Annotated in this window: 127 protein-coding genes, 1 tRNA gene, 1 rRNA gene and 1 riboswitch; of the genes, 40 read left to right on the top strand and 89 right to left on the bottom strand. The window is 71.7% G+C overall.

Annotated elements, in window-relative coordinates:
- Nucleotides 1-154: 154 nt before the first annotated feature.
- From ACIRO3_RS29495 to ACIRO3_RS29465, 7 genes are all read right to left on the bottom strand, one after another.
- A complete protein-coding gene (locus ACIRO3_RS29495) occupies nucleotides 155-919 on the bottom strand; it encodes a DUF3159 domain-containing protein (protein ID WP_404141779.1) in 765 nt (254 codons plus the stop codon).
- A 3-nt stretch (nucleotides 920-922) separates the two neighbouring features.
- Nucleotides 923-1,342 (bottom strand): OB-fold nucleic acid binding domain-containing protein, encoded by a 420-nt coding sequence (locus ACIRO3_RS29490; protein ID WP_078998499.1) that lies wholly within the window; start codon nucleotides 1,340-1,342, stop codon nucleotides 923-925.
- Between the two features lie 24 nt (nucleotides 1,343-1,366).
- Complete coding sequence (locus tag ACIRO3_RS29485) at nucleotides 1,367-2,053, bottom strand: response regulator (RefSeq protein ID WP_361773295.1); 687 nt, start codon at nucleotides 2,051-2,053, stop codon at nucleotides 1,367-1,369.
- Complete coding sequence (locus ACIRO3_RS29480) at nucleotides 2,050-4,692, bottom strand: ATP-binding protein (protein WP_404141776.1); 2,643 nt, start codon at nucleotides 4,690-4,692, stop codon at nucleotides 2,050-2,052. Before ACIRO3_RS29480 ends, ACIRO3_RS29485 begins: the two co-directional genes overlap by 4 nt.
- 184 nt (nucleotides 4,693-4,876) lie before the next feature.
- Nucleotides 4,877-5,659 carry a DUF3710 domain-containing protein gene (locus tag ACIRO3_RS29475; RefSeq protein ID WP_361773301.1) on the bottom strand — a complete coding sequence of 261 codons (783 nt, stop codon included), beginning with the start codon at nucleotides 5,657-5,659 and terminating at the stop codon, nucleotides 4,877-4,879.
- A 1-nt stretch (nucleotide 5,660) separates the two neighbouring features.
- Nucleotides 5,661-6,206 carry a dUTP diphosphatase gene (gene dut, locus ACIRO3_RS29470; RefSeq protein WP_361773304.1) on the bottom strand — a complete coding sequence of 182 codons (546 nt, stop codon included), beginning with the start codon at nucleotides 6,204-6,206 and terminating at the stop codon, nucleotides 5,661-5,663.
- A complete protein-coding gene (locus tag ACIRO3_RS29465; protein ID WP_361773307.1) occupies nucleotides 6,206-6,790 on the bottom strand; it encodes a PaaI family thioesterase in 585 nt (194 codons plus the stop codon). The genes dut and ACIRO3_RS29465 overlap by 1 nt, the downstream gene beginning before the upstream one ends.
- Nucleotides 6,791-6,848: 58 nt before the next feature.
- On the opposite strand from ACIRO3_RS29465, the gene ACIRO3_RS29460 reads away from it, so the two are divergent.
- Nucleotides 6,849-7,328, top strand: a complete 480-nt coding sequence (locus ACIRO3_RS29460) for a DUF3093 domain-containing protein (protein WP_361773310.1) — start codon at nucleotides 6,849-6,851, stop codon at nucleotides 7,326-7,328.
- A 37-nt stretch (nucleotides 7,329-7,365) separates the two neighbouring features.
- On the opposite strand, the gene ACIRO3_RS29455 is transcribed toward ACIRO3_RS29460, so the two are convergent.
- The 4 genes from ACIRO3_RS29455 to ACIRO3_RS29440 all read right to left on the bottom strand — a co-directional run bounded on the left by ACIRO3_RS29455 (nucleotide 7,366) and on the right by ACIRO3_RS29440 (nucleotide 10,882).
- Entirely contained in the window at nucleotides 7,366-8,283 is a 918-nt protein-coding gene (locus ACIRO3_RS29455; RefSeq protein ID WP_404141773.1) for a hypothetical protein, read from the bottom strand.
- 12 nt (nucleotides 8,284-8,295) lie between these two features.
- The gene (locus tag ACIRO3_RS29450) at nucleotides 8,296-8,592 is read right to left on the bottom strand and encodes a DUF4193 domain-containing protein (protein WP_053676268.1); all 297 of its coding nucleotides are present in this window, start codon (nucleotides 8,590-8,592) and stop codon (nucleotides 8,296-8,298) included.
- A 383-nt stretch (nucleotides 8,593-8,975) separates the two neighbouring features.
- Nucleotides 8,976-10,223 carry a HAMP domain-containing sensor histidine kinase gene (locus tag ACIRO3_RS29445; RefSeq protein WP_361773316.1) on the bottom strand — a complete coding sequence of 416 codons (1,248 nt, stop codon included), beginning with the start codon at nucleotides 10,221-10,223 and terminating at the stop codon, nucleotides 8,976-8,978.
- Between the two features lie 5 nt (nucleotides 10,224-10,228).
- Nucleotides 10,229-10,882, bottom strand: a complete 654-nt coding sequence (locus ACIRO3_RS29440) for a response regulator transcription factor (RefSeq protein ID WP_030008767.1) — start codon at nucleotides 10,880-10,882, stop codon at nucleotides 10,229-10,231.
- A gap of 250 nt (nucleotides 10,883-11,132) precedes the next feature.
- Here ACIRO3_RS29440 and ACIRO3_RS29435 point away from each other — a divergent pair, with 250 nt between their 5' ends.
- Complete coding sequence (locus tag ACIRO3_RS29435; RefSeq protein WP_361773319.1) at nucleotides 11,133-11,318, top strand: hypothetical protein; 186 nt, start codon at nucleotides 11,133-11,135, stop codon at nucleotides 11,316-11,318.
- 113 nt (nucleotides 11,319-11,431) lie between these two features.
- Here the strand turns inward: ACIRO3_RS29435 and ACIRO3_RS29430 are convergent, their stop codons facing one another.
- The gene (locus tag ACIRO3_RS29430) at nucleotides 11,432-12,235 is read right to left on the bottom strand and encodes an inositol monophosphatase family protein (protein WP_361773322.1); all 804 of its coding nucleotides are present in this window, start codon (nucleotides 12,233-12,235) and stop codon (nucleotides 11,432-11,434) included.
- A gap of 20 nt (nucleotides 12,236-12,255) precedes the next feature.
- Nucleotides 12,256-13,416: a ferrochelatase gene (locus ACIRO3_RS29425; protein ID WP_404141770.1), complete on the bottom strand. Its 1,161-nt coding sequence runs from the start codon at nucleotides 13,414-13,416 to the stop codon at nucleotides 12,256-12,258.
- 171 nt (nucleotides 13,417-13,587) lie between these two features.
- Here ACIRO3_RS29425 and ACIRO3_RS29420 point away from each other — a divergent pair, with 171 nt between their 5' ends.
- Nucleotides 13,588-14,859: an MFS transporter gene (locus ACIRO3_RS29420; RefSeq protein ID WP_361773328.1), complete on the top strand. Its 1,272-nt coding sequence runs from the start codon at nucleotides 13,588-13,590 to the stop codon at nucleotides 14,857-14,859.
- The gene (locus tag ACIRO3_RS29415) at nucleotides 14,792-16,138 is read left to right on the top strand and encodes a D-arabinono-1,4-lactone oxidase (RefSeq protein ID WP_404141767.1); all 1,347 of its coding nucleotides are present in this window, start codon (nucleotides 14,792-14,794) and stop codon (nucleotides 16,136-16,138) included. The genes ACIRO3_RS29420 and ACIRO3_RS29415 overlap by 68 nt, the downstream gene beginning before the upstream one ends.
- A gap of 7 nt (nucleotides 16,139-16,145) precedes the next feature.
- Here the strand turns inward: ACIRO3_RS29415 and ACIRO3_RS29410 are convergent, their stop codons facing one another.
- On the bottom strand, nucleotides 16,146-17,006 hold the full coding sequence (locus tag ACIRO3_RS29410) for a hypothetical protein (RefSeq protein ID WP_404141765.1): 861 nt from the start codon (nucleotides 17,004-17,006) through the stop codon (nucleotides 16,146-16,148).
- A 538-nt stretch (nucleotides 17,007-17,544) separates the two neighbouring features.
- Here ACIRO3_RS29410 and sepH point away from each other — a divergent pair.
- Nucleotides 17,545-18,552, top strand: a complete 1,008-nt coding sequence (sepH, locus tag ACIRO3_RS29405) for a septation protein SepH (RefSeq protein WP_404141764.1) — start codon at nucleotides 17,545-17,547, stop codon at nucleotides 18,550-18,552.
- 50 nt (nucleotides 18,553-18,602) lie between these two features.
- Here sepH and ACIRO3_RS29400 read toward each other — a convergent pair whose 3' ends face one another.
- Nucleotides 18,603-19,454, bottom strand: coding sequence for a sulfurtransferase (locus tag ACIRO3_RS29400; RefSeq protein ID WP_404141763.1), 852 nt, complete (start codon nucleotides 19,452-19,454; stop codon nucleotides 18,603-18,605).
- Nucleotides 19,455-19,643: 189 nt separating this feature from the next.
- Here ACIRO3_RS29400 and ACIRO3_RS29395 point away from each other — a divergent pair, with 189 nt between their 5' ends.
- Complete coding sequence (locus tag ACIRO3_RS29395) at nucleotides 19,644-20,429, top strand: VOC family protein (protein ID WP_361773343.1); 786 nt, start codon at nucleotides 19,644-19,646, stop codon at nucleotides 20,427-20,429.
- Nucleotides 20,430-20,477: 48 nt separating this feature from the next.
- Here the strand turns inward: ACIRO3_RS29395 and ACIRO3_RS29390 are convergent, their stop codons facing one another.
- The 4 genes from ACIRO3_RS29390 to ACIRO3_RS29375 all read right to left on the bottom strand — a co-directional run bounded on the left by ACIRO3_RS29390 (nucleotide 20,478) and on the right by ACIRO3_RS29375 (nucleotide 26,099).
- The gene (locus ACIRO3_RS29390) at nucleotides 20,478-21,128 is read right to left on the bottom strand and encodes a thymidine kinase (RefSeq protein ID WP_365998577.1); all 651 of its coding nucleotides are present in this window, start codon (nucleotides 21,126-21,128) and stop codon (nucleotides 20,478-20,480) included.
- Nucleotides 21,129-21,336: 208 nt separating this feature from the next.
- The gene (locus tag ACIRO3_RS29385) at nucleotides 21,337-22,539 is read right to left on the bottom strand and encodes a nucleotide pyrophosphatase/phosphodiesterase family protein (RefSeq protein ID WP_361773352.1); all 1,203 of its coding nucleotides are present in this window, start codon (nucleotides 22,537-22,539) and stop codon (nucleotides 21,337-21,339) included.
- Complete coding sequence (locus ACIRO3_RS29380; RefSeq protein WP_053676318.1) at nucleotides 22,539-23,135, bottom strand: DUF5998 family protein; 597 nt, start codon at nucleotides 23,133-23,135, stop codon at nucleotides 22,539-22,541. Before ACIRO3_RS29380 ends, ACIRO3_RS29385 begins: the two co-directional genes overlap by 1 nt.
- Nucleotides 23,136-23,186: 51 nt before the next feature.
- Nucleotides 23,187-26,099, bottom strand: coding sequence for a GNAT family N-acetyltransferase (locus ACIRO3_RS29375; RefSeq protein WP_404141761.1), 2,913 nt, complete (start codon nucleotides 26,097-26,099; stop codon nucleotides 23,187-23,189).
- A 184-nt stretch (nucleotides 26,100-26,283) separates the two neighbouring features.
- Between ACIRO3_RS29375 and ACIRO3_RS29370 the strand changes: the two genes are divergently transcribed.
- A complete protein-coding gene (locus tag ACIRO3_RS29370; protein WP_361773359.1) occupies nucleotides 26,284-26,565 on the top strand; it encodes an HPr family phosphocarrier protein in 282 nt (93 codons plus the stop codon).
- A gap of 339 nt (nucleotides 26,566-26,904) precedes the next feature.
- Here ACIRO3_RS29370 and ACIRO3_RS29365 read toward each other — a convergent pair whose 3' ends face one another.
- The 4 genes from ACIRO3_RS29365 to ACIRO3_RS29350 all read right to left on the bottom strand — a co-directional run bounded on the left by ACIRO3_RS29365 (nucleotide 26,905) and on the right by ACIRO3_RS29350 (nucleotide 31,622).
- A complete protein-coding gene (locus ACIRO3_RS29365; protein ID WP_404141758.1) occupies nucleotides 26,905-27,570 on the bottom strand; it encodes a GntR family transcriptional regulator in 666 nt (221 codons plus the stop codon).
- Between the two features lie 155 nt (nucleotides 27,571-27,725).
- A complete protein-coding gene (locus ACIRO3_RS29360) occupies nucleotides 27,726-28,526 on the bottom strand; it encodes a M23 family metallopeptidase (RefSeq protein ID WP_361773365.1) in 801 nt (266 codons plus the stop codon).
- 12 nt (nucleotides 28,527-28,538) lie between these two features.
- Nucleotides 28,539-28,698, bottom strand: a riboswitch (cyclic di-AMP (ydaO/yuaA leader).
- A gap of 183 nt (nucleotides 28,699-28,881) precedes the next feature.
- Nucleotides 28,882-30,249 carry a pitrilysin family protein gene (locus ACIRO3_RS29355; protein WP_361773614.1) on the bottom strand — a complete coding sequence of 456 codons (1,368 nt, stop codon included), beginning with the start codon at nucleotides 30,247-30,249 and terminating at the stop codon, nucleotides 28,882-28,884.
- A 20-nt stretch (nucleotides 30,250-30,269) separates the two neighbouring features.
- Nucleotides 30,270-31,622, bottom strand: coding sequence for a pitrilysin family protein (locus ACIRO3_RS29350; RefSeq protein ID WP_366148428.1), 1,353 nt, complete (start codon nucleotides 31,620-31,622; stop codon nucleotides 30,270-30,272).
- Nucleotides 31,623-31,870: 248 nt separating this feature from the next.
- On the opposite strand from ACIRO3_RS29350, the gene ACIRO3_RS29345 reads away from it, so the two are divergent.
- Nucleotides 31,871-34,327 carry a DNA topoisomerase (ATP-hydrolyzing) subunit A gene (locus ACIRO3_RS29345; RefSeq protein ID WP_404141756.1) on the top strand — a complete coding sequence of 819 codons (2,457 nt, stop codon included), beginning with the start codon at nucleotides 31,871-31,873 and terminating at the stop codon, nucleotides 34,325-34,327.
- 134 nt (nucleotides 34,328-34,461) lie between these two features.
- Entirely contained in the window at nucleotides 34,462-36,681 is a 2,220-nt protein-coding gene (locus ACIRO3_RS29340; protein ID WP_404141754.1) for a restriction endonuclease, read from the top strand.
- Here ACIRO3_RS29340 and ACIRO3_RS29335 read toward each other — a convergent pair.
- Together ACIRO3_RS29335 and ACIRO3_RS29330 are read right to left on the bottom strand one after the other, a co-directional pair.
- Nucleotides 36,678-37,880: a CobW family GTP-binding protein gene (locus tag ACIRO3_RS29335; protein WP_404141752.1), complete on the bottom strand. Its 1,203-nt coding sequence runs from the start codon at nucleotides 37,878-37,880 to the stop codon at nucleotides 36,678-36,680. The genes ACIRO3_RS29340 and ACIRO3_RS29335 overlap by 4 nt on opposite strands.
- A 35-nt stretch (nucleotides 37,881-37,915) precedes the next feature.
- Complete coding sequence (locus tag ACIRO3_RS29330; RefSeq protein ID WP_404141750.1) at nucleotides 37,916-39,067, bottom strand: citrate synthase; 1,152 nt, start codon at nucleotides 39,065-39,067, stop codon at nucleotides 37,916-37,918.
- A gap of 70 nt (nucleotides 39,068-39,137) precedes the next feature.
- Between ACIRO3_RS29330 and ACIRO3_RS29325 the strand changes: the two genes are divergently transcribed.
- A complete protein-coding gene (locus tag ACIRO3_RS29325; RefSeq protein ID WP_404141748.1) occupies nucleotides 39,138-40,397 on the top strand; it encodes a citrate/2-methylcitrate synthase in 1,260 nt (419 codons plus the stop codon).
- A 51-nt stretch (nucleotides 40,398-40,448) separates the two neighbouring features.
- Here ACIRO3_RS29325 and ACIRO3_RS29320 read toward each other — a convergent pair whose 3' ends face one another.
- The 6 genes from ACIRO3_RS29320 to ACIRO3_RS29295 all read right to left on the bottom strand — a co-directional run bounded on the left by ACIRO3_RS29320 (nucleotide 40,449) and on the right by ACIRO3_RS29295 (nucleotide 49,372).
- Nucleotides 40,449-42,875: a discoidin domain-containing protein gene (locus ACIRO3_RS29320; RefSeq protein ID WP_404141746.1), complete on the bottom strand. Its 2,427-nt coding sequence runs from the start codon at nucleotides 42,873-42,875 to the stop codon at nucleotides 40,449-40,451.
- A gap of 158 nt (nucleotides 42,876-43,033) precedes the next feature.
- The gene (locus tag ACIRO3_RS29315) at nucleotides 43,034-44,641 is read right to left on the bottom strand and encodes a glycoside hydrolase family 13 protein (RefSeq protein ID WP_404141744.1); all 1,608 of its coding nucleotides are present in this window, start codon (nucleotides 44,639-44,641) and stop codon (nucleotides 43,034-43,036) included.
- A gap of 59 nt (nucleotides 44,642-44,700) precedes the next feature.
- Nucleotides 44,701-45,576: a carbohydrate ABC transporter permease gene (locus tag ACIRO3_RS29310; protein ID WP_361773388.1), complete on the bottom strand. Its 876-nt coding sequence runs from the start codon at nucleotides 45,574-45,576 to the stop codon at nucleotides 44,701-44,703.
- Between the two features lie 12 nt (nucleotides 45,577-45,588).
- A complete protein-coding gene (locus ACIRO3_RS29305; protein WP_404141743.1) occupies nucleotides 45,589-46,563 on the bottom strand; it encodes a carbohydrate ABC transporter permease in 975 nt (324 codons plus the stop codon).
- Nucleotides 46,564-46,750: 187 nt separating this feature from the next.
- On the bottom strand, nucleotides 46,751-48,151 hold the full coding sequence (locus ACIRO3_RS29300) for an ABC transporter substrate-binding protein (protein WP_404141741.1): 1,401 nt from the start codon (nucleotides 48,149-48,151) through the stop codon (nucleotides 46,751-46,753).
- Between the two features lie 210 nt (nucleotides 48,152-48,361).
- Nucleotides 48,362-49,372, bottom strand: a complete 1,011-nt coding sequence (locus tag ACIRO3_RS29295) for a LacI family DNA-binding transcriptional regulator (RefSeq protein ID WP_329441861.1) — start codon at nucleotides 49,370-49,372, stop codon at nucleotides 48,362-48,364.
- Nucleotides 49,373-49,570: 198 nt separating this feature from the next.
- Here ACIRO3_RS29295 and ACIRO3_RS29290 point away from each other — a divergent pair, with 198 nt between their 5' ends.
- Nucleotides 49,571-50,437, top strand: coding sequence for an alpha/beta fold hydrolase (locus ACIRO3_RS29290; RefSeq protein ID WP_404141739.1), 867 nt, complete (start codon nucleotides 49,571-49,573; stop codon nucleotides 50,435-50,437).
- Nucleotides 50,438-50,530: 93 nt separating this feature from the next.
- Here ACIRO3_RS29290 and ACIRO3_RS29285 read toward each other — a convergent pair whose 3' ends face one another.
- Nucleotides 50,531-54,820: a discoidin domain-containing protein gene (locus ACIRO3_RS29285; RefSeq protein WP_404141738.1), complete on the bottom strand. Its 4,290-nt coding sequence runs from the start codon at nucleotides 54,818-54,820 to the stop codon at nucleotides 50,531-50,533.
- A 229-nt stretch (nucleotides 54,821-55,049) separates the two neighbouring features.
- On the opposite strand from ACIRO3_RS29285, the gene ACIRO3_RS29280 reads away from it, so the two are divergent.
- Together ACIRO3_RS29280 and ACIRO3_RS29275 are read left to right on the top strand one after the other, a co-directional pair.
- Complete coding sequence (locus ACIRO3_RS29280; RefSeq protein WP_404141736.1) at nucleotides 55,050-56,651, top strand: ATP-binding protein; 1,602 nt, start codon at nucleotides 55,050-55,052, stop codon at nucleotides 56,649-56,651.
- Nucleotides 56,648-57,355 carry a response regulator gene (locus ACIRO3_RS29275; RefSeq protein ID WP_404141734.1) on the top strand — a complete coding sequence of 236 codons (708 nt, stop codon included), beginning with the start codon at nucleotides 56,648-56,650 and terminating at the stop codon, nucleotides 57,353-57,355. The genes ACIRO3_RS29280 and ACIRO3_RS29275 overlap by 4 nt, the downstream gene beginning before the upstream one ends.
- Nucleotides 57,356-57,386: 31 nt before the next feature.
- Here ACIRO3_RS29275 and ACIRO3_RS29270 read toward each other — a convergent pair whose 3' ends face one another.
- From ACIRO3_RS29270 to ACIRO3_RS29260, 3 genes are all read right to left on the bottom strand, one after another.
- Nucleotides 57,387-58,979, bottom strand: a complete 1,593-nt coding sequence (locus ACIRO3_RS29270) for a cation acetate symporter (protein WP_366148440.1) — start codon at nucleotides 58,977-58,979, stop codon at nucleotides 57,387-57,389.
- Nucleotides 58,976-59,467, bottom strand: a complete 492-nt coding sequence (locus ACIRO3_RS29265) for a DUF485 domain-containing protein (RefSeq protein ID WP_404141732.1) — start codon at nucleotides 59,465-59,467, stop codon at nucleotides 58,976-58,978. Before ACIRO3_RS29265 ends, ACIRO3_RS29270 begins: the two co-directional genes overlap by 4 nt.
- Before the next feature lie 159 nt (nucleotides 59,468-59,626).
- Nucleotides 59,627-61,747, bottom strand: a complete 2,121-nt coding sequence (locus ACIRO3_RS29260) for a DNA topoisomerase IV subunit B (RefSeq protein ID WP_361773416.1) — start codon at nucleotides 61,745-61,747, stop codon at nucleotides 59,627-59,629.
- 445 nt (nucleotides 61,748-62,192) lie between these two features.
- Between ACIRO3_RS29260 and ACIRO3_RS29255 the strand changes: the two genes are divergently transcribed.
- Nucleotides 62,193-62,429, top strand: a complete 237-nt coding sequence (locus tag ACIRO3_RS29255) for a hypothetical protein (protein ID WP_030239625.1) — start codon at nucleotides 62,193-62,195, stop codon at nucleotides 62,427-62,429.
- 201 nt (nucleotides 62,430-62,630) lie between these two features.
- Here ACIRO3_RS29255 and ACIRO3_RS29250 read toward each other — a convergent pair whose 3' ends face one another.
- From ACIRO3_RS29250 to ACIRO3_RS29220, 7 genes are all read right to left on the bottom strand, one after another.
- Nucleotides 62,631-63,497 (bottom strand): S1 family peptidase, encoded by an 867-nt coding sequence (locus ACIRO3_RS29250; protein ID WP_404141730.1) that lies wholly within the window; start codon nucleotides 63,495-63,497, stop codon nucleotides 62,631-62,633.
- Nucleotides 63,498-63,604: 107 nt separating this feature from the next.
- Nucleotides 63,605-65,179: an RNA polymerase sigma factor gene (locus tag ACIRO3_RS29245; protein ID WP_404141729.1), complete on the bottom strand. Its 1,575-nt coding sequence runs from the start codon at nucleotides 65,177-65,179 to the stop codon at nucleotides 63,605-63,607.
- Nucleotides 65,180-65,544: 365 nt separating this feature from the next.
- The gene (locus ACIRO3_RS29240; RefSeq protein WP_404141727.1) at nucleotides 65,545-66,486 is read right to left on the bottom strand and encodes a FadR/GntR family transcriptional regulator; all 942 of its coding nucleotides are present in this window, start codon (nucleotides 66,484-66,486) and stop codon (nucleotides 65,545-65,547) included.
- 150 nt (nucleotides 66,487-66,636) lie between these two features.
- Nucleotides 66,637-68,580 carry an ATP-binding cassette domain-containing protein gene (locus ACIRO3_RS29235; RefSeq protein WP_404141725.1) on the bottom strand — a complete coding sequence of 648 codons (1,944 nt, stop codon included), beginning with the start codon at nucleotides 68,578-68,580 and terminating at the stop codon, nucleotides 66,637-66,639.
- Nucleotides 68,581-68,780: 200 nt separating this feature from the next.
- Nucleotides 68,781-69,527: an NUDIX domain-containing protein gene (locus tag ACIRO3_RS29230; RefSeq protein ID WP_404141724.1), complete on the bottom strand. Its 747-nt coding sequence runs from the start codon at nucleotides 69,525-69,527 to the stop codon at nucleotides 68,781-68,783.
- 69 nt (nucleotides 69,528-69,596) lie between these two features.
- Nucleotides 69,597-71,564 (bottom strand): glycogen debranching N-terminal domain-containing protein, encoded by a 1,968-nt coding sequence (locus ACIRO3_RS29225; RefSeq protein WP_404141722.1) that lies wholly within the window; start codon nucleotides 71,562-71,564, stop codon nucleotides 69,597-69,599.
- 188 nt (nucleotides 71,565-71,752) lie between these two features.
- A complete protein-coding gene (locus ACIRO3_RS29220) occupies nucleotides 71,753-73,018 on the bottom strand; it encodes a DUF4192 domain-containing protein (RefSeq protein ID WP_404141720.1) in 1,266 nt (421 codons plus the stop codon).
- Between the two features lie 143 nt (nucleotides 73,019-73,161).
- Here ACIRO3_RS29220 and ACIRO3_RS29215 point away from each other — a divergent pair, with 143 nt between their 5' ends.
- Nucleotides 73,162-75,321 carry a RecQ family ATP-dependent DNA helicase gene (locus tag ACIRO3_RS29215; RefSeq protein WP_404141719.1) on the top strand — a complete coding sequence of 720 codons (2,160 nt, stop codon included), beginning with the start codon at nucleotides 73,162-73,164 and terminating at the stop codon, nucleotides 75,319-75,321.
- 214 nt (nucleotides 75,322-75,535) lie between these two features.
- Nucleotides 75,536-76,165 (top strand): hypothetical protein, encoded by a 630-nt coding sequence (locus ACIRO3_RS29210; RefSeq protein WP_361773443.1) that lies wholly within the window; start codon nucleotides 75,536-75,538, stop codon nucleotides 76,163-76,165.
- A gap of 349 nt (nucleotides 76,166-76,514) precedes the next feature.
- On the opposite strand, the gene ACIRO3_RS29205 is transcribed toward ACIRO3_RS29210, so the two are convergent.
- The 3 genes from ACIRO3_RS29205 to ACIRO3_RS29195 form a co-directional block, all read right to left on the bottom strand.
- Nucleotides 76,515-77,162 carry a hypothetical protein gene (locus tag ACIRO3_RS29205; protein WP_404141717.1) on the bottom strand — a complete coding sequence of 216 codons (648 nt, stop codon included), beginning with the start codon at nucleotides 77,160-77,162 and terminating at the stop codon, nucleotides 76,515-76,517.
- A 42-nt stretch (nucleotides 77,163-77,204) separates the two neighbouring features.
- Nucleotides 77,205-77,915, bottom strand: a complete 711-nt coding sequence (locus ACIRO3_RS29200) for a ribonuclease HII (protein ID WP_404141715.1) — start codon at nucleotides 77,913-77,915, stop codon at nucleotides 77,205-77,207.
- 82 nt (nucleotides 77,916-77,997) lie between these two features.
- Nucleotides 77,998-78,600, bottom strand: coding sequence for a TetR/AcrR family transcriptional regulator (locus ACIRO3_RS29195; protein ID WP_404141713.1), 603 nt, complete (start codon nucleotides 78,598-78,600; stop codon nucleotides 77,998-78,000).
- 142 nt (nucleotides 78,601-78,742) lie between these two features.
- Here ACIRO3_RS29195 and ACIRO3_RS29190 point away from each other — a divergent pair, with 142 nt between their 5' ends.
- Nucleotides 78,743-80,296: an MFS transporter gene (locus tag ACIRO3_RS29190; protein ID WP_404141712.1), complete on the top strand. Its 1,554-nt coding sequence runs from the start codon at nucleotides 78,743-78,745 to the stop codon at nucleotides 80,294-80,296.
- A gap of 107 nt (nucleotides 80,297-80,403) precedes the next feature.
- Here ACIRO3_RS29190 and ACIRO3_RS29185 read toward each other — a convergent pair whose 3' ends face one another.
- From ACIRO3_RS29185 to nrdR, 7 genes are all read right to left on the bottom strand, one after another.
- The gene (locus ACIRO3_RS29185) at nucleotides 80,404-82,173 is read right to left on the bottom strand and encodes a DUF4153 domain-containing protein (RefSeq protein WP_404141711.1); all 1,770 of its coding nucleotides are present in this window, start codon (nucleotides 82,171-82,173) and stop codon (nucleotides 80,404-80,406) included.
- Between the two features lie 257 nt (nucleotides 82,174-82,430).
- Complete coding sequence (locus ACIRO3_RS29180; protein WP_404141708.1) at nucleotides 82,431-83,345, bottom strand: ADP-ribosylglycohydrolase family protein; 915 nt, start codon at nucleotides 83,343-83,345, stop codon at nucleotides 82,431-82,433.
- Between the two features lie 11 nt (nucleotides 83,346-83,356).
- Nucleotides 83,357-84,016 (bottom strand): histidine phosphatase family protein, encoded by a 660-nt coding sequence (locus tag ACIRO3_RS29175; protein ID WP_361773462.1) that lies wholly within the window; start codon nucleotides 84,014-84,016, stop codon nucleotides 83,357-83,359.
- Nucleotides 84,017-84,088: 72 nt separating this feature from the next.
- On the bottom strand, nucleotides 84,089-84,694 hold the full coding sequence (locus tag ACIRO3_RS29170; protein WP_361773465.1) for a YdbC family protein: 606 nt from the start codon (nucleotides 84,692-84,694) through the stop codon (nucleotides 84,089-84,091).
- A gap of 32 nt (nucleotides 84,695-84,726) precedes the next feature.
- On the bottom strand, nucleotides 84,727-85,563 hold the full coding sequence (locus ACIRO3_RS29165; RefSeq protein ID WP_404141705.1) for an arylamine N-acetyltransferase: 837 nt from the start codon (nucleotides 85,561-85,563) through the stop codon (nucleotides 84,727-84,729).
- 213 nt (nucleotides 85,564-85,776) lie between these two features.
- Entirely contained in the window at nucleotides 85,777-88,665 is a 2,889-nt protein-coding gene (locus ACIRO3_RS29160) for a vitamin B12-dependent ribonucleotide reductase (RefSeq protein WP_404141703.1), read from the bottom strand.
- Between the two features lie 155 nt (nucleotides 88,666-88,820).
- Nucleotides 88,821-89,336 (bottom strand): transcriptional regulator NrdR, encoded by a 516-nt coding sequence (nrdR, locus tag ACIRO3_RS29155; RefSeq protein ID WP_404141701.1) that lies wholly within the window; start codon nucleotides 89,334-89,336, stop codon nucleotides 88,821-88,823.
- Nucleotides 89,337-89,808: 472 nt separating this feature from the next.
- Between nrdR and lexA the strand changes: the two genes are divergently transcribed.
- Nucleotides 89,809-90,600, top strand: a complete 792-nt coding sequence (gene lexA / locus ACIRO3_RS29150; protein WP_267827719.1) for a transcriptional repressor LexA — start codon at nucleotides 89,809-89,811, stop codon at nucleotides 90,598-90,600.
- A 99-nt stretch (nucleotides 90,601-90,699) separates the two neighbouring features.
- Here the strand turns inward: lexA and ACIRO3_RS29145 are convergent, their stop codons facing one another.
- The 5 genes from ACIRO3_RS29145 to ACIRO3_RS29125 form a co-directional block, all read right to left on the bottom strand.
- Entirely contained in the window at nucleotides 90,700-92,670 is a 1,971-nt protein-coding gene (locus ACIRO3_RS29145; RefSeq protein WP_404141699.1) for an ATP-dependent DNA helicase, read from the bottom strand.
- A gap of 52 nt (nucleotides 92,671-92,722) precedes the next feature.
- Nucleotides 92,723-94,579: an IucA/IucC family protein gene (locus ACIRO3_RS29140; protein WP_404141697.1), complete on the bottom strand. Its 1,857-nt coding sequence runs from the start codon at nucleotides 94,577-94,579 to the stop codon at nucleotides 92,723-92,725.
- A gap of 135 nt (nucleotides 94,580-94,714) precedes the next feature.
- A complete protein-coding gene (locus ACIRO3_RS29135) occupies nucleotides 94,715-95,398 on the bottom strand; it encodes a GNAT family N-acetyltransferase (protein WP_404141695.1) in 684 nt (227 codons plus the stop codon).
- Nucleotides 95,399-95,429: 31 nt separating this feature from the next.
- Nucleotides 95,430-97,442, bottom strand: coding sequence for an IucA/IucC family protein (locus ACIRO3_RS29130; protein WP_404141693.1), 2,013 nt, complete (start codon nucleotides 97,440-97,442; stop codon nucleotides 95,430-95,432).
- Between the two features lie 1,916 nt (nucleotides 97,443-99,358).
- Nucleotides 99,359-100,678, bottom strand: a complete 1,320-nt coding sequence (locus ACIRO3_RS29125) for a diaminobutyrate--2-oxoglutarate transaminase family protein (protein WP_404141783.1) — start codon at nucleotides 100,676-100,678, stop codon at nucleotides 99,359-99,361.
- 446 nt (nucleotides 100,679-101,124) lie between these two features.
- Between ACIRO3_RS29125 and ACIRO3_RS29120 the strand changes: the two genes are divergently transcribed.
- Nucleotides 101,125-102,303, top strand: a complete 1,179-nt coding sequence (locus ACIRO3_RS29120) for a hypothetical protein (RefSeq protein WP_361773487.1) — start codon at nucleotides 101,125-101,127, stop codon at nucleotides 102,301-102,303.
- Here the strand turns inward: ACIRO3_RS29120 and ACIRO3_RS29115 are convergent.
- From ACIRO3_RS29115 to miaA, 7 genes are all read right to left on the bottom strand, one after another.
- Nucleotides 102,273-102,407, bottom strand: coding sequence for a hypothetical protein (locus ACIRO3_RS29115; protein ID WP_404141691.1), 135 nt, complete (start codon nucleotides 102,405-102,407; stop codon nucleotides 102,273-102,275). The two genes, ACIRO3_RS29120 and ACIRO3_RS29115, sit on opposite strands and share 31 nt — an antisense overlap.
- Before the next feature lie 178 nt (nucleotides 102,408-102,585).
- Nucleotides 102,586-104,091 (bottom strand): GTPase HflX, encoded by a 1,506-nt coding sequence (hflX, locus tag ACIRO3_RS29110; RefSeq protein ID WP_361773490.1) that lies wholly within the window; start codon nucleotides 104,089-104,091, stop codon nucleotides 102,586-102,588.
- 180 nt (nucleotides 104,092-104,271) lie between these two features.
- Nucleotides 104,272-105,720 (bottom strand): M1 family metallopeptidase, encoded by a 1,449-nt coding sequence (locus ACIRO3_RS29105; RefSeq protein ID WP_404141689.1) that lies wholly within the window; start codon nucleotides 105,718-105,720, stop codon nucleotides 104,272-104,274.
- 167 nt (nucleotides 105,721-105,887) lie between these two features.
- Nucleotides 105,888-107,966 carry a RelA/SpoT family protein gene (locus ACIRO3_RS29100; protein ID WP_404141687.1) on the bottom strand — a complete coding sequence of 693 codons (2,079 nt, stop codon included), beginning with the start codon at nucleotides 107,964-107,966 and terminating at the stop codon, nucleotides 105,888-105,890.
- Nucleotides 107,967-108,106: 140 nt separating this feature from the next.
- Nucleotides 108,107-108,982, bottom strand: coding sequence for a diaminopimelate epimerase (gene dapF, locus ACIRO3_RS29095; protein WP_404141686.1), 876 nt, complete (start codon nucleotides 108,980-108,982; stop codon nucleotides 108,107-108,109).
- Between the two features lie 61 nt (nucleotides 108,983-109,043).
- A complete protein-coding gene (locus ACIRO3_RS29090) occupies nucleotides 109,044-109,571 on the bottom strand; it encodes a hypothetical protein (RefSeq protein WP_361773623.1) in 528 nt (175 codons plus the stop codon).
- Between the two features lie 111 nt (nucleotides 109,572-109,682).
- Nucleotides 109,683-110,621 carry a tRNA (adenosine(37)-N6)-dimethylallyltransferase MiaA gene (gene miaA, locus ACIRO3_RS29085; RefSeq protein WP_361773502.1) on the bottom strand — a complete coding sequence of 313 codons (939 nt, stop codon included), beginning with the start codon at nucleotides 110,619-110,621 and terminating at the stop codon, nucleotides 109,683-109,685.
- A 206-nt stretch (nucleotides 110,622-110,827) separates the two neighbouring features.
- Between miaA and ACIRO3_RS29080 the strand changes: the two genes are divergently transcribed.
- Together ACIRO3_RS29080 and ACIRO3_RS29075 are read left to right on the top strand one after the other, a co-directional pair.
- On the top strand, nucleotides 110,828-110,992 hold the full coding sequence (locus ACIRO3_RS29080; RefSeq protein ID WP_404141684.1) for a gliding motility protein: 165 nt from the start codon (nucleotides 110,828-110,830) through the stop codon (nucleotides 110,990-110,992).
- A gap of 23 nt (nucleotides 110,993-111,015) precedes the next feature.
- Nucleotides 111,016-111,261: an antitoxin gene (locus ACIRO3_RS29075; protein WP_267800240.1), complete on the top strand. Its 246-nt coding sequence runs from the start codon at nucleotides 111,016-111,018 to the stop codon at nucleotides 111,259-111,261.
- A gap of 178 nt (nucleotides 111,262-111,439) precedes the next feature.
- Here ACIRO3_RS29075 and ACIRO3_RS29070 read toward each other — a convergent pair whose 3' ends face one another.
- Both ACIRO3_RS29070 and miaB read right to left on the bottom strand, forming a co-directional pair.
- Nucleotides 111,440-112,144: a class III extradiol dioxygenase subunit B-like domain-containing protein gene (locus ACIRO3_RS29070; RefSeq protein ID WP_404141683.1), complete on the bottom strand. Its 705-nt coding sequence runs from the start codon at nucleotides 112,142-112,144 to the stop codon at nucleotides 111,440-111,442.
- Nucleotides 112,145-112,312: 168 nt separating this feature from the next.
- Nucleotides 112,313-113,839 (bottom strand): tRNA (N6-isopentenyl adenosine(37)-C2)-methylthiotransferase MiaB, encoded by a 1,527-nt coding sequence (miaB, locus tag ACIRO3_RS29065; protein ID WP_361773511.1) that lies wholly within the window; start codon nucleotides 113,837-113,839, stop codon nucleotides 112,313-112,315.
- A 232-nt stretch (nucleotides 113,840-114,071) separates the two neighbouring features.
- On the opposite strand from miaB, the gene ACIRO3_RS29060 reads away from it, so the two are divergent.
- A complete protein-coding gene (locus ACIRO3_RS29060; RefSeq protein ID WP_366148459.1) occupies nucleotides 114,072-115,076 on the top strand; it encodes a TAXI family TRAP transporter solute-binding subunit in 1,005 nt (334 codons plus the stop codon).
- Nucleotides 115,077-115,145: 69 nt separating this feature from the next.
- Here the strand turns inward: ACIRO3_RS29060 and ACIRO3_RS29055 are convergent, their stop codons facing one another.
- Both ACIRO3_RS29055 and ACIRO3_RS29050 read right to left on the bottom strand, forming a co-directional pair.
- Nucleotides 115,146-116,144 carry an ROK family protein gene (locus tag ACIRO3_RS29055; protein WP_404141680.1) on the bottom strand — a complete coding sequence of 333 codons (999 nt, stop codon included), beginning with the start codon at nucleotides 116,142-116,144 and terminating at the stop codon, nucleotides 115,146-115,148.
- Between the two features lie 27 nt (nucleotides 116,145-116,171).
- Nucleotides 116,172-117,398, bottom strand: coding sequence for a substrate-binding domain-containing protein (locus ACIRO3_RS29050; protein ID WP_404141679.1), 1,227 nt, complete (start codon nucleotides 117,396-117,398; stop codon nucleotides 116,172-116,174).
- A 437-nt stretch (nucleotides 117,399-117,835) separates the two neighbouring features.
- Here ACIRO3_RS29050 and ACIRO3_RS29045 point away from each other — a divergent pair, with 437 nt between their 5' ends.
- Together ACIRO3_RS29045 and ACIRO3_RS29040 are read left to right on the top strand one after the other, a co-directional pair.
- Nucleotides 117,836-119,119, top strand: coding sequence for a glycosyl hydrolase (locus ACIRO3_RS29045; protein ID WP_404141678.1), 1,284 nt, complete (start codon nucleotides 117,836-117,838; stop codon nucleotides 119,117-119,119).
- Nucleotides 119,120-119,149: 30 nt separating this feature from the next.
- On the top strand, nucleotides 119,150-121,297 hold the full coding sequence (locus ACIRO3_RS29040; protein ID WP_404141676.1) for an endo-beta-N-acetylglucosaminidase: 2,148 nt from the start codon (nucleotides 119,150-119,152) through the stop codon (nucleotides 121,295-121,297).
- Here ACIRO3_RS29040 and ACIRO3_RS29035 read toward each other — a convergent pair.
- Together ACIRO3_RS29035 and ACIRO3_RS29030 are read right to left on the bottom strand one after the other, a co-directional pair.
- Complete coding sequence (locus tag ACIRO3_RS29035) at nucleotides 121,294-122,706, bottom strand: ATP-binding protein (RefSeq protein WP_404141674.1); 1,413 nt, start codon at nucleotides 122,704-122,706, stop codon at nucleotides 121,294-121,296. The two genes, ACIRO3_RS29040 and ACIRO3_RS29035, sit on opposite strands and share 4 nt — an antisense overlap.
- A 12-nt stretch (nucleotides 122,707-122,718) precedes the next feature.
- Complete coding sequence (locus ACIRO3_RS29030) at nucleotides 122,719-123,423, bottom strand: response regulator transcription factor (protein WP_404141672.1); 705 nt, start codon at nucleotides 123,421-123,423, stop codon at nucleotides 122,719-122,721.
- 317 nt (nucleotides 123,424-123,740) lie between these two features.
- On the opposite strand from ACIRO3_RS29030, the gene ACIRO3_RS29025 reads away from it, so the two are divergent.
- From ACIRO3_RS29025 to ACIRO3_RS28990, 8 genes are all read left to right on the top strand, one after another.
- Nucleotides 123,741-124,526: an amino acid ABC transporter ATP-binding protein gene (locus tag ACIRO3_RS29025; protein WP_053682266.1), complete on the top strand. Its 786-nt coding sequence runs from the start codon at nucleotides 123,741-123,743 to the stop codon at nucleotides 124,524-124,526.
- A gap of 109 nt (nucleotides 124,527-124,635) precedes the next feature.
- Nucleotides 124,636-125,490, top strand: coding sequence for a glutamate ABC transporter substrate-binding protein (locus ACIRO3_RS29020; protein ID WP_366000968.1), 855 nt, complete (start codon nucleotides 124,636-124,638; stop codon nucleotides 125,488-125,490).
- A gap of 83 nt (nucleotides 125,491-125,573) precedes the next feature.
- Nucleotides 125,574-126,248 carry an amino acid ABC transporter permease gene (locus tag ACIRO3_RS29015; protein ID WP_361773533.1) on the top strand — a complete coding sequence of 225 codons (675 nt, stop codon included), beginning with the start codon at nucleotides 125,574-125,576 and terminating at the stop codon, nucleotides 126,246-126,248.
- Nucleotides 126,245-127,132, top strand: a complete 888-nt coding sequence (locus ACIRO3_RS29010) for an amino acid ABC transporter permease (RefSeq protein WP_361773536.1) — start codon at nucleotides 126,245-126,247, stop codon at nucleotides 127,130-127,132. The genes ACIRO3_RS29015 and ACIRO3_RS29010 overlap by 4 nt, the downstream gene beginning before the upstream one ends.
- Nucleotides 127,133-127,301: 169 nt before the next feature.
- Nucleotides 127,302-128,888, top strand: coding sequence for an FAD-dependent monooxygenase (locus ACIRO3_RS29005; protein ID WP_404141669.1), 1,587 nt, complete (start codon nucleotides 127,302-127,304; stop codon nucleotides 128,886-128,888).
- Nucleotides 128,889-128,921: 33 nt separating this feature from the next.
- A complete protein-coding gene (locus ACIRO3_RS29000; protein WP_311318651.1) occupies nucleotides 128,922-129,008 on the top strand; it encodes a putative leader peptide in 87 nt (28 codons plus the stop codon).
- A 76-nt stretch (nucleotides 129,009-129,084) separates the two neighbouring features.
- Complete coding sequence (locus tag ACIRO3_RS28995) at nucleotides 129,085-129,603, top strand: cysteine dioxygenase (protein ID WP_366000971.1); 519 nt, start codon at nucleotides 129,085-129,087, stop codon at nucleotides 129,601-129,603.
- On the top strand, nucleotides 129,600-129,992 hold the full coding sequence (locus ACIRO3_RS28990; protein ID WP_361773545.1) for a rhodanese-like domain-containing protein: 393 nt from the start codon (nucleotides 129,600-129,602) through the stop codon (nucleotides 129,990-129,992). The genes ACIRO3_RS28995 and ACIRO3_RS28990 overlap by 4 nt, the downstream gene beginning before the upstream one ends.
- 71 nt (nucleotides 129,993-130,063) lie before the next feature.
- Here the strand turns inward: ACIRO3_RS28990 and recX are convergent, their stop codons facing one another.
- Nucleotides 130,064-130,651 carry a recombination regulator RecX gene (gene recX / locus ACIRO3_RS28985; protein ID WP_404141666.1) on the bottom strand — a complete coding sequence of 196 codons (588 nt, stop codon included), beginning with the start codon at nucleotides 130,649-130,651 and terminating at the stop codon, nucleotides 130,064-130,066.
- Nucleotides 130,652-130,654: 3 nt separating this feature from the next.
- Nucleotides 130,655-131,770, bottom strand: coding sequence for a recombinase RecA (recA, locus tag ACIRO3_RS28980; RefSeq protein WP_361773548.1), 1,116 nt, complete (start codon nucleotides 131,768-131,770; stop codon nucleotides 130,655-130,657).
- A gap of 415 nt (nucleotides 131,771-132,185) precedes the next feature.
- Between recA and ACIRO3_RS28975 the strand changes: the two genes are divergently transcribed.
- A complete protein-coding gene (locus tag ACIRO3_RS28975) occupies nucleotides 132,186-132,695 on the top strand; it encodes a DUF2199 domain-containing protein (protein WP_361773551.1) in 510 nt (169 codons plus the stop codon).
- A 190-nt stretch (nucleotides 132,696-132,885) separates the two neighbouring features.
- On the opposite strand, the gene ACIRO3_RS28970 is transcribed toward ACIRO3_RS28975, so the two are convergent.
- Together ACIRO3_RS28970 and ACIRO3_RS28965 are read right to left on the bottom strand one after the other, a co-directional pair.
- Complete coding sequence (locus tag ACIRO3_RS28970; protein ID WP_366000973.1) at nucleotides 132,886-133,725, bottom strand: serine protease; 840 nt, start codon at nucleotides 133,723-133,725, stop codon at nucleotides 132,886-132,888.
- 289 nt (nucleotides 133,726-134,014) lie between these two features.
- On the bottom strand, nucleotides 134,015-134,467 hold the full coding sequence (locus tag ACIRO3_RS28965) for a DUF3052 domain-containing protein (protein ID WP_404141664.1): 453 nt from the start codon (nucleotides 134,465-134,467) through the stop codon (nucleotides 134,015-134,017).
- Between the two features lie 186 nt (nucleotides 134,468-134,653).
- On the opposite strand from ACIRO3_RS28965, the gene ACIRO3_RS28960 reads away from it, so the two are divergent.
- Nucleotides 134,654-135,418, top strand: coding sequence for a Clp protease N-terminal domain-containing protein (locus ACIRO3_RS28960; RefSeq protein WP_366000974.1), 765 nt, complete (start codon nucleotides 134,654-134,656; stop codon nucleotides 135,416-135,418).
- Here the strand turns inward: ACIRO3_RS28960 and ACIRO3_RS28955 are convergent.
- Nucleotides 135,369-136,460 (bottom strand): AI-2E family transporter, encoded by a 1,092-nt coding sequence (locus ACIRO3_RS28955; protein ID WP_361773635.1) that lies wholly within the window; start codon nucleotides 136,458-136,460, stop codon nucleotides 135,369-135,371. The genes ACIRO3_RS28960 and ACIRO3_RS28955 overlap by 50 nt on opposite strands.
- Before the next feature lie 177 nt (nucleotides 136,461-136,637).
- Entirely contained in the window at nucleotides 136,638-136,832 is a 195-nt protein-coding gene (locus tag ACIRO3_RS28950) for a DUF3046 domain-containing protein (protein WP_053682254.1), read from the bottom strand.
- Nucleotides 136,833-136,912: 80 nt separating this feature from the next.
- Here ACIRO3_RS28950 and ACIRO3_RS28945 point away from each other — a divergent pair, with 80 nt between their 5' ends.
- The gene (locus ACIRO3_RS28945) at nucleotides 136,913-137,920 is read left to right on the top strand and encodes a hypothetical protein (protein WP_404141662.1); all 1,008 of its coding nucleotides are present in this window, start codon (nucleotides 136,913-136,915) and stop codon (nucleotides 137,918-137,920) included.
- Here ACIRO3_RS28945 and ACIRO3_RS28940 read toward each other — a convergent pair.
- From ACIRO3_RS28940 to ACIRO3_RS28930, 3 genes are read right to left on the bottom strand one after another with little or no spacing between them, the layout of a single operon-like run.
- A complete protein-coding gene (locus ACIRO3_RS28940; protein ID WP_404141660.1) occupies nucleotides 137,889-138,197 on the bottom strand; it encodes an AzlD domain-containing protein in 309 nt (102 codons plus the stop codon). The genes ACIRO3_RS28945 and ACIRO3_RS28940 overlap by 32 nt on opposite strands.
- A complete protein-coding gene (locus ACIRO3_RS28935; RefSeq protein ID WP_404141658.1) occupies nucleotides 138,194-138,895 on the bottom strand; it encodes an AzlC family ABC transporter permease in 702 nt (233 codons plus the stop codon). The genes ACIRO3_RS28940 and ACIRO3_RS28935 overlap by 4 nt, the downstream gene beginning before the upstream one ends.
- Nucleotides 138,896-138,919: 24 nt before the next feature.
- Nucleotides 138,920-139,786, bottom strand: coding sequence for an AraC family transcriptional regulator (locus ACIRO3_RS28930; protein ID WP_404141656.1), 867 nt, complete (start codon nucleotides 139,784-139,786; stop codon nucleotides 138,920-138,922).
- An 80-nt stretch (nucleotides 139,787-139,866) separates the two neighbouring features.
- On the opposite strand from ACIRO3_RS28930, the gene ACIRO3_RS28925 reads away from it, so the two are divergent.
- The 4 genes from ACIRO3_RS28925 to ACIRO3_RS28910 all read left to right on the top strand — a co-directional run bounded on the left by ACIRO3_RS28925 (nucleotide 139,867) and on the right by ACIRO3_RS28910 (nucleotide 147,028).
- The gene (locus tag ACIRO3_RS28925; protein ID WP_404141655.1) at nucleotides 139,867-144,459 is read left to right on the top strand and encodes an ATP-dependent helicase; all 4,593 of its coding nucleotides are present in this window, start codon (nucleotides 139,867-139,869) and stop codon (nucleotides 144,457-144,459) included.
- 173 nt (nucleotides 144,460-144,632) lie between these two features.
- Complete coding sequence (locus ACIRO3_RS28920; protein WP_404141653.1) at nucleotides 144,633-145,310, top strand: hypothetical protein; 678 nt, start codon at nucleotides 144,633-144,635, stop codon at nucleotides 145,308-145,310.
- Between the two features lie 92 nt (nucleotides 145,311-145,402).
- Entirely contained in the window at nucleotides 145,403-146,227 is an 825-nt protein-coding gene (locus tag ACIRO3_RS28915) for an Fpg/Nei family DNA glycosylase (protein WP_404141651.1), read from the top strand.
- Nucleotides 146,228-146,263: 36 nt separating this feature from the next.
- Entirely contained in the window at nucleotides 146,264-147,028 is a 765-nt protein-coding gene (locus ACIRO3_RS28910; RefSeq protein ID WP_361773584.1) for an SDR family NAD(P)-dependent oxidoreductase, read from the top strand.
- Nucleotides 147,029-147,446: 418 nt separating this feature from the next.
- Here ACIRO3_RS28910 and ACIRO3_RS28905 read toward each other — a convergent pair whose 3' ends face one another.
- The 8 genes from ACIRO3_RS28905 to ACIRO3_RS28870 all read right to left on the bottom strand — a co-directional run bounded on the left by ACIRO3_RS28905 (nucleotide 147,447) and on the right by ACIRO3_RS28870 (nucleotide 161,432).
- Nucleotides 147,447-147,824: a helix-turn-helix transcriptional regulator gene (locus ACIRO3_RS28905; protein WP_361773590.1), complete on the bottom strand. Its 378-nt coding sequence runs from the start codon at nucleotides 147,822-147,824 to the stop codon at nucleotides 147,447-147,449.
- A gap of 109 nt (nucleotides 147,825-147,933) precedes the next feature.
- Complete coding sequence (locus tag ACIRO3_RS28900) at nucleotides 147,934-148,476, bottom strand: CinA family protein (protein WP_404141780.1); 543 nt, start codon at nucleotides 148,474-148,476, stop codon at nucleotides 147,934-147,936.
- A gap of 23 nt (nucleotides 148,477-148,499) precedes the next feature.
- Nucleotides 148,500-149,168 (bottom strand): CDP-diacylglycerol--glycerol-3-phosphate 3-phosphatidyltransferase, encoded by a 669-nt coding sequence (gene pgsA / locus ACIRO3_RS28895; protein ID WP_361773593.1) that lies wholly within the window; start codon nucleotides 149,166-149,168, stop codon nucleotides 148,500-148,502.
- Nucleotides 149,165-150,655 (bottom strand): 30S ribosomal protein S12 methylthiotransferase RimO, encoded by a 1,491-nt coding sequence (gene rimO, locus ACIRO3_RS28890; RefSeq protein WP_361773596.1) that lies wholly within the window; start codon nucleotides 150,653-150,655, stop codon nucleotides 149,165-149,167. Before rimO ends, pgsA begins: the two co-directional genes overlap by 4 nt.
- Nucleotides 150,656-150,770: 115 nt before the next feature.
- On the bottom strand, nucleotides 150,771-151,658 hold the full coding sequence (locus ACIRO3_RS28885) for a RodZ domain-containing protein (protein WP_404141648.1): 888 nt from the start codon (nucleotides 151,656-151,658) through the stop codon (nucleotides 150,771-150,773).
- Nucleotides 151,659-151,896: 238 nt separating this feature from the next.
- A complete protein-coding gene (locus ACIRO3_RS28880; RefSeq protein WP_404141646.1) occupies nucleotides 151,897-154,773 on the bottom strand; it encodes a DNA translocase FtsK in 2,877 nt (958 codons plus the stop codon).
- A gap of 172 nt (nucleotides 154,774-154,945) precedes the next feature.
- Entirely contained in the window at nucleotides 154,946-155,626 is a 681-nt protein-coding gene (locus tag ACIRO3_RS28875; protein WP_053682241.1) for a two-component system response regulator, read from the bottom strand.
- A gap of 274 nt (nucleotides 155,627-155,900) precedes the next feature.
- The gene (locus ACIRO3_RS28870; RefSeq protein WP_404141644.1) at nucleotides 155,901-161,432 is read right to left on the bottom strand and encodes a HAMP domain-containing protein; all 5,532 of its coding nucleotides are present in this window, start codon (nucleotides 161,430-161,432) and stop codon (nucleotides 155,901-155,903) included.
- Nucleotides 161,433-161,680: 248 nt separating this feature from the next.
- Between ACIRO3_RS28870 and ACIRO3_RS28865 the strand changes: the two genes are divergently transcribed.
- A complete protein-coding gene (locus tag ACIRO3_RS28865; RefSeq protein WP_361773611.1) occupies nucleotides 161,681-164,203 on the top strand; it encodes a SpoIIE family protein phosphatase in 2,523 nt (840 codons plus the stop codon).
- Nucleotides 164,204-164,336: 133 nt separating this feature from the next.
- Here ACIRO3_RS28865 and ACIRO3_RS28860 read toward each other — a convergent pair.
- Together ACIRO3_RS28860 and rrf are read right to left on the bottom strand one after the other, a co-directional pair.
- Nucleotides 164,337-164,409 (bottom strand) — tRNA-Thr (locus ACIRO3_RS28860).
- A 5-nt stretch (nucleotides 164,410-164,414) separates the two neighbouring features.
- Nucleotides 164,415-164,507, bottom strand: a 5S ribosomal RNA gene (gene rrf, locus ACIRO3_RS28855); the annotation flags it as partial.

The following is a 164,507-nucleotide window of genomic DNA, read 5'->3' as shown; positions in this document are numbered from 1 at the left end:
CCCGCCGCCCCGCGCGGCCGCCCCCCCCCCCCCCCCCCCCCCCCGAACAATCACACCCCCCCCCCGCCCCCCGGGGGGGGGGGTGGGGGGGGGGGGGGGGGGCGGCGGGCCCCCCCCGCCCCTCCCACGTTTCATCGTCCGCGCGTGCCGGCGGCTACGGCGCCCGGTGGCGTCCTTCAGCCGAGCCCTTGGCCGCCTTGGCGACCGCCTTGGCCTCCTTCTCGGCGGCCTCCTCGGCCTCCCACTCCGCGATCACGTCGATCGGCGGCGGCGCCTTCGCGAGGAACACCCACGTGAAGTACACGGCGAGCACCATCGGCGGGAGCTTGAGCGCGATGAGCACCCACCCCAGCTGCGTCGCGTCGCCCCACCAGTACAGCGGGAAGAGGATCGCGTACTTGGCGAGGAAGATGAGCCCCCACGCCAGGCTGGCCTTGGTGTACGCCTTCTTGCGGCCCGGGTTGCGGGTCCGCCAGGACAGGTTCTCCTTGAAGACCGGTCCGAGGATCACGCCGAGCAGCGGGAAACCGACCAGCGCCGAGAGCGTGAACGCGAATCCCAGGCCGACGCCGTAGATCATGCCGGGCAGGTAGAAGCCCTTCGCGCTGCCCGTGAAGAGGGCGAAGGCGACGCCCACGCCCACGCCGAAGACCCCGCTGAAGGCGTGCTTCACGGTGTCCTTGCGCAGCAGCCGCACGATCACGAGCAGGACCGCGACGGCGCCCGCCGCGATGGCGGAGCTCTTCACGTCCTTGTTGATCGTGTAGATCATCACGAAGAGCAGGCCGGGGAGCATCGTCTCCACGGTGCCCCGGATGCCGCCGAAGGCGTCGAAGAGCGCTGCCTGCGTCACCGCCTTCTGGTCCGCCGCGGGCTCCGGCGGTTCCGCCGGCGTGGTCGGTTTGTCGAATGACGTCACCGGTTACTGCTCCTGTCCGAGCGGTCGGAGTTCGTACTTCGGGTTGAAGAGGACCCGACGCCCATGGCTCATCGAGATCCGGCCGGAGGCGATCATGCGCCGTCCGGGCTCGATTCCCACGATCGAGCGACGTCCGAGCCACACCACGTCCAGCGGGGCCGAGCCGTCGAACAGTTCCGCCTCCAGGGCGGGAACCCCCGCGCGCGGCCGCAGGGTCACGGTACGCAACGTTCCGGTCACCTTGACTATCTGGCGGTCGTCACAGTCGCAGATACGCGTGCATCCCGCGGCTTCTGCGTCCTCCTGCAGCTCCGCCGAATGCAGCTCCTCCTGCGAGGTGGAAAGCCGCTCTATCATCCGGCGGAACCGGCCCGCCGGCCTGGCCGGTTTCGCGGGCTTCTCGGGACGCGGTTCAGCACTCATACAGGAAGCGTACCGGCGCGCCCGCTACCTCTCGAAGCGGTATCCCATGCCCGGTTCGGTGATGAAGTGGCGGGGGTGCGAGGGGTCCGTCTCCAGCTTGCGCCGCAGTTGCGCCATGTAGACCCGCAGGTAGTTGGTCTCCGTGCCGTACGAGGGCCCCCAGACCTCCTGGAGCAGCTGCTTCTGGCTGACGAGCTTGCCGGCGTTGCGGACGAGCACCTCCAGCAGGTGCCACTCCGTGGGGGTGAGGCGTACGTCGCGCCCCGCGCGCACCGCCTTCTTGGCGGCCAGGTCCACGGTGAAGCCCTCGGTCTCCACCACGACCTCGTCCTCGCCGGCGCCCGCGCCCGGTTCGGCCCGACGGACGGCCGCCCGCAGCCGGGCCAGCAGCTCGTCCATGCCGAAGGGTTTGGTGACGTAGTCGTCGGCGCCGGCGTCCAGCGCCTCGACCTTCTCGTCGGAGCTGTGCCGGGCGGACAGGACCAGGATCGGCACGCGGGTCCATCCGCGCAGCCCCCTGATCACCTCGACGCCGTCCATGTCGGGCAGGCCGAGGTCGAGGACCACCACGTCGGGGTGGCGGGCGGCGGCGAGTTCCAGGGCGCTCGCCCCGTCGGCGGCGGCGTCGACCTCGTACCTGCGCGCCTTCAGGTTGATCACGAGGGCTCGGACGATCTGCGGTTCGTCGTCCACCACGAGCACCCGGGTCATTGAGGGCCTGCCTTCTGTCGTACGGAGGGATCGACCGGTCGATCGAAAGAGGAAGAGGGAGAGTGAGAGGAAGGGGTGTCGCCGGTCGGGCCGGTCCGGCCCGCGCCGTCCACCGTGACGGGCGAGGGCGCTCGTTCCCCCGTCACCGCGCGCAGGGTGAGCACCATGGTCAGCCCGCCGCCGGGCGTGTCCTCGACGTCGAGGGTGCCGTCCATGGCCTCCGCGAACCCGCGCGCCACGGCCAGGCCGAGGCCCACCCCGGCGCCGCGCGGGGAGTCGCCGTGGCGCTGGAAGGGGGCGAAGATCCGCTCCTTGGCCTCGTCGGGCACCCCGGGTCCGCGGTCGACGACCCGTACCTCGACCCGGTCGCCGAGGAAGCTGGCCGCGACCAGCACCCGCTCCCCCGCCGGGCTGTACTTGACGGCGTTCTCCACCACGTTGGCGACGGACCGCTCCAGCAGCCCGGGGTCCACGGCCACCATGGGCAGGGTCTCCGGGACGTCCAGCACCACGCTGTCCTCCGGTACGCCGCCCAGCGCCATCGGGACCACCTCGTCGAGGTCGATCTCGCGGATCAGGGGGGTCACCGTGCCGGTCTGGAGCCGGGACATGTCGAGCAGGTTGCCCACGAGGTGGTCGAGCCGGTCGGCGCCGTCCTCGATGCCTTCGAGGAGTTCGGCCCGGTCCTCCTCGGACCATTCGACGTCGTGGGAGCGCAGCGAGCTGACCGACGCCTTGATGGAGGCCAGGGGCGTGCGCAGGTCGTGGCTGACGGCGGCCAGCAGCGCGGTCCGGATCCGGTTGCCCTCGGCCATCCGGCGGGCGTCCTCGGCCTGTCCCACCAGTCGCTGCCGGTCCAGGACCACGGCGGCCTGGGCGGCGAAGGCGCCCAGTACCCGGCGGTCCTCCGCGGGCAGCACCCGCCCCGACAGGGCCAGGGCCATGTGTTCCCCGATCGGCATGTCCACGTCCGCGTCCTCGGGCCGGGTGGCGGGACGCGGGCCCACGCTGCCCGCCGGGGCCCAGGGCTCGACGTCGCTCTCCCGCTCCAGCAGGGCCACCGACTCCATGGCGAAGGTCTCGCGCACCCGCTCCAGCAGGGCGTCCAGGGTGGTTTCGCCGCGCAGGACGCTGCCCGCGAGGAAGGAGAGTATCTCGGACTCGGCGCGCAGACGGGCGGCCTGCTGGGTCCGCCGGGCCGCCACGTCCACGACGGAGGCGACGGCGACGGCCACCCCGAAGAAGACGGCGATGGCGACGATGTTCTTGGGGTCGGAGACCGTGAAGCGGTGCACCGGCGGTGCGAAGAAGTAGTTCAGCAGGAGAGAGCCGAAGGCCGCCGACGCCAGTGCGGGCACGAGTCCGCCGAGCAGCGCGGCGGCCACGGTCAGCGCCAGGAACAGCAGCATCTCGTTGGCGAGGCCGGGGTCGCCGTCGATGTTCGCCAGGACGAGGGCGAGCAGGGCCGGACAGAGCACGCCGACGATCCAACCGGCCACCACGCGGGGCCGGCCGAGTCGGGCGGCGGAGCGGACCACGGGCAGCCCGCGCCCCTTGGCGACCTCCTCGTGCGTGACGATGTGGACGTCGAGGTCGGGCCCGGAGTCCCGGGCGACGGTGACGCCCACGCCCGGTCCGAAGACGTACTGCCATGTCTTGCGGCGGCTGGAGCCGAGGACGATCTGGGTGGCGTTGACCCCGCGGGCGAAGGCGAGCAGGGCGTCGGGGATGTTGTCGCCGATGACGTGGTGGAACGTTCCGCCGAGGTCTTCCACCAGGGTGCGCTGGACCGCGAGTTCCTTCGGCGAGGCCGCGGTCAGCCCGTCGCTGCGGGCGATGTAGACGGCCATGATCTCGCTGCCCGAGCCCTTGGCCGCCATCCGCGAGGCGCGCCGGATCAGGGTGCGGCCCTCCGGACCGCCGGTGAGGCCGACGACGATCCGTTCGCGGGCCTGCCAGGTGGAGCGGATGTCGTGCTCGCCCCGGTACTGCTGGAGGTACTCGTCGGCCCGGTCGGCCACCCACAGCAGCGCGAGCTCGCGCAGGGCGGTGAGGTTGCCGGGGCGGAAGTGGTGGGACAGGGCCGCGTCGACCTTGTCGGACTTGTATATGTTGCCGTGCGCCATCCGGCGGCGCAGGGCCTGCGGGGACATGTCGACCAGCTCGACCTGGTCGGCCCGCCGGACCACCTCGTCCGGTACGGTCTCCCGCTGCCGCACGCCGGTGATCGACTCGACCACGTCGCCGAGGGACTCCAGGTGCTGGATGTTCACGGTGGACACGACGTCGATGCCCGCCCGGAGCAGCTCCTCCACGTCCTGCCAGCGCTTGGCGTTGCGCGAGCCCGGCACGTTGGTGTGCGCGAGCTCGTCCACCAGTGCCACGGCGGGGCCGCGGGCCAGCAGCGCGTCCACGTCCATCTCCGTGAACCCGGCGTCCCGGTAGGTCAACTCCCGGCGCGGCACCTGTTCGAGTCCGTGCAGCATCACCTCGGTGCGCGGCCGTCCGTGGTGCTCGACGAAGCCGACGACGCAGTCGCCGCCGCGCTCCACCCGACGGTGGCCCTCGGAGAGCATGGCGTACGTCTTGCCCACACCGGGTGCCGCGCCGAGGTATATCCGTAGCTTGCCGCGTCCCATGCGCCCATTCTCGGGGACGTCCCCGCAGTTCACGCGCCGATGTACGGCGATGGGCGCATCCCTGACGCTTCCCTGACGCGGTGGCCGGAAACGGCGGTGGGCCGTACCCCCGCGAGGGTACGGCCCACCGATCGGAGGTCCACACATCGGAGGTCCACCGACCGGAACCGGTCGTCGAGCGAGGTCAGCGGACCTCGGTGATCTCCGGACCGCGTTCCAGCTGGCCCATGCCGCCGCCGAAGCGGGAGCCCTCGGGCTCCTCGGTCGTCTGCACGCCGTCCGGCACCATCTGGGCGTCGTTCGGCAGCTTCAGGACGATGGGATCGCGGGGAGCCATCGGGCCGTCGCCGCGCAGGACGACGGTGTCCCGGAAGATCTGCTCCAGGACGCCGGCCGACTCCGGGCGCACCGCGCCCTGGCCGGAGATGACACCGCGCAGGAACCAACGGGGGCCGTCGACGCCGACGAAGCGCACGAGCTGGGCGCCGGTCTGGCCGTCGGGCAGCGGTACGGGGACCTGGGCGCGGAGCTCCCAACCCAGCGGGCCTTGGACCTCGTCGATGATGCCGCCCTGTTGGGTGATGCCCGTGGCGATCTCGTCGCGGACCTCGCCCCAGATGCCTTCCTTCTTGGGCGCCGCGAAGGCCTGCAGCTGCACGGCGCTGTCGCCGAGGACCACGGTCGCGGCCACGATCGCGTCACCGGCGACCTCGACGCGCAGTTCCATGCCCTCGACACCGGGTACGAGGATGCCGCCGAGGTCGACCCGGCCGTCCTCCGGATTGCCGATCACCTCGGAGACGTCCCAGGGGCCGTCCGGCCTCGGGGCCGGCGGCAGGTTCGTCCGGCGCGGCTTGGCGTCGTCGAGCGCCTCGGCGTCGTCCGGCTCATCGGCGCGTGCGCCGTCGACCTGCTCGGCCGCGCCGCCGTCCCTGACGGAGTCGTTCTTCTTGCGACGTCCGAACACGTCACTGTCCTTCCCGGTCGGTTACGACCGAAGCGTAGCCATTCCCACCCTGCTGACCAGCCTCGGATCCGGCCACGGCCGCATGACCGCCGGTGGAGCCGAAACCCCCCTCGGCCCGGGCCGAGCCGGGAAGTTCCGCCACCTCGTGGAAGCGCACCTTCTCGACCCGCTGGACAACCAGCTGGGCAATGCGGTCGAAACGCTCGAACCTGACGCTCTCGCGCGGGTCGAGATTGACCACGATCACCTTGATTTCCCCACGGTACCCGGCATCCACCGTCCCCGGGGCATTCACCAGCGCGAGGCCGCAACGGGCGGCCAGGCCCGAGCGCGGGTGCACGAAGGCGGCGTACCCGTCGGGCAGCGCGATGGAGACGCCGGTGGGCAGCACGATCCGCTCGCCGGGAGCGAGCTCGGCGGCCTCGGTGGTCACCAGGTCGCAGCCCGCGTCACCGGGGTGACCGTAGGCAGGCAGGGGCACCTCGGGGTCGACGCGGCGGATGAGCACGTCGACTTCCCGACGGGAGTCGTGGTTGTTCTGAGACATCAGGGGTTCACCTCGAAGGCGCGTGCGCGCCTGACCTGGTCCGGGTCGGCCATCGCCGCCCGGATCTCCTCGGGCCGTCCGTTGTCGATGAAGTGGTCGACCTTCACCTCGATGAAGAGGGCGTCCGCGCGTACGGCGACCGGTCCCTCGGGACCGCCTATTCGGCCGACCGCGGAGCAGTAGATCTTCCGCCCGGCCACGGCGGTCACCTCCGCCTCCAGGTACAGCACGGTGTCCACGGGGACGGGCCGTACGTAGTCGGTCTCCAGCCGGCCGGTCACCGCGATGACGCGCAGCAGCCAGTTCAGGGAGCCGAGCGTCTCGTCGAGCGCGGTGGCGAGGACGCCGCCGTGGGCGAGACCGGGGGCGCCCTGGTGGGCCTGCTTGACGGTGAACTCGGCGGTGACGCGCACGCCCTCGCCCGCCCGCGCCTCCAGGTGGAGCCCGTGGGGCTGTCCCCCGCCGCAGCCGAAACAGTGCTCGTAGTGCGCGCCGAGGAGTTCGCCGGGGCCCGGGGCGTCGGGATGCCGGACCGGCGCCGTGGCGTCGGCCGGCGGCGTCAACGCTGTGTTTCGTCCACTCACAGCCGCTGACCTTACCCGCGCGGCTAACCGCCGGTCGCCTCGTGGCAGGCTTGGACCCATGCAGCCCTCCCCCGCGCACCACGACGAACGCCTGACCGCTCCCCGCGCCTGGTGGGGCATCGCCGTGCTCCTCGGCGTCGCGTGCGCGCTGATGCTGTTGCCGCTGGGCACGCTGCCGATGCTGCTCGGTCTGGTGGGGGGCACCGTGCTGGCGGGGATGGTGGTGAGTTCGTACGGCTCCGCGCGCGTGCGCGTGGTCAACGGTGCGCTGGCGGCGGGCGACGCGCGGATCCCGGTGACGGCCCTGGGCGAGCCCGAGATCCTGGAGGCCGAGGAGGCCCGTGCCTGGCGCACGTACAAGGCCGACACCCGCGCCTTCATGCTGATGCGCAGCTACGTGCCGACGGCCGTCCGCGTCGAGATCACCGATCCGGCCGACCCGACTCCCTACGTGTACGTCTCCACGCGCGAGCCGCAGGCCCTGGTGGCGGCCGTCCGCGCGGCGAAGAACAGCCCGGCCGCGCCGGCCGCCGGCTGAGTCCGGGAGGTCGGGGACGACGCCCCGGGGGCGGTCGTCAGCCCCACCGTTGCGCGTCGGGACCCTCGATGGCCTCGTCGTTGGCCCCGGGAAGGGGCTGCGCGGGCTGCTCAAGGGGCGGCAACTGCGGGAGTGCGTCCCAGGCCACGGCGCGGGTCCGCAGGTCCGCACGCACCTTCTCGGCGAGTTTGCGGGTGTCCCGGCGGTTCATGACCGCGCCGACCGCGGCGCCCACCATGAACGGCATGAGGTTGGGCAGGTTGCGGAACATCCGCTTCATGATCTGTTGGCGCAGTTCGCGCTTCATCTGACCGCCGAGCGCCGCGTTCAGCGTGGTCGGCTTGGTCAGGTCGACCCCGCGTTCCTCCGTCCACGACGTGAGGTACGCGAAGCTGCGTTCTCGGAGGTTGCCGGGCGCCCGGAGCCCGTACACCTCGTGGAGTTCGGCGATGAGCTTCAGCTCGATCATCGCCACACCGGTGATCTCCGCGGCCAGTTCGGCCGGCATCGCGGGCGGCACCGGCAGCATCGCCGCCGCGCCGATGCCCGCGCCGACGGTGGACGTGGCGTTGGCGGCGCCGGTGATCAGTTTGTCGGCGAGCCGATCGGGGTCGAGGCCCGGGAACTGCGCGCGCAGGGTCGCGAGGTCCCGAACCGGAACGCGCGGTGCGTTCTCGATGATTCGGTCGGTGATGTACAGGGCGGCGGCCTTCGCACCTTCGCCGCCCTTGCGCACACCGTTCTTGACGGCTTGCACCCGACGAGCCCCGAACCACTGTCGGGACCCCTCGTCGGCCGCTGTGGCCGACGGCACCGCCGCGGCGGTGTCGGAGGGCACGGCGGGTACGCCGGGGGCTCCATGGCCCGTTGCCGGGTCCGTGGCTCCCACCTGCGTCTCCGCCGGATCACCAGATTTCCGGAAGCGTCGCTTCCGAAATGGCGTCGAGCCTGTCACGGCCGACGCCTCTCAGTCGCAGTCGCGACAGATCGGCTGACCGTTCTTCTCACGTGCCAGCTGGCTGCGGTGGTGCACCAGGAAGCAGCTCATGCAGGTGAACTCGTCGGCCTGCTTGGGCAGGACCCGTACGGCCAGCTCCTCATTGGAGAGGTCCGCACCGGGAAGCTCCATGCCTTCGGCGGCGTCGAAGTCGTCCACATCGACGTTCGACGACGACTTCTCGTTGCGCCGGGCCTTCAGCTCTTCGATGCTGTCGTTGTCAACGTCGTCGTCCGTCTTGCGTGGGGTGTCGTAGTCCGTTGCCATTGTTCGCTCTCCCCCTCTGGGATTTAGCGGTGTCTCAGCGCACGTAACGCGCGAGAGGCCGGACTTGTGCCCGACCTGAGGCGGAGATTTTGCCTCACATCAAGGTCTGTTACTCAATCGACACCCAGCCGCACGCCCGAAGGCGCATTTGGCTGGGATGACGACCGGGACCGTACACGGTCCGGGGGCCGTCTTGCACAAACGCCACCCCGTGTATTTCCCGCCATCATGGGGGCCGGAAACCCGGACTTCCCGGGCTTTCCGGCCTCCTCGGGGTCACCGAACGCACATGACCCGACACTCGACAATGTGATCGATCACACAGGCTCCCTCGCGTTCACCCCTGCCCCGTTCAGCCAACAGCGAACATGCGGGACCCCAGGTCACAGGGGCAGCGTGACACGCATCACGAGGCCACCGCCCTCGCGGGGCGTCGCCTGGATGCGGCCGCCGTGTGCGCGGGCCACGGAGCGCGCGATCGAGAGACCGAGCCCCACACCCTTGTCGCTGCCCGTTCGCTCGGTACGCAGCCGCCTGAAGGGCTCGAAGAGGTTCTCCACCTCGTACGCGGGAACAACGGGACCCGTGTTCGATACGAGCAGCACCGCGTGACCGTGCTGGACCTCGGTGGTGACCTCGACCCAGCCGCCCTCCGCGACGTTGTACCGGACGCCGTTCTGCACCAGGTTGAGGGCGATCCGCTCCAGCAGCACGCCGTTGCCCTGGACGACCGCCGGGGCGCGCTCGCCGCGGATCTCCACACCCTTGGCGCCGGCCTCGCCGCGCGCCTGCTCGATGGCCCGCGAGGCGACCTCGGCCAGGTCCACGGGCTTGCGTTCGATTATCTGGTTGTCGCTCCGGGCCAGCAGGAGCAGGCCCTCGACCAGCTGTTCGCTGCGCTCGTTGGTGGCGAGCAGCGTCTTCCCGAGCTGTTGGAGCTCGACCGGGGCCCCGGGATCGGAGAGGTGCACCTCCAGGAGCGTCCTGTTGATCGCGAGCGGTGTCCGCAGCTCGTGCGAGGCGTTGGCCACGAACCGCTGCTGGGCCGTGAAGGCCCGCTCCAGCCGGTCGAGCATCTCGTCGAAGGTGTCGGCCAGCTCCTTGAGCTCGTCGTCCGGGCCGTCCAGCTCGATCCGCCGGGTCAGGTCCGAGCCGACCACCCGGCGGGCGGTACGGGTGATCTTCCCCAGCGGCGAAAGCACCCGGCCGGCCATCGCGTAGCCGAAGGCGAAGGCGATGATGCTGAGTCCCAGCAGGGCCATCAGCGACCGGCTGAGCAGGTCGTCCAGGGCGTGCCTGCGCTGTTCCAGGACGCACGCGTTGATGGCGGCGTTGAACTGGTCGAGCGGCTGGCCCTTGCCGGCCACCCCGGGGCAGGTGTTGCTGATGACCGTGACGTCCGTCCCGTCCACGATCTTGAAGGGCGTGCCGTTGCCCTCGCGCAGCGCCTGCGCCGCCAGCAGGTAGATGATCGACAGCAGCAGGATGCCCGCGATCAGGAACATCCCGCCGTACAGCAGGGTGAGCCGTATCCGGATCGTCGGCCGCAGCCACGGGAAGGGAGCCTCGGCCTGTCCGGGGTCCCAGGTGGGTTTCGGTGGCGCCGCGGGCGGCGCCGGTGTCGCCGGCATCCCCGTCAGATCCGGTATCCGGAGCCCGGCACGGTGACGATCACGGGCGGCTCGCCGAGCTTGCGCCGCAGGGTCATGACGGTCACCCGGACCACGTTGGTGAAGGGGTCGGTGTTCTCGTCCCAGGCCTTCTCCAGCAGCTGCTCGGCGGAGACCACCGTGCCCTCGCTGCGCATGAGGACCTCCAGCACCGCGAACTCCTTCGGCGCCAGCTGCACCTCCTTGCCCTCGCGGAAGACCTCGCGGCGGTTCGGGTCCAGCTTGATGCCGGCCCGCTCCAGCACGGGCGGCAGGGCCACGGTCGTGCGCCGCCCCAGGGCCCGCACGCGGGCGGTGAGCTCGGTGAAGGCGAAGGGCTTGGGCAGGTAGTCGTCCGCGCCGAGTTCCAGTCCCTCGACCCGGTCGCTCACGTCGCCGGAGGCGGTGAGCATCAGCACGCGGGTGGGCATGCCGAGCTCGACGATCTTGCGGCAGACGTCGTCGCCGTGCACGAGCGGGAGGTCCCGGTCGAGCACGACCACGTCGTAGTCGTTCACTCCGACGCGCTCAAGGGCCGCGGCGCCGTCGTACACGACGTCCACGGCCATGGCCTCCCGGCGCAGGCCGGTGGCCACCGCATCGGCGAGCAGCTGCTCGTCCTCGACGACGAGTACGCGCACGTCGTTTCCTTCCTTCGAGCCCACGAGGGCACACCTGTATTGCGTCGACCATCCTGCCCGTTTCGGCGGTAAACCGGCTGTAAGGCGCCGCTCGGCCGCCTTCCCCCGGGTGGAAGTGAGGATTCCCCGGCCTCGCGAGGTTTCTGGGCCCGGGGCGCCGGGGAGGACGACTGCACACCCCGACCACTCCTGACGGCGGACTGCCACGTGCTCACCCGTCGACGACCCATGAAGAGGGGGCGCACCCACCATGGACGCATTCACCGCAGGCCTTCTGCAGCGCATCGAGGCCACGCAGTCCGACCTCAGCAAGGCCCGTGAGACGGGCGACGACCACCTCGCGGATGTGGAACAGGCGGAGTTGGAGGACCTCCAGCGCCTGGCCGCCGAACACGGGGTACCCGTGGAGCACGCCGTGTCCGTCACGGCCGCCTGAGCCCACCCCGCCCCGGACCCTCCGACCCCGGACCCGACCCCGGCCGCCCCTTCGGCGCCCGGGGTCTTTCCGTGGGCCCGCCCGCCCGAGGCCGACCGGGCCGCCGAGGACCCTCAGTCGCGCCAGGCCTGCGCCTCGTCCAGCAGCGGTTGCAGCGAGGCGAACACGGCCGGCGTGGCCGCGAGCGCCAGCTCGCCCGAGGCCGGCCGGCCCGGCCGGCCACCGGTCAGCGCCCCCGCCTCGCGCGCGATCAGTTCGCCCGCCGCCAGGTCCCAGGGGTTCAGCCCCCGCTCCCAGTACCCGTCCAGCCGCCCGGCGGCCACGTCGCACAGGTCCACGGCCGCCGAGCCGCCCCGCCGGATGTCCCGTACGAGCGGGATGATCCGCCGCGCGACCTCGGCCTGGTGCGCCCGCCGCGTCTGCACGTACGCGAACCCGGTCGCGACCAGCGCCTGGTCCAGCGGCGCCGCCGGCCGGCATGCCAGGCGGGTGTCGCCCAGCCACGCCCCGCCCCCGAGCACCGCGTGGTACGTCTCCCCGCGCATCGGGGCCGCGACGACCCCGACCACGGTCTCGCCCCGGTACTCGGCGGCCACGGACACGGACCAGCTCGGGAGTCCGTACAGGTAGTTCACGGTGCCGTCGAGCGGGTCCACGACCCAGCGCACGCCGCTGGTCCCCGGGGTGTCCGCGCCCTCCTCGCCGAGCAGCCCGTCCTCGGGGCGCCGCCGCCCGAGGATCTCGGTGATCAGCTTCTCCGCCGCGATGTCCATCTCGGTCACCACGTCGATCGGGCTGGACTTGGTCGCGGCCACCGCGAGGTCCGCCGGTCGCCCGTCGCGCAGCAGTTCACCCGCCCGGCGGGCCGCCTCCAGACCCACGTCGAGCAGTTCGGCCTTCAGTTCCGCGGAAATCATGGTCGTGCCACTCCCAGGGGTCAGGCGTACGGACTGTCCTCCCCCGCGGCGGCCGGCCGCGGGGCGCGCGCCGGGCAGCAGCCCACCGCGCACAGATCATGACTCGGGCCCAGCAGACCCAGCGCGCACCGCTCGACCGGCTCGCCGCGCTCGGTGGCGGCCCGCTCCAGCACCAGGTCCCGTACCGCCGCCGCGAACCGCGGGTCGGCGCCGACCGTCGCCGAGCGGGCGATCGGCAGGCCCAGCTCGGCGGCCTTGGCCGTGGCCTCCGTGTCGAGGTCGTAGAGGACCTCCATGTGGTCCGAGACGAACCCGATCGGCACCATCACCACCGCCGGCGTGTCCCCCGCGTGGAGGGCCTCCAGGTGGTCGCAGATGTCCGGCTCCAGCCACGGGATGTGCGGGGCGCCGCTGCGCGACTGGTAGACGAGGTCCCAGGGCAGTTCGGTGCCGGTCTCGGCGCGGACCGCGTCAGCGATCAACGCGGCCACGTCGAGGTGCTGGCGGACGTACGCACCACCCTCGCCGTGTTCGTCCACCGGGCCGGAGGTGTCCGCGGAGGCGGTCGGGATCGAGTGCGTGGTGAACACCAGGCGCGCTCCCGCCCGCACGTCGCCCGGCAGCTCGGCCAGGGAGGCGAGCACTCCGTCGATCATCGGCCGCACGAAGCCCGGGTGGTTGAAGTAGTGCCGCAGCTTGTCCACCCGGGGCAGCTCGCCCACCCCTTCCTCGGCCAACCGCGCCAAGGCGTCGGCGAGGTTCTCCCGGTACTGCCGGCAGCCGGAGTACGAGGCGTACGCGCTGGTCGCGAGCACCGCGATCCGGCGGCGCCCGTCGGCGGCCATCTCCCGCAGCACGTCGGTCAGGTACGGGGCCCAGTTCCGGTTGCCCCAGTAGACGGGCAGGTCCAGTCCGTGCTCCGCGAAGTCCTTGCGCAGCGCGTCCAGCAACTCGCGGTTCTGCCCGTTGATGGGGCTGACCCCGCCGAACCCGAAGTAGTGCTGTCCGACCTCTCTGAGCCGCTCGCGCGGGATGCCGCGCCCCCGCGTCACGTTCTCCAGGAACGGAACGACGTCGTCGGGGCCCTCGGGGCCGCCGAAGGAGAGCAACAGGAGGGCGTCGTAGGGGGCGGCGTGGCCCTCGGCCGCTCGGGGGGCGCTGGCGCGGAGCTGGTCAGACATGCTCGAATCCTGCCATTCGCCGGCCCGGGCCGGGGAAACGCCCCCGGCGCGTTCGCCACCGGCGATCGAAGGTAAGGTCACCTGACTTTCTGTCTGGATTTTTCCCCATGCGGTCGCCTTGTCGGCGGCCGTAATCTGTGGGGGCCACAGACGTCCCTTACGGAGCGCAACGTGCCCAGTCCCTACCGCGCGATCTTCGCGACCCCCGGCACCAAGGGGTTCACGGCCGCCGGCCTCATCGGTCGGATGCCCCTGTCCATGGTCGGCATCGGCGTGCTGACGATGATCACCGAGCTCGGCGGCAGCTACGGCCTCGCGGGCGGGATCACGGCGACCATCGCGCTGTCGGCCGCCGCCGTGGGCCCCCAGGTGTCCCGACTGGTGGACCAGTACGGACAGCGGCGGGTGCTGCGCCCGGCGACGCTCGTCGCGGCGGCGTCCGTGACCGGCCTGCTGCTCTCGGCGGCGAACGAATGGCCCACGTGGACCCTCTTCGTCTTCGCGGTCGTCGCGGGCTGCGTGCCCAGCGTCGGTTCGATGGTGCGCGCGCGGTGGACGGCCCTCTTCCGGGACACCCCGCAGCTGCACACCGCCTACTCGTTCGAGTCGATCGTCGACGAGCTGTGCTTCATCATCGGCCCGCCGCTCGCCGCGACCCTGTCCGCGAGCTGGTTCCCGGAGGCCGGGCCGGTGGTCGCGCTCGTCTGCCTGCTGACGGGCGTGTGGTGGCTGACCGCGCTCACCGCCACCGAGCCGAAGCCCCATCCGCGTCACCCGCACACGGACCGGTCCTCGGCGCTGCGCTCCCCCGGCCTCCAGGTCCTGGTCGCCACCTTCGCCGCCACCGGCGCGATCTTCGGGTCCGTGGACGTGGCCACGCTGGCCTTCGCCGAGGAGCAGGGCAACAAGTCCCTCGGCGGGGTGTTCCTGGCGATCTGGGCCTTCGGATCCTGCCTCGCGGGCATCGTCTTCGGCCTGCTGCACTTCAAGGGCAGGGCCGAACCTCGGTGGATGCTGGGCATCAGTGCGATGGCCGTGAGTATGATCCCCCTCCTACTGGCCGGGAACCTTCCGTTTCTGGCCGTGGCGCTCTTCGTCTCGGGCCTCGCCATCGCTCCCACGATGATCACGACGATGGCCCTGATCGAGGCGCACGTACCTCACGCGAAGCTGACCGAGGGCATGACCTGGATCAGCACCGGCCTCGCGGTCGGTGTCGCGCTCGGGTCCTCCGTGGCCGGCTGGGTCGTCGACGCGGCCGGCGCGCGGACCGGGTACGTCGTCTCGCTCTCGGCGGGGGTGACCGCGGCCGCGGTGGCGTTCGCGGGATTCCGTCGGCTGACGAGGCCGGCGCAAGGGGAGGAGCCAGGCACCGATGGGGACGGCGACAGCAGGGCAGAGCGGGTACGCCGGGACGGCGAGGACGCCGGCCACGTGGCGTAACTGGGCGGGGAACGTCAGTGCCACGCCCGCCCGCGTGGTGACCCCGACCTCGGTCGGGGAGCTTCAGGAGGCGGTCCGTCGGGCCGCCGAGGACGGATTGAAGGTGAAGGCGGTCGGCACCGGCCACTCCTTCACCGCGGCCGCCGCCACGGACGGCGTGCTGATACGCCCGCAGTCCCTGGCCGGCATCCGGTCGCTGGACAGGACGGCCGGCACCGTCACGGTGGCGGCGGGGACGGTCCTCAAGGACCTCAACCAGGCCTTGGCCAAGGAGGGCCTGTCGCTCACGAACATGGGCGACATCATGGAGCAGACGGTCTCCGGCGCCACCAGCACCGGCACCCACGGCACCGGGCGCGACTCGGCCTCCCTCTCCGCGCAGATCCGCGGGTTGGAGCTGGTCACGGCCGACGGCCGGCTGCTGACGTGCTCCGAGAAGGAGAACCCGGAGGTCTTCGCGGCGGCCCGCCTCGGCGTCGGCGCGCTCGGCGTCCTCACCTCGATCACCCTCGCCGTGGAGCCGATCTTCTTCCTGACCGCCCGCGAGGAGCCGATGCCCTTCGACCGGGTGACGGCCGAGTTCGACGAGCACTTCGCGGAGAACGAGCACTTCGAGTTCTACTGGTTCCCGCACACCGGGAACTGCAACACCAAGCGGAACAACCGCAGCCAGGGCCCCGCCGCCCCGCCCGGCGCGGTGAGCGCGTGGGTGGAGGACGAGCTGCTGTCCAACGGCGTCTTCCAGGCCGTCAACTCGCTGGGTCGCGCGATCCCGGCGGCCGTCCCGGGCATCGCCCGCATCGCCAGCCGGGCCCTGTCGGCGCGCACCTACACGGACATCCCGTACAAGGTGTTCACCAGCCCGCGCCGGGTGCGGTTCGTGGAGATGGAGTACGCGCTCGCGCGGGAGCACGTCGTCGGGGCGCTGCGCGAGCTGAAGGCGATGGTCGACGGATCCGACCTGCGCGTCAGCTTCCCGGTGGAGGTGCGGACGGCTCCGGCCGACGACATCACCCTGTCCACGGCGTCGGGCCGGGAGACGGCCTACGTGGCGGTCCACATGTACAGGGGCACCCCGTACCAGGCCTACTTCACGGCGGCGGAGCGCATCTTCACCGCGCACGGCGGACGACCGCACTGGGGCAAGGTGCACACGCGGGACGCGGAGTACCTCGCGGGGGTGTACCCGCGCTTCGGCGAGTTCACCGCCCTGCGGGACCGGCTGGACCCGGACCGGGTGTTCGGCAACGACTACCTGCGGCGCGTGCTGGGGAGCTGACCCCGGTTCAGGAGGGGTTCGGCGCGGGCCCGGTACCGGTGCCGGTCCCCCCGGAACCGGAGCCCGAACCGGACCCCGAACCACCGCTCGGCGTGCCCGGGGTGGGGGTCGGGGTGGGAGTGGGCGTCGGCTTCGGGTCGGGCCCGGGCGGCGTCGGCTCCGGGGTCGACTCCCCGGAACGGGAGGGCGTCGGGTCGGGTCGGGGGCTCTCGCCGCCACGGGAGGCCGAGGGTTCCGGGGAGCCCTTCCCGGTTCCGGGGCTCTCGCCGCCCTTGCCGTCCCGCTCGTCCTTGGCGCCGCCGTCGGTGTCGTCGGCGCCCCCACCGGGATCCTGTCGCGGCGTGCTCGGCTTGTGGTCGGCGGCCTTGCGGGTGCCCCCGGACAGGATGGTGCCGCCGCCCTGGCTGACCGAGGTGCCGGCGATCGCCTCGTAGGTGCCCAGCCCGCCGAGGGCGAGGGCGAAGGCGGCTCCGGAGGCGACGGCCGTGCGCTTCCAACCCCGCACCCGGGTGCCGTGCACGGTCGCCTCGCCGAACTCGTCGGCGGGCAGGGCCGCACCCGGCAACAGCGAGCCGTCCGCCGCCTGGTCCTTGTGCACCTCCGGCACCTGACGGGCCTTGGGGCGGGCGCTCTCGCGCAGCTGGTCGCCGGTACGACGGAACAGGTGCTGGACGACGGGCCCTCCCGCGGTGGCGACCACGCTCACCACGCCGGCTCCGAGGATCGTGCCGTAGACCCCCATCTGCGAGGCGAGCAGCGCCGCCGCGACGGTGGCGGTGGAGGTACCCGCGATCTGCGCCACGCTCAGATCGAGCTTCTTCTTCCCGGGTTCCGCGTCCACCGTGTCCCGCGTCGTCTTCTGACCCATCGCCATCCCCTGCGTGCCCTGCCTCTCGCGCTTCTCCTCTTCCAGCAGTTACTGACACCTGAGCGAAACAGAAAGTTCCGTTTCGGGGGATTCTGTGAAGCAGGACACCCGAAAACCGACCGGGGCGCAGGTCCGGCCGGATACCGACCGCATTCAGGGCAGCTCAACTCCCGCCGCCCGAGACAAGTTCGGCGGCGCGGCGGTCCACCTGCGTGGCCCGAATGGAGTACTGTGGCGAGCCCTGGGGCCGTCCTTCCTTTCGGATGTCCGGACCCGGGAGAGGGGGCCGGACGATGAAGAAACGGCACTCGAGACCGGCGATGCCGCGGTGTTGCACGGGTTCCTGCTGCACACAGTAATCACTTGGTCACTGTGCGTACCCAACAGGTAACCGTGCCATAACGGCGATCAAGGGCGCATGCCCGACACGCCGGTTTAACTCGGCAAGGTTGTGGCAGGCTGCACCCGGGCAGGCCACACTCGACTAGCGGAAGCAGCGACGCACGTGACGTCGGCAGGCACCACCCGGGAGGTCCCCATGCCCGAACTGCGTGTCGTGGCCGTCTCCAATGACGGCACACGACTGGTGCTCAAGGCTGCGGACAGCACGGAGTACACGCTTCCGATCGATGAGCGTCTCCGGGCTGCCGTGCGCAACGACCGTGCGCGCCTGAACCAGATCGAGATCGAGGTGGAGAGCCACCTCCGCCCTCGCGACATCCAGGCCCGCATACGAGCCGGCGCCTCCGCGGAGGAGGTCGCTCAACTCGCGGGCATCCCCGTCGACCGGGTACGCCGGTTCGAGGGCCCCGTGCTCGCGGAGCGCGCGTTCATGGCGGAGCGCGCCCGCAAGACTCCCGTGCGCCGCCCCGGCGAGAACACCGGTCCGCAGCTCGGCGAGGCCGTGCAGGAACGGCTGACGCTGCGCGGGGCCGACAAGGAGTCCGTGCAGTGGGACTCCTGGCGCCGTGACGACGGCACCTGGGAGGTCCTGCTGGTCTACCGGGTCGCGAGCGAGCCGCACTCGGCGAGCTGGACGTACGACCCGCCCCGCCGACTGGTCGTGGCCGTGGACGACGAGGCCCGCTCCCTGATCGGCGAATCGGACGACCTGCCCGCGACGCCCGAGCCCAGCTTCCCGTTCGTGCCGAGGATCGCGCGCCTGCCGCGCGACCGGCCGCTCGACCGTGCCCTCGACCGCCAGATGGAGCGACCCGCCCCACCGCCGGAACCGGAGGAGGAGCGGGACACCCTGACCAGTCTGCTGGAAGCGGTGCCGAGCTTCCGCGGCGACATGGTGGTTCCCGAACGCGTCGACCTGCCGGCCGAGGAGCCGGAGGTCGAGGAGGCGCCGGCCGCCTCGGCGGGAGCCGGCACCGCGTACGCCGACGTCCTGATGCCGCGTACGGTGGCGGGCCACCGCGATCGGCTGACCGGCATCACCGACCGGCAGGCCGAGGCGGACGGCGTCCGTCCGGGCCGGCGCGCCGCGGTGCCGAGTTGGGACGAGATCGTCTTCGGCACCCGGCGCAAGAAGCAGGAGTAGCCGTCGGGAGCGCGGCGTACGCGGCGCTCCCGATGCCGTACCTCCCCCGCTCAGGTCCCGTCGGGCGTCGGGCCCGTGGCCACCGGGCGGGCCGGGTCCGAGGACCAGTCCGACCAGCTGCCCGCGTACAGCGCGGACGGGATGCCGGCGACGTCCAGGGCCAGCACCTCGTGTGCGCCGGAGACCCCCGACCCGCAGTAGACCCCTACCGGGGCGTCTCCCGCTGCCCCGAGCGCCTCGAACCGCGCGCGCAGCGACGCCGCGGGCAGGAACCGTCCGTCCGCGTCCACGTTCTCCGAGGTCGGAGCGGACAGCGCGCCCGGTACGTGACCACCCACCCGGTCGATCGGCTCGACCTCGCCCCGGTACCGCTCCCCCGCCCTGGCGTCCAACAGGACACCCGAACGGGCCAGCGCGGCCGCCCCGTCCCCGTCGAGGACCTCCAGCGCGCCAGGGTTTGGCTTGAAATCACCCTCCGTGGGGGTGGCTGCGTCGGCCGTCACCGTACCTCCGGCCGCCGTCCAGGCCGACAGGCCCCCGTCCAGGACTCGAACGCCCGTGTGCCCCGCCCAGCGCAACAACCACCATGCCCGGGCGGCGGCCCAGCCCTGCCCGCCGTCGTACACGACCACCGGCACGCCGGCGCGCACCCCGGCCCGACGCATCACGGCGCCGAACTCCTCCGGGTCCGGCAGCGGATGGCGTCCGCCAAGTCCCGTCGTGCTCACGGGGCCTGCCAGTTCGCGGTCCAGGTCCACGTACACCGCGCCCGGCAGGTGTCCCGCCTCGTACGCGGGCCGCTGGTCGGGGCCGCCCAGTTGCCAACGGATGTCCAGGAGCACCGGTGGCGTGGTTCCGGCCAGTTCGCTCATCAGTTCGGAAGCCGAGAGAATCGCAGTCATGGGGCACATCCTCCTCCCCACCCCGGCACCCCGTGTAACAAGCCGGACATCAACGCGCCGCGACGGGCCGCACTGATTCGGTCATCTCTACTCCGCTCCCGGGAAACGCGGCCCGGTCGGGGCGCGCCGAACCCCTCGGAGTGGAAGCATCACTTCGAGGACAGGCCCACGACGGAGGAGACGGCTGACATGACCGAGGCAGCGAAGGCAACCAGGCGTGAGCCCGGTACACCGTGCTGGGTGAGCCTGATGGTGCACGGCCTCGGCCCCACCGAGGAGTTCTACGCCGACCTCTTCGGCTGGGAGTACCAACCGGGCCCGGAGCAGTTGGGGCCCTACGTCAGAGCGGTCCTCGACGGCCAAGAGGTGGCCGGCATCGGCGAGATGCCCCCGGACCGGCACCTGCCGGTCGCCTGGACCACGTACCTCGCCACGGACGACGCCGATGCCACGGCCGAGTCGATCCGCGCCTGCGGGGGGACGGTCGCGGTGGGCCCGCTGGACGCCGGCATCGCTGGCCGGGTGGCGATCTGCTCCGACCCGCTCGGCGCCATCTTCGGCATCTGGCAGGCCGGCAGCCACCTCGGCACGGCGCTGCACGGATCCCCCGGCACCCCGGTCTGGAACGAGTTGATCACGCAGGACACCACGGCGGTCGGCAAGTTCTACGAGCACGTATTCGGCCACGAAGCCCTCCAACACCCGGACGCGACGGATGACTTCGACTACCTGACGCTGCGCCTGGACGGCTTGCCGGTCGCCTCCGTGCACGGGGTGGGCCGCTCACTGCCGCACGACCGGGGCCCGCACTGGATGACGTACTTCGAGGTCGAGGACACCGACGCGGCCGCGGCCCGGGTGGCCGACCTCGGCGGCCGTGTCGTCCAACCGCCCCGCGAGGGGTTCAACGGCCGACTGGCCACGGTCGCGGACCCGGAGGGGGCCGTCTTCACCCTGATCCGCTCCCGCCACTGATGCCCCGCCGACCCCCCGGCGGCGCGGGCGCCCCGGGCCGCGCGCGGGTCAGGCGTGGTTGACCGGGAGGACGTCCGGGGAGAGGGCGCCGGCGTGGGCGGCGGCCGAGGTCATGCGCTTGCGGTGGTGGCGGCGGCAGAGGACCTCGTAGCCGATCTCTCCGGCCGGGCGGTTCACGTCGCCGACGACGACCTGGGCACCCTCGACGACCATCTCGCCGTCTATCGTCCGGGCGTTGTGGGTGGCGCGGGCCCCGCACCAGCACAGGGCCTCGACCTGGAGCTGCTCGATCCGGTCGGCGAGCTCGATGAGGCGCTGCGAGCCGGGGAAGAGTTTGGTGCGGAAGTCCGTGGTGATGCCGAAGGCGAAGACGTCCATGTCCAGGTCGTCCACGATGCGCGCGAGTTGGTCGATCTGGTCGGGCGCGAGGAACTGGGCCTCGTCCACGATCACGTAGTCCGCCTTGCCGCCCTTGGACAGCTGGTTCACGAGGTACGCGTACAGGTCCATGCCCTCGGTCGCCTCGACGGCCTCCGTGACCAGGCCCAGGCGGGAGGACAGCTTGCCCTCGCCCGCGCGGTCGTCACGGGTGAAGATCACGCCCTGGAGACCGCGCGCCGATCGGTTGTGTCCGATCTGGAGCGCCAAAGTACTCTTCCCGCAATCCATGGTGCCGGAGAAAAATACCAATTCGGACATCAGAGGAGGGTGACCTTTCGGGGCGGGCAGACCGTGGGGCAGCGGTGGTCGGCGGCCCCTGCGTGGGATGGCGGATTCCCCGGCGAGTCGGTGCTCTCTCCGCAGTCCGTCGTTCCGGAGGAGAACACCAGCTCGGGCATGGGAAGTACGGGACCTTTCGGGTCTGCGGCAGGGTAGCGGGGTGGGCGGTGGCGGTGGGGCGCGTGGGTCAGGTGCGGATTTCCAGGAGCGGGACCAGTTGCTCGGCCGCGGTCATGGAGCCGTGCATGCCGACGAGCGCCGACTCGTTGGGCTCGTTGCGGGACGCGGTGATCGCGACATCGGCGTGGGCGGCGGCGACGACGTCGCCGATCCGGCCGAGCACTCGGTCGTCGCACTCCCCCGGGGCGCCGAACCAGCCCAGTTCCAGGGCCTCTTCGCGGCTCGCGATCCAGAAGCGGTCCCCGAGCACCTCGCGCCACACGGTGAGCACGTCGGCTTCCGCGCCCGGCACCGCGTAGACGTGTCGGGCTCGTCCCTCGCCGCCCAGCAGGGCCACGCCCGCGCCCAGTTCCCAGTCCTCGTCGAAGTCGATCCGCGAGTCCTCGTCGAAGGGGACGTCCACCATGCCGTGGTCGGCGGTCACGTACAGGGCGGTGCGCGGCGGCAGTTGCTCCGCCAGGCGCTGCACCAGCCGGTCCACGTGCATGAGTTGGCCGCGCCAGACGTCGGAGTCGACGCCGTGCCGGTGACCGGCCCCGTCGAGTTCGCTGTAGTACGTGTAGACGAGCGAGCGTTCGCCGGCGGCCAGTTGGATGGCCGCGAGGTCCATCCGCTCCTCGCCGGTCATCCGGCCGTGGAAGGTGCCGCCGCTCAGCGCGATCTTGGTGAGCGGGGTGGACTGGAAGCCCGGCGCGGACACCTGCGCGGTGTGCACGCCTGCGGCGTCGGCGAGCTGGAAGACGGTGGGGTACGGCTGCCAGGTCTTGGGCTGGGTCCACGGCTGCCAGCGGAGCTGGTTCATCAGTTCGCCGGAGGCCGGGTTGCGCACGGCGTAGCCGGGCAGGCCGTGCCGGGCGGGCGGCAGACCCGTGCCGACGGAGGCCAGCGAGGTCGCGGTGGTCGCCGGAAAGCCCGAGGTGATCGGGAGACCGGTGCCGCCGCGCGAACCGGCGAGCAGGGAGGCCAGGTACGGGGCCTCCTGCGGGTGGGCCTTGATCTGCTCCCACCCCATGCCGTCGACCAGGAACACGCAGTTCCGGTCGGCCGGGGTCAGCTCGGCGATGCCGGCGGCGAGGCCGGGAACGCCCTGGCCGGCCGCGAGGGTCGGCAGCAGGTCGGCGAGCGAGCCGGTGCCGTAGTGCGGGACGGGGGCGCCGGCGAGGTCCAGCAGCTCGGGCTCGTCCCAGTTCGCGGGTGCGGAGGAGAACATCAGCGGCCGGCGGCGGGCGAGGCCGCGGTGGCCTCGGACAGTGCCTGGGCGAAGACCAGGGTCTGGCGGACCGTCTCCGGGCCGTCACCGGCCTCGCTGACCCGCAGGCTGAGGTCGTCCGCGGTGGAGTTGCCGGTGTAGCCGTGGTCGGAGTCGCAGTTCGGGTCGCCGCAGGCGGCGGGCTCCAGGTCGATGCGCGAGACCGCGCCCCAGCCGATGGTCAGCACGACCTCGCGCGGCAGGGTGCCGGCGGTGTACGACTCGGGGTTGGCCACGACGCGGCTGAGCACCACCGAGGAGATGCTGCCCAGCTTGACCGACTCGGTGGACGTCGTCGCGTACGGGGAGGGCGACCCGGCGTCGGCGGCCTGCTCGTCGGTGTGGCTCACGATGAAGCGGTTGCCGGTGAGGACCAGGACCGTGACGTGCCGGCGCACCTCATTGGAGTCGAACGTCGTCTCCTGGTGCACCAGGTACGACGAGATCGGCTCGCCACCCACCGCGGCCTCCACGGCCTCGGCCACGAGGGTCGGGTAGTAGCCGCTGCGCTCGATCGCCGCGCGCAGCCCCTGGGTCGTCGTACCGGATTTCGCCATGAGGTCCATCTTAAGGCCCGTCCGGGGCAGCCGGACCGCGCCGGACCGGTCCTAGTAGCTGGGGAGGGTCCGCGGTCCGAGGTCGGTGCGGGCGGGCGGTCGGGCCACGCGGACGGTGGCGCTCAGCACGGAGAGTCCCTCCGTGGCGACGACGACCGGTTCCAAGGACACTCCGATCACCTCGGGGTGGTCGTGGACCAGCCGGGACAGGCGCAGGAGCAGCTCCTCCAGCGCCGGGGTGTCGACGGGGTCGCTGCCGCGCCAGCCGAAGAGGAGGGGTGCGGCGCGGATGGACCGGATCAGGGCGGCCGCGTCCCGGTCGGTGGCCGGGACGAGGCGGTGGGCGGTGTCGCCGAGCAGCTCGGAGGGGACGCCGGCGAGGCCGAAGGAGAGGACGGCGCCGGCGGCGGGGTCGATGACGCAGCGCACGACGGTGTCGACGCCGCGGGGCACCATCGCCTGGACGACGGGGAGCAGCTCGGCGGGCTTGCCGAGGGCCTCGGTGAGTTCGTGGTAGGCGCGGCGCAGCTCCGCCTCGGTGGTCAGGCCCAGGCGTACGCCTCCCAGGTCCGCGCGGTGGCGCAGGTGCGGGGCGGTGGTCTTCAGCGCCACCGGGTAGCCGAGCGTGCGGGCGGCCCGCACGGCGGCGTCGGCGTCGGGCGCGGGCAGGGTGGGCAGCACCCGGATCCCGTAGCGGGCGAGGAGGGCTCGGGCGTCGGCCTCGTCGAGGGTGATCGCGGAGTCCGCGGCGCCGGCGAGCAGGGCGGCGAGCTGCGCGGCGGCCCCGGCCTCGTCGATGTCCTCGTACTCGGGCACCTGCCCGGCGTCGGCGAGGGAGCGCCGCCACTGTGCGTACCGCACGGCTTCGGCGACGGCGCGCACGGCCCGCTCGGCTGCGGGATAGGCCGGGATCCGCCCCTCGCCGGCGGTGCTGGGGCGGGCGGCGGGGTCGGCCGCCGAAGCGGCGTCGGCCGGTCGCGGGGCACTCGCGGACGCGGCCGGGGCGGCGGGGGCGGCGGGGGCTCCGGCGGCCGGTGTGGGCCGGCCGGGCACGGCCGGAGTGGTGGGGACTCCGGCGGCCGGTGTGGTCGGGCCGGGCGCGGGCGGGGTGGTCGGTGGGCGGGGCGCGACGGTGCCGGCGGCCGTCGAGAGGGCCTCGGCCAGCGCGCCCAGCTCGACGTGCACCACCGCCACCGGCTTGCCGGGGTGCCGGGCGACGGCGTCGCGCAGCGCGCCCGCGAGGTCGTCGGCCGGCGCGTTCTCCCCCACCCAGGGGATCGCCGTCACGACGACCGCGTCGCAGTCCGGCGAGGCCAGCGCGTCGGCGAGGGCCGTACGGAAGTCCTCGGGCGTGGCGGCGGTGGTCAGGTCCAGCGGCGGCAGCGGTCGCAGCCCCCGCGTCAGGCAGGCGTCGTAGGTGAGCACGCCCAGCGATTCGGAGTTCCCGAGGATCGCCACGCGCGGGCCGGCGGGCAGCGGCTGCCCGGCCAGCAGCAGCCCCACGTCGACCAGTTCCGTGACCGTGTCGACCCGGATGACGCCCGCCTGCCGGAGCAGTTCCGAGACGGTGGATTCGGGCAGCCGGGTCCCGGGGACCACGTGTCCGGCCGGGGTGTGCCGGCCGCCCCGGGCCACGACCACGGGCTTGACGGCGGCCGTGCGGCGGGCGAGGCGGGTGAACTTGCGGGGGTTGCCCAGGGTCTCCAGGTACATCAGGGCCACGTCGGTGGACTCGTCGTCGTACCAGTACTGGAGGATGTCGTTGCCGGACACGTCGGCCCTGTTGCCGGCCGAGACGAACGAGGACAGCCCCTCGCCGCGCCGCAGCAGTCCCGACAGCAGGGCGATGCCGATCGCGCCGGACTGGGTGAACAGGCCGATGCGGCCGCGGGCGGATGCCGGGGTGGGGGCCAGTGAGGCGTTCAGCTCCACGTCCGGCGCCGTGTTGATGACCCCGAACGCGTTCGGGCCGATCAGTCGCATCCCGTACGACCGGATTTGCCGGACCAGTTCGCGCTGCCGTTGCAGCCCGGCCGGGCCGCTCTCGCCGTATCCGGCGGACAGCACCACCAGCCCCTGCACGCCGTGCTCCCCGCACGCGCGGACCGCGTCCGGGACCCGGTGCGCCGGGACGGCGACGACGGCGAGGTCGACCGGACCGCCGATGTCGGCGACGGTGCGGTAGGCGCGTACGCCGTCCAGCAGATCGGCGGAGGCCGCCTCGTTGACCGCGTACAGGTGTCCGTGGAAGCCGGTGTCCCGCAGGTTGCGCAGCGCCGCGGCGCCCACGCCGCCGCCGGAGCGGCTGACTCCGATCACCGCCACCGAGCCGGGGGCCAGGAGCCTTTGGACGGAGCGGGCCTCGGCGCGCTGTTCGCGGGCGCGCTGCACGGCGAGGGACTCGGCGGTGGGTTCGAGGTCGAGGGTGAGGCGGACGGCGCCGTCCTCGAAGCTGCGCTTCTGCTGGTACCCGGCGTCCGTGAACACTTTGATCATCTTGCCGTTGGCGGGCAGCACCTCGGCGGCGAACCGGTGGATGCCGCGCTCCCTGGCCACCGCGCCGATGTGTTCGAGGAGGGCGGAGGCGACGCCGCGGCCCTGGTGCGCGTCCTGGACGAGGAAGGCGACCTCGGCCTCGTCGGCCGGTGCGGACGCGGGCCGGCCGTCGGGGCCGATGCGGTCGAAGCGGACGGTCGCGATGAACTCGCCGCCGATGGTCGCCGCGAGGCCGACGCGGTCCACGTGGTCGTGGTGGGTGAAGCGGTGCACGTCGCGGTCGGAGAGCCGGGGGTACGGGGCGAAGAACCGGTAGTACTTCGACTCGTCGGAGACCTGTTCGTAGAAGCTGACCAGGCGTCCCGCGTCCTCGGTGGTGATGGGCCGGATCCGGGCGGTGCCGCCGTCGCGCAGCACGACGTCCGCTTCCCAGTGGGCCGGGTAGGAGGGGTCCGACTCGATGGTCATGGGCACACCCTAAGGGGAGGACCGGCCGAACGGTGCGTGCGCGGCGTGTGCGGCACGGAGGGGCAAATCAGTGCAAGCTGGGGAGGGTCGAACGGCGGTGGATCCGGGTCGAAGGTCGGTCCGAGCATTCCGGGTGTCGTGAGAGACTGGTCTAGACAACCGCTAGCACCTGAAGGGCATCACCATGGCAGAGCGCCGCGTCAACGTCGGCTGGGCCGAGGGCCTGCACGCTCGTCCCGCCTCGATCTTCGTCCGCGCGACGACCGCTTCCGGCGTCCCGGTGACCATCGCGAAGGCCGGCGGCGACCCCGTCAACGCCGCTTCCATGCTGGCGGTTCTGGGCCTCGGTGCCCAGGGCGGCGAGGAGATCGTCCTCGCGTCCGAGGCCGAGGGCGCCGACGCCGCGCTGGACCGCCTCGCCAAGCTCGTCGCCGAGGGCCTCGACGAGCTCCCCGAGACGGTCTGACCCTTCGGGTCGTTCACACGTGGCGAAGCCGCGGCCCCCGACGCACCCGGGAGCCGCGGCTTCGTCGTTTCCGGCCCCGGGCCGGCGCGCCCGGCACGGCACGGCACGACCGGCGCGACACAGCACGACCGACACGACACGGCACGGCCAATGGCTCGCGGCGAATGCGGCACGCGGAATTCCGGGACGACGAATGGGGCGTCGCGCATTCCGTGGCGGAATCGACCCACGAAGACGACCCACCGAAATCGAGCGATGGAAATCGAGCGGCGGAAATCGAGCGACTGATTTCGGGGCACCCGGGCCCTCCGCATATCCGTCCTTTGTATACGGCTCCTGTTAATGCGGACCGCTCGCCATGTTTACGGCAGGTTGCGAAGTCCTCACGCGCCGCCGGTGCGCCCCGGCCGCGCGCTCGGTGTGCAGGGCCGTCAGGGACCGGGCCCGCTCGGCGTCGCCGCGCGCCACGGCGTCCACGATCGCGCCGTGCTCGGCCCAGGAGTCCACCGGGCGCGCCGGGGCCTCCACCGAGAACATCCAGGTGATCTTGTGGCGCGTCTGCGTCAGCAGGGCGATCAGGCCGGGACTCGCGGAGGCCTGGGACAACGTCTCGTGGAACCAGCCCCCCAGGGCCCGCAGATCCTCCCCCTGGCCCCTCCTGGCCCGCTCCTGGCCCAGCCTGACCAGGCCGCGCAGCACCTTCAGGTGCGCCTCGGTGCGACGGCGGGCGGCCCGCGCGGCGGCGAGGGGCTCCAGCAGGACGCGCAGTTCCAGGAGGTCCGCGGCCTCCTGCTCGGTCGGCTCGGCCACGCAGGCCCCGGCGTGCCGGCGGGTCGTTACGAAGCCCTCGGACTCCAGGGTGCGCAGGGCCTCGCGGACCGGGACGCGCGAAACGCCGTAACGACGGGCCAGCACCTCTTCGGTGAGGCGACCGCCGGGTCCGAAGACCCCGGAGATGATGTCGTCGCGGATTGCTGTGCATACCGCGTGCGCAGGAATTCGCAAGACCGGACCTCCGCTTGATTTCGTGACCGTGCCGCGACTCTATTGCAACACACGATAATTTCCGAGGACGGCCCTTGATGTGAAACATTTTCCCGCCAACGCGAAAGGCCCCGGCTCGATGAGCCGGGGCCTTCGACGAAGAGGTGCGGAGCGGGTCAGACGGTGACGCCGTGCGAGCGCAGGTACGCGAGCGGGTCGATGTCCGAACCGTACTGCGAGCCGGTGCGGGCCTCGAAGTGCAGGTGCGGGCCGCTGGAGTTGCCCGTGGAGCCCGACAGGCCGATCTGCTGGCCCGGGGTGACCTGCTGGCCGACGGAGACGTCCAGCGAGGACATGTGACCGTACTGGGTGTACGTGCCGTCGTTGTGCTTGATGACGACGTTGTTGCCGTACGCGCCGCCGTTGCCGGCCTCGACGACCGTGCCGGCGCCGACGGCGTGGACCGAGGTGCCGGACGCCGCGTGGAAGTCGATGCCCGTGTGGCTGCCGGAGGACCACATGCCGCCGCCCGCGTGGTACTGCGTGCTGACGTAGGAGCCGTCGACGGGAGCGACGAAGGTGTTGAGGCGCTTGCGCTCGGCCTCGCGGGCCGCACGCTCGGCGGCCTCGCGCTCGGCCTTCTCCTTGGCCTCGGCGAGGCGCTTGGACTCGGCGGCGCGCTGCTTGGCGTCGGCCTCGGCCTGGGCCTTCGCGGCGGTGATGTCGGCGGCGCGCTGCTGCGACTCGGCCTGGGTCTCGATCTCGCCCTGCAGGTCCTCGGCGACGACGACGGCGTTGAGGCCGGTGTCCTCCACCGTGGAGGCGGCGGGCTGGTCCGCGGCGAACGCGGGGCCGGCCAGCGTGCCCACGACGCCGGTGGTGGCGAGGGCGGCTATACCGGCGTAGCCGGCGGTCTTGCGGCTCAAACGGCTCGAACCACGGTGCTTACCGGCGACACGACTGCTGCCAAACGCCATGAAGAGGTTGATCCTTTCCTTCCTTCTCGCCTACCGGGTTAGCTGACGGGTTCGGAGCAGGAAGGTCTCCTACGGGCCCCCTCTTGCGAGGCGGTCCGATTCACCCCAGGGACACATGTGGGTCCCCGGCTCCCCAGGCTCGCGCCTGACGGGGACTCGGCGATCGCTGTCCGGTGCCGCGGGTGCGGCGGGCACAACTGACGAACAGCACGGCCGACGCTAGGCGGATCTTCAGTCAATCGCCAAACAGGTGCGCGCTTTTGTTACCTACGCCACACCACATACAAGCAACCTCACCACTAAATGGACAAAAGGGGCCCCGGCGACAAGTCGCCAGGGCCCCTTCGATTTCAGGTCAGTTGCCGACCACGGTCACATCGCCGATCCCCAGCGCCCGCACGGGCTCCGCGATCTGCGACGCGTCACCCACCAGGATCGTCACCAACCGGTCCACGGGGAAGGCGTTGACCACGGCCGACGTGGCCTCCACCGTGCCCGTCGCGGCGAGTTGGGCGTACAGCCGGGCCTGGTAGTCGTCCGGCAGCTCCTGCTCCACCTGGTCGGCCAGGGTGCCCGCGACCGAGGCGGCCGTCTCGAACTTCAGCGGGGCCACACCCACCAAGTTCTGTACCGCGACGTCCCGTTCGGCGTCGGTCAGACCCCCCTCGGCGAGGGTGCGCAGCACCGTCCAGAGATCGCCCAGCGCGGGGCCGGTGTTCGGGGTGTCCACCGAGCCGCTGATGGCCAGCATGGACGCGCCCTTGCCGTCGGCGGTGGAACGCAGCACCTGCCCGAAGGCGCGCACGCCGTAGGTGTACCCCTTCTCCTCGCGCAGCACCTTGTCCAGGCGGGAGGTGAGGGTGCCACCGAGGCAGTACGTGCCGAGCACCTGGGCCGCCCAGACGCGGTCGTGACGGTCCGCGCCGATCCGGCCGATGAGGAGCTGCGTCTGGACCGCTCCGGGGCGGTCCACGATCACCACGCGGCCCGTGTCGTCGGCCGTCACCGGCGGCACCGGCAGCGGATCGGCGGAATTGCCGGTCCAGGCGCCCAGGGTGTCCGCCAGCACGGCGTCCAGGTCGATCCCGGTCAGGTCGCCGACGACCACCGCGGTGGCGGTCGCGGGGCGTACGTGGGCCTCGTAGAAGGCGCGTACGGCACCGGAGTCGATGCGGGCGACCGTCTCCTCCGTGCCCTGGCGGGGCCGGGAGATCCGCAGGTCGGCCGGGAAGAGCTCCTTGGAGAGCTGCTTGGCGGCGCGGCGCTGCGGGTTGGCCGACTCGTGCGGGATCTCGTCGAGGCGGTTGCGCACCAGCCGGTCGACCTCGCTGTCGGCGAAGGCCGGTGCGCGCAGTGCCTCGGCGAGCAGGCCGAGGGCCTTCGCCAGGCGGGAGGCGGGAACCTCCAGCGAGACCCGCAGGCCCGGGTGGTCGGCGTGCGCGTCCAGGGTCGCGCCGCAGCGCTCCAGCTCCGCCGCGAACTCCTCGGCGGAGTGCTTGTCGGTGCCTTCGGACAGGGCGCGGGCCATGATCGTGGCCACCCCGTCCAGGCCCTCGGGCTCCGCGTCGAGCGGCGCGGCGAGGTTGATCTCGACGGCGATCACCTGCTGCCCCGGACGGTGGCAGCGCAGCAGGGTCAGGCCGTTGGAGAGCGTGCCGCGCTCGGGGGCCGGGAAGGCCCACGGCCTGGCCTCGCCGGCCTCCGGCCGGGGGTGGAAGCTCATCGTGACGGCTGCGGTGTCGCTCACTGCTCCGCCCCTTCGTTCTCGTCGGACTCGTCGTTCTCGTCGGACTCGTCGGTCGCCAGGGGCTCGTACACGAGCACCGCGCGGTTGTCCGGACGCAGTCGGGCGGCGGCCACGGCCTGCACCTCCTCGGCGGTGACGTCCAGGACGCGGCCGACGGCGGTCAGGGCGAGCTGCGGGTCGCCGAACAGCACCGCGAAGCGGCACAGTTCGTCGGCGCGGCCCGCGACCGTGCTCAGCCGGTCCAGCCACTCCCGCTCCAGCTGGGCCTGGGCGCGTTCCATCTCCTCGGCGGTGGGGCCCTCGGCGGCGAACCGCGCGAGTTCCTCGTCCACGGCCGCCTCGATGGCGGGCACCTCGACCCCGCTGGAGGTCTTGACGTCCAGCCAGCCGAGCGACGGCGCACCCGCCAGGCGCAGCATGCCGAATCCGGCGGCCACGGCGCTCTGGTCGCGGCGGACCAGGCGGTTGTGCAGCCGCGAGGACTCGCCGCCGCCGAGGACGGTCAGCGCCACGTCGGCGGCGTCGCACTCGCGGGTGCCGTCGTGCGGCAGCCGGTAGGCGGCCATCAACGCGCGGGCCGGGACCTCCTCGACGATCTCCTCGCGCAGCTGGCCGCCCATGACCTCGGGCAGCGAGCCGTCGCGCGGCGGCTGCTTGCCGTCGTGCGAGGGGATGGAGCCGAAGTACTTCTCGACCCAGGCGAGCGCCTGCTCGGGGTCGATGTCACCGACGACCGAGAGCACCGCGTTGTTGGGCGCGTAGTACGTGCGGAAGAAGTGGCGCGCGTCCTCCAGGGAGGCGGCGTCCAGGTCGGCCATGGAGCCGATCGGGGTGTGGTGGTACGGGTGGCCCTCGGGGTACGCGAGGGCGGTCAGCCGCTCGAACGCGGTCCCGTACGGCACGTTGTCGTACCGCTGGCGCCGCTCGTTCTTGACGACGTCGCGCTGGTTCTCCATGGACTCGTCGTCCAGGGCGGCCAACAGCGAGCCCATCCGGTCCGCCTCCAGCCAGAGGGCGAGCTCCAGCTGGTGGGCCGGCATCGTCTCGAAGTAGTTGGTGCGCTCGAAGCTGGTGGTGCCGTTCAGCGAACCGCCGGCGCCCTGGACGAGCTCGAAGTGCCCGTTGCCGGGTACGCTCGCGGACCCCTGGAACATCAGGTGCTCGAAGAGGTGAGCCAGACCGGTCCGGCCCTTGACTTCGTGGCGCGAGCCGACGTCGTACCAGAGGCAGACCGCGGCGACCGGGGTCAGGTGATCCTCGGAGAGCACCACGCGCAGGCCGTTGGCCAGCCGGTGCTCGGTCGCTGTCAGGCCGCCGGAGCCGGCCTGGGCTGTGGCCGTGTGACCCATGGGCATGTGGTCCCTTCGATCGCGATGCAGAGATTTCTGTCAGACCTGCCACTGTATGCAAGCGCGTCGACCACCGGAGAAGTTCCCGGGTTCACTCCTGGGTCGGAGTCGGCGTTGTCGGTGCCTCGGGACACAATGGTCCGCGTCACCACCGTCCGGAAGACCGACCCAGCCTTCCGGCCACAGCCCGTCAGTCCCCGTCAGACCCCGAGTACACCCCCCTTTCATGGTTAAGGAGCCGCGCAGCGATGGCCCGCCGCAGCACGAAGACCCCGCCGCCGGAGGATTTCGAGGAGAAGATCCTCGACATCGACGTCGTCGACGAAATGCAGGGCTCCTTCCTCGAGTACGCGTACTCGGTGATCTACTCCCGCGCCCTGCCCGACGCCCGTGACGGCATGAAGCCGGTGCACCGGCGCATCGTCTACCAGATGAACGAGATGGGCCTGCGCCCCGACCGCGGCTACGTGAAGTGCGCGCGCGTCGTCGGCGAGGTCATGGGCAAGCTGCACCCCCACGGTGACGCGTCGATCTACGACGCACTGGTGCGCATGGCCCAGCCCTTCTCCATGCGGCTGCCGCTGGTCGACGGCCACGGCAACTTCGGTTCGCTCGGCAACGACGATCCGCCGGCCGCGATGCGTTACACCGAGTCGAAGATGGCCGACGCCGCGTCACTGATGACGGACGGCATCGACGAGAACACCGTCGACTTCGCCGCGAACTACGACGGTCAGGAGCGCGAGCCGGCCGTCCTGCCGGCCGCGTACCCGAACCTGCTGGTCAACGGCGCCTCCGGGATCGCCGTCGGCATGGCCACCAACATGGCCCCGCACAACCTCGGCGAGGTCATCGCGGCCGCCCGCCACCTGATCCGGTACCCCGAGGCGGACCTGGAGGCGCTGATGCGCTTCGTGCCGGGTCCCGACCTGCCGACCGGCGGTCGCATCGTGGGCCTCGCCGGCATCAAGGACGCCTACGAGAACGGTCGAGGCACCTTCAAGATCCGCGCGACCGTGGCCGTGGAGGACGTGACCCCGCGCCGCAAGGGCCTGGTCGTCACCGAACTGCCCTTCACGGTCGGCCCCGAGAAGGTCATCGCGAAGATCAAGGACCTGGTCGGGTCCAAGAAGCTCCAGGGCATCGCGGACGTCAAGGACCTCACCGACCGTTCGCACGGCCTGCGCCTGGTCATCGAGATCAAGAACGGCTTCCACCCCGAGGCCGTCCTGGAGCAGCTCTACAAGCTGACGCCGATGGAGGAGTCCTTCGGCATCAACAACGTCGCGCTGGTCGACGGCCAGCCGCTGACGCTGGGCCTCAAGGAACTGCTGGAGGTCTACCTCGACCACCGCTTCGAGGTCGTCCGGCGGCGCAGCGAGTTCCGGCGGGGCAAGCGGCGCGACCGACTGCACCTGGTCGAGGGGCTCCTCGTGGCGCTCCTCGACATCGACGAGGTCATCCGCCTCATCCGGGACAGCGACAACTCCGCCCGGGCGAAGGAGCGCCTGATCGAGCGCTTCTCGCTCAGCGAGATCCAGACCCAGTACATCCTGGACACCCCGCTGCGCCGGCTCACCCGCTTCGACCGGATCGAGCTGGAGTCCGAGCGCGACCGGCTGGCCGGCGAGATCGACGAACTGACCGGCATCCTGGACTCCGACAACGAGCTGCGCAAGCTCGTCTCCTCGGAACTGGCGGCGGTGGCCAAGAAGTTCGGCACCGAACGCCGGACGGTGCTGCTGGAGTCGGCGGGCACGGCCATCGCGACGGTTCCGCTGGAGGTCGCCGACGACCCGTGCCGGGTCCTGCTGTCGTCCACGGGTCTGGTGGCCCGTACGGCGAACGCCGAGCCGCTGCCCGAGGAGGAGGGCGGGTCCCGTGCGAAGCACGACCTGATCATCTCGCAGGTGACCGCGACCGCCCGCGCCGACGTGGGCGTCGTCACCTCCTACGGTCGTCTGCTGAGGCTGTCGGTGATCGACCTGCCGCAGTTGCCGGACACCCACGCCGCACCGAACCTGGCGGGCGGCGCACCCGTCACGGAGTTCCTCACCGGGCTGGAGGCGGACGAGACGGTGGTCTGCCTGCTCTCGCTGGACGAGTCCTCCCAGGGCCTGGCCCTGGGCACGGAGCAGGGCGTGGTCAAGCGGGTCGTGCCGGACTATCCGGCGAACAAGGACGAGCTGGAGGTCATCACCCTCAAGGAGGGCGACCGGATCGTCGGAGCGGTCGAGTTGCGCACGGGCGAGGAGGACCTGGTCTTCATCACCGACGACGCCCAACTGTTGCGCTACCCGGCGTCCCAGGTCCGTCCGCAGGGCCGTCCGGCGGGCGGCATGGCGGGCATCAAGCTCGCCGACAACGCCAAGGTGATCCACTTCTCCGCCGTGGACCCGGCCCGGGACGCCGTGGTGTTCACGGTGGCGGGCTCGCACGGCACGCTGGACGATTCGCTGTTGTCGGCGAAGCTGACCCCCTTCGACCAGTACCCGCGCAAGGGCCGGGCCACCGGCGGCGTGCGCTGCCAGCGGTTCCTGAAGGGCGAGGACGTGTTGGTGCTCGCGTGGGCCGGAGGCGCCCCGGTCCGGGCGTCCTCCAAGAACGGGGCACCGGCGGCGCTGCCGGCCGTCGACCCGCGCCGTGACGGGTCCGGTACGGCGTTGCCCGCTCCCGTGGGGGCGCTGGCGGGCGGCGCCCTGTAGGGCCCCTCGCGAGGTGCGGCGACTGACGTGTCAGGCGCCGGGGCGTGCGCGGTGCGGGGTCTTCGGACCGCGCACCCCGCACGCCCATTAGTGTTTTCTTGATACATGCCGGTGGGGGCGGGAGAGCGGATCTGATGAGTCGTCGGTCGAGCGGGTTGATCGGGGTCTGGGCCGAGGCCCAGCGCCAACAGCAGCGGACTCAACTGATCCAGCAGCGCGAGGCCGAGCGCAGGCAGCGCGCCCACGAGCGGGACGTGGCCCGCGGGCAGCGGGAACAGCAGGCCGCGTACAAGCAGCACCGCGAGGCCGAGGCCCGGCGCCGGACCGAGCGGCTCGACGCGGAAGTGGCCGTGCTGCAAGGGCTGTTGGCGGCCGGCTGCCGGGCGCCGGCGTTCCGTATGGCCGCCCTGGTCCGCTCCGAACGACTGGAGCCCTTCAACCCGGGCACGCTCGCCCACCCCGTGCCGATGCCACACCTCCAACAGTTCCAGCAGCAGAACGGCGGCTGGGGCATCGGCTCGAACCGGCGGGTGCAGGCGGAACGCGAGGCGCACGAGCGGTACACCCAGGCCTGGCAGGCGGCCCACGCCGCGGAGCAGCGACGCCTGGAACAGCTGGCCGCCTACCGACGGCAGTACGACGAGTGGGCGGCCGGGCAACTCGTCGACATCCGCGCGCACAACAGCGGACTGGGCGAACTGGCCGATGCCCTGCGGGCCGGGGACGCCGAGGCCGCGGTGGAGTACTTCTCGGCGGCGCTCTACTCCTCCACGGCGTGGCCCGAGGACCTGCCGAGGCAGGTGTCCGCCGCGTACGACCCGGCGGCGCGGCAGCTGGTGCTGGACTGGGAACTGCCCCGTCACCAGGTGGTGCCCGAGGCCAAGTCGGTGCGTTACGTGCCGAGCACGGACCAGGACAAGGAGACCGCCAGGCCGGCCGGCCAACGCCGGGCCGTGTACCGGGACCTGCTGGCGCAGTGCGTGCTGCTGGTGCTGCGCGAGCTGTACGCGGCGGACGAGTTCGGCGCGCTGGACTCCGTGGTGGTCAACGGTTTCGTGGACGACCACGATCCGGTGACCGGCCGAGAGGCGCAGATCGTCCTGGCCACCGTGCTCGCGGCGCGCTCCGACTTCACCGGGCTGCGCCTGGAGCAAGTCAGCGCGGTGGACTGCCTCGTCGACGGGCTGCGCGGACAGCTGTCGACACGGCCCGACCAGCCGGCCGCCGTACGGGCGGGCCGCAGGCCGGGCGAGGTCGGCGCGGTCGTCAGCCACGGCGGGCACGCGGGCGGCGGCGCGGAGGAACCGGACCTCTTCACGATGGACCCCATCGCCTTCGAGAACCTGGTCGCCGAACTGTTCCGGGCGATGGGCATGGAGGCGGTGACCACACAGCGGTCCGGAGACGGCGGGGTCGACGTGGAGGCACTGGATCCGGCCCCGATCCGCGGCGGTCGGATCGTCGTGCAGGTCAAGCGCTACCGGAACACGGTCCCGCCGACGGCGGTGCGGGACCTGTACGGCACGGTTCAGGACGCGGGGGCGAACAAGGGGGTGCTGGTCACCACCTCGTCCTTCGGACCCGGGTCGTACGCCTTTGCCAACGGCAAGCCGCTGGAGTTGGTTCCCGGGGTGGAACTGGTGGACCTGTTGCACCGGTACGGGCTCCGGGGGCGCCTCGGCGGAGCGGCGACCGGCCCGGCGGCGCGGACGTCGGCCGCGGCCGCGGCCTCTCCTTCGGATCCGGCCCCGGCTTCTGCCTCTGCCTCTGCTTCTGCTTCTGCTTCTGCTTCTGCTTCAGAGGCGGTCACGGTCGCCGTCTCGATGCCCGCGTCGGTACCCGCCCAACGCTCGGCCGCGGCCTCGGCGAGCGATCACAACATCCTCGGCATGGTCTGGTCGGGCGGCGTCGCGCTGGATGTGTGCGCGCTCGTCTGCGAGGGGAACCGGGTGCTGAGCGAGGACCACTTCGTGTTCTTCAACAACCCGCGCACACCGGACGGTTCGGTCCGCTCCCGCGACCGGGCCGCCCCCGACAAGGCCGCGGTCGAGGTCGACTTCGACGGGCTGCCGGGGCGCGCCGACCGCCTGGTGCTCGCTGCCGCCATCGACCCGCAGGTCAACCCGGACGCCGACCTGGCGGGCTTCACCGACGCCCGGATCCGCCTCCTGGCCCCGGACGGCCGGGAGATCGACCAGTTGGAGGTCTCCGACGGCCGGGCGGGCGAGACCGCCCTGGTGCTCGGTTCGTTCCGGCGCCGACCCAACGGCGACTGGAAGTTCGTGATCGGCGGCAAGGGTTACCGGGGCGGTCTGGAGGACCTCTTGCGCGAGTACGGCATCGAGGTCGCCTAGGACCCGGGCACGGAATCGGGGGCGGGGTCGGGGTCGGGGTCGGTCGCGAGGGTCGGGTCCGGGTCGACCGCCGGGTCCGGGTCGACCGCGGGGTCGGCCGCGGGGCCCCGGTCCTCGCCCCGCGGGGGCCGGGCCACGTAGCGCAGGACGCCCCACATGCTCTCCGGGCCCGCGAGATGTGGTCGCGGCTCGCGGCAGGCCTCCAGTTCGCGGAGCAGGGCGGGGCCGTCCGTGCCCGAGCCGATCAGGACGAGCCGGGTGAGCCGTGGTTCGCCCCGCCCCCAGGGGCCGGGGGCGAAGCGGAGGAAACGGCCGACCGCGTGGACCTCGTAGCGCTCCTCGTGGCCGGGGACGCCGAAGTGGACGAAGCCCTTGATCCGGTAGAGCCCGGCGGGACGACGGTCCAGGAAGTCGATGAACCGGCGTGGGCTCAGGGCCTGCTCGGAGACGAACTCGACGCTCTGGTAGGCGGCGTGCGCGTGACCCGCGTGGTCGCCGTGTTCCCGTGAGCCGTGCTCCCGCTCGCCGTCGGCCGCCTCCGCCAGCAGGTCCTCGAAGGAGAGCTGGCCGCGCGTTCGCGTCCAGGGGCGGCCGTCGAAGAGCAGCTCCGGGTCGATGCGCCCGTGATCCGCGCCGATCACGGGGGTTCCGGGCGCGCAGAGGCCGGCCAGTTCTGCTTCGATGCGGGCGCGCTCGGCCGGGTCCACCCGGTCGATCTTGTTGAGCACCACCAGGTCGGCGACGCCGAGGTGGCGGTCGGTCTCCGGGTGCCGGGCCCGGGTGGCGTCGAACTCCGCCGCGTCGACGACCTCCACCATCCCGCCGTAGCGGATGGCCGGGTTCTCGCTCGCCATCAGCATGCGGATCAGCTCCTGGGGCTCGGCCAGCCCGCTCGCCTCGATGACGATGACGTCGATCCGGTGGACGGGCGCGGAGAGCTTCTCCAGGTAGGCGTCCAACTCGCTGCCGTCGACGGCGCAGCACAGGCATCCGCCGCCGAGCGAGACCATGGAGTCGCCGAGCTGACCGGCCACCGACATGGCGTCGATCTCGATGGAGCCGAAGTCGTTGACGACCACCCCGATCCGGGTGCCGCCCCGGTTGGCGAGGAGGTGGTTGAGCAGGGTGGTCTTGCCGGATCCGAGGAATCCGGCGAGGACCACGACGGGGATGGTGGGGTGGGACTGCCTGCTGTTCACCCGGTCGATGGTAGCCGGCGGGGAGCGGTGACGGCTCAGCCGAGCGTCGGGACCGGTTGCGGCGGGGTCGGCCCGGTGTAGCGGGCGGCCGGGCGGATGATCTTCGAGTCGGCGGCCTGTTCGAGGATGTTGGCGCTCCAGCCGACCACACGGGCGGCGCAGAAGGTGGGGGTGAACATCTCGCGCGGGAGCCCGCAGAGTTCCATGACCACGCCCGCGTAGAACTCCACGTTGGTGTGCAGTTCCCGACCCGGCTTCAGCTCGGCCAGGATCGCCTCCACCTGCTGTTCGACCTCGACGGCGAAGTCGACGAGGGGGCCGCCGAACCGGTGCGCGATGCCGCGCAGCATGCGCGAGCGCGGGTCCTCGGTGCGGTAGACGGGGTGCCCGAAGCCCATGATCCGGTCGCCGGCGCGGACCCGTTCGCGGATCCAGGGCTGGATCCGGTCGGCCGTGCCGATGGCGTCGAGCGTGTCGAGGGCCCGGCTGGGGGCGCCACCGTGCAGCGGCCCGGACAGGGCTCCGATCGCCCCGGTCAGGCAGGCCGCGACGTCGGCGCCGGTGGAGGCGATCACGCGGGCGGTGAAGGTCGAGGCGTTGAACCCGTGGTCGATGGTGGAGATCAGGTACTGCTCCACCGCGCGGGCCGCGACCGGGTCGGGTTCGTGCCCGGTGAGCATGTACAGGTAGTTGGCCGCGTACGGGAGGTCGTCGCGCGGTTCCACCGGCTCCAGCCCCTGCCCGAGCCGGTGCAGGGCGGTGAGCAGGGTCGGGACCGCCGCGCAGGCGGCAAGGGCGTCGGCGGCCCGGCGGGCGGGGTCGAGGTCGTAGACCGGGCGGAAGCCGGCGGACGCGCCCAGCAGCGAGAGCGCGGTGCGGAGCCCGGCGAGCGGCCCGGACAGGGCGGTGGCGCGGGCGAGGCCGGGCAGGGCGCCCCGCACCTCGGCGGGGAGTCGGCGCAGGGGGGCGATCTCGGCGGCGAAGGCGTCCCGCTCGGCGAGGTCGGCGGGCAGCGTGCCGCGGAACATCAGGTGCCACACGTCCTCGAAGCTGCGGTTCTCCGCGAGCTCGACGGCCGAGTACTGGCGGTAGTGGTAGAAGCCTTCACGGCCTCGGACGTCACCCAGTGCGGTTTCGGTGACGACGACTCCCGCGAGACCGCGGGGTACTTCGACGGTGGTGTTCATGGATCGACCATCGATGATGGATTGAATCCTTGTCAATATTGATTTAATCAACCTATGTAGGGTGTGCGTCATGAATGCCGAGAACGACGAGGCGGACGGCCCGCGCCGGATCAACACGCGGGAGGCGGCGCGACTGCTGGGAGTGAGGCCCGCGACCGTGTACGCGTACGTCAGCCGCGGCCGGCTCGGTAGTCGCCGCGATCCGGTCGGCCGCGGCAGCAGCTTCGACGCGGCCGAGGTGGAGGCGCTGGCCCGGCGGAGCCGGCGCGAGGCGGCGGGCCCCGCCGGGAGCCAGGCCGGGGAGCTGTCCGTTCGCACCACGCTCACGCTCATCGAGCCCGACCGCTACTACTTCCGCGGGGTGGACGCCGTAGAGCTGGCCTCGCGGTACCGCTTCGAGGAGGTGGCGGAGTGGCTGTGGACGGGGTCGCTGAAGCACGGCGCCCGGTTCCCCGCTCCGCCGGAGCCGCTGGCCGCCGCCCGTCGGGCGGTGGCCGCCCTGCCGGAGCACGGCGGGCCGCTGGATCGGCTGCGGGTGGCCGTAGCCGCCGCCGCGGTGGCGGATCCGCTGCGGTTCGACCTGTCCGAGGAGGCCGTACTGGGCTCCGCCCGCTGTCTGATCCCGACGCTGGTCGGCGCCCTGCCCGAGCTGGGACCCGCCCGGTGGGCCGGCGACACCCGGTTGGCCCGCGTGCTGTGGTCGCGGCTGACGGCGCTGGACCCCGACCCGGACGCGCTGTCCCTGTTGGACCTGGCCCTCGGGCTGCTGGTCGACCACGACCTGGCCGCCTCGACGCTGGCCGTACGGGTCGCCGCGTCGGCGCGGGCCCATCCGTACGCGGTGGTCTCGGCCGGACTCGGCGCGCTCGAAGGCCCGCTGCACGGCGCGGCCGGGCGGCTCGCGCACCGAATGCTGGTCGAGGTCCTGGAACGGGGCGGGGCCGCGCCCGTGGTGTCGGAGTACCTGCGCGCGGGACGTCGGGTTCCGGGACTGGGGCACCGGCTGTACCGGGGCGAGGACCCTCGCGCCACGGCCTTGTTCGCCCGGCTGGAGGCGCTGGAGCAGGCCGGCCCGGCGCTGGGCGCGGCCCGCGACGTGGCCGCGGTGATGGCCCGGCACGGGGGTGGACTGCACGCCAACGTGGACTTGGCGCTGGCGGTGCTGACGGTGTCCTGCGCCATGCCCGCGGAGGCCGGGGAAACGGTGTTCGCGGTGGCCCGGACGGCGGGGTGGATCGCGCACGCGCTGGAGGAGTACCAGGAGCGGCCGTTGCGGATGCGGCCGAGCGGACAGTACGACGGCCCCCGCCCGCCGCGGCCGATGCCGTGACGGGCGGGGGGTCGGGGGGCGGGGCTCAGACAGGGACGGGACGGCCCCGGCTCAACCCGCGTACGCCTCGAACTCGCCGATCTGCCCGGCCGGCCAGCCGGTGTTGCCGGTGACGGTCACCCGCAGGTGGCGCAGGCTCGTACCGCCCGGGAGGGTGAGCGTCGCCCTGTTCCCGGTCGCGGGATCGAAGCGCAGGGCCTGGGAGGCGGCCACCGTGCTGAAGTGCGTGCCGTCGGTGCTGCCGAGGACGGAGAGCGTCTGCGTCCTGGCCGTCCAGGCGGCCGGCGGCGGTAGTCTCAGGACGACCCGTCCGACGGTGCTCGTGGCGCCGAGGTCGACGGTGACGGACTGTGGGAAGGCGTTGTTGGCGCTCTCCCAGTAGGTGTTCGGGTCACCGTCCACCGCTTTGGCCGCGTCGTACACCTGGGTGTGGGAGGTCTCGGTCACCGGCCGGCCCTGGGCGAGGTTCCGCGTGGGATCGGGGGTCGGGGTGGGTGTCGGAGTCGGGGTGGGCGTAGGCGTCGGCGTGGGCGTCGGGGTCGGGGTCGGCGTGGGGTCCGGTACCGGCTGCGTGGCGGCCGGCGGGAAGGGCCCGCAGTAGGTCTGGGGAAGCTTGGTGTTCCAGCCGGAGTTCCCGGTTCCCTGGGTCAGCTTCAACTGGGCGCCGAGGCAGCTGTAGATCGGTTCCGCGAATCCCATCCGAGTGGCCCGGACATTGCTCATCGACAGTTCGGCCGGGTCGTTGAACTGCAACGCGAACGTCCCGGTCCCGTCGATGTCGATGTCGTCGAAGTGGACGCCCTTGGTGGACCCGGACACGAAGTGGATGGCCGCGTAGGAGCTGTCGAGGATGTCGCTGTCGGTGACGTTGATCGTCGCCTTGTCGATCGAGCTCGCCCGGCTGTCGAACCAGATCGCCCCGATCGGGAAGTTCCAGCCGTAGTCCGTGTTACCGGTCCGGATGAGCGTGTTGCGGGCCAGGGTGAACGTGCCCTGTACGTCGGTGCCCTGGCCGGGCGTCACCCCCGGGTATCGGTTGCCGACGTGCAGCCCACCGCCGTTGGACAGGGACTCCGCGACGACGTTGTCGGTCACCGAGATGTCCTTGCCGCCGTAGATCGCGATGTTGTTGGCCAGGATCGGCAGGACGACCGTGTTCCGGGCGAACGAGTTGGCCACGTTGTTGCGGGTGTCGGCCCACATCGCCAGTCCGTCGTCACCGAGGTTGCGCAGGAAGGTGTTCTCGACCGAGGAGTTCGTGACGCCCCAGTGGAAGTTCACCCCGTCCGCCGTCTGGTCCAGGATCCGGCTGTTCCTGATGTGGAAGTTGTCCATCGGACCGTCCATCCAGGCCCCGACCTTGGTGCGTTGCATCCACACGTTGTCCACGACGGAGTCGCTCATCGCGCCACCGATCGCGTTGACCTGGTCGTCGTCGATCCGGTCGGCGATCTCGCCGATGACGGCGAAGTCCTTCAGCGTGACGTTCCTGCTCGGTCCGCCCGCCTCGTGAGCCCGTATCTGGCCGCCGTAGCCACCGCCTTGTACGTACTTCCCGTAGATCCCGACGGCCCGGTTGCGGTCGGTGGCGTGGCGGCCGGTGAGGACGGAGTACCAGGGGCCGGCGCCGCGCAGGGTGACCTTGTCCACCACCACGTGGTCGGTGAGCCTGAAGGTGCCCTGGGGGATCCACACCTCCTTCGCCTGGGTTCGGCCCGCGTCGACGGCCTGCTGGAAGGCCGTCGTGGAGTCGGTGGTCCCGTTCGGGTCTGCGCCGAAGTCGGTGACCGACAGGGAGCCGGACGGGCGGGCCACCGGGGCCCCGACCTGCTCGAAGTCGGCCAGGTCCACGACGGCCCACGGGGTGGCGGCGACCGAGGGCAGGGTGATGCGCACCTTGGCGCCCGCCGGGAGGGTCCTCCCGAAGAGCGTGCGGGTCTCCTCGTAGAAGTGGTGTGGTTTGTCCCCGGGCTGGTTGGTGAAGGGGTAGCTGCCGTAGAACCAGCTGTACTTGGAGGTGAAGTCCAGGTCCTTGGCCCTGGTCCCGTCCAGCCTCAGTTCCATCGGCGCGCTGATCCCGGTGCCGGCGGCGTTGTCCGGTACGGAGTACCGCACGCTCATCGCGTTCGCGGGTTTGGTCAGGGTGAACTCGACGTACTCCCCCGCCGCGTCGAGCCGGACGGCGCTGCGCCCGGACGCCTCGGCGGGCAGGCTCGTGTAGGTGCGATCCGGCCCGATCGGCGATCCGGTGCCGGCCGCCCGCTCCGCCTCCTGCTCGGTGAAGGGGACGCCGGCCCCGCGCCCCGGTACGTCCAGCGGCGACAGGGCCGCCGGTACGGCATGCGCGGTCAGGGCCGGTGCGGCTTGGGCCGTCGGCAGGGACAGGACGGCGGCGGTCCCGAGGACCGCGCCGGCGGCCAGGGCGGCGACCACCGCGCGTGCCGGTCTGCCGCGTGCTGCGATGCGTGCTGCGCTCATGACGGTGGGACCTCTCCATGCGTGGGGGGGGTGGCACGGGCGGCGGTGCGGAGTCGTACGGGATGCGCGCACGGCGGTGCGGCCGTGCGGGCGGTCCGGCCGGCCGGGCGGCCGGTGGTCCCGTACGGGCGGTGGTGCCGGGCGGTCCGGCCGCGGCGTCAGGTCCGCAGCCAGACCGCCGTGTCCCGCGGAAGCAGCCCCGCGTCGTCCAGGGCGGAACTGCTCAGCAGGAGTCTCGTGTTGTCCGGCAGGGGGACCGGACCGTCGGACAGGTTGGCCACGCAGACCAGCCCGTCGGGGCGGGTGAAGGCGAGCACCCCGGGCGGCGCGTGCAGCCACTCCAGCCAGCCGCCGCCGAAGCCGGCCGCTGCCCGACGCAACGCGAGGGCCGTCCGGTAGAGGGTGAGCATCGAGTCCGGATCGCCGTCCTGTCGGTCCGCGGCGTACCTCCCCCAGTCCGCGGGCTGCGGCAGCCACGGGTCGGTCCACGGCTCGGCGGTCCACGGCAGCGGCACCCGGCACCCGTCCCGCCCGGGGTCGGTTCCGCCGGACCGGAAGTGCATCGGGTCCTGGATGCGGTCGAGCGGCACCTCGGCCTCCGGCAGGCCCAGCTCCTCGCCCTGGTAGACGTACACCGCGCCGGGCAGTGCGAGGGTCAGCAGGGCGGCGGCGCGGGCCCGCCGGGTGCCGAGTTCCAGGTCGGTCGGTGTCCCGAAGGCCTTGGTCGCGAAGTCGAAGCCGGTGTCGGCCCGGCCGTAGCGGGTCACGGTGCGGGTGACGTCGTGGTTGCACAGAACCCAGGTGGCGGGTGCTCCGACCGGGGCGTGCTCGGCGAGGGTCTCCTCGATGGAGGTGCGGAGCCGGTCCGCGTCCCACGGGCAGCTGAGGAAGGAGAAGTTGAAGGCGGTGTGCAGTTCGTCGGGGCGCAGGTAGCGGGCGAAGCGTTCGGAGTCGGGCAGCCAGACCTCCCCGACGAAGACGGCCCCGTACTCGTCGGCGACGGCGCGCCAGGAGCGGTAGACGTCGTGGAGTTCGTCGCGGTCGATGTACGGGTGGATCTCGCCGGGCCAGGGTTCGGGCGAACGCCCCGCCAGGTCGGGCAGCGCAGGGTCCTTCACGAGCAGCGCCGCCGAGTCGATCCGTACGCCGGCCACCCCGCGCTCGAACCAGAAGCGCAGCACCTCCTCGTGCTCGCGGCGTACGGCGGGGTGGTCCCAGTTCAGGTCGGGCTGCTGCGGGGTGAAGAGGTGCAGGTACCACTCCCCGTCCGGTACCTGCGTCCAGGTGGCGGCGCCGTTGAACTGTGAGGGCCAGTCCCCGGGCGGGAGTTCGCCGTGTTCCCCGCGCCCGGGCCGGAAGTGGAACAGCTCCCGCTCGGGGCTCCCCGGGCCGGCGGCGAGGGCCGCCCTGAACCAGACGTGTTGGTCGGACACGTGGTTCGGGACGACGTCGACGATGGTCCGGACGCCCAGCTCACGGGCTTCCACGATGAGCTTCTCGGCCTCCGCCAGCGTGCCGAAGGCGGGGTCGATGGTGCGGTAGTCGGCGACGTCGTAGCCTCCGTCCGCGAGTGGGGAGAGGTACCAGGGGGTGAACCACAGGGCGTCCACACCCAGTTCGGCGAGGTACGGGAGGCGGGCCCGGACACCTGCGAGGTCACCGGTGCCGTCTCCGTCGCCGTCCGCGAAACTGCGTACGTACACCTGGTAGATGGCGGCCGAGCGCCACCAGTCGGCGTCGTGTGCGGGCAGGGGAAAGTCAGCCACGAGGGGTCCTTTCACAGGGGGCGGCCGGGCACGGCGGTGCGCGTCCCGCGGGCGGCTGGTCAGCCCTTGAGGGAGCCTGCCGTCAGGCCGCTCATGATGTTGCGCTGGAAGATCAGGAAGATGACGAGCGTGGGGGCGGAGGCCATCGCGAGCGCGGCGATGAGATGGTTCTCCGGCACTCCCGTGGAGAGCGAGTAGATCCCGACGTTGAGCGTTTGCAGTGCCGGGTCGGGGAGGGTGAGCATCGGCCAGAGGAAGTCCTTCCACACCCCGACGATCGCGAAGATCGACACGACGCCGAGGATGGGCCGGCTCATCGGCAGGACCACGGAGCGCAGGGAACGCAGGGCGCCCGCGCCGTCGATGGAGGCGGCGTCGAGGATCTCCTGGGGGATCGAGTCGAAGAAGCGCTTCAGCAGGAAGATGTTGAAGGCGTTGGTGACGGACGGCAGCCAGATCACCCAGGGCGAGTTGAGCAGGTTGCGCTCGATGATCGGCATGTCCAGGACCGTGAGGTACTGCGGTACGACCAGGACGGTGGCCGGGATCATCAGGGTGGCCAACATCATCCCGAGGACGGCCTTGCCGAAGACGGGCCTCAACCTGGAGAGCGAGTAGGCGGCGGCGACGTCGAGGACGAGTTGGAAGGCGAGCGCCCCGAAGGCGTAGTAGAGGGTGTTGAACAGCAGCTTGGCCAGATCCATGACCTGCCAGGCGGCCGTGTAGTTGGCGGTGTGGAGGGAGTCGGGCACCAGGGTCGGCGGGACCTTGGCGAACTCCTCGGTGCTCTTGAGGCCGTTCGCGACCATCCAGTAGAGCGGGCCGAGGAAGACGACGGTGAACCCGACGACGACCAGGCCGAGGAGGGCCCAGTAGAGGACCTTCCCCCGGGTGCGGCCCAACTGGGCGGGCGATATCAGCGTGCGCTCTGCCATGGGGGCTCCAGGTCAGCTCTCGTTGTCGCGACTGAGGCGGACGTACAGCGCGGAGAAGCCCGCGAGCAGGACGAGCAGGCACAGCCCCAGGGCCGCGGCGCCGCCGTACTGGTTGAAGTTGAAGGCGTACTGGTAGATGAGGACGACCACGGTGGTGGTCGATCCCTCCGGTCCGGCGCCGCCGGTCAGCAGGAACGGTTCGACGAACACCTGCATCGTCGCGATGATCTGCATCAGCAACAGGAGCGAGAGGATCAGCCGGGTCTGCGGGATCGTGATGTGCCAGACCTTGCGCAGCAGTCCCGCTCCGTCGAGTTCGGCCGCCTCGTAGAGCTCTCCGGGGATGCCCTGGAGAGCGGCCAGGTAGATCAGGGTCGCGCCGCCCATGTTCATCCAGGTCGAGGCCAGGACCACGGAGAGCATCGCGGTGTCGGTGGACTGGAGCCAGTCCTGCGCCGGCAGGTGCAGGAACTCCAGCACCCGGTTGAAGAGGCCGTAGCCCGGGTCGTAGAAGTACTTGAACAGCAGGATCGAGGCCACCGGGGGCATCATCACCGGGAGGTAGACCAGCATGCGCAGGTAGCCCTGGGCGTGCCGGAACTCGTTGAGGACGACGGCGACCACGAAGGGCACGGCGAAGCCGAAGACCAGGGCGAGCCCCGTGAAGAGCAGGGTGTTGCGCCAGGCCTGCCAGAAGTTCGGATCGTTGAAGACGTAGGTGAAGTTGTCCCAGCCCACCCAGCGGGTGGCGCCGCCCTCCGTCTTCTGGAAGGCCAGCAGGAACTCCCGGACCATCGGGTACCAGGAGAAGAAGGAGAAGCACAGGACGGCGCCGATCAGGAAGCCGTGGGCCGTGAGGTTCCGCTTGACCGTCCGCCGGAACGCGTCGCGCGAGGGTCCGTCGGCGCGGGACTCGCGGGGACGGGTTCCCGGATCCCGGGGTCCGGCGGTCTTCCCGGTGGATCCGGGCAGGGTGGGGGCCGACATCGCCGCTCGCTCCTTGGTGGGTCGTCGCCATCGATACGCGGGGCCGGTGGCCCGGGGGTGCGGGTCCGCGGGGGTTCGGGGAAGGGGTGCGCGGGTGCCCGGGGGTGCGGGGAAGGGGTGCGCGGGGCCGCGGGGCCGGGCGGGCGGTGCCGGGCCGGGGAGGCGCGCCCGGCGCCGCCCGGCGGCGCTACTGGTTGGCCAGTACCTGGTTGACCGCCTTCTCGGCCTCGCCCAGCAACTGCGCCGCGTCCGCGCCCTTGTTCGTGAGCACCCCCGACATCACCTTGTCGAGGACCTTGTAGACCTCCTGGGCCTTCGGCGGCTCCGCCTTGCCGGGCACCGGGTTGTCCAGGAAGGGCTTGAAGTTGGCGACCGGCATGGTGGCGCTCGCCGCCTTCAGCTCGTCGTCCTTGGCCTTGCTCGCGCCGGTGAAGAAGGCGGGCTGCGGGAGTCCGACCGGCAGGCCGTCGGTCTTGCTGCGGTCGTACTGGAACTGGCCCTTGCCGACCGCGAGGGTCTTGAAGTTCAGCCAGGCGATGGCAGCCTTGACCTTGTCGGGCGAGCTGCCCTTCTTGATCATGTAGCCGTTGCCGCCGGCGAGCGTGGACGCGCCACCGGGGATCGGACCCATGCCGAAGTTCTCGTACGTGGCGCCGAGTTGCTGGACCATGTAGGTGATGTCATCGGGAGCGGCGAGGAACATGCCGAGCTTGTCCGAGGCCATCTGCTTCTGCAGGTCGCCCCACTTGAGCAGCTGGGTCTTGCCCATGCTGTCGTCCTCCCAGCGCATCGCGTGGAGGTTGTCGACGATCTGCTTGCCCGTGGCGTTGTTGAACGCGGCCTTGCCGTCGGCGCCGACGATGTCGCCGCCCAGGCCGTACATGGCGGCCGTGTAGTGCCAGCCGCCGGTGTTCTCGACGCTGTACTCGCCGTATCCGGCGACTCCGTTGCCGAGGCCGGCGATCTTCTTCGCGGCGGCCCGGACCTCCTCCCAGGTGCGGGGCGGGGTGTCGGGGTTGAGGCCGGCCTGCTGGAAGAGCTTGCGGTTGACGAGCAGACCCATCGTGTAGTTGCTGGTGGGGACGCCGTACAGCTTGCCGTCGGTCTTGAGGACGTTCAGGACGTTCTTGTCGATGTCGTCGAACGCGGGGACCGTCCTGGGGGTCACGTACGCCGTGATGTCCTCGGCCCCGTCGTTGTCGAGCACCTGCTTCAGGTCGGTGAAGTAGGCGTAGAAGACGTCGGGTTGGGACTTGGCTTTGAGCATCGCGGTGAAGCGCGGGGGCTCCAGGCACTGGCCGGGCGTCGAGCGGCCCTCGACGGTGACGTTCGGATAGGTCTTGTTGAACTCGGCCACGTCCTCCTTCCACTCCTTGAGCTCGGCCGCCTTGGCCGCGGGCGGCATGCAGTCGATGGAGAGGGTGACCTTGGTCTTCGGGTCGAGCGGGGCGGAGACGTCGGTGACACCACCGCTCGGCTGCGGCTTCGGGTCGTCTCCGCTGCTGCTCGTACCGCACGCCGCGAGGGCGGAGACGGCGAGCGCGGAGACGAGGGCGGCCGCGACGTTGCGGCGGACGTGGGTTCTCATCGGTGGTCCCCTTCGAGCATCGAACAGAAGGCGTGGGGGCGAGCGGGGCACACTCAACCACCGCCCACAGATGAACGCAATATCTCGCGCAGATTTCGTAAGACTCTGACATTGGCGCGTACGACAGGTGGGACACAGGACGCAAAAAGGGCCCCGGAACGTCCATGGGACGTTCCGGGGCCTCGGCCGAGCGCGCGGGGGCGGTACGGGCTACCTGCGGGGCGCTTGCGCGGTGGACCCGCGGACCACCAGCTCCGGCTCGAAGAGCAGCTCGCCGGGCTGTACGGCGGCTCCCTGGATCTGGGCGGTGAGCAGCTCCACGGCCGCCCGGCCCATGGCCTCGATGGGCTGCCGGACGGTGGTCAGCGGGGGCTCGGTGCAGTTCATGAACGCCGAGTCGTCGTAGCCGACCACGGAGATCTCCCGCGGTACGTCCAGCCCCCGGCGGCGTGCGGCCCGTACGGCACCCAGCGCCAAGGGGTCGCTCGCGCAGATGATGCCGGTGACCCCCCGGTCCAGCAGGCGGGAGGCGGCCGCGTGCCCGCCCTCCAGGGAGAACAGGGTCCGCTCCACGTGGGCGGCCGGCAGTTCGGCACCCGCAGCGGCGACCACGGCCTGGGCGGCCACCAGCTTGCGCAACGAGGGCATGTGGTCGGGCGGGCCCAGCACGAGCCCGATCCGCTCGTGCCCCAGGGAGGCCAGGTGCCGCCAGGCCTGCTCGACGGCCACGGCGTCGTCGCAGGCCACGCACGGGAATCCGAGGTCCTCGATGGAGGCGTTGATGAGCACCACCGGAACCTTGCGCTCGGACAGCAGCCGGTAGTGCTCGTGCGGGGCGTCGGCCTGCGCGAAGAGCCCGCCCGCGAAGACCACGCCCGACACCTGTTGCTGGAGCAGGAGCTCCACGTAGTCGGCCTCGGAGACCCCGCCGGTGGTCTGGGTGCACAGCACGGGGGTCAGCCCCTGCTGCGCCAGCGCGCCCCCGATGACCTCGGCGAAGGCCGGGAAGATGGGGTTCTGGAGCTCGGGCAGCACCAAGCCGACCAGCCGGGCGCGTTCGCCGCGCAACTGGGTGGGGCGCTCGTAGCCGAGCACGTCGAGAGCGGTGAGCACGGACTGTCGGGTCGCCTCCGAGACGCCCGGCTTGCCGTTGAGCACCCGGCTGACCGTTGCCTCGCTGACTCCCACCTTCTTCGCCACTTGAGCAAGTCGTCGCGTCATGAGCGCAAGAGTAGCGCAAGGAACGCAAGTGGCTTGCAGTTCCATTACGGCCAGTTTGGGTCATGCGGACCCCGTCTGTGAAGGCCCCGTACCGCGTGCGCCCGGGCGGGCTCCACGATCAGGCCGGTGGCCCGGAGCACACTTGCGGCAGAGCTCCCCGCATCCCCACCGCATCCCCGCGACGCAGGAGGAACAGCCATGACCACGCCCGAGAAGGCGGTCCGCGTCAACGGCGTCACCCTCGCCACACAGGCCTTCGGCGACTCGACCGACCCGGCGGTGCTGCTCGTCTCGGGCGCCGAGGCCACCATGGACTGGTGGGACGAGGAGTTCCTCGCCCGGCTCACCGCCGCCGGCCGCCACGTCATCCGCTACGACACCCGCGACACCGGCCGCTCCACCGTCTTCCCGATCGGCGAGCCCCCGTACACGGGTGACGATCTCCTGCTCGACGCGCTGGGGGTCCTGGACGCCCACGGCGTCGCCGCGGCCCATGTCGTCGGCGTCTCCATGGGCGGCGCACTCGCGCAACGCCTGGCCGTCCTGCACCCCGAGCGCCTCGTCACACTGACCCTGATGTCCACCAGCCCCGACGGTCCCGGCGGCCCCGGCCGACCCGATCTGCCGCCCGTGGACGAAGCCCTGGCCCAGTGGTTCGCCGAGCCCCGGCCCGGCCCCGACTGGGCCGACCGCGACTCGGTGATCGCGTACTTCCTCGCGGCCGAGCACGCCTTCGCCGGTCGGATCCCGGTGGACGAGGAGCGCCTGCGGGGCACCGCCGGGCGCGCGTACGACCGCAGCCCGGCGCCGGCCGCCGCGTCCAACCACTGGCGCGTCGAGGGGGGCGAACCGGTTCGGGCGCGCCTCGGCGAGATCACCGCGCCGACGTTGGTCCTGCACGGCACGCACGACCCGCTCTTCCCCTACGGTCACGCCGAGGCCCTGGCCCGGGAGATCCCCGGCGCCACGCTCGTCCCGCTCGCCGGGATGGGCCACCAGATGCCCGTACCGGAGGTCTGGGACACGGTGGTCCCCGCGCTCGTACGCCACACGGCCCCCCTGTGACCACGCCCACGCCGCGCGCACCCGGGCCGGCGCCCGCACCCGAACGGGCGGGGCGCCCCGGAGGGAACGCCCCGCCCACCGATGCGCTGCCCGCTACGGCAGCCGGTTGATCCTGAACGTCGAGGTCGTGTTCCGCACGTCCACGGCGTTGTCGTTCATGCGCAGGTTCTGGATCGTGACCTCGCCGACCGCCGGTCCCTGGCCCGCCTCGGGCATCTCGTTCGCCCAGAGTCCGAAGCCCGACTTGGCGTCGAAGGCGTCGCCGCTCTTCTTCGCCCCGGTGATGGTGATGTCCTTGAGGATGGTGTCCTTGATCGGATTGACCGGTTGGCCTCCCACGTACTGGGTCTGGAACATGATTCCGCTGTACGTCGGATCGACGATGTCGACGTTGTTGATCCTGATCCCCTGGAACACCTTCGAGGCCGAGAAGACCCAGATCCCGGGGAAGGTCTGCGCGCCCCAGAAGTGGCCGCCGGAGCGGACGATCGAGATGTTCTCGAAGGTCGTCGGATCGGTGCCGAACCCGTTCATCGGATACCCGAAGTCCAGGGAGCTGATGGTGATGCCGGAGTAGACGAGCGTGTCCGCGATGTGGATGTTGCGGAAGGTGTTGTTGAAGCCGCCGTAGACGGCGACGCCGGCCGCCCGCCAGGTCAGGATCGTGGTCAGGTTCTCGTAGACGTTGTTCTTCATGTCCGCGCCACCCGCGTCGATCGCGGAGAACAGCGCGAAGCTGTCGTCGCCCGTGGCCCGCGCCTCGTTGTTGGTCACGAGGTTGTCCGTGCTGCCGTTGGTCATGTTGATGCCGTCGGCGAACATGTCACGGATGCGGGAGTTCTTGATGGTGATCCGGTCGGTGTTGGCACCCCAGTAGAGGCACACCATGTGCTCGTTCCAGATGTTGTCGATGGTGATGTCGGAGACGTTCGCGAAGTCGAAGACCTTGCCCGGTCCGTCGATGCGCGAGGTGTAGTTGCCGAAGTAGGCGAAGCCCGAGAAGGACGAGCCCTTCGCGGTGCCCTCCGCCCGCCAGCCGATGTCGGTGTTGTCCTGGGACGACGGGGCCTGGAAGCGGGTGAACCATGGTCCGGCGCCGACGACCTGCACGGCCTTGCCGTACACCTGGAACTTGCTCGCCGTCTGGTAGTCGCCCGGCGGCAGGTACACGCCGACGAGCTTGCCGGTGGTGTCCATCCGGACCTTGTCCAGGGCGTTCTGTACGTCCTGGTGCGTGAAGCCGGCGGGCACGGTGTACGTCGCCGGGTCGGGGTTGGCGATCGCCGCGGCCTGCTCCAGGCTGACGAAGTCGATGGCGTACGTGCTGGTGTTGGCCGCGTCCTTCTGGAGGCGGATCCTGCTGCCCGCCGGGACGGTCTCACCCAGCAGGATGTTCGCCTCGTCGTAGATGTGGCGCGGGGCGCCGGAGCCGGGCGAGTTGCCCGGGGAGGCCTCGGCGCCGTACAGCCAGGCGTACTTGGAGGTCAGCGGCAGGGCCTTCCTGAGGGTGCCGTTGACGTACACGTTGATCGTGGAGTCGATGCCGCCGCCGCCCGGGGCGTCGGGGATCGAGAAGCGGGTGACCAGGGTGTTGGTGGCGGCCCGGGTGGTGAACTCGACGTACTCGCCGGTCGCGTCGAGGTTCACGGCCCTGCGGCCCGAGGCCTCGCCCGCGATGTCGCCGATGGTCCGGTTGGGTCCGACGACACTCGCCCCGCCGCCGACCGCCCCGTCCTCGGCCTCGTAGGTGTCGAAGGGCATGTTCGCCCCACGGCCGACGAAGAAGGACTTGGTGGAGGTGTTGTTGGCCCGCTTGACCGGCAGTTCGTTGGAGTCGTCGGCGAGGACCACCTTGACGGTGTACTTGCCGTTCGCCGCCGGCCAGCTGCCGAGCGCGATCGGCGCCGAGGAGGCGCCGGCCGCGAGGGCGCCGCTGAAGGATCCCGTCAGCGTCCGTACGGTCGCGCCGCCCGCGTCCTGCAGCGTGAGGGTGACGCCGTGCGCACCGGGGGCCGCCGCGACGGAGCCCTGGTTCTTGACCGTGACGGTGAAGTTCACCGTCTGACCGGCGGACGGTGAACCCGGCGACCAACCGACCGCGGAGGCCACCAGGTCGGAGCTGTCCACCGGGCGGACGACGAGCGGGGTCCCGGTGAAGGTGTTGTTGGTGTCGTTCTGCTCGATGACCGTGTCGGCCTCGTCGACGACCGCGCCGAGCGGGTACGTCCCGGCGTCCCGCGCGCCGATCCCCGCGCCGACGGTGGCGCTCGCGCCGGCGGCGAGCGCCGGCACGGAGGCCGTACCGACCATCGTGCCACCGAGCCGGAAGGTGACGGCGGTGGCGGCGGCCGGGGCGGGGCCGCTGTTCTTGACGGTGGCGGACAGCGTCACGGGGTCCGACTCGACCGGCGTGGCGGGCGCGGCGCTCAGGCCGGTGATCACCAGGTCGGGATTGGGCGCGGGAACGCCGATGACCTGGAACTCCGCGATCTGCCCGTTTCCGGAGCCGGTGTTGGAGGTGAAGCGCAACTGGATGTCGGCGACGCGGGAGCCGACCGGGATGGAGACCGTGTTGCCGCCGGACGCCGGGTTGAAGGTGTAGTCCTTCGCGGCGACCAGGCCCGTGAACCCGGAGGCCCCCTGCTCCCTGCCGAGGACCTGGATGTTCTGGGTGCGGGTGCCCCAGGCACTGTCCGGATTGATCTTGAGTACCAGACGGTCCACGTCGGCGTTGGCGCCGAGCCTGACGGTCAGCGTGCTCGGGTAGGCCCCGGCCGCGCCTTCCCAATAGGTGCTGGTGTTGTTGTCGTTGGCGTTCTCCGCGACGAAGGTGTGGATGACCGACGAACCGGTGATGGGTTTGCCGACGGCCAGGTTGGAACCACCGCCTCCGCTGCCGTTGCGGGTCACGGTGTTGCTGTCGCCCGAGCGGTTGCCGGCCGCGTCCTTGGCCCGCACGAAGTAGCTGACGGTGGCGGTCGCCGGTTGGGTGTCCGTGTAGCCGGTGACGTTGCCCGCGACCGTCGTGCGCAGCACGTTGTTCGCGTACACCTCGTAGCCGGTGACGGCCACGTTGTCGGTGGAGGCCTGCCAGGCCAGTCTGACCTGGTCGGCGGCCGGCTCGGTGAGGGTCAGCGAGCCCGGGGAGGTCGGGGCCTGGGTGTCACCGGTGTCCCCGGCGCGGGTGACGGTGTTGCTGTTCGGCGATTGGTTGCCGGCGGCGTCCTTGGCCCGGACGTGGTAGGTGACGTTCGCGCCGGTCGGCTGGGTGTCGGTGTAGGTGGTGACGTTGCCCGCGACGCTCGTGCGCAGCTGGTTGTTGGCGTAGACGTCGTAGCCGGTGACGGCCACGTTGTCGGTGGCCGCCTTCCAGGTCAGCTTGATCTGGCCGGTTGCCGGCTCGGTGTAGGCGAGCTCGGTGGGGGCGCCGGGCGCCTGGGTGTCACCGCTCTGCGGACCGTAGATCTCCAGCTCGGAGAGCTGCCCGCCGGGCTGTACGGAGTTCGCCGATATCCACACGCGCAGGTGGCGGGTGGTGGCGGCGTCGAAGGCGAGGGTGACGGCGTTGCCGCCCGCGGCGTTGAACTCGTACGCCTTGGAGGCGGTCAAGTCGGTGTAGTCCGTGCCGTTGGCGCTGCCCTGGATCTTCAGGGTCTGGGTGCGCGCGCCCCAGTTCTCGGGCAGTCGCAGCACCACGCGGTCGACGCGTACCGAGGCGCCGAGGTCGGCCTTGATCCATTGAGGCAGCGCGTCGTTGACGCTCTCCCAGTAGCTGGCCGTGTTGCCGTCGTTGGCGTTGGCCGGCACGTACACCTGGGTGTTACTGCTCGCGGTGAGGGTCTTCCCGAGCGCCAGGTTGACGGAGGACTCGCCGGGGGCGCGCACCTCCAGTTCGGAGAGCTGGGCGGCCTGCCAGCCGGAGTTCGCCGTGACGGCGATCCGCACGAAGCGGGTCTGGGTGGCCGGGAGGGTGATGGTCACCGTGTTCCCGTCGCCCTGGCCGAAGGAGTACGTGGCGGAGTTCACCAGGGTGGCGAAGCTCGTGCCGTCGGCACTGCCCTGGACCGACAGGGTCTGGCTGCGGCTCTCCCAGGCGGCGGGCAGCTTCAGCACCACCTGGTCGATGCGGGTGGTGACCCCGAGGTCGGTCTGCACCCATTGCGGAAAGGTGCCGCCGGCGCTCTCCCAGTACGTGGACTGGTTGCCGTCGGTGACGTTGGCCGCGGTGTAGGAACCGTTGGCACTGCTCGCGGCCGCGGGCCTGCCCGCGGCGATGCTCGGACCGCCGGCGGCCGCGGCGGTCAGGGCGGGCCAAGCGATCATCATCAGCGCCGTGCTGAGGAGGGCGGCCAGGACCCGCCATCTCCAGTTGTGCCTTCTCATATGTCCTCGTCCCTCGACATGAGTTTTCTGAACCAGGTGAGACAGGAATTTGCGGTGTGCCGTGCGAGAGTTGCAGAGCTTTGGCGAGTCGTCTACCGCTCTGACCGCACTTTTGTGCCGTCATCGCTTGCGCAAGCTGGGCGCAAGTAACGCAAGGGATTTGCGTGCCGGGAAGAATTCCGCTCAGGCCGAAGCCGACCTACGGTTGCTGGTCATGCGGTTCCCCCACATGAGCGCTCGGCGCCTCGGGCTGCCCAGAAGGGCCGTCTCCCAGATCCTGCTCACCCAGCTCGCCATCGCGGCGGGTGTGGTGGCCCTGGCCACCGGTCTCTTCCTGGCGCCGCTCGGCGCGCAGCTGGACGACCAGGCCATGCGGCGCGCCCTGGCGATCGCCCAGAGCGCCGCCGCCGACCCCTCGCTGGCCACGGACCTGCTGGACTCGGGACCGGACCGCGACAGCCCGGTGCAATCCGCCGCCGAACGCGTCCGCAGCGCCACCGGAGCCGAGTACGTCGTGGTCGTCGACCTGCGGGGCATCCGACGCTCCCACCCCGACCCCCGCCGGATCGGCCTGGCCGTCTCCACGGACCCCGGCGACGCCCTGGCGGGCCGCGAGGTGATGGAGATCGACGACGGCACCCTGGGCCGCTCCGCCCGCGGCAAGGTCCCGCTCCTGGCCGCCGACGGGGAGATCGTCGGCGCGGTCTCCGTCGGCATCGCCTACGACAGCGTCCGCGACCGGCTGCTGGGAGCCATCCCCGGCCTGCTCGCCTACGCGGGCGGCGCCCTGGCGGCGGGCGCTCTCGCCGCCTACCTGCTCTCCCGCCGGATCCAGCGGCAGACCCGCGACCTGGCCTTCTCCGATATCGCCGGTCTCCTCGCGGAGCGGGAGGCGATGCTGCACTCCATCCGCGAGGGCGTGATCGCCCTCGACCGGCACGGGCGGATCCGGCTGGTCAACGACGAGGCCGCCCGGCTGCTGGGCCTCGACCCCGACGCCCCGGCAGCCGTCGCGGGACGCGCGCTGGACGACGTCCTCGGCGCGGGCCGGACCACCGACGTCCTCACGGGCCGGGTCGGTGGCCGGGACCTGCTCACCGTCCAGGGGCCCCGCGTGCTGGTCGCCAACCGGATGCCCACCGAGGACGGCGGAGCCGTCGCCACCCTGCGCGACCGCACCGAACTGGAACACCTCGGACGCGAGCTGGACTCCACCCGCGGTCTGATCGACGCCCTGCGCGCCCAGGACCACGAGCACGCGAACCGGCTCCACACCCTGCTCGGTCTCCTGGAGCTCGACCTGTACGAGGAGGCCGTGGAGTTCGTGACCGAGGTCGTCGGGGTGCACCGCACCACCGCGGAGCAGGTCACCGAGAGGATCCGGGATCCGCTGCTGGCGGCCCTCCTGGTCGGCAAGGCGACCGTCGCCGCGGAGCGCGGCGTCCCGCTCCGCCTGGCCGACGCCACCCGACTGCCCGACCGGGTGGTGGACCCCGGCGGTCTCGTCACCATCACGGGCAACCTGGTGGACAACGCCCTCGACGCGGCCGCCGGCTCGACCGCCCCGCTGGTCGAGGTCGAGCTGCGCGCCGAGGGGCGTACGGCGATCCTCCGGGTCCGGGACAGCGGCCCCGGCGTACCCGCCGAGCGGCGCGAGGAGATCTTCACCGAGGGCTGGTCGACGAAACAGCCCAGGGCCCACCGCGAGCGCGGACTGGGACTCGCGCTCGTACGCCGTCTCGCGGAGCGGCAGGGCGGTACGGTCCGGGCCGGCGAGACAGCGGACGGAGGGGCGGAATTCTCCGTCGTACTCCCGGAGGCCCTGCGATGAACGAGTCCCCGATTCACGTATTGGTCGTCGACGACGACATGCGTGTTGCCCGGATCAACGCGGCGTACGTGGCGAAGGTTCCCGGATTCCAGGTGATCGCCCAAGCACATTCGGCAACCGAGGCGTTGGCCTTCCTGGAAAGCCACGACGTGGACCTGATCCTGCTGGACCACTACCTCCCCGACGAGAACGGCCTCGACCTGGTCCGCCGGCTGCGCCAACAGGGCCACCACACCGACGTCATCATGGTGACGGCCGCCCGCGATCTCGCCACCGTGCAGGCCGCCATGCGGCTCGGCGCCCTCCAGTACATGGTGAAGCCGTTCGCGTTCGCCGGGCTGCGGGCCCGCCTGGAGGCCTACGGCAGCCTGCGGCGCGCCCTGGAGACCGGAGGCGAGGCGGAACAGGCCGAAGTGGACCGCCTCTTCGGCGCCCTGGCATCGGCCGGCGCCCCGAACGACCTGCCCAAAGGCCACTCCCCCCCGACCGCCGACCTGGTCCGCCAGGTCCTGCGCACGGCCGAGGGCCCGCTCTCCACCCAGCAGATCGCCGATCGCGCCGGCATCAGCCGCCAGACGGCCCAGCGCTATCTCAAGCTCCTCGACCGCACCGGGCGCGTCACCCTCGCCCTGCGCTACGGCGAGACGGGCCGGCCGGAACACCGCTACTCCTGGCGCCACTCCGAGCCCGGCGCCGCCCACTGACCCCGCAGGCCGCCATCACCGACCGGCAGGGTCACACCGCCCCGGCGCCGGTCAGCGACCGCACTTCCGTCTCCGCGTGCTTGCGCACGTCCGGCTCTTCCGCCGAGGTGACCGTGCCGAGCCACCCCGCCAGGAAACCCAGCGGGATCGAGACGATCCCGGGGTTCTGGAGGGGGAAGTACTGGAAGTCCACACCCGGGAAGATCGACTCCGGGCTGCCGGACACCACGGGCGACAGCACCACCAGCAGCACCGCCGGCACCAGCCCCCCGTACACGGACCAGACGGCCCCGCGGGTGGTGAACGCCCGCCAGAACAGCGAGTACAACAGGACCGGCAGGTTCGCCGAGGCGGCCACGGCGAAGGCCAACCCCACCAGGAACGCCACGTTCAGGTTCTGCGCGACCAACCCGAGCGCGATCGCCGCCGCGCCGATCCCGACGGCGGCGACCCGCGCCACCGCGACCTCGCTGCGCTGCTTGGCGTGCCGGCGCTTGAGCGAGGCGTACAGGTCGTGTGCCACGGAAGCCGAGGACGCCAGGGTGATTCCGGCGACCACCGCGAGGATCGTCGCGAAGGCGATCGCCGCCACGAAGGCGAACAGGACCGCGCCCCCGGTGCTCTCGGCGCCCCCTCCCAGGAACGCCGCCAGCAGCGGAACCGCCGTGTTTCCGGCGGCGTTGGAGGCCCGGACCTGCTCGGGACCCAGCAGGGCGGCGGCCCCGAAGCCGAGCACGATGGTCATCAGGTAGAAGCCGCCGATCAGCCCGATCGCCCAGACCACGGACCGCCGGGCCGCGCGCGCCGTCGGCACCGTGTAGAAGCGCGACAGGATGTGCGGCAACCCGGCCGTGCCCAGGACCAGGGCGAGGCCGAGGCTCATGAAGTCGAAGCGGGCGGCCCAGTCGCCCCCGTACTTGAGTCCGGGGTTCAGGAACTTGGCTCCGTGTCCACTGCGTTCGGCGGCGGTGGCCAACAGCTGGTCGAAGTTCCCGTGGAAGCGCAGCAGCACCAGCACGGTCAACGTCACGGCGCCGCCCATCAGCAGCACGGCCTTCACGATCTGGATCCAGGTGGTGGCCCGCATCCCCCCGAAGGACACGTAGACCACCATCAGCGCGCCGACGCCGACCACCGTCAAGGTGCGCGCGCCGGCGCTCGAATTCCCGAGCAGCAGGCCCACCAGGCTGCCCGCGCCGACCATTTGCGCCACGAGGTACAGCACGGACACCACCACCGAGGAAGCCCCGGCCGCGATCCGCACGGGCCGCTCGCTCATCCGGGCGGCGACCACGTCGGCGAGGGTGAACCGGCCGCAGTTGCGGACCAGTTCGGCGACCAGGAAGAGCACGACCAGCCACGCCACGAGGAAGCCGACCGAGTACAGCAGGCCGTCGTATCCGAAGAGGGCGATCAGGCCGGAGATGCCGAGGAAGGAGGCCGCGGACATGTAGTCGCCCGCGATGGCGAAGCCGTTCTCCATCGGGGAGAACAATCGCCCACCCGCGTAGAACTCTTCGGCCGATCCGTGTCGGTTGCGGCTGACCCAGGTGGTGATGCCCAGCGTGACCGCGATGAAGACGCTGAACAGGATCAGCGCGAGGGTCTGGTGTTCGGTGGTCACCGGCCCGCCTCCCAGGTCCGGATCCGCTCCTGGTCCCGCTCCTGTTCGAAGACCGTCCAGCGCAGGTCGAGCGCGGCGCGGTCCCGGCGCAGCCGCGCGTGCCGCGCGTACGCCCAGGTGAGGAGGAACGTACTCAGGAACTGGCCCAGCCCCGCCAGCAGGGCCACGTTGATCGACCCCATCACCGGCCGGGACATGATCCCCGGCGCCGCGGTCGCCGCGACCACGTAGGCGACGTACCAGAGGAAGAAGCCGGCGGTCGCGGGGACGACGAACCTCCGGTAGCGGCTGCGTACCTCCTGGAAGGCGGCACTTCGCTGCACTTCCAGGTAGATGTCCGAGGCCCCGGATGCGGGCCGGTCGCCGGCGACCGGGCGCGGAGCGGCCGTTTGCGCCACCTCGCCCTCCCCCCAGCCGACCGCCAACGCGTCGTACCAGGGGTCGTCGAGCCGGATCGTTCCGGCATCACGACCTTCGTGCTTCTCCACCGAACTCTCCTTGTCCGCCGCCGCATTGGCCGCGTGGTGACAAGGATGGGTGGAATCGACGTTTTCCGGACTGGTGTACCGGTGCTCTTCACTCCATCAGGTGATGAAGTGAAGAGCATTGGTGTGTAAGGGCGTTCAGCGAGTGGACGCCCGGGCCGCTCAGGCGTCGATGCGCGAGCGGTCCAACGTCGCGGCGGAGCTGGTGATGAACTCCTTGCGCGGGGCCACCTCGTTGCCCATGAGCAGATCGAAGACGGACTCGGCCGAGTCCAGGTCCCCGATGTTGATCCGGCGCAGCGTGCGGAACCGCGGATCCATCGTGGTCTCCGCGAGCTGGTCGGCGTCCATCTCGCCGAGGCCCTTGTAACGCTGGATGGTGTCCTTGTAGCGGATGTTCTTGCGCTGGTACTCCAGCAGCGTCTGGCGCAGCTCGTTGTCGGAGTACGTGTAGACGTACTTGTCCTGGCCCTTCTTCGGCTGGACGAGCTCGATCCGGTGCAGCGGCGGCACGGCCGCGAAGACCCGGCCCGCCTCGACCATCGGCCGCATGTAGCGCTGGAAGAGCGTGAGCAGCAGACAGCGGATGTGCGCGCCGTCCACATCTGCGTCGACGAGCAGGACGATCTTGCCGTATCGGGCGGTGTCGAGATCGAAGGTCCGACCCGAGCCGGCTCCTATGACCTGGATGATCGCGCCGCACTCGGCGTTCTTGAGCATGTCCGAGACCGAGGACTTCTGGACGTTGAGGATCTTGCCCCGGATCGGCAGCAACGCCTGGAACTCGGAGTTCCGGGCGAGCTTGGCCGTGCCGAGCGCCGAGTCGCCCTCGACGATGAAGAGCTCGCTGCGGTCCACGTCGTCACTGCGGCAGTCGGCCAGCTTGGCCGGCAGCGAGGAGGACTCCAGAGCGGTCTTGCGACGCTGCGCCTCCTTGTGCTGACGTGCGGCGATCCGGGTACGGGCGGCCGCGACGATCTTCTCCATCACGGAGCGCGCCTGCTGCTTGTCGTCGCGCTTGGTCGAGGTCAGGAACGCCTTGAGTTCCTTGGCGACCACGGCGGCGACGATCCGGGTGGCCGCGGAGGTGCCGAGCACCTCCTTGGTCTGGCCCTCGAACTGCGGCTCGGCGAGGCGGACGGTGACGACGGCCGTCATGCCCTCCATCGCGTCGTCCTTGACCACGTCGTCCTCGGCCACGCGCAGCAGCTTCGCCGAGCGCAGCACCTCGTTCACGGTCTTGGCCACCGAGCGCTCGAAGCCGGACACGTGGGTGCCGCCCTTGGGGGTGGCGATGATGTTCACGAAGGACTTGACGTTGGTCTCGTAGCCCGTGCCCCAGCGCAGGGCGATGTCCACGCCCAGCTCTCGGGTGACCTCGGTGGGGGTCATGTGGCCGCGGTCGTCCAGGACCGGAACGGTCTCCTTGAAGGTGCCCGTGCCGGTCAGGCGCAGCACGTCGCAGACGCCCTTGTCCTGCGCCAGGTACTCGCAGAACTCGCTGATGCCCCCGTCGAAGCGGAAGGTCTCCTCGGTCTTGCCCGCGCCGTCGATGCCGCGCTCGTCGCGGACGACGAGGGTGAGCCCGGGCACGAGGAAGGCCGTCTGGCGGGCGCGCTGGTACAGCGTCTCCAGGTTGAGCTTGGCGTCCTTGAGGAAGATCTGGCGGTCGGCCCAGTAGCGGACGCGGGTGCCGGTCTTGCCCTTGGCGACCCGCTTGACCTTGCGCAGGCCGTTGGCGGGGTCGAAGGGGCTGTCGGGCCCCTGCTCCGTGAACATGCCGGGGACGCCGCGGCGGAAGCTGATGCCGTGCGTCGAGCTGTTGCGGTCCACCTCGACGTCGAGGCGGGCGGAGAGGGCGTTGACCACGGAGGCGCCGACGCCGTGCAGGCCGCCGGAGGCCGCGTAGGAGCCGCCTCCGAACTTGCCGCCGGCGTGCAGCTTGGTCATGACGACCTCGATGCCGGACAGGCCCGTCTTGGGCTCGACGTCCACGGGGATGCCGCGGCCGTTGTCCCGGACCTCGACGGAGGAGTCCTCGTGGAGGATCACCTCGATGTGGTCGCAGTAGCCGCCCAGGGCCTCGTCGACGGAATTGTCGATGATCTCCCAGAGGCAGTGCATCAGGCCACGACTGTCGGTGGACCCGATATACATCCCCGGGCGCTTGCGGACGGCCTCGAGGCCCTCGAGGACGAGCAGGTGCCGCGCGGTGTAGTTGGAACCGTCCCGGTCTGCTCCGGACAGCAGCGCGCTGGAAGGCACGGACGTGTCGGCGGTCACGCAGTTCGCTCCTCGCTGAATTTCTTTTCTGGCCCGGTCGGGCTCAGGGGTGGCTCGGTTGCCGGTCCGAGGGTACCGAGGCCTGGTAGAGCCGATGCAACGCCACCCTCGCGGCTTCCACAGCCTAGTGCAGGCCCGCACGGGTGTTCGATCTCCCGTAGGGGTGAAGCAAACATCACGTTCCCTTCCAGGCATGAACCATTTAGTGTTCGGGCACGTCCTCATGAACAACCGGCACTCACGCCGGGGGGACTGAACTGCGACAAGCGAACGACTGACAACGCGAAACCGTAAAGCAACGCAATACGGCTCCTTCGCCGCCAACCGGCAACAGCCGGCCAGCTTCGGAAGGAAGTTTCGAAAGAAAGCCGCGAGCGGGAACGTTTTCGGCCTGGTTGGATGTTGACCCTGGTACGACAGCTCGTCGAGCTAGAGAAGAGGCGACGTGACTACTGTTCTGACACCCGCGACCCCGCTGACGGCCGCTGACCGATGCGACCGTTGCGGCGCCCAGGCATATCTGCGCGTCGTCCTGCTGAGCGGCGGTGAACTGCTCTTCTGCGCCCACCACGGGCGTAAGTTCGAGCCGGAACTCAAGAAGATCGCCGCGGAAATACAGGATGAGACCGAGCGGCTCACGTCCGCTCCGGCTGCGAATGCCGCCGACACCGAGGACCGCTGACACAGGCCTAGACCTCGCATCCGACGAGCAAGGACCGGCCAGGCCGGTCGACGGGCGACACCTCTGTGACCCAGGGGTGCCGCCCGTCCTCATGTCCGCCCCGCGTACAAGCCCTGCTCCCACCCCATGCCAGGATCCGGCGCTCGGACCCCCTTGCCCCTCTGCGGGCCACACGGGGCCCGAGGAGCCCCTGGGGGCTCCCTAGCGGGACTCCCACTCCCCCTCGGAGTGCGCGGCCCTCTCGGAGCCGCTCACGAAGGCGACCAGTGGAGAGATCCGGGTGTAGACGCCCGGACTGTCGGCCCGGCCGCAGCCGCGCCCCCAGGACACGACCCCGATGAGCCGCCCCCGCGCCACCAGCGGCCCGCCGCTGTCGCCCTGGCAGGCGTCCTTGCCGCCGCCCCCGTCTCCCGCGCACACCATGGAGGCGGATCGGTACTGTCCGTCCGCGTCCCCCGGATACGCGGCCTCGCAGACCCGGTCCGCGAGCACCTCGACGCGCGCCGCCCGCAGTCCGTAGGCGTAGTCGCCGAATCCGCTGGTGTCCCCCCAGCCGTACACGGACGCCTCGGTACCGGCCTCGTAGGCCGGGTGGCCCTTCTCCGCCATGGGGAGCACGTGGTTCGCCGGCACGGCCTCCGCGAGTTCCAGGACGGCGAGGTCGCCGGCGTTGCTGGCGGAGTCGTACGCCGGGTTCACCCGCGCCGCGCGCACCGCGATCTCCCGCCCGTCCGTGGCGCGGAGCTCGGTGCGGCCCGCGATCACGCGGAGGTCCGGCACGGATTCGACCGTGCCGCCCAGCACCTGGCGACCCAGGCAGTGGGCCGCCGTCACCACGGTCGTCGGGGCGACGATCACGCCCCCGCAGAACTGGCCGCCCCGGGTACCCCCGAACCGGTCACGGCTGGCCAGGGCCACGACCCAGGGGCTGTCCGCCACCTTCACCGGCTGCCCGCCGATCACCACGCTGTCCGCGGCCGCCTGCGGCATCCCGGCCGACGGCGCGGCGGCCGTTCCCGCCACCAGGGTCAGCGCGCCCGCCAGGGCACGGGCAAAGGGACGACGCATGAGGCCTCCTGACTCCGAGTGTTCATGACTCCACCCAGAGTGGGATGCCCGGTGGCCGTGCGCACCCGCGCGGCCACCGGGCGTACGCCCCTCGGCGTCGGGTCCCGTCAGTCGAGGTAGTCGCGCAGGACCTGCGAACGCGACGGGTGACGCAGCTTCGACATCGTCTTCGACTCGATCTGCCGGATGCGCTCGCGGGTGACCCCGTAGACCTTGCCGATCTCGTCGAGCGTCTTGGGCTGCCCGTCCGTCAGGCCGAAGCGCATCGAGACCACGCCCGCCTCGCGCTCGCTCAGGGTGTCGAGCACCGAGTGCAGCTGTTCCTGCAGGAGCGTGAAGCTCACCGCGTCGGCCGGGACGACCGCCTCGGAGTCCTCGATGAGGTCGCCGAACTCGCTGTCGCCGTCCTCGCCGAGCGGGGTGTGCAGGGAGATCGGCTCGCGCCCGTACTTCTGGACCTCGATGACCTTCTCGGGGGTCATGTCGAGTTCCTTGGCCAGCTCCTCCGGGGTGGGCTCGCGGCCCAGGTCTTGGAGCATCTGCCGCTGGACTCGGGCCAGCTTGTTGATCACTTCGACCATGTGCACCGGGATGCGGATGGTGCGGGCCTGGTCGGCCATGGCGCGGGTGATCGCCTGCCGGATCCACCAGGTGGCGTACGTGGAGAACTTGTAGCCCTTGGTGTAGTCGAACTTCTCGACCGCGCGGATCAGGCCCAGGTTGCCTTCCTGGATCAGGTCCAGGAAGAGCATGCCGCGGCCGGTGTAGCGCTTGGCGAGGGAGACCACGAGGCGGAGGTTGGCCTCCAGCAGGTGGTTCTTGGCCCGGCGCCCGTCCTCGGCGATGATCTCCAGTTCTCGCTTGAGCTTGGGCGCGAGCTTGTCGGAGTTCGCCAGCTTGTCCTCGGCGAACAGGCCCGCCTCGATGCGCTTGGCGAGCTCGACCTCCTGCTCGGCGTTGAGGAGCGGAACCTTGCCGATCTGCTTGAGGTAGTCCTTGACCGGGTCGGCGGTGGCTCCCGCCACGGCGACCTGCTGGGCCGGGGCGTCGTCCTCGTCGTCCGAGATGACGAAGCCCTTGTTCTCGCCGCCCTCCTCCTCCTCGGATTCGGACTCGGCCTTGACTCCGCCGGCGCCTTCCTCGGTCGACTCCTCGTCGGCCTCGTCGGAGCCCTTCTTGGCGGCGGTCTTCTTCGCCGCCGTCTTCTTCGCGGCGGTCTTCTTGGCAGGGGCGGTCTTCTTGGCCGCCGTCTTCTTCGCCGCGGTCTTCTTGGCGGCGGGCTCGGTTCCGGGCTCCTCCGCGAGGGCGTCCACGGGGTCCGGTTCCGCCGTCACCGCCTCCGGGGCGGCGTCGGTGCCGGTCCGGGCGACGGTCGTCTTGGCCGCGACGGTCTTGGTGGCCGTCCGCTTCGCCGGGCTCTTCGCTGCGACGCTCTTTCGGGTGGTGCGCTTGGGCGACTCCGCGGCACTGACCATCAGCGTCACACCCTCTTCCTCGAGGATCTGGTTGAGGCTGCGCAGAACATTCTTCCACTGGGTCGCAGGAATCTGGTCAGCCTCGAAGGCCCGACGCACGTCATCGCCGGCGATCTGCCCCTCGGCCTTGCCCCGCTCGATGAGCGCCATCACAGACTCGGAATCGGCGATCTCCGGCGGGAGCGTACGGGATGTGCTGGCCGACACGAACAACCTCTCGGAACGATGGGAACGGCTTCCGACCCCGGGCCTGGTGGTGCTGGACCGGAGCCGACGACCACCGACTGGGGATGGGCCGGGGGCGCGGGCAGGGGCCGGGGAGCTCTACAGCACCCGCAAGGGCTGCTGTCTTCCCTCCGTCGGCCATCACCTCTTAAGTCATCGCGTGACGTCGCGGAGCGTTACGCCCAATCTTCGTGGCCCGAGTCACACCACTTTTCCGCCATTGCCGGGCATACGGTCATACGCACGGATTCAGGGGCTTCGAACGTCCCCCGCACACGGGTGTCGCCGGACCCGAACCGGGCCCGGCGACACGTGGTGCACCCCCGCGCCTGCGCGCGTCGAACCCGTCAGTGCTCGCGCGGGGCCGGGACCACACGCTCGACCTCCGGATGCACCGTCAGGAGCTGACGCATGGCGTTCTCGGCGCCCAGGGCGTCGCCGGCTGCGATGGCCTCGACCATCCGCGCGTGGTGCGCGACGCAGGTTTCACTGGGACGGTCGCACGCGGTGATGGGGCTGCCGGAGACCTGGAGGGCGGAGGAGACGATGCCCGAGAGGTGTTCCAGCATGCGGTTGCCCGCGACCTGGATCAGCAGCGCGTGGAACTCGTTGTCGGCACGCGCGAAGGTGATCGAGTCACCCTGCCCGAGGGCGTGGCCCATGATCTCGACCATGTCGGCGAGGCGTTGTTGGATGTCGGGGCGGCCGTGTCCGGCGGCGAGGCGGGCGGCCAGCGGTTCGATGGTCCAGCGGAGCTCGTTGAGCTCGCGGCGCTGGTCGTCGCGCTGGGGGCCGAAAGCCCGCCATTCGATGATGTCGGGGTCGAGCAGGTTCCAGTCGGCGACCGGACGGACCCGGGTGCCGACGTTGGGTCGGGCGCTGACGAGGCCCTTGGCCTCCAGAACGCGCAGGGATTCGCGGACGACCGTGCGGGAGACCTCGAAGCGCTGGCCGATCTCCTCGGGGACCAGCGGGCGATCCGCGCCTAGGTCGCCGGAAACGATCATCTGTCCCAGTTGCTGGACGAGTTGGCCGTGCAGTCCGCGGCCGCGGCTCCCGGTGGCGCGGCGGCCCACGCGGCTCAACTCGATGTCGGCGCCGTCCCAGTGGGGCGGTCCGACCCGGTCGGCCCCCGGGGTCTCCGCGTAGGGGTAGCGGTCGCGTTCGCCCGAGCCGGCGAGGCCGGAGTCGGCATGGCGGGCGGCGGTCATCATGGTGTGCGCAAGGGTACTCACGAATCCTTTGTCGGTCGTGCCCCCATCACCCTTGAGGTCTTTGGTGAAAAGCACACGAAAGGGTGATCGGTGCCACCTACGCAATTGACGACTTATCGTAAAGAACCGGGCCTTTTGCGGGGAGTTGCGGTCCTGTCAGGTTGATACGGAACAAGTCGGTCACCTTGGCGATCGCTTCGCTCCGAAGCGATCGCCAACTGTCATTCACCAGCGGACTCGACTGCGCAGTCCTGTGAACCCATAGGCGCACAACAGGACCATCAACGACAACACCAGCGCCGTGCCCACGGGTTGGGCCATCACCCGCAGGGCGCCCAGTACCAGCCGGTCCGCCTCCGGTGGCCACTGGGCCCAGGACAGCTCGCGCAGGCGGGAGGCGAGGCCGTCCGTCGGGTAGGCGGACGGTCCGTGCAGCGACTTGCGGACCAGCGGTACGACCATCACCGGTACGACGAGCACGGCCGCCAGGCCGGCCGCAGCGGATCGGAAGACACCGGAGGCCAACACCCCGGCCCAGGCGCAGCCGATGAGGAGACCGGCCCAATTCGCCGCCGGGGCGATCCACTGCGCCGGCGGGCGGAGCGGGCCGGAGTCGAAGACGAGCCGGAGGGCCGCGGCGTCCGCGGTGACGGCCAGGCCCCCGAGCAGCAGGGCGAGTACGGCGCAGACTCCGAGTTTGGCGGCGAGCAGGCCCATCCGGCGCGCGGCCGTACCGCGGTCCGCCGCCAAGGTCGGGTAGCGGTACTCCTCGCCGAAGGCCAGGGCGCCGAGCAGCCCGGCGCCGAGCGCGGCGGGCGGCAGCGGCAACGACTGCGGCCAGGCGGCGAGGAGCCGGTTCTGCGGGGTGTGTCCGGTCCGGGCGAGGACGAGCGCGATCGCGACGGAGACGATCACGACCGCGGCCGAGGTCAGGAGCGGGGTCGCGGTGCCGAACACGCGGAGCAGTTCGTAGCGCAGGGGGCGCAGCGGGCCGCCGACCCGACGCACCGCCCGGGCGGATCGCCCGGGGCCGGTGCGCGGGGGCCGAGCATGCCCTGCCCCGCCCTCGGCGGCGGGGAACGGGGCGGCCCCCGCTCCCCGCCCGGTCCCCGGCTCCGGCCGCACTCCGGCTCCGGGTCCCGGCGCCGGCTCGGCCTCCGGTCCGGGTTCGGACCCCGGGCCGGTGGTGGAGCCCGCTTCCACGGCGCCCGATTCGGCGTGGGCAGCCGCCACGGCCGAGGCGTGGGCGGCCGTACGGGCCTCGGAGCGCGCCTGGGGGACGGGTGGGACCGGCGTTCCGGTGTCTCCGGTCTCGTCCGCGAGTTGGTGGACGAGCACTCCGTGCCGGAACGCCGCCTCCCCCACCTCCGCGCAGTTGCTGCCGTAGACCGACAGGCGGCTGCCGCTCTCCGCGACGATCTCGACGGCGCGCCGCGCCGCTCGGGCCTCACGGCCCAGGACATCGGCGAGTCGGGCCGCGTGCGGGGTGCGCACGGCGACCCGGGGGCGCAGTCGGGTGCGTGCGAACTCGGTGGCTTCCTGGTCCGCGACGAGCCGCCCGGCCTTGATGGAGACCACCCGGTCGGCGTTGCGGGCGGCTTCCTTCGCGTCGTCGGTGGTGAAGAGGACCGCGCCCCCGAGGGCGGCGTGCCCACGCAACAGTTCGTACATCCAGATTCGTTCGCGTGGGGAGAGCCCCGCGGCGGGCTCGTCGAGGAGCAGGGTGCAGGGGTCCGCCAACAGCGCGGCGGCGAGAGCGACGCGACGCTCCATGCCGAGCGAGAGCGCGCCGAGCCGTTGGTCGCGCAGGCCGCCGATGCCGACGACCTCCAGCATGGTCTCGGCTCGCGACGCCGGGACCCCGTAGGCGGCGCACAGCATCCGCAACTGGTTGAGGACCGTACGCGCCGGGTTGCCGGGGACGTCCCCGAGCAGCACGCCGACCTCATGGCCGGGATGCGCGATCCGGTGCAGCGGACGGCCGCGGAAGTAGGTGATGCCGCGGCCCGGTTCGAGTTCGAGCATGAGCCGCAGCGCGGTGGTCTTGCCCGAGCCCGGGTCACCGAGCAGGGCGGTCACGCACCCGGGGCGGGCCTCGAAGGTGAGGTCGTCCACCAGGGGCGGGAGTTCTCGACGGGGTGTACTGGTGAGTCCGATGGCCTGGAGCATCGCTTCTCTCGCGGGGTGTGAGACCGCTCTGCGGCAGCATGAGTACCGCAAGCAAGATAACGCGATATGTCCGATTTTCAACGCAACGGGATCTCAGGCGCGTCGGTGTCGGCGGCCTCGCCGACGACGCCCACACCCGGTTCCCGTCCGGGGCGGGGCCCCTGGCCCGGGGCCGCGGCCCGGCCCTGGGCGACGGGGTGTCAGACCTCCGGGCGCAGCATCGGCGGGTTGAGCAGGGTCGCTCCACCGGCTCGGAACAGTTGGGCCGGCCGACCGCCCTGACGGGTCGTCGTCCCCCCGGCCGGCACCAGGAACCCGGGGGTCCCGGTGACCTTGCGATGGAAGTTGCGCGGGTCGAGCGCCACGCCCCACACGGCCTCGTACACCCTTCGCAGCTCGCCGACGGTGAACTCGGGAGGGCAGAAGGCGGTGGCCAGGGAGGAGTACTCGATCTTGCTTCTCGCCCGCTCGACTCCGTCGGCGAGGATGCGCTCGTGGTCGAAGGCGAGTCCGGCGGAAGCCGGCTCGGCCGGCGCGAGGAGTTCGTCGACGGGGGCCCAGCGGGCGCTGTTCGCGTCACCGCCCGCCCGCGGCGCGGGGAGATCCGGAGCCAGCACCAGGTGAGCCACGCTGACCACCCGCATCCGCGGGTCGCGCTTCGGGTCTCCGTACGTGGCGAGCTGTTCGAGGTGCGCACCGTTGCCCACATCAGGCACGGCCGGGTCGTGAGCGCACAGCCCGGTTTCCTCGGCGAGCTCCCTGGCCGCCGCTCCGGCGAGGTCCTCGTCATCGCGCACGAAGCCTCCGGGCAGTGCCCAGCGTCCTTGGAACGGCTGCTCACCCCGTCGGACGACCAGCGCGCAGAGCGCGTGACGCTGCACGGTGAGCACGACCAGATCGACGGTGACGGCAAAGGGCGGAAAGGCCGACGGGTCGTAGGGCGACATGCGGCGATCATAGTCGTCTGCCTGACGATAAACAGAGCTTTGGGGATCCCGCCGACAGTGATCCGAAACTCAGCCTCCCAGTTGGAGCGCATCAGCGGCCTCCTCCACCATTCCGAGGCCGAGGCGGCTGACGCGGACGCCGAACGGCTGCTCCGACACCCGCAGCCCCGAGAGCCTCAGGGCGCCGAGCGGGGCGCCGGGAAGCGGGTGCAGCGCGACCGTGCCGGCGGGGGCGTCCGGGCGGATCCCGGCGAGGGCGATCAGCGCGTGGACACCGGCAGCGGCGGCCACCGCTGCCGGACGGCAGGCCGCGGGGTGCGGGAGTGGTGCGCTGCCCGTGGTGCGCTGCCCGGCGGCGTACATCTCCGGCAACCGGTACCCGAAGGTCTCGGCGGCGTCGAGCAGTCCCCGCAGCAGGCCGCCGGCCTCCTTCTCGAAGCCCGCCTGGGCCAGGCCGGAGAACGCGACGACGCTCTCGTGGACCCGTACCGCCCCCGAGCGGTGCCCGAACGGATTGTGGCCGGGCTCTCGGCTCGCCATGCTCCGCAGGCCCCATCCCGAATCCATCGCGGGTGCTCCGAGCAGGCGGGCCAGTTGCTCGGTGCGTGCCCGGTCCAGCAGGCCGGGCGCCGCCCGGCCCCCGCTGAGCAGCCCGGTGTCCAGGAGGTGCGCGGCAGCGCCCGTCAGCCGGGGCAGGGGACGGCCGTCGGGATGCAGGGCCGCCGCGGGGCGTCCGCCGTCCGGGCCGTCGATCCAGAACTCCGCCCGGAACCGCTCTCGCAGTCGGGCCGCCCTGTCTCTCCATTCCTCGGCGCCGGGCCGCCCGCATCCGGCGAGGAGGTCGGCGCCGAGCAGCGCGGCCCGGTGCGCGTGGGCCTGGGTCTCGCAGCGCCGTGGGCCCGGGTCGGGGTCGGCCAGGAAGCCGTCCTCCCCCAGGGCTCCGCGGAGCCATTCCAGGCAGCGTTCGGCGGCGGGCAGCAGCCGGGCCACCTCCTCCTCCGGCAGACCCCAGAGGCGGGCTTCGGCGAGGACCGCGGGGAAGGCGAGCGTGGCCTCGGTCCCGGTGCAGCCCGGCGGCAGCTGTGGTCCGGTCCCGCGCAGCGGTCCCGGGATCATCCCGGCTCCGGGGCCGCGCCCGTCGACCTGGCTCCTGGCCAGGACGCGCAGGGTGGCCGCGGCGAGCCCGGTACCGAGCGGCAACGCCATCCGAGCCGCCCACAGCGACTCCGCCTGGGCCAGGCCGAGCCGCCAGGGCGCTCCCGCCGCGGCGAAGGCGTCGCCCGGCTGCTCGGGGTCCCTCAGGAGCAGCGCGCCGAGGTCTTCCACACTCGTCCGAAACCATGCCTCGACCCTCGGGTCGTCCCCCTCGGCCCGGGCTTCGGCGAGGGGGTTGGCCACGTGGCCGGCCGACGCCCGCGCGGTGCGGTCCCGGCCGGTCCGCAGTTCGATGGTGCGGGCCTCGCCGGGGCCCAGTTCGAGTTGCCAGCGCAGCAGTCCGGACGAGGCGAGCGCGTCGTCGGGGGCCGGTTCGGCGGTGACGACGGCCTGGGTGTCGCCGGTGCTCCAGCGCAACCCGGCGGCGTGCACGGCGGCGGGGAGCTCCGGCCCGGCTCGGCCCGCCGCGATCGCGGCCAGTTCGGCCAGGTCGGTACCGAGCGCCAGCTCGACGGGGAGGCGCAGGGAACGGCTCGCGTAGCTGCGCAGGGTGATCCGTTCCGTGCCGTCGGCGTGGCGGACGCGCTCGACGCCGATGTCCGGGTCGGGGCCGGACTCGGCTCCGGTACGGACCGTGGCGGTGAAGGCGGCCCGGTCGGCGCCGAGGCTGCGTCCCTGCACGGCGACCGGGTCCCGGCCGCCGACGCGCAGTACGCAGCGGGAGAGCAGCCGTAGTCCGGCGCGGTAGACCCCGTCGATCCCGCGCCCGGTCAGCTGGCCGTGTTCGGGCGAGATGGCCAGGCACGGCGCGGCGAGACAGATGACGGCTCCGTGCACGGGCGGCAGCTCGGGCCTGCGGGCGGGTGGTACGGGGTGGGCCATGCGTCGCCTTGTCTGCGCTCCGGCCGGTTTCGCTGGGCGGCGGCGCGGCCGGGCCCCCACCGCCCCACAGCTGAACGCCCTCACCCCCGCCCGGGTCACGGGCCACGGCGGCGGCTGTCCCCGGCGGCGTGGGCCCGGTGGGTGGCCGAGCGCGCCGCGGAGCCGCCGGAGGAGGCCCCGGTCGCGGGTCACTGTTCGCTCCGCGTGGTGCGGCGGGCGGCCCCGCGCTCGGCCTTGGTCCGCCGGCCGGGCGGGCGGCCGGCTCCGACCGGTCGCTTGCGGCGGGGTTCCCTGCGCCGCCGTTCCTCGCGCAGACACTGGCGCAGTCCCTCCGGGTCGATGCCCTCGTTGCAGGCGTGGTGGAGCAGTTGGGCGAAGCGGTAGTCGGCGTCCGCCCGCAGGGCCAGGTCGAGCGCGATGCGGGCGGACGGTTCGTCCCCGGTGGACCAGGAGACCCAGCCGGCGAGGGTGAGTGGAGCCGCCGCGTGCTCCGCGTAGATCCCGACGCAGCGCCGGGCCAGGGCGCGCCACAGACGCAGCGCCGGAGCGGCCTCCTCGCCCTCCATCCATTCGGCGGCGATGTCGCGGATCTCGCGGTCCTGCAGGCCGATGATCACGGCGGCCGCCTCGTCGTGCCCCAGCAAGGCGTCGTCCCAGTCGTCCCCGCCGGGGCACGACCCGGCCGGCGGCGGGGGCGACGTCATGCGCCGCATGAGCGTCCGGGCCAGGGCGATGGTCTCGGCGCCGACCTCCTCGCGCGTGGCCCCGTCGAGGATCTTCGGCACCAGTGCGACGGCGGCCCGTTCCAGCGCCGCCTCCTGTTCCCTGGCCGCTGCTCCGCGCAGTGGACTCAGCCTTCCCTCGATCTCCCTCAGGGAGCCCCGAACCTGGAGTCCGGCGAAGGTGGCCGCGGCCGCCATCACGGAGGTGCCGGGCATGACCAGCGGTGTGCCCTCGGCCGGGCAGCAACGCGTGTCGGGGCAGATGTAGGACCAGTAGCGGCCTTCGGAGAGGCACAGGGCCTCCAGGACGGGCACCTCCAGCGCTCCGCAGGCAAGGCGGAGCCGTTGGGCGAGGGGCCGCAGCCGGGTCATCACGCGTTGTCCGCTCTCCGCGTCGCGCGGATCCTGGCAGAGGAAGACGACGATGCCGTCGGGCTTGCCGCCCCGTCGTTCGCTGCCTCGGACCAGGGTTTCGGCGACTTGTCGGGCGGTCTCCTCCCATTCCGCCGGAGCGGCGGGAATCCCGACGCGCAGCCGACCTCCGAAGCGCCCGCCCTCGCCGTGGACGGCGACCATGACGAGGGAGTCGGTCGGGTGGAAGCCGAGCATGTAGGGCAGCGCGTCGGCCAGCTCCGCCGGGCTGCGCAGGGTGATCTGGGATTCGATGGACGCTCCGGACGGGCCTGCGGACGGCCGGTCGGACGGGCTCGGTGATGCGTGGTTCTTCGTCATGCGTCGACGGTCCCGTGCCTGGGCGAATCGCGAAACCCCTGTGGATAACTCACCGAACCGGCCCTAACTGGTCCAATCTTCAATATCCACAGGTCCAGGGCGGCATTGGCGCGATGTCGGCGCCATCAGGTTGCATGGGGGGCATGAACCCAGACCTGAGGTCCTCAGCCGATTCCGTACTCGCCCGACTGGTGGGCGATCCGACGGGCACCGCTCGGCTGCGCGAGGACCAGTGGCGGGCGATCGAGGCCCTCGTCGCGCACAAGCGACGGGCGCTGGTGGTGCAGCGCACGGGGTGGGGCAAGTCCGCCGTGTATTTCGTCGCCACTTCCCTCCTGCGGGCGAGCGGCGCCGGCCCCACCGTGATCGTCTCGCCGCTGCTCGCGCTGATGCGCAATCAGGTCGAGGCCGCCGCCCGGGCCGGAATCCGCGCCCGCACGATCAACTCGGCCAACCCCGAGGAGTGGGAGGGCATCCAGGCCGAGGTCGCCGCCGGCGAGGTCGACGTCCTGCTGGTGAGCCCCGAGCGCCTCAACAACCCGGACTTCCGCGACCAGGTCCTCCCCAAGCTCTCGGCCGCCACGGGCCTGCTCGTGGTCGACGAGGCCCACTGCATCTCCGACTGGGGCCACGATTTCCGCCCCGACTACCGCCGGCTGCGCACCATGCTGGCCGATCTCCCGCCGGGGGTTCCGGTACTGGCCACGACCGCCACGGCCAATGCCCGGGTGACCGCCGACGTCGCGGAGCAACTGGGCACCGGCGCCGGCACCGACGCGCTCGTGCTGCGGGGCGCGCTGGACCGGGAGAGCCTGAGCCTTTCGGTCCTCGCCCTGCCCGACGCGGCACACCGACTGGCCTGGCTCGCCGACCACCTCACCGACCTGCCGGGTTCCGGGATCATCTACACCCTGACGGTGGCCGCCGCCGAGGAGGTCACCGCCTACTTGCGCCACCGCGGTCACACCGTCTCCTCGTACACCGGCAAGACCGAGAACGCCGACCGCGAACAGGCGGAGAACGACCTCCAGGCCAACCGGGTCAAGGCGCTGGTGGCCACCTCCGCCCTGGGCATGGGCTTCGACAAGCCCGACCTGGGCTTCGTGGTGCACCTGGGGTCGCCGTCCTCCCCCATCGCGTACTACCAACAGGTCGGCCGCGCCGGCCGCGGTGTGGAGCACGCGGAGGTCCTCCTGCTGCCAGGCCGGGAGGACGAGGCCATCTGGCAGTACTTCGCCTCCGTCGCCTTCCCGCCGGAGGAGCAGGTCCGCCGCACGCTCGACGTGCTGGCCCAGGCGGGCCGACCGCTGTCGCTGCCCGCCCTGGAGCCGCTGGTCGATCTGCGCCGCACCCGCCTGGAGACGATGCTCAAGGTCCTCGACGTGGACGGCGCGGTGCACCGGGTCAAGGGCGGTTGGACCTCGACGGGCGAACCGTGGGCGTACGACGCCGAGCGCTACGCGTGGGTGGCCCGTCAGCGTTCCGCCGAGCAGCAGGCCATGCGCGACTACGCGGCGACCGACGGCTGCCGCATGGAGTTCCTGCGCCGCCAGCTCGACGACGAGGAGGCCGCAGCCTGCGGGCGCTGCGACAACTGCGCCGGCGCCCGGTTCACCGCCGAGGTCTCCGGCACGGCCCTGGACACCGCCCGGGGCGAGTTGGGTCGTCCGGGCGTGGAATTGGATCCGCGCAAGATGTGGCCGACCGGGCTCGTGGCGGTGGGCGTGGACCTCAAGGGCCGGATCCCCGTCGGGGAACAGTCCGCCACCGGCCGGGCCCTGGGCCGCCTCTCCGACATCGGCTGGGGCAACCGACTCCGCCCGATGCTGGCCCCGCAGGCACCCGACCAGCCCGTCCCGGACGACGTCGCGCAGGCCGTCGTGGCCGTCCTGGCCGACTGGGCACGGGGGCCGGGCGGCTGGGCCTCCGGAGCGGCGGACGCACCCGCACGCCCCGCGGGCGTGGTCTGCCTGCCGTCGCGCTCCCGTCCCCAGCTGGTCGGCTCGCTCGCCGCGCGGATCGCGGAGATCGGTCGGATGCCCTTGCTGGGCTCGCTCGCGTACACCGATCAGGCACCGGAGTTCGGCTTGCCTTCGTCGAACAGTGCCCAACGCGTCCGGGGACTCCACCAGGCCTTGACAGTGCCTGCGGCCCTCGCGGCGACACTGGCCGAGACTCCGGGTCCGGTTCTCCTCGTGGACGACCGGGCCGAGAGCGGTTGGACGCTCGCGGTGGCCGCCAGGCTGCTCCGGCGGGCCGGTGCGAAGGGGGTGTTTCCGCTGGTACTCGCGCTCCAGCCGTAACGGATGCGTCATCCTCGGCGTGGCGGGGCAAGGATATGAGCGGCATACCGGCGAATTCCGGTCGGCAGCCACAAATGCTCATTGCCCCATCCTCGCGGGCCACGCGAGAATCGGAGTGCTCCCGCTCGGCTCGCCGGCACTCTCCAGGGCCGTGCTGCGGCGCGCCCGCATCCCAGCCGTGCCCGTACGCGGGCGTGTACCCGAAGGGAGGACCGTGACCTTCGGTTTCGCCCCGACCTCCACCACGTCCCTGACAACGGCCACCGGCGGCGCCATCCGGCACGGGAGACTTCTCGAACCAGCCGAGTGGACGTCGGCGGGGGTGCCCCTGCTGACCAATCCCCGCGAACTCGTCACCGGTCTGCACGCCCGGCACGGTCCGGTCCCGACCACCGCCGTGATCGCCGTTCTCGGCCCCGAGGAACGCCTCGTCGCCAGCGCCTCGTTCGTCCAACGGTCGTCCTCGGCCGACGGCTGGGAGTACCGCAACGCCCTGCTGTCGCGGTTGCGCCGGGTACTCCCGCACGACCTGCGCCGACGAACTCCGGTGCGGACGGCGGTACTGATGTACTGCCGTGACGGCGACGAGCGGTGGACCGAGGAGGACGGGGCCTGGATGTGGGGGCTGCGGGATGCCTGCACCCTGCACGGGCTGCGTTGCGGCGCCTACATCACGCTGACCCCTGGCGGCTGGCAGGTACTGGGCGAGGATCGCGGCGGGCGGCGGCCCGGATCGGACTCCCGGCCGGAGCCGCTGGGCTCGACCGCGGCGGAGTTCGCGCCGATGAGCCTGCGGACCGGCGGCGGCGCGACCGAGGCACTGCGCCGTACCGTCGCGCGCTGATCGCGCGCGTACCGCGCGTCACCCGCCGGGATCAGGTACCCATCCCACCGCGCCCGGGTGCGCGTACACCCGGCGCACGCGGGTGCACCCGCGTGCGCGAATGCCGCGTGCGCGGATCCCGCCGGGCCACAGACCATTGGCCTGCGACCCGGTGGGGTGCGCGCACGCGTGCGGACCCACGGCGCCACGCGGCACCGCGAGCTGTCCGGGGCGCGTGCGGAACACCGCACCCGCGGGCGGCCCTCACGGCCGTACCCGAGGATCCGGGCGTACGGCAGGTCGGGCCCCGGACGTCAGCGGGGCCGCCTCACGGCGCCCCCCGCCCTCGTCCGCACCGGAAGACGGGGCGTCAGACGCCCGCGCCCAGAACGGAGTTGATCCGCTGCGCGTCGCCGCACACGATCAGCAGCGTGCCGGCCCGGGTGAGTGCGACCGGCAGCGTGCGGGCGGCGGCCTCGACCGATCCGCCGTTGACCGCGAAGACCACGACGGGGCGGCTGCCGGCGCGCTGGACCTGCGCCGCGTCCGCGTAGAAGACGTCGTCCCCGGCATCGTGCTGGGCCCAGTACGCGGCCTCGCCGAAGGACAGTTCGTGCGCGGCCCACGGGTGCGGGTCGCCGGTGGTCAGGACCAGGATGTCGCCGGGCGCGCGCCCGGTGTCGAGCAGCAGGTCCACGGCCTCCTCGGCCGCGTCCAGCGCGCCCTCGGCGGATGCCGGGATCAGCTGGACCTGCGGGACCGCCTCGGAGACGGACGGGACGGTGGCCTCGGGGGCCGGGGGAACGGGTCCGGGGGTGGCCTGCGCCGCGCGCTGCGCGGGCGGGGCGGGTCGGACGGGACCGGGGCGCCCGGGCCGGGGTACGGCGGCGGGACGCGGACCAGGTACGGGGCGGGGGGTCTGCGCGGTGCGGCTCGCGGCCGGAGTGACGCGGGGACCCTGGGCACTCTCGTGAATCTGAGGCTCCTCGGTTGAGAGGCTTGAGTTGACATCTTTCAAACACCGGTACGAAACGTACCGGCGGGTGGCACGTGGACGCGATCAGAAATCGAACCCGAGTTGGCCTCCGTCTTCCAGCTCCACGCTCTCCTCGCTGCGACGCACCTTTTTGAGGTGCCGCCAACGAGGCAGCGCGTCGAGGTACGACCACGAGAGCCGGTGGTACGGGGTGGGCCCCAGCTCCTCCAGCGCCGCCCGGTGGACGGGCGAGGGATAGCCGGCGTTCGCGGCGAAAGCGAAGTCCTCGATTCCGCCGCCCTGTTCGGCCAGGTCGGCCATCATCCTGTCGCGCCGGACCTTGGCGATCACCGAGGCGGCGGCGACGGCGACGCAGGACTGGTCGCCCTTGATCACCGTCCGGACCCGCCAGGGCGATCCGAGGTAGTCGTGCTTGCCGTCGAGGATCACCGCGTCGGGCCGCACCGGCAGGGACTCCAGGGCCCGCACCGCGGCGAGCCGCAGGGCCGCCGTCATGCCGAGGGTGTCGATCTCCTCGGGGGAGGCGTGCCCGAGCGCGTGCGCGGTCACCCAGCCCTCCAGAACGTCGATGAGTGCGTCGCGTCGCTTGGGGGTGAGCAGTTTGGAGTCGGTGAGTCCCGAGGGCGGTCGGCGCAGACCGGTGATCGCCGCGCACACGGTGACGGGTCCGGCCCAGGCCCCTCGTCCGACTTCGTCGACCCCGGCTATGACCTTGGCGCCGGTGGTTGCACGGAGGGAGCGTTCGACGGCGTGTGTGGGTGCTTCGTACGGCATGGCGCCAGCAAGGGTACGCCGCCCCGCGCCCCCTGCACACCCCGCCCCGGGCGGGGGCGACCGTCGGGACCGACCGGCCGGGTCACGGCCGGAGCATGGGCACCATCACACGGTCGATCAGTTCCGCGATATCAGGGTCACCCCATTCGCTTCCGTACACCTTTGCGCGGTACATGAACATGGCCGGGATCACATCGGTGACGAACGGAGTAGCCGCGTCGCCACGAACGTCACCCCGCTTGATTCCCCGCTCCACCAAGTCCCTGATCAGGTCCTGAGCGGGTTCGTGCAGCCCCTTCCAGATCACCCCCCGAAAGCGGTCGGCATGCGTGTGATCGCATTCGTGAAGTACGGCGCGCAAGGCTTCACCGGCTCTCGACCTCATCACGTCACGCATCCGCACACACAGCCGATGGAGGTCCTCGCGCATCGAACCGTGATCCTCGATCTCACCCAGTGACGGCAATCCGGCACGCAGCACCTCCACGACCAGTTCCGTCTTCGACGGCCAGCGCCGATATACGGCCGCCTTCCCGGTGCGCGCGCCCGCCGCGACGCCCTCCATCGTGAGCGCGTTCCAGCCCACGGTGCTCAGCTGCTCGAGGGCCGCGTCGAGAATCGCCCTTTCGAGCTCCGGACCCCGCCGGCGCCCCGGCGCCGCCTCCGACCAGCGTGAACCCGTCATGCCCCACACCCCCGCCGCCCGTGCGCGCCCGTCGCACGAATTTTCAGCCTTAGTGAACGCTTGTGTTCACTAAGCGCCGACTCCTACCGTGGACCCGCAGTGAACGAATGCGTTCACTATTTCACTTTGGGGGGGATCCTCAGTGACAAGCACTCAACTGGCCACGCCACGAATACCCGGCGCCGCCCGACACCCCGGGCGCCCGGGAGTGGCGCTCACGGTCATCGCCGCCTGCCAGCTCATGGTGGTTCTCGACGCGACGATCGTGAACATCGCGCTCCCCCACATCCAGACCGCGCTCTCCTTCTCCACCACCGACCTGTCCTGGGTGATCAGCGCGTACACCCTGGCCTTCGGCGGCCTGCTCCTGCTCGGCGGCCGGGCCGGCGACATCCTGGGGCGGCGCCGCGTGTTCATCACCGGCATCCTCCTCTTCACCCTCGCCTCGCTCCTCGGCGGTTTCGCCCAGGAGCCGTGGCAACTCCTCGCGGCCCGCGCCCTCCAGGGAGTCGGCGGGGCGATCGCCTCACCGACCTCGCTGGCCCTGATCACCACGACCTTCGCCGAGGGCCCGGAACGCAATCGCGCCTTCGGCGTGTTCGCCGCCGTGTCGGCGGGTGGGGGCGCGATCGGCCTGCTGACTGGCGGCATGCTCACCGAGTGGCTGGACTGGCGGTGGGTCCTCTTCGTCAACGTGCCGATCGGCATCCTGATCGCCGTCCTCGCGCCGCTCTACATCAGCGAGTCCGAACGTCATCCCGGTCGCTTCGACATCGCCGGCGCCCTCACCTCCACCGGCGGCATGGCCTCGCTCGTCTACGGGTTCATCCGCGCGTCGGAGGACGGCTGGCGCGACGCGCTCACCCTCGGCTCCTTCGCGGCCGCCGTCGTGCTCCTCGGACTGTTCGTGGTCGTCGAGTCGCGGGCACGCGAGCCGATCATCCCGTTGCGGATGTTCGCCGATCGCAACCGCGCCGGCACCTACGTGATCATGCTCGGTCTCGCCGCCGCGATGTTCGGCATGTTCTTCTTCATCGTCCAGTTCGTCCAGAACGTGCTCGGCTTCTCCCCGATCCGTTCCGGGCTCGGCTTCCTGCCGGTCACCGTCGCCATCGTCACGGCCGCCGGACTCTCCCAGCGTTTCCTGCCCCGATTCGGGCCCAAGCCGTTCATGGTCCTCGGGTCCGCGCTCACCGGGGCCGGCCTGACCTGGTTGACGTTCATCCGGACGGACAGTGCCTACGTGTCCGGAGTGTTGGGTCCGATGCTCCTCTTCGGCTTCGGCATGGGGCTCAACTTCGTGACGCTCACCCTCACCGCCGTCTCCGGAGTGGCGCCGAGGGAGGCCGGCGCGGCCTCCGGTCTGCTCAACGCCGCCCAGCAGGTCGGTGGCTCGCTCGGGCTGTCCATCCTGGTCACCGTCTTCGGTACGGCCGGTCGCGACGAGGCCGGGAAGCAGGTCCCCGCGTTCCTGGCGCAGGCGGAACCGGAGCAGTTGGCGGCCTTCGAGGCGACCGGCCGGCTACCCGATCCGTGGGGCGACATCGTCCTCACCCAGGGCATCTCCACCGCGTTCATCGCCGCCGTGGCGATGGCCGGACTCGCGCTGGCGACCGCGCTGTTGGTGATCCGCGTGCGCAAGAGCGACCTGGAGGCCCTCAACGGAACCGCCGAGAAGGCCGGCCCCGTGGGTTGAGCACGGCCCGTCGCACGAAGGCCGGGGTGTGCGCGAGCGACGCGTACACCCCGGCCGGTACGGGTGCGCCGGAATCGGCGCGCACCCGGCGCTCGCCCCGACAGGGGCTAGTACTCGCTTCGGCCGCCGTAGAGGCCGAGCTGTACGCATTCGTGGGCGGTGATCGTGACCGGACGCTCGTCGAGGATCCGGCGTGCTCGGGACTCCGCCAGGCTCGTCGCGTACCAGGGCGCGTCCCCGGATCCCGCCAGGTCGTCGCGGACCCCGAGCAATGCGCAGGAGCGTCGGGGTTCGGGCAGGCGGTCCAAGGCGGGAGCCGCGTCGGCCGACAGGAAGCGGAAGTACTCCACGTCGATCTTGCTGTCCGACGCGTACCGGGCGACGTTGACCTCGGCGATGATCCCGTCCGGGGACAGCAGCCCGAAGACCAGGACGGTCGCGGCGGCGCTGCCTGCCACCGCGCGGGCCAGCCAGCGCCCGCCGAACGCGCCGGCCGCCATGAGCAGCACGATCACCAGCCCGAGCCACAGTTCCATGGTGACGACCGACAGTCGCAGCCGGGTCAGCCCGTACGCGTCCACGTACAGGTCCATCCGCCGCACCGCGGAGGCGACCACGACCAGGGTCAGCAGGCACAGGGTTCCCAGGACCAGCCGGACGAAGCGGCGGTCGCCCGCACCGCCCCGAGGCGCCCAGCGCAGGGCGAGGGCGATCACGGCGAGGACGAACACGGTGGCCCAGAGCAGCTGCCAAAAGCCCTGGCGGGCGTACTCGGCGTAGGTCAGGCCCGTGCGCTCCAGGACCTTGTCGTACCCGCCGAACAGCACGGCCAGTTGCACCGCGATGAAGCCGGCGAACAGCAGGTTGAGCACAACGAGCGGAAGCGCCCACTCCACTCGGGGGCGCGGCTTGCCCGGTGTCGTCGTGACGCGGTCCCAGCGCAGTGGGGCCGCGGCGGTCCGGGCGACCGACAGGGCGCAGAGCGCGCCCAGCAGGAACAGCGCGACGCGGAGGGGGCTGCGCCCCACGGAGACGTCCGGGGTCAGTCCTCCGAGCAGATCGGCGAAGGCCGCGTCGGCGGAGGCGAACAGCGCCCCGAACACGAGCAGCAGCGCGACGGCCACCACGGCCGCCTTCGCGATGGGCAGCCAGCGGGTACGGTCCACCCCGCCCCCGCGCGAACGCACCCCCGCCCAGGCCCAGCCGACGCCGGTGACCGCGGTGTCGACGAACCCGAGCGGGCTGAGCAGTACGCCCGGCCAGCGGCGGCTCCCGTGCAGGGCCAGCGCGGCGAGGAAGACGGCGGCGAGGATCGCGAGCGTGGACGGCCACGCGGAGTCGCGCAGGGCCGGGACCGCGAGCAGGGCCACGCAGCCGAGGGACCACACCACGGTCCAGGGTCGGACCGTTCGGCCTGCGGCACGGGCGGAGACGTACGCGGCGACCATGGCGGGCAGCGCGGCGATGAGCAGCCCGGGGCCGACGCCGTCACCGAGGAAGACGGCGGTGGCGACGCCGGCGACGAGCACGGCGACCAGGGTGGCGGTGCGGATCGGTGCGGCCTGGGCGGAACGGACCCGCCGGGCCGACGAAGCCTGCGCCTTGGCCGCGGCGCCGGCTTGGGCCTGCTGTCCCCGCGGGTTCTTCTGCTGGGCCACCCAGGTGTGCCAGGCCACGGAATCGAAGCCCGGCGATCCGGGAGCGGCCGGAGGCGCGGCCGCGGGAGCACCCGCCCCGGGTGCACCGGCACCGGGCGCACCGGCGCCGCCGCCGGACTGCGCGGACCGCTCGGCACCGGCCCCGGACTTCGCGAGCCGCTCGGCGCCGGCATCGCCTCCGGCCGCATCGCGTGTCGCCTTGTCGGCGTTCTCAGACATCAGGTCCCTCCCCAATCAGCCGCTCCCGGGGTGCAGGAGATGAGAGCGGCGAAGCGGACAGGGTAGGCCGGGGTCGGGCAGTTTTGAACATATTCAAGAAAGCCTTGTGTCAGGACCGTGACAATCGAACGGCCCGCCCGACCCGCCGAGTTCGCTCGCCGAAGGCACCGGGCCATCGCCGGACGACACAAAGGGGCGCCCGAGTACCGGAGAGGTACTCGGGCGCCCCTGGTCCGACACGATCCGAACCGGACGAGCTAGCGCGCCGCGTCCGGCAACCACGCCGGAAGGTCTTCGGTGCGCGACAGCCACGCCGCCGGCAGCACCGCGTCCCCGCGCGCGCCCAGTACTCCGCCGACGATCGCGCACGTCGTGTCCACGTCCCCGCCCACCTGCGCGGTGGTCCAGAACGCCCGCTCGTAGTCGTCCAGTGCCCGGGCCGCCGACCACAGCGCGAACGGCACCGTGTCGTGCGCGCTCGTACGGCGCCCGCATCCCAGGACCGCCGCCACCGTGGTCGCGTCGTCGTAGTCGAGCATCCCGCGCGCCCGCCGCAGCCCGGCGCCCACCGCACTGCGCGGCACCAGCGCGATCACCGCGTCCAACAGGTCCGCCGCCTTCGGCGGGCCGGCCGGAGCCGCCGCCAGCGAGGCGGCCGCGGCGACGGCCATCGCTCCGCACACCGCCTCGCGGTGCTGGTGGGTGGTGTACGCCGAGATCTCGGCCTGGTGCGTGGCCTGCTCGGGATCGTCCGCGTACCAGGCGCCCAGGGGCGCGATCCGCATGGCGGCCCCGTTGCCCCAGGAGCCCTGGCCGTTGAACAGCTCGGCCGCTTGCGTGCGCCAGTCCGCGCCTTCTCGGATCAGCCGCAGCATCCGGTTCACGGCGGGGCCGTAGCCGCGGTCGAAGTCGTGGTGGTGCGCGAAGGACAGCGCGAGCGCGTCCTGGTCGATGCGTCCGTGCTCGGCGAGCACGGCCACTACCGAACAGGCCATCTCGGTGTCGTCGGTCCATTGCCAGGGCTCGGTGCCGGCGGGGACCTCACGCCGCTTGAGTTGTGGATAGTTCACGGGAACGAAGTACTGGGAGCCCAGAGCGTCACCCAGTGCCAGCCCTCGGAGGCTGGACATGGCGCGTGCGTAGCGCCGTTCGGAGGAGGAGTCAGCGGTCATCGCGCGCCACTCTAGCCGTCCAGGTCATAAGGCTCGGGTGTGGTCCACCGCTCAAACGGGCGGTCCATCCGGTACCGGCCGTCCGAGCCCAGCAGCAACACGCGGAATTCTCCGTTCCCGGGGTTGGACAGGCACTCGAACTCGGCCACCGACCAGTGGAACCAGCGCATGCAGAACAGCCGCATGGTCAGCCCGTGGGTCACCACCAGAACGTTCTCCGGGTGATCCTCCGCCTCGAAGCTGCGGTAGAGGCTCTCCAGGAAGGCGCCGACCCGGTCGTAGACGTCCGCGCCCGATTCACCCTGGGCGAATCGGTAGAAGAAGTGCCCGTAGGCGTCCCGGTACGCCTTCTGCAACCGCACGTCGTCCCGGTCCTGCCAGTTGCCCCAGTCCTGTTCACGCAGCCGTGGTTCCTCGCGCATCCGGACCCGGGTCGGATCCAACCGCAGCTCGCGGAAGGTCTGCAGGGTCCTGCGGTACGGGGAGACGTAGGCACTGATGGACTCGTCGCCGAAGAGCTCACGCAGCCGTACGCCGGCCTCGGCGGCCTGGTGCCGCCCGGTCCGGGTCAGGCGCAGGGCGTGGTCGGGCTCTCGCTCGTACACCGTGTCGTCGGCGTTTCCCTCCGACTCCCCGTGTCGGACAAGAACGATGCGCCGTGGTCGAACCATTCCCCGACCCTATTCGGACATCTTGTCCTCCGCGCACCGGGCTCGCCGCTCGCGCCGGCGGTCGTCGTACGGTCATACCGTCCAGGAGGGTTCGAGGTCGACGACGTCTCCGGTGAGCGCCTCCACGTCGGCCTCCGTCTGGGCGCGCAGCGACAGCCGCTCCACCCGTTCCTGGCGGTACTTGCCGTGCTCGGCGGCCGCGCGCCACATCGACAGCACGAGGAACTCGCGGCCCGGGGCCTCCCCGAACAGACCCCGAATCATGCCGGGCGAACCCGCCATGGCCGGGTTCCACACCTTCTCCTGCATGAGCGCGAAGTGGTCCACGCGTCCCTCGCGTACCCGGGTGTGGGCGACGCGGACGACGTCGGCGTCGGAGAAGCGCGGCTCGAAGCCCGTCTTCACGTCGAAGCGGTGGTCGAAGAGCGTGATCCGCGCGTCGGTGAAGGTGCCGTTCTGGGAGGCGGCCAGGCGGTCGTGCGAGCGGGCCATGAAGGAGTCGTAGAAGGAGCGGCTCTCCCAGAACGCGAAGACGTGCGCGACCCCTTGCCGGCCCCGGCTCCAGCCGCCGCCCTGCCCCCGGAAGCCCGGCTCCCCCGGAAGCCCCGCCCATTTGCGCTGCCCACGCTCGAACCCGCGTCGGTCCGTCACCGTGCAGCGAATCCACTTGACCAGCACCGCGCCATCGTACGGTCCCGGCGCGCCCCGGGTCAGTCCCCGGCGGGGTACATCCGCACCAGTTCCGCGGTGTCTCGCTCGGGCAGGCTAAGCCCGAACTCCCGGTCGAGCAGGGTGATCAGCTCGTCCGGTGCCACGGTCTCCCGAGCGAGGCGTCCGTCCGGGTACAACCGGGTGAGCTCCCTTCCCACGAGGGCCAGGCGTACGGACTCTCCCGGGTACTGCACGATGACCTTGCCGACGAACGCGGAGCGCGGGTGCGAGGAGCTGTAGTGGTTCAGCACCACGTAGTCGACGGGATGGTAGGCCTGTGGCGAGAAGGCGTAGAGGTCACGCCACTCTTCCCCGCGCAGTGAGCGCAGCACCAGGTCACCGTCCTCCTCCGCTCGGACGCAGTACGTCCACTGCCCCTGCCGCACCTCGACACCGGTACGCGCGAGCGGTACGGGTTCGCGCGGTCCGGCGTGGCCGAACCCGGCGTCGCACAGCCACGGTTCGCCGTCGACGGTGACGACGAGGACGGCGTGCGTCACCGCGAGCAGCGTGTCGCCCCGGGTGCGGTTGCGGGCTCCGCGCCCGGCGACCTCGAAGCCGATCCGCTCCAGGGCGGCGGCCAGCAGCGAGTTCTGTTCGTAGCAGTAGCCGCCTCGGCGGCCGTGCACGATCTTGTCTTGCAGTGCCTTGACGTCCAGCGCGACGGGGCGGCCGAGTGTGACGTCCAGGCTCTCGAAGGGAATGGCGGCGATGTGCGCCCGGGTCACTGCGTACAACGTCTCGACGTCGGGACGGAGTTCCCGGTCGCCCGCCCCGATCTCCAGACCGATCCTCGCCAGATAGGCGTCCAGGTCCAGCTCGTCAGAACTCCACACGGCTCCCCGCTCCCCCGCACATTCCACGGCACCCGATCGGTGCGCCCCGCACAATGATCGCCATCTCCGCCGTCCACACCAACCCGCCCGGTCATCCCGCGCCGCGCGCACGCCGAAGGGGACCGACCACCAGGTCGGTCCCCTTCGTGAGCTACCGCTGCGCCGGCCGCGCGGATCGCACGGGACGACCGTCCCGCGCGATCAGGCCCGGTGTCAGCTGCAGCCGCTGGTGGATCCGCAGCCCTCGCAGATGTAGCAGGAGCCGGCGCGCTGCATCTTCGTACCGCAGGAGAAGCACAGCGGGGCGTCGGCGGAGACACCCAGCTGCATCTCGACGAGTTCGGCGCTGGAGTGCGCCGTCCTCGGCGCCGGCGCCGTGCCGGAGGTGACCGGCTTCGGAGCCGGGACGGCCGCGAGCGGGGCCGACTGGGCCAGCGTCTCGGTGTCGATCTGCTCGTCGTCCAGCGGCTCGTAGGAACCGGTGTCCAGGTGACGCTGACGCTCCTCGGCGGAGTGGATGCCGAGGGCGGAGCGGGTCTCGAAGGGCAGGAAGTCGAGCGCCACGCGACGGAAGATGTAGTCGACGATCGACTGCGCCATCCGCACGTCCGGGTCGTCCGTCATGCCGGCCGGCTCGAAGCGCATGTTCGTGAACTTCGAGACGTAGGTCTCCAGCGGGACGCCGTACTGCAGACCGACCGAGACGGCGATGGAGAAGGCGTCCATCATGCCCGCGAGGGTCGAGCCCTGCTTGGACATCTTCAGGAAGACCTCGCCCAGACCGTCGTCCGGGTAGGAGTTCGCCGTCATGTAGCCCTCGGCGCCACCGACCGTGAAGGAGGTGGTGATCCCCGGGCGGCCCTTGGGAAGGCGCTTGCGGACCGGGCGGTACTCGATGACCTTCTCGACCGCCGCGCGGATGGTCTCCTCGGCCTTCTCGGTGACCTCGACCTTCTCCGTTTCCTTCTTCTTCGCGGAGAGGGGCTGACCGACCTTGCAGTTGTCGCGGTAGATCGCCAGCGCCTTGACGCCCAGCTTCCACGCCTCGAAGTAGATCTCCTCGATCTCCTCGACGGTCGCCGTCTCCGGCATGTTGACCGTCTTCGAGATCGCGCCGGAGATCCAGGGCTGGATCGCGGCCATCATGCGGACGTGGCCCATCGCGGAGATGGAACGCTCGCCCATGGCGCAGTCGAAGACCGAGTAGTGCTCCGGCTTCAGACCGGGGGCGTCGACGACCACACCGTGCTCGGCGATGTGGGTGACGATCGCCTCGATCTGCTCCTCCTGGTAGCCCATGCGGCGCAGGGCTTGCGGAACGGTGCCGTTGACGATCTGCATCGAGCCGCCGCCGACGAGCTTCTTGAACTTGACCAGGGCCAGGTCCGGCTCGACACCGGTGGTGTCGCAGGACATCGCGAGACCGATGGTGCCGGTCGGCGCGAGGACGGAGGCCTGGGAGTTGCGGAAGCCGTTCTTCTCGCCGAGGCGCAGGACGTCCTGCCAGGCCTCGGTGGCCGCGGCCCAGATCGAGTTGTCCAGGTCCTGGGTGCGCGGTGCGACGGCGTTGGCGTCGGCGTGCTGCTTCATGACGCGCTTGTGCGAGTCGGCGTTGCGGGCGTAGCCGTCGTACGGACCGACGATCGCGGCCAGCTCGGCGGAGCGCTTGTACGCGGTACCCGTCATCAGCGAGGTGATCGAGGCGGCGAGGGTGCGGCCGCCGTCCGAGTCGTACGCGTGACCTGTGGCCATCAGCAGGGCGCCGAGGTTGGCGTAGCCGATGCCCAGCTGACGGAAGGCGCGGGTGTTCTCGCCGATCTTCTGGGTCGGGAAGTCCGCGAAGCAGATGGAGATGTCCATCGCGGTGATGACGAGCTCGACGACCTTGGCGAAGCGCTCGGCGTCGAAGGCCTGGTTGCCCTTGCCGTCGTCGTCGAGGAACTTCATGAGGTTCAGCGAGGCGAGGTTGCAGGACGTGTTGTCCAGGTGCATGTACTCGCTGCACGGGTTGGACGCGGTGATGCGGCCGGACTCGGGGCAGGTGTGCCAGTTGTTGATCACGCCGTCGTACTGGATGCCCGGGTCGGCGCAGGCCCACGCGGCCTCGGCGAGCTTGCGGAAGAGCGCCTTGGCGTCGACCTTCTCGATGACCTCGCCGGTCATGCGGGCCCGCAGGCCGAACTGGGTGCCGTTCTCGACGGCCGTCATGAACTCGTCGTTCACGCGGACGGAGTTGTTGGCGTTCTGGTACTGGACGGACGTGATGTCGTCGCCGCCCAGGTCCATGTCGAAGCCCGCGTCGCGCAGGGCGCGGATCTTCTCCTCTTCCTTCACCTTGGTGGCGATGAAGTCCTCGACGTCCGGGTGGTCCACGTCCAGGACGACCATCTTGGCGGCGCGACGGGTGGCACCACCGGACTTGATCGTTCCTGCGGACGCGTCCGCGCCCCGCATGAAGGAGACCGGACCGGAGGCGTTGCCGCCGGAGGAGAGGAGCTCCTTGGAGGAGCGGATGCGGGAGAGGTTCAGGCCGGCGCCGGAGCCGCCCTTGAAGATCATGCCCTCTTCCTTGTACCAGTCGAGGATCGACTCCATGGAGTCGTCGACGGCCAGGATGAAGCAGGCGGAGACCTGCTGCGGCTGGGGCGTGCCGACGTTGAACCACACCGGCGAGTTGAAGCTGAAGATCTGGTGCAGGAGCGCGTACGTCAGCTCGTGCTCGAAGATCTCCGCGTCCGCGGGAGAGGAGAAGTAGTCGAAGTCCTCGCCGGCCTTCGTGTACGTCTTCACGATCCGGTCGATCAGCTGCTTCAGGCCGGTCTCGCGCTGCGGGCTGCCGACCGCGCCGCGGAAGTACTTGCTGGTGACGATGTTGACCGCGTTCACCGACCAGAAGTCGGGGAACTCGACGCCACGCTGCTCGAAGTTGACCGAACCGTCGCGCCAGTTGGTCATGACGACGTCACGACGCTCCCAGCTCACCTCGTCGTACGGGTGCACGCCCGGGGTGGTGTGGATGCGCTCGATCCGCAGGCCGCTCTTGGTGGCCTTGGTTCCCTTGGCTCGGGAACCTCGCGCCGAGCTGCTCGCCGTCTCTGTCATGGCCGCCTCCCATATGCGGGCAAAAACGCCCTAAAGTGCCATCGCTATTCCGCGGCACGGTGCTGTGTGTCTTGTATCTACGAATCTGTCCCCGGCTACCGCCGGGAGGCGCCACGGATCGACCGGGCAAACCGAGCTTCTGCGCGGCTGCCAGGTCAGTCGGAGGCGGAGGCGGGCACGGGGACGACCGAAACGGTCCCACCGGGCTCGACCTCAAGGGGGTGAGGCCGCCGCTCGCGCAATTCCACGATGGCGGTCTCGAAGTCTTCAAGGGTGTCGAACGCTTTGTAAACGGATGCGAACCGCAGGTAGGCGACCAGGTCGAGTTCCTGCAACGGGCCGAGTATGGCCAGACCCACGTCGTGGGTGGTCAGCTCGGCGCTCCCGGTGGCGCGCACCGCCTCTTCGACCCGCTGGCCGAGCTTGGCGAGGGCGTCCTCGGTGACCGGCCGCCCCTGGCACGCCTTGCGGACGCCAGAGATGACCTTGGAACGACTGAAGGGTTCGGTCACCCCGCTGCGCTTGATCACCATCAGCGAGGCCGTCTCCACCGTCGTGAAGCGACGGGAGCAGTCGGGGCACTGACGGCGCCGCCGGATCGACGTGCCGTCGTCCGTGGTGCGGCTGTCGACTACGCGGCTGTCGGGGTGCCTGCAGAAGGGGCAGTGCATGGTTCCCTCACCCTCCTTCTCGGCACGACTGGATCACCCCACGGAGCCCCTGAACGGCGGGGAAAACGTCCCGCCGGGGGCTCGTGAAGCAGCCACCAGCATATGCGATGTCGTGGGCTTCGGCGGACCGGGGACCACAACTTCTGGGCGGCGACGCTCATCCAACCACTAGATCTTGGGTTGCGGTGGATTTACATGGCTCAGCGTGTCGCAGCGTGAGCCGACCGCGTTCGGGTGCCCTCGGTGCCACACTGGACGCCGACCCGGACCCTGGCGATCAGCCCCGGAAGGGTACCGTAAGCAGCGAATGCGGGGCCGAATCCGCGTTCGACGGATGGTCTGCCTATACACCTCTCGCAGCACCTCAAGTGAACGATCCTTGCTTTTTCACTCGAACGTGTGTTTGGCGCAACCTTTCGAAAGCAACTACCGTTGTCCAACTAGGGAGAACATTTCGAGAGGGGCCGACGACGTGACCACGACCGCAGACAGTGCCACCATCACTGCCCAGAACCGCTCCCAGAGCCGACTTGAGCCGGTGCATGCCATGAATGACGCAAGTCAGAATCCGGAGACGGAGCCCGCACGCCCCGCTCGCTCGCTGCCGGGCCGACCTCCAGGCATCCGCGCCGACAGTTCCGGACTCACGGATCGGCAGCGCAGGGTCATCGAGGTCATCCGCGACTCCGTGCAGCGCAGGGGGTACCCGCCGTCGATGCGGGAGATCGGCCAGGCGGTGGGACTGTCCAGCACCTCGTCGGTCGCGCACCAGCTGATGGCCCTGGAGCGCAAGGGCTTCCTGCGCCGCGACCCGCACCGCCCCCGGGCGTACGAGGTGCGCGGCTCGGACCAGCCCAGCTCGCAGCCCACGGACACCACCGGCAAGCCCGCCGCGTCGTATGTTCCCCTGGTGGGTCGGATCGCGGCCGGCGGCCCGATCCTCGCCGAGGAGTCGGTCGAGGACGTGTTCCCCCTCCCCCGCCAGCTGGTGGGTGACGGCGAACTCTTCGTCCTCAAGGTCGTCGGCGACTCGATGATCGAGGCCGCGATCTGTGACGGTGACTGGGTCACCGTCCGCCGCCAGCCCGTCGCGGAGAACGGCGACATCGTCGCCGCGATGCTGGACGGCGAGGCCACGGTCAAGCGGTTCAAGCGCGAGGACGGCCATGTCTGGCTGCTCCCGCACAACGCCGCCTACCAGCCCATTCCGGGTGACGAGGCGACCATCCTCGGCAAGGTCGTCGCCGTACTGCGCAGGGTCTGACCCTCGCACCCTCAGCCAGCTCCGGGACCTACTGCGCCGGTCCCGGAGCTGCTTCGTGTCCGGATTCGCATCGCCGCCACTGCCGCTTTCCGAGTACGGCTACTTGCCGTCCGCCTGAGCGGTCGCGTCGATCGCGGCCAGCGAGCGACGGACCTGGTTGCGGTCGGTGGTGTACCAGAAGTCCGGGAGCGTGGCCCGCAGGAAGCTGCCGTAGCGAGCCGTCGCCAGTCGGGGATCCAGCACCGCGACCACACCCTTGTCGCCGGTGGCCCGGACGAGCCGGCCCGCGCCCTGGGCCATCAGCAGCGCCGCGTGTGTGGCGGCCACCGCCATGAAGCCATTGCCGCCACGCTCCTCGACCGACTTCTGTCGCGCGCTCATCAGCGGGTCGTCGGGACGCGGGAACGGAATCCGATCCATGATCACGAGCTGACAGCTGGACCCCGGCACGTCGACGCCCTGCCACAGTGAGAGCGTCCCGAACAGGCAGGTCCTGGGGTCCGCGGCGAAGGCCTTGATCAACTCGCCGAGGGTCTCCTCGCCCTGGAGCAGGATCGGGTGGTCGAGTCGCTCGCGCAGTTCCTCGGCGGCGGCCTTGGCGCCCCGCATGGAGGAGAAGAGGCCGAGGGTGCGGCCGCCGGCCGCTTCGATCAGCTCGGCGAGCTCGTCCATCATGTCGCCGCGGGTGCCCTCCCGGCCGGGTGTGGCCAGGTGCTTGGCGACGTACAGGATGCCCTGCTTGGGGTAGTCGAACGGGGAGCCGACGTCCAGGCCCCGCCAGACGGGTGCGTCGTCGCCCTCCACTCCTTCCGGGGACAGGCCCATCGACGCGGCGACCCCGTTGAAGTCTCCGCCCAGCTTGAGGGTGGCGGAGGTGAGGACCACTGAGCGGTCCTCGAACAGCTTCTCGCGCAGCAGCCCGGACACCGACAGCGGTGCGACGCGCAGGGTGGCACCGAACCGGTCGTGCCGCTCGTACCAGACGACGTCGTACTCGGATCCGAGGACGATCCGCTCCGCCACGCCATGGATGCTCTCCACGGCGGCGAGGGCCTGCTTGCGCACGGCGTCCTCGTCTTGAACGGACTTGTCGCGGGTGTTGCCGATCGCCGAGATCACGTTGCGCGCGGAATCCCGCAGGGACATCAGTGCGTAGCCGAGGTCTTCGGGGACCGTCTCCAGCCGGCCCGGGAGCGCCAGTTCCATGACGCGCTCGAACGACTCGGAGGCGGTCTGCAGGGCGTCGGCCGTCTTCTCGTCCACGAGCTTCGCGGCGCGCTTCACGGCCCGGTTCACCTGCCCCGGGGTGAGCTCGCCGGTCGCGACGCCCGTCACCCGGGAGACCAGTTCGTGGGCCTCGTCCACGATCAACACCTCGTGCTGCGGCAGCACCGGGGCGCCTTGAATGGCGTCGATGGCGAGCAGTGCGTGGTTGGTGACGACCACGTCGGCGAGCTTGGCCCGTTCACGGGCGGCCTCGGCGAAACATTCGGCGCCGTAGGCGCATTTCGTCGCACCCAGGCACTCGCTGGACGAGACGGAGATCTGCTGCCACGCCTTGTCGGAGACGCCGGGCGTCAGGTCGTCACGGTCACCCGTCTCGGTCTCGTCCGCCCAGTCGCGCAGACGCAGCAGGTCCTTGCCGAGCTTGCTGCTGGGGGTGGCCGCCTCGAACTGGTCGAAGAGGCCCTCCTCCTCGTCCTGCGGCGCGCCCTCGTGCAGGCGATGCAGGCACAGGTAGTTGGAGCGGCCCTTGAGCATGGCGAACTGCGGGCGGCGCCGGAGCTGCGGATGCAATGCCTCCACCGTCCGGGGCAGGTCGCGCTCGACGAGCTGGCGCTGGAGGGCCAGGGTCGCGGTGGCAACGACCACGCGCTCGCCGTGCGCGAGGGCGGGCACCAGGTAGCCGAGGGACTTGCCGGTGCCGGTGCCTGCCTGGATCAGCCGGTGGGAGTTCTCGTCGATCGCTTCGGCAACGGCTTCGGCCATGGCCACCTGGCCGGGCCGCTCCGTGCCGCCGACGGCGGAGACGGCGGCATGCAGCAGGTCGGGGAGGGAGGGCTTCGTCATAGCACTGCCAACCCTACGGGGCGCCACTGACAGTGCCCGCATCGGCGAGTGATCACGACCGGTGGAGGGGATTGGGGACGGTGCCGTACGTGACGGCGTGCGGGCGGTCCGGTCGGTCGCGGTAGCCGTCCTCGTGGAGCCGGTTCCGGTTGAGGCAGAGCCGGTCGATCCGCTCGCTGAGCAGGTCGAAGAGCTCGAAGCGCTCCTTGAGGTCCGGGAAGCGGGACTGGTGGTGGAGGATTTCCGCCCGGACGAGGGACCAGAAGTCGTCCTCGGGCACCCCGAGCCGGTCGTCGCAGATCGCGGACAGGTACCGGAACACACCGATGAACAGTCCCGAGTGGATGAACTGGGTGAGGAAGGCCGGCGGCTCGGTGAGGAGGGCGGCGCGAACCTCGGCGGGCATCGACTCGTGTTCGGGCAGCGGCTCGCGGCTGATGTTGATGTCGTCCACGAAGTCCTTGACCGCCAGCCGTACGGGGACGTCGTTCTCGTCGAAGACCACGATGGCGTTCTCTCCGTGCGGCGAGAAGACGGTCCCGTAGCGGTAGAGGAAGTGGAGCAGCGGGGGCAGCAGGGCCGAGAAGAGGCGCTGTAGCCACACGGTCGGGGTGAGCCCGGAGCGGGCGACCAGCTCCGCGGTGAAGGAGCGGCCGCGCGGGTCGGTGTGGAGGAGCGAGGCCAGGGTGCGGGCCCGCTCGCCGGGGGCGAGGCGGCCGGTCAGCGGCTCGCGCCAGATCGCCCCGAGGAGCTCCTTGTACTGGTAGGGGACCTCGGGGAGCCGGTCGTAGACGGCATGGCGGACGGTGACGGACGCGACCTCGCCGAGCAGGATGACCCCGCAATCGTCGCGCAAGAAGGGATCGGAGTCGCGGAGGGAGTGGATCCATCCGGTGACGGCGGGTGCCGCGAGCGCGAGGTCCGAGGGCAGGCCCCGCCAGACCATGGTGTTGAAGACGGAGAGCGGCAGTTTGACGCTGTGCCGGTCGGGGCGGGTGAGGTTGAGGAAGGTGCGGATCGACTGCTGCGGGAGACGCATGTCGAGGTCAGCGGGCAACGGCACCAAGGCACCTGACGCGAGGGCCGGCGCGAACAGGGGCAGGACGATCTCGTCCCACTGCCAGGGGTGCACGGGGAGGTAGAGGTAGCCGAGCGGGTCGAGACCGCGCTCGCGCAGGACCTGGTCGAAGCCGGCCCGGGTGACGGGGTCGAGTTCGGCGGAGTAGAGGCGTGCGGGGTCTTCCAGACCGGCTGTGCCGCGGTACTCCGCCAGGGAGGTGTGCGCGGCGAGCCAGGGCAGCCGCTGCCGGGTGCGGGCCTCGGGGGCCCAGGTGGCGGTGTCGGAGGCGGACAGTCCGATGCGGCCCTTGTTGAGGACGAGCCAGGGGTGGCCCGTCTGGTGTCCTTCGAGCGCGGCGTAGTCGAGGTCGGCGAGTACGTCGGCGGTCAGGGCGTGGTGGTCGAGCCGGGCGTCGGCGGCGAGCGTGGCGCTCAGCTCGCGGACCAGGTGACCGAGGGTCTCCCCGTCGACCCGGAGGAGGGTGCGGGCTCGGACCAGGAACTCGTACGGGTCCCCGAACGCGGTCGAGATCTCCGTGGAGGGGGGCGGCGGTGTGAGTGTGACGGTGTCGGGCGCGACCTGCCAGCTCCCGTACGAGCGGCGGCGCGCTCGGAAACCGAGGCGTGCACCGTCGTCGAGGGTCAGGGTCCAGGCGTCACCCGCTGCGGACGGAGCCGGGACGGGACTGACGATCTCCTCGTACGCGAATTCGCCGAGCATCTTGGCGAGCAGCCTGCGGGCCGCGAAACCCCAGGTCGATCCGTTGATCTCGGGCGGCGTGGCCGGGTGCTGGGGCGACGGGGGCAGAGCGGGCTCCGCGGAGTCGGGGGCTTCGGGGAAATTCGGCACGGGACTCCTCGGAGATCGGGAACTTTGCTGCGTGACGCAGAGTTTTCGAAGGGAGAGGCGTGCGGCGGAAGCGGAAGCGGACGCGGACGCGGATGCGACTGCGGATGCGGATCCTTCGGAGCGATGGGGCGGCGATCAGATGAGATTGCGCAGCGCCCGCTCCCGGATCATCAGTGCCGCGCGCTTGTCGGGAAGGTCGATCTCGGCTGAATAGCGAAAGCCGGAGTTCAAGAAGGCGGATACGGAGGGGGTGTTGCGGATGTCCGGTTCGGCGATGACGCGTGTGCAGCGCGGACGGTTGTCGAGCAGCAGGTCGGCGACGGCACGCAGCAGGGTGGTTCCCAGACCTCTGCCGCGGTTCGTGCCCTCCCCGATGAGCAGATGGATACCGGTGTCGTGCGGGCGCGCCGGGTAGTACCGGGCGAGCGGGTCGAGGTCGGCCCGGTAGATCTCCCAGTAGCTCATCGGCGTGCCGTCGAGGAGACCGAGACAGGGAAGGCTGTGGCCGTCGCCGTCGAGTTGGGCGCGCAAGTGATCGGCGGTGGTTGAGGCGGGGCCGGCGAGTTCCCAATGGGCGGCCACCTTTGGGTCGTTCATCCAACCCACGAGGAGGTCCAGGTCTCGACGGGGGCGTACGGGTTCGAGGCGGAAGGCACCGGCAGAGGTGGGTACGGCGCCCCACGCGGCCGGCGAGTCGAGCAGGTCGGCTTCGGCGAGCAGGGGCCACCGCTGCTGGGGGCGGCGCGTTTCGCCGAGGTAGTAGCCGGTGGTGGCGAGAGCTGAACCGACGGGACCGGTCGAGGTGTCGGTGGAGGGCATGGGGGCTCTTCTCCGTGTCGGTGCGGGCGCGTCAGTCGTGAAGGGGGTTGGTGATGGTGACGTAGACGGATTGGGTGTCGACGGGTCCGACGAGTTCGTCGAGGCCGCCCAGGCGGGTGAGCAGGTTGGCTTTGCAGCGGAGGGTGGGTGAGTCGAGCAGCTGGGCGGGGAGCGGGCCGAGGCCCGAGTTCTTGCCGAGGAAGCGACGGAAGGCGGCAAGCAGTACGCGTTCGTCGGCGAGGTGTTGGGATCCGAAGGCGCCGATGAGACCGAGCACGTTGTTGATGCCGAGGTAGTAGGCGAAGCGTTCGTCGGTGACGGCGTCGGAGACGAAGGTGTCGCTGGCGCTGCCGATACCGGGGAGCCGGTGCTGCAGTTCCGCGCGGTGGGAGTCGCGGAAGTAGTAGCCCTGGTTGTCGCGGTAGCGGCCGCCGATCGGCCAGCCGGCCGGGTCGAGGAGCACCAGGGTGTTCTGTTGGTGTGCTTCGAGGGCGACACCGGCGAGCGCGTCGAGGGCGAGGATCGGCAGGACGACGTGGTCGAGGTAGCGCAGGAACCACTCGGCGGCGACGGCGGGGACCGGCCGCCCGGTGGAGGTGGCGAGCCGAGCGACGGTCTCGGCGAGCGGGGAGCGCATCGTGGTCCGACCGGGCCACGGGCGCGGGGTGGTGAGCGCGGCGATGCAGAGGGCGTCGTCGCCGGAGCGGAAGGGGTTGTGACGGAGCAGGGCGTCGAGTCCCGGGACGGGGGCGCCGTCCGGGGAGTCGACGGCGACCCAGGCGGGGTCGCGGACGATGTCGAAACCGGGATGGGTGGCCTGCCATTGCTCGGCGAGGCCGGTGCGGAGGAGGCGGTGGACCTCCACGCCGCGGTGGAGTTCCTTGCGGAGGTTCTCCCTGCGGGAGTTGGTGATGCGCAGGCCCAGGGACAGCTTGAGCATCGCGGGGGAACCGGGGCGGTGGACGGTGCGAATGGAGGAGGTGGGGTACCAGGGGTCGCCGTACGGGCCCAGGTCGGTCAGAAGTCCGGCGTCGAACAGGGCCGCTACGTCAGGACGTTGAAGCAGGTCGCGGGCCTGCCAGGGGTGCAGCGGAAGAGGGGTGGTGCCGGCGGGCGGTTGGAGGCCGGGGGCGAGGCGTTCGAGTAGCCGGGCGGCGGAGGCGGGGCGGCCGCGTTCGGTCCATGCGGAGTCGGTGGCGAGCGCGGCGGGTGCGACCGCGAACCAGTGCAGGGGGAAGGAGCCGTGGAGTTCGGGTGAGTAGCGGCGCACCTCGGCTTCGGAGAGCCCTTCGCGGCTCTTCGGGGTCGGGTGCAGGGGATGACCGAGAAGGAGGGACTGTTCGGCGGTGAGGAATCGGTCCGCGGCGACGGGGGCGGGGGCCGCGGGGCGGGCCCGCCGGTCGGCGATGAACTCGGCCGTGCGCCGGACAGAGTCGGCGACCCGGCCGACCAGATCGGCGCCGCCACGGCCGGTGCCCTCGCGGGCGATGAGCGCGGCGAGGGTCACGGCGTCCAGGGCGGGGGCTTCGGCCGGGGCCCCTTCGATCCGGGCGGGGGCAAACCGATGCCAACCGGCCGGGGACCAGTGACGGACAGGAACGAGCACCGCCGTGCCGGATGCGGGGAGGGGGATGCGGAGGGGCGTCGCGGCGGACCCGTCGGGGCGGCCGAGACCGCTTTCGCGGACCCAGCACCGCAGCAGGTTCTCCACGGCGGCGGCCTCGGCGGCGATGGCCGGGTCGGGGTGGTCGAGCGGATCGGCGGGCATCGAGGACTCCGATCCGACCGGGCCGCCTCCTCCGGCTCCAGACCTGCCAATCCCGCCCAGCTGCCTGGGCACGCCGACGACGGGAGACAGCGTGGTGTGGTGCGAATCGGACGACGCCTCGGCCGGGGCTGGCGCCTCGGGCGGGTGCGGCGCCTCGGCCGGGTGCGGCACCTCGGCCGGGTGCGGCACCTCGGCCGGGTGCGGCACCTCGGGCGGGGACGTCGGATCCGCCGGGACCGGCGCCTCGGCCGGGGGCGTCGGATCCGCTGCGGGCATCGGGTCGGCCTCGGACGCGGGGGTGGCTGATGCGGGATAGCGTTCCGGGTCGGTTGGGGCGCGGTCGGGCTTTGCGACGCCCGAGGCGCGGTGGGATCCCGGCAGGTCTGGCGCGCGGCCGGGCTGTGGGGAAGCTGAGGCACCCTCGGGCTCCGGCACGGTTGGGGCGCGGAGGTACCCCGGCACGTCCTGGGCGGTGTCGGGCTCCGAGGCGGGTGGAGCGGCGTTGGGCGCCGAGGCGGTGTCGGGGCCGGGTGCGGTGTGGGGGCGGGGTGCGGTGTGGGGGCGGGGCGGGGTCGGGGAAGTACTGGCTGCCGGTGCCGGCTCCGGACGGGCGATCGGGGCCGGTAGGGCGGGTTCCGGTTGCGGAGCGGGGGCGCGTACCGGGGAGGGGGCGAGGCGCGGTGAAGGTGCTTCCTCCCGGGGCGGTCCGGAACTCGGGAAGGCCGCCTGGCTCGGGCCGGGGCCGCCCTCTCCCGGGTCAAGGGACCGGGCCGCGACCGAAGCGGGCCCCGATCCGGCGAGCGGGGTGGGCGCGAGCCAGAGCAGCGGGGTGAGGTCTCGGTCGGTGACTCCCTGTGCGGGCGTGCCTTGTGGGGGCCGGGCGGCGAGCCCTGAGCCGTGGTTCGGGGCCGGCCGAGCCGGGGTCCTCCCCTGGGAGGGATCCGGGGCCGGCCAGGACGCGAGGGTGGCCGGCGCGGGGGTCGGGCGTCCCGTTGCCGGACCCGGCGTGTGCGGCTGTGCCCCCATAGGCCCGTGAGTTGAGGTCCGGTCGCCGAGGGGCTCGGTCCGTACCGGGCCGACCGGGTGGGCATGGAGGGGGGCCTGGGCGGGACGTGCCGCTGTCCAGTCCAGACCCGCCGTCGGTGCCAGGGGCGGCGCCGACCAAGCCTCCGGTGCCGAGGCCTTCTGGGCCTGCGTCCATCCCGAATCCGAGGCCCGGGCCGGGGCGGGCGATTGCGGAGTCCAAGCCGAAGTCGGGGCCGAAGCCCAGGCCGAAGTGGGCGCTGAGCGGACCAGGTCCCCGGCCGCCGGGCCGCTGATCAGACCCGTGGTCGGGTCTACCGACCCTGGGACCGGTGACGAGGCCGGGACGGTCGAAAGGGCCGGGGCCGGGGTTGGTCCCAAACCCGGGGCCCTGACCGAGTCGGCCGAAACTGAGGTGGACGAACCCGACTCGGCCAGGGCTGAGGCCGCCGCGCCGCCGGCCGGACCGGCGGTCGGGCCTGCCGGGGCCGCGCGGTCGACAGGAGACGGGGTGGGTTCCGGACTCTGATGGCGATGGCCGCCCGGGCTGAACTCCAGGGCCGGGAGTCCGGCCAGGCTGGGGCCCACGTCAGGGTAGCGGCTCACGTGCCTCTTGGACTCGTCGCTCGCGCTCTCCCCAGCCTGGAGGCTCAAGCCAGGGTGGCGGCTCTTGTGCCCGCTGAACCCGGGGCTCGGGGTCGCCCCCGGGCTGAACTCCGGCCCCGGGCTCAGGCTCGACGCCGGGTCGCACCTCAGAGCCGGGCTCGGCGCCGGGGTGAGCCTTGCCTCCAGGCTCGGACTCGGCGCCGAGGTGAGCCCCTCCTCCCAGCCCGGACTCGGCGCCGGGGTGGGGCCCGGACTCGGCGCCGAGGTAAGCCCCGGAGTCGGACCCGAACTCAGGCTCGACGCCGGCTCGCGGCTCAGAGCCGGGCTCGGCGCCGGGGTGAGCCTTGCCTCCAGGCTCGGACTCGGCGCCGGAGTGAGCCTGGTCTCCGGGCCCCGGTCCGGGCCAGACGCCGGGCCCGGGCCCGGCAAAGAGGTGAGCCCCGGAGTCTGGCCCGGGCTCGACGACCGGGTGAGGCTCGGCGCCGGGCCGCCGGCGCTCGGGGGCGGGGTGGGGTGGGGGGTGGAGGAGTCCGGCATCGGGGGTCCTTGGGGTGCGGGTGGGGTCAGTGGGGCCGTCGGGAGGCGGCGGCGATGGCGTCGGCGAGCCGGTCCAGGACGGCGGCGGCCTGCTCGTCGGTCAAGGTCAGCGGGGGGAGCAGGCGGACCACGCAGGAGTGGCGGCCGCCGAGTTCGACGATCAGCCCGCGGTCCAGGCATTCCTGGCGGACCGTGGCGGCGAGGTCCGGGGCGGCGTCACCGGTGTCCGGGTCGACGAGTTCGACGCCGAGCATCAGGCCTCGGCCCCGTACGTCGCCGATGCACGGATGATCGGCGGCCAGTCCGCGCAGGGACGTCAGCATGCGTTCGCCCAGCAACCCGGCGCGTTCCGCGAGGTTGTTGCGGCGGACGTAGGCCAGGGTGGCGGTGCCCGCGGCCATGGCCAGTTGGTTGCCGCGGAACGTGCCGGCGTGGGCACCGGGGGCCCAGACGTCGAGTTCGGCCCGGTAGACGATCACCGCGAGCGGCAGGCTGCCGCCGATCGCCTTGGACAGCACCATCACGTCGGGCACCACTTCCGCGTGGTCCACCCCCCAGAAGGCGCCGGTGCGCCCCACGCCCGTCTGGACCTCGTCCGCGATCAGCGGGATCCCGCGGGCCTCGGTGATCTCGCGCATCCGCCGAAGCCAGTCGTCCGGGGCGGGGTGGACGCCGCCCTCGCCCTGTACGGGTTCGACGATGAGTCCGGCGGGGGTGGGCACCCCGCCCTTGGGGTCGTCGAGCAGGCTCTCGGTCCAACGGGCGCCGAGCCGGGCGCCCTCGGCCCCGCCGACACCGAACGGGCAGCGGTGGTCCTGCGGGTACGGGAGTCGGGTGACCCGTACGTCGGGGGCTCCGCCGGAGGCGTCCAGCGCCCCCGCGGTCATGCCGTGGTACGCGCCCGTGAAGGCCATCAGCCCGGAACGGCCGGTGGCGGTGCGGACCAGTTTGAGCGCGGCTTCCACGGCGTCCGTCCCGGCCGGGCCGCAGAACTGGATCCGCGCGTCGGCCGCGAGCGCCGCCGGCAGGTTCGCGAACAACTCGGTGGTGAAGGCGTCCTTGACCGGGGTCGCCAGGTCGAGGACGTGCAAGGGTGCCCCGGAGTCGAGGACGCCGCGGATGGCTTCGAGCACCACGGGGTGGTTGTGTCCGAGGGCCAGGGTGCCCGCGCCGGAGAGGCAGTCGAGGTAACGCCGCCCGTCCGCGCCCTCGATCGTGAGGCCCCGGGCGCGTACCGGGACGATGGGCAGCGAGCGCGCGTACGTCCGGGCGGCGGACTCCCGTTGCGCCTGCCGGCGCAGGATGGTTTCGGCCGCGACGGGCCCTCTGGTTCCTTGCGGCGGGATCTGCTCCGCGGCCGCGGCCGACTCGGTGAAAGCCTCGCTCAAAGCCACGAGTGTCGGTCCTCCCGCACGGATTCTCTTCCGGATTGCGTCTCGAACATGAACGCTGCTCCCCCGTCCCCCGTACGTACCAACGACGGTGACGGCCGCGGATCACGGGTGGGCCGAAGATCCTTGTTCGCCGGGCGCCGCCCGTCGGATGTCTGCCGGGGTCCGCCGGGATGTCCGTCGGATGCCCGACAGGCGTCCGCCGGGGTGTCCGTCGGATGTCCACCGGGATGTCCGAATCGAACAGGTTCCAAGGACGGTTCGAGGGGCAGGAACCGCGGCCCCGGGCTGTGCCGTCCTTGGGAGCAGCGGCATAGTGGGGTGCTGCGCTTGCCGCACAACTGTGCGGCGACCGCACTCCACCCCGTTCAACGCCTCGAAACACCAGGGGGATTTACGACATGCGACCGATCCGACCGGTCACCGCGATCCTGTGCGCGGCCGCGCTCGCGCTGACCGCCACAGCCTGCGGCCCCGGCGACGGGGAGGCCGGCGGCGACGCCAAGCCGACCGTGGCTGCGAGCCTTCCGTCCGGCGCCACGGACGGGATCACCATCCCGGACGAGCTCAGGGACAAGCTCAAGGAGCACGGCGTCGACCTGGAGAAGTGGCGGGGAGGTGCGTGGAAGAACTGGAAGCAGGAGGACTGGCTGCGCGAGGCGGGCGACTACATCAATCCGGTCATCGAGGGCCTGTGGGACCCCGACCGGATGCGTGACGCCGACAAGACTCCGCAGCCTCCGGCCGTGGACCCGGACGCGGGCAAGGACCAGGGCGTCACGGACCCGACCCCCGTGCCGGTGCGGGCGAAGGGGGCGGCGGCGCCGTACCACTCCAGCGTTCCGGCGTCCGGCAAGGTCTTCTTCGACGGCCCCGAGGGCTCGATGGTCTGCTCGGCGACCGTGGTGAAGGACCCCGCGCACCCGGGCAAGTCCAACATGGTCTGGACGGCGGGCCACTGCGTCCACGCGGGCAAGGCGGGCGGCTGGTACCGCAACATCGCCTTCGTCCCGTCCTACAACAACGCGGGCAAGGCATCGGCGCAGCTCAAGGGCGCGCCGCGCGAGCAGGTCGCCCCGTACGGCGTGTGGTGGAGCGACTGGGCGCAGACCTCGGACCAGTGGATCGCTTCGGGTGGTCCCACCGGTGGCGCGGGCGCCCCGTACGACTTCGCGGTGCTGCACGTCGCTCCGGAGAAGGGCAGCGGCAAGTCGCTGGAGGAGACGGTCGGTTCGGCGCTGCCGGTGGAGTTCAACGCGCCGGCGGTGGGCAAGGTCGCGGGCATCACGGCGACGGGCTACCCGGCGGCGGCTCCGTTCGACGGCCAGCGGGCGTTCCAGTGCACGGACAGGCCCGGTCGTCTGTCGTTGAGGGCGGCCGATCCGGTGATGTACCGCATCGGGTGCACCATGACCGGCGGTTCCTCGGGTGGCGGTTGGGTCGCGGCGGGCGCCGACGGCAGGCCTGCGCTGGTGTCGAACACCTCGATCGGCCCGGCCAAGGCCGGTTGGCTGGCCGGTCCGCGCCTGGGCCCCGAGGCCAAGGGCATCTACTCCGCGGTGAGCGCCAAGTTCAAGTAGCGGGTGAGCCGGGCGCCCGATGAGGCGTCCGGCCCCACGCGGAGCAGGCGCCGCAGGCGCAGCAGGCGCAGCAGGCCGGACGCCTCGTCGGCGTGGAGCAGCACGTGACGGAGGGCCCCCGCGATCGCGGGGGCCCTCCGTCACGTGCTGTCGAGCCGTGTCACCTGCTGTTGCGCCGTGTCACGTGTGCCGGCGCTGCACCGACCCGTGCGCCGGCGCCTCACCGATCCGCGGGCCGGCGCCGGCACCGACGCGCCCGTCAGTGCTTCGCCTGCGCGCCCGTCAGTGCTTCGCCGGCACGTACGGTGCCAGGTCCGCGGCCAGTTCCTGGTGGACCCGCGCCTTGAGCAGGGTGCCCTCCGGGGTGTGCTCCTCGGAGATGACCTCGCCCTCGGCGTGTGCCCGGGCGATCAGCGAGCCGCGGGTGTACGGCACGAGTGCCTCCACCTCGACCTCGGGCCGCGGCAGCTCGGTGTCGATGAGCGTCAGCAGCTCCTCGATGCCCATGCCGGTGCGGGCCGAGACGGCGATGGAGTGCCGCTCGATGCGCAGCAGCCGCTGGAGGACGAGCGGGTCCGCCGCGTCCGCCTTGTTGATCACGACGATCTCGGGCACGTTGACCGCGCCGACCTCGCGGATGACCTCGCGCACGGCCGCCAGCTGCTCCTCCGGGGCCGGGTGCGAGCCGTCCACGATGTGCAGGATGAGGTCGGAGTCGCCGACCTCCTCCATCGTGGAGCGGAACGCCTCGACCAGGTGGTGGGGCAGGTGCCGGACGAAGCCGACCGTGTCGGCCAGGGTGTAGACCCGGCCGGAAGGCGTCTCGGCCCGGCGCACGGTCGGGTCGAGGGTGGCGAACAGCGAGTTCTCCACCAGGACGCCCGCGCCCGTGAGGCGGTTGAGCAGCGAGGACTTGCCCGCGTTGGTGTAGCCGGCGATGGCGACCGAGGGCACCTTGTTGCGCCGGCGTTCCTGGCGCTTGATGTCGCGGCCGGTCTTCATGTCCGCGATCTCCCGGCGCATCTTCGCCATCTTCTCGCGGATCCGACGCCGGTCGGTCTCGATCTTGGTTTCACCGGGGCCTCGGGTGGCCATGCCGCCACCGCCGCCGCCACCCATCTGACGGGACAGCGACGCGCCCCAGCCGCGCAGACGCGGCAGCATGTACTGCATCTGCGCGAGGGCGACCTGGGCCTTGCCCTCTCGGGACTTCGCGTGCTGGGCGAAGATGTCGAGGATGAGCGCGGTCCGGTCGACGACCTTGACCTTGACCACGTCTTCGAGGGCGATGAGCTGGCCGGGGCTGAGCTCGCCGTCGCAGACGACGGTGTCGGCGCCGCTCTCCATGACGATGTCGCGCAGCTCGCGGGCCTTGCCGGAACCGATGAAGGTGGCCGGGTCGGGCTTGTCGCGCCGCTGGATCACACCGTCGAGGACGAGGGCGCCCGCCGTCTCGGCGAGGGCGGCGAGCTCCGCGAGGGAGTTCTCGGCGTCCGTCACCGTGCCGGAGGTCCAGACACCGACGAGGACGACGCGCTCCAGGCGGAGCTGTCGGTACTCGACTTCGGTGACGTCTTCGAGCTCGGTGGAGAGGCCGACCACGCGCCGCAGGGCCGCGCGCTCGGAGCGCTCGAACTGCTCGCCGTCCCGGTCTCCGTCGATCTCGTGGCTCCAGGCGACGTCCTCTTCCATCAGGGCATCGGCCCGAAGGCTCTCGGTGAAGCTCTGCGGTTCACGCACGTCCTGTGCGTCCCGCGCGTCCTGGGAAGGGGAAGAAGAGGAGGTCATTGGATCCTTACGTCGATTCGAATGCGTCGCGCCCGGCAATGGCCAACGCTACCGCCGAACGTGACATAACACTGTCACGTCCAACGCGTCACACCGCCCGGTGATTCCCGGAAGCCGAGCCCCGGCCCCGATCGGTCGCCGAACGGCCTCGTTGATGGTGACATGCCCGTTCCGGGCCCGTCACACGCTTTTCGGGCCGCCCCATTCCGGGTGCCCCGGCATCGCGGGGGTGGTCGTGCCGTACAGCCAGGGCTTGAGGAACGCCGTCAGGTCGCGCCCCGCCTCCTGTGACGCCAGGCGTACGAAGTCGTCCGTGCCGGCCGTGGAATCCGAGTGCTCGGCCACCCAGCGCCGCTCGATCCGGTCGAAGGCCGGGGCGCCGACCTCTTGGCGCAGGGCGTACAGGATCAGCGCGGCCCCGTCGTAGACCACGGGCCGGAAGAGCCCGATCTTCTCCCCGGGGGCCGCGGCCTTCGGGGCTGCCGGGGGGCCGCCGGCGGTCCGCCACTGGTCGGAGCGCTGGTACGCCTCGCGCATGCGCCGCTCCAGGGAGTACGTGCCGAGCCCGTCGGCGTACAGGGCCTCGTACCAGGTCGCGTGTCCTTCGTTGAGCCACAGGTCGGACCAGGTGCGGGGGCTCACGCTGTCGCCGAACCACTGGTGTGCGAGCTCGTGGACCATCACCGATTCGACGTACCACTGCGGGTAGCCGCCGTTCCCGGAGAACAGCCCGTGCTCGAAGAGCGAGAGGGTCTGCGTCTCCAGCTCGAAGCCGGTCGTGGCCCGGGCGATCAGCACCCCGTAGTTCTCGAAGGGATAGCGCCCGACGCGGTCCTCCATCCACTGGACGTGACCCGCGGTCTTCTTCAGCCAGGGTTCCAGCCGCGTCCGGTCGGCGGCGGGCACGACGTCGCGCAGCGGCAGCCCGTGCGGACCGGTGTGGTGGACGACCTCCGAGGTTCCGACGGAGACCTGGGCCAGCTCCGTGGCCATGGGGTGCAGGGTGCGGTAGGTCCAGGTGGTGGGGCCCGCCGCGCTCCGGGCCGGGAGCGCGCCCGGGATCCCGTTGGCGACGGCCGTGAGCCCGGCCGGGGCGGTGATCCGGAAGGTGAAGTACGCCTTGTCGGCGGGGTGGTCGTTGCACGGGAAGACGCGGTGGGCGGCGTCGGCCTGGTTGGCCATGGCCAGGCCGTCCTCGGTGGGTACCCAGCCGCCGTCGCCGCGTCCGCGCGGGTCGCTGGTGTGGCGCACGGTGATGCTCAGCACGGATCCCTGTGTCACCGGGCGCGCGGGGGTCAGCACGAGGTCCTCTCCGGCGCTCTCGAACCGCGCCGGCTCCCCGTTGACCTCGGCGGACGCCACCTGCCCGTGGGTGAAGTCGAGGTTGATGCGTTCCAGCGCGTGCAGGGTGCGGGCGCTGATGACGGTGACGGCGTCGAGCGGGGTCCGGTTGTCCTTGTACGTGAAGGACAGGTCGTACGAGAGGACGTCGTACCCGGGGTTGCCGAGCTCGGGGAAGAGCCGGTCGCCGATGCCCAGCGACCGGGGCGGGGGCAGGACGGCGGCGACGAGGGTGAGCGAGGCGGCGGCGAGCAGGGCGGCACGCAGGCGGGGGGAGGTGAGCTGCATCCCCCATCGCTTACCAGCGCCCGGCGGCGGCCCGCGAACGGCGCGCGTCGGGTGCACCCGAACGAGGGCGTCGGACGCCGCGGCGCGACCGACGTGCGTTCCACCCCCGGATCTCCGTTCCCCGAACCCCCGGCCCCCTGTCTTCCCCGCCGGGCCCGGCTGTCCCGCTACGCCCGGCTGACGTCGTACACGCCCGGTACGTCCCTCATCGCCCGCATCAGGGCCGGCAGTCCCGTGGCGTCGGGCAGTTGGAGGGTGTACGAGTGCCGGACCCGTTGTTCGACGGGGGGTTCCACGGTCGCGGAGACCACCTCGACCCCTTCGCGGGCGATCGCTTCGGTCAGGTCGGCCAGGAGGTGCGGGCGGCCGAACGATTCGGCGAGCAGCGTCACGCGGCAGTCCGCGGTGGCCCGCCAGCGCACGGCGACGGACGTACGGCCGACGGCGCGCATCTGGGCCACCGCCGGGCAGTGGACGCGGTGCACGGTGACGGCGCCCCCGCGTACGACGAACCCGGCGACGGCGTCCGGCGGCACCGGGGTACAACAACCGGCCAGCCGTACGTGTGCGTCCGGCAGGTCGGCGACGGCGTTCGCCCCGCCGCCCCGCGCCCCCACGACGGAGAGCGGGGCCCGGGCGGCTGTGGTGGTGGCGGCCGCGGAGTCGGGGTGGGCCTGGAGCCAGCCGCTGATGGCGATCCGGGCGGCCGGGGTCCTGGCGTGGTCGAGCCAGTCGGCCGCGGGCCCGGAGGAGGCGTCGTGCGCGAGGAGGAGTTGCACGGTGTCGCCGTCGGACAGCCGGGAGGAGAGGGAGGTGAGGCGCCCGTTGACCCGGGCGCCGATACAGCCGTGGGCCGCCTCCCCGTACTGGGCGTAGGCGGCGTCGATGCAGCTCGCCCCGCCCGGCAGGCCCAGTGTCCCGCCGTCGGCCCGGAAGACGGTGATCTCGCGGTCCTGGGCCAGTTCGGCGCGCAGCACCGTCCAGAACGTGTCGGGGTCGGGTGCGGACTGCTGCCAGTCGAGCAGTCGGGACAGCCAGCCGGGTCTCGTGGGGTCGATCCGCTCCTCGTCGCCTTCGGCCGCGTCGACCGGCGGGGTGGTGTACGGATTGCCGAGCGCCACCACGCCGGCCTCCGCGACGCGGTGCATCTGCCGGGTGCGGACGATGACCTCGGCCACCTGCCCCTCGGCGGTGGCGACGGCGGTGTGCAGCGACTGGTAGAGGTTGAACTTCGGGGAGGCGATGAAGTCCTTGAACTCCGATACCACCGGGGTGAAACAGGTGTGGAGTTCGCCGAGGACCGCGTAGCAGTCGGCGTTCTCGCCGACGAGGATGAGGACCCGCCCGAAGTCGGAGCCGCGCAGTTCGCCGCGCTTGCGGGAGATGCGGTGCACGGAGACGAAGTGGCGGGGTCGGACCACGACCTCCGCGGCGATGCCGGCGTCGCGCAGGACGCCGCGCACGGAGTCCGCGATGCCGGGCAGCGGGTCGCGTTCCCCCGCGTGGGCGGCGATGAGGGCGCGCGTCTCCTCGTACTCCTCGGGATGCAGGATCGCGAAGACGAGGTCTTCCAGTTCGGTCTTGAGGGCCTGTACGCCGAGTCGTTCGGCGAGCGGGATGAGGACGTCGCGGGTGACTTTGGCGATGCGCGCCTGTTTGTCGGGGCGCATCACGCCGAGCGTGCGCATGTTGTGCAGTCGGTCGGCGAGTTTGATGGACATGACGCGGACGTCGTTGCCGGTGGCGACGAGCATCTTGCGGAAGGTCTCGGGTTCGGCGGCGGCGCCGTAGTCGATCTTCTCCACCTTGGTGACGCCGTCCACGATGAAGCAGACCTCGTCGCCGAACTCCTCGCGTACCTGATCGAGGGTCACGTCCGTGTCCTCGACCGTGTCGTGGAGCAGGGACGCCGTCAACGTCGTTGTCTCCGCGCCGAGTTCGGCGAGGATCAGGGTCACGGCGAGCGGATGTGTGATGTACGGCTCACCACTTTTTCGCATCTGGCCGCGGTGAGAGGTCTCGGCGAGCAGATATGCGCGCCGCAGAATGGACAGATCGGCGTCCGGATGGTGGGCACGGTGCGCTTCCGCCACGTGTCCGATGGCGTCCGGAAGGCGGTCCCGGGACGTGGGCCCGAGCAGGGCCGCGCGCCCGAGCCGGCGCAGATCCAGCCTGCTCCGGCCCCGTCTACGCAGCTCAGGGCGCGCTTCGGGGTGTGCTTCGGGGTTCGTGGCCTCTGCACTCATGGGCACCTCCGGCGGCTTCGACCGGCGGTGGTGGGCATGGGGTGAGCCCTCAGGGCCGGTGCCTGATGTTACCGACCCCACCACGTGGCGCAGTCCACCTCTCGCTCAGCGTGAAACGGATCACCCATTGGAGGGAACCTTCACGCGAAAGCCGTTTCGGTGAGCCAGGTCGGATCGAGCTCGCCCTCGGCCACGATGACGGCCGGCCCGGTCATGTCGATCTGCCCGTCGGGGTGCTCGGTGATGACGAGTCGGCCGCCGGGCAGGTCGACGGTGTACGTGACCGGTTCGCCGGTCTCGGCCGGGTCGAGGCCGTCGCGTCGGATGGCCGCCACGGCCACGGCGCAGGCGCCGGTGCCGCAGGAGCGGGTCTCGCCGGAGCCGCGCTCGTGGACGCGCATCGCGACGTGTCGGGGGCCCCGGTCGACGACGAACTCGACGTTGACTCCGGTCGGGTACGCGGACGCGGGGCTGAACGGCGGTGCCGTGTAGAGGTTTCCGGCGTCGTCGAGGCTGTCGACGAAGGCAACGGCGTGCGGGTTGCCCATGTTGACGTTCCGCGCGGGCCACGCACGCTCGCCGACGGAGACGGTGACGTCCCCGACGGGCAGTTCGGCGCGGCCCATGGAGACCGTGACGTCGCCGCTCTTGTCGAGGTGGACGCGCTTGACGCCGCCCCGGGTGGCGACGGCGAGGTCGCCGGGCTCGACGTGGCCGGCGTGCAGGAGGTAGCGGGCGAAGACCCGTACCCCGTTGCCGCACATCTCGGCGATGGATCCGTCGCTGTTGCGGTAGTCCATGAACCACTCGGCCTCGTCGGCCAGGTGCGCCGTGTCGGGGTGGGCGGCGGAGCGCACGACGTGCAGCACCCCGTCGGCCCCGATGCCGGCCCGTCGGTCGCACAGCCTCGCGACGGCGGTCGCGGGCAGCTCGATGGCGTTGTCCGGGTCGGGGACGATCACGAAGTCGTTCTCGGTCCCGTGGCCCTTGAGGAAGGAGAGGGTGCGGTGCGTCACCAGGTCATCGTACCTTCGGGGCTCTTTCGCCACGGGCCGGGCGAAACCGTGACGACAGGGGCTAGCGCAGGCGCGCGACCCGGTACACGGCCAGGGCCACGAGGGCGAGGGCCGTCACCGCGTACAGGGCGGCCATGCGCCAGTCGGGGCGGCGGCCGCTGCCGCGGGGCGGAAGGCCGGGCCAGGAGTAGCCGACGCGGCGCGCGGCCATCATGGCCCACCCGCCGGCGCAGCAGCTGATGAGGAAGCCCAGCATGGCGACCACGGCTCCGCCGTCACCGAACTCGAAGGCGAGCGGGAAGGCGAACATCAGGGAGCCGGCGGCGGCGAGCATCACGATGGGGGCGATCTGCCAGATGCGCAGGCGGCGCTGGGGGCGCAGTTCGACCTCGAACTCGGGGCCGGAGGCGTCCAGGGCGGCGGTGTCCGGGGCGTCCGGGCCGTCGGGGGTCAGCCGCGCCGGGTCGGCGGGCAGGCCGAGGGTTCCCGGGCCGTCCGACCCGATCGGCTCCGCGGTCCCGCTGTGAAGCATCGGGTCCGCTTCCCGTCTGGTGTCGTCCCGCCCGGTGTCACGAGGGCCGGCCTCCATAGCCACGCGCCCTCCCCACTCGGACTTCGTACGCCGCTGTTCAGAAGTTTGATGATGGCACGGCCTCGGCCCCGGTACGGGCGCACGGGGCGTCCCGATGCCATCACGTGATCAGGCTGTGACCGCTCGTTCGACCAACGACTGCGCGAGTCCGGCGAGTTCCCCGCGGTCGGCCAGGGCGCCGCTCAGCCAGTGCACGCGCGGGTCGCGCCGGAACCACGAGTCCTGCCGGCGGGCGAACCGCTTGGTGGCCCGCACGGTTTCGGCCCTGGCCTCGTCCTCGGTGCACGCGCCCGCCAGGGCGGACAACACCTGCTGGTAGCCGAGCGCGCGGGAGGCGGTGATCCCTTCGCGCAGGCCCCGGGCCTCCAGATCGCGGACCTCGGCCACGAGTCCGTCCTCCCACATCCGGTCGACCCGCAGCGCGATCCGCTCGTCGAGTTCCGGCCGGCCCACGTCGACGCCGATCTGGACGGTGTCGTAGACGGACTCGTGGCCGGGCAGGTTCGCGGTGTACGGGCGCCCGGTGATCTCGATGACCTCCAGGGCGCGGACGATGCGGCGGCCGTTGCTGGGGAGGATCGCCTGGGCGGCGATCGGGTCGGCGGCGGCGAGCCGGGCGTGCAGGGCGCCGGGGCCGCGCAGGGTGGCCTCTTCCTCCAGGCGGGCCCGTACCTCGGGGTCGGTGCCGGGGAACTCCATGGCGTCGAGCGCGCCGCGGACGTACAGCCCGGAGCCGCCGACGAGGACGGGCGTACGGCCCTGCGCGAGGAGCCGGTCGATCTCGGCGCGGGCGAGGCGCTGGTACTCGGCGACGCTCGCGGTCTCGGTGACGTCCCAGACGTCGAGGAGGTGGTGCGGGACTCCGCCACGCTCCTCCAGCGTCAGTTTCGCGGTGCCGATGTCCATCCCCCGGTACAGCTGCATGGAGTCGGCGTTGACGACCTCGCCGTCGAAATGGCGGGCCAGGGCGACGCCCAGGTCGGACTTTCCGGCCGCGGTGGGACCGACGACGGCGATGACCAGCGGGGTGGTGGCTGCATTCCTCACCGACACAGTCTCGCAAACCCGGCGGCCGGCACCCGATCGAGCGACGTGACGGGGCGCGGCCGGGGTCGTTGCCCTGGCGAGGTTCCGGCCCGGCGCGCACCCGGCGAAGGCCGTTTCGGCCACGGCGGAACTTCATTCGCACGAGTAACGTTACGGGAGTAGACATGGGCGTTTTCAGCCGGTTTTTTGGCCGTAAGGAGCAGGGCGTGACCGATGAGGTCGTGTCCGAGGACCTGACGGTCTCGTCCGAGGAAGCGACGAGCGAGACGACTGGGGTGGAGGCACCCGCGGCTGCGGCCGCGGAGATTCCGCAGCAGAAGTCGGCGGAGGTTTCCCTGGACAGCGAGGCCGGCGAGGGCGCCCGTACGTAGCCATCGCCACTGAAGGGTGACCCATGGGCCTGCTGGACAATCTGAAGGCCAAGCTCGCTCCGGCCAAGGACAAGGTCGGCGACCTCGCGCAGCAGCACGAGGGCAAGATCTCCGACGGTCTGGAGAAGGTCGCGAAGGCCGTGGACTCCAAGACCAAGGGCAAGTACAGCGGTCAGATCACGAGCGGGACGGGCAAGGCGAAGGACGCCCTGGGCAAGATCGCGCACAAGGACGCTCCCGGCGGGCCGACGCCGCCGGCCACTTCCTGACGCGGTCGCCGGAGCGGGGCGCGCGGGTTCGATGAACCCCGCGCCCCTTTCTCGTGCCCGGACGCGGGCGCCCGGTGTCGATACGCGGGTGCCGGGTATCGGTACGCGGGTGTCGGTACGCGGTTGTCGGTACGCGGTTGTCCGGGTGCGTGCCGAGCCGTGTCGTGCCGGGCCGGCGTCAGGACCAGGCGGCGACGAAGTAGCTCACGCCGTACGGGGCGTCCTCGTACAGCAGCCGGCCGTCGAGGCCCGCGCCTTCGGCGGCGCCCGCGAGGACCTGCCAGGGAGCCCGGCCGGCGGCCTTGAGCCGGCGGGCGAGGTCCACGTCGAGGGCGGCCAGCGCGGTCGTGTCGGCGGATCCGAGGGCGCGGGCGGCGGCCGCGTCGAAGCCGGCGGCCCGCTCGTCGAGGTAGCCGGGGGCCTTGAGCGTGCGGCAGGCGCTGCCGTCCCCCATCACGAGCAGGGCGACGCGTGCGTCGCGGGCGGCGAGGTCCCGGCCGGCCCGCAGGCACTGTTCGGCTTCGAGCTCCGCGACCCCGAGCCCCTCGACGGGGGCGGCGCCCCAGCGGGCGCGGCGGAGCAGCCAGGCGCCGACGGCCAGCGAGGTCGGCAGCACGCGCGGCCCCTCGTCGCCGTCGCCCAGTTGTACGTTGAGCTCCACGCCGTGGCCGCGGAAGCTGCCCCGGGCGCCCTCGGGGTAGGGCCCGCCGTGGTCCTGGTCGGCGGCGCCGACGACGACCAGCAGGTCGGGGCGGGAGGCGGCGAGCACGGCGAGCGCGTCGGAGCAGGCGGTGCGGGCGTCGCCCAGTTCGGCGGCGGCCCCCGCGGCGACCTCCGGCACGAGGAGCGGCGGGGCGGGACAGACGGCGGCGGCTACGAGCATGATCCGCAGCCTAGCCGTCGCCGGCCGGCGCCGGGTGGCTCGGCCGGAGCATCCGTCGGAGTACAGAGCATCCGTCGGAGTACGGAGCATCCGTCGGAGTACTGACCCCATGGCGCCGGCGCCCCCGGGCCGGCCCGTCGGGGTCGGACCCGGGGTGGCGACCTCGTGTCAGGCGGACGCCGGGGCCGCGCAGCCCGAGACGGCGGCCGGGAGGGGGGCCGGGACTCCGAGGGTGGGGATGCCGAGCATGACGCCCGCCGGCTGCGCCGGGGCCGCGTTGCGCTTCTCCCAGGCGTCGCCCGCGCGGGTCCTGCGCACGGCCGACGTCGGCCCCTCGGCGAGCAGGTGGTGCGGGGCCGCGTACGTGATGTCCACGGTCACCACGTCACCCGGGCGCACGTCCTCGTCCGGCTTCGTGAAGTGGACGAGACGGTTGTCGGGCGCACGGCCGGACAGGCGGTGCGTGGCGCCGTCCTTGCGGCCCTCGCCCTCCGCGACCATGACCTCCAGGGTGCGGCCGACCTGCTTCTTGTTCTCCTCCCAGGAGATCTCCTCCTGGAGGGCGACCAGGCGCATGTAGCGCTCCTGGACGACTTCCTTGGGGATCTGGCCGTCCATGTCGGCGGCCGGGGTGCCGGGGCGCTTGGAGTACTGGAAGGTGAACGCGTTCGCGAAGCGGGCCTCCCGCACGGCGTGCATCGTCTGCTGGAAGTCCTCCTCGGTCTCGCCGGGGAAGCCCACGATGATGTCGGTGGAGATCGCCGCGTGCGGGATGGCGGCCCGGACCTTCTCGATGATCCCGAGGAAGCGCTCCTGGCGGTACGAGCGGCGCATCGCCTTGAGGATGGTGTCCGATCCGGACTGCATCGGCATGTGCAGCTGCGGCATCACGTTCGGGGTCTCGGCCATGGCCGCGATCACGTCGTCGGTGAAGTCGCGCGGGTGCGGGGAGGTGAAGCGGACCCGCTCCAGGCCCTCGATCTGCCCGCAGGCGCGCAGCAGCTTGCTGAACGCCTCGCGGTCCCCCAGGTCGGAGCCGTAGGCGTTCACGTTCTGGCCGAGCAGGGTGATCTCGGAAACGCCCTCGGCGACCAGGGCCTCGACCTCGGCGAGGATGTCGCCGGGGCGACGGTCCTCCTCCTTGCCGCGCAGCGCCGGAACGATGCAGAAGGTGCAGGTGTTGTTGCAGCCGACGGAGATGGACACCCAGGCGGCGTACGCGGACTCGCGGCGGGTCGGCAGCGTCGACGGGAAGGCCTCCAGCGACTCGGCGATCTCGACCTGCGCCTCTTCCTGGACGCGGGCGCGCTCCAGGAGGACGGGGAGCTTGCCGATGTTGTGCGTGCCGAAGACGACGTCGACCCAGGGGGCGCGCTTGACGATCGTGTCGCGGTCCTTCTGGGCCAGGCAGCCGCCGACGGCGATCTGCATGCCGGGGCGCTTGGTCTTCATCGGGGCGAGCCGGCCGAGGTTGCCGTACAGCTTGTTGTCGGCGTTCTCGCGGACGGCGCAGGTGTTGAACACGACGACGTCGGCGTCACCGTCGGAGCCCTCGGGCGCACGCGTGTAGCCCGCGCCCTCCAGCAGACCGGACAGTCGCTCGGAGTCGTGCACGTTCATCTGGCACCCGTAGGTGCGCACCTCGTAAGTTCCCTTGACGTCCACTGCCGTGCTCCGGTCGCTGCTGCTGGTCATGCAACAAGGGTAGGCGGTACCCGGGAGCCCTCCGCCCCGAGTGGCCGCCCGGCCGGGAGCCGTCGGCCGGAGAGGACGAGCAGCGGTTCCGGCGCGGCCCGGTGGACGGGGCTCCCGGTGCCCCGCGACCGGTCGAGGCCGGCGACGCGGCGGGGAGGGCGGGCTCGGGTCGCTGTGGGTCGTGCCGCTGCCGCCCCGGGGGCGGGACGGGCCCGAAGGTAGGATCGCGGGCATGCCGCTCCTGCCGTCCCGAGTGCCCCGGATCAGCCGGCGCCGCGCCCTGTGGGGCCTGGCGGCCGTACTGGCGGTGTTCGGCGTGCTGACCTGGTGGCTGAGGCCGTTCGGGGAGCCGGAGCTCAAGGGTGACCTCGCGTTCAGCACGGGCGTCCCCACCGGTGTCTACCACCGCTACGGGCAGCTCCTGAAGGAGGACCTCGCCGCGGACATCCCCGGCGTGAAGGTGCGGTTGGACCCCAGCGAGGGTTCGCAGCAGAACCTCCAGCGGGTGGCCGCCGGGCAGGCCGACTTCACGGTGGCGACGGCGGACGCGGTGTCCAAGTACCGGCTCGACGGGAAGCCGGGCGCCGACCGGCTGCGGGGGGTCGCCCGGCTGTACGACGACTACGTGCAGCTGGTGGTGCCCGCCGGGTCCTCGGTGCAGTCGACGCGGGACCTGCGGGGCAAGCGGGTGGCGGTCGGCCAGGACGGCTCCGGCGTCCGGCTGATCTCGGAGCGGCTGCTGACGGCGGCCAAACTGAACCCGCGCAAGGACATCACCCCGGTGTCCATAGGCATCGACACCATGCCGGCCGAACTGGAGGCGGGGCGGATCGACGCCTTCTTCTGGTCCGGCGGCCTCCCCACGAACGCGGTGCGCGAACTGTCGGAGCGCTTCGAGATCCGGCTCGTACCGCTGGGCGACCTGGTGGAGAAGCTCCAGGGCAGTGGCAGTCCCGCCCGCTACTACCGGGCGGCGGTCATGCCGCAGGACGCGTACGCGCGGGCCCGCAACACCGCGGCGGTGGCCACGCTCGCCGTGCCGAACCTGCTCGTGACCCGCGAGGACACGAGCGCGGAGCTGACGGAACAGTTCACCCGGACCGTGATCAACAGCCGCGACCGGATCGGGCACGCGGTGCACGCCGCGCAGCTGGTGGATCTGCGGACGGCGATCTACACGGATCCGTTGGACCTGCACGAAGGCGCCCGGCGGTACTACCGCTCGGTCAAGCCGTAGCCCACGTTCCCGCCGGAACCCACGTTCCCGCCGGAGCGCCGGAGCACGGGAGCACCGGAGTGCCTGGGTTCAGGCCGTGGCGCCCTCGGGCAGCAGCATCGCGGCGGCGGCCGCCCCGATGAGCCCCGCGTCGGTACCCAGGCTCGCCGGGACGACCTCGATGTCCCGCACGAACGACAGGGTCGCGTACGAGGCCAGGTGCCGCCGGATCGGCGCGAAGAGGGTGTCGCCCGAGGCGGCGACGCCGCCGCCGATGACCGCGATGCGCGTCTCGACCAGGGTGGCGGTGGCGGCGATGGCGGCGGCCAGGGCGCGGCCCGCCCGGTCGAAGGCGGCCTCGGCGACGGGGTCGCCCGCCTTGGCGGCGGCCGCGACGCCCGCGGCGGTGGCCTCTTGGTCCTCGTTCGGAGTCCAGCCCTGGTCGAGGGCCCAGGCGGCGATGGCGGTGCCGGAGGCGAGGGACTCGACGCAGCCGCGGCCGCCGCAGACGCAGGGCTCCCCGTCGAAGGCGACGCTGATGTGTCCGATGTGGCCCGCGTTGCCGGTGGGGCCGGGGTGGAGCCGGTTGTTCAGGACGAGGCCGCCGCCGACGCCGGTGGAGACGACCATGCACAGGGCGTTGGCGTGTCCCTTGGCGGCGCCCAGCCAGTGTTCGGCGGCCGTCATCGCGACCCCGTCGCCCGCCAGGACGGTCGGGATCCGGGCCCCGTGGGCGGCCAGTTCCGCCGCGATCCGGGCCTGGACGGGGAACTCCCGCCAGGCGCCGATGTTCACCGGGCTGACCGTGCCCCGGGAGGTGTCCACCGGGCCCGCGCTGCCCACGCCGCAGCGGACCACCGAGGGCCACAGCGGGCTGCGGGCCAGGTCCGCGACGACCTCGGCGACCGCCGCCATCACCGCGTCGGCGCTCGCCGCGCGCGGCGTGGGGCGACGGGTTCCGGCCGTCATCGATCCGTCCGGGTGCACCAGGGCGCCGGCGATCTTTGTTCCGCCGATGTCGATCGCCACGGTCGGGCCGGTGCTCGGGGCGGCGGCCCGGAGGGTGGGGAAGGAGGTGGAACTGGTCACGGCGGCGCTCCAGGAAGGGGTCGGAACTCAGTATGCGGTCGGGGGTGGCGCCGTACTCTCGCGGGGCTCCAGTCGCGGCAACTCGCTCTGCCGGGTGCGGGGCACGCCTCCGGCGAGGACCGCCATCAGCTCCTCGGCGGCGAGCCGCCCGAACGCGGCCGTGTCACGGACCAGGGCGGTGAGCCGGGGGTGGGTGACCCGGCAGAGGGCGGAGTCGTCCCAGGCGACGATCGAGAGCCGAGCGGGGACCGGGATGCCCAGCTCGGTGGCGACGGCGAGGCCCGCCAGCGCCATCACGTCGTTGTCGAAGACCAGGGCGGTGGGGGGCGCCGGCTCGGCGAGGATCCGACGGGTCGCGGCCGCGCCCTCGGTGTCGGAGTAGTCCGTCACCACCGAGCGCACCCGGTCCGGGCCCAGCCCGCGCCCCTCGGACCAGGTGCGCAGCGAGGCCATCCGGCGGGCGGTGTGGGCGAGGCCGGGGAGGCCGGCGAGGTGGGTGATCCGGCGGTGGCCGAGTCCGTGGAGGTGCTCCAGCACCTGGATCATGGCGCCGGCGTCGTCGGCCCGGATGGTGGACGGCAGGCGGGCCGAGGGGACGGCCGGCCCGGTGAGCTCCGGTCGCGCGGGTTCCGTACCGGCGGGCTCCGTCCCGGGGGGTTCCGTCCCGGGGGGCTCCGTACCGGCGGGCCCCGTCCCGGGGGGTTCCGTACCGGCCGGCCCGGTGAGCTCCGGTCGCGCGGGTTCCGTACCGGCGGGCTCCGTCCCGGGGGGTTCCGTCCCGGGGACGTCCGGCCCGCCCACCATCACGGCCGGCAACCCCAACCCGGCGAGGAGTTCCGGTCGCGGGTCGTCGATGCGGGGGTCGACGACGATGACCCCGTCCACCCTCCGTTCGGCCCACCACCGGCGGTACACGGCACACTCCGCGTCCACGTCCTCCACCACCTGGAAGAGCAGCGCGATCCGTCCCGCCGACAGCACCTCCTGGACACCGGAGACGAGTCGGAGGAAGAACGACTCCGCGCCGAGGGTGCGCGCGGGTCGGGCGAGGACCAGCCCGACGGCGCCGGAGCGCTCCCCGGACAGCGCGCGGGCGGCGCTGTTGGGCTGCCAGCCGAGCTCTTCCGCGATCCGACGGACACGGGCCCGGGTGTCCTCGGACACTCCCGGGCGGTCGTTGAGCGCGAAGGAGACGGCGCTCTCCGACACCCCCGACCGGCGGGCGATGTCCTTGATGGTGGGTCTGCGCGCCATGCCTGCCTCATCCTTCGCCGCCGAGGACTCCGATGGCCGGACCGTACGCGATCCGCCCCCGGCGGGCGGCCGCCGGTGTCTGCCGGCGCCGGATGAACTCCGTTTCGCAGGGCCTGTGTTCGCACTGCTTCGACGCCTTACCGGATTGCACGCACGGACGTCAACGCCCCCGTTTCCGACGTTGGCCATTTCCGTACCCTTTCCCGCGGCGCCATGGCGATCGACTCGAACTAAACCGCATTAGTGCGGTCGTCGTGATCGTCAACTTCCCTGCTGCGGCAGGGACTGAAGCGCATAAGTGGGCAACTCCCGCACGTGCACGGCGCATTCTCCGTACACACGTCGCAATCGACCGCGCCGCGCCTGTTGACTTTCTCTCGGAACGGGCGGCAGGTTGTGGGGCGTCCGGTGAATTCCCCTGAACTCCAGGATCATTCATGCACGACGGAACCGCTCCCCCTCCCGTCCCCCGCCGGCTCCGGTTCGGCGCCAACTACACGCCGACGCGCGGGTGGTTCCACCACTGGCTCGACTTCGATCTCGACGAGGTCCGGGCCGACCTGGACTCGATCGCCGCGCTCGGGCTGGACCACGTACGGGTCTTCCCGCTGTGGCCGTTGTTCCAGCCCAACCGCACGCTCATCCGCCCGCGCGCCGTCGAGCAGCTCGTCGCGCTCGCCGACGCGGCCGGCGAACGCGGGCTCGACGTCACCGTGGACGGATTGCAGGGGCACGTGTCGAGCTTCGACTTCCTGCCCGCCTGGACCGGGACCTGGCACCGGCGCAACATCTTCGGCGACCCCCTCGTGGTGCAGGCGCAGGAGGAGTACCTGTGCACGCTGGCCGGCGCCCTGGCCGACCGGCCGAACTTCCTGGGGATGACCGTCGGCAACGAGATCAACCAGTTCTCCGACTCCCCGCACCCCGACCCCGACCGGATCACCCAGGCGCAGGCGCAGCGGTGGCTGGAGCGGATGCTGGCCGCGTGCGAGAAGGGGGCCCCGGGCCGGTTCCACCTGCACGCCGAGTACGACGCGGCCTGGTACCGGGACGGGCACCCCTTCACGGCGGCCCAGGCGGCCCGGCTGGGCGCGGCCACGGCCGTGCACTCCTGGGTGTTCAACGGGACCGCCCAGCGTCACGGGCGCACCGGGACGGCCACCGAACACCACGCCGCCTACCTGGTCGAGCTGTCGAAGGCCTGGGCCCCGGACCCGCAACGCCCGGTGTGGCTCCAGGAGGTGGGGGCTCCGGCGCCGCTGATCCAGCCGGAGCACGCGGCGGAGTTCACCGAGGCGACCGTGGCCAACGTGCTGGACTGCCCGGACGTGTGGGGCGTGACCTGGTGGTGTTCGCACGACGTGTCCCGGGACCTCGCGGACTTCCCCGAGCTGGAGTACGGCCTGGGGCTGCTGACCAACGACCGTCGGGTCAAGCCCCAGGGGGCCGCCATCGCCCGGATCGCCGGATGGTGGCGGGGGCGCGAGCACCGCCCGCCCGTCCGGTCCACCGCGCTCGTCGTGGACGTCGGCGGGGCGGACAGCGCGCCCGAGCGGTCGGTGTGCGCCCCGGGCGGGTCCTTCTTCGAGGCGTGGGCCGCGCTGACCGCGCAGGGGGTGCGGCCGGCGGTGGTCCTGGCCGAGCACGCCGAGGACCGGGCGCACCTGTCCGCGCGCGGCATCACCGAGGTGCTGCGCGTGTCCGAGGTGACCGAGGTCTGACCCGCCATCCCTTCCGCAGAGGAGCCCCGCATGTCCGAGCCCGATCACGGTGTCGACCCGCGCACTCCCCCGCTCTCCCGCACGTCCCCCGCCCGGCCGACCCGGCGGGCCCTGCTCACCGCCGGGGCGGCGACCGCCGCCGCGGCCGCGTGGCCCGCGCGGGCCCTGGCCGCCGGGGAAGGGGTGGCCGGCGGCCGTACTCCCCCGGCCGACCTCACCCCGTACGCCTCGTACTGGTTCCCGGACTCGCTCCCGGAGGGAACGCCCGGGCCCGGGATCACCTGGCGCTCCCTCAGCCGGTGGAGTCCCACCACCGATCCCGACCTGGCCCACAACACCGCGACGGTGCCCCTCGCGCCCCGTTTCACGCCCGTGCCCCCGCATCCGGGCGCCCGGGCCGGGCAGGCCCGGATCTCCTCGCTGGTGTCCTTCGGACCGACCGCGGGGAACCCGTCGCAGGGGTCCGCGACCGCCGACCACTACGCGCTCACGCACTGGGCGTACATCGACGAGCTGGTCTTCTGGGGCGGCTCGGCCGGCGAGGGGATCGTGCTGGCCCCGAACGCGCCGGTGGTCGACGCGGCCCACCGCAACGGGGTCCGGGTGCTGGGCAACGTGTTCCTGCCGCCCGTCGCGTACGGCGGTGACCTGCGGTGGACCCGTGACCTGGTGCGGCGGGAGGCCTCGGGGCGGTATCCGATCGCGGAGCAACTCGTCCGGGTGGCGCGGACGTACGGTTTCGACGGCTGGTTCGTCAACGCCGAGACGGACGGCGGCGACAGCGCGCTCGCGAACCGGACGCGGGGTTTCCTGCGCGCCCTGCGGGCGGCGGGGGAACCGCACGGGCTGCGTGTCACGTGGTACGACGCGATGAACACCACTGGTCGGGTCGGGTGGCAGGGCGCGCTGAACGAGCTGAACCGGGACTTCTTCGAGGACCGGTCCGGGAAGGTCGCGGACACCATGTTCGTGGACTTCCGCTGGACGGCTCGGACCCTGGCGGAATCCGGCGCCCTCGCCGAACGGCTCGGCCGCAGCCGCCACGAACTGTGGGCGGCGGTGGACACGGAGTCCCGCGGCTGGGACGCGGACGTCGACTGGGACGCGATCGTTCCGCGCGGGCGGGACCACGTCGTGGGCTACGGGCTCTACCGGCCCGAGTGGACCCGCAACCACCTCACCGACCGGTCCCCGGGCGCCTTCCACCGGGCCGACGACCGGTTCTGGACGGGCGAGTCCCTGGACCCGGCCCGCCCGGCGCCGGAGTGCGGCTGGCGCGCGCCCGCCACCGTCGTCGCCGACCGCTCCACGGTCACCGCCCTCCCCTTCGGTTGCTCGTTCAACACGGGTCACGGGGAGCGCTGGTACGAGGCCGGCGCGGTCACCTCGTCGGCGCCCTGGAACCAGCTCGGCCTCCAGGACGTCCTGCCCGGACGCCGTTGGGTGATCGACACCGACGGCCGGCGCCCCTCGGTCACCCTGGACTTCGACGAGGCGTGGCGCGGCGGCTCCAGTCTGCTGGTCGAGGGCGTCCTCACCGCGCCCGCCGTCGTCGGCCTGCACGCCACCCGGCTGCCCCTGACCCGCACCACCGTCCTGGACCTGGTCCACTCCCGTGATCCGGGCGGCGGCCCGGTCGCCGTGGAGGTCGGCGTCGCCGTGCGCGAGCCCGCCGCCCCGGGCGAGCCGGTGCCGTACACCTGGTTCGGGGTCCAGGGCCCCGGCGCGGCCCCCGGCTGGCGCACCACCCGGGTCGACGTCGGGACGCGGGCCGGGAGAACCGCGTACGCGCTGGCCGTACGGATCACGGCCCGCGGGACGGGACCGGTGCGCTGGCGGCTCGGGGCCCTGGCGGTACACGACACCGCCGCGCGGCGGAGGCCGGCCGCCCCCGGCGCGCTGAGGGTGGAGGCGTCGGACCAGTGGGACGGTCAGGCCTCGGTCCGCCTGTCGTGGCGCCGCGCGCCCGGGCCGGTCCGTCACCACGAGGTGTACCGCCTGCTCCCGGACGGCGCCCGCCGCTTCCTCGGCGGTACCTGCGGCGCCGCCCTCCACCTGCCCGCCGTCACCCGCGCCGGGCGGGAGCGCGCGGCCGCCTTCGAGGTCCGGGCCGTGGACGAGCTGTACACGCTGTCCGACGCGGCCCGCACCACCCTGACCTGGAAAGACAGGCTCTAGTCCGCGTGGGGGTCGGTGTGCGGCACGGCCACCGTCACCCGCAGCCCGTGCGGCGGGTTCGTCTCGTACGCGAGGGACCCGCCGCCCGAGGCGAGCAGGGCGCGGGAGATGGACAGGCCCAGTCCGGATCCCTTGACGTTCTGGTGGCGTCCGCTGCGCCAGAAGCGGTCGCCGACGCGCAGCAGTTCCTCGGGGGTGAGCCCGGGGCCCCGGTCGGCGACGGTGACGAGCGCGGAGCGTCCCTCGGTGCGGACCTCGACCTCGACGCGTTCTCCCCGGGGGGTGAACTTGAGGGCGTTGTCGATGACGGCGTCGAGGGCACTGGACAGGGCGATGGGGTCGGCCCAGCCGGTGACGGCCTCCGGGCCGGGTTCGGTGAGTTCCACGCCCTTCTCCTCGGCGAAGGGGCGCCACGCGGTGACCCGCTCGGCGGCCAGCCCGCCGATGTCGATCAGGCGGATCTCGGCGGCGGCGTGCTCGGCCAGCGCCAGGTCGAGGAGGTCGTCGAGGACCTGGGTCAGGCGTTTGCCCTCGGTGCGCACGGAGGCGATCTCCTCGTTTCCCTCGGGCAGTTCGAGGGCGAGGAGTTCGATCCGCAGGAGCAGCGCGGCGAGCGGATTGCGCAGTTGGTGGGAGGCGTCCGCGACGAACGCCCGCTGCTGCTCCAACACCTCTTCGACGTTGTCCGCCATCTCGTTGAACGAGTGCGCCAGGCGCCGTAGTTCCGGCGGCCCGCTGTCGGCCGCGACCCGGGAGTTCATCTTGCCCGTGGAGATGCCGTGGGCGGCCGCGTCCAGGGTCTGGACGGGCTTGAGCACCCAACTGGTGAGCCGGAGGGCGGCTCCGAAGGCGAGCAGCATGGCGGCGGCGAGGCCGCCCGCGATGAAGAGCCAGCCCTCCAGGATCCGGCCGCGCATCTGGTCGGTGGGGGACTCGGTGGCGACGACGGCGACGACGTCACCGTCGAGGACGACCGGGGAGACGACGAGGAGCCTGCCGTCGGTCTGCCAGGGCCACACCTGGCCCGGGTCGTGGCTGCGGCGGCCGGCGAGGGCCTCGTCGAAGGCGCGACGCCCTTCCCCGGACTCGGGGAGCTGCCACCAGCCGGGGGCGCGGGCCATGGCGTTGTCGTCGCGGTAGAAGATGCCGACGCGGATCCCGTAAAGCTCCTGGTAGCGGGCAAGTTCCAGTTGGAGGGTGTCGCGGCGTTCGTCGGCCCCGGTGGAGCCGGAGCCCTCGGCGTCGATGACGAACTGGGAGAGGGCGGCGAAGCGGGCGCTGTCGTCGATCCGGTCGACCACCACCCGCTGCTGCTGTCCGGCGGCGAGGCTGACGGCGAGCGGGAAGCCGAGCGCGAGCAGCACGCCCGCCATCAGGACGACGAGGAGCGGGAGCAGTCGGGCGCGCACGACGGGGCCCCGCTAGGGGCCGGCCGGGGTGACGAGCCGGTAGCCCACCCCGCGGACGGTCTCGATGAGCGCGGGCATGCTCAGCTTGGAGCGCAGCGAGGCGACGTGGACCTCCAGGGTCCTGCCGGTTCCTTCCCAGCTGGTGCGCCACACCTCGCTGATGATCTGTTCGCGGCGGAAGACGACGCCGGGCCGCTGCGCGAGGAGGGCCAGCAGGTCGAATTCCTTGCGGGTGAGGGGTACGTCGGCGCCGTCGACGATGACCCGGCGGGTGGGCAGCTCGATGCTGACCGGGCCGAGCCGGACGACGGAGGGGGCACCGGTGCCGGTGGCGGCGGCTTCCTCGGAGGCGCCGGTGCGCCGGGCGACGGCGTGGATGCGGGCGAGGAGCTCGCCGGTGTCGTAGGGCTTGACCACGTAGTCGTCGGCGCCCATGTTCAGGCCGTGGATGCGGGAGCGCACGTCACCGCGCGCGGTCACCATGATCACGGGGGTGGCGGTGCGCTTGCGGATCTTGCCGCACACCTCGTAGCCGTCCTGGTCGGGCAGTCCCAGGTCGAGCAGGACCACGCCGAAGGGCGGGGCGTCGGCCGGCAGCAGTGCCTGCAGCGCTTCCTCGCCGTTGCGGGCGTGCGTCACGCGGAAGCCGTGACGGGCGAGGATCGCGGACAGCGCGGCGGCGACGTGGTCGTCGTCCTCGACGAGCAGCAGTCTCACTGCGTCACCCTCTCCTCGTCCGTCCCGTCCGGTCGGCGGGTGGCGCCGTTGTGGCGGTCTCATTGCGGCGTCATGTCGGTTTCATGGCCACCATGCATCCACGCTGATGCAGAGTCCCACGTCAAGGGACTTCCGCTCCCGCGCGTCTTCCGTTATGCACCCGGTACGAGTACACAGGCGCCGTTGCGGGCGTCGCGCACGGAGCGTATCCGGGCGAGGCCGGATCGTTATGCTCAATTCTCCCTCAGATGTGATGACGGTGTGCGTACCTCGTCACTACTGTCCTCCCAACCGACGGAGGACGGAGCAAGAAGCCGATGAGCGGAGTATCAGTGACCAAGGACGTGCAGGACGCGGCCGCTGCCGCGGACAGCCTGGTCGTACTGAGCAACGTCAACAAGCACTTCGGCGCGCTGCACGTGCTTCAGGACATCGATCTGAGCATTGCCCGCGGTGAGGTCGTCGTGGTGATCGGTCCCTCGGGATCGGGCAAGTCCACGCTGTGCCGGACGATCAACAGGCTGGAGACCATCGACTCGGGAACCATCACGGTCGACGGCAAGGAACTGCCCTCCGAGGGCAAGGAATTGGCGCGACTGCGAGCCGATGTCGGCATGGTCTTCCAGTCGTTCAACCTGTTCGCGCACAAGACGGTCCTGCAGAACGTCATGTTGGGCCAGCTGAAGGTCCGCAAGACGAACGCGGCGGAGGCGACGGAGAAGGCGAAGGCGCTGCTCGACCGCGTCGGCGTCGGCTCCCAGGCGGACAAGTACCCGGCACAGCTCTCCGGTGGTCAGCAGCAGCGCGTGGCGATCGCCCGCGCGCTGGCGATGGACCCGAAGGTGATGCTGTTCGACGAGCCGACGTCGGCTCTCGACCCGGAGATGATCAACGAGGTGCTGGAGGTCATGCAGCAGCTCGCCCGCGAGGGGATGACCATGGTGGTCGTCACGCACGAGATGGGCTTCGCCCGCTCCGCCGCCAACCGGGTCGTCTTCATGGCCGACGGGAAGATCGTCGAAGAGGCGGTGCCCGAGCAGTTCTTCAGCAACCCCCGCAGCGACCGCGCGAAGGACTTCCTGTCGAAGATCCTGCATCACTGACGGTCGCGTCTGGTAGTGATCCGGTGTCAGAACCCTGACACGACCGGGCCCGCCGACGCAGCACGTCGTGCTCGGCGTTCAACCACGTCTCATCCGAGGGAAGTTCACCATGAAGCTTTACAAGGCCGGTGCGGCCGTCGCCGCGGCCGTGGCTCTCGCCCTGACCGCGACCGCCTGTGGCGGCAGCGGCGACAAGACGTCCGGCGACGCCGGTTCGAGCGGTGGCGCCAAGAAGGACAAGGTCGTCATCGGCATCAAGTTCGACCAGCCCGGTGTCGGTCTGAAGACCCCCGACGGCAAGTTCACCGGTTTCGATGTCGACGTGGCGACGTACGTGGCCAAGGAACTCGGCTACCAGCCCGACCAGATCGAGTTCAAGCAGGCCATCAGCGCCGAGCGCGAGAACCTGATCTCCAACGGTGACGTGAAGTTCGTCGTCGCGAGCTACTCGATCAACGAGAAGCGCAAGGCGAAGGTCGACTTCGCCGGCCCGTACCTCCTCGCGCACCAGGACCTGCTGGTCCGTGCCGACGACACCTCGATCACCAAGCCCGAGGACCTGAACAAGAAGAAGCTCTGCTCGGTCACCGGCTCCACCTCGGCGCAGAACGTCAAGGAGAAGCTGGCCCCGGAGGCCGACCTCAAGCAGAACGCGGGCTACTCCGAGTGCCTGACCGCTCTGGAGAGCAAGGCCGTCGACGCCCTGACCACGGACAACTCGATCCTGGCCGGCTACGCCGCGCAGGAGAAGAACAAGGGCAAGTTCAAGCTGGTCGGGCTGAGCCTGAGCAACGAGAACTACGGCATCGGTCTGAAGAAGGGCGACAAGGACCTTCAGACCAAGATCAACGCCGCGCTCAAGAAGATGGTCTCGGACGGCGCCTGGGAGGCGGCCGTGAAGAAGAACTTCGGCCCCGCCGGCTACAAGAACGAGCCTGCCCCGCAGATCACCGAAGGCAGCTGATTCCTCGGTGAGGAGCGTCGCCGCCCGCCTGCCGCGGGCGGCGGCGCCCCTCACCGGCCATCCTGGGGAGAGCGCAGGGCAACGTGTTCGACTTTCTTGATTCCGGGCAGTACGACGTGCTCGGAGCCTTCTGGGTGACGGTTCAGCTCACCCTCTACTCGGCGATCGGGTCCCTGATATGGGGCACCGCCCTGGCGGGGATGCGGGTCAGCCCGGTCCCGCTGATGCGCGGTTTCGGCACCACCTACGTCAACGTGGTGCGCAACACCCCGCTGACCCTGGTGATCATCGGGTGCTCGCTGGGTCTCAGCGAGACCCTCGGCATCACCCTGGGCGGCGACACGTTCAAGGAGACCGGTTTCCGACTGGCGGTCCTCGGACTGACGGCCTACACCGGCACCTTCGTCTGCGAGGCACTGCGCTCGGGCATCAACACGGTTCCCGTGGGCCAGGCCGAAGCGGCGCGCGCGCTGGGCCTGAGCTTCTTCCAGGTGCTCCGGCTGATCGTGCTCCCCCAGGCCTTCCGGGCGGTCATCGCGCCGCTCACCAACGTACTGATCGCACTCACCAAGAACACCACGGTGGCTGCGGCCATCGGCGTGGCCGAAGCGGCCCTGCTGATGAAGGAAATGATCGAGAACGAGGCAGACGCGCTCTTCGCCGTCTTCGGGGTCTTCGCCCTGGGCTTCGTCCTGCTGACCCTGCCCACCGGCCTGCTGCTGGGCTGGGTGGCCAAGCGAGCGGCGGTGAAGCGATGACGTCCGTGCTGTACGACGCACCGGGTCCGAAGGCGAAGGCCCGGAACTGGATCTACTCCGGCGTCTTCGTCGTGCTCCTCGGCCTCGCCCTGTGGTGGGCGCTGGGGCTCATGGCCGACAAGAACCAGCTCGACGCCGACAAGTGGAGCCCCTTCGTCACCGACAGCCAGATCTGGACGACGTTCCTGATCCCCGGCCTGCTGGAGACCCTCAAGGCCGGCGTGATCGCCATGGTGATCGCCCTGCCGCTGGGCGCCCTGCTGGGCATCGGCCGGCTGTCCGACCACGCCTGGGTCCGGGTGCCCGTCGGGGCGTTCGTCGAGTTCTTCCGCGCCATCCCGGTGCTGATGCTGATGCTGTTCGGCTACGCCCTGTACGTCCAGTACACGGGCGTGTCCTCCGACTTCCGCCCGCTGTACGCGGTGGTCACGGGGCTGGTGCTGTACAACGCCTCGGTCATCGCCGAGATCGTCCGGGCCGGCGTCCTGTCCCTCCCGAACGGGCAGACCGACGCCGCCAAGGCGATCGGCATGCGCAAGGGCCAGACCATGGTCCACGTGCTGATCCCGCAGGCCGTCACCGCGATGTTGCCGGCCCTGGTCAGCCAGCTGGTCGTGATCCTCAAGGACACGGCCCTCGGCGGCACCGTGCTCGGCCTCGGCGAGCTGATGTCGATGTCCCGGCAGATCTCGGCGAACTACAGCAACACGATCGCGACCTTCGTGGTGATCGCGCTGGTCTACGTCGCGGTGAACTTCGCCCTCACCTCCTTCGCGTCCTGGCTGGAAGGCCGTCAGCGCAAGTCGAAGCGCGGAACCGGCGCCGTGGTCGGCGTCGCGGAGGTCGACGACCTCGCCACCGGCGCGAACAGTGGTGGCGCCTGACCGACGGGTCGACTGACACCAAGTCAGTCATGGTGCGTAGCCTGTGTGGTGCGGCGGAGACCTTCCGCCGCACCACACCGCGTTGCCCCGACGAGTGTCACTTGACGCAGGCACTTCCAGTCGGTTGCATACGTTGTGTGATCACATACCGGACATCGGGAGCCGCGTCATGGACCCGGTGATCGTCGTCGGCGCGGGCCCCGTCGGGCTCGCGCTGTCCCTCGCCCTGGCCGGCGCGGGCGTACCCACCGTCGTACTCGACGAGGGCCCGGGCAAGGACGACCCGCGCCCGGCCCGCTCCGTCGTCCTGCACGCCGACACCGCCGCGATGGCGCACCGCCTCGGTTGTACGACGCTGCGCGACGAGGGCGCCCACTTCGCCGCGTGGCGCACCTCGCGGCGCGGCCGGGATTCGCGCCGGATCACCTTCGAGGACCACCCGGCCCCGCTGCACCTGCCCCAGCACGCCCTGACGCGCGGACTGCGCGACGCCGCCGGCGCGCACCCGCTGGTCCGGCTGGTGACCGACTGCCGACTGGACGCCCTGGAACAGGACGAGCGCGGCGTCACCGCGCACACCCGGGGCGGCGAGACGACCTGGTGGCGCGGCAGTCACCTCGTGGGCTGCGACGGGGCCCGTTCCACCGTCCGCAAGCTCCTCGGGATCCGCTTCCCCGGCCGGACGTCCGTGGAGCGACACGCGGTGGCCGCGCTCCGTACCGAACTCCCCTGGCCCGGCGAGGCGTTGCTGCACCGCGGCGCGCACCACGAGGTCACCGCCCGCCCGTTGCCCGACGGGGTGTGGCGGCTGGACTGGCTGCTCCCGGCGCGCGGCGAACTCGTCACCCCGGACGCCCTGGTGACCCTCATCCGGGACACCCTCGCGGCGTGGTGCGGGGGGACGACTCCCCCGTACGACCTGATCGACACCGGCGTCCACACCCTGCACCACCGGCTCGCCCGGCGCTGGCGCGACGGCCGGGCCTACCTCGCCGGGGACGCGGCGCACCTGCTGGGCGCGCTCGGCACCCAGGGCGTCGAGGAGGGGCTGCGGGACGCCGAGAACCTGGCCTGGAAGCTGGCCCTGGACTGGCACCAGGGCGCCTCCGAGGCCCTGTTGGACAGTTACGAGGCCGAGCGGCGCACCGCGGTCGCCGCCCGGCTGCGCGCCGCCGACCAGGCGATGCCGGGGCTGCGCGGCGGGAACGGCCTGCGCACCTACCTCCCCGGCGCGGCCCGGTCCGCCGAGGACCGGCTCACCGACGGCCACCTCGGCCGGGGACAGCTGGGCGCGGAGCCCTCGTACGCCCCTCCGGTGGCCGTACGGGAGGTCCCGACGGCCACCGAACCGGGCGGGCCGGTGGCCGACGTCCCGGTGACGGCGCCCGACGGCACCACGGTGCCGCTGCGCGACCTGCTCGGGCGGGGCCGGCTACTGGTGCTCCTCGTCGCTCCGGGCACCGGGGTGTGGGACCGCCGCCACTGGCTCGGCGCCGGTCTGATGCCCCGGCTGGCGGCGGCGGTCAGCGCGCTCCCGACCCGCGCGGACCTGCTGGTCGCGGACAGCTACCCGGGGGCCCCGGCGCACACCGTGCTGCTGGTACGGCCCGACGGGCACCTGGCGGCGACCTTCGCGGGGGTCCGGCCGGCGGAGCTGTACGAGGCGGCGGACGCCGTCCGGGGCGGGGCGCCCGGACCGGCGCGCGCGCCCTCCGTCACCCCCGCCGTGACCACACCCACCTCCGTGATCGATTGACCGGTCTTGCGTCCACGTGCTTCACTCGCGGACATGACCGGCAACGACGTACGCCTGTGGCGGAGGGTTCACATGGACCTGCTCCGCTACGCGGGCTGCGTGTGTCGCCCTTCCTGTTGATTCGCCCTTTCCCCCGCGCGCCCCGTGCCCTCGCAGGCCCGCGCGCACCTTCGCGAACATCCAGGACGGTCATTCCATGTCTTCCCCCACCCTGATCTCGGCCGGTCCGACGACCGCCGAGCTTCTCGACTTCGCGCTGCGCACGGCGGCGGACCCCGAGATCGTGGGCTCGCTCCCGCTCGACCCCGAGGGCCGTACGTGGGTCCGGCTGGACGGTCCCGGCGGCAGCGAGGCCTGGCTGATCGGCTGGCCTCCGGGCACCGGTACCGGCTGGCACGACCACGCCGAGTCGCGCGGCGCGTTCGCCACCGCGCGCGGCCGGCTCACCGAACACTCCCTGGCCGTCCGGCTTCCCGCCGAGGGCTGGCAGTCCCTCGAACTGGCCCCGGACGTGGACCGCAGGCGTGATCTGACGGAGGGCACGGGCCGCGGCTTCGGTCTGCACCACGTGCACGAGGTGCTCAACGAGTCCCCCGGCGAGCACGCCGTCTCCGTCCACGCGTACTACCCGCCGCTCCCGTTGATCCGCCGCTACAGCCGCAGCGGGCCCGTGTTGCGGCTGGAGCACGTCGAGCGCCCGTCGGACTGGCAGTGAGCGCGGCGCCGGAGGGCATCGACGCCCTCGTCGACCGCCTCAGGACCACCTACACCCGGGTCTCGCCGGAACAGGCGCACGCCGCCGCCCGCGAGGGCTCGCTCCTCGTGGACATCCGGTACCAGGCGCTGCGCGACCGTGACGGCCTGATCCCGGGGGCGCTGGTCGTCGAACGCAACGAACTGGAATGGCGTCTCGACCCCCAGGGCTCCCACCGGCTGCCCGAGGCGACGGGCCATGACATCGAGGTCGTCGTCATCTGCAACGAGGGCTACGCCTCCACCCTGGCCGCGGTCTCCCTCCACGCCTTGGGGCTGCACCGGGCGACGGACCTGACGGGCGGGTTCCAGGCCTGGAAGTCGGCCGGCCTCCCCACCACCGCCGCCTGACGCACCCCACCCCGTCCCGGCCGCCGCACCGGCCCACCGCCCGTCCCCCCGCGGTACGGGCCGGGGGACGGTCAGCCGCCGGGGTACCCCGGGGCGTCCGCCTCGTCGGCGTCCTCCGCCTCCAACGCGCGGCGGACCACCCGCAGGGCCATGCCCTCCGGGTACCCCTTGCGGGCCAGCATCCCGGCGAGCCGCCGGATCCGCTTGTCCCGCTCCAGGCCCCGGGTCGAGCGGAGCTTGCGCTCCACGAGCTCCCGGGCCGTCTCTTCCTCCTGCTCGGAGTCCAGTTGTTCCAGCGCCTCCTGCACGAGGGTGGCGTGTACTCCCTTGGTCCGCAGTTCCTGCGCGAGCGCCCGTCGCGCCAGACCGCGGCCCCGGTGGCGGGACTCGACCCAGGCGCCGGCGAAGGCGGCGTCGTCGATCAGGCCCACCTCCTCGTACCGGGAGAGGACCTCCTGCGACACCTCCTCGGGGATGCCCCGCTTCTCCAGGGCGTCCGCGAGCTGCCGCCGGGTTCGCGGCATCCCGGTGAGCAGGCGCAGACAGATCGCCCGCGCCTGCTCCTCGGGACTCTGGGGCGGCAGCGCACCGCGGGCTTCACGACCGCCCTCCCGGCGGCCCTCCCGACCGGCTCCGCCGCCCCTTTCCTGCTCCCGCACGGGTCAGCTCTTGGCTACGGCGGCCTTGGCCGTCGTCTTCGCCTTCGATGCCGGCGCGGGCACGGCCGCGGCATCGGCGGGAGCGTCCGCGCCGGCCTCGGCGGGGGCCGCCTCGGCGTCCTTGCGCACGCCCACGCCCAGCTTCTCCTTGATCTTCCGCTCGATCTCGTCGGCGAGAGCCGGGTTGTCCTTCAGGAAGTTGCGGGCGTTCTCCTTGCCCTGGCCGAGCTGGTCGCCCTCGTACGTGTACCAGGCGCCGGCCTTGCGCACGAAGCCGTGCTCCACGCCCATGTCGATCAGGCCGCCCTCGCGGCTGATGCCCTGGCCGTAGAGGATGTCGAACTCGGCCTGCTTGAACGGCGGCGCGACCTTGTTCTTGACGACCTTGACGCGGGTGCGGTTGCCGACCGCGTCCGTGCCGTCCTTCAGGGTCTCGATACGGCGGATGTCCAGACGCACCGAGGCGTAGAACTTCAGCGCGCGACCACCGGTGGTGGTCTCCGGCGAGCCGAACATCACGCCGATCTTCTCGCGGAGCTGGTTGATGAAGATCGCGGTGGTCTTGGACTGGTTGAGGGCACCGGTGATCTTCCGGAGTGCCTGGCTCATCAGTCGGGCCTGGAGACCCACGTGGGAGTCACCCATCTCGCCCTCGATCTCCGCGCGCGGCACGAGCGCCGCGACGGAGTCGATGACGATCAGGTCGAGAGCACCGGAGCGGACCAGCATGTCCACGATCTCCAGCGCCTGCTCGCCGGTGTCGGGCTGGGAAAGGATGAGGTTGTCGGTGTCGACGCCGAGGGCCTTGGCGTACTCGGGGTCCAGCGCGTGCTCGGCGTCCACGAAGGCGACGGTGCCGCCGGCCTTCTGGGCGTTGGCCACGGCGTGCAGGGTCAGGGTGGTCTTACCGGAGGACTCCGGTCCGTACACCTCGATCACACGGCCGCGGGGGAGTCCGCCGACGCCCAGGGCGATGTCCAGCGCGGTCGAGCCGGTGGGGATGACCTCGATGGGGTCGTTCGGCTTGTCGCCGAGGCGCATGACCGCACCCTTGCCGAATTGCCGTTCAATCTGTGCGAGAGCGGCGTCTAGAGCCTTCTCGCGGTCGGTGCCTGCCATGGGTTCCACCCGATTTGCTTGAGTCGATCGCTTCACGCCATTGACGCTAACGCCTGCCACTGACAATGCGCTCCCACGCACTGCTCAGCTGTGGATAACTCATGAGAATGGATGTTCGATTTCCCTGTCAAGCGCACCACGCCCACCCCGCCCCACCCGCCCCCGACCTGGTGTGACGGCGGCTGCGGCCGCGGGGAGGGCGCGCCGACCCACCCCGCGGAACGGCCGGCGAACAAGGATCCGGAAGCATCCGCACCCCCGCAGCCGGCACCGGCGGGCGGACGAAGGACGGACGGAGGACGGACGGGTGGACGAGCAGACGGAGAGCGGACGGGCGGACGGAGAGCGGCCGCGCGACCGGACGGGCGAGCGGCCCGGACACCTTCCGTCCAGGTCGGGTCATTAGGCTCGCGACATGGCCAACGATCTCGGATTCACGTGTTCACGCTGCGGCGGGCACCACGCGGAGCTCCCCCTGAGCTACTCGACGATGGCACCCGACGCCTGGAACCCCGGCTTCGAAGCCGATCCGGACAGCTCGCTGTCGTCCGAGCAGTGCGTCATCCAGGGTCGCCACTTCTTCATCAGGGGTCTGATCGAGATACCCGTGGTCGACAGCGGCGACGTCTTCTCTTGGGGCGTCTGGGTCTCGTTGAGCAAGGACAACTTCGGCCGCGCCCTCGAGCTGTGGCACGCGGAGGGCCGCGAGGCCGAGAAGCCGTACTTCGGCTGGCTCAGCACGGAGCTCGCGCTCTACTCCCCCGGGACGGTCAACCTGAAGACGACCTGCCACACGCGCCCGGTCGGGCGGCGCCCCTTCATCGAGCTGGAGCCCACCGCGCACCCGCTCGCCGTCGAACAGCGCACCGGGATCACCCTCGACCGGGTGCGTGAGATCGCCGCGGCCGTGCTGCACCCGGCCTGACCGGTCCGACCGCGCGGCCGACGACGCGACGCGCGCCCGACGACGCGCGGCCGACACCCGACGCGCCCCCGGCGACGCGCAATCGGCGACACGCGCCCGACGACGCGCAATCGGCGACGCCCGCGGCCGCCCGCCCCGCGCGCACGCCGCCGAGGCGGCGGACACACGGCGACGGGCGGCCGCGGGACCGTTACGGCTTGGGCAGTGCGCAGCCGGGGCGGTTCAGGTCGATCACGTTGCCGGCGCCTATGCAGGGGACGATCGTGTAGGTCTGCTGGGCGTAGTTGATGCCCCGACGGACCGTCACGTTGCCGTTCTGGTCCACCTCACACGGGTTGTTGTCGGTGCACCGGCCGCCGTCCTCGTTGCCGGTGTTGTTGACGGCGACGACCTTGCCCGTCGTCGTGTCGATCACCGGCGAGCCCGAGGTGCCGCCGATGGTGTTGCAGGCCGAGGTGTAGCGGACCGAGTCCTTCCAGGTCCACTCGCCCTCCTTGAGCCGGTAGGCGAACCCGTCGACGTTGCAGCTGTAGGTGCGCTTCCAGTACCCCGACACCACCTTGATCGCCGAGCCCTGTACGGGGCGGACGTCGTTGAGGGTGAGCGCGCCGATGCCGTACTGGCTCTGTATCTGCGCGTAGGTCTTGGTGAGTTGGTAGATCGACACGTCCGTGTCGGTCATCGTGGCGTACGCGATCTTGCTCGCCCGGAGGGTCGCCACCTTGGAGCCCGAGGCGTTGAGCAACGAGAAGGAGCGGCTGGACGCCTGGTCCTTGACGACCTCGCCGGCCGCCGGGAAACCGGTCTCCAGGCAGTGTCCGTTGGAGAGGACCAGGGCGGGGTCGTTCGGCTGGGAGGCGGGGGCGCGGACGACGGAGCCGGAACAGTTGCTGAGCGCGACCGTTCCCGCGAAGGTGACCGCGGCGGCCGGGGCCGCCTTCTCCTCCAAGGGTACGGAGGCCACGGCCGGGGCCGCCGCCGCTCCCATGAGGAGCACGGAGAGCAGGGCGCCGGCGAGAGGCTTGTTCACGTGGGGGGTTCCCCTCTCGAATCGTGGGCTGGGTTCGCCCGTGACAATGCGACCGAAGATCCTTCGGTTGTCATGCGCATTGTTGAGAGGTCCCGCCCAACCCACAAGAGGGCATGGGGAGTTGACGAAAGCCGTTATCACCGGGTGGGTGGCCGGATCCGAGCCCCCACCTCACACGCTCCTCGCGCGATCCCCCGGCGCGCGACGCGACGCCACACGACGCGAGAAGACCGGCCGATCCACCCCTCGGGCGGATCGGCCGGTCACCGGGCGGACGTCGCCGCCCCTCCTATCTCCGGGACTTGGGGGTGGTGAGCCTGGCTCCGGCCCAGCGCTTGGTCACACTGACCGGCCGGGCCTGCGAGAGGCCGGCCGTCGTGACGGCCTCGGCGATGTCGCTGGGCTCGACGTGTCCGTCCAGTCCGACCTTCGGGGTGAGGAGCCAGATCACGCCACCGTCCTCCAGCAGCGCGATGCAGTCGACGAGCCCGTCGGTGAGGTCGCCATCCTCCTCCCGGAACCACAGGAGGACGACGTCCACGACGTCGTCGTAGTCCTCTCCGACCAGTTCCTGACCGATGACCCGCGCGATGCCCGCGCGCAGCTCCTCGTCGACGTCGTCGCCCAGGCCGATCTCCTGGACGACCTGGCCGGGCTCGAATCCGAGCCGGGCCTCGGGGCCGCCCGTCCGCTCGTCTTCCGATGTCGTCACCGCGGTCTCCTCCACTTCGGGCGCGCCCATCGCGCACGTGCGTAACGTAGCCGATCCGATACGGAACGTGGCGCCCCGAACGCGGCAGTCGGCCCTGTGGGACGCCGGCTCCCCCGCCCCGGGGCGATCCACCGGCGGCGACGGAAGCCGCGCACGCACGAGCGAGTGACAACCCAGGGTTGACACTCGCTCGACTGTCAACCTACGGTTGCCTCCATGACGAACCCTCCCGTGGAACCCGTTCGCATGACGAATCCGGTACGACTCGACGACCTCATCGAGGCCATCAAGAAGGTCCACTCCGACACCCTGGAGCAGCTCAGCGGGGCCGTCGTCGCCGCCGAGGCCCTCGGTGACGTGGCCGATCACCTCATCGGCCACTTCGTCGACCAGGCCCGCCGCTCGGGCGCCTCCTGGACCGACATCGGCCGCAGCATGGGCGTCACCCGCCAGGCCGCGCAGAAGCGCTTCGTCCCCAAGAGCGACAAGGGCGACGGCGCCGACGGCGACCTCGACGCCGCGCAGGGCTTCGCCCGCTTCACCCCCCGCGCCCGCAACGTCGTGATGACCGCGCAGAACGAGGCCCGCGCCGCGGGCAACACCGAGATCCGCACCGAGCACCTGGTCCTCGGCCTGCTCGCCGATCCCGGGTCGCTCGCCGGTCAGGCCCTGCGCGCCCAGCGGATCGCGGCGGACGACGTCCGCGCCGCGGCCGGCGCCGCGCTGCCGCAGGCCGTCGCGGAGGTACCCGACCTCGTCCCCTTCGACGCCGGCGCCAAGAAGGCCCTGGAGCTCACCTTCCGCGAGGCCCTGCGGCTCGGCCACAACTTCGTCGGCACCGAGCACCTCCTGCTCGCCCTGCTGGAGCTGGAGAACGGCGAGGGCGTGCTGAGCGGCCTGGGCGTCGACAAGGCCGGCGTCGAGGCGACCGTCACCGAAGTCCTGGCAGCCGTACTCGTCGACGCGGACGGGAAGAAGTAGACGCGTCCGCGCCCTCCGTCAGCTCGTACCGCTTCACGTACGCGCCGAGGAAGGCCTGCAGCGTGGCGACGGCCGGGATCGCGATGAGCGCCCCGACCGCGCCGAGCAGGGCGGTGCCCGCGATGACCGAGCCGAAGGCGACCGCGGGATGGATGTCCACGGTCCGCGACGTCAGCTTGGGCTGGAGCACGTAGTTCTCGAACTGCTGGTAGACCACCACGAACCCGAGGACGTACAGCGCGTACCAGGGATCGATGGTGAAGGCGATCAGCATCGGCAGCGCGCCCGCCAGGTAGGTGCCGATGGTGGGGATGAACTGGGACACCAGCCCCACCCACACCGCGAGGGCGGGCGCGTACGGCACGCCCAGGACCGCGAACAGGATGTAGTGCGCGACCCCGGAGATCAGCGCCATCAGCCCGCGCGAGTAGAGGTACCCGCCCGTCTTGGCGACGGCGATCTCCCAGGCGCGCAGCACCTCCGACTGCTTGCCGGGCGGCAGCACGGAGCACAGCGCGCGGCGCAGCCGCGGGCCGTCGGCGGCGAAGTAGAAGGAGAACAGCCCGACCGTCAGCAGCCTGAAGAGTCCGCCGAGGACGGTGGCGGACACGTCGAGCACGCCGGTCGCGCTGTTCTGCACGTACTTCTGCAACCAGTCCGAATGCAGGAGGCTGTCCTGGATCGACAACCGGGACAGTTCGGTGTGGAAGGTGTCGTTGATCGATCTGATCACCGAGTCCAGGTACTTCGGGAAGCTCCCCACCATGTCCACGATCTGCCCGGCGAGCATCGAGCCGAGCAGCGCGACGAATCCGGCGGTCGCCACGAGGACGCCCAGGTAGACCAGGAAGGTGGCGAACCCGCGGCGCATGCCGCGGGCCGCCATCCGCGCCACCGCCGGCTCTATGGCGAGGGCGAGGAAGAAGGCGATCAGGATGTTGACGAGCAGCCCGATCAGCTGGTGGAAGGCCCAGCTGCCGAGCTGGAAACAGGCGACGAGGGCCAGTACGAGGATCACCGCGCGCGGCAACCACCGCGGCATCCGCGCCTCGGCCGGGCCCCGCGCGGGCGGGGGCACCCGGTCCGGGCCGCCGTCGTCGCGCGGCCGGCCCCCGGGATCGGCGGGGGTCCGCGCGGGCTGTTCGGTCGTCTCTTCTGTCGCTGCCACGCCGCCCAGTGTGTCCCACCTGCGGCGCCGCCGAGGAAACGGGCGGCGGGCTCAGCGCAGCGAGGCCGGTACGTCCATCGCCGCGCACACCGCGCGCCACACGTCCTTGGCCTCCCAGCCGGCGTCGAGGGCCTGGTGGACGGTGCGCCCGCCGAGTTCGGTCATGACGTGGTCCCGCGCGAAGGAATCCGCGTAGCCCGCGCCGAAGTGCTCGGCCATCCGTTCCCAGAAAATCGTCAACCGCATGCCACCAGTATCGCGCCCCGGAGAGTGCACCGACCGCGTTCGTGCCCGTCGCCGCATCCGTGCGCCCTACGGTTTCACGCATGCCCGGAGACGAAGCTTCCTCGCCGGCCCCGGCGGCCTCACCGGCCCCGGCCGCCCCGCTGGCCCGGGCCGAGCAGTTCATCTGGCTCACCGCCCGGGTCCTGGAGCAGCGCCGGTTCGCGTTCCACTTCCTCGGCGGGGACGCCGACGCGGTGGACGCCGCCCTCGGCGCGTACCTGGGCGCCGACGGGGGCTACGGACACGCGCTGGACCCGGATCTGCGCGGCCCGCTGAGCCAGCCCCTGCACACCGCGCACGCCCTGCGCGTCCTCGACGCCCTGGGCCGCTGCACGGGTCGGCGCATCGAACGGCTCTGCCGCCACCTCACCCTGGTCTCCACCCCGGAGGGCGCCCTGCCCCTGGTCTTCCCGGCCCCGCGCGACTATCCGGCGGCCCCCTACCACCCGGTGCGCGACGATCCCCCGAGCGAGCTGTTGACCACCGGGCCGATCGTCGGCCTCCTCCACCGCAACCGGGTCTGGCACGCCTGGCTGTTCCGGGCCACGGACTTCTGTTGGGACCGGGTCGAGACCCTGCGCCACTCGCATCCGTACGAGATCCAGAGCGCGGTGGCCTTCCTCGACGGGGCGCCCGACCGGGGGCGCGCGGCGGCGGCCGCGGACCGGCTCGGGCGGCTGGTGCGGGAGCGGGGGTTCGTCGTGCTGGATCCGGAGCGCCGCGACGAGCGGCCGCCGGCCGCGGGCTACGCGCCGGGCGAGCGGCTGTTCCCGTACGACTTCGCGCGCCGCCCCGAGTCGCTGGCGCGCGGGTGGTTCACCGACGCGGAGATGGAGCGCGCCCTGGACTTCCTCGCGGCCGAGCAGCAGGCGGACGGCGGCTGGCCGGTGCGTCGCAGGGCGTGGGCGCCGGGCAGTTCCCTGGAGCGGCGGCCGATCGCCACGGTGGAGGCGCTGCTGACCCTGCGCGCGTACGGTCGCCCGCTCACGCCGGTCACCGCGCAGGTCACCGCTCCGGTCACCCGGTCAGGGCCCGCAGTCCCGCGGTGACGGCCACCGCGACCCCGACCACCACCAGGAACGGGGCGCGCAGCAGCAGGGCGATCCCGGCGGCGGCCAGGCCGGCGGCCCGGGCGTCCAGCACCAGTTCGTGCCCGGTGCTGAAGGTCTGCTGGGCGGTGAGCGCGGCGAGCAGGGCGACGGGCAGCAGGGCGGCGAGTTGGCGCACCGCGGGCCGTTCCAGGGCTTCGGCGGGGACGAGCAGTCCGGCGAGCTTGACCGCGTAGCAGCCGACGATGGTCACCGCGATGGCGATCCAGACGTTCACGAGCGGCGTCCCTTCATCCACAGCACGATCGGCGCGGCCAGCGCCGCGGCCAGCACGGGCACCCCGGAGGGCAGCACGGGCAACAGGCCCAGCCCGAGCACCACGGCGAGGGCGGCCACGGCCCGCTCGGTGGAGGTCTTCAGCATCGGCGCGAGCAGGGCCAGGAACACGGCGGGCCCGGCGGCGTCCAGCCCCCACACCCGGGTGTCCCCGATGGCCTCGGCGCCGAGGGCGCCCAGCAGCGTGGTCAGGTTCCACAGCGCGTAGAGGGTCAGCCCGGTCACGGTGAAGCCGAGCCGGGCCGACTTCCGGTCGGGCTGGGCCAGGGCCACGGCGGTGGTCTCGTCGATCACCCAGTGCGCGGCGAAGGGCCGTACCGCCCTGGGGAGGGCCAGCAACTGGGACAGTCGCAGCCCGTAGAAGGCGTTGCGGGTGCCGAGGAAGAAGGCCCCGGCGGCGGCGGTGAACGGGTTCCCGCCCGCCGCCAGTGCCCCGACCAGCGCGAACTGCGAGGCCCCGGTGAACACCAGCAGGCTCAGCACACAGGCCTGGAGCACGCTCACGCCCGCTCCGGCCGCGGTCACCCCGAACGCGAACCCGGACAGCCCGACGGCCACGCCGACCCCGAGCGCGTCCCGGATCACGGCGGCCCGCGGCTTGTCGGCGACCCCCTCGTCGGGGGCCTCTCGTATCACCATCAGATGTTCTCCCACCCCGCGAACCTAGGCGTGCGGGGGCGGCCCGGTCTTGTACGTTCTTGCGGCCCGCTCCCGCCGGTACGCGCCCGGGGGCACCCCGACGATCCGGGTGAAGTGGCGGTTCAGGTGCGGCTGGTCGGTGAAGCCCACGACGACGGCCGCCTCGGCCGGCGCGGTGCCCGCGTCCAGCAGCCGGCGCGCCCGGCGGACCCGGGCATCGGTGAGCCAGGTGTGCGGCGGCATCCCGTACCGCTCCCGGAAAGCCCGCAGCAGGGCGAACGGGCTGGTGCCCAGTTCCGTGGCGAGCTGCTCCAGCGAGGGCGGCTCGGCCATCCGGTCCTCCAGGGCGATCCGGGCCCGCTCGGCGTCCGAGGCACCCGCCCGGCGCGTCTCGCGCACCGGCAACGGTCCGGCGTGCCGGGTCAGCATCCGCGCGACCGCGCTCCGCAGCAGGGTGTCGGCGGCCAGCGCGTTGCCGGCCTCGGCGGCCCGGTGCACCTCGGTGATCACCCGGGAGGTGTGCGGATCGGCGACCATGTCGGCCGTGAAGCCCGGGGTTCCGCGCAGGGTGCCGATCTCGGCGGCGACCTCGGTGATCAGTTCCCGGGACGGGTAGAGGGTGGCGTAGGCCCAGCCCTCGGGGACGCCGGCGCGGGCGGTGTGCGGGACCTCGGGGTTGATCAGGACCACGCTGCCCGGGCCGGCGCGCAGGGTGGTGCCGGGCAGGCCGATCTCCTCGATGCCGCCGGTGACGGCCGCGATGACGTACCCGTCGTGCGCGTGGCGCGGGAAGGTGTGCCGGACGTAGTGCGCGCGCAGCAGGTCCAGGCCCGGCAGCTCCGCGTGCTGCCAGTGTCGCGCCCATTCCCGGCGGCCTTCGTCCGTGCCCATCCCCCCATTCTGCGCCCCTCGGCCGCGGCGCGTTTGCGCAGGTCCGGCCGGTTGTCAGTGGCCGGGTGCACGATGGGGGCATGTCCGGTAGCGCGCTCGACTCGTTCTCATCCGCGACCCGCTCGTGGTTCACGGGGGCCTTCGACGCGCCCACGGCCGCGCAGGAGGGTGCCTGGCGGGCCATCGGGGCGGGATCGGACGTGCTCGTCGTGGCGCCCACCGGCTCCGGGAAGACCCTGGCGGCCTTCCTGGCCGCCCTGGACCGGCTGGCGTCCGTTCCGCCGCCCGCCGAGCCGAAGAAGCGCTGCCGGGTCCTGTACGTGTCGCCGCTGAAGGCCCTGGCCGTCGACGTGGAGCGCAATCTGCGCAGCCCGCTGACCGGCATCCGGCAGGAGTCCGTCCGGCTGGGGCTGCCGGAGCCGGACATCCGGGTCGGCATCCGGTCCGGTGACACCCCGCCCGCCGAGCGCCGGTCCCTGGTGACCCGGCCGCCGGACATCCTGATCACCACCCCCGAGTCCCTGTTCCTGATGCTGACCTCGGCCGCCCGGGACGCCCTGGCCGGCGTGGAGACGGTGATCCTGGACGAGGTGCACGCCGTCGCGGGGACCAAGCGCGGCGCCCACCTCGCCCTGTCCCTGGAGCGGCTTGACGAGCTGCTGCCGCGTCCGGCCCGCAGGATCGGCCTGTCGGCGACGGTCCGTCCGGTGGACGAGGTGGCCCGGTATCTGGCGCCGCGCGGCAAGGTGGAGATCGTCCAGCCGCCCTCGACGAAGGAGTTCGACCTTTCGGTGGTCGTCCCCGTCCAGGACATGGGCGAGTTGGGGGGCTCGCCCGCGTCCGAGGGCAAGGACGGCGGCGACAAGCCGTCCATCTGGCCGCATGTGGAGGAGCGGATCGCGGACCTCGTCCAGGCGCACCGCTCGACGATCGTGTTCGCCAACTCCCGCCGGCTCGCCGAGCGCCTCTGCAACCGCCTCAACGAGATCGCGTACGAGCGCGCCACGGGCGAGAAGATGCCCGAGGACGCCCCGCCGGCCGAGATCATGGCCCAGTCGGGGGCCGCGCGGGGCGCCCCGCCGGTGCTGGCCCGCGCGCACCACGGCTCGGTGTCGAAGGAGCAGCGGGCGCTGGTCGAGGAGGACCTCAAGGCGGGCCGGCTGCCGGCCGTGGTCGCCACGTCCAGTCTGGAGCTGGGCATCGACATGGGCGCGGTGGACCTGGTGGTGCAGGTCGAGTCCCCGCCCTCGGTGGCTTCCGGGCTCCAGCGCGTGGGGCGCGCCGGACACCAGGTGGGCGCGGTCTCCACCGGTGTGGTCTTCCCCAAGTACCGGGGGGACCTGGTGCAGTCGGCGGTCGTCACCGAACGCATGCGCACCGGTGCGATCGAGGCACTGCGCGTCCCGTCCAATCCACTCGACGTCCTGGCGCAACAGCTGGTGGCGATGACGGCCATGGACACCTGGCAACTGGACGACCTGCTGGCCCTGGTGCGGCGGGCCGCGCCCTTCGCCGCGCTGCCCGACTCGGCGTTCACGTCGGTCCTGGACATGCTGGCGGGCCGCTATCCGTCGGACGCGTTCGCCGAACTGCGACCGCGTGTGGTGTGGGACCGGGTCGCCGGGACGATCACCGGCCGGCCGGGCGCCCAGCGTCTGGCGGTCACCTCCGGCGGCACGATCCCGGACCGAGGACTGTTCGGCGTCTTCCTCGCGGGCGCGGACCCGAAGAAGGGCGGCGGCCGGGTCGGTGAACTCGACGAGGAGATGGTCTACGAATCGCGCGTAGGGGACGTCTTCACCCTGGGCACCAGCTCCTGGCGCATCGAGGACATCACCCGGGACCGGGTCCTGGTGTCGCCCGCCCCGGGGGTCCCGGGGCGGCTGCCGTTCTGGAAGGGCGACCAGCTGGGCCGCCCCCTCGAACTGGGCCGCGCCGTCGGCGCGTTCCTGCGCGAGCTGGGGGCGCTGAGCGACGACGACGCCCGGCTGCGCCTGTCGGCGGCCGGCCTGGACGCCTGGGCCTCGGACAACGTCCTCGCGTACCTCTCCGAGCAGCGTGAGGCCTGCGGCCACGTGCCCGACGACCGGACCATCGTGGTCGAGCGGTTCCGTGACGAGCTCGGGGACTGGCGGGTGGTGGTCCACTCCCCCTTCGGCGCCCAGGTGCACGCCCCGTGGGCGCTCGCCCTCGGCGCCCGCCTCGCCGAGCGGTACGGCATGGACGCGCAGGTCATGCACGCCGACGACGGGATCGTGCTGCGCCTGCCGGACGCCGACCTGCTGGGCATGGACCTGTTGGACCACGATCCCGCGCAGGCCGTCCAGGCCTTCGAGTTCGACGACGAGAAGGCCCCGCTGGGCGCCGCCGACGTCGCCTTCGACCACGGCGACATCAACCAGATCGTCACCGACCAGGTGGGCGGCTCGGCCCTGTTCGCCTCCCGGTTCCGCGAGTGCGCCGCCCGCGCCCTGCTGTTGCCGCGCCGCAATCCGGGCAAGCGCACCCCGCTGTGGCAGCAGCGCCAGCGCGCCTCACAACTCCTCCAGGTGGCCTCGGAGTTCGGCTCCTTCCCGATCGTGCTGGAAGCCGTACGGGAATGCCTCCAGGACGTCTTCGACGTGCCCGGTCTGACCGAGTTGATGGGGGACATCGAGGCGCGCCGGGTCCGTCTGGTCGAGGTCACCACGGCCGAGCCCTCGCCGTTCGCGCGTTCCCTCCTGTTCGGCTACGTCGCCCAGTTCCTGTACGAGGGCGACTCCCCGCTGGCCGAGCGCAGGGCGGCCGCGCTCTCGCTGGACTCCCGCCTGCTCGCCGAACTCCTCGGCCAGGCGGAGCTGCGCGAGCTGCTCGACGCCTCGGTGCTGGAGGAGTTGGAGCGGGAGCTCCAGTGGCTCACCGAGGACCGGCGGGCCAAGGACGTCGAGTCGGTGGCCGACCTGTTGCGCATGCTGGGCCCGCTGACCGACGCCGAACTGGTCGAGCGCGGGGCCGAGGCGTCCTGGGCCGGTGAACTCGCGGCCGCCCGCCGGGCCATCCGGGTACGGATCGGCGGAGCCGCACACTGGGCGGCCATCGAGGACGCCGGCCGGCTCCGCGACGCCCTGGGCACCGCGCTCCCGGTCGGGGTCCCCGAGGCGTTCACCGAACCGGTCAAGGACCCGCTCGGCGATCTGCTGGCCCGCTACGCCCGCACCCACGGACCGTTCACCACGGCCGCGGCCGCGTCCCGCCTCGGCCTGGGCGGGGCGGTCACCGACGGCGCGCTGCACCGGCTCGCCGCGTCGGGCCGGGTGGTCCAGGGCGAGTTCCATCCGGCCGGCATCGGTCAGGAGTGGTGCGACGCGGCCGTGCTGCGCCGGCTGCGCCGCCGCTCGCTGGCCGCGCTCCGGCAGGAGTTGGAGCCCGTACCGCCGACGGCGCTGGCCACCTTCCTGCCGCAGTGGCAGCACCTGGGCGGGACCCTGCGCGGGATCGACGGCCTGGCCCGGGCGGTCGAACAGCTCCAGGGCGCCCCGGTGCCCGCCTCCGCGCTGGAGCGCCTGATCCTGCCCTCCCGGGTCGCGGGCTACTCCCCGACCCTGCTGGACGAGCTGACCACCACCGGCGAGGTGATCTGGGCCGGGGCCGGAGCGCTGCCCGGCAAGGACGGCTGGGTATCCCTCTACCTCGCGGAAACGGCGCCCCTGCTCCTCCCGCCGGCCCATCCATTGGAGACGAGCCCGATCCACCAGGCCGTCCTGGACGCCCTCTCCGGCGGGTACGGCCTGTTCTTCCGCCAGCTCACCGACGCCGTGCGGGCCGGGCACCCCGCGGTCTCGGACGCCGAGCTGTCCTCCGCCGTGTGGGACCTGGCCTGGTCGGGCCGGCTGACCAACGACACCCTGGCCCCGCTGCGGTCCCTGTTGGGTTCGGGTCGCACGGCGGGCGCCACCGCCCATCGGGCCAGGCGCACCGTCCCGCGCGGCCGCTACGGCACCCTCGGCGCCACCGTGTCCCGTACGGGTCCCCCCACCGTCTCCGGCCGCTGGTCCCTCCTTCCGACCCACGCCCCGGACCCCACCCACCGGGCCCACGCACTGGCCCGCACCCTGCTGGACCGGCACGGGGTGGTGACCCGGGGCGCGGTCGCGGCCGAGGGGGTGCAGGGCGGCTTCAGCGCGGTCTACCGCGTCCTGTCGGCCTTCGAGGACAGCGGTCAGGCCCGCCGGGGGTACGTGGTCGAGGGTCTGGGTGCGGCCCAGTTCGCGATGGACGGCGCCGTGGACAGACTGCGGGCGGCCGAGCGCACCCCGCCTCCCCTGGCGGCGGTGGTCCTGGCCGCGGCCGACCCGGCGAACGCGTACGGCGCGGCCCTGCCCTGGCCGGAGCCCCCGGCCGACGCCACCCACAAACCGGGCCGCAAGGCGGGCTCGCTGGTGGTCCTGGTCGACGGTGAACTCACCCTGTACCTGGAGCGCGGCGGCAAGACCCTGCTGGCCTGGCCCCCGGCGGAGGATCCGCGCCTCGCGGCGGCGACGGCCGCGCTCGTCGCGGCCTCGCGCGCGGGCACCGTTCCCGATCTGACGGTGGAGCGGATCAACGCCGCCGCGGCCCTGACCTCGCCCCTGGGGCCGGCTCTGGAGGCGGCCGGCTTCCACGCCACCCCTCGGGGGCTGCGGTTGCGGAACTGACCTCCACGAACGGGTCCCAAGTGTGCGGCTTTTGTATTGAACACGTCACGAGGTGGCTCTGGCCTGGAAGTCGCGGCCTTTTGTGCGTTATCAAGATCGCATAAGGCATCGCGCTCGGAGCGACGCCTTCCACATCCAGACACCCGTCGCACATTCCATGGGGGACGAGAACAGTGAGCACCATAGGCACGCGCGGTACCGCGGTCGGCTTCATCGGCCTGGCCGTCGTCGGCCTGGCCCTGACCGGCTGCAAGAACGGCAACGAGGACCAGTCCCCGGCACTGCCGGCCTCCCCGTCCGCCACACAGCCCTCCCAGTCCGTACAGCCCGAGCCGAGCGCCACCCCGTCGACCGGCGGCGGCGCACCGGCCCCGGGGACCGCGGGCACCGCCAAGTCCGGCCAGAGCTTCAAGATCGGCGAGGCGGCCACCGTGCCGTTCAGCTACGGCACGGACAAGGGCGGCACCATCGCCCTCACCGTCACCGGCATCGAGCAGGGCCAGGCCGCCGACCTCGCCCCGCTCAAGCTCGGCGACAAGGTCAAGGGGATGGTTCCGTACTACATCCGCTACTCGGTCAAGAACGTCGGCACCACCGATCTGTCGCACACCTCCGTCAGCCACATCAAGGGCCTCCTGCCGGACGGCAGCGAGGCCCAGGGGCTCTCGATCATCGGCACGTTCGAGAAGTGCGATGACGACGCGCTGCCGCGCGACTTCACCAACGGCAAGTCGCAGGCCGGTTGCGCCGTCGCCCTGGCCCCGTCGGCACAGACCAAGGTGGCAGGCGCCGAGTACTGGGGCGACCCCTACAACTCCCTGAACGACAAGAAGGGCCTCACCTGGAAGTAGCCCCACCCCGGCCCCCGCGGCGCACGGCCGCGGGGGCTCGCCGTACGCCGGGGTGGGTGCGGGGAACCCGCTCGGAGGTCGACAATGGGGCCATGCCCGAAGGAGACAGCGTCTGGCGCGCGGCGGCCCGCCTCCACGAGGCCCTGGCCGGGAAGCGGCTCACCCGCTCCGACCTGCGCGTCCCCCGCTTCGCCACCGCCGACCTCACGGGCCGCACCACCCTCGACGTCACCCCCCGCGGCAAGCACCTCCTCGCCCGCTTCGAGGGGGGCGACGGGGACGACGGCCTCACCCTGCACACCCACCTGCGCATGGACGGCGCCTGGCACGTCTTTCCCGCGGCCGCGAAGTGGCACGGCGGCCCCGTCCACGAGGTCCGCGTCGTCCTCGGCACCGCCGACTCCACCGCCGTCGGCTACCGCCTCCCCGTCGTGGAACTGATCCGTACCGCCGACGAGGACCGCGTCGTCGGCCACCTCGGCCCCGACCTCCTCGGCCCGGACTGGGACCCCGCCCGGGCCGCCACGAACCTCCTCGCCGCCCCCGACCGCCCCCTCGGCGAGGCCCTCCTGGACCAACGCAACCTGGCCGGCATCGGCAACATCTACAAGTCCGAACTCTGCTTCCTGGCCCAGGTCACCCCCTGGACCCCGGTGGGCGACCTTCCCGACACCGAGGTCACGACCGTCCGCCTCGCCGGCGCCGCCCACCGGCTCCTGCGCGCCAACGTCGGCGAACGCGCCGGCCACGGCGCCCACCGCAACACCACCGGCAGCCACCGCCCGGGCCAGGACCTGTTCGTCTACGGCCGGGCCCGCCGCCCCTGCCTGCGCTGCGGTACCCCGATCCGCGAGGCCCGCCAGGACGACCGGCCCACCTACTGGTGTCCGAGCTGCCAATCCGGCCCGACCCCCTAGTTGACGGTCCGTCAGCTTCGGTCGTACCGTCCCGGCATGCCCACAGCCTCGTACGACCTCACCGGCCGCACCGCGCTGATCACCGGCGCCGCGAGCGGCATCGGCCGCGCCACCGCCGTGCTCCTCGCCGAGGCCGGCGCGGCCGTGCACTGCGCGGACCGCGACGCGCACGGCCTCCGGGAGACCGCCGACCTGGTGGCCGAGGCGGGCGGGCGGGCCGTCGTCCACGCCCTCGACGTCACGGACCGCACCGCGCTCCGGGCGGCCGTCGCGGCGGCGGGTCCGCTCGACATCACGGCCGCCATCGCCGGGATCATGCACACCAGCAGCGTCCTGGAGACCACCGACGAGGACCTCGACCGGGTCCTGGACATCAATTTCAAGGGAGTCCTGCGCACCTGCCAGGAGTCCGCCCGCGCCATGATCGCCGCAGGCCGCCCCGGGTCGATCGTCACCATGGCCTCCGGCGCCGTGGACGCGGCCCAGCCCGGTCTGCTCTGCTACAGCGCCGCCAAGGCCGCCGTGGTCCAGCTGACCAAGACCCTGGCCACCGAGACGGGCCCGCACGGCATCCGCGTCAACGCCGTCGCGCCCGGATGGATCCGCACCCCCATGACCGGCCGCCACGGCGCCGAGGCACAGGAGCAGACCGAGGCGATGATGGTCAGGATGTCCCCGCTGCGCCGGGTCGGCGAGCCCGAGGACATCGCGCAGGCGGTGCTCTACCTCGCCTCGGACGCCTCGTCCTTCATGACGGGCCAGATTCTTCGCCCGAACGGTGGAGTGTCGATGCCCTGGTAGACCTCGGACCGGAGGACGTCGCCGACGTCGTGACGACCGGTGCGACGTTTCCCCCGTGCCCCGGTTCCCCCTTCCTGCGCCCCCGCTCGGGCCGCGGGACGCAGTGCACCGGCAGCAGCCCCAGCCCCCATCCGCCGACCGCCACCGCACCCTCCACGGGTCCGGTCTCCGCGGGTGCCAGGGCCAGCCGCAGCACGGCCCACCACCACAGCACGCCCACGGTCAGCGCAAGGGGTATCAGTAGCCGCCGCACGGCTGCCTCCCGGGAGGCGGGGATCCGGACGCGCCCATCCTCCCGCACCCCCTCGCCCACCGCACCCAGAACGACCGGGCGGCACACCCCCGCGGACACAGCAAGGAACCCCACCCGATGCATCTCGCACCGACCGGGGCTCCAGCCACACTCACACGCTTGGGCTCACGCGGCTACGACGTTCACCGCTTCCACGGGGGCCTTGATGGTCACCCGTTCCGTGGTTCCCGCGACCGAGGTCACGGAGACCGCATTGAGCATCGGGCGCACCGGTGCCGGCACCGGTTCGCTTGCCGCCGACTGCGCGAGTTCCGCCAGCGACAGTTCGTCGCTGACTTCGCGCATCAGCTCGGACATCCGTACGTCAAGCGCGTCGCAGATCGCGGAGAGCAGCTCGGAGGATGCCTCCTTCTGCCCCCGCTCCACCTCGGAGAGATAGCCGAGCGAAACTCGGGCGGACGAGGAGACCTCGCGCAGAGTACGGCCCTGGCGCTGGCGCTGCCGACGCAGCACGTCACCCAGCAGGCGACGAAGCAGAATCATCGGTGGCTCCCTCCTCTGACCGTGTAGCCGTAACCTTCACGCCCCACCGTACCGCCTCGCGCCGCGGCCGTGCGGGGAGCTATGTCGTGTTCACTCAGGGCTGCAAACATCAAATCCCCCCGTTCTGTTCCGTATCCTGCCCCCGCAGATTCTCGCGGAGTTCGCTGGAGAGAAGTTCGAGCACTGTCCGTGCACTCTCCCTACGGATTTCCGTACGGGAGCCGTTCAACCACAGCCGGGCCGTTTTCCTGCCCCGGGGGCCCACCACGGCGATGAAAACCGTTCCCACCGGCTGCCCGTCCTGCGGGTCCGGGCCGGCCACTCCGGTCGTCGCGATCCCCCACGACGCCCCCATGACCCGCCGGACGCCGGCGGCCATCTCCAGCGCCACCTGGGCGTTCACCGCGCCTTCGGCCGCCAGCAGCTCGGCGTTCACCCCGAGGACCCGGTGCTTGAGCTCGGTCGCGTACGCGGTGACCGAGCCGCGGAAGGCTTTCGAGGCGCCCGGAACGGAGGTGATCACCGCGGCGACCATGCCACCGGTGAGCGATTCGGCGACGGCGAGGCTCTGGTCACTCTCCGCGAGCAGTCGCAGTACCTCTCCGGCCACCTCGACGGCGTCGGCGCCGGCTTCCGCCGCCCCACCGGTCACCGGAAGATCACTCGGGGTGTCCGTCACCTCGCGGCCCGCTCCACGGCCAGTTCCGCAGCGAGGCCCTTGCGGCGCAGCACGACCGCCTGCCGGATGTAGTCCAGACCGGTGACGACGGTCAGCACCACGGCCACCGCCATCACCCAGAACCGCAGCGTGGCCAGCGGTCCGGTCAGCGCGAGGACGTACATGCCCACGGCCGTCCCCTGCGCCAGGGTCTTCATCTTGCCGCCCCGGCTCGCCGGGATGACCCCGTAGCGGATCACCCAGAAGCGCATCAGCGTGATCCCGAGCTCCCGCCCGAGGATGACCCCCGTGACCCACCAGGGCAGGTCACCGAGCCAGGAGAGACAGATCAGCGCCGACCCCATGATCGCCTTGTCGGCGATGGGGTCGGCGATCTTTCCGAAATCCGTGACCAGGTTGTACGTCCGGGCGAGATGCCCGTCGAAGATGTCCGTGATCATGGCGACGGCGAACGCCGCCCACGCCCACGCCCGCCAGACGGGGTCGTAACCCCCGTCGGCGAGCAGCAGCAGGACGAATCCCGGCACGAGCACGAGCCGGATCATCGTCAGGATGTTGGCGATGTTCCACAGGCCGGCCTGGTGGACGGCCGCAGCCCCGACCTTCGCGCCGGGTGCCGGCCGGCGGCCGGTCCCGCCCGCCGCAGATGCCGGGACTCCGGTCATCCGGCCGCCTCCTCAAGATCCAGGCCCAGGGGCTCCGCGACCAGGTCGACACCGAGGGTGCCGACCACCTTTGCCGTGACGATACGCCCGGGGACCAGACCCGTGCCGTCCGTGAAGACGACCTGGCCGTCCGTTTCGGGAGCCTGGTGGGCGGCGCGTCCGTAGGCGCCCTCGCCGTCCTCGTCGACGGACTCGACGGACTCCACGAGGACCTCCAGGGTCTCGCCGATCCGCTCCTCCGCGCGCTGCGAGGTCAGCTCCTCGGCCAGCCGCTGCATGTGTGCGAGCCGCTGCGCGATGGTGTCCTCGTCCAGCTTGCCGTCGTACGTGACGGCCTCGGTGCCGTCCTCGTCCGAGTAGCCGAACACGCCGATCGCGTCGAGCCTCGCGTGGGTGAGGAAACGCTCCAGCTCCTTGAAGTCCGACTCCTTCTCGCCGGGGAACCCGACGATGAAGTTGGACCGGACGCCGGCCTGCGGGGCCTTGGAGCGGATGGTGTCGAGCAGCTCCAGGAACCGGTCGGTGTCACCGAAGCGGCGCATGGCGCGCAGCACGTCGGGGGCCGAGTGCTGGAAGGACAGGTCGAAGTACGGGACGACCTTGGGGGTCGAGGTGAGTACGTCGATCAGCCCGGGCCGCATCTCGGCGGGCTGGAGGTAGCTGACGCGGACGCGCTCGATGCCGTCCACCTCGGCCAGCTCGGGCAGCAGGGTCTCCAGGAGGCGGATGTCGCCCAGGTCCTTGCCGTACGAGGTGTTGTTCTCGGAGACCAGCATGATCTCCTTGACGCCCTGTTCCGCGAGCCAGCGGGTCTCGCCCAGCACGTCGCTGGGACGGCGCGAGATGAAGGAGCCGCGGAAGGACGGGATGGCGCAGAAGGAGCAGCGCCGGTCGCAGCCGGAGGCCAGCTTGACCGAGGCCACGGGGCTCTTGTCGAGGCGGCGGCGCAGCGGTGCGCGCGGTCCCGAGGCGGGCGCGAGCCCGTCGGGCAGGTCGGCGGGCGCCTCGGCGATCGGCTCCTGCGCGTGGCCGGGCAGGGCCACCTCCGCGTCCTGACGGGCCGCAGGGCTGATCGGCAGCAGCTTGCGCCGGTCACGGGGGGTGTGGGAGGCGTGGATGCCGCCGTTGAGGATGGTCTGGAGGCGGTCGGAGATGTCGGCGTAGTCGTCGAATCCGAGCACGCCATCGGCCTCGGGGAGCGCTTCGGCGAGTTCCTTGCCGTAGCGCTCGGCCATACAGCCGACGGCGACGACGGCCTGCGTCTTGCCGTGATCCTTGAGATCGTTGGCTTCCAGCAGGGCGTCTACGGAGTCCTTTTTGGCGGCTTCGACGAAGCCGCAGGTGTTGACGACGGCAACGTCCGCGTCGGCGGCGTCCTCGACGAGCTCCCAGCCATCCGCCGCCAAGCGGCCTGCGAGCTCCTCCGAGTCCACCTCGTTACGGGCGCAGCCAAGAGTGACAAGGGCGACGGTACGGCGTTCGGGCATGGACTCAAGACTACTTCGTCCCGGCGGCGCCCCCCGCCCCACGTCCCACCACGGCGAGATCCCCGGGACGCGGCGCGGCATCCCGGGGATCTGGAATTGCTTGTTCCTATACGGGTCAGCCCGCCTGCGCCTGGCCCTGGCGGGGGTCGTCCTTGGTGTAGGTGAGACGTTCCACTTGACCCGCCTGGAAGGTGTCCTTGATCTCCTTGCCGTTCACGAAGAGGCTCACGGCCCCGGCGTCGCCGAGCACGAGATCGATGGACTCCTTGTCCGTGAACGTCTTCGACTCACCCTGCGCGAGGGTGCCGTCGAACAGGAGTCGCCCGTTGTGGTCCTTCGCCGAGATCCAGCTCTCGCCGGTGTCGGCCGTCAGGACCACCGTGACGAGGTCCTTGGGCGCGGCGGCGATGGCGCTGTCCGAAGGCTCCGGCTTGGGGGCCTTGGGGGTGGGCGAGGCGGCCGGCTTCCCGGCCTGCTTGGGGGCGGGCTTGGGGGAGGCGGTTCCCTCCGCCACGGGACGCTTGCCGTTCTCGTCGCCACCGCTGAAGGCGGTGAAGCCCACGAAGCCGATCACGGCGACGATGGCGGCGACCATGGCCGCGGTCCAGTTGGGCCGCTGCCGTTCGGGGCGGATCCGCTCGGCTTCGAACATCGGCGCGGCGGGGGTGGGTGCCGGCCGGCCGCCGTGAGCCGCGTCGTACGCCTCGACCAGGGGTTCCGGATCGAGGCCCACGGCGCGGGCGAGGGTACGGATGTGACCGCGGGCGTAGACGTCGCCGCCGCACCGCGTGAAATCGTCTTCTTCGATCGCGTGCACGATCGGGATGCGCACGCGGGTGGTGGAACTGACCTCGTCGACAGTGAGCCCGGCGACGATCCGGGCCTTCTTGAGGGCCGTCCCGATGGACGGTCCTTCGACGGAACGTTCGACGATGCGGTCCTCGAACCGGTCGTCGGTCGAAGGCCGCTCTTCTTCGGGGGAGTTGGCGTTGCCGATGGACACGAGGGCGCCTTTCGAGCGTGTAGCCACCTGCTGGCTTACCAGTCTAGGGGGGTGACGAAAGGGTGGAGCAACCGGAGGGTGGACTCCCTACGCCATCCGAATGGCGTGGGGAGTCCGCAGCGGTGCGCGACGGGTGGAACAGGTGAAACGGGTGGGACGACCTCGTGCCCGAGGGCGCTCGGCCTCCGCCTCCCTCAACTTGACGCGCGCCGGGGGGAAACGGTTGCCCGCCCGTTTGTTACGGCTGGGACTCGCCTCGGATGACGGCCAGGACCTCGTCCAGCTCGTCCGGTTTCACCATCACGTCGCGGGCCTTCGACCCCTCGCTGGGGCCGACGATCCCGCGCGATTCCATCAGGTCCATGAGCCGTCCGGCCTTGGCGAAACCGACCCGCAGCTTGCGCTGGAGCATCGAGGTGGAGCCGAATTGGGTGGAGACGACCAGCTCCGCCGCCTGGCACAGCAGGTCCAGGTCGTCGCCGATCTCCTCGTCGATCTCCTTCTTCTGCTTCTGCCCGACCGTGACGTCGTCGCGGAAGACGGGCGTCATCTGCTCCTTGCAGTGTTGGACCACCCCGGAGATCTCGTCCTCGGTGACGAAGGCTCCCTGAAGACGGACCGGCTTGTTCGCGCCCATCGGCAGGAACAGCCCGTCACCCTTGCCGATCAGCTTCTCGGCGCCGGGCTGGTCCAGGATGACCCGGCTGTCCGCGAGCGAGGACGTGGCGAAGGCGAGCCGCGACGGCACGTTCGCCTTGATCAGGCCGGTGACCACGTCCACCGAGGGCCGCTGGGTGGCGAGCACCAGGTGGATGCCGGCCGCTCGGGCCAACTGGGTGATGCGGACGATCGAGTCCTCGACGTCGCGCGGCGCGACCATCATCAGGTCGGCGAGCTCGTCCACGATCACCAGCAGGTACGGGTACGGGTTGAGCTCCCGTTCGCTGCCCGGCGGCAGTTTGATCTTTCCGTCGCGGATGGCCTGGTTGAAGTCGTCGATGTGCCGGTAGCCGAAGGCCGCGAGGTCGTCGTAACGCAGGTCCATCTCGCGCACGACCCACTGGAGGGCCTCGGCGGCCCGCTTGGGGTTGGTGATGATCGGCGTGATCAGGTGCGGGATGCCCTCGTACGCGGTCAGCTCCACCCGCTTGGGGTCGACCAGCACCATCTTCACCTCGTCCGGGGTGGCCCGGATCATCACCGAGGTGATCAGGCAGTTGATGCAGGAGGACTTGCCGGAGCCGGTGGCGCCGGCGACGAGCACGTGCGGCATCTTGGCGAGGTTGGCCATCACGTAGCCGCCCTCGACGTCCTTGCCGAGCGCCACCAGCATCGGGTGGTCGTCCTCGGCGGCGTCCGCGAGACGCAACACGTCGCCCAGGTTGACCATCTCGCGGTCGGTGTTCGGGATCTCGATGCCGACCGCCGACTTGCCCGGGATCGGGCTGATGATCCGTACGTCCGGCGAGGCGACGGCGTACGCGATGTTCTTGGCCAGCGCCGTGATCCGCTCGACCTTCACCGCCGCGCCCAGCGTCACCTCGTAGCGGGTGACCGTCGGGCCCCGGGTGAAACCGGTGACGGACGCGTCGACCTTGAACTCCATGAAGACGTTGGTCAGCGAGGCGACGACCGCGTCGTTGGCGGCGCTGCGGGTCTTGCCGGGGCCCCCGCGCTCCAGCAGGTCCAGCCGGGGCTTGACGTACGTGATGTCCCCGCGCAGCTGGAGCTGCTCGGAGCGCGGCGGCAGCGACCGGTCCTCCGGCGACGCCTTCGTCAGGTCCGGTACCGACAGGGTCCCGGAGGCCGCGGCCGTGGTGTCGTGCGGGCGCTCGGCGGCCGGGGCCTCCGGTACGGGCGCGACCTCCGGTACGGGCGCGGGCGCGGCCGTCGCGGCCGTCGCGGCCGGCTCGGGAGCCGCGGGCCTCGGGGCGGGCGCGCGGTCGGGGGCCGGGTCCGGGAGGGCGGCGGGCCGCTCCCCGCGCGCCGGCGGCACGGGGGTGGTGGGCTCCGCGCCCCCGGGGTCCGGGGAGATCCCCTGGGTGAGGTCCGCCACCAGCGGGGAGGGCGGCATTCCGCCGTAGACCACCCCGTCCAGCGCGGCGGCCGCCGCGGCCGCCACGTCGACGGCGTCCATGCCGGTCCTGGGCGTGGAACGCCTCGGCCGGCGGCGCCGGGCCAGCGCGGCCTCCTCGGCGGCGCCGGCGGGGTCCAACGGCCCGGTGGCCTCGCCGGCCCCGGCACGGGCCCGCCAGCGCTCGGCGTCGTGCCGGTCCTGCCGGTCGGCGGGCTGCTCCGCGTCCCCGTAGCCCTCGTCGTACTCGTTCGGAGCGATGATCCCCAGCCGGATCCCGAGCCGCCGCAGCCGCTGGGGAATCGCGTTGACGGGCGTCGCCGTGACCACGAGCAGGCCGAAGACCGTGAGCAGCACCAGCATGGGCACGGCCAGCGGCGCGCCCATGGTGAAGATCAGCGGTTTGGAGGCGGCCCAGCCGATGAGCCCGCCCGCGTTCTGCATCGCGGTGGTGCCCTCGTCGCGGCCGGGTGCCCCGCAGGCGATGTGCACCAGGCCCAGGACGCCGATCACGAGCGCGGACAGGCCGATGCCGATCCGGCCGTTGGCGTCGGTCTGCTCGGGGTGGCGGATGAACCGTACGGCCATGACGCCGAGCAGGAGCGGTACGAGCAGATCCAGTCGCCCGAAGGCACCGGTGACCAGCATCGTGACCAGATCACCGACGGGACCGTTCAGGTTCGACCAGGTTCCGGCGGCGACGATCAGCGCGAGGGCGAGGAGCAGCAGTGCGAGGCCGTCCTTGCGGTGCGCGGGGTCGAGGTTCCTGGCGCCCTGGCCGACACCGCGGAAGACCGCGCCGACCCCGTGGGCGAGGCCGAGCCAACAGGCGCGCACCAGCCGCACCACACCCCCGGTCGGGGACGGCGCGGGCTTGGCCGGCACCTTCTTGACCGGGGCGCGCCTGGCCGCCGCGACCTTCTTCGCGGGAGGCTTGCGCGCGGGCGCCGCCTTCTTGGCCGGCGCCGCCGTACGGCCGGTGCGGCCCTTCGCAGTGCCCGCAGCGCGCTGGGAACCCTTGCCGGACGTACTTGAGGCCATGGGGGCGAGGTTACCGGTGCGCACGCCGGTGGACGTGCGTGCCCACCCCTTCACCCGTTCGTGTCGCCGCAGTCGTCGGTGCTTTGACGCTCCGCCAGACCTGACGCACACCCAGGCGGGCCCGCGCCGGGGCCCGCAGAGCCCGGCACCGTCAACCCCGGGCGGACAGCCGTCAGCCCTGGGCGGGGAGTACCGCCGCTCCCCCGCCGGTCCCCGGTTCGAGCGCGTCCAGCGCTCGCCGCAGTCCGGTCAGCTTGCGTTCCAGATGCGCCGCGGTCGCCACCACGGCGGCGTCGGCGGATTCCTCGCCGAGTTGCTTCGTCAGCGCCTCGGCCTGCTCCTCGACCGCCGCGAGCCGCGCGGAGAGCTCGGCCAGCAGGCCGGCCGTCTCCTTGCTGCCGTCGCCGTTGGTCCCGCCGCCCTCCAGCTGGAGGCGCAGCAGCGCCGCCTGCTCCCGAAGCTGGCAGTTCTTCGTGTACAACTCCACGAAGACCGACACCTTGGCGCGCAGCACCCACGGGTCGAACGGCTTCGAGATGTAGTCGACCGCGCCCGCCGCGTAACCGCGGAAGGTGTGGTGCGGACCGTGATTGATCGCGGTGAGGAAGATGATCGGGATGTCCCGGGTCCGTTCCCGCCGCTTGATGTGCGCGGCCGTCTCGAAACCGTCCATTCCCGGCATCTGCACATCCAGCAGGATGACCGCGAAATCGTCCGTCAACAGCGCCTTGAGCGCTTCCTCCCCGGACGACGCCCGGACCAGTGTCTGATCGAGCGCGGAGAGGATGGCCTCCAGCGCCAGCAGATTCTCCGGCCGGTCATCGACCAGGAGGATCTTGGCCTTCTGCACCATGCCCTGTCCTCCTCGCCCCGGCATGGGGCCTCCCCGGCTCCGGGCACCGGTCTGTGCGCCGGGCCCCGCCCCAGAGGACGGCATCCTTGCGCCGTCCGTCCTTGTGCCGGTCATCGTAGCCCCAGTCCCGAGATCGCCACACCCTGTCACCAGGATGTCACTGTGCACGAAGCAGAAACGGTGTGGGAGAGCAGAAGGTTCCCCGCATCCCGCCCTCCCACACCGTAGCGGCCACACTGAGTCAACAATTGATATCAGTGCCGCCGCCGGATGATCACTTTCCGCGCATCCACTGCTCCATCACCGACAGCAGGTAATCGGGTTCAACCGGCTTGGTGACGTAGTCGGAAGCGCCGGAATCGATCGCCTTCTCCCGGTCGCCCTGCATCGCCTTCGCCGTCAGCGCGATGATCGGCAGACCCGCGAACTGCGGCATCCGCCGGATCGCCGAGGTCGTGGCGTACCCGTCCATCTCCGGCATCATGATGTCCATCAGCACGACAGTCACGTCGTCGTGCTGCTCCAGGACCTCGATGCCCTCCCGCCCGTTCTCCGCGTACAGCACCGACAGCCCGTGCTGTTCCAGGACGCTCGTCAGCGCGAAGACGTTGCGCACGTCGTCGTCGACGATGAGCACCTTCTCGCCATGGAAGTCGTACTTCCGAGGCACCACCGGGAGTTCGTCCTCCGCGCCGCCCCAGCCGTCCTCGGCCCCCTGCGTGTGGGGCTGCCCGGGCACCGCCGTACGCGGCTCCAGATCGCTCAGCGACTTGCGGCGCCGCCGGAACAGCGAGGCCGGACCGCTCTGCTGACCGCCCCCGCCCATCTCGCCCGCCGGCAGCGCGGGCCGCGCCGACCGGTCCTGGGCCTGCGGTCCGGGCACGGGCGCCGCCGGCAGCGCCGCCGCGGGCCGCGCCTCCTCGACGGGCCTGCGGTACTCCCCGCGCGCTCCACCGGGGGCCGGCGGCGCGTACCCCTGCGGCGGCAGTTCGCTCGGGTGCAGCGGCAGGTACAGCGTGAAGGTCGAGCCCCGACCGGGCTCGCTCGCCGCGTGGATCTCACCGCCCAGCAGGCGCGCGATCTCCCGGCTGATGGACAGCCCGAGCCCCGTGCCGCCGTACTTCCTGCTGGTGGTGCCGTCCGCCTGCTTGAACGCCTCGAAGATCACCAGCATCTTGCTCGCCGCGATCCCGATCCCGGTGTCGGTCACCGAGAACGCGATCAGGTCCGCGTCCGCCTCGCGCAGCGAACCCGCCTCCAGCAACTGCTCCCGGATCGCCGTCGGCACGTCCGCGCCGGCGGGCCGGATCACCAGTTCCACCGCCCCGCCGTCGGTGAACTTCACCGCGTTCGACAGCAGGTTCCGCAGCACCTGGAGCAGCCGCTGCTCATCGGTGTGCAGGGTCGCCGGGAGCTCCGGGGAGACCCGTACCGAGAAGTCCAGGCCCTTCTCCGCGGTCAGCGGCCGGAAGGTGGCCTCCACGTAGTCCACGAGCTGGACCAACGCGATCCGGGTCGGCGAGACGTCCATCTTCCCGGCCTCGACCTTCGACAGGTCGAGGATGTCGTTGATCAGTTGCAGCAGGTCGGAACCCGCGCCGTGGATGGTCTCCGCGAACTCCACCTGCTTCGGCGACAGGTTCTCGTCCGCGTTGTCGGCCAGCAGCTTCGCCAGGATCAACAGCGAGTTGAGCGGGGTCCGCAGCTCGTGCGACATGTTCGCCAGGAACTCGGACTTGTACCGCATCGACACCGCGAGCTGCTCGGCGCGCTCCTCCAGGACCTGCCGGGCCTCCTCGATCTCGGTGTTCTTCACCTCGATGTCGCGGTTCTGCTGGGCCAGCAGCTCCGCCTTCTCCTCCAACTCGGCGTTCGCCGCCTGGAGCGCCTTCTGCCGGTTCTCCAACTCATCGGAGCGCTCTCGCAGTTGCTCGGTCATCTCCTGCGACTGCTTCAGCAGCATCTCCGTCTTGGAGTTGACGCTGATGGTGTTGACGCTCGTACCGATCATCTCGGCGATCTGGCTCAGGAAGTCCTTCTGGATCTGGGTGAACGGGGTGAAGGACGCCAGTTCGATCACACCGAGCACCTTGCCCTCGAACAGCACCGGCAGCACGATCACGTGCGCCGGCGGCGCCTCGCCCAGGCCCGAGGAGATCTTCAGATAACCGGGCGGGGTGTTCTCGACGAGGATCGTCCGCTTCTCCTCCGCGACCGTCCCGATCAACCCCTCCCCCGGCCGGAAGGAGATGGGCATCTGGCCGCCCGCGTACGCGTAACTCCCGCGCATCCGCAGCTCGTACGAGCCGACCGCGCCGCCCTCCGTGCCGATCTCGGTGGTCCCCCCGGCGGGCAGGGCCAGGAAGAAGGCGCCGTGCTGCGCGGAGACCACGGGCGTCAGTTCGCTCATGATCAGCGAAGCCACGTCGTCCAGCTCCCGGCGCCCCTGCATCAGGGCCGAGATCCGGGCCAGGTTGCCCTTGAGCCAGTCCTGCTCCTTGTTGGCCAAGGTGGTGTCGCGCAGGTTCACGATCATCGTGTTGATGTTGTCCTGGAGGACCTGGATCTCACCGGCCGCGTCCACGTCGACCTTCAGGCTCAGGTCCCCGCGGGTCACCGCGGTGGCCACGGCCGCGATCGCGCGCACCTGCCGGGTCAGGTTCCCGGCCATCTCGTTCACGGACTCGGTCAGGTCCCGCCAGGTGCCGTCCACGTCGCGCACCCGCGCCTGGCCGCCGAGGATGCCCTCGGTACCCACCTCGCGGGCCACCCGGGTCACCTGGTCGGCGAAGGAGGACAGCTGGTCGACCATCGTGTTGATGGTGGTCTTGAGCTCCAGGATCTCGCCGCGCGCGTCGATGTCGATCTTCTTGGTCATGTCGCCCTTGGCGATGGCGGTCGTGACCATGGCGATCTGCCGCACCTGACCGGTGAGGTTGGACGCCATGAAGTTCACCGAGTCGGTCAGGTCCTTCCACGTACCGGAGACCCCCGGCACGTGCGCCTGGCCGCCGAGGCGCCCCTCGGTGCCCACCTCACGGGCCACCCGCGTCACCTCGTCCGCGAACGAGGACAGGGTCTTGACCATCGTGTTCACGGTGTCCGCGAGCTGCGCGACCTCGCCGCGCGCCTCGACCGTGACCTTCTTCGTCAGATCGCCGTTGGCGACCGCCGCCGAGACCTGCGCGATCCCGCGCACCTGCGCCGTCAGGTTCCCGGCCATCGTGTTGACGTTGTCGCTGAGGTCCTTCCAGATGCCGGTCACCCCCCGCACCCGGGCCTGGCCGCCGAGGATGCCCTCGGTACCCACCTCGCGCGCCACCCGCGTCACCTGCTCCGCGAACGACGACAGCTGGTCCACCATCGTGTTCACGGTGGTGACGAGCTCCAGGATCTCGCCCTTGGCATCCACCGTGATCTTCTTCGACAGGTCGCCCATCGCGACCGCCGTGGTCACCTCGGCGATGTTGCGCACCTGCGAGGTCAGGTTGTTCGCCATGAAGTTGACGGACTGCGTGAGGTCCTTCCAGGTGCCCGAGACGCCCTTGACCTCCGCCTGGCCGCCGAGAATGCCCTCCGTGCCCACCTCGCGGGCGACGCGGGTCACCTGCTCCGCGAAGTTCGAGAGCTGGTCGACCATCGTGTTGAGGGTGTTCTTCAGCTCCAGGATCTCGCCCCGGGCGTCCACGTCGATCTTCTGCGACAGGTCACCGCGGGCGACCGCCGTGGCGACCTGCGCGATGTTGCGCACCTGCGAGGTCAGGTTCCCGGCCATGCCGTTCACCGAGTCGGTCAGGTCGCGCCACACCCCGGCCACGCCGGGCACCTGCGCCTGACCGCCGAGCCGGCCCTCGGTGCCCACGTCCCGGGCCACCCGCGTCACCTGCTCCGCGAAGGCCGAGAGCTGATCGACCATCGTGTTGATGGTGTTCTTCAGTTCCAGGATCTCGCCCCGGGCGTCCACGTCGATCTTCTGCGACAGGTCACCGCGCGCCACCGCCGTGGTCACCTGGGCGATCTGCCGCACCTGGGACGTGAGGTTGCCGGCCATGAAGTTGACGGAGTCGGTGAGTTCCTTCCAGGTGCCGGACACCCCCTCGACCCGCGCCTGACCGCCGAGTCGGCCCTCCGTGCCCACGTCCCGCGCCATCCGCGTGACCTGGTCCGCGAACGAGGACAGCTGGTCCACCATCGTGTTCACGGTGTTCTTCAGCTGGAGCATCTCGCCGGAGACGTCCACGGTGACCTTCTGCGACAGGTCGCCGTTCGCGACCGCCGTCGTCACCTGGGCGATGTTGCGGACCTGCCCGGTGAGGTTGCGGAAGGCGGTGTTCACCGAGTCGGTGAGGTCCTTCCACGTGCCCGCCGCCCCGGGCACCTGCGCCTGACCGCCGAGCTCGCCCTCCACGCCGACCTCACGGGCCACACGCGTCACTTCGGCGCCGAAGGACTGGAGCTGGTCCACCATCGTGTTGACGGTGTTCTTCAACTCCAGCATCTCGCCGGCCACGTCGACCGTGACCTTCTGCGACAGATCGCCGTTGGCCACCGCCGTCGTCACCGTCGCGATGTCCCGCACCTGCGTGGTGAGGTTGCGGAAGACCGTGTTCACCGAGTCGGTGAGGTCCTTCCACGTGCCCGCCGCCCCCGGTACCTGCGCCTGGCCACCGAGCGTTCCCTTGGCCCCGACCTCGCTGGCCACGCGCGTGACCTCGTCGGCGAAGGTCCGCAGCGTCTCGGTCATCTGGTTGATCGTTTCGGCCAGCTGCGCGACCTCGCCGCGCGCGCTGACCCGCACCTTCTGCGACAGGTCGCCGTTCGCGACCGCCGTCGTCACCTGGGCGATCCCGCGCACCTGGGCGGTCAGGTTCCCCGCCATGGTGTTGACGGAGTCGGTCAGGTCCTTCCACACGCCCGCGACCCCGGGCACCTTCGCCTGGCCGCCGAGCTCGCCTTCCGTGCCCACCTCCCGGGCGACGCGGGTCACCTCGGAGGAGAACGACGACAGCTGGTCCACCATCGTGTTCACGGTGTTCTTCAGCTGGAGCATCTCGCCGGCCACGTGCACCGTGACCTTGCGCGACAGATCACCCTTGGCGACCGCCGTCGTGACGAGAGCAATGTCACGCACCTGGGCGGTGAGCCGGTACGCCATCGTGTTGACGGAATCGGTCAGGTCCTTCCAGGACCCGGACATTCCGCGCACCTGGGCCTGGCCGCCGAGCTTGCCCTCGGTGCCCACCTCCAGCGCCACACGCGTCACCTCGTCGGTGAACGCGGACAGCTGGTCGACGAGGTTGTTGACCGTACGCCCGACCTTGAGGAACTCCCCGCGCAGCGGATGCCCGGCCCCGTCGGCCGTCTGCGTCCGCAGCTCCATCCGCTGGTCCAGGTCGCCCTCGGCCACCGCCGACAGCACCCGGCCCACCTCGGACACCGGTCGGGCCAGGTCGTCGACCAACTGGTTCGAGGCGTCGATCGCGGCCGCCCAGGAGCCCTCGCAGGCGCCTGTTTCCAGCCGTTCGCTGAGCTTGCCCTCGCGGCCCACCATCCGCCGGACCCGGGACAGCTCCCCGGTCAAGTGCAGATTCCGGTCGGCGACCTCGTTGTAGACGGCGGCGATCTCCGCCATCACGCCCTCGCCGGACACCGTCAGCCGCTTGCGGAAGTTCCCGTCCCGCATCGACACCAGGGCCGTGAGCAGCCTGTTCAGAGCGGCGGTATCGACTTCCGTCGTACCGCTGCGCCGGGAGCGTCCCCCCTTGGGGCGCGTTCCCGTACGCCGCACCGCTGCGCCAGACTCCACCGTGTCCCTCCCGAAAGGGTCGACCACTGTTCCACCGGATTTCCGAACAACCACAACCCGGCTCTTCTATCCACAACCCGGCTGTTCAAGCCTGCCCAGTGTTTCACCCTGTCCGAACCAGGCCATAACACTTCGGCACCATTGCACACCGGCCGTACCCTGCGAGTGGAATCCAGGACGACGGCACCACGGGAACCGCGAAGGTAAGTAACCTGGCACCCGATGTCCAACCGCGTCGAAGGAGTCTTGTGATCACGGCACGGGCGGCTGCCAGTTTCGATCCTCAAGGGCGTTCGGTCGCCGCTGCCCGCGCGTTCGTCCGCGACACCCTCCACGGCTGGGGCTTCGCGGACATCGTCGACGACGCGGTGGTGCTCACCAGCGAGCTCGTCACCAATGCCGTGGTGCACGCCGGGACCCGGGCCGAGGTGCTGTGCCTGCGCGCCGAGGACGGAGTGCGCGTCGAGGTCGCCGACAGGTACCCGGAGCGTGAACTCCCGCTTCAGCACCCCGGCGAGCGACCGTACGCCGACCCCGACCGCGAGAACGGCCGCGGCCTCATGTTGTGCGCCGCCCTCGCCACCCGCTGGGGAGTCGAGTACACGGCCACCCACAAGCACGTGTGGTTCCGGCTGGACCTCCCGGACCGTCCGGTCGGTACCCGCCTGGCGGGGCCCGTCCTCCCCGACCAGCTGCTGCCCCTGGCCGACAGCCGGGTCCGGGTCGCCGTCCTCCAGATCGACGCCGCCGACACCGTCTCCGCCTGGAACGAGGACGCCGAGCACATCTTCGGCCACCCCTCCGAGAAGGCCGTCGGGCGACCACTCGCCGAGCTCGCGGCCTGGCCGCAGACCCCCGGCACCGGCACGGGCATCGCCGAGGCCCTGCGGCTGTCCCGCTGGGAGGGCAGTTACGGCATCCGCGGCGCCGACGGCCGCGTCATCCCCGTCTACGCCTCTCACCTGCGGGTCCGTGACGCCCATGGCGAACCGTCCATCGTCTGCCTGCTCGTGCACGACGACGAACGCGCCCTGCTCCAGAGCCCCACGCGCGTCCCTGCCGACGGCGCCCAGCTCAACGAGCCGCGCCTGCCGGACCCCTTCGAGATGTTCATCGGTTCGCCGGCCCCCGACGATCTCGACGGACTGCTCCAGCGCACCGTCGAGCGCGCCCGCGACATGCTCGACGCGGACTCCGCCTTCCTGCTGCTCGCGACCGACGACGAAACGGAGTTGGAGGTCCGTGCCACGACCGGACTGCCCTCGACCCGTCAGCGGTTCGCCCGCGTTCCGGTCGAGGCCGGCACCAACCGGTACGGCTCGGCCCGCATGCCCGCCGTGCACGACGACCTCTCCGCGGTCCCGGGCGCCGTCCCGCTCCTGGAGGCCACCGGCATGCGCTCGGTGGTCACCGTCCCGCTGAAGGTCGAGGGACGGCTGACCGGTTCGCTGGGCGTGGCCACCGAGTATCCGGGCCGCTACTCCAACGAGGACGCCCTGCGGCTCCAGTTCGCCGCGGATCGGATCGCCCTCGCCGTGGAATCGGCCCGACTCGGAGAACTGGAGCGTCTGCGCCGCGGTTCCCTCTCCTTCCTCGTCGAGGCCTCCGACCTGCTGGCCGGCACCCTCGACCGGGACCAGACCCTGGCTCTCATGGCTCAGATGACCGTTCCGACGCTGGCCACCTGGTGCGCCGTCTACACGATCGCGGACCAGACCTCCGATCCGTTCCTCTCGTACGTGCTCCACGAGGACGAGGAACGCATCGACGGGCTCAAGGACCTGCTCGCGCAGGTGAGTCCGCCCGAACCGGTCCGCGAGGCCGGCGCCCGGCCGTGGCCCGACGCGTCCTTGACGGTGGGCGGGGAAACGGTCGTCCTGCCCCTGCTGGCCCGCAACCGTGTCATCGGGATGCTCACGCTCGGCCGGCCGAGCGAGGAACACTTCCGTCAAGAGATCCTCGAACTCGCCGACGACCTCTCCCGCAGGGCGGCGCTCGCCCTCGACAACGCACGCCTGTACTCCGAGCGCACCGCGATCAGCCGTTCCCTCCAGCGCAGTCTCCTGCCGCCCGGCTCCCCCGCCATCCCCGGCATGGAGGTCGAGGTCATCTACCGCGCGGCGGGCGAGGGCAACGAGGTGGGCGGTGACTTCTACGACGTCTTCCCGATCCGCCCCGGCGTGTACGGCTTCGCCATCGGCGACGTCTGCGGTACCGGCCCCGAGGCGGCCGCGGTGACCGGCCTCGCCCGGCACGCCCTTCGTCTCCTGGCCCGCGAGGGGCTCGGCGGCCCGGCCGTCCTGGAACGCCTGAACGCGGCCATCCTCGACGAGGGCGCCCGCAGTCGCTTCCTCACGCTCCTGTACGGGGAACTCCATCCGCAGCCCAACGGCGGCGCTCTGATGAAGGTGGTCTGCGCGGGCCACCCGCTGCCGCTGCGCCTGCGCCCGAACGGTGAGGTCACCCCCGCGGCGGACCCGCAGCCCCTGCTCGGCGTCATGGACGACCTGGAGCTGTACGAGCAGACCCTCACGCTGGATCCGGGCGATGTCCTCCTCTGCGTCACGGACGGCATCACCGAACGCCGTGAGGGAACCCGCATGCTCGGCGACGACGGCCTCACCGAGGTCCTCACCACGTGTACCGGTCTCACCGCCGGCGCGGTGGCCTCACGTGTCCTGCGTGCCGTGGAGCGCTTCGCCGCCGAGCCCGCCTCGGACGACATGGCCATCCTCACCTTCCGGGTACCGCAGCAGCGCGAAGGCGAGTGAGGCACTTCCGCCTTGTGGAGCCTGTCAGGGCCGGCCCGTTCCGCGGCGCCGGCCCTGTTTCACGTCGGCACCCTCCGGAAGGATCCGGAAACGCAGAAAGGCCCCCGCCATGAGGCGGGGGCCTTTCTGATTGAGCCCTTTAACGGAATCGAACCGTTGACCTTCTCCTTACCATGGAGACGCTCTACCGACTGAGCTAAAAGGGCGGGTTGTTCGGCGGCGTCCTACTCTCCCACAGGGTCCCCCCTGCAGTACCATCGGCGCTGAAAGGCTTAGCTTCCGGGTTCGGAATGTAAACCGGGCG

The sequence above is a fragment of the Streptomyces sp. NPDC102278 genome, assembly GCF_044766345.1.
GTDB lineage: Bacteria > Actinomycetota > Actinomycetes > Streptomycetales > Streptomycetaceae > Streptomyces.
Note: the sequence above shows the minus strand (reverse complement) of the source record. Positions and strands in the feature narration are given on the sequence as shown.

Excerpts from the sequence above, each read along its gene's own strand:
- ACIRO3_RS29490 (WP_078998499.1), bottom strand. The coding sequence starts at position 1,342 with ATGAGTGCTGAACCGCGTCCCGAGAAGCCCGCGAAACCGGCCAGGCCG.
- ACIRO3_RS29485 (WP_361773295.1), bottom strand. The coding sequence starts at position 2,053 with ATGACCCGGGTGCTCGTGGTGGACGACGAACCGCAGATCGTCCGAGCC.
- ACIRO3_RS29480 (WP_404141776.1), bottom strand. The coding sequence starts at position 4,692 with ATGGGACGCGGCAAGCTACGGATATACCTCGGCGCGGCACCCGGTGTG.
- dut (WP_361773304.1), bottom strand. The coding sequence starts at position 6,206 with ATGTCTCAGAACAACCACGACTCCCGTCGGGAAGTCGACGTGCTCATC.
- ACIRO3_RS29460 (WP_361773310.1), top strand. The coding sequence starts at position 6,849 with ATGCAGCCCTCCCCCGCGCACCACGACGAACGCCTGACCGCTCCCCGC.
- ACIRO3_RS29450 (WP_053676268.1), bottom strand. The coding sequence starts at position 8,592 with ATGGCAACGGACTACGACACCCCACGCAAGACGGACGACGACGTTGAC.
- ACIRO3_RS29445 (WP_361773316.1), bottom strand. The coding sequence starts at position 10,223 with ATGCCGGCGACACCGGCGCCGCCCGCGGCGCCACCGAAACCCACCTGG.
- ACIRO3_RS29435 (WP_361773319.1), top strand. The coding sequence starts at position 11,133 with ATGGACGCATTCACCGCAGGCCTTCTGCAGCGCATCGAGGCCACGCAG.
- ACIRO3_RS29430 (WP_361773322.1), bottom strand. The coding sequence starts at position 12,235 with ATGATTTCCGCGGAACTGAAGGCCGAACTGCTCGACGTGGGTCTGGAG.
- ACIRO3_RS29425 (WP_404141770.1), bottom strand. The coding sequence starts at position 13,416 with ATGTCTGACCAGCTCCGCGCCAGCGCCCCCCGAGCGGCCGAGGGCCAC.
- ACIRO3_RS29415 (WP_404141767.1), top strand. The coding sequence starts at position 14,792 with ATGGGGACGGCGACAGCAGGGCAGAGCGGGTACGCCGGGACGGCGAGG.
- ACIRO3_RS29410 (WP_404141765.1), bottom strand. The coding sequence starts at position 17,006 with ATGGGTCAGAAGACGACGCGGGACACGGTGGACGCGGAACCCGGGAAG.
- sepH (WP_404141764.1), top strand. The coding sequence starts at position 17,545 with ATGCCCGAACTGCGTGTCGTGGCCGTCTCCAATGACGGCACACGACTG.
- ACIRO3_RS29400 (WP_404141763.1), bottom strand. The coding sequence starts at position 19,454 with ATGACTGCGATTCTCTCGGCTTCCGAACTGATGAGCGAACTGGCCGGA.
- ACIRO3_RS29395 (WP_361773343.1), top strand. The coding sequence starts at position 19,644 with ATGACCGAGGCAGCGAAGGCAACCAGGCGTGAGCCCGGTACACCGTGC.
- ACIRO3_RS29390 (WP_365998577.1), bottom strand. The coding sequence starts at position 21,128 with ATGTCCGAATTGGTATTTTTCTCCGGCACCATGGATTGCGGGAAGAGT.
- ACIRO3_RS29385 (WP_361773352.1), bottom strand. The coding sequence starts at position 22,539 with ATGTTCTCCTCCGCACCCGCGAACTGGGACGAGCCCGAGCTGCTGGAC.
- ACIRO3_RS29380 (WP_053676318.1), bottom strand. The coding sequence starts at position 23,135 with ATGGCGAAATCCGGTACGACGACCCAGGGGCTGCGCGCGGCGATCGAG.
- ACIRO3_RS29375 (WP_404141761.1), bottom strand. The coding sequence starts at position 26,099 with ATGACCATCGAGTCGGACCCCTCCTACCCGGCCCACTGGGAAGCGGAC.
- ACIRO3_RS29370 (WP_361773359.1), top strand. The coding sequence starts at position 26,284 with ATGGCAGAGCGCCGCGTCAACGTCGGCTGGGCCGAGGGCCTGCACGCT.
- ACIRO3_RS29360 (WP_361773365.1), bottom strand. The coding sequence starts at position 28,526 with ATGGCGTTTGGCAGCAGTCGTGTCGCCGGTAAGCACCGTGGTTCGAGC.
- ACIRO3_RS29355 (WP_361773614.1), bottom strand. The coding sequence starts at position 30,249 with ATGAGCTTCCACCCCCGGCCGGAGGCCGGCGAGGCCAGGCCGTGGGCC.
- ACIRO3_RS29350 (WP_366148428.1), bottom strand. The coding sequence starts at position 31,622 with ATGGGTCACACGGCCACAGCCCAGGCCGGCTCCGGCGGCCTGACAGCG.
- ACIRO3_RS29345 (WP_404141756.1), top strand. The coding sequence starts at position 31,871 with ATGGCCCGCCGCAGCACGAAGACCCCGCCGCCGGAGGATTTCGAGGAG.
- ACIRO3_RS29340 (WP_404141754.1), top strand. The coding sequence starts at position 34,462 with ATGAGTCGTCGGTCGAGCGGGTTGATCGGGGTCTGGGCCGAGGCCCAG.
- ACIRO3_RS29330 (WP_404141750.1), bottom strand. The coding sequence starts at position 39,067 with ATGAACACCACCGTCGAAGTACCCCGCGGTCTCGCGGGAGTCGTCGTC.
- ACIRO3_RS29325 (WP_404141748.1), top strand. The coding sequence starts at position 39,138 with ATGAATGCCGAGAACGACGAGGCGGACGGCCCGCGCCGGATCAACACG.
- ACIRO3_RS29320 (WP_404141746.1), bottom strand. The coding sequence starts at position 42,875 with ATGAGCGCAGCACGCATCGCAGCACGCGGCAGACCGGCACGCGCGGTG.
- ACIRO3_RS29310 (WP_361773388.1), bottom strand. The coding sequence starts at position 45,576 with ATGGCAGAGCGCACGCTGATATCGCCCGCCCAGTTGGGCCGCACCCGG.
- ACIRO3_RS29305 (WP_404141743.1), bottom strand. The coding sequence starts at position 46,563 with ATGTCGGCCCCCACCCTGCCCGGATCCACCGGGAAGACCGCCGGACCC.
- ACIRO3_RS29300 (WP_404141741.1), bottom strand. The coding sequence starts at position 48,151 with ATGAGAACCCACGTCCGCCGCAACGTCGCGGCCGCCCTCGTCTCCGCG.
- ACIRO3_RS29295 (WP_329441861.1), bottom strand. The coding sequence starts at position 49,372 with ATGACGCGACGACTTGCTCAAGTGGCGAAGAAGGTGGGAGTCAGCGAG.
- ACIRO3_RS29290 (WP_404141739.1), top strand. The coding sequence starts at position 49,571 with ATGACCACGCCCGAGAAGGCGGTCCGCGTCAACGGCGTCACCCTCGCC.
- ACIRO3_RS29285 (WP_404141738.1), bottom strand. The coding sequence starts at position 54,820 with ATGAGAAGGCACAACTGGAGATGGCGGGTCCTGGCCGCCCTCCTCAGC.
- ACIRO3_RS29280 (WP_404141736.1), top strand. The coding sequence starts at position 55,050 with ATGAGCGCTCGGCGCCTCGGGCTGCCCAGAAGGGCCGTCTCCCAGATC.
- ACIRO3_RS29275 (WP_404141734.1), top strand. The coding sequence starts at position 56,648 with ATGAACGAGTCCCCGATTCACGTATTGGTCGTCGACGACGACATGCGT.
- ACIRO3_RS29250 (WP_404141730.1), bottom strand. The coding sequence starts at position 63,497 with ATGCGTCGTCCCTTTGCCCGTGCCCTGGCGGGCGCGCTGACCCTGGTG.
- ACIRO3_RS29235 (WP_404141725.1), bottom strand. The coding sequence starts at position 68,580 with ATGCTCCAGGCCATCGGACTCACCAGTACACCCCGTCGAGAACTCCCG.
- ACIRO3_RS29230 (WP_404141724.1), bottom strand. The coding sequence starts at position 69,527 with ATGTCGCCCTACGACCCGTCGGCCTTTCCGCCCTTTGCCGTCACCGTC.
- ACIRO3_RS29225 (WP_404141722.1), bottom strand. The coding sequence starts at position 71,564 with ATGGCCCACCCCGTACCACCCGCCCGCAGGCCCGAGCTGCCGCCCGTG.
- ACIRO3_RS29220 (WP_404141720.1), bottom strand. The coding sequence starts at position 73,018 with ATGACGAAGAACCACGCATCACCGAGCCCGTCCGACCGGCCGTCCGCA.
- ACIRO3_RS29215 (WP_404141719.1), top strand. The coding sequence starts at position 73,162 with ATGAACCCAGACCTGAGGTCCTCAGCCGATTCCGTACTCGCCCGACTG.
- ACIRO3_RS29200 (WP_404141715.1), bottom strand. The coding sequence starts at position 77,915 with ATGCCGTACGAAGCACCCACACACGCCGTCGAACGCTCCCTCCGTGCA.
- ACIRO3_RS29195 (WP_404141713.1), bottom strand. The coding sequence starts at position 78,600 with ATGACGGGTTCACGCTGGTCGGAGGCGGCGCCGGGGCGCCGGCGGGGT.
- ACIRO3_RS29185 (WP_404141711.1), bottom strand. The coding sequence starts at position 82,173 with ATGTCTGAGAACGCCGACAAGGCGACACGCGATGCGGCCGGAGGCGAT.
- ACIRO3_RS29180 (WP_404141708.1), bottom strand. The coding sequence starts at position 83,345 with ATGACCGCTGACTCCTCCTCCGAACGGCGCTACGCACGCGCCATGTCC.
- ACIRO3_RS29175 (WP_361773462.1), bottom strand. The coding sequence starts at position 84,016 with ATGGTTCGACCACGGCGCATCGTTCTTGTCCGACACGGGGAGTCGGAG.
- ACIRO3_RS29160 (WP_404141703.1), bottom strand. The coding sequence starts at position 88,665 with ATGACAGAGACGGCGAGCAGCTCGGCGCGAGGTTCCCGAGCCAAGGGA.
- nrdR (WP_404141701.1), bottom strand. The coding sequence starts at position 89,336 with ATGCACTGCCCCTTCTGCAGGCACCCCGACAGCCGCGTAGTCGACAGC.
- ACIRO3_RS29145 (WP_404141699.1), bottom strand. The coding sequence starts at position 92,670 with ATGACGAAGCCCTCCCTCCCCGACCTGCTGCATGCCGCCGTCTCCGCC.
- ACIRO3_RS29135 (WP_404141695.1), bottom strand. The coding sequence starts at position 95,398 with ATGCCCTCCACCGACACCTCGACCGGTCCCGTCGGTTCAGCTCTCGCC.
- ACIRO3_RS29130 (WP_404141693.1), bottom strand. The coding sequence starts at position 97,442 with ATGCCCGCAGCGGATCCGACGCCCCCGGCCGAGGCGCCGGTCCCGGCG.
- ACIRO3_RS29120 (WP_361773487.1), top strand. The coding sequence starts at position 101,125 with ATGCGACCGATCCGACCGGTCACCGCGATCCTGTGCGCGGCCGCGCTC.
- hflX (WP_361773490.1), bottom strand. The coding sequence starts at position 104,091 with ATGACCTCCTCTTCTTCCCCTTCCCAGGACGCGCGGGACGCACAGGAC.
- ACIRO3_RS29105 (WP_404141689.1), bottom strand. The coding sequence starts at position 105,720 with ATGCAGCTCACCTCCCCCCGCCTGCGTGCCGCCCTGCTCGCCGCCGCC.
- ACIRO3_RS29100 (WP_404141687.1), bottom strand. The coding sequence starts at position 107,966 with ATGAGTGCAGAGGCCACGAACCCCGAAGCACACCCCGAAGCGCGCCCT.
- ACIRO3_RS29090 (WP_361773623.1), bottom strand. The coding sequence starts at position 109,571 with ATGGAGGCCGGCCCTCGTGACACCGGGCGGGACGACACCAGACGGGAA.
- ACIRO3_RS29075 (WP_267800240.1), top strand. The coding sequence starts at position 111,016 with ATGGGCCTGCTGGACAATCTGAAGGCCAAGCTCGCTCCGGCCAAGGAC.
- ACIRO3_RS29070 (WP_404141683.1), bottom strand. The coding sequence starts at position 112,144 with ATGCTCGTAGCCGCCGCCGTCTGTCCCGCCCCGCCGCTCCTCGTGCCG.
- miaB (WP_361773511.1), bottom strand. The coding sequence starts at position 113,839 with ATGACCAGCAGCAGCGACCGGAGCACGGCAGTGGACGTCAAGGGAACT.
- ACIRO3_RS29060 (WP_366148459.1), top strand. The coding sequence starts at position 114,072 with ATGCCGCTCCTGCCGTCCCGAGTGCCCCGGATCAGCCGGCGCCGCGCC.
- ACIRO3_RS29050 (WP_404141679.1), bottom strand. The coding sequence starts at position 117,398 with ATGGCGCGCAGACCCACCATCAAGGACATCGCCCGCCGGTCGGGGGTG.
- ACIRO3_RS29045 (WP_404141678.1), top strand. The coding sequence starts at position 117,836 with ATGCACGACGGAACCGCTCCCCCTCCCGTCCCCCGCCGGCTCCGGTTC.
- ACIRO3_RS29040 (WP_404141676.1), top strand. The coding sequence starts at position 119,150 with ATGTCCGAGCCCGATCACGGTGTCGACCCGCGCACTCCCCCGCTCTCC.
- ACIRO3_RS29025 (WP_053682266.1), top strand. The coding sequence starts at position 123,741 with ATGAGCGGAGTATCAGTGACCAAGGACGTGCAGGACGCGGCCGCTGCC.
- ACIRO3_RS29020 (WP_366000968.1), top strand. The coding sequence starts at position 124,636 with ATGAAGCTTTACAAGGCCGGTGCGGCCGTCGCCGCGGCCGTGGCTCTC.
- ACIRO3_RS29010 (WP_361773536.1), top strand. The coding sequence starts at position 126,245 with ATGACGTCCGTGCTGTACGACGCACCGGGTCCGAAGGCGAAGGCCCGG.
- ACIRO3_RS29005 (WP_404141669.1), top strand. The coding sequence starts at position 127,302 with ATGGACCCGGTGATCGTCGTCGGCGCGGGCCCCGTCGGGCTCGCGCTG.
- ACIRO3_RS29000 (WP_311318651.1), top strand. The coding sequence starts at position 128,922 with ATGACCGGCAACGACGTACGCCTGTGGCGGAGGGTTCACATGGACCTG.
- ACIRO3_RS28995 (WP_366000971.1), top strand. The coding sequence starts at position 129,085 with ATGTCTTCCCCCACCCTGATCTCGGCCGGTCCGACGACCGCCGAGCTT.
- recA (WP_361773548.1), bottom strand. The coding sequence starts at position 131,770 with ATGGCAGGCACCGACCGCGAGAAGGCTCTAGACGCCGCTCTCGCACAG.
- ACIRO3_RS28975 (WP_361773551.1), top strand. The coding sequence starts at position 132,186 with ATGGCCAACGATCTCGGATTCACGTGTTCACGCTGCGGCGGGCACCAC.
- ACIRO3_RS28965 (WP_404141664.1), bottom strand. The coding sequence starts at position 134,467 with ATGGGCGCGCCCGAAGTGGAGGAGACCGCGGTGACGACATCGGAAGAC.
- ACIRO3_RS28960 (WP_366000974.1), top strand. The coding sequence starts at position 134,654 with ATGACGAACCCTCCCGTGGAACCCGTTCGCATGACGAATCCGGTACGA.
- ACIRO3_RS28955 (WP_361773635.1), bottom strand. The coding sequence starts at position 136,460 with ATGCCGCGGTGGTTGCCGCGCGCGGTGATCCTCGTACTGGCCCTCGTC.
- ACIRO3_RS28950 (WP_053682254.1), bottom strand. The coding sequence starts at position 136,832 with ATGCGGTTGACGATTTTCTGGGAACGGATGGCCGAGCACTTCGGCGCG.
- ACIRO3_RS28945 (WP_404141662.1), top strand. The coding sequence starts at position 136,913 with ATGCCCGGAGACGAAGCTTCCTCGCCGGCCCCGGCGGCCTCACCGGCC.
- ACIRO3_RS28935 (WP_404141658.1), bottom strand. The coding sequence starts at position 138,895 with ATGGTGATACGAGAGGCCCCCGACGAGGGGGTCGCCGACAAGCCGCGG.
- ACIRO3_RS28930 (WP_404141656.1), bottom strand. The coding sequence starts at position 139,786 with ATGGGCACGGACGAAGGCCGCCGGGAATGGGCGCGACACTGGCAGCAC.
- ACIRO3_RS28925 (WP_404141655.1), top strand. The coding sequence starts at position 139,867 with ATGTCCGGTAGCGCGCTCGACTCGTTCTCATCCGCGACCCGCTCGTGG.
- ACIRO3_RS28915 (WP_404141651.1), top strand. The coding sequence starts at position 145,403 with ATGCCCGAAGGAGACAGCGTCTGGCGCGCGGCGGCCCGCCTCCACGAG.
- ACIRO3_RS28910 (WP_361773584.1), top strand. The coding sequence starts at position 146,264 with ATGCCCACAGCCTCGTACGACCTCACCGGCCGCACCGCGCTGATCACC.
- ACIRO3_RS28905 (WP_361773590.1), bottom strand. The coding sequence starts at position 147,824 with ATGATTCTGCTTCGTCGCCTGCTGGGTGACGTGCTGCGTCGGCAGCGC.
- pgsA (WP_361773593.1), bottom strand. The coding sequence starts at position 149,168 with ATGACCGGAGTCCCGGCATCTGCGGCGGGCGGGACCGGCCGCCGGCCG.
- rimO (WP_361773596.1), bottom strand. The coding sequence starts at position 150,655 with ATGCCCGAACGCCGTACCGTCGCCCTTGTCACTCTTGGCTGCGCCCGT.
- ACIRO3_RS28880 (WP_404141646.1), bottom strand. The coding sequence starts at position 154,773 with ATGGCCTCAAGTACGTCCGGCAAGGGTTCCCAGCGCGCTGCGGGCACT.
- ACIRO3_RS28875 (WP_053682241.1), bottom strand. The coding sequence starts at position 155,626 with ATGGTGCAGAAGGCCAAGATCCTCCTGGTCGATGACCGGCCGGAGAAT.